Source organism: Neorhizobium tunisiense (assembly GCF_039631515.1).
GTDB lineage: Bacteria > Pseudomonadota > Alphaproteobacteria > Rhizobiales > Rhizobiaceae > Neorhizobium.
The window spans coordinates 115,344-293,603 of record NZ_JBDIUU010000010.1 but is presented as its reverse complement, the minus strand read 5'-3'; the positions used below and the strand labels follow the sequence as shown (position 1 = coordinate 293,603).

General features: G+C 61.4%; 147 protein-coding genes and 1 pseudogene (1 of these 148 cut by a window edge). 60 read left to right on the top strand and 88 right to left on the bottom strand.

What is annotated here, in order from left to right:
- A partial coding sequence (locus ABCW43_RS26015) for a T1SS-143 repeat domain-containing protein (protein WP_345929861.1) occupies positions 1-2,888 on the bottom strand: 2,888 nt, incomplete at its 3' end.
- Between the two features lie 709 nt (positions 2,889-3,597).
- On the opposite strand from ABCW43_RS26015, the gene ABCW43_RS26010 reads away from it, so the two are divergent.
- The gene (locus tag ABCW43_RS26010) at positions 3,598-4,710 is read left to right on the top strand and encodes a hypothetical protein (protein ID WP_345929859.1); all 1,113 of its coding nucleotides are present in this window, start codon (positions 3,598-3,600) and stop codon (positions 4,708-4,710) included.
- A 401-nt stretch (positions 4,711-5,111) separates the two neighbouring features.
- Here ABCW43_RS26010 and ABCW43_RS26005 read toward each other — a convergent pair whose 3' ends face one another.
- The 3 genes from ABCW43_RS26005 to ABCW43_RS25995 all read right to left on the bottom strand — a co-directional run bounded on the left by ABCW43_RS26005 (position 5,112) and on the right by ABCW43_RS25995 (position 14,464).
- Entirely contained in the window at positions 5,112-5,897 is a 786-nt protein-coding gene (locus ABCW43_RS26005; RefSeq protein WP_345929857.1) for a helix-turn-helix transcriptional regulator, read from the bottom strand.
- Positions 5,898-6,323: 426 nt separating this feature from the next.
- Positions 6,324-7,787, bottom strand: a complete 1,464-nt coding sequence (locus ABCW43_RS26000) for an oligosaccharide flippase family protein (protein WP_345929855.1) — start codon at positions 7,785-7,787, stop codon at positions 6,324-6,326.
- 125 nt (positions 7,788-7,912) lie between these two features.
- Positions 7,913-14,464 (bottom strand): type I polyketide synthase, encoded by a 6,552-nt coding sequence (locus ABCW43_RS25995; RefSeq protein ID WP_345929854.1) that lies wholly within the window; start codon positions 14,462-14,464, stop codon positions 7,913-7,915.
- A gap of 305 nt (positions 14,465-14,769) precedes the next feature.
- Between ABCW43_RS25995 and ABCW43_RS25990 the strand changes: the two genes are divergently transcribed.
- The 3 genes from ABCW43_RS25990 to ABCW43_RS25980 all read left to right on the top strand — a co-directional run bounded on the left by ABCW43_RS25990 (position 14,770) and on the right by ABCW43_RS25980 (position 21,566).
- A complete protein-coding gene (locus ABCW43_RS25990; protein WP_345929851.1) occupies positions 14,770-19,389 on the top strand; it encodes a MupA/Atu3671 family FMN-dependent luciferase-like monooxygenase in 4,620 nt (1,539 codons plus the stop codon).
- 2 nt (positions 19,390-19,391) lie between these two features.
- Entirely contained in the window at positions 19,392-20,042 is a 651-nt protein-coding gene (locus ABCW43_RS25985; RefSeq protein ID WP_345929849.1) for a 4'-phosphopantetheinyl transferase family protein, read from the top strand.
- A gap of 327 nt (positions 20,043-20,369) precedes the next feature.
- On the top strand, positions 20,370-21,566 hold the full coding sequence (locus ABCW43_RS25980; RefSeq protein WP_345929847.1) for a glycosyltransferase family 2 protein: 1,197 nt from the start codon (positions 20,370-20,372) through the stop codon (positions 21,564-21,566).
- Between the two features lie 35 nt (positions 21,567-21,601).
- Here the strand turns inward: ABCW43_RS25980 and ABCW43_RS25975 are convergent, their stop codons facing one another.
- Complete coding sequence (locus ABCW43_RS25975; protein WP_345929845.1) at positions 21,602-23,191, bottom strand: GMC family oxidoreductase; 1,590 nt, start codon at positions 23,189-23,191, stop codon at positions 21,602-21,604.
- 355 nt (positions 23,192-23,546) lie between these two features.
- Here ABCW43_RS25975 and ABCW43_RS25970 point away from each other — a divergent pair, with 355 nt between their 5' ends.
- Positions 23,547-24,986 carry an exopolysaccharide biosynthesis polyprenyl glycosylphosphotransferase gene (locus ABCW43_RS25970; RefSeq protein ID WP_345929843.1) on the top strand — a complete coding sequence of 480 codons (1,440 nt, stop codon included), beginning with the start codon at positions 23,547-23,549 and terminating at the stop codon, positions 24,984-24,986.
- A 26-nt stretch (positions 24,987-25,012) separates the two neighbouring features.
- On the opposite strand, the gene ABCW43_RS25965 is transcribed toward ABCW43_RS25970, so the two are convergent.
- The 6 genes from ABCW43_RS25965 to ABCW43_RS25940 all read right to left on the bottom strand — a co-directional run bounded on the left by ABCW43_RS25965 (position 25,013) and on the right by ABCW43_RS25940 (position 30,827).
- Positions 25,013-26,251 carry a type III PLP-dependent enzyme domain-containing protein gene (locus ABCW43_RS25965; protein ID WP_345929841.1) on the bottom strand — a complete coding sequence of 413 codons (1,239 nt, stop codon included), beginning with the start codon at positions 26,249-26,251 and terminating at the stop codon, positions 25,013-25,015.
- Entirely contained in the window at positions 26,251-26,484 is a 234-nt protein-coding gene (locus ABCW43_RS25960) for an acyl carrier protein (RefSeq protein WP_210008115.1), read from the bottom strand. The genes ABCW43_RS25965 and ABCW43_RS25960 overlap by 1 nt, the downstream gene beginning before the upstream one ends.
- Entirely contained in the window at positions 26,481-28,118 is a 1,638-nt protein-coding gene (locus ABCW43_RS25955) for an AMP-binding protein (protein WP_345929839.1), read from the bottom strand. The genes ABCW43_RS25960 and ABCW43_RS25955 overlap by 4 nt, the downstream gene beginning before the upstream one ends.
- A 25-nt stretch (positions 28,119-28,143) precedes the next feature.
- Entirely contained in the window at positions 28,144-28,770 is a 627-nt protein-coding gene (locus ABCW43_RS25950) for a serine O-acetyltransferase (protein ID WP_345929837.1), read from the bottom strand.
- Positions 28,767-29,765, bottom strand: a complete 999-nt coding sequence (locus ABCW43_RS25945; RefSeq protein ID WP_345929835.1) for a glycosyltransferase family 61 protein — start codon at positions 29,763-29,765, stop codon at positions 28,767-28,769. The genes ABCW43_RS25950 and ABCW43_RS25945 overlap by 4 nt, the downstream gene beginning before the upstream one ends.
- Before the next feature lie 267 nt (positions 29,766-30,032).
- Complete coding sequence (locus ABCW43_RS25940) at positions 30,033-30,827, bottom strand: hypothetical protein (protein ID WP_345929833.1); 795 nt, start codon at positions 30,825-30,827, stop codon at positions 30,033-30,035.
- 549 nt (positions 30,828-31,376) lie between these two features.
- Between ABCW43_RS25940 and ABCW43_RS25935 the strand changes: the two genes are divergently transcribed.
- The 4 genes from ABCW43_RS25935 to ABCW43_RS25920 all read left to right on the top strand — a co-directional run bounded on the left by ABCW43_RS25935 (position 31,377) and on the right by ABCW43_RS25920 (position 36,027).
- Positions 31,377-32,630: a polysaccharide biosynthesis/export family protein gene (locus ABCW43_RS25935; RefSeq protein ID WP_345929831.1), complete on the top strand. Its 1,254-nt coding sequence runs from the start codon at positions 31,377-31,379 to the stop codon at positions 32,628-32,630.
- Between the two features lie 54 nt (positions 32,631-32,684).
- Positions 32,685-34,172, top strand: a complete 1,488-nt coding sequence (locus ABCW43_RS25930; RefSeq protein WP_345929829.1) for a GumC family protein — start codon at positions 32,685-32,687, stop codon at positions 34,170-34,172.
- A gap of 68 nt (positions 34,173-34,240) precedes the next feature.
- Entirely contained in the window at positions 34,241-35,038 is a 798-nt protein-coding gene (locus ABCW43_RS25925; protein ID WP_345929827.1) for a P-loop NTPase family protein, read from the top strand.
- Positions 35,038-36,027, top strand: a complete 990-nt coding sequence (locus ABCW43_RS25920) for a glycosyltransferase family 2 protein (RefSeq protein WP_345929825.1) — start codon at positions 35,038-35,040, stop codon at positions 36,025-36,027. The genes ABCW43_RS25925 and ABCW43_RS25920 overlap by 1 nt, the downstream gene beginning before the upstream one ends.
- A 25-nt stretch (positions 36,028-36,052) precedes the next feature.
- On the opposite strand, the gene ABCW43_RS25915 is transcribed toward ABCW43_RS25920, so the two are convergent.
- Positions 36,053-37,258, bottom strand: a complete 1,206-nt coding sequence (locus tag ABCW43_RS25915; RefSeq protein ID WP_345929823.1) for a glycosyltransferase family 4 protein — start codon at positions 37,256-37,258, stop codon at positions 36,053-36,055.
- A 240-nt stretch (positions 37,259-37,498) separates the two neighbouring features.
- Here ABCW43_RS25915 and ABCW43_RS25910 point away from each other — a divergent pair, with 240 nt between their 5' ends.
- Positions 37,499-38,512, top strand: coding sequence for a glycosyltransferase family 2 protein (locus ABCW43_RS25910; RefSeq protein ID WP_345929821.1), 1,014 nt, complete (start codon positions 37,499-37,501; stop codon positions 38,510-38,512).
- Between the two features lie 41 nt (positions 38,513-38,553).
- Here the strand turns inward: ABCW43_RS25910 and ABCW43_RS25905 are convergent, their stop codons facing one another.
- On the bottom strand, positions 38,554-40,131 hold the full coding sequence (locus tag ABCW43_RS25905) for an O-antigen ligase family protein (protein WP_345929819.1): 1,578 nt from the start codon (positions 40,129-40,131) through the stop codon (positions 38,554-38,556).
- A 292-nt stretch (positions 40,132-40,423) separates the two neighbouring features.
- On the opposite strand from ABCW43_RS25905, the gene ABCW43_RS25900 reads away from it, so the two are divergent.
- Positions 40,424-41,998: a hypothetical protein gene (locus ABCW43_RS25900; protein ID WP_345929817.1), complete on the top strand. Its 1,575-nt coding sequence runs from the start codon at positions 40,424-40,426 to the stop codon at positions 41,996-41,998.
- Between the two features lie 94 nt (positions 41,999-42,092).
- Here ABCW43_RS25900 and ABCW43_RS25895 read toward each other — a convergent pair whose 3' ends face one another.
- The 5 genes from ABCW43_RS25895 to ABCW43_RS25875 form a co-directional block, all read right to left on the bottom strand.
- Positions 42,093-43,178: an acyltransferase family protein gene (locus tag ABCW43_RS25895; protein ID WP_345929815.1), complete on the bottom strand. Its 1,086-nt coding sequence runs from the start codon at positions 43,176-43,178 to the stop codon at positions 42,093-42,095.
- Between the two features lie 980 nt (positions 43,179-44,158).
- Positions 44,159-45,499 (bottom strand): HlyD family type I secretion periplasmic adaptor subunit, encoded by a 1,341-nt coding sequence (locus tag ABCW43_RS25890; protein WP_345929813.1) that lies wholly within the window; start codon positions 45,497-45,499, stop codon positions 44,159-44,161.
- A gap of 10 nt (positions 45,500-45,509) precedes the next feature.
- Positions 45,510-47,663, bottom strand: coding sequence for a type I secretion system permease/ATPase (locus tag ABCW43_RS25885; protein WP_345929811.1), 2,154 nt, complete (start codon positions 47,661-47,663; stop codon positions 45,510-45,512).
- Between the two features lie 11 nt (positions 47,664-47,674).
- On the bottom strand, positions 47,675-49,708 hold the full coding sequence (locus ABCW43_RS25880; RefSeq protein WP_345929809.1) for a hypothetical protein: 2,034 nt from the start codon (positions 49,706-49,708) through the stop codon (positions 47,675-47,677).
- A 117-nt stretch (positions 49,709-49,825) separates the two neighbouring features.
- Complete coding sequence (locus tag ABCW43_RS25875) at positions 49,826-51,472, bottom strand: hypothetical protein (RefSeq protein ID WP_345929807.1); 1,647 nt, start codon at positions 51,470-51,472, stop codon at positions 49,826-49,828.
- A 637-nt stretch (positions 51,473-52,109) separates the two neighbouring features.
- Between ABCW43_RS25875 and ABCW43_RS25870 the strand changes: the two genes are divergently transcribed.
- Both ABCW43_RS25870 and ABCW43_RS25865 read left to right on the top strand, forming a co-directional pair.
- Complete coding sequence (locus ABCW43_RS25870; protein WP_345929805.1) at positions 52,110-52,922, top strand: helix-turn-helix transcriptional regulator; 813 nt, start codon at positions 52,110-52,112, stop codon at positions 52,920-52,922.
- Positions 52,864-53,397: a hypothetical protein gene (locus ABCW43_RS25865; RefSeq protein ID WP_345929803.1), complete on the top strand. Its 534-nt coding sequence runs from the start codon at positions 52,864-52,866 to the stop codon at positions 53,395-53,397. Before ABCW43_RS25870 ends, ABCW43_RS25865 begins: the two co-directional genes overlap by 59 nt.
- Before the next feature lie 13 nt (positions 53,398-53,410).
- Here ABCW43_RS25865 and ABCW43_RS25860 read toward each other — a convergent pair whose 3' ends face one another.
- The 4 genes from ABCW43_RS25860 to ABCW43_RS25845 form a co-directional block, all read right to left on the bottom strand.
- Positions 53,411-53,677, bottom strand: a complete 267-nt coding sequence (locus tag ABCW43_RS25860; RefSeq protein WP_345929801.1) for a DUF6894 family protein — start codon at positions 53,675-53,677, stop codon at positions 53,411-53,413.
- A gap of 246 nt (positions 53,678-53,923) precedes the next feature.
- On the bottom strand, positions 53,924-54,199 hold the full coding sequence (locus ABCW43_RS25855) for a hypothetical protein (protein WP_345929799.1): 276 nt from the start codon (positions 54,197-54,199) through the stop codon (positions 53,924-53,926).
- Between the two features lie 500 nt (positions 54,200-54,699).
- Positions 54,700-56,535 (bottom strand): ABC transporter ATP-binding protein, encoded by a 1,836-nt coding sequence (locus tag ABCW43_RS25850; protein WP_345929797.1) that lies wholly within the window; start codon positions 56,533-56,535, stop codon positions 54,700-54,702.
- Between the two features lie 152 nt (positions 56,536-56,687).
- Positions 56,688-57,884, bottom strand: coding sequence for an aminotransferase class V-fold PLP-dependent enzyme (locus tag ABCW43_RS25845; protein ID WP_345929795.1), 1,197 nt, complete (start codon positions 57,882-57,884; stop codon positions 56,688-56,690).
- A gap of 96 nt (positions 57,885-57,980) precedes the next feature.
- On the opposite strand from ABCW43_RS25845, the gene ABCW43_RS25840 reads away from it, so the two are divergent.
- The gene (locus ABCW43_RS25840) at positions 57,981-58,808 is read left to right on the top strand and encodes an IclR family transcriptional regulator (protein WP_345929793.1); all 828 of its coding nucleotides are present in this window, start codon (positions 57,981-57,983) and stop codon (positions 58,806-58,808) included.
- Positions 58,809-58,818: 10 nt separating this feature from the next.
- On the opposite strand, the gene ABCW43_RS25835 is transcribed toward ABCW43_RS25840, so the two are convergent.
- The 5 genes from ABCW43_RS25835 to ABCW43_RS25815 form a co-directional block, all read right to left on the bottom strand.
- The gene (locus tag ABCW43_RS25835) at positions 58,819-59,331 is read right to left on the bottom strand and encodes a RidA family protein (RefSeq protein WP_345929792.1); all 513 of its coding nucleotides are present in this window, start codon (positions 59,329-59,331) and stop codon (positions 58,819-58,821) included.
- A gap of 18 nt (positions 59,332-59,349) precedes the next feature.
- Positions 59,350-60,558 (bottom strand): amidohydrolase/deacetylase family metallohydrolase, encoded by a 1,209-nt coding sequence (locus ABCW43_RS25830; RefSeq protein ID WP_345929790.1) that lies wholly within the window; start codon positions 60,556-60,558, stop codon positions 59,350-59,352.
- The gene (locus tag ABCW43_RS25825) at positions 60,559-61,431 is read right to left on the bottom strand and encodes an ABC transporter permease (protein WP_345929788.1); all 873 of its coding nucleotides are present in this window, start codon (positions 61,429-61,431) and stop codon (positions 60,559-60,561) included. It abuts the gene before it with no gap.
- A complete protein-coding gene (locus tag ABCW43_RS25820; protein ID WP_345929785.1) occupies positions 61,431-62,372 on the bottom strand; it encodes an ABC transporter permease in 942 nt (313 codons plus the stop codon). The genes ABCW43_RS25825 and ABCW43_RS25820 overlap by 1 nt, the downstream gene beginning before the upstream one ends.
- An 88-nt stretch (positions 62,373-62,460) precedes the next feature.
- A complete protein-coding gene (locus ABCW43_RS25815) occupies positions 62,461-63,987 on the bottom strand; it encodes an ABC transporter substrate-binding protein (RefSeq protein ID WP_345929783.1) in 1,527 nt (508 codons plus the stop codon).
- A 367-nt stretch (positions 63,988-64,354) separates the two neighbouring features.
- Between ABCW43_RS25815 and ABCW43_RS25810 the strand changes: the two genes are divergently transcribed.
- From ABCW43_RS25810 to ABCW43_RS25800, 3 genes are all read left to right on the top strand, one after another.
- Positions 64,355-65,512, top strand: coding sequence for a fumarylacetoacetate hydrolase family protein (locus tag ABCW43_RS25810; protein ID WP_345929891.1), 1,158 nt, complete (start codon positions 64,355-64,357; stop codon positions 65,510-65,512).
- A 73-nt stretch (positions 65,513-65,585) separates the two neighbouring features.
- The gene (locus tag ABCW43_RS25805) at positions 65,586-65,831 is read left to right on the top strand and encodes a DUF982 domain-containing protein (RefSeq protein ID WP_345929780.1); all 246 of its coding nucleotides are present in this window, start codon (positions 65,586-65,588) and stop codon (positions 65,829-65,831) included.
- A 238-nt stretch (positions 65,832-66,069) separates the two neighbouring features.
- Positions 66,070-67,218, top strand: coding sequence for a MalY/PatB family protein (locus ABCW43_RS25800; RefSeq protein ID WP_345929778.1), 1,149 nt, complete (start codon positions 66,070-66,072; stop codon positions 67,216-67,218).
- A gap of 77 nt (positions 67,219-67,295) precedes the next feature.
- On the opposite strand, the gene rhaI is transcribed toward ABCW43_RS25800, so the two are convergent.
- Both rhaI and ABCW43_RS25790 read right to left on the bottom strand, forming a co-directional pair.
- Positions 67,296-68,588, bottom strand: coding sequence for an L-rhamnose catabolism isomerase (gene rhaI / locus ABCW43_RS25795; RefSeq protein ID WP_345929776.1), 1,293 nt, complete (start codon positions 68,586-68,588; stop codon positions 67,296-67,298).
- Between the two features lie 216 nt (positions 68,589-68,804).
- On the bottom strand, positions 68,805-70,901 hold the full coding sequence (locus ABCW43_RS25790) for a bifunctional rhamnulose-1-phosphate aldolase/short-chain dehydrogenase (protein WP_345929774.1): 2,097 nt from the start codon (positions 70,899-70,901) through the stop codon (positions 68,805-68,807).
- 200 nt (positions 70,902-71,101) lie between these two features.
- Here ABCW43_RS25790 and ABCW43_RS25785 point away from each other — a divergent pair, with 200 nt between their 5' ends.
- From ABCW43_RS25785 to ABCW43_RS25755, 7 genes are all read left to right on the top strand, one after another.
- A complete protein-coding gene (locus ABCW43_RS25785; RefSeq protein WP_345929772.1) occupies positions 71,102-71,917 on the top strand; it encodes a DeoR/GlpR family DNA-binding transcription regulator in 816 nt (271 codons plus the stop codon).
- Positions 71,918-71,965: 48 nt separating this feature from the next.
- On the top strand, positions 71,966-72,961 hold the full coding sequence (gene rhaS, locus ABCW43_RS25780; RefSeq protein ID WP_345929770.1) for a rhamnose ABC transporter substrate-binding protein: 996 nt from the start codon (positions 71,966-71,968) through the stop codon (positions 72,959-72,961).
- 206 nt (positions 72,962-73,167) lie between these two features.
- The gene (locus tag ABCW43_RS25775) at positions 73,168-74,712 is read left to right on the top strand and encodes a sugar ABC transporter ATP-binding protein (protein ID WP_445739004.1); all 1,545 of its coding nucleotides are present in this window, start codon (positions 73,168-73,170) and stop codon (positions 74,710-74,712) included.
- A gap of 10 nt (positions 74,713-74,722) precedes the next feature.
- Positions 74,723-75,712 carry an ABC transporter permease gene (locus ABCW43_RS25770; RefSeq protein ID WP_345929768.1) on the top strand — a complete coding sequence of 330 codons (990 nt, stop codon included), beginning with the start codon at positions 74,723-74,725 and terminating at the stop codon, positions 75,710-75,712.
- Positions 75,709-76,707, top strand: a complete 999-nt coding sequence (locus ABCW43_RS25765) for an ABC transporter permease (protein WP_345929766.1) — start codon at positions 75,709-75,711, stop codon at positions 76,705-76,707. The genes ABCW43_RS25770 and ABCW43_RS25765 overlap by 4 nt, the downstream gene beginning before the upstream one ends.
- Positions 76,707-77,027, top strand: a complete 321-nt coding sequence (gene rhaM / locus ABCW43_RS25760) for an L-rhamnose mutarotase (protein ID WP_345929764.1) — start codon at positions 76,707-76,709, stop codon at positions 77,025-77,027. The genes ABCW43_RS25765 and rhaM overlap by 1 nt, the downstream gene beginning before the upstream one ends.
- Positions 77,024-78,397, top strand: coding sequence for an FGGY-family carbohydrate kinase (locus ABCW43_RS25755; RefSeq protein ID WP_345929762.1), 1,374 nt, complete (start codon positions 77,024-77,026; stop codon positions 78,395-78,397). The genes rhaM and ABCW43_RS25755 overlap by 4 nt, the downstream gene beginning before the upstream one ends.
- Here the strand turns inward: ABCW43_RS25755 and ABCW43_RS25750 are convergent, their stop codons facing one another.
- The 10 genes from ABCW43_RS25750 to ABCW43_RS25705 all read right to left on the bottom strand — a co-directional run bounded on the left by ABCW43_RS25750 (position 78,398) and on the right by ABCW43_RS25705 (position 90,882).
- Positions 78,398-79,168: a FadR/GntR family transcriptional regulator gene (locus ABCW43_RS25750; RefSeq protein ID WP_345929760.1), complete on the bottom strand. Its 771-nt coding sequence runs from the start codon at positions 79,166-79,168 to the stop codon at positions 78,398-78,400.
- Between the two features lie 18 nt (positions 79,169-79,186).
- On the bottom strand, positions 79,187-80,578 hold the full coding sequence (locus ABCW43_RS25745) for an FAD-binding oxidoreductase (protein WP_345929759.1): 1,392 nt from the start codon (positions 80,576-80,578) through the stop codon (positions 79,187-79,189).
- A 183-nt stretch (positions 80,579-80,761) separates the two neighbouring features.
- On the bottom strand, positions 80,762-81,766 hold the full coding sequence (locus tag ABCW43_RS25740; protein WP_345929757.1) for an ABC transporter ATP-binding protein: 1,005 nt from the start codon (positions 81,764-81,766) through the stop codon (positions 80,762-80,764).
- Positions 81,763-82,791: an ABC transporter ATP-binding protein gene (locus ABCW43_RS25735; protein ID WP_345929755.1), complete on the bottom strand. Its 1,029-nt coding sequence runs from the start codon at positions 82,789-82,791 to the stop codon at positions 81,763-81,765. Before ABCW43_RS25735 ends, ABCW43_RS25740 begins: the two co-directional genes overlap by 4 nt.
- On the bottom strand, positions 82,788-83,699 hold the full coding sequence (locus ABCW43_RS25730) for an ABC transporter permease (RefSeq protein ID WP_345929752.1): 912 nt from the start codon (positions 83,697-83,699) through the stop codon (positions 82,788-82,790). The genes ABCW43_RS25735 and ABCW43_RS25730 overlap by 4 nt, the downstream gene beginning before the upstream one ends.
- Positions 83,699-84,622, bottom strand: a complete 924-nt coding sequence (locus ABCW43_RS25725; protein ID WP_345929750.1) for an ABC transporter permease — start codon at positions 84,620-84,622, stop codon at positions 83,699-83,701. The genes ABCW43_RS25730 and ABCW43_RS25725 overlap by 1 nt, the downstream gene beginning before the upstream one ends.
- Before the next feature lie 39 nt (positions 84,623-84,661).
- Complete coding sequence (locus tag ABCW43_RS25720; RefSeq protein ID WP_345929748.1) at positions 84,662-86,254, bottom strand: ABC transporter substrate-binding protein; 1,593 nt, start codon at positions 86,252-86,254, stop codon at positions 84,662-84,664.
- A gap of 26 nt (positions 86,255-86,280) precedes the next feature.
- Positions 86,281-87,393, bottom strand: a complete 1,113-nt coding sequence (locus ABCW43_RS25715; protein WP_345929746.1) for a mandelate racemase/muconate lactonizing enzyme family protein — start codon at positions 87,391-87,393, stop codon at positions 86,281-86,283.
- Between the two features lie 245 nt (positions 87,394-87,638).
- On the bottom strand, positions 87,639-88,469 hold the full coding sequence (locus tag ABCW43_RS25710; RefSeq protein WP_345929744.1) for a MaoC family dehydratase: 831 nt from the start codon (positions 88,467-88,469) through the stop codon (positions 87,639-87,641).
- Between the two features lie 4 nt (positions 88,470-88,473).
- Complete coding sequence (locus ABCW43_RS25705; protein WP_345929742.1) at positions 88,474-90,882, bottom strand: CaiB/BaiF CoA transferase family protein; 2,409 nt, start codon at positions 90,880-90,882, stop codon at positions 88,474-88,476.
- Between the two features lie 152 nt (positions 90,883-91,034).
- On the opposite strand from ABCW43_RS25705, the gene ABCW43_RS25700 reads away from it, so the two are divergent.
- Positions 91,035-92,084 carry a LacI family DNA-binding transcriptional regulator gene (locus tag ABCW43_RS25700; RefSeq protein ID WP_345929740.1) on the top strand — a complete coding sequence of 350 codons (1,050 nt, stop codon included), beginning with the start codon at positions 91,035-91,037 and terminating at the stop codon, positions 92,082-92,084.
- A gap of 57 nt (positions 92,085-92,141) precedes the next feature.
- Here ABCW43_RS25700 and ABCW43_RS25695 read toward each other — a convergent pair whose 3' ends face one another.
- Together ABCW43_RS25695 and ABCW43_RS25690 are read right to left on the bottom strand one after the other, a co-directional pair.
- Complete coding sequence (locus ABCW43_RS25695) at positions 92,142-93,716, bottom strand: hydantoinase/oxoprolinase N-terminal domain-containing protein (RefSeq protein WP_345929738.1); 1,575 nt, start codon at positions 93,714-93,716, stop codon at positions 92,142-92,144.
- Positions 93,713-94,792: an S-methyl thiohydantoin desulfurase family protein gene (locus ABCW43_RS25690; RefSeq protein WP_046611245.1), complete on the bottom strand. Its 1,080-nt coding sequence runs from the start codon at positions 94,790-94,792 to the stop codon at positions 93,713-93,715. The genes ABCW43_RS25695 and ABCW43_RS25690 overlap by 4 nt, the downstream gene beginning before the upstream one ends.
- Before the next feature lie 145 nt (positions 94,793-94,937).
- Between ABCW43_RS25690 and ABCW43_RS25685 the strand changes: the two genes are divergently transcribed.
- The 7 genes from ABCW43_RS25685 to ABCW43_RS25655 all read left to right on the top strand — a co-directional run bounded on the left by ABCW43_RS25685 (position 94,938) and on the right by ABCW43_RS25655 (position 103,249).
- Complete coding sequence (locus ABCW43_RS25685; RefSeq protein WP_080954240.1) at positions 94,938-95,894, top strand: AroM family protein; 957 nt, start codon at positions 94,938-94,940, stop codon at positions 95,892-95,894.
- A 174-nt stretch (positions 95,895-96,068) separates the two neighbouring features.
- Complete coding sequence (locus ABCW43_RS25680) at positions 96,069-96,749, top strand: AroM family protein (RefSeq protein WP_345929732.1); 681 nt, start codon at positions 96,069-96,071, stop codon at positions 96,747-96,749.
- Between the two features lie 33 nt (positions 96,750-96,782).
- Positions 96,783-98,375 carry an ABC transporter substrate-binding protein gene (locus ABCW43_RS25675; protein ID WP_345929730.1) on the top strand — a complete coding sequence of 531 codons (1,593 nt, stop codon included), beginning with the start codon at positions 96,783-96,785 and terminating at the stop codon, positions 98,373-98,375.
- A 107-nt stretch (positions 98,376-98,482) separates the two neighbouring features.
- Complete coding sequence (locus ABCW43_RS25670; RefSeq protein ID WP_345929728.1) at positions 98,483-99,490, top strand: ABC transporter permease; 1,008 nt, start codon at positions 98,483-98,485, stop codon at positions 99,488-99,490.
- Complete coding sequence (locus ABCW43_RS25665; protein ID WP_345929726.1) at positions 99,490-100,401, top strand: ABC transporter permease; 912 nt, start codon at positions 99,490-99,492, stop codon at positions 100,399-100,401. Before ABCW43_RS25670 ends, ABCW43_RS25665 begins: the two co-directional genes overlap by 1 nt.
- The gene (locus tag ABCW43_RS25660; protein WP_345929724.1) at positions 100,398-102,062 is read left to right on the top strand and encodes an ABC transporter ATP-binding protein; all 1,665 of its coding nucleotides are present in this window, start codon (positions 100,398-100,400) and stop codon (positions 102,060-102,062) included. Before ABCW43_RS25665 ends, ABCW43_RS25660 begins: the two co-directional genes overlap by 4 nt.
- Before the next feature lie 104 nt (positions 102,063-102,166).
- Entirely contained in the window at positions 102,167-103,249 is a 1,083-nt protein-coding gene (locus tag ABCW43_RS25655) for an extracellular catalytic domain type 1 short-chain-length polyhydroxyalkanoate depolymerase (RefSeq protein WP_345929722.1), read from the top strand.
- Positions 103,250-103,332: 83 nt separating this feature from the next.
- Here the strand turns inward: ABCW43_RS25655 and ABCW43_RS25650 are convergent, their stop codons facing one another.
- The 5 genes from ABCW43_RS25650 to ABCW43_RS25630 all read right to left on the bottom strand — a co-directional run bounded on the left by ABCW43_RS25650 (position 103,333) and on the right by ABCW43_RS25630 (position 108,046).
- On the bottom strand, positions 103,333-103,746 hold the full coding sequence (locus ABCW43_RS25650; protein WP_345929887.1) for a pseudoazurin: 414 nt from the start codon (positions 103,744-103,746) through the stop codon (positions 103,333-103,335).
- Between the two features lie 173 nt (positions 103,747-103,919).
- Positions 103,920-104,825 (bottom strand): SUMF1/EgtB/PvdO family nonheme iron enzyme, encoded by a 906-nt coding sequence (locus ABCW43_RS25645; RefSeq protein ID WP_345929720.1) that lies wholly within the window; start codon positions 104,823-104,825, stop codon positions 103,920-103,922.
- Between the two features lie 89 nt (positions 104,826-104,914).
- Positions 104,915-106,048 (bottom strand): copper-containing nitrite reductase, encoded by a 1,134-nt coding sequence (nirK, locus tag ABCW43_RS25640; protein ID WP_105420101.1) that lies wholly within the window; start codon positions 106,046-106,048, stop codon positions 104,915-104,917.
- A 239-nt stretch (positions 106,049-106,287) separates the two neighbouring features.
- Positions 106,288-107,220: a 5-dehydro-4-deoxyglucarate dehydratase gene (gene kdgD / locus ABCW43_RS25635; protein ID WP_345929885.1), complete on the bottom strand. Its 933-nt coding sequence runs from the start codon at positions 107,218-107,220 to the stop codon at positions 106,288-106,290.
- Between the two features lie 88 nt (positions 107,221-107,308).
- Positions 107,309-108,046 carry a FadR/GntR family transcriptional regulator gene (locus ABCW43_RS25630; protein ID WP_345929717.1) on the bottom strand — a complete coding sequence of 246 codons (738 nt, stop codon included), beginning with the start codon at positions 108,044-108,046 and terminating at the stop codon, positions 107,309-107,311.
- Between the two features lie 303 nt (positions 108,047-108,349).
- Between ABCW43_RS25630 and ABCW43_RS25625 the strand changes: the two genes are divergently transcribed.
- Complete coding sequence (locus tag ABCW43_RS25625; protein WP_345929715.1) at positions 108,350-109,498, top strand: mandelate racemase family protein; 1,149 nt, start codon at positions 108,350-108,352, stop codon at positions 109,496-109,498.
- A gap of 198 nt (positions 109,499-109,696) precedes the next feature.
- On the opposite strand, the gene ABCW43_RS25620 is transcribed toward ABCW43_RS25625, so the two are convergent.
- The 7 genes from ABCW43_RS25620 to ABCW43_RS25590 all read right to left on the bottom strand — a co-directional run bounded on the left by ABCW43_RS25620 (position 109,697) and on the right by ABCW43_RS25590 (position 116,738).
- Positions 109,697-110,755, bottom strand: a complete 1,059-nt coding sequence (locus tag ABCW43_RS25620; protein ID WP_345929713.1) for a dienelactone hydrolase family protein — start codon at positions 110,753-110,755, stop codon at positions 109,697-109,699.
- The gene (locus ABCW43_RS25615; protein WP_345929711.1) at positions 110,752-111,486 is read right to left on the bottom strand and encodes a FadR/GntR family transcriptional regulator; all 735 of its coding nucleotides are present in this window, start codon (positions 111,484-111,486) and stop codon (positions 110,752-110,754) included. The genes ABCW43_RS25620 and ABCW43_RS25615 overlap by 4 nt, the downstream gene beginning before the upstream one ends.
- A gap of 33 nt (positions 111,487-111,519) precedes the next feature.
- The gene (locus tag ABCW43_RS25610) at positions 111,520-112,278 is read right to left on the bottom strand and encodes an ABC transporter ATP-binding protein (protein ID WP_345929709.1); all 759 of its coding nucleotides are present in this window, start codon (positions 112,276-112,278) and stop codon (positions 111,520-111,522) included.
- A complete protein-coding gene (locus tag ABCW43_RS25605) occupies positions 112,275-113,132 on the bottom strand; it encodes an ABC transporter ATP-binding protein (RefSeq protein WP_345929707.1) in 858 nt (285 codons plus the stop codon). Before ABCW43_RS25605 ends, ABCW43_RS25610 begins: the two co-directional genes overlap by 4 nt.
- Positions 113,133-113,143: 11 nt before the next feature.
- Positions 113,144-114,028 carry an ABC transporter permease gene (locus ABCW43_RS25600; RefSeq protein ID WP_445739006.1) on the bottom strand — a complete coding sequence of 295 codons (885 nt, stop codon included), beginning with the start codon at positions 114,026-114,028 and terminating at the stop codon, positions 113,144-113,146.
- 22 nt (positions 114,029-114,050) lie between these two features.
- The gene (locus ABCW43_RS25595) at positions 114,051-115,067 is read right to left on the bottom strand and encodes an ABC transporter permease (protein WP_345929705.1); all 1,017 of its coding nucleotides are present in this window, start codon (positions 115,065-115,067) and stop codon (positions 114,051-114,053) included.
- Between the two features lie 66 nt (positions 115,068-115,133).
- On the bottom strand, positions 115,134-116,738 hold the full coding sequence (locus ABCW43_RS25590) for an ABC transporter substrate-binding protein (protein WP_445739003.1): 1,605 nt from the start codon (positions 116,736-116,738) through the stop codon (positions 115,134-115,136).
- A gap of 340 nt (positions 116,739-117,078) precedes the next feature.
- On the opposite strand from ABCW43_RS25590, the gene ABCW43_RS25585 reads away from it, so the two are divergent.
- From ABCW43_RS25585 to ubiV, 7 genes are all read left to right on the top strand, one after another.
- Complete coding sequence (locus ABCW43_RS25585) at positions 117,079-117,828, top strand: hypothetical protein (protein WP_345929703.1); 750 nt, start codon at positions 117,079-117,081, stop codon at positions 117,826-117,828.
- A 133-nt stretch (positions 117,829-117,961) separates the two neighbouring features.
- Positions 117,962-119,473, top strand: coding sequence for a UbiD family decarboxylase (locus ABCW43_RS25580; RefSeq protein ID WP_345929702.1), 1,512 nt, complete (start codon positions 117,962-117,964; stop codon positions 119,471-119,473).
- Between the two features lie 100 nt (positions 119,474-119,573).
- Positions 119,574-120,236, top strand: coding sequence for an iron-sulfur cluster repair di-iron protein (gene ric / locus ABCW43_RS25575; protein ID WP_345929700.1), 663 nt, complete (start codon positions 119,574-119,576; stop codon positions 120,234-120,236).
- Positions 120,237-120,290: 54 nt separating this feature from the next.
- A complete protein-coding gene (locus ABCW43_RS25570) occupies positions 120,291-120,566 on the top strand; it encodes a DUF6522 family protein (protein WP_345929698.1) in 276 nt (91 codons plus the stop codon).
- Between the two features lie 141 nt (positions 120,567-120,707).
- Positions 120,708-121,217, top strand: a complete 510-nt coding sequence (gene ubiT / locus ABCW43_RS25565; RefSeq protein ID WP_345929696.1) for a ubiquinone anaerobic biosynthesis accessory factor UbiT — start codon at positions 120,708-120,710, stop codon at positions 121,215-121,217.
- Positions 121,208-122,185 (top strand): ubiquinone anaerobic biosynthesis protein UbiU, encoded by a 978-nt coding sequence (gene ubiU, locus ABCW43_RS25560; RefSeq protein ID WP_345929694.1) that lies wholly within the window; start codon positions 121,208-121,210, stop codon positions 122,183-122,185. Before ubiT ends, ubiU begins: the two co-directional genes overlap by 10 nt.
- Positions 122,186-122,187: 2 nt before the next feature.
- Positions 122,188-123,123 (top strand): ubiquinone anaerobic biosynthesis protein UbiV, encoded by a 936-nt coding sequence (ubiV, locus tag ABCW43_RS25555; protein WP_345929692.1) that lies wholly within the window; start codon positions 122,188-122,190, stop codon positions 123,121-123,123.
- Between the two features lie 29 nt (positions 123,124-123,152).
- Here the strand turns inward: ubiV and ABCW43_RS25550 are convergent, their stop codons facing one another.
- On the bottom strand, positions 123,153-123,836 hold the full coding sequence (locus ABCW43_RS25550; protein WP_345929690.1) for an NnrU family protein: 684 nt from the start codon (positions 123,834-123,836) through the stop codon (positions 123,153-123,155).
- Between the two features lie 8 nt (positions 123,837-123,844).
- Complete coding sequence (locus ABCW43_RS25545; protein WP_345929688.1) at positions 123,845-124,000, bottom strand: hypothetical protein; 156 nt, start codon at positions 123,998-124,000, stop codon at positions 123,845-123,847.
- Positions 124,001-124,121: 121 nt separating this feature from the next.
- Here ABCW43_RS25545 and ABCW43_RS25540 point away from each other — a divergent pair, with 121 nt between their 5' ends.
- The 6 genes from ABCW43_RS25540 to ABCW43_RS25515 all read left to right on the top strand — a co-directional run bounded on the left by ABCW43_RS25540 (position 124,122) and on the right by ABCW43_RS25515 (position 129,812).
- Complete coding sequence (locus tag ABCW43_RS25540; RefSeq protein ID WP_345929686.1) at positions 124,122-124,667, top strand: cytochrome c oxidase subunit 3 family protein; 546 nt, start codon at positions 124,122-124,124, stop codon at positions 124,665-124,667.
- Positions 124,668-124,683: 16 nt separating this feature from the next.
- Positions 124,684-124,956 carry a cytochrome C oxidase subunit IV family protein gene (locus ABCW43_RS25535; RefSeq protein WP_345929684.1) on the top strand — a complete coding sequence of 91 codons (273 nt, stop codon included), beginning with the start codon at positions 124,684-124,686 and terminating at the stop codon, positions 124,954-124,956.
- Between the two features lie 248 nt (positions 124,957-125,204).
- Positions 125,205-125,657: a c-type cytochrome gene (locus ABCW43_RS25530; protein WP_345929682.1), complete on the top strand. Its 453-nt coding sequence runs from the start codon at positions 125,205-125,207 to the stop codon at positions 125,655-125,657.
- Positions 125,658-125,679: 22 nt separating this feature from the next.
- Positions 125,680-127,026 (top strand): cbb3-type cytochrome c oxidase subunit I, encoded by a 1,347-nt coding sequence (locus ABCW43_RS25525; protein ID WP_345929680.1) that lies wholly within the window; start codon positions 125,680-125,682, stop codon positions 127,024-127,026.
- Between the two features lie 71 nt (positions 127,027-127,097).
- On the top strand, positions 127,098-127,904 hold the full coding sequence (locus ABCW43_RS25520; protein ID WP_345929880.1) for a CbbQ/NirQ/NorQ/GpvN family protein: 807 nt from the start codon (positions 127,098-127,100) through the stop codon (positions 127,902-127,904).
- A 9-nt stretch (positions 127,905-127,913) separates the two neighbouring features.
- Positions 127,914-129,812, top strand: a complete 1,899-nt coding sequence (locus ABCW43_RS25515) for a nitric oxide reductase activation protein NorD (protein WP_345929678.1) — start codon at positions 127,914-127,916, stop codon at positions 129,810-129,812.
- 65 nt (positions 129,813-129,877) lie between these two features.
- On the opposite strand, the gene hemN is transcribed toward ABCW43_RS25515, so the two are convergent.
- On the bottom strand, positions 129,878-131,230 hold the full coding sequence (hemN, locus tag ABCW43_RS25510; RefSeq protein ID WP_345929676.1) for an oxygen-independent coproporphyrinogen III oxidase: 1,353 nt from the start codon (positions 131,228-131,230) through the stop codon (positions 129,878-129,880).
- 202 nt (positions 131,231-131,432) lie between these two features.
- Between hemN and ABCW43_RS25505 the strand changes: the two genes are divergently transcribed.
- From ABCW43_RS25505 to ABCW43_RS25485, 5 genes are read left to right on the top strand one after another with little or no spacing between them, the layout of a single operon-like run.
- The gene (locus ABCW43_RS25505) at positions 131,433-131,702 is read left to right on the top strand and encodes a DUF2249 domain-containing protein (RefSeq protein ID WP_113131024.1); all 270 of its coding nucleotides are present in this window, start codon (positions 131,433-131,435) and stop codon (positions 131,700-131,702) included.
- A gap of 12 nt (positions 131,703-131,714) precedes the next feature.
- The gene (locus ABCW43_RS25500; protein WP_345929673.1) at positions 131,715-133,073 is read left to right on the top strand and encodes a hypothetical protein; all 1,359 of its coding nucleotides are present in this window, start codon (positions 131,715-131,717) and stop codon (positions 133,071-133,073) included.
- Positions 133,070-133,591 (top strand): DUF2249 domain-containing protein, encoded by a 522-nt coding sequence (locus tag ABCW43_RS25495; RefSeq protein ID WP_345929671.1) that lies wholly within the window; start codon positions 133,070-133,072, stop codon positions 133,589-133,591. Before ABCW43_RS25500 ends, ABCW43_RS25495 begins: the two co-directional genes overlap by 4 nt.
- Complete coding sequence (locus tag ABCW43_RS25490; RefSeq protein WP_345929669.1) at positions 133,584-133,880, top strand: metal-sulfur cluster assembly factor; 297 nt, start codon at positions 133,584-133,586, stop codon at positions 133,878-133,880. Before ABCW43_RS25495 ends, ABCW43_RS25490 begins: the two co-directional genes overlap by 8 nt.
- A gap of 29 nt (positions 133,881-133,909) precedes the next feature.
- The gene (locus ABCW43_RS25485) at positions 133,910-134,077 is read left to right on the top strand and encodes a hypothetical protein (RefSeq protein ID WP_345929667.1); all 168 of its coding nucleotides are present in this window, start codon (positions 133,910-133,912) and stop codon (positions 134,075-134,077) included.
- 66 nt (positions 134,078-134,143) lie between these two features.
- On the opposite strand, the gene ABCW43_RS25480 is transcribed toward ABCW43_RS25485, so the two are convergent.
- Entirely contained in the window at positions 134,144-134,839 is a 696-nt protein-coding gene (locus ABCW43_RS25480; RefSeq protein ID WP_345929665.1) for a Crp/Fnr family transcriptional regulator, read from the bottom strand.
- Between the two features lie 167 nt (positions 134,840-135,006).
- Here ABCW43_RS25480 and ABCW43_RS25475 point away from each other — a divergent pair, with 167 nt between their 5' ends.
- The gene (locus ABCW43_RS25475; RefSeq protein ID WP_345929663.1) at positions 135,007-136,224 is read left to right on the top strand and encodes an NnrS family protein; all 1,218 of its coding nucleotides are present in this window, start codon (positions 135,007-135,009) and stop codon (positions 136,222-136,224) included.
- 51 nt (positions 136,225-136,275) lie between these two features.
- On the opposite strand, the gene ABCW43_RS25470 is transcribed toward ABCW43_RS25475, so the two are convergent.
- The 7 genes from ABCW43_RS25470 to ABCW43_RS25440 form a co-directional block, all read right to left on the bottom strand.
- Positions 136,276-137,892: a copper resistance CopC/CopD family protein gene (locus ABCW43_RS25470; protein WP_345929661.1), complete on the bottom strand. Its 1,617-nt coding sequence runs from the start codon at positions 137,890-137,892 to the stop codon at positions 136,276-136,278.
- A gap of 31 nt (positions 137,893-137,923) precedes the next feature.
- The gene (locus tag ABCW43_RS25465; protein ID WP_345929659.1) at positions 137,924-138,451 is read right to left on the bottom strand and encodes a YcnI family copper-binding membrane protein; all 528 of its coding nucleotides are present in this window, start codon (positions 138,449-138,451) and stop codon (positions 137,924-137,926) included.
- A gap of 225 nt (positions 138,452-138,676) precedes the next feature.
- Positions 138,677-139,063, bottom strand: a complete 387-nt coding sequence (locus ABCW43_RS25460) for a hypothetical protein (RefSeq protein ID WP_345929658.1) — start codon at positions 139,061-139,063, stop codon at positions 138,677-138,679.
- Between the two features lie 213 nt (positions 139,064-139,276).
- Positions 139,277-140,122 (bottom strand): metal ABC transporter permease, encoded by an 846-nt coding sequence (locus ABCW43_RS25455; RefSeq protein WP_345929656.1) that lies wholly within the window; start codon positions 140,120-140,122, stop codon positions 139,277-139,279.
- Complete coding sequence (locus ABCW43_RS25450) at positions 140,119-140,979, bottom strand: metal ABC transporter permease (protein WP_345929654.1); 861 nt, start codon at positions 140,977-140,979, stop codon at positions 140,119-140,121. The genes ABCW43_RS25455 and ABCW43_RS25450 overlap by 4 nt, the downstream gene beginning before the upstream one ends.
- Positions 140,976-141,878 carry a manganese/iron ABC transporter ATP-binding protein gene (locus ABCW43_RS25445; protein ID WP_445739002.1) on the bottom strand — a complete coding sequence of 301 codons (903 nt, stop codon included), beginning with the start codon at positions 141,876-141,878 and terminating at the stop codon, positions 140,976-140,978. Before ABCW43_RS25445 ends, ABCW43_RS25450 begins: the two co-directional genes overlap by 4 nt.
- 72 nt (positions 141,879-141,950) lie before the next feature.
- A complete protein-coding gene (locus ABCW43_RS25440; protein ID WP_345929651.1) occupies positions 141,951-142,865 on the bottom strand; it encodes a metal ABC transporter substrate-binding protein in 915 nt (304 codons plus the stop codon).
- A gap of 167 nt (positions 142,866-143,032) precedes the next feature.
- Here ABCW43_RS25440 and ABCW43_RS25435 point away from each other — a divergent pair.
- Positions 143,033-143,146, top strand: a pseudogene (locus ABCW43_RS25435) (VOC family protein); the annotation flags it as partial.
- Here ABCW43_RS25435 and ABCW43_RS25430 read toward each other — a convergent pair.
- The 13 genes from ABCW43_RS25430 to pdxR form a co-directional block, all read right to left on the bottom strand.
- Entirely contained in the window at positions 143,144-143,326 is a 183-nt protein-coding gene (locus ABCW43_RS25430) for a hypothetical protein (RefSeq protein ID WP_210008035.1), read from the bottom strand. The pseudogene ABCW43_RS25435 and the gene ABCW43_RS25430 sit on opposite strands and share 3 nt — an antisense overlap.
- A gap of 164 nt (positions 143,327-143,490) precedes the next feature.
- Positions 143,491-144,372: a creatininase family protein gene (locus ABCW43_RS25425; RefSeq protein WP_345929648.1), complete on the bottom strand. Its 882-nt coding sequence runs from the start codon at positions 144,370-144,372 to the stop codon at positions 143,491-143,493.
- Between the two features lie 61 nt (positions 144,373-144,433).
- Complete coding sequence (locus tag ABCW43_RS25420) at positions 144,434-144,814, bottom strand: cupin domain-containing protein (RefSeq protein WP_345929646.1); 381 nt, start codon at positions 144,812-144,814, stop codon at positions 144,434-144,436.
- A gap of 58 nt (positions 144,815-144,872) precedes the next feature.
- A complete protein-coding gene (locus tag ABCW43_RS25415; protein ID WP_345929644.1) occupies positions 144,873-146,168 on the bottom strand; it encodes an NAD(P)/FAD-dependent oxidoreductase in 1,296 nt (431 codons plus the stop codon).
- A 62-nt stretch (positions 146,169-146,230) separates the two neighbouring features.
- Positions 146,231-146,947, bottom strand: coding sequence for a GntR family transcriptional regulator (locus ABCW43_RS25410; protein WP_345929642.1), 717 nt, complete (start codon positions 146,945-146,947; stop codon positions 146,231-146,233).
- A 131-nt stretch (positions 146,948-147,078) separates the two neighbouring features.
- Entirely contained in the window at positions 147,079-148,572 is a 1,494-nt protein-coding gene (locus ABCW43_RS25405; RefSeq protein WP_345929640.1) for an amino acid ABC transporter permease/ATP-binding protein, read from the bottom strand.
- A 4-nt stretch (positions 148,573-148,576) separates the two neighbouring features.
- Entirely contained in the window at positions 148,577-149,674 is a 1,098-nt protein-coding gene (locus tag ABCW43_RS25400; RefSeq protein WP_345929638.1) for an NAD(P)H-dependent amine dehydrogenase family protein, read from the bottom strand.
- Positions 149,675-149,700: 26 nt separating this feature from the next.
- The gene (locus tag ABCW43_RS25395) at positions 149,701-150,408 is read right to left on the bottom strand and encodes an amino acid ABC transporter permease (RefSeq protein WP_345929877.1); all 708 of its coding nucleotides are present in this window, start codon (positions 150,406-150,408) and stop codon (positions 149,701-149,703) included.
- A 17-nt stretch (positions 150,409-150,425) separates the two neighbouring features.
- On the bottom strand, positions 150,426-151,259 hold the full coding sequence (locus ABCW43_RS25390) for an ABC transporter substrate-binding protein (RefSeq protein WP_345929636.1): 834 nt from the start codon (positions 151,257-151,259) through the stop codon (positions 150,426-150,428).
- A 115-nt stretch (positions 151,260-151,374) separates the two neighbouring features.
- Positions 151,375-152,301 carry a dihydrodipicolinate synthase family protein gene (locus ABCW43_RS25385; protein ID WP_345929634.1) on the bottom strand — a complete coding sequence of 309 codons (927 nt, stop codon included), beginning with the start codon at positions 152,299-152,301 and terminating at the stop codon, positions 151,375-151,377.
- 2 nt (positions 152,302-152,303) lie between these two features.
- Positions 152,304-153,674: a dihydroorotase gene (locus ABCW43_RS25380; protein ID WP_345929875.1), complete on the bottom strand. Its 1,371-nt coding sequence runs from the start codon at positions 153,672-153,674 to the stop codon at positions 152,304-152,306.
- A 4-nt stretch (positions 153,675-153,678) separates the two neighbouring features.
- Positions 153,679-154,338: an aspartate/glutamate racemase family protein gene (locus ABCW43_RS25375; RefSeq protein ID WP_345929632.1), complete on the bottom strand. Its 660-nt coding sequence runs from the start codon at positions 154,336-154,338 to the stop codon at positions 153,679-153,681.
- 277 nt (positions 154,339-154,615) lie between these two features.
- Positions 154,616-156,115 carry a MocR-like pyridoxine biosynthesis transcription factor PdxR gene (pdxR, locus tag ABCW43_RS25370; RefSeq protein ID WP_345929630.1) on the bottom strand — a complete coding sequence of 500 codons (1,500 nt, stop codon included), beginning with the start codon at positions 156,113-156,115 and terminating at the stop codon, positions 154,616-154,618.
- Positions 156,116-156,248: 133 nt separating this feature from the next.
- Between pdxR and ABCW43_RS25365 the strand changes: the two genes are divergently transcribed.
- From ABCW43_RS25365 to ABCW43_RS25355, 3 genes are all read left to right on the top strand, one after another.
- A complete protein-coding gene (locus tag ABCW43_RS25365) occupies positions 156,249-156,869 on the top strand; it encodes a cysteine peptidase family C39 domain-containing protein (protein WP_345929628.1) in 621 nt (206 codons plus the stop codon).
- A gap of 29 nt (positions 156,870-156,898) precedes the next feature.
- Entirely contained in the window at positions 156,899-157,966 is a 1,068-nt protein-coding gene (locus tag ABCW43_RS25360) for a D-alanine--D-alanine ligase family protein (RefSeq protein ID WP_345929626.1), read from the top strand.
- 231 nt (positions 157,967-158,197) lie between these two features.
- Positions 158,198-158,848, top strand: coding sequence for a GGDEF domain-containing protein (locus tag ABCW43_RS25355; RefSeq protein WP_345929624.1), 651 nt, complete (start codon positions 158,198-158,200; stop codon positions 158,846-158,848).
- Here ABCW43_RS25355 and rfbD read toward each other — a convergent pair.
- The 11 genes from rfbD to ABCW43_RS25300 all read right to left on the bottom strand — a co-directional run bounded on the left by rfbD (position 158,843) and on the right by ABCW43_RS25300 (position 172,003).
- Positions 158,843-159,748 carry a dTDP-4-dehydrorhamnose reductase gene (gene rfbD, locus ABCW43_RS25350; protein WP_345929622.1) on the bottom strand — a complete coding sequence of 302 codons (906 nt, stop codon included), beginning with the start codon at positions 159,746-159,748 and terminating at the stop codon, positions 158,843-158,845. The genes ABCW43_RS25355 and rfbD overlap by 6 nt on opposite strands.
- Positions 159,745-160,830 carry a dTDP-glucose 4,6-dehydratase gene (gene rfbB, locus ABCW43_RS25345; protein ID WP_345929620.1) on the bottom strand — a complete coding sequence of 362 codons (1,086 nt, stop codon included), beginning with the start codon at positions 160,828-160,830 and terminating at the stop codon, positions 159,745-159,747. Before rfbB ends, rfbD begins: the two co-directional genes overlap by 4 nt.
- Complete coding sequence (gene rfbC / locus ABCW43_RS25340) at positions 160,830-161,393, bottom strand: dTDP-4-dehydrorhamnose 3,5-epimerase (protein ID WP_345929618.1); 564 nt, start codon at positions 161,391-161,393, stop codon at positions 160,830-160,832. Before rfbC ends, rfbB begins: the two co-directional genes overlap by 1 nt.
- A complete protein-coding gene (rfbA, locus tag ABCW43_RS25335) occupies positions 161,386-162,267 on the bottom strand; it encodes a glucose-1-phosphate thymidylyltransferase RfbA (RefSeq protein WP_345929616.1) in 882 nt (293 codons plus the stop codon). The genes rfbC and rfbA overlap by 8 nt, the downstream gene beginning before the upstream one ends.
- 40 nt (positions 162,268-162,307) lie before the next feature.
- Positions 162,308-163,411, bottom strand: coding sequence for a glycoside hydrolase (locus ABCW43_RS25330; RefSeq protein ID WP_345929614.1), 1,104 nt, complete (start codon positions 163,409-163,411; stop codon positions 162,308-162,310).
- Between the two features lie 28 nt (positions 163,412-163,439).
- A complete protein-coding gene (locus tag ABCW43_RS25325; protein WP_345929612.1) occupies positions 163,440-164,612 on the bottom strand; it encodes a galactoglucan pyruvyltransferase in 1,173 nt (390 codons plus the stop codon).
- A 38-nt stretch (positions 164,613-164,650) separates the two neighbouring features.
- Positions 164,651-165,829 carry a polysaccharide pyruvyl transferase family protein gene (locus ABCW43_RS25320; protein WP_345929610.1) on the bottom strand — a complete coding sequence of 393 codons (1,179 nt, stop codon included), beginning with the start codon at positions 165,827-165,829 and terminating at the stop codon, positions 164,651-164,653.
- A gap of 38 nt (positions 165,830-165,867) precedes the next feature.
- Positions 165,868-168,546 (bottom strand): glycosyltransferase, encoded by a 2,679-nt coding sequence (locus ABCW43_RS25315; protein ID WP_345929608.1) that lies wholly within the window; start codon positions 168,544-168,546, stop codon positions 165,868-165,870.
- The gene (locus tag ABCW43_RS25310; RefSeq protein WP_345929607.1) at positions 168,536-170,017 is read right to left on the bottom strand and encodes a DUF6212 domain-containing protein; all 1,482 of its coding nucleotides are present in this window, start codon (positions 170,015-170,017) and stop codon (positions 168,536-168,538) included. The genes ABCW43_RS25315 and ABCW43_RS25310 overlap by 11 nt, the downstream gene beginning before the upstream one ends.
- 181 nt (positions 170,018-170,198) lie before the next feature.
- A complete protein-coding gene (locus tag ABCW43_RS25305; protein WP_345929605.1) occupies positions 170,199-171,446 on the bottom strand; it encodes a glycosyltransferase family 4 protein in 1,248 nt (415 codons plus the stop codon).
- A gap of 44 nt (positions 171,447-171,490) precedes the next feature.
- Positions 171,491-172,003 carry a MarR family transcriptional regulator gene (locus ABCW43_RS25300; protein ID WP_445739005.1) on the bottom strand — a complete coding sequence of 171 codons (513 nt, stop codon included), beginning with the start codon at positions 172,001-172,003 and terminating at the stop codon, positions 171,491-171,493.
- Positions 172,004-172,258: 255 nt separating this feature from the next.
- Between ABCW43_RS25300 and ABCW43_RS25295 the strand changes: the two genes are divergently transcribed.
- The 4 genes from ABCW43_RS25295 to ABCW43_RS25280 form a co-directional block, all read left to right on the top strand.
- Positions 172,259-174,019 (top strand): type I secretion system permease/ATPase, encoded by a 1,761-nt coding sequence (locus ABCW43_RS25295; RefSeq protein ID WP_345929601.1) that lies wholly within the window; start codon positions 172,259-172,261, stop codon positions 174,017-174,019.
- Positions 174,016-175,416 carry an HlyD family type I secretion periplasmic adaptor subunit gene (locus tag ABCW43_RS25290; RefSeq protein WP_345929599.1) on the top strand — a complete coding sequence of 467 codons (1,401 nt, stop codon included), beginning with the start codon at positions 174,016-174,018 and terminating at the stop codon, positions 175,414-175,416. The genes ABCW43_RS25295 and ABCW43_RS25290 overlap by 4 nt, the downstream gene beginning before the upstream one ends.
- Positions 175,417-175,688: 272 nt before the next feature.
- Positions 175,689-176,348 carry a calcium-binding protein gene (locus tag ABCW43_RS25285; RefSeq protein ID WP_345929597.1) on the top strand — a complete coding sequence of 220 codons (660 nt, stop codon included), beginning with the start codon at positions 175,689-175,691 and terminating at the stop codon, positions 176,346-176,348.
- Positions 176,349-176,413: 65 nt separating this feature from the next.
- Positions 176,414-178,260 carry the 5' portion of a glycosyltransferase family 2 protein gene (locus ABCW43_RS25280; RefSeq protein WP_345929595.1) on the top strand. The gene runs 409 nt beyond the window's last position, so 1,847 of the gene's 2,256 nt are visible here — the first part of the coding sequence; the start codon lies at positions 176,414-176,416; the stop codon falls past the right edge of the window.

Below are 178,260 nucleotides of genomic sequence, written 5' to 3'. Positions count from 1 at the left end.
ATGCTGCCCGCGCCGCTGTCGTCGTTCTGGAAACCGGACGTTTCGTCGATCGTCACCGTCTCATCGGTGAAGATCGCGATTTCCGGCACGTCGTCGGTGATGGTGATCGAGAACTTGCCGCCGAGGCCGACATGGTCGCCGTCGCCATCGGTCGCCTGGATCACGGCGCCGAAGTCGATGGCGGCGATCGAGCCCGATCCGCTCTTGAGGGCGGTGTTCTCGCCATTGCCCGTGACGTGGTCGAGCTGGTCGAATTGCTGGTAGGTAAATGCGCCGGTGGCGTGATCGAGGGTCAGGGAGAAGACCGGCCGGTCGCCCCAATCGATGCCGGCACCGCCGGCGACATTCACATAGGCCACCAGGGCATCGCCGATCATCGCATAGGAAAGCGTGCCACCCTTCGAGGTCAGGGCCAGCGCCTGCATCTTGGCCGCTGCATCGGCGACAAAACCGAAGCCGCCGCCGGCTGCCGCGCCGTCAGCGCCAAAGGCGACGACCGAGGCGATCGAACCGGACACAGTCGCGGGGCCGCCCAGAAAATCGAATGGGCCTGTCGTGGAACCATCCCCAGCACCGTCATAAGGGCTCGAGCCACGGGAATCCCACGTCACGATATCGTCCTCGTCGGCCGTGGCCTCGACAGCGCTGCCGCTGGCGACCGGAACGTCGTCCTTGATGTCGACCGTGAAGGTGCTCTCGGCAACGTCGCCATCGCCGTCACGCGCGGTATAGGTGAATTCGAAGCTCAGGATGTCGGTCTCGCTGCCGGTCTCGCCATGGCCGGGATGGTCGAGAACGCCCTGAAGATCGAAGGTGTAGCCGCCGGCGCCGGTGTCGGAGAGGGTCACGGTGAAGACCGGTCCACCCTCCTGGTCGGCCGCCGTCAGAACCGTGCCGTCCGGCGACAGCGTGTAGACGAGAGGCTGGCCACCTGAAGTCAGGTTCCCAAGCGCGATTTCGGTCTCGCCACTCCATACCCGCATGAATGCCGAAACCGCAGCCGTCGAAAGTGCCGAGCTACCGACCTTTAGCGCAGACATCTCATCGCCGTCTGCGGGCGGCAGGTCAGAGACCTCGCCCGGGGTGAAGACCACGGACCGATCTCCGGCGTCCTGGGTGCCGTCGTAGCCGCCGTCCTCGCTCGTATTGCCGTCGTCCGCTCCCCAGGAAATGCCAAGCGAACCTTGGGCGGTATTGCTGCCACCTTCGTCGACCTCGCCTTCGCCGGCCGCGCCGATCACCGGCGCGTCGTCAGCGATGGTGATCAAAGCCGTGCCGGACGCTGCGGCATCACCGTCGGCATCGACACCCTGGAACTGGAACGAGATCGTCAACGCATCCGAGTCTGAGCTGTGATCCAGTTCCTGGAAGATCTCGACCGTGTAAGACCCATTTGCAGAGGTCGGATCCAGCGAGATCTCGAATACCTTCGCTGCCGGTTCCGAGCCATCGACATAAGCCGTCAGCGTCTGGCCACCATTCCCAAGGTCGGTGATCACGTAATAAAGCTCACTGCCACCCGAGGTCAGAGTCCCGCCAGTGACGGAGAGACCGACATCCGTGGCACCTGTGTAAACGCCCCCGGCATTGGCCGGGACGGCGCCTGCCGCGTTAGCAAAACCGACTGAGCGGCCGAAGGTGTCGCCTTCGCCATTGCGTGTATCGGCATCCGCACCCCAGGAAATGCCGAGCGAGATATCGCCGGTTTTTTTGGCAGCCTCGCTGCCATCCGTGGCAGGATAGGCCGAAACATCGTCTTCATTCAGCGAGGCGCTGCCCGCCTCGCGCTGCACCGGACCATCATCACCGATCTCGATCGAGAACGAGCCGGTATCGGAATCGCCATCCTTGTCTGTAACCGTGAACGTAAAGTTCAGTCGCAGGGCGTCATCGGCACCGATCTGGCCGAGATCCGGATGGTCGAGAGGCTGCGACTGCGTGTAGGTGAAGGCGCCGGTGGTCGGGTTGGTGACCGTCAGCGTGAAAACGGTGACCGTGGTCTCGCCAACGGTGATCGTGCCGGTGACCGTCAGGCCGTCAGCCGAGGTCGACACCGTGACCGGCTGACCGCCGGACGTAAGCGGCGCAGCAACACCGCTGCCGGTCCCTTCCGCCATGTCGGAAGTGCTCTGGTAATTCACCGAGGAGACAATGCCGAAATCGTCACCACCGTCGAAAGCGAGCGTGCCCGTGATCGTCTCGTTGCCGACGACGTCATCGGCCAGAACCGATTCGGAGAAGATGAACGGCGACCCCATGTCGAAGGCGTCCGGCTGATCGTCCGCCGCCGTCCGGTCGTCAAGCCCGCCGCCATCGCCGAATTCCGTATCGCCGAGCAGCGAGGCGAGCTGAATGGGGTCGTTCTGGCTCCCCTGGATCGAGTCTTCGAACTCGGCGCCGGAGCTGTCCGGGCGTCCGGTCGCGCTGAAGGATCCGTCCGGGCCGGCTGCGACGTTGATGCCGCTGTCTTCGAGGGCGGCGAAGAGCACTTGCTGGGGTACCTCCACCTCGCCGATCAGCATCGTCGGGATCTTGGCCGCGCCGTTGACGATGACGATCTCGGTCCCGTCCGCCTGCACCAGGACGAGGTTTGCGCCGTCGACCCGGATGTCGTCGATCGATACACTCGTTGCCAGGTGAACGATGTTGTTGGCGTCCGGGGTCACTTCGGCAGCCGGGGCTGCTGGAGCAGCGGCCGGCGCATTCGGATCGGTCGGGACGCGGTTCGTCGTCGGGGTGCGGCCATCACCGGCCTGCGCCACCTGGATCTCATGCTCGATCGGAGAAGGCGTAGAAGAGGCTGCGATCTCCTCCTGGATTTCCGACGAGAAGTTCTCAGTCAGATTTTCTTCCGAGATGTTCGACAGGCGCGGATCTTCAACGGACATGACTCTAACCCCCAATAAAAACTGTGCCGCAATCAACTCCGGCCCCAAATATAAAGCAAGACTTCCTTAACCTTCGCGATATAGCCGGTTATGTGTCGGGAACGGAATTATTGACAGAAGGTTAACTGCGGCAGCGGAAGGCGTATTAAAGCCACACATCTTGGCCTCGTCGGCTGCAAAACATGGTTTCCAAAGAGTTATCTGGAGCGGTTGTTACGATCAGCCGATGGGCATGATTGAAGACCTCACGCCCCAGGCAATCGATTCGCCAGTGAAAGGGAGCTGATTCGGCTCCCGAGTTTGCCCGCCAGCTACGACGGCGGCACAATCGGAATAGGATGGGCAAGCTATAACTGGAGGTTCAATGGAGCCGACAAGCCACATTTGCTTTTGGAAGGCCTGCAAGACGGGCGAGAAATTTACGGATATCTTGCCGTCCAAGAAATCATTGGAAAATACAGGGAAACTCGCCAAGCTATACTATATAATTTTAATAAAATTTTCACGACGTCCCGATGAACCCTTATCATCTGGTCGGGAGCCGACTGGTGGGATAGGCAATCCGTTCGGCAGGTCCGCATCCCCCCGAGACGCGAAGGGCTACGCCTTTTGTACATGATGGCGGACAGGATCTCCGGCGTTTATTCTTCCATGTCATATTTCTTCATCTGCCAGGGTTGTTCTCGCGCTCGATAAGGATGGAATTCTTATGACAGCGGTGCGTACCATCATCTTGTCCTTGGCGTGGCTACTGTCAGACGTGGCGTCTTCACAGGAAATCAGGCCAGGCGATGCCCCACCAAACTCGGCGCAAATCTTTTTCACCGGGCATAGTTTGATCGATAATCCCCTGCCCAACTGGGTCGAGATGATCGCTAGAAGCCGTGGCAAGAATATCGCCTGGGAGCAGCAGATCGTCATCGGGTCCCCGCTGCGGTACAGGACGCGGGGGGACAACGACCAGGATCTGAGCTGGGCTGGATATAGGTACGGGAAGAACCGCAATGGCGATCAGATGGATGTCGTCGAGGAATTGCTCCGCCCGCGACGCATTACAACGGGGCGCCCTTACGACACCGTTGTCGCAGCGGAAAACCACCACTTGCTAAACATGATCGTGTGGGAAAACGCGATTGCCTATCTGCGCCACTTTCACGATCGCCTTCTCGACGGCAACCCGAAGGGCCGGACCCTTTATGTCCACACCTGGCTCGGCGTCGACAAGGACAATCCGGCGCCCTGGTTGGAACACGAGACAAATGCATCGGTCGTATGGCAATGCGTAGCGGAGAAGGTGAAGCTGACACTGCAGGCTGAAAAGCGCCCGGCCAATCTTTCCGTCGTGCCTGCAGGAACAGCTCTCGTCGAACTGGTGAAAAGGACAGTTGATGGAAAGGTTGTCGGCCTGACGGGAAGCACCAGGGAGAAACTCGATCGGATATTCCGCGACGAGGTCCATCTGACCGATATGGGCATCTATTTTGTAGCAGCGGTCCACTATGCCTCGATCTATCGCCAGTCGCCCGAGGGCGCTGCAGCGCCGCCGACCGTGCCCCGGGATCTTGCGAAGGAACTGCAGAAGATCGCATGGGCAGTCACCCGAGATTTTCTGCAGCGGGAAAGCGTGCACCCGCCGAGCATGGCGGAATGCCGGCGAGTGATCGTTGAAAAGGTCTGCCGAAGCTATTGGACGCATGTCCGCGAACCGAATGAGGTCGGCGGCTGCCAGAGCTATTTTGCCGAAACCCACCCGAACCTCGGGGGCAACCCCTTCATCTGGCCGGATCCGAACTGGAAGGCCCTGCCAAAACCGGCACCTTAGCTTCTTTGTCATCTGCCCATCCTACGATGGGATGTCAGTCCGAGCTTGGTTGAGCGAATCTGATTTGCCGGGACACGAGGGGGCGATCTCACAGTCGTGGCACACCGGACCCCTTCCGGTATCACCCGACTGTCAGATGCAAGATCAACAGATGAACGATCAATGTTCGGAACCTGCGCGCTGCGCCGTTCTCATGTCTTTCGCCAAGTACAATGGCGTATGCACAATCGCCAGCCCGACAAACATCCATGTCGAGAGTTCGTCGCACCGGGAGGCATTGCCGCGGCAACGCCCCTGTCAGCGCTGACGTGGTTTTTTATCGTATCCCTTCACGCAGCTGCGAAGGCTCGACTTCGCAGCCGTGATATCTCGGGTCGGCCCGCCAACCGACCGGCGAACGGCTAGTTAGCCGCTCCGTATGGGAAGAGGTCATTGAGTTTGTAGGCGACCTCGGTACGGTTCGTCGCTTTTAGCTTTTTCATGATGTTGCGGATATGAACCTTGACCGTGCTTTCCCGCAGATTGAGCTCGTAGGCGATGATCTTGTTGGCCTTGCCCTTGCGAAGGGCTTCTACCACCGCTTCCTGGCGCAGGGTGAACATTCCCGAGAGTGGCCGGTGCTCCGCCGCCGACGTCGCAGCGCTGACCAGGTGGCGCATGGAGAGGACGCTGCTTGCCGGAACGAAAATCCCGCCGGCAACGGCCAGGCCGATCGCTTCCACGCAGACGCCGATGCCGACGCAAGAGGGAATGAAACCTCGAGCCCCATATTCCAACATTTTCACGACCTGTGCGAGGTCGTCGGAGTCGGAGAGCACGATGATCGGCGGCGACTTGAACTCGGCCGTCAATTTCGAGATGTCAGTCGCAAGTGCGGTATCGTCGGCCTTTCGGCTGCCTATATTGAACAGCACGGCCTGGACAGGCGGATAGAGATCTTTTTCTAGTTTCCATTCGTCGATGGAGCCGACAGCGCAGACATCCATCTCAAGGCCACGCCCGATAAGGGCTTTGGCAAGGCATTCTCGATCAAGCGCTCTCGCGTCGATGATCACAAGGCATCCATCGTGGTTTACTCCCTCACTGCCTCGATCATCTCTTTCAGCGAGCTTTGGGATATCATTTATAATGCGAAAGGATTCTGCCACAGCAGGAGAACGGCTGTAGCCGCTTGGTGTGGAACTCATCTTACCCCCTTACCTGAAGTCTAGGATGATTGTCCCCTTCAGGATCCGCAACTATAAGTACGCCAACAGACTGTCTCTACACCTTTCAACCTTTTATTAACGTCAATATACAGCAGATACGTAATTTAGTCTATCCGCAAGTAAGCAGCTAGATAAAAATATTTATCAAAGGCGTGAGCTAAGTTCCGATAAGGAATTGGATATCTGCTTATAGTTAACGTGCGCGTCAAAATGCTCCCATAAAGCTCGATCCCGGCCTCACCCCTGAACTTTCGGACACTTGACCTGTTGCGATGCAAAAAGTTGCGTTTCGGGACAACGACCACTGCGGAGTGGAAGCCACCGACATCCGGCAACTCCGGCGTGACAATTCTGCAGGCCGACATATCAAAAATAGCGAAACTGGAGGTTTCGGGCGGCTCCTGGCTAAAACAGCGGGCCAGCATTGTGGAGAATGCCCGTTGCAAGGCTTCCCGCCAAATAGCCCGCGGGCCAAGCCAACAACACACCCGCTTCATACAGGAAATTGTTGAGGCCGTGACGGTGATTAAAATAGAGAATTGCCGGAAATACGGGCAGTCCGTAAAGCGCTGCCGCCCATACCGCACCTTCGAACCCGAACAGGTAATAACCAAGAGGTAGACATATAAAGCTCGAAACCGCGCGAATGAAATTCATGACAGTTTGATTACGGGGTTCGTTGACGGCGAGATAAATCGCAGACAGCGGACCGAAGCGCATGATGAGAAGGCTGAACGATAATATCTGGATAATTGGAGCGGCATCTCGATAGCGATCATCATAGAGCGCTTCGATGATTGCCGCACCGCTCGAATAGATTGCGCCCGCACTTCCAATGAAGGCAAGATCCAGCGGCAATCGCATTTTCCAGAACATGGAGCCGAGCTGCTCCGGGCGTTCCCTTGCAATCCTGCCAAGGGCTGGCATCGCAACGTTTGAAAATAGCCTGCCACCGGCACCTTCCAGCATCGAAATGAGATTGAAGGCTAGGCTATAGAAGCCAAGCATGAGGGGGCTAGTCCATCCGGCGAGAAAAATGCGGTCTCCATTGGCTGCTATCATCGTCAGGATCGACGACAGCATGATCCAGCGGCCAAATCGAATAAGGTCCCTTATCGCCGCAACTTCCCAGTAGAGGCTGTTATGCTGACCCGGCAGCCATATGTGAGAGAGAATGGTGGTCGTCAATGCGGATAGAAGCGTCGATGCGACGAATGACCAAATCGAGCCAGTGTACCAGGCAAGCGATATCGCCACCGCCAAATTCACGACCTGAGCCACTACCTCAATTAAAGTTACGCGTCCTAGATCAAGGTGCCGGAACGCAGAGATCAATTTAGTGGATTGCAGCCCCATAATCACAGTACAAAAAGACATTCCCATGATGATGGCCGGCAACGACGCGACCGTGTAGACCGATCCGGCCGGGAACAGGCCATACTCGGCGGCACGCCCGATGCCGATCGCTATCAGGACGCAGGCAAACCAGATCAAGCAGCCGTGGATGATTTGCAGCGTCCACGCGGTATCGAGATAGGATTGGTCGTCGCCAAATTGGCTCTGTATGGCCGCGGGCCTGAGCCCGAGATCAGACAACATGGCGACCGACACCTGAATCATCGTGGCGACCGCCATAATGCCGAACATTTCCGGAATCAGCAGCCTTGTGAGCACCAGATTACTTGCGATGCGTATTAGCTGCGAGAGGAGATAACCCATCATCGACCAACCCGCGGCCTGAATAATGGTCGTGCGAAGACGCCGTTTCGGTGGCTGAACCGTCACGGGTGAAGGGTCCAGAGGCAACCGCTCCCTGGCATGTGGGGAAGAAACCTGCTTCCAATCCGAGGGAATGATTGCTTCACTCACAGAATACTCCTCGTTCTTTAGGAAGACTTCCAGTTCGTTGGCGAAAGAACACAAACGGCGTGCCCTGAGCACGCCATGGCAATTTGCGAAATCAGTATTTTCGGGATCCGGCCATCGTTCATTGACTAAGCAATCTCGGCGACCTGTTCCCGGGTCGGTGTCCCGCTTTGAACTTTGGCCTCCACATCGGCTTTCCGGGGGAGCGCAGCCGAGGCAATGGAGGCTGCAAGAACAGCACGCATGTGCTCGGAGAGCACACGAACATACGGATCGAGCACCATGCTGTCGTGGTCTCCCGGCACTTCCGACACCCGCAATTGCGGCACGTGCCCGGTCCACCCGTTGTCCGGCAGCAATATATCGCGGTTCTGCTTCAGGTGACGGCCGCCACCAAGGCTATAAAATATATCGGGCTTGGGACGAAACAACGTGACGCTCCCGGAATAAGACCTGACATCATACCTGAGCAACGCTCTCCTGAACGCCATCTCTATCCGGACATTGTTGAAATACTCCGGCGATTCACCTTGATGCTCCAGCTCAAGCTTGGCCCGCTGTTGCTCATGGTAGGCACGGCGATCCCTCAGATACGTGCTGACAAATCCCATCTTATGCCGGCGAATATCCTGCAACTTCATGCTGACACGGTCGCGCAAGCCCAGCCCCGGCTGCCGCGGCATGGGCGTGTCCAGCATGATCACCTGGGAAACCTCTTCTCCCGCATCTTGAAGTTGCTGGGCCATTTCAAAGGCGGTTATGCCGCCACCCGAATAGCCGGCGAGAAGATAGGGCCCGTTGGGCTGAACCGTCCGGATTTCGGCGATGTAATCGGCCGCCATCTCTTCGAACGTCGCGTGCGGCTCGTGGTCGCCGTAAAGTCCGCGGGCCTGCAATCCGTAGACCGGCCTGTCCGCACCCATGGTCATCGCCAGATGGCGAAGGTTGAGGACATTGCCGAACATGCCGGCGCAGATGAATAGCGGGGTTGCCTTTGCATTCTTGCCGGGGTTCATCAGGACCAGATGGACCGGCTTTGCCGTCGTCGGCAGACGCGCCGTGAGCTCGGGTCCTGCGGCCTCGCCTGCATCCGGCACTTCCGCGGCGATCCGCTCGGCACATTGGGCAATGGTCGGCGCCTCAAACAGCGTCGATATCGGCAGGTCGAGCGCGTATTGCTTCTTGATCATCCGGAAGAGGCGAACCGCGATCAGCGAATGCCCGCCCATGTCGAAGAAACTGTCGTGGATGCCGACCTTGGCGATGCCGAGGAGCTCCCGCCAATAGCCGGCCAGCGTTTCCTCGATCGGATTGCGCGGCTCGACGAACTCGCTTTCGAGGTCCGGCCGCTCGAAATTGTCGCCCGACGGCGTCGCGGTTTCGGCAGAGGCGGCAATCCATTCACGCAGAGTTTCGAGATCGATCGAACTGATGATCGGCTGAGGTTCGGATGTGGCGAGCGCACGTTGCAGCGCCGAGAAACCTTCCGCCGGCAGGATACCGTTGCGCACCTGGGTGCCGAGCTTCAACATCGCCGGAGAAAGCGCGGCCGGCTTCGCTTTGGCAGCAGCCGGGACGTCCGCCTGGGCTGCGAGACCGAGCGCAAGATCGTTCTCCAGCCTGCGCATGACGAATTTTTCGGCTTCGAAGACGATATTGCCGCGAGGATCGGTGATCGTCACGTCGAAGGCCGCATAACCCTCGCCGAAATCGCTGCTATCGGCGAGCTCTACGACACTGACGATCTCGGCCGGCAGGGGCATGTGAAGAGCCACCCGGCCATAGGTTGCCGGCGCCCAAAGCGAAGTCTCGGCGTCGTAATCTGCGGCAAGCTGCATTGCAAAGCCGGTCGCGATGTCGAGCAGGCCCGGATGCAGAAGAACGCCTTTCGCAAGATCATCGGCAAACAGCGGGTCCAGTTTTAATTCAGCAACAGCCTTGCCGCGTCCCATCGCCATGGATCGCAGGACGGCCCAGCGGGGGCCAAAGCGGATATGCTTCTCCTGAACCGCGCGAAGCGTGCTGCCGCCTCCGGAGGCCTGTGTCTCATCGCATTGAGACGCGACAGCGGCGATATCGACTGTCGCGCGCCTCCGTTGCGGATGCGGCTTGAGGACGGCTTCGGCGTGCTTGGCGAACAGCGCATCCTCGCCATCCGCCGGGCCTGCCAGAACCACCACGCGAAAATGCTCCGCCGCCGGCTCCAACCGCACTCGAACGGCCTTCTTTTCTCCGTCGTTGAAGGCAAGCGGTCTCAGGAAAACGAGGTCCGCCACTTCCGCTTCGAACGGAAGTCCGTATTCCCGAGACGCCTGTGCAATCAGTTCCAGATAGCCGGTACCCGGCATGACCGCCTGGCCGGAGAGCAGCCGATGTTCGTCGAGCATCCATTCGGTCTCGGGGCTGACCAGCGCCTCGAGCCAGGGCAATCCCGTCTCGTCCTCTTTCCAGTGCTGGAAGAAGGGACCGGCAGCCGGCCCGGCAACCGGCTTGATCCATCCGCCGCCTTCGGACGTGCCAAGCGCCCGTGCCGCAAGACCGACTTCATTCCAGACACCCCAATGCAGCGCGACGGTGGCGCGGTCGGCGCGATGGGAACGGCTCTGCGCGAAGGCATTGAGATAGGCGTTGGCGGCGACGTAATCGACCTGCCCTGCCCGCACCACATCGGTGCTGGTGGAGGAAAACATCAGGAAGAAATCGAGTGCCACGTTTTCGAATGCCGCATCCAGCACGGTGGTACCGAGCACTTTCGGCATCAGGACCCTGTCGATGCTGTCGCGTGTCTTGGTCTGCATCAGGCCGTCATCGACCGTGCCCGCGGCATGGAAGACACCGTTGATTTCCCCGAACCGGGAGAGCGACGCCTCGACCGCCCGGCTCATCTGCTCCGGATTGCCGACATCGGCGACCAGATAAAGAACGTCCGCTCCCTTGTCCTCAAGCTTCCGGATTGCCGAAATCGCCCGCCGAACGGCGCCATGGCCGTGGGTGCGATCGTAGAATTCCCAGTTTTCCCGCGGCGGCAGAACCGTGCGGCCGACAAGCACGATCCGCGCCCGGAAACGGCCGGCGAGTTCGTCGGCAAGCGCCAAAGCGACGTCGCTCAGGCCGCCGGAGAAGAAGTAGACGCCGCCCTCGCGCAGTGTCGCCTGCTCGGACGATACGTCGTTCAATGGCAGCCGCTGATGAACCTGCGACCAGCGCCGCCCTTTGCGAAAGGCGACGATTTCGGATCCTGGCTTGGCATGCAGATCTTCCCAGAGCTGCTCGATCATCGCCTCCGGCTTAGCGGCCTCCTTTTTCTCCACCCGTCCGGTCATACGCCGGAAGGAGAACTGCTTGTCGTTCCGCTCGACCTTGGGCGGCAGATCGATATCGATCACCCTGACCGTGGCACCCGCCATCTCCTTCGGCAGGACCAGGCTGGGGCCTAGAACGGTGGCTTTTTCGGGATAGGGCAACGGCTCGCCCGAGACCTGCTGCATGCCGTTGGTGATGACGGTGAAATGCATGTCCGCAGCGCTGGCTGCATCTCCCAACGCCTGGGCGAGATACAGCATGCTGTCGAAACCGCATTCCTGGTTTCGATGGAAGAAGTTCGAGCCGGGCCGGAAGGTTTCCGCCTGGGTCAGAAGCCACATATGGACGATACGCGACGGCAGGCCGCCATCACCGGCAAGCCCGGCAATCAGGGCATCATATCCGGCACGGCCCAGTTCCGGGCAGAGCATATAGTCCTCGGCGCTGCGGCGAATGAAAGCGTCGCCGAGGGACACCGTGACGACACGGTGGCCGGCCGTCCTCAGCGTTTCGACCAGCTTCTGGCCGACGCCAGCCTCGTCGAGGAAGAAAAGCCAGGATTGCGCCTCTTTCTCGGCACCCAGCTCGTAATCAGCGAGCGTCTGCTTCCAGGAGGGGCGATAACCCCAGCGCGCGATATCGGGTTCCTTCGAAAGGACGGGTTCGGCGTTTTTGCCTTTTTCGTTCGCTCCGGCGCGATCGATGAAGAAGCGCTTGTGCTGGAACGGATAGGCCGGCAGCCGGACCCGGCGCGGCGAACGGCCCTGCCAGAGACGGTCGATATCGACATCGAGGCCGGTGGCCCAGGCACGCCCGACTGCAGAGAGGAAATAAAGCCGGTCGTCGCCGGCTTCGTCGGGATGCGGCAGGCTGTTGATCACCTGGTTTGCGGGGATGGAACCCTGCGCCTTTGTCAGTGACGACAGAACGCGCCCGGGACCCACCTCGATATAGATACGTCCCGGTTCCACCGAAAGCGCTGCCATGCCATTCGCGAAATAAACGGTCGAACGAAGGTGACCGACCCAATACATCGGATCGGTTGCCTCTTCGGCGCTCAGCGGCAGGCCTGTACGATTGGACAGGATCGGAATGGCCGGCGCCCGAAGAGTAATACCGCGCAGGAAGGCCTCGAAGGCCTTGAGAATGGGTGTGACCAGCCGCGAATGCGCGGCGATGTCGATCGGGACGCGCGTCGCGTCGATGCCCTGCCTCGCCAGAAACTCCCGGAAGAGGTCGAGATCCTCGTTGAGGCCTGACACGACGCAAAGCGATGGCGCATTGACCGAAGCGATGTCGAGCGATGACGGCAGGAGCTCTGAAAGCCGGTCGTGATCGAGCGGCACGCTCATCATGCCGCTGGGCCGAATAGTTTCGAACAGCTTGCCCCGCAGATGCACAAGGTTGACGGCGTCCTTGAAGGACATCACGCCGGCGACGCAGGCCGCGGCGTTCTCGCCCATGGAGTGTCCGATCAGCGCCTTCGGCTTCACGCCCCAATCCGTCCATAGCCGGGCCAACCCGATCTCGGTGATCAGAATTGCCGGAAGTTGGAGCGAGGGGCGTAGAAAGGTTTTCGCAGCCATTGCGGAGTTCTCGCCGAGCCATACCGTGCGGATTTCATTTGCTGCGTCGATAGGCAGATGGGAAAGCCCCTCCTCGACGATCCGCCGGAATGTCTGATCCTCCTCGTAGAGCCGCTTGGCCATGCCGACATATTGAGCACCGCCGCCCGGAAACAGGAATATGGCGCCGGAATTGTCCGGCACGGGCTGATGAACGAAACCACGGCTGCCGGGGCTCGCAAGGACCGCGATGGCGTCCTCCCGGCCACGGACGGCGACCACCATGCGGTAGTCGAAATGTTTGCGGCCGTGCTGCAGCGTATAGCTGACGTCATCGAGCGAAAGGCTTGGCTGTCCGGCGATCGCCGAACCGAGCCGCCCGGCCGCCTGGTCGATCGTCTTGCGCTGGCGGGCCGAAAGGAACAGCAGCATCGGATCGGAATCGGCGCCGATCTCCGCGTTGGCCCCAGCCGCGTCGGCCACGTAACGGGTCGGCGCCTGCTCGATGATGGCATGCGCATTGGTACCGCCGACGCCGAGCGAATTGACGGCCGCCCGGCGGGGACCCGGCGCATGCGGCCATTTCACCAGCTTGTTGTTGACCCGGAACGGGCTTTTCTCGAACTCGATCGAGGGATTGGGGCGTTCGAAGCCGAGTGTCGGCGGAATCTCGCCCTCGTTGACGGCCAGCGTCGCCTTGATGAGACCGACGACACCCGCTGCCGTATCGAGATGGCCGATATTCGATTTGACCGATCCTACATGGCAGAAGCCGGTCCGGTCGGTGCTCTGCCTGAAGGCCGCCGTCAGCGCCTCGATCTCGATCGGGTCGCCCAGGAACGTGCCCGTGCCGTGGCACTCGACATATTGAATGGTGTCGGCCTCGACCCCTGCGAGCCCTTGAGCCTCCAGGACCGCCTCGGCCTGTCCACTGACACTCGGCGCGAGATAGCCCGCCTTGTTGCCGCCGTCGTTGTTGACGGCCGTGCCCTTGATCACGGCATGGATCACATCGCCGTCGCGAAGAGCATCTGAAAGCCGGCGAAGCACGACGACCCCCACGCCGCTTCCGAAAACGGTTCCCGCGGCGCGATGATCGAAAGGCCGGCAGTGCCCGTCGGGCGAAAGGATCTCGCCTTCCTGGAACGTGTAGCCGCGCCGATGCGGGAACTCGATCGTCACCCCGCCGGCAAGCGCCATGTCGCACTCGCCGGAGATCAGGCTCTGGCAGGCATAATGCACCGCGACAAGCGACGTGGAGCAGGCGGTCTGCACATTGACGCTCGGGCCGCGCAGGTCGAACGTGAACGAGGCTCGCGTCGCCAGAAAATCCTTGTCGTTGCCCGTGTGGCGCAACAGGAACATTCCCACCTGGTCGATCAGGTTGCGATTGCTGCAGACGTTGAAATAGAAATAGCTGCCCATGCCGCAGCCGGCGAAAATACCGACCGGGCCGGGCTGGTTGTTGGGCGTCCGGCCGGCATCCTCCATGGCTTCCCAGGCGCATTCCAGGAAATGGCGGTGCTGGGGATCCATGATCGCCGCTTCCTTCGGGTTCAGGCCGAAGAACTCCGCGTCGAACATTTCCATATCGGGAAGATCAGCGCCGCGGGGAACATAGTTGGGGTGATGGAGCCGCTCGGGGTTTTCGCCTTCAGCGATCAGGTCCTCCGGCGAAAACGTCCGGACCGACTCGACGCCGTCCCGCAGGTTCTGCCAGAATTCCGAAACATTGCGCGCACCCGGCACTCTCAAAGCCATGCCGACGATTGCAATATCGCTGGCACAGACCTGGTTTGACCCCTCAAGCATCGACACCGCCCCAATCCACGGAGGCCAACCTGATGACATCACCCCATTGATGCCACGAGCCTCGTTCCGCTTCCCAGTGAAATCCGCGAGCGCAAACCCGCAGCCTCAATGTGCTGCCAGCCAAGACGCAATCGCAATTACTCCTTTGGAAGCCATGATCATCCGTATGGGGGAAAGCCGGGTATGGCCTGCAATTCAGGCTTAGCCGCGATCATCCGCATGGGTGGTCCGGCGCATGTTGAGTTTTATACCGCTCCCCGTTTCTATCGGAGTGCCTGGAACAGCAACGAGTGGGGACAAGCTTTATGGGCGAATTGAAGTGTGTTTTGATCGGTGGCGGTTTATTACTGGTTCAATGCGCTGAAATTCTGCGGGGGCGCGGACATAGGATCGAGGCCGTAGCGACGTCGAACGGATCGGTCAGAAGCTGGGCCCAAGCCCAGGGCGTCCCGGTCATAACGCAGGAAGGCGATTACGCCGCCCTGCTGACCCAATACGATTACGACTGGCTGTTCAGCATCGCCAACCTGAAAATGGTCCCCGATGCGATATGGCGGCATGCGCGCATCGGCGCCGCCAATTTCCATGACGGCCTGCTGCCGGACATGGCGGGCCTCAATACACCTGCCTGGGCGATCATCGAGGGCCATGACCGGCACGGGATAACCTGGCACGCGATGACCGAAGGGATCGACGAAGGCGATATCTACGTGCAGCAGCATTTCGAGATCAGCGCGGACGAGACGGCGCTGACGCTGAATACGAAATGTTTCGAAGCCGGGATCGCGACCTTCTCCGAGATGCTCGGCGATATCGAGCGCGGCACTCTGAACCCGCGCCGGCAGGATTTCGCAACCCGCACCTATTACGGACAGCTCAAGCGTCCTTCGGCCGCCGGTACGCTCGATTTCACCGCCCCGGCAGGCGGGCTTTCCCGTCTGGTGCGTGGCCTGGATTTCGGCCCCACCTATCTCAACCCGCTGGCAACACCCAAGGTCCGTTTCGGCAACGACGTCTTCACCGTCAGGAACCTTCGCATCCTTGACGGCGAACTGAACGGGGAACCCGGTCTGGTCCTGTCGGTCGGCGCCCATGGTGTTACGATCGGCACCGCAGACATGCCGGTCCTGCTCGAGGCCGCCCGCAAGGATGGCACCAGACAGATCACGCTCTCTTCGGTAATACGTCCGGGCGATCGGCTGCCGCTTCTAAGTGAGGCGGACGAGACCGCTCTATCGGAAGCGGTTGCCGCTCTTGCGCCGCATGAGAGCTTCTTCCGCCGCGCACTCGAAGCCGGTACCGATATCGCCCTTCCCTACATAAAAGCATCGGAAGCCGGCCAGGCCCGGGATATCCGCATCATCCCTCTGGTTTTTTCCGGGCAACTTTCGCGGGAGCAGCGGGTCGCGTTGACTGCAGCCTTCCTCGTGCGTCTTTCCGGCCAGACCGCGTTCGACCTCGCCTATACAAACGACAGGTTGGCAGATCTCGACGCCCGCCACCCCGGCTATTTTGCGAAGTCCATTCCTCTGCGGATCGACGCCACGGGGCAAGCCTCGGTCGACGACCTGCTCAGGCAGGTCGGTCAGGCGTTGAAGGTGCTGGACCAGCGCCAGGGTCATTGCCGCGATCTTGTCGACCGTTATCCCGGCCTTGCAGCGCCGGAACTGACGATCGGCGTCGCAGACATCACCAACCCGGCGCTTGCCGATGAGATCGAGGGCTGCGCGCTGACCTTCCGGCTCGGCGAGACCAGGGCCGACCTGCTCTACGACCGGGCGCGTATCGACGAACGGCAGGCGCAGGATCTGGCAACGGCATTTGCGATCCTGGCCTCGGCGTTCGAGGACCGCGCGACCTTGCTGCAGGACCTGCCCTTGATGTCGAATGCCGACAGGAACATGGTCCTCTTCGACTGGAACCGGACGGAGCGCGAATACGATACCGCCGCCTGCGTCCATCAGCTTATCGAACAGCAGGTCGACCGGACGCCGGATGCCGAAGCTCTGGCATTCCACGGCCGTTCCCTTTCCTATCGCGAGATGGACGAACGGGCCAACCGCATCGCGCACGCGCTGGTGGCCCAGGGCGTCGGCCCGGACGTCACCGTCGGCCTCTATCTTCCGCGTTCGCTTGATCTGGTGGTCGGTGCGCTCGCGATCATGAAGGCAGGCGGCGCCTATATTCCGCTCGACCCGCATTTCCCGGTCGATCGCCTGGCATTCATGATCAAGGACAGCGGCGCCAAGCTGGTTCTGACCGAGCGGCGCCTTGCGAAATCCGAAACGCTTGATGGCAGCAATTTCCTGTGTGTCGAGGATATCCTCAGAAACCAGGCGGCAGCGGATCGTCCGGCAACCGGCGTCACTTCCAGCAATCTCGCCTATGTCATCTATACGTCCGGCTCTACCGGCCTACCCAAGGGCGTGATGCTGGAGCATCGCAACGTCGTGAATTTCTTCGCAGGCATGGACGAACGGGTACCGCGCACCACGGACCGTCGCAACGTCTGGCTTGCGGTCACCAGCCTCTCTTTCGATATCTCGGTTCTCGAACTCTTCTGGACGCTCGCCCGCGGCTTCAAGGTCGTTGTCCACTCCTCCGAAGTCATCGAAGCCAAGGCAAAGGGCGCGTCTTCCGCCGGAAGAGGTACGAATCTCGATTTCGGACTCTTCTACTGGGGCAATGACGGCGGATCCGGGCCGGACAAATATCGGCTGCTGATCGAGGGCGCGAAATTTGCCGATGCCAACGGTTTCGATTCCGTCTGGACGCCGGAGCGCCATTTCCATGCCTTTGGCGGTCCTTATCCGAACCCGGCGGTCACCGGCGCGGCCGTCGCTGCGGTCACCAGGAACCTTTCGATCCGGGCCGGCAGCTGCGTTCTGCCGCTTCATCATCCGGCGCGCGTCGCCGAGGAATGGGCGGTGATCGACAATCTCAGCAACGGGCGCGTCGCACTTGCCTTCGCCTCCGGCTGGATGCCCGAGGATTTCGTCCTGCGGCCCGAAAACGCGCCGCCGAGGAACAAGGCGAGCCTGACCCGCGACATCGAGGTCGTCCGCAAATTGTGGCGGGGCGACAGCGTCGATTTCGATTTCGGCGGCGGCACGGTCGGTGTCGTGACCCAGCCGCGCCCGGTCCAGAAGGAACTCCCGGTCTGGCTTACCACCGCCGGCAACCCGGAAAGCTACCGGGAAGCGGCCCGGCTCGGTGCCAACGTGCTGACCCACCTGCTCGGCCAGTCTGTCGACGAGCTTGCGGAAAAGATCCGCATCTACCGGCAGACGCTGACCGAGACCGGCCGCGATCCAGCGGATTATAAAGTCACGCTGATGCTCCACACCCTCCTCGGTGAAGATCGCGACGAGGTGCGGGATCTGGCGCGCGGCCCGATGAAGGAATATCTGCGCAGCGCAGCCGCCCTCATCAAGCAATATGCATGGGCATTTCCAGCCTTCAAGAAGCCGCAGGGCATTGCCCAGCCGATGGATATCGACCTCCAGTCGCTCGCGCCCGAGGAGATGGATGCCATCCTGGACTTCGCCTTCCTGCGTTATTTCGAGGACAGCGGCCTGTTCGGCACCGTCGAGGATGCGCTGGAAAGGCTGGACCAGGTCAAGGCGGCCGGCGTCGACGACATCGCCTGCCTCATCGATTTCGGCCTGGCCGACAATATCGTCCTGGAAAGGCTTCCCTTGTTGGCCGAAGTCGTCAAGACGAGCAAGAATCCCGTCAGCGACGAGGTGGGCGACGGTTTTGCGGAAGAAATCCGCAAGCATCGGGTCACGCATCTGCAATGCACGCCCTCGATGGCCCGCATGTTCATGATGATCGACGAGGACCGCGCCGCCTTGAGCGATGTCCGCCATCTCTTCCTCGGCGGCGAGGCGCTGCAGGGCTCGCTTCTCGCAGCCTTGCGGACCGTCACCGACGCGACGATCGAAAACATGTACGGCCCGACGGAAACGACGATCTGGTCTTCGACATTCACGGCCGGACCGTCGACGGGCATCGTACCGATCGGCCATCCGATCGCCAACACCCAACTCTATGTGCTCGACAACGCCTATAACCCGGTTCCGCCCGGCGATATCGGCGAACTTTATATCGGCGGCGATGGCGTCGCGCGGGGATATCACAACCGCGAACAGCTCACGCAAGAGCGCTTCCTGCCCAACCCGTTCATGGAGGGCCGGATCTATCGGACGGGCGACCTTGCCCGCTTCGACCGGAACGGCGTCCTGCATTTCCTTGGCCGCACCGATCATCAGGTGAAGATACGCGGCCATCGCATCGAGCTCGGCGAGATCGAAGCCCGGATCGGCACGTTCGCCGGCATCCGCGAGGCGGTCGTGGTCGCCCGTAAGGACAGTCCCGGCGACGTGCGCCTCGTTGCCTACATCCGGACAACCGATACTCCCGTCAACGAGCAGGAACTACGGACCTATATCGCCGAGGCCCTGCCTGATGCGATGATACCCTCGCATTTCGTGACGATGGAAGCCTTTCCCCTGACGCCGAACGCCAAGGTGGATCGCAACAAGCTGCCGGCCCCGACGGAAAAGGTCCAGGCACCACCGGCCACGTTCATCGAACCGTCCAACAATCTGCAGCGGGATATCAGCGAGGTCTTCGGTCGCGCCCTTGGGCTTGAGAAGGTCGGCATATTCGACAACTTCTTCGCTCTTGGTGGGCATTCGCTCCTGGCGGTCCAGGTCCATCGCGAAATGAAGGCGAAGCTGGCGCCGGATCTGACGATCACCGACCTCTTCCGTTTCCCGACGGTCGCTCTTCTGGCCGACCATATCTCCGGCAAGGGTAAGGCCGATATACAGTTGAGCCGGGCGTCCGAACGAGCCGCATTGCGCCGCAACGCGATGGAACGGCGCCCGACGCTCGTCCGCGTGGAGACGAAGGTCTAGCTATGCTGCTGGAGGGCATATTCGACCCTTCCGTGTCGGTCGCCGAAGCCGACCTGCTCGGTGACGTTTCGAAACTCTATCCTGAAGAGAGAACGGCGATCGCCCATGCGGTGAAGAGCCGGCAGCAGGAGTTCACCGCCGGCCGCCTCTGCGCCAGACAGGCCATGGACCATCTGGGCCTGCCCGGAATGGCCATACCGGTGGGATCGGACCGGGCGCCGATCTGGCCGGACGGGATCGCCGGAAGCATCAGCCATTCCGCTACCCGCTGCGTCGCCGCCATCGGCCGCCATTCCGACGGCATCAAGGCGCTCGGCCTCGATCTTGAGGAAGCGACGCCGCTTGACGACACCTATGCGCAGGAGATCTGCACTCCGCGCGAGCGACAGTGGCTCAACCGCCAGCAATGGGGCATTCGCGGACGATTGGTGAAAGCGATCTTCAGCGCCAAGGAATGCACCTACAAGTGCCAGTACGGCCTGACGCGCACGATGTTCGGCTTCGAGGCCATCCGCGTAGAGCTTAACCTGGCGGACGGGCATTTCGCCGCCTATTTCGAGATCGATGTCCCACCCTTCAAGACGGGCGACCGGCTGGTGGGTCAGATCAGGCTGCGCGAAGGCTATGTCGTCGCCGGCATGACTATCCGCTGATCCGCCGGGCTCCGGGCCGCCTACCGCCAGGAAAGGCGCCCGGCCCGTTTTACCGTGAAGCGGACGGTCAACAATCCTCAGTCATGTTTTCACGTAACCGGCTGCATTCGCTCAACGAATTGCATCGGGTAGCACCATTGGGCGCAAAGGTCGGACTTCAATTGATCCAGCAGCCATCAAATGGGCGTAGACCCGTTCGAGGTGGTTCCACCTGCCCCGAAATAGGATGAGCCCGTGCACACTCGAACGGTGTAGCGTGGTCAGCTTAGAACCCTCGGCCCTCCCGCTATGATTGACGGCTTGAGACGCGTCGTCGGAGGGGAGATCATGCAACAGGACATACTGATCGTTGCGGCACTACTATTGTCCGTCGTTGTTCTGGTTCCGACTGTCTTTTTCGCGATTGAATGTCTTGCCGGAAGTATCGGCGGGCGGAGCCAATCGCCACGTCAGAACGGCCGACGGCCGAAAGTTGCGGTCCTGGTCCCGGCGCATAACGAGGAACTCCAGATCATCGATACCCTGCACAGCATCCAGAGCCAGATGCGCGACGGCGATCGGCTGGTCGTCGTGGCCGACAATTGCACCGACCTGACCGCATCGCTGGCACGTGAAGCGGGCGCGGATGTCATCGTACGGTTCGATCCGGTTCGCCGCGGCAAGGGATACGCCCTCGACGCTGGCGTCAACTATCTTGGCCTCCTTCCGCCGGACGTGGTGGTCGTCATAGACGCCGATTGCTGGCTCGAACCGGGAGCGCTCGACAATCTCGCCTATATGACCGCGGCAACCGGCAGACCCGTCCAGTCGCGCTATCTGATGGTCGCCCCGCAGGGTGGAAGCATCAACCTTGCGGTCTCCGAATTTGCGTTCCTTCTGAAAAATCGGATCCGGCCTCTCGGTCTGGCGAAATTCGGGCTCCCCGCGCAACTGACAGGCTCGGGAATGGCATTCCCATGGGCCACCCTGCGGGATGCCGCGCTTGCGAACGGCAATCTGGTCGAAGACATGAAGCTTGGGCTGGACCTTGCGCGGGCCGGCCACGCTCCGCTTTTCTGCGATGCCGCAGCCGTGAGCAGCAGGTTCCCCTATTCGAAGAAGGGCCTCGAAACACAGGCTTCCCGATGGAACGCGGGCCGCTTCGCGCTGACGGCACACCTTTTTTCGGCCCTGCTTGACGTCAATACGTTGCGGAGACGGGCCTACCTGGCTCTCGTCGTCGATGCGCTCATACCGCCGCTGACATTGCTGGCAACGCTTCTCTTGCTCTCGCTGTTTGTGGCAGTCCCCCTCGCAACTTCCGGAATTGCGATCTCGCCATTGGTGATCTCGATCATCAGCATCCTGGCATTCGATATCGCGCTATCGGTGGCGTGGTGGCGTCATGGCAGACGCGCGCTTCCCATGCATGCCATGGCAGACATTCCGGGATACATGTTCAGGAAACTGAGGCTTTATCCGCGCCATATCCTTCAGACTGGCGGGGCGGCCTGGATCAGAACCGATCGAAACAGGAACCACTGATCGGGCCGGAGGCATTGCCCTTTCCGAAGCTCGGGTCAGGACGCGGAATCCGAAACCATGCAGGCGTCTATCCGGTTCGCCTTTGTCGCGGACAATTTCTGAGCAATATGCTCTCCGACACGCAAGGCGTTAGCGGCAACCGTCAGGCTTGGATTGACCCCTCCGCTGGTCGGAAAGAACGACGCATCAACGACATAGAGATTGTCCAGATCGTGCGTACGGTTGTTGACATCCAATACCGCAGTGGCGGGATCAGGACCAAAACGGCACGTCCCACTGGCATGGCCGTAGTTAAGGTTGACTTCGGAGCCGAGCATCATCATCCGGTGCCGCTTGAATGCCTTCCGATATAACTTGCGGAAGGCACGCATTCTCTGCCGCAACTCGCTGTGAATTGTATATTCGAAATAGATTCTGGCGGCGTCTTCCGGATCAGGCTTCACGCGATTTTCGGGATAGGGCAAATCCTCGAGGATAGAGGTGAATATCGTTGCATTGCCGGAGATAAGAGCGCCGATCATCGCCGGAACGCGCATGAAGGGCTTGAGCGGCTTCAGCCAGGCCCGGCCATTCTGGTCGATCCGTGACTTCAGGAAGTGAAGCACGTTATTGGCGGTAGCAGTCAGGCCCGTGGACTGGATGACGCCTAGTTTAAGGCCTTGATGTTCATAGAAATCACGAAGACCTATCGACTTTCCCGGCTCTGAAACACGGGTTTTGCCCCGGGGCCAGACGGCGAAGAAATCGGACGCATGGAACATCAGGTTGCGCCCCACGAGATCCGACGTGTTTGCAAGGCCGTTCGGCCAGAATTCGTTGGTGGAGTTGAGGAGAAGCAAGGGTGTCGAAAGCGCGCCAGCCGCGAGTACATAGAGCTTCGCAACGATTGCCAGCTCGTCTCCGTTCCTCCGGCACGACAATTGAGTGACCGCCTTGTCGTCGGCCGAGACCTTTTCCACGTTGCATTGATCGATGATCATGGCGTTGCCGGTCGCCAGTGCCGGCTCGATGAATGCCCGCCGCGCATCCTGCTTGCAGGATTTATGGCAGATGAAGCCGCCGCATTGGCCGCAGCCGTCGATATAGCGGCAGGCCGTGTGACTCCGATAGGGATGCATCCCATTCGATTGCGCAGAGTCGAAAAAATGCTGATCGCATCGCGTCATGGCAGGAGGTTCGATGACCTCCGATTGTGGCTGCAGCGGATCCTGGCTGCCGCGCACATGCAGGAGGCGCTCCGCCTTGCGATAAAAAGGTTCAAGGTTTTCATAGTCGATCGGCCAGGACGGCCTGCCGGATTTGTCGACGATCTTGAAGTCGCTTGGGGAAAACCGTTCGAGCGTTGCCGCATAGATAAGCGTCGAACCGCCGACGCCGCAGCCGAGTGCAGGAAAAAAACGTACTGCACGGGCATCCACGGAGCCGGAAATCTGCTGCGGCCACCGGCCATTTCTCAGGCGCTTCGCTTCGTCCAGACTATCAGGGTCATCACGTTCATCCTGCGAAAAGTGAGCCAGACCCTTTTCTATGAAAACTACGCGGTGCCCTGCGGTTGCCAGTGCGTATCCTATTGCCGCCCCGCCCATTCCCGCGCCGACGATGGCAACGTCCCATTCAAATTCCATCCACATCCCCAACTCGAAACAAGGGCCGTGGCGATCAAGCCTTCAGCCAGCGAGGCTCCTTCGGAGGCAGAGCCCAGCATTTCAAATCGCTGCCAGTGTCCATTTTCTCGGCGGAAGCGATAGATCCGCCTTCTATCTAAAATATAAAATAAATTCACATGCCCAATTTTAAGTCATCTCGAAAGGTTTACTAAAAATATGAGCGCGATTTGAACGTTATACCTTAAGGATTGTATTCGATCGGCCCAGCAACAAAAGTAGGTAATAGGGAGATCATTCTTAGGAGGTAGGCAGGATACATTGTGCCCACCCTCTCCTCGGCTATACTCGTATCGCTGGTAGGGGTTTTTTAACGATGGTCACACCATTTGAGCCGGACATCGGAAATGACTACGTATCGTATGAGCACAAACTTCCGCGAGGAGGACTGGAATATCATGTAATCGCCTATGTGGCGGCAGCAACGGACTTCATCTACCTTCTTGGAGCAACCGGTATCGGCTTCACGGGCTATCAGTATGTCGTATTCGGATCCGTACCTGATCCCTCGCTCTTTATCGGCATCGGCCTTGTCCTATCGACGATTTTCGTACTCGCCATGCACAGTGCCCAGGCCTACAGTCCGGAGAACATTCAGCTCCTGAGGCCGCAAATCCGGCTGATCTGCATTCTTATCCCAAGCGCTCTTGCCTTCCTGCTGACGGTCATCTTCTTTCTGAAGATCGGCACGACGTTCTCGCGCGGGGCGATCTTGATGACCGCTGTCATCTCTCTGTCCGGGCTGATCTGCACCCGCCTGTTCTGGCACTGGTATCTGCCATCGGCGGCAGCTGCGGCCTCATTCAAGATGAGGCGGGTACTGCTGATCTGCCACGGCGAGTTCTCGACCGAACATTGGCAGCACGAGGCCGCTGCAAGCGGCATGACCCTCGCACAGGTCATACGCCTCACGGATGAAAATCTGCTGCCCGCAAATGCCCTGCAGAGACTGAGGCAGAGCGAGGCCGATAGCATAGATGAAGTATTCATCATCTGGCGGGACCCGAACGTCTCCAATCTTGAATTCTACCTTGGAGAACTCAGGCGCTCGGCCTTGCCGGTCAATGTCATCTTCGATGGAGTCGTCGGCCGGCTGACCAGCGCCCCGGCCCGCAGGATCGGCAGCATGACCGCTTTCCAGACGCAGCGGCCGCCGTTGAGCCTCTATGAACGCAGCACCAAGCGCGCATTCGACATCGTCTTTTCGCTGACGGCCATCCTCTCGCTGTTTCCCTTGTTGGTCGTAGTGGCGATCGCCATCAAATGCGACTCCAAAGGTCCCGTGCTGTTCAGCCAAGTCCGCAAAGGATATGGCGGCCGCTCGTTTCGAATCCTGAAATTCCGCAGCATGACCGTCATGGAAGACTCGGGCGACATTCGCCAGGCAACCAGGAACGATCCCCGCGTCACGAGGGTGGGGGCTGTCATCCGCGCTTCGAGCATCGATGAATTGCCGCAATTCTGGAACGTCCTTCGAGGCGAGATGTCGATCGTCGGCCCCCGCCCGCATGCGCTCGCCCATGACGAACTCTATGATGCCCAGATCGCCAAATACGCCTTCAGGCGGCACGTCAAACCCGGCCTGACCGGTTGGGCCCAGGTCAACAATTGCCGCGGCGAGACGCCGAACATCGAGAAGATGGAAGAGCGGATATTCCATGACCTCTGGTACATCAACAACTGGTCGTTCTGGCTGGATATGAAGATCGTCGTCCGCACCGCGATCGAGATCTGCGATTTCGGCAAGGCCTACTGATTTTACTGCGAGATTTTAATAAGGCGTTATGTCGATGGGAGCGCCGGAATGTGTGTCACATCGCGCATGCCGGCGGTCTCGATGAGGACCTCGCAGGGTGGCGCGTGGCTGATGAAATGGATCGGGCTTGCCGTCAGCCCGTAAGCGCCGCTGTTATGGACGGCAACAAGATCACCCTCCTCAATTCGCGGAAGCATCGCCCCGACAGCGAGCCGGTCGATCGACGTGCAAAGAGGGCCGACGAGATTGACTTTCTCCGGCTCGCCCTGCCCACCGACCTTGTGCATCGTATAGTTCCGATGCATCACCATCCCGAAATGGCCGGAAGCCGGCAGGTGGTTGTTCATGCCGCCGTCGCAGATGCCGATCCGCACGCCGCGCGATTCCTTGACCGAGACGACGCGCGTCAGAAAATATCCGGCCTCGCCGACGAGATACCGCCCGAGTTCGAGCACCAGCCGGGTCTCGGCAAATTGCGGCAACGCCTTGAGACCGTCGAGATCCGGCGCGATGCCGGAAACGACCGCGGAGAGATCGAGCGGCAGGTCGCCATCGTGATAGGGAATTCCGAGCCCTGAACCAAACACCAGCTTCTCCGGCCGAGGAATGTAAGCTTCGCAAACTTCCCGGAAAATGCCGATGAAGTTGCGATAGTTTTCGCAGATCGCCTCGGGCTTTAGGCACTGCGTGCCGGAATAGATGTGTAGTCCGACGATCTTGAGATTGGGCAGAGCCGCAATGTCAGGGAGGTCTCTTGCGATATCTTCCCAGTCTATGCCGAAGGCCGACGGCCGGCCGGCCATCTGGTCGCCGAACCCTTTGGGAACCGTGGTCGGCGCGATGCGCACCAGGACATGCTGCACACGTACGAGCTCGCCGGCGATCGCGTTCGCAAGCACCGCCTCACGCACCGATTCCAGGATCAGTTCGCCAATGCCGCATTCTATCGCCTCCCGGATTTCGAACTGCCGTTTTCCGGGGCCTGTGAAGCTGATGCGCTCTGCCTCCCATCCCGCCTTTATCGCCGTCCTGAACTCGCCGATGGAGGAGACGTCGAGATATTCTGCCTGCCCCTTCATCAGGGAAAGCAATGCCGGATTGGGGTTGCTCTTTGCGGCAAAGCTCAGCGCAAAACGCCCCTCGAAGGCTTGCCTCAGGAGTGCCGACCGGCTTTCGATCGCCGATGCCAGATAAACATAGGAAGGGGTTCCGAATAATGCGGCCGCACTCTGCAGCCAGACATCGAGCGCCGAATAATGGTTCATCACGCGCTGGCTTCGGCAAAACGGATGATCCGCGCCGGCGTATCGAAATTTTCGAGCGTCACGTCTTCGGCGCGAATGGAAAGGCCCGTCGTTTGTTCGATAAATGCCAGCAGGTTCACCATCGAAACGGAATCGAGCAAGCCGGAGGAGAACAGTTCGCTCTCGCTGTCGGCATGGGCGATGTTCAGGGATTCCTGCAGGTAACCAATCAACTTTCCATGGGTAAGGCTCATTGCAGGTTCTCCCTTGTTTCGGTCACTTTGATCTGAGCTGTGGGCGGCGGTGCGCTTAGTGCAATTTCCCCGCCTTGCATCCATTCGCGACAAAGGCGCACCACGTCCGGCCGCGCCAGCTTGCCGCTCGACGTCCTCGGCATGCTTTCCGACCAGACATGGAACTGCCGCGGCACCATGTAGGACGGCATTGCGCGCCGGCAGTAGCGCAGCAGCGCTTCCTCGTCGAACTCGCCGATCGGCGTTATCGCCACATGCACGGTTTGCCCCAGTTCCTCGTCGTCTACCCCGAAGGCTACCGCCTCCGCCACGACGCCGCTGCGGCAGACGAGATCCTCGATCTCGTCTGGACTGAGGCGGAAGCCGCTGGTCTTGATCATCGCGTCGTTGCGGCCGATGAACCAGAGGTCACCGTCGGCATCGATCCGGACGATATCGCCGCTATAGACGACCGGTTCGTCGCCGATCAGGTGCCAGAGTTCCGGACACGGCCGGATCTTCTGCTCCGTCACCTCCGGCTTACCCCAATATCCGAGGCTCACCAGCGGGCCGCGATGAACGAGTTCACCCTGCTCACCGGGATGGGCGATGCCCTCGCCATGCTTAATCACATAGACTTCGGCCCCGGGGATCGCCTGGCCGATCGCTCCCATCTTGCGGGTAAATTTCTGCGGCGAGAGGTAGGTCGAGCGGAAGGCCTCGGTGAGCCCGTACATCAGATAGACATCCGCATCCGGGAAGACCCGCGGTATCTGCTCCAGGATGTTGAGCGAAATCTTGCCGCCGGAATTGGTGATCCGCCGGAGCGCCGGAAACTCCACGGGGTTGTCCTTGAGCAGCCGCACGATCTGGCTCCAGAGCGGCGGCACGGCGGCCACGCCGGTCACCCGATGCCGCTGCATGGCCAGGACGATTTCGGTGGCCATCGGTACCGCCTGGTGCACGACCGTACCACCCATCAGCATCATCGTCGTCAACTGGTTCAGGCCATAGTCGAAGCTGTAGGGCAGGACGCTGAGCAACCGGTCGTCTTCCCTCAGTCCCAGATAGCGCGATACGGAGCGGGCGCCAGCGACGATGTTGCGATGAGTCAGCATCACGCCCTTCGGCATGCCTGTCGAACCGGACGTGTAGATGATCATCGCAAGTTCCGTATCGAGGCGCGCGATCTCGTCGCCTGACAGATCTTCCGGAAGATGATCCCAGACATCGAATATGGTCTCGGCGGGCAATTTGCCTTTGACCAGAACGCTGTCGACCGTGTCAGGTAGCTTACGCGCGCCAAGAGCCTCGGCAACCCTCGGTTCGACGATGATCAGGCGGGCACCGCAGTCGTTGGCGACGTATTCGAGCTGTTCGACCGTCCATTGCGTGTTGACGTTGACAATCACCCCACCGACCTTGGCGATGGCGAACATGGCGGTGACCTCTGCGAGGCTCTTGCGCAGGTGCACGATCACCCGGTCGCCCGGCCGGATATTACGGCTCTGCAGATAACCCGCCAGTCGATCCACGTCGGCCGCGAGCGCGGCATAGCTCGCCGCGCGGTGACCGTCGATGATCGCTGGCTTGCCCGGCCTTGCGCCGAGGTTGTCGGCCAGAAGCTGGTAGAAGTTGGTGGTCAACGCGTTCATGGCAAACTCCTCCAGCGGATGTGGATCAGGGATTGGCATCGGTCTTGGTCTGTTCGCTCGAAAATGGGCCGAGGCGGGGATAGATTTTGGCCGGGGAACCGACGACGATCGAATCCGACGGCACATCGGTGGAGACGGCCGTGTTGGCTCCGATCCGCACCCGGTCGCCGATTCGGATATCGCCAAGAATGGTGGAGTTCACCCCGATAAAGACGTCATCGCCGATCCTGGGCGCGCCGGCGCTCATGTTCGTGCCGATCGTGACATTGTGCATGATGCCGCATCGTTTTCCGAAGACGGCGTCAGGATGGATCGAAATCGATCCCTCCACGTGGATGATGTGAAAACCTTCGCCAAGCGTCACCTCCGCCGGTATCCATACCCGCGTAAGCGTCGAAACGACCATGTTGATCGCGCCGTAGATCTTCTGGAAAAACCGTTTGGCCACGTGGCTCCGGCGGCTCCTCGCCCACCGGCCGAAGCGATATACCAGCAGCGAGATAAAGCCGGCATCGAGGATCCTCCTGCCGTGGCGCTCGTAGTCTTTCCGCACCAGTTCGCGAAACGAGGCGGGAGGCGCGTGCTGGGCCGCACTCTTATGGTCGCCCGTCGCCGCGGATTGAGGATAGAGAAACCGAAGCCGTGAAGTCATGCGAGCACCATCTCCAATGTGCGGTCGATATCACTCCATTCGACCCTGAAGTTTTCGCAGGTTCCCTCGCCGACGACGAAAGCATAGCCTTGGCCCTGGCGATCGGTGATGACCTTGAGAACTGAAACCACTCGATCTGCCGGCTGGATGACGAACAGGGCCGAATCCGGCGGCATGACCGTCAATCCGTGGACCAGATGGCTGCCTTCGACGCCTGCGACGACGCGGGCTCCGGCACAGGCGTGGATGATGTCGTCGACCGACGAGGTTAACGGATCGATGATCCGGAATCCGTATTGCTTCGCGAACCGTTCGGCGATATCGGCCTCGTTCGACAGCAGGCGGCTTTCGCCCTTGTTCCCCCGCAGGATGAAGACGCCGGGATGAACGGGAAAAGGTGGCGCCGATGCTAGAAGCTTGTCGCGGACCTGATCGGCCCGTTTCTTCTTGGCCTCGTTCTGCCCCTTGTCTCTAAAGAGGATGACCTCGTCGAAATGGACGTCGCTGACATAGATCGGCTTGAAGTCGAGTTTGGAGGCATATTGCGGCTCGTGCCCCCGTGTGATCGGCCGCGTCGTTATCGGAGTTTGGTATTTCTCCGCCAGCGAATAGGTCAGGCAATCATCCGAAAGCCAGTTGCCGAACCAGCGATTGCCGACCCAGCTCTCGAACAGTGCACCGCTGGTGGAGTGCTTGGGAGGCCCATAGACAGGCATCCGGCGGCTGCGGGGCCTGAGGCTCCTCGAGCAATCCGGCGCATAGAGAACGCCATCGATTAAATCGATATTCTTGAGCCGGTAGCCGACCGTGGCCTCCTGGGTAGTCTCGTAATTTCCCCTGAAACCCTTGACGATCTCGATGATCGGGCCGAACTGGGTACCCTTTATGCGATCGAGATGATGCGGCAGAAACTTTGCGGGGCGAACGAAGCGCCGGCTCTGCGGGGCAATCGTCCAGCGATCGACGGCAACCGCTTCGATATCCGGGAGCGGCATCCCGGCAATCTTTCTCAGAGAATGCACGATCGGCAAAAAAGATATCAACCAACTATCCTCGCAAGGCGCAATCAGCATCGGACAACAGGAGTTTTCCTTGTGCGAAACTCCGCATCCCAACCAAGATATTCGCATGGCTGCCAATGGTTTCGCCGCTAATCTTTGGGCTATCGGGTTACTCATTTCGGCGTATCAGGCAACGCAGGCTCCTCTAGCCTCCTGAAGCGAGCTATCGGCTATTTACTGAGGGCATCCCACATTCTGCGTTCACTCCAGGCCTTTCCTGAAGCGCCAGGTAAAACGGACGATATTCCGGATGCGAAGCAATTGGCTGACGAGATAGCTGCCTTCACGAGGGTAGGCGCGCGCCACATAGTTCACGTAGTGGGATGCGAAGGCAAGTGGGACCGGTGCCTGGCAATCGCCCGCCTCATTCGACCTGGTTGCTCGATAGCGTTGCATGAAGTCGGCAGCAAATAGCCTGAGCGTGTCGGCTTTCCGGGCATCGAGCGCGACGGGGGGCCGTTGCTTGCGGATATCGACTCCATAGATCGCCGCGAAGCTCACGGCAGCCACATAGTAGGAGCCAAGTTCCGTCAGATGAACCTCGTCGGAAAAGATCGCCTCCATGCGATCCGTCACATTCCAATCCTCGAATCCGCTAAAGGCTGGATCGGACGTCAAGCGCGCGACAAGCTCGGCAAGCGCTAGAGACGTCGGGATGAAACGAATGTGACTTTTTCCGCCGGAGGCCCCGATCTTGTCGTTTACCCGGTTCACGACGCAGCGCCAGACGGACAGAGCCCGCCTCTCATATTCGATCCACGGACGGGGATCCTCTAAAGACGAAACGCTTATCCAGGGTGTGTAGAAGTATGTGATCCCAGCTGGATTGGCTGTAGTGAACGCATGATGGTAGGCATGTAGGTAACGAACAGTTTCGCTCCACATCAACGCATCCAGAACACGATGTTGTTCGGTAACGATGAGAATGTTGTAAGGCTCCTCGGGCAACGGGACGAGTCTGCCGACGGTTCGCTGCTGGATGGAAGAACCGGTCACGTTCTCCGACCTCCAGGACACCGAGATCCCTTCCTGCCGGGCTATTCCCTCCAAATGATCAGGATAGGGACGATCCGTCAGGCTATGCCCGGACACCAGGATATGGTCTTGGTTGCTTGCAGAAAAGGCTCGAGGTGGAGCGTCGAGATCACGCTCTGCCCTAGCTGGATCAGGCTTGAACATAGCCGCACCAAGTGCGAGCGCACCGACTGTGGATGTCGCGCAAGCGGCTGCTAGAATCCTCGAAAAACACATTTGAAACGGCCTCCGACGACGGTTGAGCATAGGCATGGCGTGCCGTCGGCCGAAGCTACCTTTGCAACCAGGAGATATTGCTGAAGGTCGCCTGGACATTTCGCAAGCTGCTCCGTGCGGGGCGCACTCATCTTAAAGTCGATCAGCACTTTCAGGCTCATCCGTTAGATGGAGGATTTGGAGCCAGAAGCTTACCTCTTTGTGCTCTGTTTGCAGGTGCCGAAGGTCGCCCTAGTATAAACCGTCTTGTCCTGGTTGGATGGGAAGGGGTTACCGATCATTGGGGGTCTGTAGATGCGTGGGATAACGAGTCTCGCGGGGCTTTTGCTCTGCCTGACATTTGGGGACGTTGCAGCTCAGACGACCTACCGCCTGCAACCGGGGGATACGCTGCAGGTATGGATTGCCCAAGAGCCTGAGCTGACCCGCGAGGTCGTCGTAGCTCCCGATGGATGGCTGTCGTTCCCGCTTGCAGGCCATATTCAGAGCGCGGGGCTTTCGCTTTCGGAACTGGAAGCGCAACTTCTCGGACGGCTGAAGACGTATTTCAAGGACAGCCCAAATCTCACGATCATGCTGCGCCCCAACACCCAGAACCCGCAGCTGATCTATATCCTCGGCGAGGTCGATAAGCCGGGCGAATATCCGTATCGGGCCAACATGACCGTCCTCCATGGCATCAGCGTTGCCGGCGGCGTTTATCGCATGCCCTTGCTGGCCGCCGATCAGGACCGATCAGTGGTGGTAAAACGCGATGTCGAACACTCCGAAAAGCGCCTGCAGGAACTGCGAGCCCGCATCATCCGCCTGGAGGCGGAAATGCGCGGCGAAAAATCTCTCGGCACGGCCGAAGCCCTTGTCGCCGATCCGGCCCTTGCCCAGGAACAATCACTCCTGAACGCCCGGATGGAAGCGCTCACCATGGAGGAAAAGGCCCAGGCCCAGGCAAACCAACTCACGGAGCGGAACAGCCTCGCGATGCAGGAGCAAGCCGATACCCTGACGAAACGGATAGACCTGGCCAAGCGCCGCCTCCAGAGCATCTCCGGGCTCGTCGCCAAGGGCGTGACTGAAGGCTCCCAGCAGATGGTTCAGGAAGGCACGATTGCCGAACTCGAGGGACAGGTCAGCCGGCTGACGTCTGAAATCGCAGTCGCCGAGCGCGCAAAAATGGCGGAGATCGCCCGTTATGACAGCGCGCGCCAGGCGCAAAGGACCCAATTGCTGGTCGAACTCAATGCTGCCCGCCGCGAACAGGAAGAGGTTACCGCGCGACTTGCCGACAGCACGCGGATCATGACGATCTATGGCGAGAGCGCTGCCTCGAACCAGCAAAGAGAGCGGCGAGTGCTCGGTTATCAGATCGTGCGAACCGCCGACGGTGAAACTCGGGAGTTCGCCGCGACCGAGACGACCCCGATTCTTCCCGGCGACCTGCTACGCGTCGTCTACACCGCCCCCGCGAACACCCCGGATTCCGGGGTGGTACAGCCATTGGCCAGGTTCGAACGCCGCTCGTCCGAGGCAACGATGAGGGCGGCTCGATGAGGGAGACTTCGTGATGACCAACGTATCTCGTACGCGAAGCAATGAGGCGGCAGCATGATCAACGAGTTGGGACGCAACATCCTCTATTTTATGGAGGTCGCACTCGCCAAACCCTTGTATGCCATCATACCCGGTCTGGTTACTCTTATGGTGGGCGCCTACTTCATTTACGCCATGCCTCGGAGCTATTACTCCGACGCGCTGCTGCTGATGGAATTCCATCAGATACCGACGACGCTCGTATCGCCCACTGTATCGAACGATCGCCTGCTGTTCATCGAGCAACGGGTACTGTCACGCAACAGCCTGCTGGCGCTGGCCGACAAGTATGGTCTTTTTCCACATCTGCGGGAGACCCTGCCCAAGAACAATTTTGCCGGTGTGATACGCAACCAGATCACTCTCCAGATATCGGTGACCGACGGAGCCGACCGCACCGCAAGCAATGCCTCCGTCAGGATTGGGTTCAAACATGACGATCCTGTCGTCTCCGCGAATGTGGTTGCGGACCTCGTGTCGCTGGTCATCGAAGAAAACCGGCGCATCCGCACGGCGCGTGCCTCGGAAGCGACCAAGTTCCTGGCGCAGGAAGCCAATAACGCCACTCAACGTCTCCGCGAGAGGGAAGGCGTCTGGACCAGATATCTCGAAGAAAACAAAGAATCCCACCCCACCCGGGTCCCGACCCTGCTGATCGAACTTCAGACCAAGGAACTGGAACTCGCCACACTCGATCGGGCGGCCATTGCGCTGAAGGAGGAGATCGGGATCTATGAGGCGCAGCTGCGCATGGGCGTCAGACAGACGACAGAGATTACGCGCTTTCACGGACAGCTCCTCGATCTCGAGCGTGATTTCGCAGTCAAGTCCGTGATTTATTCGGACACCCATCCACAAATCCGGGCCATGAAGCAACGCCTCGAGGAGATGCGGGCCCAGGTTGCACCCGCACCGCGCGGTGCCTCGGCGGACATGCCGACGCCTGAACAGATCAAGACGCTTTCACCCGAGCTCATGCTGATTGCGGAACGTATCGCAGTGGCAAAGCCACGCCAGGAGCAGAACGTCGCACAAAGGAATTCCATCGCGGAACGCATCGCCCGGCTGCGGCAGCTCATCTCTCACGCTCCCGAAGTTGGAGCGCAGATCGAAGCGAATGAAGCCGAGAAGGCCTCGCTGCAGCGAAACATGGACGAGATGCAGACCAAACTCGATGCCGCCCGTCTCGGCGAACGCCTGGAGGAAGGCGATGCCGCCCAGCAGATCGAGGTGATCGAGGTGCCGGAAGTTGCAAAAGCCCCTTCAGGACCGCGGCGGCTTTATTTGGCTGCCGTGCTTTGCGCCGCGGCGGCGATGGTCGCGACTGCGGGAATTTACGCCGGTCATCTGTTTGACCGAACCGTTCGCGGCACGTTTGATCTCAGCCATGCTCTGGCGGGAGAAGCGCTGGTGGTCATTCCACATTGGAAGCCGAAGCGACGCGTAGCCAGGGCGTTCCGGAATTCGGCATTCACCAACCCAAGTCCGATTGCTGGAGGGTGACATCATTCGAATCCGGCAGGACCGCCTTTAGTTGAAAATCGTATCGATGGGACAGGGCAGGGAATTTTATGGAAATCATCAAGAATATCTCAGCTCGAGGAAGAATGGCGGAAAGACTGGACGGGACCGGTCTCGCTGAGCTGAATGCCGGCTACCTCAACGGCTCGGTCAATGGAATCCATCCTCACGAGGAATGTCCGCCGCTGCCGGACCTTTCGCCGGTGTCTCCCACCTTTTTGTATGCCAATCGCATCATCGCTTTCGACAGCGACAGTTCGATGGCACACGCCTATGACGTCCTGCGGAACCAGCTGCTGCACGAACACAAGAACCAGGACACGCGGGTGATCTCGGTGACCGCCCCGACGATCGGTTGCGGCACCACCGTAACCGCCATCAATCTGGCGCTTAGCTTTGCCCGCGTACCCGGATCCAACGTCCTGCTGGTCGACGCAAACCTCCGGGATCCCGCAGTGGGCGATCTACTCGGACTGTCGCCTCGCCCGCCATTCGAGGACCCGATCCGCGGGTGGCTGACAACGCTGGACATTCGAGGCCTTCATTGCCATCTGCTGCGCACCGCTTGGGGGCCGGGCAGAATCCCACTGCCGGCGGACCTGGCCCGCATGACGGCGCAGATCGAATTCGTGCGACAGATGCTGAAGCCGACGATCGTTCTCTTCGATCTGCCGCCGATGTTGAGTTCGGATGAGGTGATCCCGTTCATCGACATGTCCGACACCGCCGTGATCGTACTCGCCATCGGTAAGTCAAAGCTTCCAGAACTGGAGATCTGCCGGAGCTATCTCGGCTCCGAAAAAAGCATGCAAGTGGTCCTGAACAAGACGAAGAGGCATGGCCTTTGATGGATGTCGAACATAGCCGGCAAGACGACGCCTCGCGGTTGAAACTGGTCGTCGTCATCGTCAACTATCGGACCGCCGACCTGACTGTCGATTGCCTTGCGTCCTTGAGCGTTCCCGGTACGGTACCGGATGGGACACGGATCATCGCCGTCGATGGAGGGTCCGGCGATAGCTCGGCCGAAATTATTGCCGCCGCCATAAAGGCGAACGCCTGGACGAACGCCGCATGTCTCCCGCTCGACACGAATGGCGGCTTTGCCTACGGCAACAACCGCGCCATCGAATATGCCGTCGGAAACTTCGGCCGGCCGGACTATATCCTGCTCCTCAATCCCGATACCATCGCTCGCCCCGGCAGCATTTCCCGTCTGGTGGAATTCATGGACGGCAAGCCTGATGCCGGCATTGCCGGCAGCCGCCTGGAACATCCGGACGGGCGGGGCCAGGCCTGCGCTTTCCGCTTTCCCTCGATTGCCAATGAATTCGAAAGCGAGGCCAAGCTAGGCCCGGTCACCCGCCTGCTCGATCGCTGGCGTATCGCCCCCGACATGCCGAAGGAGCCGAGCCGGATCGACTGGGTGTCCGGAGCCAGCCTGATGATCAGGACGGAGGTCCTGGACCAGATCGGCATGCTCGATGAAGGGTATTTCCTCTATTACGAGGAAGTCGATTTCTGTATCCGGGCAGCGCGCGCCGGATGGTCCTGCTGGCACGTGCCCCAAAGCCGCGTCATCCACCTGGTGGGCCAATCGACGGGCGTGACGCGCCACATCAATCCATCCAGGCGGCCGGCCTATTGGTTCGAGTCTCGGCGGCGCTACCATCTCAAGCATCATGGCGCCGTGTTCTCGGCCCTCTCCGACCTTGCCTGGCTTTGCGGACATATCGGCTGGCGCATCCGCCTCCTCGCAGAAGGCAAGCCCCCAAGCGGGCCGCCGCATCTGCTGCAGGATTTCATTCGCCACTCGGGGCCATTTCACAGGGTTTGACCGTTTTCGCAAACAGCAACCCGGCTCAAACAGCTCCCGGCCGGGCCATCAGTATTTCCAGAGCCGCCGCGGATCTGTTGATGTCATGGCGTTCGAGCGTTCGACGCCGCCCCGCCTCGCCTTTACGAAACAGTTCGACATCGCTTGCGAACAGTGCCTGCCGCATTGCGCCGGTCAGCGCCTCCAGATCACCTGCGGGAACGAGCCAGCCGTTGTCCGGTTGAACGAGCTCCGGGATGCCGGCGATATAGGTCGAGATCACCGGACGCTTCAGAGCCATGCTTTCCATCAGCACGACGGGGAGACCTTCCGCGAAGCTTGGCAGGACCAGAGCCTTGGCTCGAAGAATTTCGCTGCGCACATCGTCCTGCGAGATCGTGCCGGTCAGCACGACCGTATCGCCGAGGCCGAGCCGTTCGATTTCATATCCGATTTCAGCTCGCAGCGGGCCATCGCCGACGAGGACGAGTTGAAAGCGCATTCCCTCTGCCCGCAGGTTTGCCGTCGCCTGCAGCAGAAGGAGATGGCCCTTCTGTTCGGATAGCCGGGCGATACAGACGAGACGTTGACCGGTGCCGTGTTCATCCACGTCGTCGCTCAGATAGCGCTGGTCGATGCCGCAATGGACGACCTCGATCTTCCGCCAATCTCCAAGGTCGGCCCAGCGCAGCAACTGGCTGCGACCATAGGAGCTGACAGCGACAACAAATGACGAAGCCCTGATCTTGTCGCCGAGCCCCAGCGTTTCGGGCCGATCGAACTCCTCCGGACCGTGGACCGTGAAACTGAACTTCATGCCGCCGATCTGATGCGCGAGTGTCGCAACCGTCGCGGGGTTGGTGCCGAAATGCACATGCAGGTGATCGATCTTGTCCCTGCGGCACCAATCGGCCAGGATCATCGCTTCGAGAAAATATACGAGGTGGTGCAGGTAACGCCCCCCCGACATCCTCGCGAACCGGTACGCACCTCCCAATGCTTTCAACGAATTCCCGGGGCGGGCCAGCAATTGGCGGGCGACGCTTGCCATGGCGCGTATCATCGGGGTGCGCAGGATATGGCTGGTACGTCGAGCTTCTGCGATGTCGTCGGAATCCTTCAGGACGCCACGAAAGGGACGCACCGCATATCGTTCGACCCGATGCCCCCTCGCCTCCAGCGCTACGATTTCGCGCCGTATGAACGTGTGGCTCGGCGCCGGATACTGGTTGGTGAAATACGCAATCCGCATTCCACAAACATCCCTTCATCTTTGCCGATCGCCGGCAATTCCCCTTGGATCCGGTATAGCAAAAAGGGCTTCGTGGGCTCAGTGCGACAAAGAGCTTAAGGCCGCGGCGCCGGCTTCCACCAAAGAGGTAAATTTACAGCTGCGATCCCAAATTCTACAGATAGAATATGGGCTTATCACGTTGGTAGGCTGGAGATCGCTGATGACGACCGCCAAACCAACCGCCAGGAATACGCACACATGGACACAGATATCCTGATGCACCGCGACTATTCCGGGATCGGTGCCGATGTCGGCATCGTCGTGATTGGACGCAACGAAGGGCAGCGTCTCATCGACTGCCTCAATTCACTCAAGACCCATCGCGAGCGTACGGTCTACGTGGATTCAGCCTCGTCCGACGGAAGCGCCGAGGCGGCAGCCGAACTCTGCGCGGAGGTAGTGTCGCTGGACATGACAATTCCCTTCACCGCGGCCCGCGCACGCAATGCAGGTTTCGACGCCATCATGCGGCGCTGGCCCGATACCGCCTTTGTGCAGTTCCTGGATGGGGACTGCGAACTCGACATCAGATGGATCGCGACGGCCACGACCTTTCTGGTCATGCGCAAGGATGTCGCGCTGGTCTTCGGGCGACGGCGCGAACGATATCCTGAACGCACCATCTTCAATGCCATGTGCGATCGCGAATGGGACGGGCCGCCGGGCGAAGTCCCGGCATGCGGCGGCGACATCCTCATCAGAGCCTCCGTCCTTCAGGATTTTGGAGGTTACTCCGGCGGGTTGATCGCGGGAGAAGAGCCGGAACTTTGCATCCGCCTGCGCGAGAGAGGCTGGAAGATCTGGCGCCTTCCCTCCGAGATGACACGCCACGATGCGGATATAAGCCGTCTGAGCCAATGGTGGCGAAGAAGCGTGCGCTGCGGGCATGCCTACGCCCAGGTATCTCATCTCCATCGGAGATCACCATCCAGGATATGGACGAGAAATCTCCGGCGCGCACTTTTCTGGGGCGGATTGCTGCCGCTCGTCGCGATCGCCGGCGCGGCTTTTCATCCCGCTGCACTGGCGCTTCTGCTGCTCTATCCGCTTCAGCTGTTGCGCCTGGCTCGGCGTGTGCGACCGGAGCCCGGGAACTCCTTGCTTTTTGCAACTTTCGATGTCCTGGGAAAATTCCCGGAAATGCAGGGCATCGCGCAATTCTACCTAAACCGGCTGATCAATCGTCGGCAGCGGCTCATCGAGTATAAATAGTTCAAGCCTATATGTCCGATAAGGTCGTACCCTGCGTCCCTTCAGTGCGTGCCCAACACGCGCATCTTCTTTCTGCCATCGTCCAGGGAATCGTGACGGGCCAATGGACTGATCGAGCCAAGCACCTTCAGAGGTTTCGGGCCCTGCTGGGGAAGATACTCCCGATCCCCGGCGAAGCCTGGCGCGAGAATTGCTGCGCACATGGCGGAGAAAGTCCAATATATATAGGGTATGACAGATACACTGCTGGTTGTAACAATTACCAGGAGCATCGCGATCAGGAGACCCAGAACTGCTTTGTAGTTCACCGTATCCGAGTTATCGCCCAGTGATTTGCGAGTCAGCTTCGCCGTAACCCCGAAAAAATATAAAATAAACAGGAACAAGCCAATTAACCCATAATATAGCGCGACTTGAAGATAGGTATTTACTATATCGATGATGCCTTGCCCTTGTATCATGGCCTGCATCTCGGGTTCTTTCAGAAATGAATACGACCCAAACAGAGGATAACGATTGATAACTGTTAAAGAGTTTTCGAAAAGGCTGGATCTGTAAGTTTCGCTACTTTTGTCTGCCGATCCGACAAACGGAAGCAAATTTATAAAACGGTCAAGAAACGGGGGGCGCAGGAACAGCACCGCGACGATTCCGGGTAGACTTGCAAGAGCAAGCTGGAAAGACCTCTTCGGACTAGTGATGGCCAGGAAGAAGACGCACAGTGCGAAGCCGAGCCACGGGCCTCGTGATACGCTCGAAAATAGGCCGAGCACCAGTATGCATAGCGCCACATAACGCCAGATACCCAGCGGGGCTGGACTTCGGAGAGCCAGGAGACAACCGGCACCGGTCATGCAGACGAAGCCGAATGCGATCGCTTCGATAGACGTGGTTGAAGCACGCAAGAGCCCGTCTCGAAAAAGATAGGCGGTTTTAAGAAACACGTCCCATTCCTGGACGACGACATAATAAACGCGCCAGCTTTTCCATATCTCCAAACCCCCGATGGCGCTCAAGGGCAGAACGCCAATTGCGAAGGCGAGGAGTGCTTTGTTCATATCAAGGCCCGAGCGTATCACTCGGCTGAAAACAAAATAAGGAAGGCAGATGTCGAGAAAATTGCCGGCCAGGACTCGGAGAACGGAATTGAAATCTTCCAACCTTACAGAGAGCAGCGAAGTATACCCCACGAACGCGACCACAAGAACGTCCAAGCCCCGAAATTCCCGGATATCTCGGTCCCTCCACAACCTCAGCGCAGCCGGCAGGAGAATTGTAATCGCCAGCCAACGAGGAGGGTCCAGCTCGAGGATCTTGTTGAGGATGCCGGGTATGCCGCTGGGGATAGGCACGCAGGGTGCAACAAACATCAGCACCATATAAAGAAAAGCCGGCTGCCTGGAGTACCGGTGAACATAAATGCTCATGAGAGCCAGGGCGACGGCAAAGTCGAAAAAACCTCGGGAGAAAAAGGTGATGACGGTCGCCAACAGCCAGCAATTTCGCCAAAGGCGGAATTCAGCCGCGCCGATTATCGGCACCGCTATCTTCCCGCCGACATAGAGGGCAGGAACACTGACGACTAGTATATAAGCAAGAGCGCGCAGAAATTCCGGCATCTAACGTCTCTTGCCTAGCCGCAACGATCTGAGGAACGTCTGCATACCGTATATTTTCCCTGCCACCCGCTGCCAATGAGCAAGGTATCCCGCTCCGCGGAAATGCTACTCATTCGGCTACAGGCCGCCACACGGTAAAAGGGATTTCCGCCTACTAACTTTGGAGGCGAGATACGACTAATGCGTACCTTGTTTGCGGTCGCCTTCTATTATCTCGTGACCGGCAGTGGGCACCTATGTTCCGCGATAGGCACTGCAACAGATACCCGAGCGAATACGGAGAACATCTGCCGTGAAACGCCGAACGCTTCTGCAAATGCTGGCCGGTCTGGCAGCCACCGAACCCTTCAACGGCTTTTCGTTTGCCCAAGCCTCGGCCAGGGAGGATTATCCGGACCATTTGGGCGTGAACCTGAGCTCAATGAATTATTGGGCGACCGAGCAGGTTTTCTCCGATCTGGCCTATAATGCTTCGCGCTGGCGCGTTCAGGTCAGAGGCGCCCCCTTCACATGGGACACGCCGTTACCGCCGATGACAGAGGACGGTTACCCGCTGAAAGTCCCGGAAAACTCTACGATCGAGAGCTTCCTGATTTTCTCCCCTGAGCGAAGAAATCTACCTGTAAATCTCTCCGTTTATTACGATGGCAAAGGAAAACTCGGATATCGCGAAGGCGCCGAGCTGGAGGCGCGTCTGCCTGGGCGCGATGATGTTCGAAATCTTCGCAAGAACGCGGCTTTCACCACGATCATGATGGAAACCGATCCCTCAGATCCGGTCCGGAACATCCGTGTATACGAACGAGGCCAAAGGCCCACGCAACGGTTTCGCGAGCCATTCCTCAGACGGTTGAAGCGGATGACTACGCTCCGTTTCATGGACTGGATGGCCACCAATAACTCGACCGTCCGCAGTTGGAATGATCGGCCACGCGTGGGTCATTTCGGCCGATCCGATGCCGGGATGCCGCTCGAGTACATGATCGAACTGTGCAACGAGCTAAAAATCGACCCCTGGTTCACTATGCCTCACCAGGCCGACGATGATTACATACGCCGCTTCGCGCAGCAGGTGAAAGACGGCCTGGACGGAAATCTGATGGTCAATGTTGAATATTCCAACGAGGTCTGGAACTCCAGTTTCGACCAGGCGGAATATGCAAAGCAGAAGGGGCTCGCACTTCGACTTTCGAGCAATGAATTCGAGGCCCAGCTCCGTTACTACGCCCAGCGTACAACAGAAATTCTTGCCATCTGGAAAGAGGTGTTTGGCGGCCAGGCACAAAGGATCGTTGGAATTTATTGTGCTCAATCCGTGAATGACTGGACCAGCGAAACGATATTGTCGTGGAAGGGCGTGCGGGCACATGCGAACGTCCTTGCGATCGCCCCCTATTTCGGCGGCGGCCTCGGTTCGCCCGAGCGGGCCGAAGAGGTTTCCAGGTGGCCTTTAGCCCAGCTGTTCACAGAACTTGAGCGGGAAGTATTAAACGACAATCGGAAGGTCATCGAGAGGCAGGCCGCCGTTGCCAAGAAATATGGCGTCAAGCTTTACGCCTATGAAGGCGGCCAACATCTAGTCGGACACACTGGCGCGGAAAACAACGAGAGACTGACGAACCTCTTCATCGCCGCGAACCGTGACAGGCGGATGGGGGATCTCTATCTCCAGCACCTGAATATTTGGCAGAGATCCGGCGGAGACGCTTATGCCCTGTATTCCTCGATGACCGACGCCAGCAAATGGGGCAGCTGGGGGCTGCTGGAAAATGAAAGCGACAGCAATCCCAAGTGGCTGGCCGTAGAGAAGATCCTGATGCGGAAGGAACTCCGCTCAGAATCCGACACGTTAAGGATCCAGCGATAACTCTCTCCCGCCGCCCGTCTCGCGATGAACCGTATCCGGACGATCGCCTCAACGGATTTCCCTGGTTTGGATACCTGTGCGTCGTCGCACGATGTCATTGCGGCTGGCGCTGAACGGTGAGCGGTGCGACGGTCTGCGGAGGCAGGTCTGGGGCCTTGCGCTGACCGAGTCGTTTCGACAATTCCATGCTGGGCCGCTCTATCAGCAACCAGAATATTGCGGCAAAGGCAACGCAACCGAGCAGCGACACCACCCACCAAATGAGGACCTCCAGCGGCGAGCGGGCTCCGGCCATCGCGGCGACCCGAAACACTGCGCCGATAACCAGGTTGTGAGTCAGGTAGAGCGAGTAGGAGATCAGCCCCAGGAACTGCAACCATCGCCAATTCAGCCCGGAACAGATCCGGCCGGAGACAGCCGCGCCGAAAAGAACGAGCGCGGCGGCCGAGCAGACCGCGCCAAAGGCATTTCCCCATAAAACGCCCGCAAGCAGGATTACCCCGGCATAGGCTCCGAAAAATGGGGCGAGTTTCGGTTGCCGCCATGCCCAATAGGCCATCACTCCGAGAAGAAAGCCATACCAGAGCGGTAGGAAGAGCCCCGGCCATAGCTCAGGGCCGAAGCCAAGCGGCCAGAAAAGACTGATGATACACGCTCCGACGACCAAAGGCGTTCTGAAACCGCTCATGCTCATGAGCAGCGCGTAGACAAGGTAGAACTGGATTTCGAGGCAGAGCGTCCAATATACGGTACTGATCGCGGGATACCCCAGCAGGTCCTGCAGATAGAAGAGGTGGGAAGCGATCTGGGGAACGGTAAGGTTGGGCATCTGCTTGCCAGCGACCAGATATGACGACAGCGCAGCAAAGGCGATGGTCACCGCGATGGAGCTCCAGTAGGCAGGATCCAACCGAAGCGACCGCCTGAGGGTGAAACGGCCGAACTCCGGAAACGACATGGGTTTATCGTAGAGTGAATGGGCGATGACGAAACCGCTGAGTACGAAGAATACCGCAACGCCCAGCCCGCCGGTCAACAACACCGTCTCAACCCAGGCAGGGAAGATTTCGAGGAGGCTTTTCACGTGGCCGGCCGAAACCGCGTGATAAACGACAACCCCCATCGCTGCTACGCCGCGCAGTGCATCGACCACCGTAAAACGCCCGACCCGCCTGTCCATTGCGCGCCCCCCGTTTTGCTGCGACAGAACCTAGCAGCAACTTCCGGATGCTGGTAGATAAGCACCCACTCCCAATTAGGTGGCTGGGACAGCGCCTCTTGGCGATGTCGGCAGCGGCAATTCGCCCATAAGGCTAAGCATCTGCCCGACCGAGATTTGTGTGGTTCAAAGACCCGACCTCCAGACGGCGACACACGCTGCAGGAAGAGGCCGCAAGGATCGACAGAGACGCCCGACTGTCCTCGTCCCGGGACAGCACGCCATATCAAGCTTTCATCGCAACAATACTCAAACCGCATCGCGGTGGGCGGATTCGCCTGAACAACTGACCGGCTGCCTGTGTTGGCAGCCGGTCAGTCTACTACGCCGAAACCCGAGGCGTTCTGCTCAAGTCCGCACTATAAAATACCACAATCATAGATCGACGATATTGCAATCAGGCCACACCTCAAGTGTAATTTTCCAACGACTAATTTAGACGGCCGAATGCTGAATGAATTCACGCCGGTCCCGTGTACATCTCTCGAATTCGCTTGTGGAAAGACGCAAAACAACCTGTGATTATTAAATTTGTATTAGACACAACGATTGAGAGAACCTAATCCTTTTGATTGAGTTGATGTCTGCTGCAGATGAGGGAATAATATTTTTGCCAAATAGACTGCTGAAGGCTCGAACGGGAAAAACGGTCGGGCCTTCTCCTTTTGGTGGACCTGACATTTATCAATGCTCGTGGTGTTATATAGCCCGAGGCGTCCTGTCAGCCTCAGCTATTTCCCGTCTTGCGGGCACCCTCGCTGTTTCATCGGCGAGGGTTTCTTTTAGGGAAGCACCGAGGAAAGCCCGCCTACCGCCCGCCTCCGGAGCGCTGGCTGGAAGCCTGTAAAGGCGAACGGCTTTGGGGACATGCATTGCGCATGGCAAAGCCTACGCCTTTAGAGGTAGCCCCTCCTGACGTGTGCCCGAGCAGGTGAGGCTTATCAGCGTTCGGTAAACGCCCTCGACATGCTATCCACGACCGGCTTGATCAAATAGCTGAAGAACGTTCTGACCGCAGTCTGGATCATGATTTCCGCCGGCATGCCGGGCTGCGGTGTAAACCCCTTGATGCGGGCGATCTCATCGGACGAGATATTGATGCGCGCGACATAGACGTCGTGGTTTGAGAGCCCCGCCCTGCTATCCTCCATTGCGTCCGCCGAAACATAAAACACCTCGCCCTGCAGGACCGGCGTCGTGCGCTGGTTCAATGCGATGAGGCGGACTGTGGCCTTCTGACCGACTTTGACGCTGTCGATCTCGTTGCGAGGCACCTTTGCCTCGATGATCAACGGCACGCCGGCAGGCAGAATCTCCATGATCCCCTTGCCGCTTTCGATAACGCCACCCGTCGTATGGTAATATGTCCGCACGACAGTGCCGGACACCGGAGCAAGGATCGTCGCGCGGCGCAGAACGTCGTCGGCCTCGCGTGATTGTTCACGCGAAGCATCACGCTCGCCCTGGATCGATTGCAGGCGGTCGAGCGCTTCTTCCCGATATGTCTCCTCGGCGCGCGTGATCTCCTGCTGTCCCTTCAAGAGCTGGGCTCCGGTTTCCGATATCTCCGCCTCCAGCCGGCCGATCTGCCCTTCGGCATCGGCGATCGCCCGCTGAAGCGCTCTGACCTCGGTTGCCCGCAGCAATCCCTTGGTCAACAGAACCCGCTTGATATCGTATTCCTCCCTGAGCATCGCAAGCTGGCGAGACATGGCCTCGCGATGCCGGGTGTAACCTTCGCTCCGGAACTCCAGCGCTTTCATGTTCTGCTTCAGCAGTGAAAGCTCGGTCGCCAGCTTCATGCGCTGGGCCTTGAAGTTGAGCTGTTGGGTGAGGATGATCGCAGAAACATCCGGGTCGTCCCTGAAATCGTTCAGGTATGACGAAATCGTCATGGAGTCGGCGCCCTCGGACTGAGCGGTAAGCCGGGCGGCCGTTGCTTCCAACCTGGCACGTCTGAGGAAGAATTCCCGTTTCTTGGCCTGCGATGCGGTCTCGTCAAGCCTGACCACCGGCTGGTTCTCGACAACCTGGTCACCCTCGCTGACCAGCAGCTCCCTGATGATACCACCCTCGAAATGCTGCACGATCTTGTTGCGGCCGGTCGCGACGAAACTGCCCTGGGCGATGACGGCCGCCGCAAGCGGGGCCGTCGCAGCCCAGGTGCCGAAACCGCCGAAGGCTATGGCCGTCAGCGCCAGACCGGTCACCGTCTGTTTCCAGACCGACCTGGGAACCTCGGAGTACCATTCGAGATCATGTACCTTGGCAACAGCAGACATGCCCCAACCCCTATTGCAACTGATGGCCGAATGAACCGGTATTGATATCGATGCCGCGAGCTTCGATGGCCTTCAGCACATCCGCCCGCATCCCGAACAGCGCGACGGTGCCGTTTACCAGCAGAAGAACCTTGTCGACGTTGCTGAGGAGAGCCGGACGTTGCGTGATCGTCGCGACGGTGATCTTGTGTTCCTTGGCATGCTGAAGTGCATGGAGCAGCGCCGCATCACCCGCATTGTCCAGATTGGAATTCGGCTCGTCCAGCACCACCATCCTCGGATCGCCAAAGAATGCCCGGGCGAGCGCGATGCGCTGCTTCTGGCCACCCGAAAGGGGGGCGCCGTCAGCCGCTACCACCGTTTCGTATCCGTGGGGCAGGCTGGCGATCATCTCATGAACATCGGCCAGCATCGCGGCCCGGTAAATCTGCTCGTCGTCCGCATCATGCCGCATGCGGGCGATATTGGCCTTGATCGTGCCCGGGAAGAGCTGCACGTCCTGCGGCAGGTAGCCTATGTTTTCGCCGAACTGCCGCTGATCCCAGTTCCTCAGGTCCATCAGATCCAGGCGGACGCTGCCCGATGTCGGCAGGATCGATCCGACGAGCATTTTTCCAAGAGTGGTCTTGCCGGCCCCGGAATTGCCGATGATCGCGAGCGAATCTCCGGGCTGCAGGGCAAACGAGACGCCGTTGAGCACGACCCGCTTGGTTCCCTGCGGCACATAGAGGAGACGCTCGACATCCAGGCGCCCCTCAGGTTTCGGCAAGTTCAGGCGATCGAAATTCAACGGCGAGGATTTCAGCAGCGCCGTTATTCGAGCGTAGGCTGCGCGCGATTGGCTGTATTGGCTCCATCCTTCGATAGCCCCTTCGATCGGCGCCAGCGCGCGACCGGCAATAATGGAAGCCGCGATCACCATGCCTCCGGTGATCTGCCCTTCGATCGACAGGTAGGCGCCCCAGCCGAGCATCGCGATCTGCGTCAGAAGACGGCAGGCCTTCGATATGGCCGCGATGGTGATATTCCGGTCCTGCGCAATGACCTGCGATTTCAGCGAGGAGGCGGTATCCTTGCCCCACATCTGTACCGTCTCGGGGATCATGGCGAGCGCATTGATGATCTGCGAATTGCGCGACATCGATTCCAGATGAAGATTGGCCTTTATCTGCGCCGTATTGGCTTCGGCAAACGGCTCGGCCGTCATGCGCTGGTTGATCTGGGTGAAGACAAGCAGCAGGACGGCCGTCAGGACGACGATCAGGCCGAGATGCGGATGGATGAGGAAGACCGCCACCACGAAGAGAGGGGCGATCGGCGCATCGAGGAACGAGAGCAAGGTCCTGGAGACGAGGAACGAACGAACCTGCTGAAGATCGCCGAGCACCTGGTATTCCCGGCCGTTGCTTTGAAGCGAGGCACGGGCGGCCGCGCTCAGGATCGGGGCACCGAGCTGCGCTGCGATTTCCACCGCGGTCCGCATCAGGATGAACCGCCGAAGCGCGTCGAAGGCCGCCTGCAGGATGACGGCGCCGACGATTACGATCGTCAACATTACCAGCGTGTCGAGGGAGCGGCTGGTCAGCACCCGGTCCGATATCTGGAACAGGTAGACCGGGATCGCAAGCACCAGGATATTGCTGGCAATGGTGAACAGCATGACGATCGCCAGGTTCTGTCGCACGGCGTTGACGCCTGCCCGCAGGCTGGCCGAAAAGTCGACCGGGGCGAGACGCTTGTGAAACGTTCCATCGCCGCCGCGGCCGCCACCGGTCGACGGCGACTTTCCGAAGGTCTTTGTTTCGGTCCGCAAAGGTCCGGTGTCGGCATCGATCGTGATCATGCCTTCCGGCGCCTTTGCCTCCGTCGCTTCGCGCACCGTTGGCTTCGGCTCGATTTCCGGTTCGATGATCCTGTCATTGGCAGGCATGGGCAGGATATCGGCTCCGGCTGAGCTTTCATTCGGCCGCGATGGATTCTGTGATGCGTTTCTGGGTTCCAGTCTGGATATCGTTGCTGAAGGGGCTGCGCCAGCGGGTGACAGTTTCAGGCATTCGTCCACGGCGCGCTCCAATTTTTCATACATATCCTCACCGGCAAGTTGCTGACTTTCATCGTGATCCTGGGCCTGTTCCAGATCGGCCCTTTTTTGGACATCCGACATGTTTCCCCCCATTATCCGAGCACATGCTGCAGGCCGTCATTCTGATACTGGCCGTCGGGATCTACAGGAACGCCGAAGCCCTGCTCGGTCGGATCGGCTTCCAGCATGGAATCGTCGAGAAAAGCCACGGCTTCGTTGACCAGCGCGTCGGGATCGTGCGCGGCCCATTCCGGACTGCTCGAAATCAACCCCGATTGAAAAAGCGTTTCCTGGGAATATTGCTCGCCGCCCACATAGGTAATGCCGAGAGAATCCAGGTCGGCGATCGCCGCATTGTTGATGAGCGCATTTTCCCCGGTCGAGACCGACCACGTCGCATCGGCGTGGGGATCGATGGCATTCAGCGCCAAGGCGATCTGGTCGCTGTCGCCGACGATATTGGTCTGGCTGATATACTGGATGTTCAGCAAGTCACCGCTGATATAAAGAACGCGCAGCCCCGCCGTTCCCGCAAACGCCGGGTCGGTCAGGATGCCCTGGGAAAGATCTCTTCCGCCGGCGGCGAAATCGTTGGCCGCATCCAGATAGGCCGAAGGCAGAGTGCTAAAGCGGTCGGCGCCGCCGATATTGTAGATATGAGCCTGGTTCCAAAGCAGATTTCCGCCACTGGATATCGTGCCCTCGCCGGTCGTTCCGAAACCCGTAACCGCGCCAACGACATCGTTGTCGAACAAGATGTTCGTCTGATGGATGATATTGGCATCGTACAGACTGCCGCCAATCAGGATCAGATCATAGGCCTGGCTGAGCTCGTAGATCGAGACATGGTTGACGCTGGTATTGTCGCCAGCGATGACCCTGGTCGTGGCGCCGGAAGACGACAGGATGCCGATGTCGTTGTCGGACATGAAAATGTACTGTTCCAGCCAATTGGCGATCAGCAGATCGCCATGGATCTCTGTGACCGCCCAGCTTGCGGGATAGCCGCCGCCGGCATTTGCCGGAGCGTTGCCGTCCTCCAGCGGATCGACCCTCTGGAATGTCGCAATATTGAATATTTCATCCGGGACGCCGTCGTTCGTCCAGCCGCTGATGGCCGAGGTGATCGCGTCAGTATTCTGGATGACGTTCACCTGGATGACTGCGTTGATCTCGAAGTGATTGCCAACCACCGCGGTTACCGTCGCGCCGGTCCAGATATTCTTGAGAACAGCATCATTGACGACGGTATTATTACCGCCGACTAACTCGACCGAAGCTTCCACCTCGACTGATCCATCCGCATAGACGTGAACGTTGGATGGCTGGGCATCGTCCTCCGCATCGGCTTCATCGCCATCGTCGGCGGCATCATCTGCTTCATCTTCGTCCTCACTGAAGGAATGATGGTCCTCCAGCTTCGGTGCCTCATCGACGAGCACGCCGTTGACGTAAATGCCTTCGATCGTGGTGGATTGATGGAGGAAAGCCTCCATGGGTCCGTCGGACTCGGCCGCAAGGGCCTCCAGCTGGCTGGCGACGGTCTCGATGATCTGGATAAGGTCCGCCGTGGACTTGGGCATTTCGAGATCGCCGATAGGTGCGTCCGCGAGGACATCCTTGGCCGTCTGCAGCAGCTCGCCGTTGTCGATCGGCGTGGGATTGAACGTCAGCCCATGTCCCCCGACACCGAAGCTGTCGTTGTCGGAAAGCGAGGCGGCCTGAACGATGAAGTTCGCAACCGAGCCGGGAGGCTGTATCTCCCATGTGAGGGACTTGCCGCTTGCGTAGAACGGGTACTCGTGCTGCGGCATCTCGTGCCGGCCATAATACGTCTTGACGTCTACCGTGGGAATCGGCGGATGATCGTATCGGCCCACGAAATGGGGATGCCAGATTGGCGTGAAACTGGCAGGCGCCCTGTAGACCACGCCCGGATCGAACCCGAGCAGGTCATAAGGCGCCTCGAAATTGGAATGGATCACCGCTGATGTCGGGATGAATTGTTCGGGCGTGTAGAGCGAGAAGTCCTGGTAGCTATCCCGCAGGCGCGCATCCTCGACGTTCGTGTGGAAGAGGCCGATGAAATGAGCGATTTCCTCGGTGATTATGTCCATCGTCGTCATGACCGCTGCCTTTGTATGGGCATGCCTGAACCACAGGTCGTTCGGAATGAGGGACTGCGCAGGATATCTGCGCAGTCACGATGTGAAATCTCTGCCTAAAGCAGGGAGCTGTGTCGCTTAGACGCCATCTTCGGTGTCGTCGCCGGCCACCGTGCTGGAAAGGTTCCCGCCGACGATCGTCATATCGATCGCGTTCTGCTGCAGGTTCGCACCCATCACGATTTCCTGGTTGAAGGCGTGAGTTTCGATGATGGCATCGGACGATGCTGAACTCGTCCCGGTCACGTAACCATCGTCACCGTTGCTCGAGCCCCAGGTACCGCCATCGCCGCCGGCTGCGCCAGAACCGGTGGTGGCCCAGCCACCTGCGCCGCCGGCTGCGCCAGCTCCGCCGAATGCCCAGCCGCCGACGGCTCCGCCGCCGGTACCATCAGCCCATGCGCCACTGAGTGCCCCGCCGCCTTCGCCAGCTCCGGATGTTGCGTCACCACCGGTAGCATCACCGCTGGTTGCCGCACCGGTTGCCGCTGCGCCACCGGTACCGCCACCGCCTGCTGCGCCGTCACCGCCCAAACCGGCACCAAGACCGGCGCCGAAGCCGGCACCAAGACCGGCGCCGAGCGCTCCGCCGCCATCGCCGCCATTACCGGCATCCGAGGCTTCGCCACCGTTACCACCTTCGGAGTTGCCGGCGTCGCCGCCTTCGCTATCTCCGCCGTCACCGGCGTCTTCGCCGTCGCCGCCGTCGTTTTCAACGAGGATCGGGTTGATGAAGCCGAAGCTTCCGCCGACGAGAGCTCCCGCATCGCCGCCTTCGGAATCGCCGCCGTCACCGCCTTCGTCGGCGTCGCCGCCATCCGAGTCGCCAGCGTCGCCACCGTCGCCGGTAGTGTTGCTGCCGCCGTTAGCGCCGTCACCGGCAAATGCAAGTCCTGCGCCAAGGCCGAGACCCAGGCCAAGACCCAGACCGAGGGCGTCGCCGCCACGCCCGCCATCGCCGCCAGTGCCGTTGCCACCGTCGGCATCGCCACTGTCAGCGTCGCTGTCGCCGTCGCCGCCGTCGGCATCGCCGCCGTCGCCGTCACCGCCAATTGCAGCGCTTGCGGCCAGGCCACCGAGGCCGTCGCCACCAAGTGCGAACCCGCCGAGCGCCGTACCACCGTTGCCGCCATCACCACCGTCGGCATCCGCGTTGCTTCCGCCGTCACCGCCGCCGCCGCCGGCATTGATCCCTTCGGAGGCGATCGCAAAACCACCCTTGGCGGTAGCATTCAGTTCGAACGAACCGTCGTTGCTGACGGAGGCGTTTTCCAGCTTGTCATTGTCCTGGAGGTTGGCCACCTGACTGATGACATTGCCGACATCATTGCCTTCACCGGTCAGGGCGTTGTTGAGCACGTCATCGATGCGGATGTTGAACATCCCATCGATCGAACTGTGGTGCATATCAACATCGGCAAAGTCGTCATCCGTCGGCAAGTAGCTCTCAAGATCGACATTGACATCGACGCCGACAGTGGTCTCGTTGAGGTTTGCATTGAAGTTGCCGTTGCCATTGAGGTTCAGGCTGCCGTTACCGTTCAGGTTCAGGTTGCCGTTGCCATTCCCGTTTCCGTTGAGGTTCGTCGAGTCGCTCGACTGGCTCTGGGTTTGGTCGCTGGCCTGCTGTTGCTGCTGTTGTTCCTGCTGCTGTTGCTGCTGTTGCTGCTCCTGGCTATCAGGATCGTCGACCAAGGTGTCGAACACGCTGCGTTTATCTACCATCACACAGTCCTCTTATGACTGCGACGGCGTGACCGCCATTCATCTTTTTGGGGTCTTTGCTCGTCGCGGTTGAAATGAGTCATCAGCCTCTGGCGTCAAGGCGCGCGTCAACGCGACCGTTCGCCGGTCTTTCTCTCGTGATGTCTGATTTTTTTCCTCTCCCCTACGTTTCCCGAGAGACTTGGAATGAGCGGCGCATGGATCGCAGACTCACTACATTTTGCACCGACGAGCATTCTTCAGCGCTCGTTCTTCCAGTGCTTCGGGATGGGAGCACTGTGTCCCGAATGAGTAGAAGAAATAAGGTGATATTTCGATCTAGCACAACCTGATGAATACTATGTGAGCATAGTTACATGGGCTATATGATCTAACCAAGAAGACGTATACCACATTGGGGCAAAACTACCCTTATGTATGCAGCAATTCATTCGCAACGGGGAGGAAACGCTGCCTGATCATGGTCCGTTCTCCTGAAAACGACCTTGGAAGCCTCATTCTGTGGCCGATTCGATCTATTCCATAAATCCTTCGGTCTATTCCCAGCATTCGGCTCTTGGTTTACCGTTCCCTAATAAGATCTTCGGAGCACCACTTTGCGTGTACTTTCGATCAACGACGGAAGGGGGACATTTCCATGCAAATTCCGCATGGTATTTCGCAACATGTCGGCTTGGATCTGGCAACAAACGCCCTGAAGAGAATGAATGCGATCCGAACACTCCTCTTCATCTGCTCACCCGGAACAATCTCCACCGCGATGACGGCGGCCATCGAAAGCGAGTTTCCATGGCTCAGCGTCAAGACTGTCCCCGACCTGAAACTGGCCTCGGTGGAATTCGACAATCCGGTGCAGCTCGTGCTGGCGGACGTCCGCCTTGCCTCCGCTCTCGCCGAGTACTGGCCGGAGCTCGCCAGGCACCATCCTGCTGCAACCCTTGCGCTGATGGGTACCGATGACGGTGAGATAACCTCCGATCATCGAAGGGCCAAAGAGCTTGAAAACGTCCAGGGCATTCTGCCGTTCAATGTCAATCTCGACCTCTTTCTCTCAGGCCTGCGGATCGTATTGAAGGGTGGCACGTATTTCCCTTCTACGGGTTACCGGGCCCAGAGAAGTGCATCTCTGGAAGGCGAAGAGCCGGCGGATCTCAAGCCAGCCTTATATCAAGCCGGCAAATCCGCGATCGAAAAGCTGACAAAACGTGAGAACGAAATTCTTGTCAGGATGGCCATGGGCAACCAGAACAAGATCATCGCGGCCGCCTTGGGCCTGTCCGAACATACCGTAAAGATTCATATCCACAACATCATCACCAAACTCGGCGTGCATAACAGAACGGAAGTCGTCGCTCTCTATTTTGAATATAGACGCAAGGATACGACCGGCAATGCAGGCGACACCAACCGCGGCCAGGACGGCCGCTCCCTCTCAAGCGACAAGTACTAGGCTCCAGGACATCCTGCTCCTGATCGGACAGCTGAATTATACCTGGACCAATACGGAAAGCCTGCTGATCCACATGATCGCAGGCCTTGCCAAAGTGGACAAGGAAACGGCGATCATCATCTTCCTGACCTTGAATACGACCCGGGCCCGCATCGACCTCGTGGAACGGCTGACCAAGATGCGCAAGACCGCACCGGCCTGCCGCAGGGAAATCCTGGAGGCCACTCGTCGCCTTTCCGACGAAGCGAAGCTTCGCAATAAATACAACCACTGCATTTATTCGTTCGATCCCGACAGCGGCCGCAACATCACGCAATCGATGCGGATCTTCGAAAGCAGGGACGAGATCAAATACGGGAAGATCGAGGAACTCGACACGCGCGAAATCGGCCGAATCCGGGAAAGCATCAATTCGCTCGTCGCGATTAACAGGATGTTCTGGGAGATCACCGAACGTTACGGCTTCCCCAACTAGACCGGAACAAGCCTTACCTGAGGCCCGATACCGCTATGCCGGGCAGGGTGCCGTTGAGAGCGTCGGCCAGCGTGACGATCGATATGAGATGGCCGGCATCGTCAGTGATGGAAATCGCCCGCAAAGCCAAGGCTTCTCCCTGCTGAATATGCTCAACGACGATGTCTCTCATTCCGGATATGACTTCGGCCATGGCTCTCTCGATATTGAGAAAGTCAAGGCCTTCCGTGTCCGGAATAAAACCGTCCTTCAGATCGACATTCAGAAAATATCTCACCATGGAACCCGACCTCCCGGGGATAGCGTGGCGGCCACTTGAAACTGCGAAATCCAACCCGCGGCAGAAGCGACGCTACAACCTCCAAGCGTCTACTCCTCCTCCATCTCCCGATCTGCGGTTAGGCTCAATCAGAACACCAAGAGTATGCCTATATATAAATTACCCACGATCCCGGTCAACCTGGAATTGGCGACTTATCATGGAAATGGGGTTTTAGATCTTCCCGGCACCACCGGTTGCGGATGATCACTTAGGGTTGGTTGCATGCCTCTTCGTAAGCCAGCGCCTTGCAGCATGCATGTTGATGCTCGCCCAATCAGGGCTCAACGCCGAAACGAACAAGCTGTCATTCTGGAGGATAATTTCCTCAAGATATAGCTGCAGCTCCGAAGCATCTCCATTGAATTCTACCAACCATGCAGTTCCGGATAACTTGCAGGTTACCAGCGGCTGAATCCTTTTCCGCGCCCGATTATATGATTCAACCTTCTCAAATTCCAATATGACCAGAAACACCGCCATGCATCACACCTCCAGGCGGGAGGAAACAATTGTTGATGCATAAAGTTCCCTTCAGAAAACTGAAGAGGATCTTTTTGGAAGGGCGCTGGTTGTTCTCAAGGAAAGTCCGCCTTCAGGTCCACGTTTGCGCTCCATCGGAGCGCTCTGCGAAACCTTGGGCCGATCTGATCTCGACGCCGGGCAGCTTCGGCAAGACCCGCACCACCTCCGGATATTTGTCCAGGTCGTGGATTGCGAGACAGTGGGGACATGGCATTTCAACCGCCCCGCAGCCGCAGCATCGGGTACCGGTATACGGTTTGGCAGGATGAGCTTCACAAACCCAGCCCGTGTCCTTGCAGTCTCTGCACCTGAACATGAGCGAAAATCCTCTCTGATCCGCAGGGGCGGAGGATAACACGCACATGAGTCGCAGGCAGTTGCACCAAATGAGCTATATCCATCGGCCTATCGGCTTAGTCGCCTGCCGATCACCGGCCTGCGGAAACTATCCGCAGCCGTTACATCGCGACGAGATGGCCCGGTGAAACAGTCTTATAGTCGAGCGGGTTGACCTTATAGTCCACTGAGCGGATCGGGCTCTTGAGCTCATCGCTCGCAACCATTCGTTTTTCGCGGCGGCGATCCGGGTCCGGCACCGGCACGGCGGCCATCAGTTTCTTCGTGTATTCATGCTGCGGATTGCCGAACACCGAGACGCGCGGGCCGATCTCGACGATCTCGCCGAGATACATCACCGCGACCCGATGGCTGACCCGTTCGACGACCGCCATGTCATGGCTGATGAACAGGAAGGCGAGGTTGAGGCTCTGCTGCAGATCGAGCATCAGGTTGATGACCTGCGCCTTGATCGACACATCGAGTGCCGAGACGCTTTCGTCGGCGACGATCACTTTCGGTTCAAGCGCAAGCGCCCGGGCGATGCAGATGCGCTGACGCTGGCCCCCGGAGAATTCGTGCGGATAGCGGTTCACCATGTCGGGCGTCAGCCCGACCTTGCGCAGCATGTCGGCGACGACCTCCTTGGCCTGTTTCGCCGTCCCCATCTTGTGTTCGAGATAGGGTTCGGCGATCGCCTGGCCGATCGTCATGCGCGGGTTCAGCGAGGCAAACGGGTCCTGAAAGATCATCTGCACGGATTTGCGCATCTCGCGCATTTCATGTCTGTCGAGCGCCAAGACGTCCCGGCCCTCGACGACGACCGAACCGGCATCCGGCTCGATCAGCCGCATGATAGCGCGCCCGGTTGTCGACTTGCCGCAGCCGCTTTCGCCGACCAGCGACAGCGTCTCGCCGGCATGGAGGTCGAAAGAGACGTTCTCGACGGCGTGCACCCGCCCGCTCACGCGCCCGAACAGGCCGGAATGAATGTCGAAACGCTTCGTGAGGCCTTTCACCTCCAGAACCGGCTGGTCGTTGGCCGCGACCGTATCGGCGACCTCGACCTGGACGTCGGACTCCCCGGTCGCCGTATTGACGACGGGAAAACGCAGCGGCCGCTCATACTTCTGCATCGAGCCGAGCACCGGCACCGCGGCAAGCAGCGCCCGCGTATAGGGATGTTTGCCGCGATGAAAGATATCCGGCGTATCGCCCGTCTCCACCTGCTCGCCGCGATACATGACGATCGTGCGGTCGGCGACTTCGGCCACGACACCCATGTCATGGGTGATGAACAGGACCGAAGTCCCCTCCTCGTCCTGCAGGAGCTTGATGAGATCGAGGATCTGGCCCTGGATCGTCACGTCGAGTGCCGTTGTCGGTTCGTCGGCGATCAGCAGCTTCGGCTTGGAGGCGAGCGCCATTGCGATCATCACGCGCTGGCGCATCCCGCCGGAGAACCGATGCGGATATTCGTCGAAGCGCGAGGCCGCCGACGGGATGCGCACCTTTTCGAGCAACCGGATCGTCTCGGCTTTCGCTTGCGCGGCCGACATCGACTTGTGGCAAAGCAGCGCCTCGGAAATCTGGTCGCCGATGGTGAAGAGCGGATTGAGGCTCGTCATCGGCTCCTGGAAGATCATCGCCACATCGTTGCCGCGCACCTTGCGCATCTCGTGTTCGGGAAGCGCCAGAAGATCGCGCCCGCCGAGCATGATCTTGCCCTCGATGCGGCTCGTGCCTTCCTGCAGCAGCCGCATGATCGAGAGCGAGGTGACGCTCTTGCCGGATCCGCTTTCGCCGACGATCGCCACCGTCTCGCCGGGCGCGACGGTGAAGGAAACGTTGCGCACGACCGATTTCCACTCGCCGTCCACATTGAACGAGGTCGTCAGGTTCTCCACTGAGAGAACCGGCTGAACGGACTGGACGGTTTGTGCTTGCGAGGTGGCCATGATCGTTCCCTTCTTATTGTCGTCGGCGGTGCGTGGAGCCCCTCCCCCTTGTGGGGAGGGGTTGGGGAGGGGACTTCACTCCGAGTGAAAACCCCTCCCGCCTGCCGGCCACCCTCCCCACAAGGGGGAGGGTTAGTCTGCCGTGCTGTACCTCAGTCCGGCCAGCGGAGCGCACCGTCGAAGCGATGGCGGCTGCGTTCTTCGATCGGGGTGGCGATGATCTCGTTGGACGCGCGCGCCTTGTCGAGTTCTTCTGTCAGGCGGGCCGCGACGATGGTTTCCTGGCCCGGATGCAGATTGCACGGGTCGAGGTAGAAATAGTGATGCTCCACCTCATGATCGCGGACGATGATCGGCGGATTGCCGCGGCCGAGTGCGGCGGCCAGATCCCAAGCGGTGATATGCGCTTCCGGCGCCGAGACAATCACCCGCATGCGGTCGAGCGGATTGTTGGTCGGGTCCGGCTCGATCAGCGCCGTGATGCCGGGACGGCCATCAAGAGTCCGCTTCCAGAGGTTCAGATAGCCGGTCTCGCGCTCGCGGATGCCCGCATGGTCTCGGCTCTCCCAGACTTCCAGAGCCGCCATGACGCCGAAGACGCTTTCCTTGCCGACCTTCATGCCGCGGCCGATGCCCATGTTCTGCAGGAAGGCGCTGCGCACCAGGTCTTTCCTGCCGGCGACAATGCCCGAAGTCGGGCCGCCGAGGAACTTGTGGCCGGAATAGAGCGCGATATCCGCACCCTGCGCCAGGAACAGCTTGAGGTCATATTCAGAAGCCGCGTCTACGATAACGGGCACGCCCTTGGCATGGGCGATCTCGACGAACTCGACGAGGTTGAGCAGGCCGTAATCCACGACGTGATGCGAGACGACATAGACGGCGGCGGCCGTCTTCTCGGTGATTGCATTTTCCATATGGTAGCGGTGGGTCGAGGTCGCCTGGCCGACCAGCACGACCTTGCCGCCGGCAAGCCTGATCGCCTGGTCCACCGGCGCGCCATAACTCACCACATGGCCCATCTGCACGAGCACTTCGTTCCTGTCCGGCACGGTATCCGGCAGCTTCTCGATCGCCAGCAGGTTGTTGCCGGTGATCGCACCCGCGACTGCGAGGCTGATTCCGGAAGAGCACGAGGCCGTCACGAAACCCGCCTCACTACCGGTCAACCGGGCGATGATTGCGCTCGCCTTACGCTGCAGATCGTTGATCTCGACGAATTGCGGCAGGATCGCCGCCATCGCCTGGATCGCCTCCGGAACCACGATCGAGGCCCCGAGGCTGGTCATCGTGCCGGAAACGTTGATGACCGGGCGAAGGCCGATCTGGGTGCGGATATCATCGGACATTGTGGTTCTCCAAAGTGGCGGCCAGTGGCGAATTGCCATCGACAGATATGCCATAATAATGTAATAGCCTCTCGAAATCAGACGAGGAGCGTTGAATTGGACGCAAAGACTTCATCCGCAGACCTTTCCGGCGACGCCGGTTCCGAAGTGGAGGCCAAAGGCGCGCGCCGCTCGCGCGTGAGCGGCATCGACCGCGCTCTGCAGGTGATCGATCATCTCTACGAAACAGGTGCGCCGTCCGGCGCCTATGCGATCGCCAAGGCGATCAAGGCGCCGCTCTCGACCGTCTACGTGATCATCGACGATCTGGTTGAGAAGAACATGCTCGCCCGCAATGCCGACGGTTCGATCTGGCTTGGCGCCCGGCTCTACCACTACGGCCTCGCCTACGCCCGGTCGCTGGATTTCATGAGCGTCGCCACCCACGAAATGCACGATCTCTGCCGCGAGGCGGGCGAAACCGTGCAGGTCTGCGGCCGCGACGGCGATTACATGCTGGTGCTCGCCATGGCGGACGGCCCGAGCCATTACCAGGTCGCTTCCCGCGTCGGCACCCGCGTGCCGCTCAACTGGACGGCATCCGGCCGGCTTCTCGTCGGGCACCTGCCGGAGGCCGAGCGTATCGAGCTTTTCAAGCGCTGCGCCCGCACCTCGCCGACCGGCCGCGCCGAGATCGACGCCCGCACGCTGTCGGACTCGGCCGGCAAGGCCTTCGAGCAGCGGCTGTCGATCCAGGTGGCGGAGTCCGACTATGCGGTCGCCTGCATCGCCTCGCCGGTCTGCGACCGGAGCGGTGAGTGTATCGCCACCATTTCCATCGTGCTGCCGGAACAGAAGGTGTTTTCCGACGAGAACCACTATACGGAGCACGTGCGCGCCTCCGCCCAGCGGATCGAGAAGCTGATGGGTTGGCGCAACCACTGACCTTGCCTCCTCAGTCGTTCAGCGAGACGATCGCCTCGATCTCGACGGTGATATTGCCCGGCAGCGAGCCGAAACCGACTGCCGAACGGGCATGCTGGCCCGCATCGCCGAACACCGCAATGAACAGGTCCGAGCAACCGTTGATGACGCTTGGGTGATCCTCGAAATCCGGTACGGCATTGACCATGCCGAGCAGTTTCACCACCCGCTTCACCCGCGAAAGGTCGCCGAGCGCCTCGTGCATGACCGCCAGCAGGTTGATGCCCACCAGCCGCGCATGCCGATAGGCGAGATCGACATCGACGTCGGCGCCCACCTTGCCGGCATGAAGATAACCATCCGCCTCGCGCGGCCCCTGGCCGGAGAGGTAGAGCATGTTGCCTTCGCGGACATGCGTGACGAAATTGGCGATCGGCGGCGGCGGCGGCGGCAGCGTGATGCCGAGCGCGATCAACCGATCGTAAGCTGTCTGCGCCGCGGGAGCGGCCTTTGCTGAAGACGTGTTCACGTCAACTCCTGTCATGCGATTTCAGAACCCGCCTCAGCGCCACGAATAACCGTGGCTGTGGCGGACGAGCTTGCGGGCCCGTGGGATGTAGCGGCTGGCAGTGATGGCCTCCGAACCGATGACCGCGTAACGCGGCTCGAACAGTTTTTGCAGGCGCGAGACATCGCCATTGGAATCGGTCGCTTCGAGATCGGCATCGATGAGATCGAAGATAGTGAAATCCGCCCGCTCGCCGACCGACAGCCGGTTTTCCATCGAAAGCTTGATGACCGAAGCCGGGTGATGGGTGACCGCTTCCACCACCTTGTCGAACGGCATGCCGACCGACAGCAGCTTGGACATGGTGGTCGCGAGATCCCAGACCGGGAAATTCATCGAATGGCCGTGCAGGTCCGTCGAAATCGAGTAGGGCAGCAGGCCGCGGGCGATCGCCGCTTCCGCCACCTTGAACGAGAAGGACGCGCCGCCATGGCCGATATCGAGGCGGATTCCCTCGCCGGCGCAGCGTTCGGCGAGATTGTAAAGATCCTCGTCTTCCATGATGCTCGAGCCGGCCTTGCCGTTGAAGCAATGGGTGACGACGTCGCCGGGGCCGAGGATCTCAAGCACCTCGTCATAAAGCGCCGGCGGTTCGCCGACATGCACCATCATCGGCACTTTCAGGATCTTGGCGATCTTCTTGCCGAGCTTCACCGGCGTGACGCCCCAGGAACCGGTGATCACATGGCTCGCCCGCACCTTGATGCCGACGATATGTTCCTTGTTCTCCGCATAACATTCGAGAATGCGGTCGAGGTCGATATCGCGGATATCGCGCAACTCGGCAACGCGGTTGCAGGCGACGAGCCCGATCGAACCGAGGTTCAGGAAAGCCTTGATACGCTCCCTCGACGGCTCGATGATATATTCGCGAAAACCATGGAAATTGGCCTCGCCCGCAGAACCGGCATCGACCAGCGTCGTCACGCCGCGCTCGGCGCCGCATTCGGACGGACGGATCGAGATATCAGTGCCGCCGTGCCAGATATGCACATGCAGGTCGATCCAGCCGGGCGAGATGAAGGCGCCCTTCCCGTCGACCCGGATCGCGTCTGCGGGGGCTGCGAGCGACGGGCCGATCGCGGAGATCTTCCCGTCGGCGCCGACCAGGATATCGGTCGTGCCGGAGGCCGCATTTCCGCCAAAAGCCATCGGCTTCACATTGGTGAGGAGGAGCGGCTGGCCCGCTGTTTCACCGGTCATTTACAGGTCCTTTCGAAGTCTTGGATCGAGCATGTCCCGCAGTCCGTCGCCGACCATCTGCAGCGACAGAACGGAAAGAATGATGGCAAAGCCCGGGAAATAGGTCATCCAGTCGGCCTGGCCGATATATTGGCGCCCGCTGGCAATCATCGTTCCCCAGGTGGGAATTTCCGGACTGACGCCGAGGCCGAGGAAGGAAAGTCCGGCTTCGGCAAGCATGGCGCTGGCGAACAGGAACGTGCCCTGCACCAGGATCGGCGACACCAGATTGCGCAGCACGTGCCGCGTCATGATGTGGAAGGTCGAGATACCCAGCGCCTTCGCCGCCTCCACGTAAGGCAGTTCGCGGATCACCAGCGTCGAGGCCCGGACGATACGGGCAAGCCGTGGCGAATAGACGATCGACAGGGCGATGATCACGGTCACCAGGGAGGGCCCGAGCGCTGCGACCAGCGCGATCGCGAGCAGGATGTCCGGAAAGGCCATCATCGCGTCGATAAGCCGGGCGATCGGCGTGTCGAGCCTTTGGAAGAAGCCGGCAAGCAGGCCGAGCGTCACGCCGATAATCGCCGAAAGGCTTACGACGGCCGCTCCCACCAGCAGCGACAGCCGTCCGGCATAGATCGTGCGCGAGAAGATATCCCGGCCGAATTCGTCGGTGCCGAACCAGTAGATCTCGCTCGGAGGCTTCAGCCGGTTGACGATAGACAGTTTGGACGGCGAATAGGGCGCGATCCACGGCGCGAGAACCGCCAGCAGAACGAAGATCACGATGACGGCCAGCCCGATGGCGACGGTCTTGCGCTTCACGAAGCGGCGAAAGAATTTAGCTCCCTCGCTCATGGCCGGTTTGGTGGTGACAATCTCCGCCATCAGTAGCGCACCCTTGGATCGACCAGCAGATAGAGCATGTCGATCGCGAAATTGATCAGGACATAGAGGGCGGCGATGACAAGCAGCGCACCCTGGATGACGGGATAGTCGCGCCGCAGCACCGCCGAGACCACCAGATTGCCGACACCGGGCAGGCCGAACACCGTTTCGGTGACGACAGCGCCGGAAATCAGCACGGCGGCGGTGAGGCCAAGCACGGTGAGAATCGGAATCAGCGCGTTCTTCAGCGCATGCTTCAGCACGACCCGCCGCTCGATCAGCCCTTTTGCGCGGGCGGTGCGGATATAGTCGTCGCCAAGCACGTCGAGCATCGAGGCGCGGGTAAACCGCAGGATCAGCGCCGAGGAGACGAGACCGAGCGCGAAGGCAGGTAATGTCAGGTGATACATGCGCTCGGCAAAACTCGCGCCCGGACCGCCGTAGCCGGAAACGGGGAAAATGTTGAGCCGCACGGCGAAGAACTGCATCAGGATGAGGCCAAGCCAGAAGCTCGGAATGCTGGCGGCCAGCATCGCCACCGTCGTCGCGGCCTGGTCCACGAAGGACCCGCGCCGATAGGCGGCGTAGATGCCGATCGGCAGCGCGATGACGCTGGCGATGGCGAGCGAGAAGATCGTCAGGAAGAAGGTCGGCTCGGCGCGGTCAAGAAGCGCCGACGTCACCGGCATGTTGAGGAAGATCGACTGGCCGAGGTCACCCCTCAGCAATTGGCCTATATAGAAGAGATATTGGACGGCGATCGGCTGATCGAGGCCGAGACGCGTGCGCAGTTCGGCGACATCCTGGGCCGAGGCATCGGGACCGAGCATGACCGCGGCCGGATCGCCAGGTGTCACGCGAACGATCACGAAGACGATCGTGACGACGAGAAACATCACTACGATCATGCCGGCAAGGCGTTGAAGGATATAGCGTATCATACGAAGGTGTTCCTGTGCCCGGCGTTGCGGACATCATTGAGGACGGATGCCGGTCCGTAAACCGGCATCCGTCTCCCCGGGAGGATTATTACTTCTTGATCGATGCGTTCCAGAAATAGGGCCAGGGAGCCGGATCGACGCCCTGAAGCTTTGTCGATATCGCCGAGACCGCGTTGAAATCGCCGATCTTCATGAATGGCGCCTCGTCATAAAGAGCCTTCTGGACATTGGCCCAGAGTTCGACGCGCTTCTTCGGATCCGACTCCGCCGAGAAAGCATCCACGGCCGCCTTTCTGGCCGGCGTGTCCCACCAGCCCGGCGAGCTCGGCGCCAGCGAACCGATCAGTGCCGGCTCCGGCAGGAAGGGGCTGTGAGTGATGTAGATGTCCCACAGCGCCTTGTCGGTGCGGCGCTGGGTGAGTGTCGCCCAGTCGACCACCTGCATGTCGACGGCAAAGCCGGCAAGCTTCAGATATTCGGCTGCCACCTGCGCCATCTTGTAGTGGAACTCGTACTGGCGGCTGGTCAGGATGCGGATCGGCTTTCCGTCATAGCCCGCGGCCTTGGCGGCCTTGGCGGCGCCTTCCGGATCGGCGACGTTGTAATTGCCCTTCACGCCGGCATCCGTGCTCCAGGTGAAGGAGGCGGGATAGATGTTGCCGTCGAGCGCGTAGAAATCCTTGCTGCCGAAGGCGGCGGCGAGCATGTCTTCCATGTTGAGCGCCTGGCGGATCGCCTTGCGGACCGCGAGGTTCTTGGCGGCACCGTCTGCGGTATTGAAGACGAAGACAGGGTAGCCGAACGGCTTCAGGAGCAGCGGCTGGGTCGCCTTCGAGGCCTTCACCTTGTCGAAGGATTCGACCGGCAGCGAGTCGATATAGTCGTACTGGCCGGAAACGGCTGCTTCGACGCGGGTGTTCGGGTCCGGAACCGGCACGAAACGGATCTCGTCGAGATACTGGTGGCGGGCGCCGCCATAACCGTCGCTCTCGCCAGAGCGTGGCTTGTAATCCTTGAAGCGGGTGAGCTGGATATACTGGTCAGCCTTGCGCTCCTTCAGCATATAGGGTCCAGTACCGACAAAGTCGGTCATCGTGTCGACCTGCTTCTCGGCCGGGATGATGATTGCGGCAGAGTTGTTGAAGGCGAGCAGCGAGACGAGCGGCGCGTAGGGCTGCTTCAGCTTGATCGTCACGGTCGCCGGATCGGCGGCGGAAATCGACTCGATGAAGCCGGCCGCCTGCTTGCCGCGCGAGGCAAGCTTGGTCCAGCGGCTGAGCGAGGCGACCACGTCTTCCGAGGTCATGTCGCTGCCGTCGTGGAACTTGATGCCGGTCCTGAGCTTGATCGTATAGGTCTTGCCGTCGGCACTCACCTCCGGCAGGCTTTCCGCCAGAAGCGGCGTGACATCCCACTTCTTGTTGAACGTGTAGAGCGTCTCGAAAATATGCTGGGTGACGATACCGACGAGGTCGGCCGTCGAAGTCATCGGATCAAGCGTCGGCGGCTCGCCGATGGTCGCGACGTTGATGACGCCGCCCTTCTCCTGCGCCATCAGGAATGACGGCGTCGCGACAAGCGCGGTTGCAACAAGGAATGCAAGTTTCAATTTCATGATAGTCTCCCGTTTATGTTCCACAATTATGTTATATAGGCTTTTATAACAGAATATAGAACGCAGCCGCCCTGTCAATGGGGAGGTAGAGACACGCAACGGTGGCCGCTGAGAATGAGATTTGCGACCCCTGGCACCGAGAGGTTTTCAGCCGAGGGCGCTGAACGTCTCGATCGGCAGCGCGACCTCGCTGACGTCCCCACAAATCTCGATCTAATTTGTCATCTGGGGCTGGACGAATGCGTCTTCGACAGCGAAAACACACAGCCTTGGCTGCGAGCTGAAAACCGCGGCGCGCCAAGCCGAAGAACAAGACAAGATAGTGTGGCCCGTTCGGCCACATCTAACGGGAGGCAGATTGACCAACATGACCGACAATCTCATCGATACGTTTGCCAACGGCCTTTTTGTCGGCCGCGTCTGGAATCCTGCTGTTTCAGGCCCGAGCGTCGTCACGCTGCGTGACGGTACCCTGGTCGATATCACCAGCAGGCAAGCGCCGACCCTCAGCGCGCTTCTGGAGCGCGCCGATGTTGCGGACTTCGTCCGAAACGCCACTGGCCCGATCATTGGGACGTTGGAAGACCTTGCGAGGAACAGCACGGGCAGGCCCGATCCGTCGCGTCCCCATCTGCTGGCGCCCGCCGATCTCCAGGCGATCAAGGCCTGCGGCGTGACGTTCGCGCAATCGATGATCGAGCGCGTCATCGAGGAGAAGGCGGCCGGCAATCCGGATAGAGCCGCGACCATCCGCCAGACGGTCAGCGCGATCATCGGCGGCAGCCTCAAGGACCTGAAGGCCGGCTCGCCGCAATCCGCCAGCGTCAAGGAAGCCCTGATCAAGGAGGGCATGTGGTCCCAGTATCTCGAAGTCGGGATCGGCCCGGATGCGGAAGTCTTCACCAAGGCCCCGGTGCTCGCCTCCGTCGGCTGGGGCGCGGATGTAGGCCTTCACCCCGTATCCACCTGGAACAACCCGGAGCCGGAAATCGTGCTCGCGGTCAACAGCCGGGGCGAGATCAAGGGGGCGACGCTCGGCAACGACGTCAACCTGCGCGACGTCGAGGGGCGCTCGGCGCTTCTGCTCGGCAAGGCGAAGGACAACAATGCTTCCTGCTCGATCGGGCCTTTCATCCGCCTCTTCGATGAGGCTTACGGATTGGAGGACGTCCGCAATGCCGAACTCGACCTGCGCGTGACCGGACCGGAGGGATATGTCCTCAACGGCAAGAGCTCCATGTCGCAGATCAGCCGCGACCCGCTCGATCTCGTCAAGCATACATGCGGCGAGCATCATCAGTATCCCGACGGCTTCATGCTGTTTCTCGGCACGCTGTTTGCCCCGACCGAGGATCGCGACGTGCCGAACCAGGGCTTTACCCACAAGATCGGCGACATCGTCGAGATCTCGTCTCCGGGCCTCGGCACTCTGCGCAACACGGTGCGCCTCTCCACCGAATGCCCCCCCTGGAACTTCGGCATCTCGGCGCTGATGAAGAACCTCGCTGCACGAGGCTTGCTCTAGATGGAGCAAACCTCGCCACGGCCGTCAAATCGGCCTAGGAGACCGGCATAGACGAGATGGGACACTGAACAGAATGAATACGCCCTGGAACAAGCCGGTCGTCATATCGATCGGCGAGCCGCCGGCCGAAACCGCGATCGAAACGACGCAGGCCGCCGCCTGGGCAATGATCGAAGACTGGCCGGTCGAGGATGGCACGGCCCTCGACCGGGCGCTTGACGTCTGCGCCGCGGTGGATGCCGGAAAACGCAAACCGGAAGAGGCCAGAAAGGCCTTCGTTGAGGCGGCTATGGAAGCGCACATCCTGATCCGCGCCTGAGCCTTCCGCCAGATTGATCCATGTCATCCCCAATACCGAACCAGGCTGCTCGCTCCCTCGCCGGGACAAGCGCTAGGTGCCGCGCTCGCCGGTTATGCAAAGAAAGGCGTTGACAGGCGCGCGGCCGGTTAGGGACAAGCAAGGGCGACTTCATGCTTTGCGCTGTTCGCGGCAGGCGTCGAAAATGAGGATGGCCGATCGATTTGAACGGCAGAATGATAACAGGGGATTTGAGAGCATGACCGATTTCGATGCGGTGCACGAACGCCGGGGCACCGGCAGCTCGAAATGGAGCAAATATCCGGACGACGTGCTGCCCATGTGGGTCGCCGACATGGATTTCCCCGCAGCACCTGAGATCGTCGATGCGATCCGCAACCGGCTCGAACATCCGGTGCTCGGCTACGGCGTCGCCCGTGAAGAACTGCGAGCCCAGATCATCGCCGACATGCAGGAAAAATACGGCTGGACCGTCTCGCCCGACGAGATCGTCTTCCTTCCAGGCGTCGTGCCCGGCTTCAACATGGCGCTGCACGCGATGCTCAAGCCTGGCGACGGCGTGCTGGTCCAGACACCGGTCTATCGTCCCATCCTCGAAGCTCCAGCGACCTGGAACCTTGTCCGCCGCGATGCGCCGCTTGTGCCGGCTGCCGATGGCTATGTGATGGATACAGAGGTTCTGGCGACGCAACTGGCGAAGTCGAAGGCGCTGCTGTTCTGCAACCCGCACAACCCCACAGGCAAAGTATTCACGGCGGAAGAACTGAAGACGATCGCCGATCTCTGCCGTCAGAACGATACGTTGATCATCTCCGACGAAATCCATTGCGACCTGGTGTTCGACGGCCGCCGCCACGTGCCGATCGCCACGCTTTCGCAAGATGCGGCAAACCGCACGATCACCCTGATGGCAGCCAGCAAGACCTATAATATCGCCGGCCTCAAGACCGCCTTCGCGATCGTCTGCAACAAGGCGATCCGCGAAAAATTCAACCAGGCGCGGCTCGGAATGGTCGACAATGCCAATATCATCGGGCTCGAGGCGACGCTTGCGGCCTTCTCGAAGGCTGGCGACTGGAAGACACGGATGCTCGCCTATATCGAGGCCAACCGCGACTACCTGTCGGCCGAAATCACGCGCCGATTCCCAAAGATCAAGCTCATGAAGTCAGAAGGCACGTTCCTCGCCTGGCTCGACTGCACGGAACTCGGCCTGAAGCCGGATGCACAGAGCTATTTCCTCGAGCACGGCAAGGTTGGCTTCAATGCCGGATCGGACTTCGGGGAGGCCTACGGCAACTTCGTCCGCGTCAATTTCGGATGCCCGCGTACCCTGCTTGAGGAGGGTCTCAGCCGCATGGAACGCGCAATCGGTCGGAACACCTGATCGCTGTCATTCGGTTGGACGATAGGAGTTGGCCGCCGACGGAACCCATCCGCCGGCATCGTTGACACGGGTGAAGATCAGACGATCCCACCGCCACCGCTGGCGGAGGCCGGGCGCTCCGCCGCGACCCGTTTCCGATAACCGCTGGCCCGATAGGTAGCGACCGGATCGATCGCTCCGCCCGCTCGGCTGCGAGCCTCGGCCAAAATCGGCTCGACATCGGTGCGATAGGCGCGTTTCAACGTCTCGGAGGCCATAAGCGCATCGTTGTCCTGCTGGAAGCCATCGAGCGCGCCCCGATCGACCAGCAATGCCTGGGCATAGGCGCGGCGGATCTCGTTGGCGCTGGAAATCAGGCTTTCGATCGGATCGGTAACGTTGTGCGACTGATCGATCATATGCGCCGGGCGGAAATCCTTGATCCCGCGATGTTCGGCATCGACCAGTTCGTTGAAGACCAGGAAGAGGCGGTAGGGCTCGATCGCGCCGGCATCCAGGTCATCGTCGCCATATTTGGAATCGTTGAAATGGAAGCCGCCAAGCTTACCGAACTGGATCAGCCGCGCCACGATCATCTCGATATTGGTGTTCGGCGCGTGATGCCCCAGATCAACGAGGCAGAAGGCTTTCGGCCCCAGCGTATTGGCGATCAGGTAATTGGTGCCCCAGTCCTGCACGACGGTGGAATAGAAGGCGGGCTCGTACATCTTGTGTTCGGAAAACAGCCGCCAATCGCCCGGCAGTGCCTTGTAGATCTCCGCCATCGACGCCAGGTAGCGCTCAAACATCCGCGTGAAATGGCTCTGCCCCGGAAAGTTCGAGCCGTCGCCGATCCACACCGTCAGCGCCTTGGAGCCGATCGCCCTGCCGATCTCGATACATTCGAGATTGTGCTCGATCGCCTGGGCGCGCGTCGCTGCATCCGTATGGCTGAGCGAACCGTATTTATAGGAATGCGCCTGCCCCGGCGCATCGGAAAACGTGTTCGAATTCATCGCGTCGAAACCGAGGCCGAGCGCATCGCCCTTGGCGCGCAACTCCTTCGGGTCCGCTTTGTCCCACGGGATGTGCAGCGAAACGGTGGGGGTCGCCCGGGTCAGCTGGTGAATGACGGCGCAGTCGTCGAGCTTGTCGAAAATGCCGCGCGGTTCGCCCTGACCGGGGAAGCGGGCGAACCGCGTGCCGCCGGTGCCGACACCCCAGGAGGGCACGGCGACAAAGAACTTTTCGACCTCGCCGGTGATCTTCTCGATATCGATGCCGCGCCGCGACAGGTTTTCGCCCAGTGCGTCGTAATCGGATTTGAGGGCGCTCAAGCGATTGTCGTTTTCGGCGGCGATCACGTCGGTCGCGATCTTGAGTTCAGTCATTTGGTCCTCCCATCAGTTCTTTGTCTCTTCTCCCCAGCGGGGGTCCGAAGGACGGGTCGAGACCAGCGGCTCGACCCCGGTTCGTGGCCCGAAGGGTCGGATGAGGGGCGCCTGCCGCAGATTCGGCCTTTCGCTTTTCGCTCAAGGCGTCGCTACGCTCCTCCCCCTCATCTGCCCTGTCAGGCATCTTCTCCCCGCCGGGGAGAAGAGAGCACCTTACCGCGTAAAGCTCTGCGCGTTGCCCGCATCGACATTGATGATGTTGCCGGTCGATTTCGCCGATGCGTCCGAAGCCAGGAAATAGATCGCCTCGGCAATATCCTCCGGGAAGACGTTGAGCTTCAGCAGCGACCGCTTGCGGTAGTGTTCCTCCAGATCGCTGACTTCGATCTTGGATGAGGCCGCCCGCTGTTCGCGCCATTCGCCGTTCCAGATTTTCGAACCCCGCAGCACCGCATCCGGATTGACTGTATTGACACGGATGCCGGCATCGGCGCCTTCCAGCGCCAGGCAGCGGGCGAGATGGATTTCGGCCGCCTTGGCGGTGCAGTAGGCCGACGCATTCGGAGAAGAGGCAAGCCCGTTCTTTGAAGCCACGAAGACGACATTGCCGCCGAGATCCTGGCGGCGGAACAACCGGAATGCCTCACGCGAAACAAGAAAATAACCGGTCGCCAGGATGTCGATATTCTTGCTCCACATGGCAAGCGTGGTTTCCTCGACCGGCGCGGAAGAAGCGATCCCGGCATTCGAGACCAGGATATCGACGCCGCCGAATTCCACGCAGGCCTCGGCAAACGCAGTGATCACCGCATCCTCGGTCGTCACGTCGAGCAGGACCCCACGCACCGCATCCTTGCCGAAGGACTTTTCGAAATCTGCCCTGGTCGTGTCCAGCGCGCCGCCATCGATATCGGCAAGCACCACGCAGGCACCCTCGCCCATCAGCCTGGCGGCGGTCGCCCGCCCGATGCCGCCGGCGCCGCCGGTGACGAAGGCCACCTGCCCGGCAAGGCTCTTGGGCTTCGGCATGCGCTGCAGCTTCGCCTCTTCGAGCAGCCAGTATTCGATATCGAACGCCTCCTGTTCCGGAAGCCCCTGATATTCGGAAACGGTGGACGCGCCGCGCATCACGTTGATCGCGTTGACGTAGAACTCGCCGGCAATGCGGGCGGTCGCCTTGTCACGCGCAAACGACAGCAGGCCGACGCCGGGAATGAGAAAGATGACCGGATTGGGGTCGCGCATCGCAGGCGAATTGCCGTGTTTGCAAGTCTCGTAGTAGCGCGTGTAATCGGCACGATAATCTTCGAGCGCCTTGTCGAGCGCAGCAATCACCGCATCGACATCCGGCTTCGCCGGATCGAAATCGACGATGAGCGGACGGATTTTTGTGCGCAGGAAGTGGTCCGGGCAGGATGTGCCGAGCGCACCGAGCGGCTTCAAATCCTTGGAATTGACGAATTCCAGCACCGCGTCCTGATCGTCGAAATGGCCAAGCTTGCGCTCCGCCTTGCCGATCCGGCCGCGGATTTCCGGCATCAGTTTGGCAACGATCGCCCGGCGCTCCGGCGCGGGCAGGCTCTTTGCCACCGCACCGCCGAAGATCGTCTTGCCTTCCGTCTCCTTCGCGAACCATTCGATCGCCTTGTTGATGATGTCGAGCGTCAGCTCGTAGCAGGCCTTGGCGTCATTCGCCCAGGTGAACAGCCCGTGGCTTTCCAGCACGACGCCCTTGGCATTCGGGTTCGCCTTGACGAACGCTTCGAGATCAAGCCCGAGCTGGAAACCCGGCCGCCGCCAGGGCAGCCAACCGATCTCCGCGCCAAAAATCTGCTGCGTCAGTTCTTTCGAGTTCCTGGAGGCAGCGATCGCGATGATCGCATCCGGGTGCATGTGATCCACATGGGTGAACGGCACGAAACCATGCAGCGGCGTATCGATCGAAGCGGCTCGCGGATTGAGATTGAAGGTGCAATGCGGCAGGAAACCGACCATCCGGTCCTCGTCCTCGACGCCCTTGTAGAGGCCTTTGAGCGCTTCCAGCTTGTCCATGTAGAGGGTGGCGAAACCGTCGAGCTTGATCGTTCCGACATCGCCGCCCGACCCCTTCACCCACATGACCTTCACTTTTTCGCCGGTCAGCGGATCGGTTTCCATCACCTTGGCCGAGGTATTGCCGCCACCATAATTGGTAATGCGTTTGTCGGCACCGAGAAGATTGGAACGATAGAGCAGCTTGCCGGGCTCATCGAGCTTGGCGGCTTGAACATCATCCCAACGGTTTTCGAGAAGGCGGGTTTGGCCCGACATCGCTTGTCCTCCCAACGTGTTTCGGCTCACGGCGACGAGGCGGCCGCCATCTCCCTGTTGTGGGTATCGCGCATTGCTGCGCCCCCTGTCAATCATAAACGATCATAAACTTTCATTGTGCAGCGCAATAAAAGCGAATTTGATCGTTTCTGATTGACATCGTAAATTTTCCAGCATTAGTTATCGGTTAGGAGGAACCCATGCACGAACGTGAACGCCATCGCATCATCTTGAGCGCTATCCAGGAAAAGCCCGTCATCACGGTGCAGGATATCGCCGAGTTGACCGAGGCATCGGAAGCGACGATCCGGCGCGACATCGCTTCGCTGCACGTTCAGGGCAAGCTCCGGCGCGTCCGGGGCGGGGCGGAAGCCATGCATCCGCCGCAGATCGGCCAGCTTGCCGCCCGATCATTCCGGGTGTCGGAATCGGTCAATATCGACAAGAAGCGCGCAATCGCCCGCCGCGCAGTCGAACTCTGCGATGAAGGCGACAGCGTCATCATCAATGGCGGCACGACGACGTTCCAGATGGTGCATTTCATGTCGGCTCGACGCCTGCAGGTGATGACCAATTCGTTCGCGATCGCCGAACATCTGGTCAAGCATTCGAAGAACACGGTGACGATACCGGGCGGCGCGATCTACCGCGAACAGAGCCTGATCCTGTCGCCCTTCGACAATGACGCGATCCGCAATTTTTATGCCCGACGCATGTTCATCGGTGCGCAGGGGGTCGGGCCGCTCGGGGTGATGGAAGCCGATGCGCTGGTGATCCAGAGCGAACAGAAGCTCATGCATCAGGCTGAAGAACTGATCGTGATGGTGGATTCGTCGAAGTTTTCGCGCCGATCGAGCCTCATCCTCTGCCCGCTCGACCGGGTGACGACCGTCATCACCGATGACGGCGTGACCGACGACGCCGCACGGATGATCGAGGACGCCGGCGTCAAGCTGATTATCGCCGGTGCCGTTTCGGCGGACATCGCCAAGGAGGATTCCTCGTCGGCCGCGTGAGGAGCGACCGGCGGGAGAAGATTGAACGATCAACTGGGAGGACTAACCATGAAACTTGCAAAGAAACTCGCGCTCGGCGTGGCGCTCGCCTTCGCCGCAATGACGACGGCGGCAAGCGCCGCCGACATAAAGATCGCGCTTGTCGTCAAATCGCTCGGCAACGGCTTCTTCGAAGCGGCCAACAAGGGCGCCCAGGAAGCCGCCAAGGAACTCGGCGGCGTCCAGGTCATCTATACCGGCCCGACCTCCACAACGGCCGAAGGCCAGATCGAAGTGATCAATTCGCTGATCGCTCAAGGGGTGGACGCGATCGCCATCTCCGCCAACGATCCGGATGCCGTCATCCCGGCACTGAAGAAGGCCGCCCAGCGCGGCATCAAGGTGATCTCCTGGGATTCGGCGGTGGCCAAGGAAGGCCGCATCATGCACTTGAACCCGTCTTCCAACGAGTTGATCGGTAAGATGTGCCTGACGCTCGCCAAGGATCATCTGGATGGCGGCAAGGGCGATTTCGCCATCCTGTCGGCCACCACCACTTCGACGAACCAGAACACCTGGATCGCCGAAATGAAGAAGCAGCTCAAGGATTTCCCCGGCCTCAACCTCGCCACGACCGTCTATGGCGATGACCTCGCCGACAAGTCCTACCGCGAAGCCCAGGGCCTTCTGAAGTCGCAGCCGAACGTCAAGGTCATCGTCGCGCCGACCACAGTCGGCGTGCTCGCCGCCTCGCAGGCCGTCAAGGATGCCGGCATGATCGGCAAGGTCTACGTGACCGGCCTCGGCCTGCCGTCCGAAATGGCCGGTGCCATCAAGTCCGGCGCCACCAAGGAATTCGCCATCTGGAACCCGATCGACCTCGGTTACTCGGCCACCCAGATCGCCTATCACCTCGTCAAGGGCGATACCGACGCCAAGCCCGGCTCCGCCATCAAGGCCGGCCGCATGGGCTCGATCAAGGTGGGCGACAATGGCGAAGCCGCCATGGCCGACCCGTTCGTCTACAACGCCAAGAACATCGACGAGTTCTCCAAGATCTTCTGATCTGGAGAACTCGACTTGCCGGCAGGCGCGAGCCCCCTCATCCGCCTGCCGGCATCTTCTCCCCGCTGGGGAGAAGATGTTTGTCGCGACGCTTCCGTTCCTCCTCTTCCCTCGGGGAGAGCGTGGCCGAGCGAAGCGGAGGCGGGTGAGGGGGCGACGACGCCTCCACGCCCACGATTTTTGCCATCGGAAAACGGCCCCGCATAATGAACGGCGTTACCCAAATTCAAGACCGATCGCCCCAGCTGGCACCAACGACGGAAGCAGCACCGATCCTGGAAATGCGCGGCATCAGCCAGATCTTTCCCGGCGTCAAGGCACTCGATGGGGTCAGCATCAAGCTTTATCCCGGCCAGGTGACGGCACTGATCGGCGAAAACGGCGCCGGCAAGTCGACGCTCGTAAAGATCCTGACCGGTATCTACCGCCCCAACGAGGGCGAGATCCTGATCGACGGCGTACCCACCACGTTCACGAGCGCGCAAGCCGCGATCGACGCCGGCGTCACCGCCATCCATCAGGAAACCGTGCTCTTCGACGAGCTGAGCGTCGCGGAAAACATCTTTCTCGGCCATGCGCCGCGCACCCGGTTCGGCACGATCGACTGGCGGAAGATCAATTCCGGCGCCAAGGCCCTCATGCTGCAGCTCGAAAGCGAGATCGATCCGACGATCCGACTGCGCGACCTGTCGATTGCCCAGCGCCATCTCGTGGCCATCGCCCGGGCGCTGTCCGTCGAGGCCCGCATCGTCATCATGGACGAGCCGACCGCCGCCCTCTCCCGCAAGGAGATCGACGACCTCTTCCGCATCGTCGAGAACCTGAAACGCCAGGGCAAGGCGATCCTCTTCATCAGCCACAAGTTCGACGAGGTCTACGAGATCGCCGAGAACTTCGTGGTCTTCCGCGATGGCCGCGCCGTCGGCCAGGGCCGATTGAAGCAGACGCCCCAGGACGAAATCGTCCGGCTGATGGTCGGCCGCGACGTCAAGGATGTTTTCCCGAAGGTCGAGGTCAAGATCGGCGCGCCGGTATTACGCGTCGAGAACTACTGCCACCCGACCGAATTCCGAGACATTTCCCTGGAGCTTCGCCGCGGTGAAATCCTCGGGCTCTATGGCCTGATCGGCGCCGGACGTTCGGAACTCTGCCAATCGCTGTTCGGCATAACCCGCCCCTCCTCCGGCCGGCTGGTTCTGGAGGGCAACCCGCTCGACATCCGCTCCTCGGGCGATGCGATCCGCGCCGGCATCGTCTACGTGCCGGAGGAGCGCGGCCGTCATGGCCTGGCGTTGCCCATGCCGATCTTCCAGAACATGTCGCTGCCGTCACTTGGCAAGACATCCCGCTCCGGTTTTCTGAAAGCTGCCAACGAACTGGCGCTCGCCCGCAAATATGCCGAACGGCTGGACCTGCGCGCCGCCGCCCTTTCCGTGCCGGTCGGCACGCTTTCCGGCGGTAACCAGCAGAAGGTCGTCATCGGCAAATGGCTGGCGACGCAGCCGAAGGTGATCATTCTCGACGAGCCGACCAAGGGCATCGACATCGGCTCCAAGGCTGCCGTGCATGCCTTCATCGGCGAACTCGCCGCCGAAGGCCTGTCGATCATCATGGTGTCCTCGGAGCTTCCCGAAATCCTCGGCATGTCCGACCGGGTGATGGTGATGCGCGAAGGCCTGGCCGCCGGCATGTTCGAGCGTGAGGCCTTGAGCGCCGAAGCGCTGGTCCGCGCCGCAACCGGCAATCAGTGAGGAGAACCAGATGAACCGCCTCCTGAAGAACCGCGAAATCCTGCTGACCATCATCATTGCTGCGATGATCGTCGGCTTCTCCACCCGTGCGCAGGGTTTTGCAGCCCCCGGCAACCTCGCCAATATCTTCAACGACACCTCGATCCTGATCATCCTGGCGCTTGGCCAGATGACGGTGATCCTGACCAAGTCGATCGACCTTTCGGTCGCCGCCAACCTTGCCTTTACCGGCATGGCGGTCGCCATGACCAATGCCGCCTATCCCGGCCTGCCGCTCGCCCTGCTCATCGTCATGGCGGTCGGCATCGGCGCCTTTCTCGGCGCGATCAACGGTTACCTCGTCTGGGCGCTGCGCATCCCGCCGATCGTCGTCACGCTCGGAACGCTGACCATCTATCGCGGCATGGCCTTCGTGCTGTCGGGCGGCGGCTGGGTGAACGCCCACCAGATGGCACCCTCCTTCCTCAACGTTCCCCGAATGCCGGTGCTCGGCCTGCCGATCCTCTCCTGGATCGCGCTTCTCATCGTGCTCGGCGCCTGGTTCGTGCTGACCCGCCTGCCCTTCGGCCGCGCCGCCTATGCATCCGGCGGCAACCCGACCGCGGCGATCTATGCCGGCATCGATATCGGCTGGACCAAGTTCCTTGCCTTCGTCGTATCGGGCGCGCTCGCCGGCCTTTCCGGTTATCTCTGGGTGTCGCGTTATGCGGTCGCCTATGTGGATATCGCCGCCGGTTTCGAACTGGACACGGTTGCGGCTTGCGTGATCGGCGGCATCTCGATCGCCGGCGGCATCGGCTCGGTCGGTGGCGCCGTGCTGGGCGCGCTCTTCCTCGGCGTCATCAAGAACGCGCTGCCCGTCATCGGCATCTCGCCGTTTGCACAGATGGCGATCTCCGGCATCGTCATCGTGCTCGCCGTCGTCTTCAACGCCCGCGCCGAACGCAAGGCGGGCCGCATCATCCTGCGCGATCGGGGTGCCAAGGAGGTGTCCGCATGAGCGACCTCGTTTCCTCGAAACGTATCATCCCCGATCGGCTCGGCAGCAGAACATCACGCCTCCTGGCAAGCTGGGAAGTGCTGCTCTTCGGCGTGGCTGTGCTGATCTTCGTCTTCAATTCGTTCGCCTCGCCTTACTTTCTGAATGCCTGGAATCTCTCCGACGCCACCTTCAACTTCACCGAAAAGGCAATGATCGCCTTTGCCATGGCGCTGCTCGTCATCGCCGGCGAGATCGATCTGTCGGTTGCTGCGATCATCGCGCTCGCCTCGACCGCCATGGGTGCGGCCGCCCAGGCCGGCATCGGCACACCGGGACTGGTAGCGATCGGCATCGGCACCGGCCTTCTCTGCGGCGCGTTCAACGGCCTGCTCGTCGCCGGCCTCAGACTGCCGTCGATCGTCGTGACCATCGGCACGATGAGCCTCTTCCGCGGCATTTCCTATATCGTGCTGGGCGATCAGGCCTATGGCAAATATCCGGCAAGTTTTGCCTATTTCGGCCAGGGCTATGTGGCCTGGGTGTTCTCCTTCGAATTCGTGCTGTTCATCGTGCTCGCCATCCTTTTCGGCATCCTCCTGCACGCCACGAATTTCGGCCGGCAGGTCTATGTGATCGGCAACAACGAGTTCGCGGCGCGCTTTTCCGGCATTCCGGTGGAGCGGGTGAAGTTCATTCTTTTCCTCCTGACTGGCGTAATGGCAGGCGTCGCGTCCGTCTGCCTCACCTCCCGCCTCGGCTCGACCCGCCCTTCGATAGCACAAGGCTGGGAACTCGAAGTCGTCACCATGGTCGTGCTTGGCGGCGTCTCCATCCTTGGCGGCGCGGGCACGATCGCCGGCGTGGTCATCGCCGCCTTCGTCATGGGGCTTGTCACCTTCGGGCTGGGGCTGCTCAACGTGCCCGGCATCGTCATGTCGATCTTCGTCGGCCTGCTCCTGATCATCACCATCGCCATCCCGATCATCGCCCGCCGCATCAAGGAAATGAGCTGATGACGCTCGAAAAGCACGCCTTCAAGATGAAGCTTAATCCCGGCATGGAAGCGGAATACCGCAGGCGCCATGACGAGATCTGGCCGGAGCTTGTCGATCTCCTCCACCAGGCGGGCGCCAGCGACTATTCCATCCATCTCGACCGCGACACCAACACGCTGTTCGGCGTGTTGACGCGACCGGCGGACCACACGATGGCGAGCCTGCCGGACCATCCGGTGATGAAGAAATGGTGGGCCCATATGGCCGACATCATGGAAACCAATCCGGACAATTCACCGGTCCAGAGCGATCTGGTGACGGTCTTCCACCTGCCATGACGAAGCCGGAAAAGATCGTCGTCCTCGATATCGGCAAGACCAATGCCAAGGTCGTCGTGCTCGACTGCACGACCGGCGAGGAGATCGCCGAAAGGCGCGCACCGAACCGGGTTCGGCCGGAGCCGCCCTATCCGCACTACGATATCGAAGCGCTTTGGAGCTTCGTGCTCACAGCGCTGTCCGACTTTGCCAATCACCCCGGCTTCGATGCAATCTCCATCACCACCCATGGCGCATCGGCGGTACTTCTTGACGCCGAAGGTGGACTGGCCATGCCGGTGCTCGATTACGAGCACGAATATCCGGAAGACATCCGCAGAGCCTATCAAACGATCCGCCCGCCCTTTTCGGAAACCTTCTCGCCGTCCCTGTCCGGCGGCCTCAATGTCGGGGCGCAGCTTCATTACCAGAAGACCGCGTTTCCCGAAGCCTTTGCCCGTACCCGCACCATCCTCACCTACCCGCAATATTGGGCGTTTCGGCTGACCGGCGTGACGGCAAACGAAGTCACCTCGCTCGGCTGCCACACCGATCTCTGGCGGCCGCGCGAAGGCACCTATTCCCCGCTGGTCGATGCGCTCGGCATCCGCGACCTGATGGCGCCGGTCCGTTCGGCCTTCGATACGCTCGGTCCCCTATTGCCGGACATTGCAACCCGGATCGGCCTCTCGACACCCATCCCGGTCCATTGCGGCATCCACGATTCCAATGCCTCGCTGCTCCCGCATCTGGTGGGACGGGAACCGCCATTCGCGGTCGTCTCCACCGGCACCTGGGTCATAAATTTCGCGGTCGGTGGCGATCTCGACCATCTCGATCCCCAGCGCGACGCACTTGCTAATGTCGACGCCTATGGCCGCGCCGTGCCCTCGAGCCGTTTCATGGGCGGCCGCGAGTTCGAGACGCTGACAGCGGAACTCGGCGCACTTTCGCCGGAAGCTGCCCTTGCAGCCGTGCCGGATGTCATCGAAAGTGGCCTGATGCTGTTGCCGAACATTGCCGCCGGCTCCGGCCCCTTCCCGGGCCACGAACGGCAATGGATCAACGACACCAATGCCTCGACCGACCAGCGCTGGGCGGCGGCCTGCCTCTATCTCGCGCTGATGACGGAGACCTGCCTCAACCTCATCGGCGCCAAGGGACCGGTTCTGGTCGAAGGCCCTTTCTCCGCCAATCCGGCCTATCTTCAGTCGTTGACGGCTCTGCTCGGCCGCCAGGTGGGCGCCCTCCCCGGCTCGACCGGCACAAGCCAGGGCGCAGCACTTCTGGCAGGCATCTCGCCAAAAACCAAGCCCGGCCGTGCCGTGCCCGCGCCGCCATGGGACATTGTAGCCTATCGCAGCGCCTGGCACGAAAGGCTGGGGCGCTGATCAGCCCGCGCTGGCCGGCCGCCGGTTGCGGCGAAGGCGCCGCCCGGTCTGTTCCTCCAGGGCATTTTCCAGAATGCCGAGCCGCCGTTCGGTGATCTCGGCGATCTGCGCCGGATCGCCGGATTCGATCGCCTGCAGCATGATCTCGATCAGTTCAAGCGACAGCGTAAGATCCGCGCGGGTGTGCAGGGTTCGGTGCCGCATCGGCTCCACCCATTGCAGCAGTAGCTCCATCAGTTCCAGGACAAGGCTGTTGCGGGTCGCCTGCGCCAGGGCGAGGTCGAACCGCATCGTGGCGATGATGATCGAGCTGATGTGTTCGGGACTGCTTTTGGTCACATCCGGCGGCGGCAGCGCATCGCGGCCGAACCGGATCGCCTCCCGCATCCGGTCGAAATCGGCATCCTCGGCATATTGCGAGGCGATCTGCGCCACCCAGGGCAGGATCAGCCGGCGCACTTCGATCGCCTCGTCGATATCGCCCGGCCGCATGTCCGGCCTCGGCACGATCAGGTCGAGCGGCACGATTTCGCTGCTGACGAACGTACCGCCGCCGGCGCCCGGCCTAACGGTCAGAATATTCGCCTCGACCAGCAGCTTCACCGCTTCGCGGACGGTCGGGCGGCTCACCTGCATCTGCTCGGCAATGCTGCGTTCGGAGGGAAGGCGGGAACCGAGCCGGAAAAACCCGGTCCTGATGGCATCGGCAAGCCGGCGCGCCACCTCTTCGTTCGGAAGCAGCAGTTTGACGGGCTGAAAATGTCTATTCACCGGCACCTCCTATCCTGCTCAGACGGAAAGCACTTTTCCGGTGTTGAGGATGTTGTTCGGGTCAAGCGCCAGCTTGATGCGCGCCATCAGCGCCAGTTCCTCCGGCGAGCGGGAGAGCGTCAGATAGGGCTTCTTCAGGAGGCCGATGCCGTGTTCGGCGGAAATCGTGCCGCCCTCCCGCGCGATCGACCCGAACACGAGTTCGGTAATCTCCTTGTGTGGCTGGTCGTTGCCGGCCGACTGGATGTTGCAGACGAGATGCAGGTTGCTGTCGCCGATATGGCCGTAGCTGAGCGCGATCGCGTCCGGCCAGCGGTCTTTCATCGCCGCTTCGATCTCCTCGACCACCCGGCCGGCGGCACTGGTCGGCAGGCCGACGTCGAAGGCGGTGAGCGGCCCCATCAGCTTGCCGTATTCCGATACGCTTTCGCGTACTGCCCAAAGATCCTTGGTCTCACGCTCGGAGGACGGCAGAACCGCATCCGAAACCCAGCCGGCTTCCAGCGCATCGGACAGCACCTGCTCCAGCAATGCCCGGTTTTCCTCGGCATTGCGTCCACCGGTTTCGATCAGAACATAGATCCCGTGCGATTCCTTGAAGGCGCGGCGCAGGTCCGGCAGCTTGCCGGTCATGAAGTCGTAGAAGCTCGGCCACATCACCTCGAAGGAGGTGAGCGCTGATCCCATGTTCTGACGGGCGCTTTTCAGAAGCTCCAGAAGCGAGGGAAAATCCGGGCAGCCGCAGAAGGCGCTCGCAAGTTCCGCCGGCTTGGCCTGCAGGCGCAGCACGGCGCGGGTGATGACGCCGAGCGTGCCTTCCGAGCCGATGAACAGCTGCTTGAGGTCATAACCCGCATTGTTCTTCAGCATCTTGTTCAGCGATTTGACGATCGTGCCGTCCGGCAGCACCACTTCGAGGCCCAGCACGTGTTCGCGCGCCATGCCGAACCGGATGACCCGGTTGCCGCCGGCATTGGTGGCGAGGTTGCCGCCGATGACGCAGGAATCCCGGGCTCCGAGATCGAGGCCGAAGAACAGCCCGGCCTCTTCCGCCTTCGCCTGGATGATGCTGAGCGGCGTGCCCGCCAGAACGGTCATCGTCGCCATCACCGTATCGACTTCCTCGATACCGTTCATCCGATCGAGCGACAGCGCCACGCCGTTCTCGATCGGCCGCGCCCCACCGGCAAGGCCGGTCAAGCCGCCCTGGGGCACGACCGGCACCTTGAACTCGTTGCAAAGGCGCAGCGTTACGGAGACCTGCTCCGTCGTGCGCGGCCGCACCAGCGCCAGCGGCACGACCGGCGCGAGGCCGCCCCAATCGTTGTGGAAGCGAACCGGGATATCGTCCCCGAAAAAGACGTCGGGAGCGAGTTCGCGCGCGAGCGCCTGGATGAATTCGTGTGTCATGAAAAGCCCTCACCTCGGAATGCCATCGGATAAAGGTCAGTTTAACTGCCATCTTCGGTAAAACAAGAATACCAATGGATTTTTCTCGGCAGAGCGTGGCGCGAACGCCTCCGCAATCGAATACCGCGTGCGAAGGCGAGCATTCGATGGCGAACACTGCTCTGCAGAGGCTCCCAACGAGGCCTACAAAGGGATGGGATGCGGCTTGGCGAAATGGCAGGCAGCCAGGTGGCCGCTGGCGGTTTCCAGAAGCGGCGGACGTTCCGTCCTGCAAACCGGCTGGACGATCGGACAGCGGGTATGGAAGCTGCAGCCGGTCGGCACATTGGCCGGGCTCGGCACATCGCCCTTCAGGATGATCCGGGATCTCCGTGTTTCCGGGTCAGGCTCCGGCACCGCCGAGAGAAGCGCCTGAGTGTAAGGATGGCTCGGGAAATCGTAGATCCGCCTTTTAGGCCCGATTTCAACGATCCGGCCGAGATACATGACCGCGACCCGATCCGCGATATGGCGCACCACCGAGAGATCGTGGGCGATGAAGAGGTAGGAGAAACCGCGGCTTTTCTGCAGGTCCTGCATCAGGTTGACGATCTGGGCCTGCACCGAGACATCGAGCGCGGATACCGGTTCGTCGGCAACGATGAACTGCGGATCGACCGCAATGGCGCGAGCGATCCCGATACGCTGCCGCTGGCCGCCGGAGAACTGGCGCGGATACCGGTCCATGAAGGTCGGCGACAGCCCCACCTGGATCATCAGTTCGGCAACACGATCGCGGCGCTGCTTCCTCGTTTGCACCAACCCGAAGATTTCCAGCGGTTCCGCAATGATCTTCGCAACCGAGCGCCGCGGGCTGAGCGACCCGTAGGGGTCCTGGAAGATCATCTGCATGCGCGCCCGCATCTGGCGCATGTCGTTGGAATTGAGACGCAGGATATCGACGCCGTCAATGGCGATTTCGCCTTCGCTGGCGTCTATGAGCCGCAACAGAAGCCGCCCGAGGGTGGATTTTCCGCAACCCGATTCCCCGACCAGCGCCAGCGTCTCACCGCGCTTCACCTCGAAGGAAGCGCCGTCAACTGCCCGCACGCTCGGCAGGGAACGGCCGAAGACCAGGCCTCCGGCCTCAGAAAAGGTCTTGCCGACGTCCCTGACGACGACGAGGTCATCTCCGTCCACAGCGCTCATGACGTTGCCTCCGCCGCGACCCAGCAAGCCGCCTTCTGTCGCGGTGTGATTTCAAGGAGAGGCGGCGTCTCCAGGGCGCATTTGTCGATGCGGTCGGGACAGCGCGGGAAGAACGGACAGCCCTGTTTGATCGTGCCGGGCAAAGGCACCATGCCGGGGATCTGGTAGAGGCGCGTATTCTCGTCCTTCAGCCGCGGGATCGATTGCAGCAGGCCGCGCGTATAGGGATGTTTCGGGCTGCGGAAGATCGTCTTGACGTCCGCATCCTCGACCACCCTGCCCGCATACATGACGATCACGCGCTCGCAGACATCGGCAATGACGCCGAGATCATGCGAGATCAAAAGAATGGTCGTATTCAGGGTGCGCCGGATCTTGTGCATCAGTTCGAGCACCTGCGCCTGGATGGTCACGTCGAGCGCGGTGGTCGGTTCGTCGGCGATCAAGAGCTTCGGATTGCAGGCGACCGCCATGGCGATCATCACCCGCTGTCGCATGCCGCCGGAAAACTGGTGCGGATAGGCGCCGAGACGGCGCTCCGGATCGGGAATGCCGACCAGCTTCAGTAATTCAATGATGCGCTGGCGGCGCTCCTCGCGGCCCATCTTCTCATGCAGCTTGATCGCCTCGCCGATCTGGTCGCCGATCGTCATCACCGGATTGAGCGAGCTCATCGGCTCCTGGAAGATCATCGCGATGTCCCGGCCACGGATCTCCGGCATCCTGGAGCGCGGCAGGCCAAGCAGATCGACGCCCTCGAACAGGATCCGCCCCGTCGCTATGCGCCCCGGCGGGCTGGGGATCAGCCCCATCACCGCAAGCGAGGTCATCGATTTTCCGGACCCGGACTCGCCGACGATGCCGACCGCGGCACCGGCGTCAATGCTGAAGCTGACACCTTCCACCACACGCACCGCCGTACCCTTCGGGCCGAACTCGATCGAGAGATCCTCCACGTTCAGCAGGGGCCCGGGATGAACGGAGGCAACCGGCTGCTGTCTGGACAACGAAGGAGCAACCGTCATCGCGTCGTCTCCGGATCGAGAACATCGCGCACCGCATCGCCCATAAGGTTGAACGACAACACGACGCAGGTGATCGCAAAGCCCGCCGCGATGATCGGCCAGGGCGAACCGAACAGGTTGTTCAGCCCGTCCCGGATGATATTGCCCCAGCTCGGATTGGGCGCACGGGTGCCGATGCCAAGGAAGCTCAGCGACGCCTCGAGCCGGATTGCGGACGCGACCCAAAGCGTCATCAAAACCAGGATGGGTGCTGAGATATTCGGAATGACATGCCGGATGATGATCGTCGGCGTACGAAGGCCGACCGCAACGGCGGCTTCGATATAAGGCTCCTGCTTCACCGCCAGCGTCGAGGCCCGCGCCACCCGCGCAAAACCCGGAATGAAGGCGACGGTGATGACGGCAATGATGTTCCAGAAGGCGCCGCCGAGCACCGCCGCGATCATGATCGCCAGGAGCAGTTCCGGGAAGGCCAGGAGAAGATCGACGACCCGGCTGATCACCCGGTCGACGACGCCGCCGAAATAACCTGCCGTCACCCCGAGTATGGTGCCGAAGAAAGCAGCAAGGGCAGGCGAGATCAGCCCGAACAGCAGTGAATTGCGCGAGCCGTGGATCATCCTGGACAGCACATCGCGACCGAACTGGTCGGTGCCGAGCCAATGCGCCCAGGACGGTTGCTTGTTGATCGACAGGACGCTTTGCGCCAGCGGATCGTAGGGTGCCAGCCAGGGCGCAAGGATCGCGACGAGCAGAAAGATCACCACAACGGAGAACGCGAAGATCGTCGAGGCCTGGCCGAAGAACATGTCCTTGAGCAGGGCTGTCCCGCTGGGTTCGGGCGCAATTGCATGCTCGACATCGTCAAGTGCAGACAGGGTACCGACGGAGCCTGGGAGTATTGTCATTACTTCACCCGAATTCGTGGATCGATGACGACATAGAGGAGGTCCATCATCAGGTTGACGAAGACCACCAGCAGCGCGAAGACTACCACTCCGCCCTGGATGACGCCGTAGTCTCGTTCGGTAATCGACTGGATGAGCAGGCGGCCGATGCCGGGACGATTGAAGACCAGTTCCACTGCGACGGAGCCTGACAGGGTCGCTAGCAGGCTCAGTCCCATGCCGGTCGCGAGCGGCAGCAGGGCATTGCGCAGCGCGTGGCGGTAGATCACCCTGTTTTCGCGCGCTCCCTTGGCGCGGGCGGTGCGCACGTAGTCCTTGCCAAGGACTTCGAGCACCGAGGCACGCGTGAGGCGCCCGATAAAGGCCGCCTTGACAAGCGCCAGCGTCAGCGCCGGCAGGAAGAGGTGATGGAGGATATCGAAGAACCCGCTTCCGGCCCCGTTGATCGGAAACCACCGGAGGTTCAGCGCAAACCCGATCAGGAACAGCGCCCCGAGATAAAAGTCCGGAACCGCATATCCCACGAGAGAAAAGATCCGCATGCCGGAATCCGGCAGTTTTCCCCGCCTGACGGCCGCGAGCACCCCGAACGGTATGCCGATCACGGTGCCGAGGATCATCGCCGCGACGGTCAGCTGGATCGTGTAGGGCAGATTGCGGGCGATGAGATCGAGGACCGGCGCGCCGTTCATGTAGGACTTGCCGAAATCGAGCGTCAGCGTGCCGATCAGGAAGTTGAAATATTGCTGCCAGATCGGGACGTTCAGCCCCATTTTCTCCCGGAACTCGGCAAGCTGCTCCGGGAGAGCACCGTCTCCCAGAGCAGCGATTGCCGGATCTCCCGGGAGAATGCGCATGGCGATGAACACGAGCGTCAGGACCAACCAGATGGTCGGTATGGCGTCGGCTAGCCTGTAAAGCATGTACCTGCCCATTGGCCTGTCACCCGTGCTTTGAAGCCCTTAGGCTTTTTTCGTGGCGCGATGGAAACGCCAACGGGCGTAACCGCTCTTGACCTTGTAGCCCATGTCCAGCCGTGCATTGCGAGCGACGGTGAAGGACAGGGTGGAAAGCCCGATCAGGGGCAGGTCGCGCAGTACCTGCAGCTCGATCTGCTTGCAGGTGTCGACGTAGGTCTTGTAGTCGGTCGCCATCAACGCCTTGTCGAGCAGCGCATCGATACCCGGCATGGCGGTCCCGTAATGGCTGTAATTGCCGCCACCCTTGCCGTCGGACTTCACTTCCGATTTCGACGAAAGCTGCTGGAAATAGAGCTGCGTCGGGATCGGCGGATAGCTCGACGAATGCATGGCAAGCGTGTTCTTGTCGCTGCGATTATCGGCGTGATAGGCCGTGTGGTCGCCGATCTTCAGGTTCATGCGCAATCCGACAGCGCGAAGCTGTTCCTGCACGATCAGCATGGTCGAGGAATAGTCCTCGCGCTGGCTGCAATTGCTGTCGAAATCGAAGCCGTTCGGGAAACCCGCTTCGGCCAGCAGCGCCTTGGCCTTCTTCGGATCGTACTTGTACTGCAGTTCGGGCGGCAGGTCGGCGGTCTTGAAACCGGCAGGAAAGAAATCCGGCTGCAATCCGGCCATGAAACCACCCATCGGCTTCAGGGCATCGGCGACTGCCTGCCGATCGATCGCATACATCACCGCCTGACGAACCTTCAGGTTGTCGAAAGGCTTGCGGGTCAGGTTGATGTGCAGCGTGTTGAAGGATCCCGGTATCGTCATGTCGAATTTCAGGGTCGGATCGCGCTGCAGCATGGAATCCACCCAGCCCGGCGCACGCACCGCCTCGATCAGGTCGACGTCGCCGGAAAGGAGCGCCAGGGTGCGGGCCGTGGTATCGGCAATATAGACGCATTCCACGCCGGCGATCTTCGCCTTCTGGCCCCAATAACCCTCATGGCGTTTCATCGCCGTGCCCCATTCCGCGTCGAAACGCGTAAGCTCGTAGGGACCCGTGCCGACCGCGTCGGTCATGAACTTTTCGGCGCCGATCTTGTCGAAGGCTTTCTTGGAGACGATCGAGGTATTGTTGGAAAAGGCAGTGGTGCCGAGGAAATTCACGTCCGGAGACTTGAGCTGAACGGCAACCTCGTAGGGCCCCTTGGCGACCACGTCGGCGACATTCGCCATGATCGTCTTGTTGGTGCCGTCGGTGATTGCCCGCTTGAAAGAAAAGACCACGTCGTCCGACGTCATCTCGCCGTAACCCTTGTGGAACTGGACACCCTGGCGAAGCTTGAAGGTCCAGGTTTTCGCATCAGGCGATGCGGACCATTCGGTCGCCAACGTCGGCACGTATTTGTCCGGCGTCGTGGCGAAATCGCCGTCTTCGGGACGCACCAGCTGTTCGTAGATCTGCTCTGTGGCCCAGTTGTCGGAGCCCTGCGTCGTCTGGTTCGGATCGCTGGTGCGCGGCCCGTTGGCGGCAATCCCGATCCGCACCACGTCGGCACTCGACGCTGCGCGGGCCATGCCTGTTCCCACTACGCTCAGGGCCGTCGCCGCTGCGGCGAGCTCCAGGAATTCTCTTCTGTTCACGTTCATCATCTCCTCCCAAAGACAAGTTACGTTCGCCGCTTGTCCAACTCGGCATCCTTGATCATCAGGCCCAGGCCCGCCCCTCCCGGCACCTTGAACTTGCCGTTTTCGGGCTTTGGCGGGTTCTCGAAGGCCACCTGCATCCGTGTCGACGGATCGGCGAATTCGGCCGGTTTGGTATTGTGCATCAGCGTCGCCAGCACATGCAGGTTGGCCGTATGGGCGATCGTCGGCTGGGTCTGGTGGGGCACGAGTTCGACAGCGTGCGCGAAGCAGATCGCTGCGCATTGCATCAGGCCGGTAATGCCGCCCATCTTGATGATGTCCGGCTGCACCATCCGCACGCCGGCGTTGATCATGTCGACCACCGCCTGCGTGGTGTAGGATTGCTCGGCCGCCGACACGGTGATGTCGAGCCGCTGCGCCACCTCTCCCATGGCGCGGACGTTGTAGTGCTGCACCGGCTCCTCGAACCAGATGTAGCCGAGCTCCTCCAAAGCCCGGCCGACCCGGATCGCGCCGCCGACCGAATATTGATTGTTGGCATCGAAGGCGAGCGGGAAGTCGTCGCCGACCAGCTTGCGTACTGCCTTCGCCTTGGCGATATCCCCGGGAATGTCGTAATCCTGCCGGGTACGGTCGCCGTCCCAACGGATCTTGATCGCCGCCGGCGTTTCCGATTTCCAGCGTGCCTCGACCGCCTTCACGGTCTCGTCCAGGGTGCGGCCGGCATTGCCGCCGATCGAGGAATAGAAGGGCAGTTCGGTGCGCCAGGCACCGCCGAGCAGCTTGTAGATCGGCTGATTGAAGACCTTGCCCCGGATGTCCCAGAGCGCGATATCGAGCGCCGCCAGCGCCCCGGTCACAGCGCCTTCCGGCCCGAGCTTCACATATTTATGCAGAAGCTTGTCGTAGAGCACCGCGTGGTCGAGTGCATCGGCACCGATGAGCGACGGCGCGAAATCCCTGACGACGCCGAGCGAATGCTCGCCGCCCATCATCGGCGACGCCTCGCCGTGGCCGACAATGCCCTCCACCGTCGTCACCCGCACGACGGCGCTTCGGCGCCCCGGCGGCTCGTTCGGCTCCCACATGACCTGAAAAGCTTCGACTGATTTGATTGTCGTCGGCACTGGCACGATTAGGTATCCACAAACCTGGAAAACGATTGCCCCAAGGGGCCGCTAAAACCCGTCACGACGGGTGCCGGTAGGCTAGGCGCTAAAGGCTCGCGTCTCTGACATCCTCGAAATCCTCCCTCTCCTTATCGGGCACTTTGGAAGCGCCTCTCCTCCAACCGAAGCATCACTTACTTTGCATCCGTATGCAAGCAACTTTACCGTTAAATTTCGGGCCGCCCCGAAAAGGCCCAGACAGCCCACTCCTAAACGTTCTCGTAGCCATAGATTTGCGTCCGCAAAAAGCGGGCCACGAGACGTCCGTCGGCGCGAAGGAATTCCTCGCTCTGGAAATAGTGCTTGCCGTTCCTGACCCAGGCGTCCGCTATTTTGCCCACCGTCGTCAGTCTCTGCCCCGGCCGAACGCAGGCGAAATGCTGCGCCTCGACAGCCGTCAGCACGATTGCGGACGGGAACCGGAAACTGTTGTGCGTATCGCCCATCGCAAGCCGCATCATGCATCCGGGATGCACGATCGCATCTCGCGCGTGCAGGACATGATGCTCGTCGAAAGCCGAGAGGGATCGCCTGAAATCCTCATCGGTCAGCACCCTGTCGACGGTCGTCAACGGCATTCCGGGCCTCAACTGGCCGATCGAGACTGCCGGTGTCGGATCAGGACGGGGCAACACCGCGAAGGCTGAAAGGTCCGGAAGCGACGGCGACAGGTCCGGCAAGCCGATCCAGCCGCTTGCTACCTCCTCGCCGTCCATGTTTGTCGCCACGATGGCGGATCTGCGCATATCGGCATCGCCCGAAAGCGCCGACGCGCTGATCGTCAACCGGTCGCCATTGTAGACCGGGCGCCGGAAACTCGCGCCCATGCCGCCGCGTTCCAGCCAGGCGAGACCCCACGCCTCCACCGCCACGCGGCCGATATGGCCATAAACAAAGGCACCGGGAACCAGCGCCGCCTTGTAACCCCGCGCCCGCGCCACCGCATCGTCGTGAATGCTGCCCTTGTATCGCGGGTCGTCGTCGAGGCGGATATCGACGAAGAGGCTGCGCGGAAAGAGCGCTTCTGTCTCTGATTTCATCGGTCTATCCATCCGGGAAGGGAACGGTGGTCATCGCATCGCTGGCCATGACACGGGCGACCTCTTCCGGCGGCAGCGCCAGAATCCGCTCGAGCACGAACCGGTTATGGCCGCCGAACTGAGGCGCCGGCCTGCGCTGCCCTCCCGGCGTCCGGCTCAAGTGGATCGGCAGGCCGGGATGGGGGTGCAATCCGGCATCCGGATGTTCGAGTTCGGTGAAGAACCGGCGATGAGCAAGATAGTCGCTGCGTGCCAGATCACCGGCGTCGTTGACCGGAGCTGCGGCAACTCCCCTGCCCTGGAGCAATCGGGCGATATCATGCTTGTCGCGGCCGCGCGTCCAATTCGAAAGGATTTCCGCCAACGCATCCTCGTTCCGCCGGCGCGCCTCAAGCGTCGCAAAACGCGGGTCGAAGGCAAGATGCGGCATACCGATCGCTTCGCACAATGCCTGCCACTGCACCTGATCCTGCGCTGCGATGACGACCCACTGGTCTTCCCCGAGGGCCGGAAAGGCATCATGCGGCACCATGCCCGCGAGCCGATTTCCGTTCGGCACCGGGTCTTTTCCTGTCTCGGCCGCCAAAAGCAGTTCCGCTCCGATGAACTGCATCGCCGCCTCGACCTGCGGCACCTCGACATATTGGCCGCGGCCTGTCCGCTGCCGCCAGTAGAGCGCAGTCAGGATCGCCGCTGCCGCATTGAACCCGCCGATCGGGTCGAGATAGGACGGCCCGCTGTTTTCCGGCTGCCCGTCCGGATAACTCATCATCGCCGACATTCCGGTCGCCATTTCCATGGTCGGGCCAAGCGCCGCATATCCCGACATCGGCCCGTCGCGCCCGAAGGCGGGAAGCTCCGCGACGATGATATCCGGCTTGATTGCCGAAAGCCGCTCGTAGTCCAGCCCGAGCTTCGCAAGCGTACCGGGCCGAAAATTGCAGATCAGCACGTCAGCCTTCGCGACCAGCCGTTCCAGTGTCTTTCGCCCTTCCTGGGTCTTCAGGTTGAGGATGCAGGACAGCTTGTTGACGTTTTGGGAATTGAACAGGAAAGAGCGATCGAATGGCCGCTCGCCCGGCTCGCCGCCGGGGAAATTGATCGGGTTCGGCCTTTCCTTGTTCAACCGCCAGGAATTCACCCGGTTGGGCGATTCCACATGAATGGACTCGGCCCCGAAATAAGCAAGCACCCGCCCCGCCATGGGCCCGGCCCAGGCGGTGGTAATCTCGATCACCCGCAGCCCCTCGAGCGGCGGCCGGCCGGACGCGGCCGGTCTTGGCGTCTCGAACGGTTCGGTTCGTCGCGGCGCAATCCGCCCCTGCGCTTCGCCAGGAAGGGGCGCACCGCCTCGCACCCTGCGAGGTGTCGCGCTCATCCGGAAGGGTGGCCCAAGAATGAGCCGGCTGTCGACGGTCTCCCAATAATTGCGGGCGGCAAGATGACCGTTGCGGACCTGTTCGGTCGGACGATAAGCCTTGGCGGCGATGATCTGGGCGCGCTGCAGCCGGTCGACCAGATCCTCCGCGTCCATCTCCGCGACCTTCGCCTGGATGATCTCGTAGAGCACATCCCAGTGCTGCCGGCGCGGGGCCGGATCGGCGAAGCGGGGATCGTGCTGAATTCCTCGCAGATCCAGTGCCGCGCAGAGAGCTTCCCAGCGATGGTTATAGATCCAGATGCAGACCCAGCTGTCGCGGCATTTCACCTGCCCTGCCGGGATCGTCTGGTCCCGCCGGCTATGGACCGAGCCGTTGTAGATATGGCGCAGCACATAGGGGAAACACATCGATACTGCGGTCTCGGCCGAGTCCACCCGCACAGCCTGGCCAAGCCCGGTCGTGCGTCGGTCAATCAGAGCGGTGATCACGCCGATATAGGCGGCGAGCCCTGCGGCATAGGATGCCCGATCGCCGACGCCATAGAGCGGTTCTCGGCCGATCTGGCCGTTGTTGTACATCATTCCGGAAAGCGCCTGCAGCACGATCTCCGGCCCCTTCCAATCGGCAAGAGGCCCGTCCGTTCCGAAAGGGGTAATGGAAGCGGTGATGCAGCGCGGATTGATGTCCGCGACTTCGTCGAACGTGACGTCCGCTGGCGGAATAATGACATCCGCGCCGGCGATCAGCGCCTTCAGGTCCTCCCGCCCGGCCTCCGTCGACCGGTCCAGGACGACCGACCTTTTTCCGGTGTTCAGATGCCAGAACGACAAGGACAGTTCTGGATCGGTCACCGAGAACGGCGGCATTCGCCTGATCGCCGATCCCGCTGGCGACTCGACGAGAATGACTTCCGCGCCGTAGTCCGCCAGAAGCCGCGCGCAGTATTGGCCTGAAAGCGTGTCGGACAAATCCAGCACGCGAAGATCGTCCACGGCCGAGACGCCTGGCTCAGCCATTTCCTTCAAAAGCATGATCGACGGCTCTCCTCCCGATCCTGAAAGAAAGACTAGACGTCATTGCATACGGATGCAAGACAGGGATACGCATTTGATGATATTGATCCATGACTGCGCCGGAGGTATCGACAGCAGCGGCGCCCGCCGGCAGGGAGTTGGAGAGTTTCTTGGACAAGCCAGAGATACCGGATGACAAGGCGAAGCGTCGGCCGATCACCGCGCGCCAGCTCGCCCGTATGCTCGGCGTCAGCCAGTCGGCGGTCTCGCGCGCGTTCACGCCGGGCGCCAGCATCGCCCCGGACCTGCGCGACAGGATCAAGCAGTTTGCAGAAGAGGTGGATTACCACCCCAACGCCATAGCCAGCATGTTGTCGAAGAGCCGCACCAATATCGTCGGCATCGTCGTCTCCGACATGCAGAACCCCTTTTACCCCGCGCTCATCGAAAAGCTCTCCCGCAGCCTGCAACGCATCGGGCTGCAGAGCCTGCTCTTCAACATCACCAAGGGTTCCAACCTCGAAGAGCAGCTTTCAGCGCTGCGCCGTTACAATGTCGATGCGGTGATCATTATTTCCGCAACGATCCTCTCCGGCCAGACCTTGCGCTGGGCAACAGAGGGCCGCGCTGCCCTTCTGATCAACCGCGTCGTCGAGGATGCGGACTTAAGCTGCGTCATCTGCGACAACGTCGCGGGCAGCCGGGCGATCGCAGACCATTTCTATGAGATCGGCCGGCGTCGCGTCGCTTATGTGTCCGGCCTCAGCCACACGACCACCAATCGCGAAAGACAGAACGCCTTCGTGACGCGCGTCGCCGAGCTCGGCATGGTGCTTTGCGCCCGCGTCGATGCCGGTGAATACAGTTATGAGGCCGGCCGGCGGGCTGCGCTGGAAATCGTCGATCGCGGCGGAGCGGATGCGATCTTCTTCGCCAACGACATCCTTGCGGCAGGTGGCCTCGATGCGCTGCGGGAAGAGGCCGGATTGCAGGTACCCGAAGATATTGCAGTCGCGGGCTTCGACGATATCGCTCTGGCGAGTTGGCCCCACTATGCACTGACCACATTCCGCCAGCCCGTCGACGAGATCATCGCGGTGGCCGTCGGAATGATCGAGGACGGATCCTGTTATCCCGGCCGGCCGATCACCATCAAACGGCTTCCCGGAGAACTGATCGTGAGATCTTCGAGCTACAGGATGTCCGACAGCTCAAAATGAAACCGACGGCCGGCAACAAGCCAGCCCGCCGATTCTCCCTGGGAGGAGACTTTGGGTTCAGCGCAAGGCCCCGGCCACGCGCTTCTGTTCGTCCTTCATGAAGGCGATGTCGCCGACGACGCGCACGCGCACCCGCCGCGCGTCACCCGGCAGATAGGCGATCGGAATGTCTTCCGTATCGAGCGTCACGATCGTATCGGAGCTGGCCCCCGCCTCGACCGCGCGGGCGCGGGCAATGCGCTCGGCTTCGGCAATCGCCTTTTCGCGCGACATGCCGGAAAACACCTGGTCGACTTCGCCGGACACCTGCGCCATCGCAGCACCGAGCGCGTTCGCGACGCCGGCATGTTCGACGCGCAGCACTTCGCTGGCACCTTTGAGCTTTTCCGGGATCAGAAACGCCCCGCCGCCGACAGCGATCAGCTGCACACCCTCGGCAGACGTCTTCATCCGGTCGACGCCGTCTTCCACCATTGCCTCGACGCGCTTTAGCAAACCGGCGACCAGCGCCTTGTCGAGATGCTTGACCCGGTCGCGATCACCGATCTCGACAAGACCGGCGGCAACCGCGACGTCCGTCGTGGTCAGCGTATCGCCACCGAAGACCAGCGCCTTTTCGGTGATCCGGTAACCGACCGAACGCGGGCCGATCCTGCGGGTTTCCGGATCGATGATCGTGCCGCCGCCGAGCGCCATCGGCAGCAGGTCCGGCATGCGGAACAGCGTACGAACGCCGCCGACTTCGACGACATTGTTCGCCTCGCGCGGAAAACCGCCGACCAGGCAGCCGACATCCGAGGTCGTGCCGCCGACGTCGATGACCATGGCCTCCTTGAGGCCGGTCAGGAATGCCGCGCCGCGCATCGAATTGGTCGGGCCGGACGCAAAGCTGTAGACCGGGTTGGCGGCGGCGACATCGGCCAGCACCACCGTGCCGTCGTTCTGCGTCAGATAGAACGGCGCATCGATGCCGGCCTGCTTCAGCGCATCCTTGAACGCATCGATCGTCTTGCGGCCGAGCCCCTGCAAAGCGGCGTTCAGAAGCGTGACGTTCTCACGTTCCAGAAGGCCGATGCGGCCGAGCGTATGGGACAGCGTGATGCGCGCATTCGGGATGATCGAGCGAACGATCTCCGCCGCCTCCAGCTCGCATTCCGCCGTCAGCGGCGAGAAGAGCGCCGTAATGCCGATCGAATCGACGCCCGCATCGCGGATCTTCATCGCCGCGTCGCGGATTTCATCCTTTGCAAGTGGCACCAGCGGACGGCCGTCGTATTCGTGGCCGCCATGCACCATGAAGGAGAGCGGATCGACAGCATCGCGCAGCTCGTCCGGCCAGTCGACCATCGGCGGCAGCGAAGCGCCGGCCGGCATGGCGATACGGATCGCCGCAACCCGATCGAGACGGGCGCGCTCGACGACCGCATTGGTGAAATGCGTCGTGCCGATCATCACCGCATCGACCGGGGCCGAACCCGGCGCCTGCGAGGCGACGACATGGCCGATCGCGTTCACCACGCCCTGCATCACGTCCGACGTGGTGGGAAACTTGATGGCCGAGAGAACCTTCTCGCCATCGATGAGCACGGCATCCGTATTGGTGCCGCCGACGTCAATTCCGATCCGCTTCATGCTGCAAACACCGATTTGAAATCCAGGTCATATCCGAAGGCGCGCGGGCCGACGTGCTCGAGGCCCTTGGCGCTGGTCAGCACCTCCGGCGCCGGCAGTGCCACGACCGTGACGCGCTGGCCGTACCGCACCGTCTCGGTGCCGATCGCCTCGCCCGAGACCGTGTCGAGCAGGCAGATCAGGTCCGGCGTCATGGCGATCGGCTGGCCGTCGCGGAACGCGACCGCCCATTCGTTCTGGAAGGCGAGCTCGACCTTCGAGCCGCGATCACCGTCGAGGCCTTCGATCATCGCCGAGCCGCGCAGGAAGCCGCCGGTCGTGGTGCGATCGACATCGGCGATCTTGCCCTTGAACAGCACCTTGCCACCTTCATGGGCAAGCACGGCTTCGACCGGATCCGTATGGGCGGCACGGGCTTCGAGCACGGCGCGGCCGAGGCTGACCGCCTTGGTGACCGTGTAGAGCACGCCCCAGTCCTTGACTTCCCGGCCGGTGCGCGGCGCCTTGCAGGTCGCCGCCGTCGAGCCGACTTCGGTGCAGATCTTGCGGGAAATCCGTTCCATCCACTTCCAGGAGGCAGCCTTGGCGACGATCGCCTCGTTGTCGCGGCAATCGACCAGCGTCAGCGGATACATCGGCAGGTCGCCGATCGCAAAGCTGGTCATCTGCGCTTCCGGATAGGCGCGGCCCATCGCGTCCGCATCGACGACCGGAATGTCCAGCATGGCGCCGGCCAGGAACGGCGACAGCGCATTGCCGCCGCCGATCTCGACGCTCATCACGGCGCGGAACTTGCGGCCGGTATATTCTTCCATCAGCTGCATGGCACGGGCGAGATGCGCGGGATCGACGAGACGCTCCTGGCCGACCAGCGGCGCACCCATCTTGGAGACGACCGCGACGGCATCGCCGTCATCGAGCGCCTGGGGATCGATGAGCTTGACGCGCTTGCCGTCCTTGTAGAGCTTTTTCAGGTTAAGCTGCGCCAGATAGGGGCTGCCACCGCCGCCGGTGCCGAGAATCCAGGCGCCAACGGCAAGCGGGTCGATCTCGCCCGCTTCGAAATCACGGATCATGTTTACCTCCGAAGAATGTGCTAGAACCTAGCCATGAGTGACGAAGGATGCCTATAGGGGACTGCCCCTAGAATGAGCTTGCCTTGATTTTAGGCATGCCCGGCGCCATCATGGTTTGACGATCGAAAGGACCGATTCCCTGCACATGTCGAAGAGCCCATATGCGCTGGCCCCGACCTCGCCGGAAGGTGCGGAACCGCACCACCGGGTGATGTTCCTGAGCGTCGGCCAGACGCCGCGTGCCGATCTCATCGGGGACATGCTGACCAATCTCGACGTGCCGATCGAAGCGCTCGAAATCGGCGCGCTGGACGGGCTTTCCAAGGCGGAAATCGACGAACTGAAAGTGCGGCCGGGCGAACAGAGCATCGTCACCCGGCTTGCCGACAATACCGATATCGTCGTGTCCAAACCGCGTATCGCCGAGCGCATGGCAAAGATCGCCGCCGCTTTCCAGCCCAATGAATTCGATCTGGTCGTCATCCTCTCGACCGGCCTGTTTCGCGATTTCGAAAGCACCTGCCCGACAGTCAACGCCCAGCGCGCCATGGAATCCGCAGTGATTTCGCTTGCCGCGCACGGCGCTTCCGTCGGCCTCATCCAGCCGCTGCAGCAGCAGATAGCCGAACTCGATATCCCGGCGCTGGCGCCCTACAAGATCTGCGCCAGCTACGCCGCCGATGGCGACCGCAAACTGCTTGCCGGCGCGCTCGTCGATCTCGCCGATGCGGAAATCATCGTCCTCAATTCCGTGAGTTTCACGGAGGCCGACCGGCAGATGGTGGCGAAGGCCAGCGGCAAGCCCGTGGTTCTCGCCCGCCGCATCGTCGCAAGTGCCATCCGGCTTCTCCTGCATCGTTCGCAGCCCGTGACCCTGCCGGGCGTTTCGCCGGAATTTGCGGAAAAGCTTCTTCGCCTGACGCCACGCGAGCGGCAGGTACTGTCATTGGTGGCCGAAGGCCTGTCCAACAAGGCGATCGCCCGCCAGCTCGGCATCAGCCCGAAGACCGTCGAGATCCATCGCTCGAACGTCATGAGCAAGATGGAAGTCACCTCGTCCAATGCGCTCATCCGCATGGTCATCTCCGCCGGCCATCCCTGATCGAAAATAAGTGCATTCGCGCAAGAAAATTGCGTCAAAAGACCTGTTTGCCTAAAAATTGGTCGCCTTGCCATGTCAGAATCATGTCGTTCTAGGGGCATTACCCTATAGTGAAGCCGCGCTTCCGGGCGTTAGGCTCCGTTCCCATAATGCCATGCAGGGAACGATGAGAGCATGCCTTCCACATCCAAGATCGCCTTCGTGACCATCGGCCAGACACCGCGGATCGACTTGGTTCCGGAAATGATGGCTGAGATCGGCATCGGCCTGCCGGAGGGTCGCGTCGGGTTCCGTGAATTCGGCGTACTCGACGGCATGGGCCCGACCGAACTGGACGCGATGCGCGCCGTGGATGGCGAACATTCCTTTGCGACGCGTCTCAAGAGCGGCAAGGAAATCGTCACCTCCAAGGCCCGGACCGAAGAGAAACTCAACGCCCTCCTGAAGACGATCGACGCGCAGGGCTTCGACCTCGTCGTTCTTCTCTGCACAGGCACCCGGATCGATCCGCTCGAAAACACGCTGGTCGTCGAAGCCCAGCGGATCGTCGATTCGACCGTCGAGGCGCTTGCCGCCTCCTCCCGCAAGCTCGGCGTCATCCTGCCGCTCGAACGGCAGGTCAAGGATTTCGCCGATCGCCATGTCTTCAGCGGCGAGCCCAAATTCGTGGCCGCCTCGCCCTATGCCGGTGACGATATCGGCGAACGGGCGAAGACGCTCGAAGGCTGCGACCTTATAGTCATGCATTGCATGGGTTATTCCGCCGGAATGCTGGACGAGGTGCGCCGCGCCGTCGATGCGCCGGTTCTATTGTCGCGCCGCGTCGTCGCGGGCGTCGTCCGCCAGATGATCTGATTACCGAGCCACATGAAAAACAGAGGGAACCACATGTTCGGAAAAATCCTGAAAAACGTCGCGGTCGCGGGGCTGCTCGCCTCCTCGATCCTCGCCTCGCCCGCCGGCGCCTTCGAGCGTACCGAGAAGGGCAATGTCATCGTCTTCGGCGGTCGGCAGGCCATCCCTGTCCTCGATCCGCATATCCGCTACGACTGGTCGACACGCATGATCCAGCAGTCGGTCTATGACGCGCTGGTCAAGTACGAGGGCAACCCGGCCGAGATCAAGCCATGGCTCGCCGAGAAGTGGGAAACCAGCGCCGACGGCAAGAGCTGGACCTTCCACCTCGCCAAGGACGCCAAGTTCCACAACGGCGACCCGGTGACCGCCGAAGCCGTGCGTTACTCCTTCGAGCGCGGCCTGAAGCTCAACAAGGGCGTCGCCTGGATGCTCAAGGACTTCCTGGCGCCGGAAAACATCGTTGCCGTCGATGCGAACACCATCCGCTTCGACCTCAGGGCGCCCTACGCACCTTTCCTGTCCTTCCTGCCCTGGTGGTTCGTCGTCAACCCGGCTGAGGTGAAGGCGCACGAGGTGGATGGCGACTACGGCCAGAAGTGGCTGACCGACCACGCCGCCGGCTCCGGTCCGTTCAAGCTCGGCCGCTGGGAACCGAACGTCCTTTATGAGATCGAAGCCAATGCCGGCTACTGGAAGGGCTGGCCGCAGGGCGAGAAGAACCGCCCGGCTGGCGTCATCTACAAGATCATTCGCGAACCCGCCGCCCAGAAGGCTGCCCTGCAGCGCGGCGAGGCCGACATTGTCGAAGGTCTGACGCCGGACGACTATATCCAGATCAAGCGCGTGCCGGGCGTGGTCATCCAGGACCACAAGGGCATGACCACCTTCGGCATCAAGTTCAACACCCAGAAGGGTCCGACAGCCGACATCAACCTGCGCAAGGCGATCGCCTATGCGCTCGACTACGATGCGCTGATCCAGATCTACAACGGCGCTGCCTCGCTCGAGACCAGCCCCCTGCCGGACGCCATGAAGGGCCATGTCGCCGTTCCGGGCATGCCGCGCAAGGATCTTGCCAAGGCCAAGGAATACCTCGCGAAATCGGCTTATCCGAACGGTGGAATAACCCTGCCCTACGTGCATGTCGCAGGCCTCGAAGAAGCCCGCCGCATCGGCCTGGTCCTGCTCGACAACCTCAAGGAACTCGGCATCACCGTCGAGGTCAAGCCGGAACAGTGGCCGAACATGGTCGCCGCCGGTTCCAAGGTCGAGACCTCGCCGGCCATGACTTCGGTCTTCACCACGCCTGTCTCGACCGACCCGGATGCCGTCGCCTACCAGTACCACAAGGCGAGCTGGGGCCAGTATTACGCGATGATGTTCTACGACAATCCGAAGGTCTCGGAGATGATCGACCAGGCCCGCGCCGCCACCAACTGGGATGACCGCGCCAAGCTTTATGCGGACATCCAGAAGCAGATCGTCGCCGACCAGCCGGAAGTCTTCGGCATGCTGCAGAACCGCCGCTGGGCGCATCGCGACTATCTGCAGGGCTTCAAGTTCAGCCCGGTCCGCTTCACCGGCGAGGTCGATCTTTACCCGATGTGGGTGAAGGCCGAATAGAAACTGGCTTGCGTCCCCTCCTGCAGCCAGCATGATGCGCATGGCCAGGCCATCCCAACCGGCCGGGCCATGCGCAGTTTTTTAGAAGATAGCCACCGGAGAAGACGATGTTGGCATTCGCCTTCCGCAAAGTGCTGACGCTGGTCGGAACCATGATCGGCATTGCGGCACTGACCTTCGTCATCACCAATGTCGCGCCGGGCGATCCCGCCCGCCTGGTCGCCGGCCCCAATGCGACCGAGGACATGGTGACGACGATCCGCACCGAATACGGTCTAGACAAGTCGCTGCCCGAGCAGTTCGTCGTCTATATGAGTGATCTCGTGACCGGCGATCTCGGCCAGTCGATCGTCACCACGAGGCCGGTGCTGGAAGAAGTGCTGCGTTATGCGCCGGCAACTCTGGAACTGGTCTTCGTCGCCATGGCGCTCGGCATCATCGTCGGCGTGCCGATGGGCATGCTGTCGGCGGTCTACAAGGACGGCCCGATCGACCATGCCACCCGCATCTTCTCGATCTCGGGCGTCGCCCTTCCCGCTTTCTGGTTCGGCATCATCCTGCAACTGACATTTGCGGTCGACCTCGGCTGGCTGCCGGTCTCCGGCCGCCTGCCGCTGGTCACCCGCCCGCCGGAAACGGTCACCGGCCTGCTCCTCGTCGACAGCCTGCTCGCCGGCCGGCTGGACACGTTCTGGACGTCGCTGCGGCACATCATCCTTCCGGCGATCGTGCTGTCCTTCCCCTGCCTCGCCTCGATCCTGCGCGTCAACCGCGCCGAGATGATCGAGGTGCTGCAGTCCGACTACATCGTCGCGGCGCGCGCCCACGGCATCGCCTCCTTCCGCATCGTCGCCATCTATGCGCTGAAGAACGCGCTGCTGCCGACACTTGCAATGATCGGCCTGCGCTTCGGCTGGATGCTCGGCTCGACCGTGCTGGTCGAAACCGTCTTCGACTGGCCGGGCATCGGGCTTTATGCCGTCTCCTCGGCGCTTTCATCGGATTTCAAGCCCGTCATCGGCGTCACGCTGGTCATCGGCTTCTTCTTCATCGTCGCCAACACCCTTGTCGATCTCGCCTATGCGTGGATCGATCCCCGCCTCAGGAGCGCCTGATGACGACGCCCGTGGAACTCTCCCGTCCCCTCACTTTCCGCGAACGGCATGAAAGCAAGATCCGCCAATGGCGGCTCTACGCCCACATGTTCGGCAAGAGCTTCTCTTCCATGCTCGGCCTCGGCCTGGTCGTGATCTTCCTGTTGCTCGCAGCCTTTGGACCATGGCTGGCGCCCTATCCGGAAGATACGGTCGGCGCCTTCAACATGGCCAACAAGCTGATGGGCCCGAGCGCCGCCCACTGGTTCGGCACCGACGAAATGGGCAGCGACATCCTTTCGCGCGTCATCATCGGCGCCCGCACCTCGCTCTGGATCGGCCTGATCATCACCGGCGTCGGCGCAATCATCGGCGTACCGCTTGGCATCATCGCCGGGTATCGCGGCGGCTGGGTACGCGCCGTCATCATGCGCATCACCGAACTCTTCCTCGCCGTGCCGGGCCTGGCTCTCGCGCTCGCCATCGTTGCTGCCCTCGGCCCCGGCATCACCAATTGCGTGCTCGCCTTGTCGCTCGTCTGGTGGCCGGGATACGTGCGCCTGGTGGAGGCAAAGACACTGTCCGTCAAGGAAGAACTGTTCGTGGAGTCGGCCCGCTCGATCGGTGCCAAGACGCCCTGGATCCTCTGGCATCACATCCTGCCCAACTGCATGTCGCCGATCATCGTCAAGATGAGCATGGACATGGGCATGGCGATCCTGTCGGCCGCCAGCCTCGGCTTCATCGGCCTCGGCGCCCAGCCGCCGGCACCGGAATGGGGCGCGATGATCTCCGTCGCCCGTACCTACATGCCGGACTGGTGGTGGTACTCGCTCTTCCCCGGTGCCGCGATCTTCCTGACCGTGCTCGGCTTCAACCTTCTCGGCGACGGCCTGCGTGACATTCTCGATCCCCGGAGCCGTGACCGATGACCGGACCTCTTCTCGACATCCAGAACTACCGGCTCGATATCGGCACGTTCGACGGCCCGGTGCATGTGCTGAAGGACATTAACCTGACCGTCAACCGCGGCGATACGCTCGGCATCGTCGGCGAAAGCGGCTCCGGCAAGACGGTGCTGGTGCGCTCGGTGCTCGGCATCGGACCGAAGGCCTCGAAGGTCGTCGAAGGGACCATCGCCTTCGACGGGCAGGACATCACCGCGCTCCCCGAAAAGGACTGGACGAAGATCCGCGGCATCCGTATCTCGATGATCTTCCAGGATCCGATGACCTACCTGAACCCGCTCTTCACCGTCGGGCAACAGATTTCCGATGTCATCGCCGCCCATGAAAAGGCATCCGGCTACGGCGTCTCCTTGAAGGTCACCCGCCGCGCCCGCACCGAGGAACTGCTCGACCAGGTCGGACTGCCCAACCCCGCCATGCTGTTCGACCAGTATCCGCACCAGCTTTCCGGCGGCATGCGCCAGCGGGTGCTGATCGCCATGGCGCTGTCCGGCAAGCCGGACCTGCTGATCGCCGACGAGCCGACGACGGCGCTCGACGTGACGGTCCAGGCGCAGGTGCTCGACCTGATCAATTCGCTGGTGGAAAAACTCAACCTCACCGTCATCATGATCAGCCACGATATCGGCGCCATTGCCACGATCGCGAAGCGCTGCGCGGTCATGTACAAGGGCGAGATCGTCGAGCAGGGCCTGACGGCGGATATCCTCAGCGCCCCCAAGCACGAATACACCAGGCGCCTGCTCGCCGCGGTGCCAGACATCGATACCGCTGCGGCGAAGGTTGCCGCCGAACCGGCGGTCGGCGCCTCCCCGAAACCCGGCGTGCTTCTGGAAGCGATCGGCCTCAGGAAGGTCTATCGCAGCCAGTCCGGCACCGAGGTGACGGCGGTCGACAGCATCAACCTCTCCGTCGCGACCGGCGAAATCTTCGGCGTGGTCGGCGAATCCGGTTCCGGCAAGTCGACGCTGGCGCGCATGCTGCTGCGGCTGATCGAGCCGACCTCCGGCGACATCATCTTCGACGGCAAAAACATTTCCGGCCTGACCGGCGAACCGCTGCGATTAATGCGCCGGCACATGCAGTTCGTCTTCCAGAACCCGCATTCAGCGCTCAACGGCCGCCACACGATCGGCGATGCGATCGGCGAACCCCTGCGCATCCAGACGAACATGAGCCGCCGCGATATCGAGGCCCGCGTCGAAGCGCTGCTCGACATCGTCCAGTTGCCGAAGATGTTCAAGTACCGCTATCCGCACGAACTGTCCGGCGGCCAGAAACAGCGCATCTGCATCGCCCGCGCCATCGCCCTCAATCCACACTTGCTGATCCTCGATGAACCGACTTCCGCGCTCGACATCTCGGTGCAGGCCCAGGTGCTCGATTTCCTGCAGGAACTGCGCGCCGAACTCGACCTCACCTATGTCTTCATCTCGCACAACCTCGCCGTCATCCGGCAGATCTGCGACCGGACCATCGTGATGAAACGCGGCGTGATTGTCGAACAGGGGGAAACCGAACGCCTCTTCCTCTCCCCGCAGCACGAATACACCAAAGCGCTGATCGAGAGCGGACGCAAAACCTCGCGGGCGGCGAACCTTTCCGCTTCTGCCGGCCCACAATGAAACATACCTTACAAAAAAATAATTGTGCAGTGCAGCAACGTTACCCATATAGGAAACGTTGTCGCTGATCACTGCCATCCCGGCAATGATTGCCAGGAGCCATTATGAGATCGTTGTCGGATACGCTGGAGCGGCTTGCCCGCTTGAAATCACTGGGTCGCGAGCACACCGACACACCCAGTCATCTGGAGGAACTGACCAGTTTCGGATCCAATCCCGGAGCGCTGGCCGCCAGGTTGTACGTGCCCTCCCTGCTTCCCAAAGATCCTGCCCTCGTCGTCGTTCTTCACGGATGCACTCAGACCGCCTCCGGTTATGACCACGGCGCCGGATGGTCGAAGCTCGCCGAACGCCACGGCTTCGTGGTGCTCTTTCCGGAACAGGTGCGGGCCAACAACGGCAATCTCTGTTTCAATTGGTTCCTTCCGGCCGACACGCGCCGCGGCCAGGGCGAAGTGCACTCGATCCGCCAGATGATCGAAGCCGCCGTCTCCCGGCACGGGATCGATACCTCGCGCATCTATGTGAGCGGCCTGTCCGCGGGCGGGGCAATGGCCAATGCCATGCTGGCAGCCTATCCGGAGGTTTTCGCAGGCGGAGCGATCATCGCCGGCCTGCCCTATGGCGTCGCCGCGACGGTTCCGGAAGCCTTCGACCGGATGCGGGGGCAAGGCCTGCCGGCACCGGCGGCGCTTCAATCGCGCCTGAAAACGGCGTCTTCCCATCAGGGACCCTGGCCGACCATCTCTATATGGCAGGGCACCCGGGACAATACGGTCGCAGCGGCCAATGCGCAGGCGATCATCGACCAGTGGCGGGGTGTTCACAACGTCGGCTCACGCCCGGCCCTGGAGGAAAAGGTGGACGGCCAGGCGAAAACCGTCTGGAAGGATCCCCGCGGCAGGCAGGTCATCGAATATTACAGCATTGCCGGAATGGGCCACGGAACCCCGATCGATGCTGCGCTCGACGACGAGAACGCCGCGCCTTATCTGCTGGACGTCGGCATATCATCGACGCTTCATTCGGCAAGAAGCTGGGGCCTGCTTCGGGAGGGGGCGGAGCCGTTGCGGGCGAAGAGCGACGGCTTCAAGCAAACATCGACCTCTTCCAGGCAGGCAAAGGAACCTGAAGGCATCCAGCAGATCATCGAGAATGCGCTCCGCATGGCCGGCCTGATGCGCTGATCAACCTCGCCGGATGAGGCCGGAAGAATAAGCGCGGCGGCGGCCAGGGGGAGAGGGAATGACCGCCGCCGAACGCTCCCCGCCTAGACGCCGGAAGCAGCAATATCCGCGTCAAGACGTTCGCGAGCCTTCTTGGGCAGCTTCGCGGCCTTGATCGCCTCAAGGTTGGCAGCCGGGGCGTTGCCGACCACGACGAGGCCGATCATGCCCATGCCGACATGCGGCGCGCACTTCACGGCATACGCTCCTTCGACGTCGAACGTGACCTTCACGCTTTCGTTCATCTGGCCCTTGAACGGCTTTGCACCTTCCGGGATCAGCCCGTCGATGGTTTCGGCGTTGTGAGATTTGTCAGTCGGAACGAAGGTCACGGTATCGCCCTTGGCGACCTTGAGGGAACTCGGCTCGAATACCATCGCGCCGTCCTTGCCCTTGTTGAGCATATGCACTTCGAAATCGGCCGCCGACGCCACCGTGGCGCAGACAGCCGTGACCATCGCCGCGCCGAGCAGGGATGCCAAAATCTTCTTCATTCTCTTAACTCCTTTTCTTGGAAGCCCTCGGCTTCGTTGGAATTCACACTAGAGCAAAAGCGAAGCTGCTCTTTGACCTGCGACAAACGGTTTGGAATTTGTCGCGGCTCGCTTTGCGTCGGTTTGAGCCAGGATGGTCACGTTGTCCAACCCGCCTGGCGAAGCGTCCTTAGAAGCGGGGCATACCAACGAGTGGACTTGACCAGCCGGAAACCCAGATTGTCGGGCGGCGTGCCCACCGCGCAGCCGCCGCCTTTCGGATCGCGGATGAACGAACTCATCGGCGAGCGATGCGGGCCAACGGTCACGTAGACGCCGCAAATCTCCTCGGAGGCGCGAACCGACCCGTTCACATAGAGATGGACCCTCCGATGGCAGGTGGACGTCCATTCCCAGATGTTGCCGCCAAAGTCGGCCAGGCCATATTCGTTTTCCCCGAAACTTCCCGTCGGCCGGGGTACGGGATCGCCCGCAGCCCGCTCGCGCGCTTCGCGCTCGTAGTCGGCGAGCCACCGCAGCGCGGGGTTCTTGTTGTCCGGATCGAGGCCGAGAGCATCGTCCGGAAAGCTCTTGCCTGCGGCCTGAGCCAGTTGTTCGTCGGTCGGCAGCCTCCAGTATTCGCCGGTCATCTCGGAGAGCCAGCGGGCATAGGCCGTGGCATCGTCAAAGCTCACGCCGGTCGCGGGTACGTCCGTCCTCGATGTGACCGCTTCAGGCGATCTGCAGGCGCCCGCCGATACGCACGCCCGGTATTCCAGGGCAGTGACGTGATTTTTCATGATGGTCAGGCTCGGTCCCGCGACCACCGTCTTCATCGGCGCATCGATCGGCGCCGTGCCCTTCAGGAATTCCCCGTCGCTCCTGTAGCTGTAGGTGCGGGAAGGAACGACGACCGTCACCGGCTCATAGACCGCGCCCTCTGGGGGCGCAGGCTTCATGAAACCCGCCTGATGGAAGATACCCGCTGCCAGCACGGCGATCAGCGTGATCGGAAGCCCGGTATGGAGGAGCGAGAGCCTTGCCCTGTCGTATGTCCATGGCATGTTCGCCTCCCAAGGCGAAATCTGGCGCAAGAGATGGGTGTCGAAGCCGGCCGGGAACATGTTCGTGTCATGCTCCCGGCCGTTTCCGATCAGGTGCCGCTCGGCGCCAGGACCGACGTCATCAGGTCGTCGTTCCAATCACCGGTAACCTTGAAATGTGCGGCGGCACCCAGTTCGAAGGCCTCGATCAGGTTGTGGTTGACGTAGGCGTATATGCCGGGCTGCTGGAAGGTGTAGAACGCAGCACCTGCCGCACCGCCCGGGATGAACCATGTTTCCTGGTCGATCTCCGGAGGGTTGGCGAATTTGCCCGTAGCCCAGACATAGTCGCCATGGCCGCCGATGAGGTGGGGCCGCGTATCGCGGTTTGCCTGCGAATGGACGATGAGCACCTTCTCGTTGACCGCAGCGGTCATCGCGTTCTGGCCCGTCAGGGCACCGACGGCCCCGTTGAAGACGATGTGCGTCGGGGTCAGCGTCCGCATGACCTTGAGCGTGTCCTCGTAGGCCTCGCCGGCGCTGGCGTATTTCTTGAACTTGCCGTTCTCGTCGCGCGGGACGTAGAAATCCTGCTCACCCACATAGTAGATCTTGTCATAGGTCAGCGGTTTCCCGTTGCCGTCCTTGAGGCCATCGCGCGGCAGCACCATGATGGCGCCGTTCATGCCCGAGGTGACGTGCCACGGCACCATTCCGGGAGGTGCGCAGTGATAAACGAAGACACCGGCCTTGGTCGCCTTGAACCTGAGAATGGTTTTCTCCCCGGGATTCACCACCGTCAGCGCTCCGCCACCGAGCGCGCCGGTCGCCGAGTGGAAGTCGATATTGTGCTGCAGTTCGTTGGTGTCGGGGTTGATTAGGGTGAGTTCAACATAGTCGTCCTGATGGACGACCATGAGCGGACCCGGAACCGATCCGTCGAAGGTCATCGCATTGATCTCGGTGCCTTCCTTGTCAAGGACGAGCTTCTTCTCCTGGATGGTCAGCGTAAATTCGACGACCTTCGGCGGGCCATCGGCTTTCTGGGCATGGGCATGGACGAAAGGCGGCTTCACGAGTTCGACCTTCTCGCGGCGGAGGCGCGAGAGGTCGCCCGGCTTCATTTTTGCGGGAGGCGCTTCGTCCGCATGGGCAAAGGAAGCCTGCACGACCGGTGCGATCGCGCCAACGAAGGCTGCCCCCGCAAGGATCGAGCGTCTGGTCATCTGAATCTTGTCGGTCATGGTTTCTTTCCTTCGGAACAAGGGGCGGAGTAAATCGCCGTCCTCTGGAAATAGAATTTATGTCCAGACCAGCCTCTTCTCTTTGACGTGAAACAAACAGGGCATGGGCATTTGCTTGCGCTTTCGCAAGAAAACGGAGGGAAATCTGGTTCAACGGTGGCTCACTAAGGAAGTAGCCTCCTGTCCGGCAGGCAGAACCTGCCGGCTTATGCTCGGGGAGGAGTTGGGAGAAAGACGCCCTATTCGGCCGCCTGCGCCCCGAGAGTATTGTTGCGATACGGCTCGCAGAGAGCCTCCATCATCTCGACTTCTTCCGCGGTCAGGTCGGTCAGGGGGGCGCGAACCGGACCTGCATCGAAGCCCATCAGCCGCACGCCGGCCTTGATGGCGGAAACTGCGTAACCCTTCTGGCGGTTGCGGATCTCCATGAACGGATAGAAGAAGTCGATGAGGATCCGGTTGGTGGCGGCCGTATCGCCAGCCCGAAGCGCCTTGTAGAACGTCTGGGCGAGCGCGGGCACGAAGTTGAAGACGGCCGACGAATAGGTGGTGACACCCGCGCCGAGATAGGCGTCCGCGAAAAGCTCGGCCGTCGGCATGCCGCCGAGATAGGTCAGGCGATCACCCATGACAGCGGTGATCTTGCGCACCAGGCCGATATCCCCGGAACCGTCCTTGAAGCCAACCAGATTGGGGCAGGCCTCGCAAAGGCGGGCGAGCGTTTCCGCCGTAAGGATGGAGTTGTCGCGATTATAGACCATCACGCCGATGCCGACCGACTGGCAGACGGCCTTGATGTGCTGGTAGAGGCCTTCCTGGCTGGCATCCATCAGGTAATGCGGCAGCAGGAGGATGCCGTCGGCGCCGGCCTTTTCGGCGGACCTGGCGATCGAGACGGCGATGCGCGTGCCGTAGCCGCAGCCGGAAACGATCGGCGTGCTGCCGGCGGAAGCCTTGGCGGCAACGATGATTTCCGGAATTTCGGAAGGCTCCAGTGAAAAGAACTCGCCCGTGCCGCCGGCGGCGAAAAGCACCGAGGCATCATAACCGGCCAGCCAGCCGACATGCTGCTCGTAGGCCGTGCGGTTGAAGAGGCCATCCTTGCCGAACGGCGTGACGGGGAACGACAGGAGGCCGGCGCCAAGCGCCCGCTTCAGTTCATTTGGATCCATAGACATGGCAGTCCCTTCCTGGTTGATTTCCGGGAAGCTACCAAGTCATATTATGACTGTCAATACTTGTATTATCTTTGCCGACGCCTCATGGACGCCGTATCAGCGACCGGTAGCGTTGCTGGCTCCCTTTGAGATGCATGCGCATCGCGTCGCGAGCAGCCGAATCGTCACCATCCGTGATCGCGCGGGCGATACGGGCATGTTCATCCTGAATCTGGGTCAGGTATTCGGCTGGCGAAATCTCGGCCTCACCCTCCTGCAGCAGCGCTCGCGGGATCATCTGCTTGCCGATCGCTTCCAGGAGTTCCCGGAAACGCGGGTTGTTGGTCGCATCCGCGATGGCCAAATGGAAAGCCCGATCGCTTTCAACCGTTGCCGCACCGGCAGCGATCTGCCGCTTGATGGTCTCGAGACATTCGAAGATCAACTCCTGCTGGGCTGGCGACGAGCGGACGGCGGCGAGACCCGCAGCCTCGATCTCGATCGCGGCACGAACTTCCAGCATTTCAATGATGGAGGAAACACGGCTGGCATCCACGGTGCGGAAGCCCGCCTGCAGCCCGCCTTGCGGCGCCAGAACGAAGACGCCGACGCCATGACGGACTTCGACGAGATTATCCGCCCGCAACGAAGCGATCGCCTCGCGGATGACCGTGCGGCTGACCTCATACTGTAGCGTCAGTCCGCTTTCCGTGGGCAGTTTGTCACCGGGTTTCAACGCTCCGCTCGCAATCGCATCCCGCATCCGCCGACCAACCGTCTCGACCAGATTGCGGCCTTTTCGCGAGGGCGTTTCCCCGGTGATGTTATCTGCTCTCTTCAACGTCGGCCCGCTCCCTGGCTTTGGCATTTCAGCCACTTAGAGGGGTAAAAGCCCACCCCGTTGTCAAGCGCAAGGGAATAATTTTATTGACGCAAGGCCCTAGACCTATAGTATGAGATGACCTATGAGGTATTATGACATAGCGGACAGATGCTTATTCGCCGTTGATCCGTCCACGAGGGAAGAATGCTTTGAGCCGGCGCCGCGGACAGCGTCGACCGGACAATTCGGCCGACGCTGGAGGACCGGACGGATGCGTGAACGGTGGAGGCTCGTCCCTTTGCTTCTGACAGGAGGAATTTCGTGAAGATCGTAGACGTCCATGTGCGGGTATTCTCCCATACCACGCGCCGCCATCAGGATACTGCCGGCCATGCCCATCCGGGCCCGCCGCACAAGGTCAACCTGGCGCTGCTCACCATCGTCGATGACGATGGTGCCGAAGGTTACTGCTTCGCTGCGCCGGAAGTCGTTCGCCCGCATGTGATCGACAAGTTCGTCAAGAAGGTGCTGATCGGCGAAGATCCGTTCGCGCGCGAAAGGCTGTGGCAGGATCTCGCCCACTGGCAGCGCGGCAGCGCGATGCAGCTGACCGACCGGACGCTGGCGATCGTCGATTGCGCCCTGTGGGACCTTGCAGGCCGCAAACTGAACATGCCGGTCCACAAACTGATCGGCAGCTACCGCGAAAAGATCCCGGCCTATGGCTCGATCATGTGCGGCGACGAGCTGGAAAACGGCCTCGCGACGCCTGAAGACTACGGCCGCTTCGGCGAGAAGCTCGTCAAGCGCGGCTACAAGGGCATCAAGCTGCACACCTGGATGCCGCCGGTTTCCTGGGCGCCTGATGTCAAGATGGACCTGAAGGCCTGCGCCGCGGTGCGCGAGGCGGTCGGCCCGGATATTCACCTGATGATCGACGCCTTCCACTGGTATACCCGCACGGAAGCGCTGGAACTCGGCAAGGGCCTTGAAAAGCTCGGCTTCGACTGGATCGAGGAGCCGATGGACGAGCAGAGCTCGGCTTCCTATGCCTGGCTTGCCGAAAACCTCGACATTCCGGTCCTCGGTCCGGAAAGCGCCGGGGGCAAACATTTCAGCCGCGCCGAATGGATCACCTCGAAGGCCTGCGACATCCTGCGCACCGGCGTCCACGATGTCGGCGGCATCAGCCCGGCGATGAAAACCATGCATCTCGCCGAATCCTTCGGCATGAACTGCGAAATCCACGGCAACGGCGCCCCGAACCTGATCATTGCCGCCTGTACCAAGAATGCAAAATGGTACGAGCGCGGCCTGCTGCACCCCTTCCTCGAATATGACGACGGCTTCGAATACCTGAACGCCCTGGTCGACCCGATGGACGAGGATGGCTTCGTGCATATCTCGGACAAGCCGGGCATGGGCGAAGACATCAACTTCGACTTCATCAACGCTAATCTGGTGGGGTGAACCGCTTAATCTGCCTCCCAAGCAGTAAAGAGAAGCTCGGTCCCTTTTGGGGGCCGGGCTTTTTCTTTTGCGGTCGGTTACGCGGGTATCGCCTGGAATGGGATCCTCGGGTCAAGCACGGCAAAGGGTCAGAGGCGTGCCCCGACCTGAAAGGGCGATCTCGGCTCGCCGGCCAAAGTCGCGATCTTCGAGCTCACCTCACATCGTCCGCCCGAGCCAATCCATTGCATGGTCCTGCTGATCGACCGGGAAGGCATGGGCGGCGCCGGGCCAGAGCCGCGTTTCGAGGCAAGGTTCCGCATTCGCGGCCCGCCAGATCCCATGCATCTGCTCATGCGCCGCCAGCGCCGCAGGCTCGGGAAAATGCCGGTCATCGCCGCCGCTGAAGATCAGGGCGGGTTTTGGCGCGGCAAGCCCCGCAAAATGGGGATAGTCGAGCTTTCCCGCGATCTGCGGATGCAGCATGGAAAAGGCCGACTGGCCGCGAAGCTGGTTGTTGCCGGGCTGCATGAGGCCCTGGAGCGTTGCCATCCATCCGCCGGCGACGCACACTCTTGCGTCGTCCGAAAGCGCGGCCACCTGCCAGGCGCGTGAGCCGCCCATCGAATAACCGAAGCTTGCCACACGGGCGCGGTCGACGCCCGGCGATCTGCAAAGCCAAGCCATCGCCTCGAGATCCTCACGCAGGATGACGGAGGCGTAGGAAAACCCGAACTGCATGAGATTGGCCGCCAGGGCCTGCTGCGCCTCGTAGCCGTTGCCTTTCCGGCCTCCCCAGCCGAGCGCATCGGCGCAGAGCACGGTGTAACCGCGACGGGCGAGCTCATTGCCCACCTGCCGCCCGCCGTAAAGCTTCGCCGTCCAGCGGTCGATATCCGCGGCGACTTCGGGAGGTTCGCCGGGCCGGCCGATCATCTTTTCCTTGCCGATCGAAAAGAACGAGCCGTGGTCGTGCAGCAGAAGTACGGCAGGCGTCCGGGCGTCTGTATCCGGACGGAGCAGGTAGGCGCCGGCAATTTCACCATTGGAGAAATGAAGCTGCAGTTCCTGCCCCTTGCAGCCGCCCTCCCTCCACTCGCTCACCACAGAAGCGCCGGCGGGCGTTATGCGTTCGACACCGAGTGCCGCGCGAACCTCGTCGCGCATCCGCTCTCTCCAGGCCGCGAAAGCGTACTTTGCGGGATCGAAATTCCATCCAAACGAAACGGTGTCGCGAAGCCTCTTCGCAAGGCCTGACATGTTGTCGCCATCGATCATGGCGTATTCCGCGACCGCGCGATCAGCCGGTCACGGCTATCGGACAGGTGTTTGCGCATGGCGGCGCGGGCACCCTCGACGTTCTTGTCTTCGATGGCCAGGAAGATCGCCTTGTGCTCGTCGTTGACGCGCTGAAGGTGTCCGGCGAAGGTCTCGTCATCAACCTGATGCGCCTGCATGCGCATGCGCGGCATCAGCGTTTCACCGAGATAGTTGAATATGCCGATGAAGTGTTCGTTCTGGCTGGCGGCCGCGACGGCACAATGAAATTCGAAGTCCGACTGGGTGCTGCGGTCGAGCTGCCTGATCGAGCGGTCCATGGATTCAAAGGCGGCATGCATGGCGGCGATATCGACGGCGGTGCGGCGCTCCGCGGCGAGAGCCGCGGATTCGGATTCGATGCCGATGCGCAGTTCGAGGCCCTTCAGCACGCTTTCGACCCGCATCATATTTTCATCGGTGAGCCGGAACGGTGTGACGCCGGCGTCCTCGCGCACAAAAACGCCGATGCCGTGGTGGATGGACACGTGCCCGCTCGCCCGAAGATTGGCGATCGCCTCCCGGACGACCGTCCGGCTGACGCCCAGTTCGTCGATCAGCGCCTTTTCCGTCGGAAGCTTGGATCCGCGCGGATATTCCCCGAGCTTGATGCGCTCGGCGATCATGCGCACCACCTGCGAACTCAGGGTCTCCCTGCGGCGCCAGGTGGCAGATGGGGCTTCGGCTGTCATCGGGGCACCTCCATAGCGTCTCAGACGCGGAACTCAGACAGCGTGGTCGTATTCGAGGCTCGCCTGGATCAATTCGCGGGCATAGGGATCCTTGGCATCGCCCGTCGCCAGCACGTCTCGGCTCATCACCTCGACCACGCGGCCATGCTGCATGACCGCCAGCCGCTCGCACATATGATCGATCACCGCAAGGTCATGGCTGACAAAGAGATAGGTCAGGTTGCGTTTTGCACGCAGGTCGGCAAGCAGATTGAGCACTTCCGCCTGCACCGAGACGTCGAGCGCCGAGGTTGGCTCGTCGAGAAGCAGGATGCGCGGTTCGAGGATGAGCGCGCGGGCGATTGCCACGCGCTGCCGCTGGCCGCCGGAAAGCTCGTGCGGATAACGCGACAGGAAGGCCGGATCGAGGCCGACATCGACCAGAGCCCGCTCCATGCGTTCGACCTGGCGGTCCATGCGGTGGATGCGCAGCGGCTCCTGAAGCGCCGTGCGGATCGACTGGCGCGGGTGGAGCGAACCGTAGGGGTCCTGGAAGACCATCTGGACCGTGCGACAATATTCGGCAAACTGCATGACGTTGACCGACCGCCCCTCGAGCTGGATATCGCCCTCCCAGACATTCAGAAGGCGGGCGATGCAGCGCAGGATGGTCGACTTGCCGGAACCGGATTCGCCGACAAGCCCGAAGGATTCGCCGGCCTCGACCGAAAAACAGACATCGCCGAGAATGCGCTTCTTCGCCAAACCATAGCCAAGATCGATCGAGAGATTGCGGACGTCGATGGCGGTCATGCGCGCACCTCTTTGGTCTCTTGGGAGATGACTTGGCGGTTCAGGACCGGAAGCGGCCGGCGAGCGCCGCCGATATGCGGCTGCGCGGCAAGCAGGCCTTGCGTATAGGGATGCGTGCAGTTGCGCATATCCCGGGCGGCCCGCTCCTCGACGACCTCGCCATGGCGCATGACCATGACCCGGTCACAGAAATTGCGCACCAGGTTGAGGTCGTGGCTGATCATGATCAGGCCGATGCCCTTGTTAGTCACCAGTTCGTTCAGGATGTTCAAGACCTGCATGCGCACGGTTACGTCGAGTGCCGAAGTCGGCTCGTCGGCGATGATGATCTGCGGCTCGGGGATCAGCATCATCGCGATCATGATGCGCTGGCCCATGCCGCCCGAAACCTCATGCGGATAAAGGCCGTAGACGCGCTCGGGATCGCGGATCTTCACCGCTTCCAGCATTTCCAGCGTCTTCTGCCGGGCAACCTGGGCTGATGCCCTGTTGTGGACGCGATAGGCCTCGGCAATCTGGTCGCCGACGCGATGAACCGGGTTGAGCGAGAATTTCGGGTCCTGGAGGATCATCGAAATGCGTCGGCCGCGGATCGTCAGCATCTGCTTTTCACTGGCGGAGATGAGATCGGTGCCGCCGAAATCCATCCGGTCGGCCTCGATCCTGGCGGTCGGCAGCAGCTTCAGCAACGCGCGGCCGATGGTCGACTTGCCGGAGCCGGATTCGCCGACGATGCCGAGCCGCTCGCGGCCGAGATCGAAGGAGACGCCCTTGACGACGGTGTTGTAGGTCTTGCCGGCGCGATAGCTGACGCGGAGATTTTCGACCTTCAGGAGTGCCTGGCTGTTGTCCATGGGAGAAAATCCTATCTTTGCTTCGGATCCAGCGCGTCGCGCAGGCCGTCGCCGAGAAGGTTGAAGGCAAGACTGACGAGGAGGATGGCGCCGCCCGGGAAGGCGACCAGCCACCAGTTGTCCAGCATGTAGCGCCGGCCGGTGGCGATCATCGCGCCCCATTCGGGAAGCGGCGGCTGGGCGCCGAGACCGAGGAAGCCGAGGCCGGCGGCGGTCAGGATGACGGTCGCCATCGACAGCGTGATGCGCACCAGAACCGAGGGAAGGCACATCGGCATGATCGACTTGACGATGATGCGCAGCGCCGACGCCCCCTGCATGCGCGAGGCCGAGATATAGTCGGCATTGCGGAAGGTCAGCGTTTCGGCGCGCGCCAGCCGGGCGATCGGCGGCCAGGCGGTGAGACCGATGGCGATGATCGCGTTCTCGAGGCCGGCGCCCAAGGCCGCCACGAAGGCGAGCGACAGGATGAGGCTCGGGAAGGACAGGAAGATATCGGTGATGCGCATCATGATCGTGTCGTACCAGCCGCCGAAATAACCGGCGGTCGTGCCGACCAGAAGCCCGATCGGGCCGACGATGACCGAGACGATGGTGATGATCGTCAGGCTGATGCGCGTGCCGTGGATGATGCGGCTCATGATGTCGCGGCCGAGTTCGTCGGTGCCGAACCAGTGCTCGGCGCTCGGCGGCTTCAGCGTGTTGCTCAGATTGATGACGTTCGGGTCATAAGGCGCGATCAGCGGCGCGACGATCGCCGTCAGGAGCAGGATGGTGATCACCACGAGGCCGAAGCCCGAGGACGGGTTGCCGAGAAGCTCGCGGATGACCGCGAGCAGTCGGCGGAAGGCCGAATTTGGGTTTGAGCGAGTACCGTTCATGGCCACGTCCTGCATGTCGAGAGATTGAGCTGCCATGTCACCGCGTCCTCGGATCGAAGATCTTGTAAAGCGCGTCGGAAAGCAGGTTGAGCGCGATGAAGATGATACCGACCAGCAGCACGCAGGTCATCACCGCGTTCATGTCGCCGATCAGCATGTTGTTGGTGATGTACTGGCCGAAGCCCGGCCAGGAGAACACCGTCTCGATGAGGACCGCGCCTTCGAGCAGGCTGCCATAGGCAAGCGCCACGATCGTCACCAGCTGCACGCGGATGTTCGCGAAGGCGTGGTGCCAGATGGTGCGGCTCTTGGAGAGCCCCTTCACCCGCGCCGTGGTGACATATTCCTGGTTCAGCTGGTCCAGCATGAAACTGCGGGTCATGCGAGTGATATAGGCCATCGAGGAATAACCGAGGATGCTCGCCGGCAGCAGCAGATGGTTGACCGCATCCCGGAAGACTTCCCAGTCGCCGGCCAGCATCGCGTCGATCAGCAGGAAACCCGTCGTTTCCGGCACCAGCCCGATATAATAATCCGACAGACGGCCGCCGCCGCCGACCAGATCCAGCGCCGCATAGAAGATGATCAGGCCGATCATGCCGGTCCAGAAGATCGGCATCGAATGCCCGATGAGGGTCAGGAAGCGGATGACGTGATCGACCGGCCGGTTGCGGCGCACGGCGGCGAGGATGCCGAGCGGAATGCCGAGCCCCGCCCCGACGATGATCGCGAAGGTCGCAAGCTCGATCGTCGCCGGCATGACATGCAGGATGTCGTTGATGACCGGCTGCCCGGTGCGGATCGACGTCCCGAAATCGCCGTGCAGCAGATCGCTCACGTACCGGAAGAACTGCTGGTAGAGAGGAAGGTTCGCGCCGATCCGTTCCGCGACCATGTTGTATGTGGCCTGGTCGGCCTCTTCGCCGACAATGGCGCGGACCGGATCGACCGGCATCAGTCGCCCGATGCAGAAGGTCAGGATCAGCAACCCGACAAGGGTTGCCAATATGGTGCCGGCCTGCCGCGTGAAAGCGGTGAGACGCTCGTTGTTCATGGGGCTTCCTCAAGATCGTACCGGACGCCGCGGCGCATCAGCATTCTACACCGCGGCAGCCGACGATTACCGTTCTTTCTTGACCGTGCGAAGCTGGGTCGACCAGGACGGGTTCAGCTCGAGACCCTTGATGTCGGCCCGGAAGCCCACACTGTCGACCACTTCGGAGAAGGGTTGGATCGACGGCACCATATCCGCGTAATAGGTCTGGATGTCCTGATATTGCTTGATCTGCTTGTCCTTGTTGCCCTCCACGAGAGCATCGTCGATCATCTTGTTGATCTTCTCGTCATAGAAGGACGTGCGCCAGCCCTGGAAATTCGTCAGCTTCGCCTCATCCGCATTGTTGGGGTTGTAGACGATGGCACGGAAGTTCGAGTCCGGGTGCGGCAACTGGCCGCCGCCGCCGCGGCCGACGAGAAGCTCGTATTTGCGCTCACGCATCGCGCCGTAGATCTGGTCGCCGGAGCCGGTGATGATCTCGGCCTTGATGCCGGCCTGCGCCAGCGTCGCCTGGATGGCGGTGGCAAGGCTCATGAACGGCACGTCGGAAATGGCGCGCAGCGTGGTCGAAAACCCGTTCGGATAACCGGCTTCGGCAAGCAGCGCCTTGGCCTTCGCGACGTCGAGCTTGTAGCCCGCATTCGGCAGGGCGCCGAAGATGCCGGCCGGAACGGGACGATCGCGCAGCTTGCCGAAATAGGGCAGAACGCTGTCGTTCAGGCCCTGGTAGTCGATCAGATAACGCAGCGCCTCGCGAACCTTGGGCTTCTGGAACTTCTCGTCCTTCATGGAGACGGCCAGATAATAGAAGCCGCTGCCGCCGTTCGTCTGGATCTTGACGTCCTTGCTGCTCTCAAGCGCCTTCAGGTCGGCCGCCGACATGGAAAAGGCGATGTCGATATCGCCCTTTTCGAGCATCAGCCGCTGGCTCTGCGATTCGGCCAGATGGCGCATCATGATCCGGCGCATGGCCGGCTTTTCGCCCCAGTATTTCGGGTTTTGCTCAAGCGTCACCCGCTCGTTCGACTGCCATTGGCCAAGCATGAACGGACCGGAACCGGCGGAGTTGTTGGTAAGCCACGCCGCACCCATGTCGCCGTTCTTGTCGTGCTCCATGACCGCCTTCATGTCGAGGACGGAGCCCGGACCGACGATGCCGAGCGTCTGCACGATGACCTGTGGATCGACCTTCTTCGGCAGCTTGATGACGACCGTGCCGTCGTCCGGAGCGGTGAAGCTTGCATCGGCATTGGCGGCAGAGAAGCCGTGGGTTTTCAGGAACGACGCCTGCGCCAGATTTAGCTTCATCAACCGCTTGAAGGACCAGACGACGTCCGCTGACGTGACCGGGTTTCCGGAAGCGAACGTCGCCCCCTTGCGCAGCTTGAAGGCGATCGAACCATTATCGTCGGCGATCGTCCAGCTTTCCGCCAGCTGCGGATTGACCTGGGCGCGGTTGACGGCGTCGAGCGCCACGAGGTTATCATATATGTTTGTCAGAACCTGTACGGTCTCCTTGCCGGTGATGGCAGCAGGATCAAGCGTCAGGATATTGGTCATCGAGAAGCCGACAACCAGCATGTTAGGCGGGGTTTCGGCATAGGCAGGCTGGAAAAACAGGGTGGAACCAAGCAATACCGGTCCCATCAATCTCATTAGCGGCTTCATGGCCGTCCTCCCTTGGGTCGCCGGTCTCCTCCCGGCAAATAGATAGTGACAATCGAAGAGATATGATGTCTTACGACACCTGTCAATCCGAAATGCCGCTTTCGCCGGTTCCTGGCGAACTCACTGTCCGGATGAAAGAATGCTGTCAGGAGGAGGCCCCGAGCGGCGACCGACTGTCGTTACCAATTTCTGTTTTCGTTCGCTGAGGAGATGCAGAAAAACAGTCAGGCGCAGATATTCGTGCCAATCCATTGATTTTATCGGGGTGCCTGAGAGCTCGGCAATTGGTAGTGATTGTCAATGCCCCGGGGCCTCCACCTCAAACAAGGAAACTGAGCTTATGCCCGACATGCCCACCGATACCCTCCCGGCCCGCCTCGCGAATGCCATTTGCAATTCCATCCTGTCGAGGACCGTGCTGGATCCGGAGCCGTTTCTCGGGCTGCCGCTGGCGGATGCCTATGCCGTGCAGCGGGATGTGTTTCACGCACTCGGCCAGCCGTTCAAGGGCGCCAAGCTCACCCTGAAGGGCGATTTCTGCCAGAGCGCACCGCTTCTGTCCGTCAACGAAGAAACCAGTCATGCCCACCAGCCGGGCATTTCGCTCGAAGTGGAACTCGCCTTCGTGCTCGGCAAGGATGTCGTGGCCCGCCACGGCGAGGTCGCCCGCCAGGATATCGTCGATGCGATCGGTTCGGTGCGAATCGGCGTGGAGCTTCTCCGCAGCCGGTATCAGGGCGGCTCCCGTGGCGATCCGGCCCTCGCCGCCGCCGACATGATGAGCAATGTTGGTTATGTCCTCGGCCCGCCGCTGGACCGGAGCCTGCTGGACGAAGGCGCATCGATCGGTCAGCTCTCGGTTTTCATCGACGGACAGTCCGGATTCGACAAGCCGGCAGCGCACGCCGATGGCGACCCGCTGAAGACGATGGTGGTGCTGGCGAACCGGAACCAGCTCTCCTCTTTCTCCATGCTCAAGGCCGGACAGGTGATGACGACAGGCACGTTGTGCGGACTGATCCCGGTTGCAGAGCCGGGCAGGATCGAAGTGAACATGGGCGGACAACGGTTCGTCCTCGACCTGACCTGACGCGACCTCCGGAGGGTTTTGCGATGACGTATTTCGTGGGCGTGGATGTCCCAGGCTCTGAGTAAGGCGGCTGTGCTTAGTCCATTTGCGCGAGCGCAAAGACAGCCGCTTCTTTCTTCGCAATCTGAGGGGCATGAAAGCTGATGCCACCATTCCCCGCCACTACGCCAATCTCCAGGGTTTCGTAGCCCTCCTGGAAAGCAGGGGACGGCTGAAGCGCATATCGCAGCCCGTCTCGCTGGTCCACGAGATCACCGAGATCCACCGCCGGGTCCTTATGGAAGAAGGACCCGCGCTGCTCTTCGAAAAACCGGTCGATGCCTGCGGCAATACACTCGCGATTCCGCTTCTCGCCAATCTGTTCGGAACCCGCGAGAGAATAGAGTGGGGCCTCGGGCTCGGAGCCGCCGGCATCCCGAAACTGGCCGATTTCCTCAGCGAATTGCGCGAGCCGCGACCGCCCAGATCGATGCTCGACGCATGGCGAAAACTTCCGCAGCTAAGGGCGGCGCTCTCGCTGAACCCCCGCTCGGTCTCGCACCCGTCGTGTCAGGAGATCGTCTGGCAAGGCGCGGATATCGATCTCGGCCGGCTGCCGATCCAGTCCTGCTGGCCCGGCGAGCCCGCCCCCCTCGTCACCTGGCCGCTGGTGATCACCCAGGCGCCGGACGATCCGGCGGATGTCAATGTCGGCGTCTACCGGATGCAGAAGCTCGGCAAGGACCGCCTGATCATCCGCTGGCTTGCCCATCGCGGCGGTGCAAGACACCACAGGATGTGGCAGGCGCTCGGCCGCGACATGCCGGTGGCGGTGGTCATCGGCGCCGATCCGGCGACAATCCTCGCCGCCGTCATGCCGCTGCCGGACAAGATGAGCGAACTGAATTTTGCTGGCGTGCTGAAAGGCGGGCGCCAGGTGGTTGCGCCCGCGTTTTCCGTACCTCTCTCCGTTCCCGCGGAGGCCGAGATTGTCCTTGAGGGCACGATTTCCGCGACGGAGATGGCAGACGAAGGACCTTATGGCGATCACACCGGCTATTACAACGCCGTCGAAAGATTCCCTGTGCTCTCCCTTTCGGCGATCACGATGCGCCGCGATCCGCTTTATCTCTCCACCTATACCGGGCGGCCACCGGACGAGCCGTCCAGGCTCGGCGAAGCCATGAACGAGCTCTTCGTGCCATTGGTCCGGCGCCAGTTCCCGGAGATCAGGAATCTCTGGCTGCCCCCGGAGGCCTGTTCCTATCGAACCATGGTGGTGTCGATCGACAAGCGTTATCCCGGCCATGCCCGGCGGATCATGATGGGCCTCTGGTCCATGCTGCCGCAGTTCAGCTACACCAAGCTGATCATCGTGGTGGATCCCGATATCGATGTCCGAAGCTGGCCGGATATCATGTGGGCGATCTCCACCCGCTTCGATGCCAGCCGCGACCTCATGGTGGTCGACAATACGCCGATCGACTACCTCGACTTCGCCTCTCCGCAACCGGGCCTCGGTGGCAAGCTGGGGCTGGATGCCACCAACAAGATCGGTTCTGAAACGGTCCGGGAATGGGGGCGGATCCTCGAAATGTCTCCCGAAGTCATCGAAAAGGTCGACCGGATATGGGCATCGCTCGGCCTCGGCGAGGTCACGCCATGACAGCCCAATCATTGCAGACGACCGCGCCGCGAAACTGTTCGCCGGCCGATGATGCCGGCGCGAATACTACCCTGAAAACAACACCAACGAGGAGTACATCATGACTGAAATTGCCCCGGACACGACGGTCGCAGCGATCGCCACGGAACTGCCGGGAGCTGCCGAGCTCTTCCGCCGTCACGGCATCAGCTTCTGCTGCGGCGGCGATATACCGCTCTCCATGGCCGCCGAACAGGCGGGTCTCGCGCCTGCCGCGCTGATCGCCGATCTCAAGGCTCTTGAACAGGCATCGGGACGGAATGCGCCGCAGGAAACACTGGCCTTGATCACGCATATTCTCAACAGATATCACGCCGCTCATCGCGAGGAACTGGACTGGCTCATTCCTCTCGCTCAGAAAGTCGAACGAGTGCACGGCAACCATCTTTCCGCGCCGATCGGACTTTCCGAGCTGCTGACACAGCTACGCGATGACCTGGAAAGCCACATGACCAAGGAAGAGCAGGTGCTTTTCCCGATGATGCGGCGCGGGGGTAGCCAGATGATTGCCCATCCGATCGCAGAGATGCGGCGCGACCATGAAGACGAAGCCCGGCATCTGCAGACGATCGAGCACGTGACGCGCGGCCTCGCCCTGCCCGCAGGTGCCTGCAGATCCTGGACCGCGCTCTATACCGGGCTGCGCAAGTTCACCGACGATCTCGTCGTTCATATGCATCTCGAAAACGACGTGCTGTTTCCAAGATTTCAATCGGTGTCGTAGAACGTGGAGAAAGCGGCGAACCCCGCCGCAACACCGTCGAGCTGAGGAAGAGCGATGCATATCGAACGGGACCCGAATGGCGACTTTATCCTGGAATCCGGCGAGATCGCCGCTCGGTTCGGACTGTCTCGCGACGATTTCCGGCAGAGAATCCGCCAGGGTCTGGTAGCGAGCACGGTCGAGCGTGGTGAGGCTGAAGACATCGGAACGTCCCGCCTGAGCGTTCGTCTCGGAAACCGCCTGTGGCGTGCCATCCTGAACAGCGACGGCGAGGTTCAAAACGAAACTATGTCTTTCGTTCGCGGGAGAGGCCGATCTGGCGGATCTTGACGCCGATACGGCCGACGATCGACGCGCTTCAATCAGCTCTCACGGGTCTTTCAGAAGAACCATCATCCTGTTTGCGATAGCTCAAACACCGCCGCCCCTGCAGCCGATAGCCTGTGCCTGCATGTCAGCAGGATGCATAAAATGGAATTCCTCCGCTCGCTCGCCATTCCCTTGAACTACATGCCACTTGTGGCAATCGAACGAGCGGCAGGGCTGCTGTTCGAGCGCGTCCTGAAGGAACATCCGGACCTCTTCGAACGGCTGGGCGAATACAAGGCGAAACGCTTTGCTTTTCTTCCGAGCGACGTGCCGCTCGCCTTCATCGTGGAGCCCGCCGGACCGTCGATCCGCGTCATGCGGAAACCGGCGACGCAGGACCCGGCCGATGCCGCGGTCGAAGGGCCGCTCTTCCTGCTGCTTGCCCTGCTCGAAGGCCGCTGCGATGCCGACGCGCTGTTCTTCTCCCGCGACCTTTCCGTCACCGGCGACATGGAAGCGATGCTGGCGATGCGCAATGCGCTCGACGGCGCCGACATCGATCTGCCGCGCGACCTGTCAAGGCTCGCCGGCCCTCTTGCGCCCTTCTTCGGAAGGGTGGGGCGGGATATCCGGCGCCGCGCACTGAACAACGAGACATCCTCATGGAATTGATCTGCCCCGCCGGAACGCCGGCCGCCTTTCGCGAAGCCGTCGATGCAGGCGCCGACGCCGTCTATTGCGGTTTCCGCGACGAAACCAATGCCCGCAATTTTCCCGGCCTCAATTTCAGCCGTGAGGAATTGCGCGAGGCGATCGCCTATGCCCGCCGGCACGGCACCCAGACCTTCGTCGCCCTCAACACCTTCATGCGCGCCGGAGACGAAGAGATCTGGTACCGCGCTGCTGCGGACGCCGTCGCTCTCAAGGCCGATGCGCTGATCCTTGCGGATTTCGGGCTCATGGCGCATGTGGCGGAGCATTATCCCGAACAGCGCCTGCATGTCTCGGTTCAGGCGTCGGCCTCGAATGTCGATGCGATCAACTTCCTCGTCGAGGCCTTCCATGTCAGGCGGGTCGTGCTGCCGCGAACGCTCACCATTGCCGACATCGCCCGTATCGCGCCCAAGATCCGCTGCGAGATCGAGGTTTTTGTGTTCGGCGGGCTGTGCGTCATGGCCGAGGGCCGTTGCTCCCTCTCCTCCTACGCGACCGGGAAATCGCCAAACATGAACGGCGTCTGCTCGCCGGCAAGCCATGTGCGCTACCGCCAGGAGGGCAAGGAACTGGTGTCCGAACTCGGCAGCTACACGATCAACCGCTTTCCTGCCGGCGAGGCTGCCGGTTACCCCACCCTGTGCAAGGGGCGCTTCGATATCGCCGACAGCTCCGCCTACGCATTCGAGGATCCGGTTTCTCTCGACGTGATGGGGGAGATCGACGCACTTTCGGCAGCGGGCGTCAGCGCCCTGAAGATCGAGGGCCGTCAGCGCGGCAAGGCCTATGTCGCCGAAGTCGTCTCGACCCTGAAAAAGGCCTTGTCGGTGAGCCCCGCGCAGCGAACGCCGCTGCTGGCGCGCCTGCGTGGCTTGAGCGAAGGCCAGAAGACCACGTCGGGCGCCTATGAGAAGCGCTGGAGATGAGCATGAGCCGCACCATCTCGCCCGCCCTGACGATGGGACCCGTCTATTATCTCTGGGACGGCCCCAAATGGCGCGATTTCCATTTTCGGATTGCTGACGAAGCGCCGGTAGACCGGGTGGTCATCGGTGAAACCGTCTGTTCTAAACGGCAGCATTTCATCGAACCGCATATCGCAGAGGTCATCGAGAGGCTGGAAGCCGCAGGCAAGACCGTGCTTCTGTCGACCTTGTCGCTCGTTACCCTGGAGCGCGAGAGCCGGCAGATCCGCGAGCTCATCGCCGACAGCGAACATATGATCGAGGCCAACGACCTCTCCGCGCTCGGCCTGCTGAACGGCAAGCCGCACAGCATCGGCCCGCTGGTCAACGTCTACAACGCGCCGACGGCCCGGCTGCTCGCCGGACGCGGAGCAACCAGCATCTGTCTGCCGCCGGAATTGCCTTTCACGTCGGTCGAGAGGATCGTCGCCGACGCGCCCGCCATTGCATTCGAGGTCTTCGCCTTCGGCCGCATGCCGCTCGCCATCTCGGCGCGATGCGCCCATGCGAGGTCCAAGGGCAAGATCAAGGACAATTGCCAGTTCGTCTGCGGCGAAGATCCGGACGGGCTGCCGGTGAAGACCCTCGACCGGCAATCCTTCCTGGCGCTGAACGGCGTGCAGACCGTGTCGCACACCTGCCAGGCCCTGCTGGGCGAACTCGCCGGCCTTGCCGCCTGCGGCATCTCGGCGATCCGCCTGTCGCCGCAGGACTGTGACATGGTGGCGGTCGCAGGGCTCTATCGCGCCGTGCTCGACAATGTGCTGGGCGCAGACGAGGCGATCATGCGGCTACGCGAAATCTATCCCGTGGCGCCCCTGTCCAACGGTTTTCATCACGCTCGCGAAGGTGCGGCCTGGGTGGCGCGTGCCCGCGATACGGCTCACGGGCAAGCTTGAGCGGTACATCGCTTGCCTCACGAGAGGGATCAAACACCAAGGAAAAGAAGCGGGGCCGCACCCACCAATGCAGCATGCCCTCCGCCGAGAAGCCAGACCAGTGACGCCACCGTGCAAAGCATGGCGGCGGCCATCGGCATATCTATCGTAATTCTGACCTTACAATTGATCGCCGCTGCGAATGGGATGACAGACGTCCGCGAAGAGGCCAACGGCCAGGCCGGCCCCAGCGCTCGACGCGCCCGCTTTTCCAGCATGAACAAGCCACCAGCGGAAAAGAGGGCAAAGCCCCCGAACAGAAGCAGCGAACGCAGATCTCCGTTTGGAGGAATGTGACCCACCGACCAGCAGAGAAAACCCCAGAGGACCGGATGGCGCGTGATCGACACGATCGCATCCGGCTCGCCTCCCTTGCGGAACGAGATCGAGAAGGGATTGCGGCTGAACAGGCCGGCCAGCACCAGGAAGAGCCCGATCGGCGAGAGCACGAAGGTAGGCCAGGCCTGCCATGACGCGGGTTGCCAGATTTCCACGTAATCGAGGCTCAGTGCCGACAGGATAAGCCAGGCGAGAGCCGCCGTGGAGACGACGGAATAGGCGGCAATATAGCTCCCATGCCCCATCCACCCGATCAGCGTTCCGCGGATCTTCGGCACTGCCGGGATGGAATGCAGGGCGATGAAGGCGACGAAAGCCAACAGAAACTGCGCCATGGCATGGGCTACTGTTGCCAGAAGAGGATGCCCGCGATGGCGACGGAAAAGACGACCGCGGCGAACGAACTGTAACCCTGCAGGACGCCCATCCGTTTCAGGGCGACGGCGAATATGACAATGATCGGGGCGGCCATCAGAAGGCCGACTTGTGCATCAGACATGGCAAATCCTTGGTTTGCCGTCATCCTAATCGCTCCATCTGCCGTTTCTTTGCGATATGACAAAGAGCCGGGTTTGTATTGCCTCCATCTTCCGCTGCGGAAGAAGACCGGAGGTTTTGGAATGGCGGCAATCACGACGACCGAAGAAAGCGACGAAGGCGGCGACCTTCTTCTCTGGATCCTCGTCTGGGGCGAGCTTGCGGCTTTCGGCATCCTGCTGACCGGCTATGTCGTCATGTCCCTGCTGCATCCGGAAAGCTTTGCGCTCGCAAGGCTGCATCTTGCGCCGCGGCTGGCCGGGCTCAACACCGTCGTGCTGCTGGCGAGCAGCTGGCTGGCGGCGCTGGCGGTCAGCTCTCAGGGGAAGCCTCGCCTGCAGCGCCTCTTCCTGCTCGGCGCGGCATGTTTGGGTTTCCTCTTCGTCGCTCTCAAATTCGCCGAATACAGTTCCGAATGGGCGGCGGCAGGTGACGAGAACCTGCAGATCTTTTTCGAACTCTACTTTCTCATCACCGGTTTTCACCTCGCCCATGTCGCCTTCGTGGCCTGCCTCTTCGTGCTGGCGGCAATCCGGCTCGACCGTTCGACGATCGTCATCCTGACGACCATCTGGCACGTCATCGACATCGTCTGGCTGGTGATGTTCCCCCTGATCTACCTGAGCTAGAACGAAGGACATCCAGATGGACCACTCAAGACTCTTCGGCAGCGGCAATTGGATCATGATGCTCGGCATCGTCGGTGCGCTGATCGCCGCCCAATGGAAACATGAGGTGATCCCGGCGGTCGCACTCGCGGCCATCCTCGTCATGGCCATTGCGAAGATAAGGCTCATCGTGCTCGACTTCATGGGCCTGCGGGGAATGCGGCCCAATCTGGCCCGCGCGCTGATGGTCTGGCCCGTCGTCTTCTCCGTCCTGTCGCTTGGCAAGGTCGTGCTGACGGCGGTTCTCTAGTTCGGGTCCCATCTGCGGCTTTCTTTCCGAAGCCTGCCAACTCCAGGCGGGCTGCCCCATGCCGCCATCGGAAAGCAGATCCTTACCCTTGAAAAACAGCGCGCTCCGAGGGCAACGCTTTTTTGTTTGGTGAATCGCAAAGAACGCCTCCCGGAATCCGCTCATAGAAGCTCCACGGGTCCGGTCGCTTTCATGCGAACGGGCTCCCGCTGCAACCCGCAAGGCATCCGCACAAAGGGGACATGAGGATGGCAGAACGCCTCACAAAGACCGGGGCACGTAACGTCTTTTACGGCGGCTCCGCGTTCTTCTTCGTAATCTTTCTCGGGCTGACCGCCCATAGTCACTACTACATGCGAACCACGTCCACGGACGAGACCACGCTCACGGATTCCGTCGCGCGCGGCAAACACGTCTGGGAAAAGAACTCCTGTATCAACTGCCATACGCTGCTCGGCGAAGGCGCCTATTTCGCGCCCGAATTGGGCAATGTGTGGAAGCGCTGGGGCGGCGATGCCGATCCGGAGACCGCCCGCGCCACCCTGAAGGCCTGGATGGCCGCGCAACCGAGCGGCATCGAAGGCAGGCGGCAGATGCCGCAGTTCAACCTGACGGAACAGGAACTCGACGACCTGGCTGACTTCCTCGAATGGACGAGCAGGATAAAGACCCAGAACTGGCCGCCGAACGATGCCGGCTGATCTCACGGGAAGGGAAAAACACATGAAATATCAAACCCAGAAGGTCGCCATGCTGTATTTTTACGGCGCGCTCGGCCTGTTCATCGCCCAGGTCCTGTTCGGCGTTCTCGCCGGCACGATCTACGTCCTGCCGAACACGCTTTCGGAACTGCTGCCCTTCAACATCGTGAGGATGATCCACACCAACGCGCTTATCGTCTGGCTACTCATCGGCTTCATGGGCTCTACCTACTATCTCCTGCCCGAAGAGGCGGAGACCGAGCTTTTCAGCCCGAAACTGGCGATCGCCCAGTTCTGGATCTTCCTCGTCGCGGCGACGATCGCCGTGGTTGGATATATGTTCAAGATCCATGAAGGCCGCGAGTTTCTGGAACAGCCGTTCGTCATCAAGGTCGGCATCGTCGTCGTCGCGCTGATGTTCCTGTTCAACGTGACGCTGACCGTGCTCAAGGGCCGCAAGACCGTCGTCACCAACATCCTGATCTTCGGCCTGTGGGGCGTGGCGATTTTCTTCCTGTTCGCCTTCTACAACCCGGCCAATCTCGCCCTCGACAAGATGTACTGGTGGTATGTCGTGCATCTGTGGGTGGAAGGCGTCTGGGAACTGATCATGGCCTCGGTCCTCGCCTTCCTGATGATCAAGCTCAACGGTATCGACCGCGAAGTGGTCGAAAAATGGCTCTATGTGATCGTCGGCCTTGCCCTCTTCTCCGGCATTCTCGGCACCGGCCATCATTTCTACTGGATCGGCGCTCCCGGCTACTGGCAGTGGATCGGCTCGCTCTTCTCGACGCTGGAAGTCGCGCCCTTCTTCACCATGGTCATCTTTACCTTCGTGATGACCTGGAAGGCAGGCCGCAAGCATCCGAACCGGGCCGCACTCCTCTGGTCGATCGGCTGCTCGGTCATGGCCTTCTTCGGCGCCGGCGTCTGGGGTTTCCTGCACACGCTGTCGTCGGTCAACTATTATACCCACGGCACTCAGGTCACCGCGGCCCATGGCCACCTCGCCTTCTTCGGCGCCTACGTGATGCTGAACCTCGCCGTCATGGCCTATGCCGTGCCGGAGCTGCGCGGCCGCAGCCCCTATAACCAGTGGCTGTCGATGGTCAGCTTCTGGATCATGTGCACGGCGATGTCGGTCATGACCTTCGCGCTGACCTTCGCCGGTGTCCTTCAGGTCCACCTGCAGCGTGTGCTCGGCCAGGGCTACATGGATGTCCAGGACCAGCTGGCGATCTTCTACTGGGTCCGGCTCGGATCGGGCGTCTTTGTGTTCATCTCGGCGCTGATGTTCCTCTGGGCCCTGTTCGTGCCTGGACGCGAACGGCAGCCCGCCGGCACCGCGAGCATCCAGCCGGCCGAATGATACAAGGCGGCTCCGTTCCTCGACGGAGCCGCATTCCCCTATCCCTCCAAGATCAGGACATTCCGATGACCATGATTTCTCCGATAAAGCCCGCCGAGACCGCAGCGATTCCGCACTACATCCCCGCCGGCAACGAATGCGAGCTGTTCGAAACGGCCTGGAAGCGGCAGCTTCCGCTGCTCCTGAAAGGTCCGACCGGTTGCGGAAAGACCCGTTTCGTCTCCCATATGGCGGAGCGTCTCGGACTGCCGCTTGCAACCGTTTCCTGCCATGACGATCTGGCCGCCGCCGATCTGACCGGCCGCTTCCTTTTAAAGGGCGGCGAGACCATCTGGGTCGATGGACCGCTGACGAAGTCGGTGCGCGGCGGCGGCATCTGCTATCTCGACGAAATCGTCGAGGCGCGGAAGGATGTCGCCGTCGTCATCCACCCGCTGACCGACGACCGCCGCATCCTGCCGCTCGAAAGAACCGGCGAGGTGCTGGAGGCGCCGAAGGAGTTCATGCTGGTCGTTTCCTACAATCCCGGCTACCAGAACATCCTCAAGGCATTGAAGCCTTCGACCAAGCAGCGTTTCGTCGCCATCGAGTTCGACTTCCTACCCCGGGAACAGGAAGTCGCGATCGTTGCCGCCGAGAGCGGCCTTTCCGAACGACACGTCGTGCCGCTGGTAAGCCTCGCCCATCGCCTGCGCGCCCTCAAGGGACACGATCTTGAGGAGGGCGTTTCGACGCGCCTGCTCGTCTACTGCGCCACGCTGATCGAAAGCGGACTCGACCCGCGCCAGGCGATCCGGGCGGCCATGATCGAGCCGCTGACCGACGATCCGGACGTGCGCGCGGCGTTGATCGAAGTGACGAATGCCGTGGTTGCCTAAGGTGCTCTGATGCTGGATTTTCTCGAGCTGGAAGAAACCGTCGGCAAGGCCTGGCATCGCTTGGTCGGCCAGACACGAAGCCTGCCCCGTTATCCCGAGCAGGCGGTGACGCTGGACGACATGAAATCCGTCCTCGCATCCTGCTTCCGCGGGTTCGGCGGCGATCATGCGGTACAGCTCGTGGCGGCCCACCAGCGCACGTCGAAACATCGCCTGAAGCTTCGCCAGCTCGTGGGGTTGGGTGAGGAGCGGATTGCCCGCTCCGGCCGTGATTTCGCCCGGGCGATGCTGCCTGATGTCATCGACTTCTTTCCGGACCGCGGCCTGAACCGGGCACTCTATATCTGGCTGACGGCGGCAATCGCTACATTGCCCGAGACCCAACCGACCGCCACCGATCCGCTCGCGCGGGATATCGAACGCCTGCATATGGCAATCTCCCACGTGGACGAAACGCTTGCCGCATTTCCCGGCTTGCGCCCGGTCTATCGAAAGTTATGTCAGGCAACCCTTACTGAGCGCAGCCGCGGCAAGCTTCCCTCGGTGGAATGGCTGCTGGAAAGCAGGATCATCAGCCTGTTGCGGGCAGGCGCGGGCCTGCCGGACGATACCCCGAGCGCGATCTTCCCGCGGCATGCCCCACCGGGCTACCAGCCGATGATGGACGTGCCGCTCTGGCCGGAATTCCTGCCCCAGGAGGAAAGCCGTTCCTCGGCGGAGGATTCCGAAACCCCGCTCGGCGATCCGCAGGGTTCGGCCGGCAAGAGAAGGTTCAGCGCTGAGCGGCAGCGGGAGGACGAGACGCGCTCCGAACGGAGCCCCTTCATCCTCAACCGCTTCGAAAAAATTCTGGCGATGACGGAAATGGTCAATGTCGACCGGCCGACCGACGACAGGCCCGAGGAGGACGGCAAGGCGGCCGAGGATCTCGACGAAATGGTTCTCGGGCGCCGGAAGGAACGCCCCTCTTCCCGTTTCCACTTCGATCTCGACCTTCCGCCGGAAATGGTCGACCTCCAGGAAATCGCCGCCGAACTGACCTATCCCGAATGGGACTATCGGAAGGCCACCTATCTGAAGAACCATTGCCGGGTCCTCGCCGTCCCGACATCGGCCAGCGGCGATCATCTGGCAATATCCGATGACACCAAGGCTTTGGTCAGGAAGGTGCGCAAACAGTTCGAGATCCTGCGGCCGCGCCAGGAGATGCTCAAATCGCAGCTGGACGGCGTGGAGCTCGATCTCGACGCCGTCGTCCGGCGCAGGACCGATCTGCTTGCCGGCGGGCAGGCAACCGACCGTATCCACGTGGCAAGCCGGCCGCGCACGCCCGATCTCGCCGTCACAATTCTGGTCGACGTGTCGCTCTCGACCGATGCCTGGATCGACAACCGGCGGGTCCTGGATGTCGAGAAGGAAGCGCTTCTCGTCCTCTCGCAGGGCCTGAGCGCCTGCGGCACGGATCATTCGATCCTCACCTTCACTTCCCGCCGCCGCTCCTGGGTGCGGGTCGAGACCGTAAAAAGCTTCGACGAGTGGCTTTCACCAGCCGTCGAGGACCGGATCGCCGGCCTGAAGCCCGGGTATTACACCCGCCTCGGCGCAGCACTTCGGCACGCCACCGCGGACCTGGCGAAACGCCCCAACCGGACGCGCCTGCTTCTGGTGCTGACGGATGGCAAGCCCAACGACATCGATCACTACGAAGGCCGTTTCGCGATGGAGGACAGCCGCCGCGCCGTGCAGGAAGCGAGGCGCCTCGGCGTCAACATCTTCGCTGTGACGGTGGACAAGGACGCGAAATCCTATCTGCCGACGATGTTCGGCCGCAACGGTTATGCGGTCGTCGGAGACATTTCGAAGCTTCCGGCGGCTCTGCCCGCCATCTATCGCGGCCTGACGGGATAAGGGGATCCCGGCCGCGTGGAGGTCCGGCTCGGCGGATTGCCGGACCTCCATTTTCGTTTCGGCTCTCAAGCCGCCTTACTGAATGACCTGCCGCTCTTGTTCAGATAGGCATCGAACGCCGAAGCTGCGGCCCTGACGATGAACCGGTGATCCTCCGAGACCTTGATGATCCCGCCCCGGCGCTCGATCAGTCCATCTCGTTCAAGCTCATCGAGCCGATCATTGCCCCGCAGCAGAGTGTCGGCGTCGAAGCCATGCGCCGCCGCAAGGGCGGCGATATCGACTGCAAAATCGCACATCAACCTTTCGATCACTTCGCCGCGCAGGCGGTCTTCCGGGGTGAGGCGGTAACCCTTGGCAACCGGCAGTTCGCCTTTCGATACCCGGGTCGCATAGAGGCCGGGCGGAACCTCGTTCTGGATATACCCCTGCGGCAACCTGCCGATCGAGGATGCGCCGAGCCCGATCAGGGCCTCGCAGGCATCCGTCGTATACCCCTGGAAATTCCGGTGCAGCCGGCCTTCGCTCTGCGCAAGCGAAAGGTCGTCGCCGGGCAGGGCGAAATGATCAAGGCCGATCCGCACGTAACCTGCCGCTACCAAAGCGTCTCCAATCGCGGATGCCTGAAGCGCGCGCTCGCGTGCATCGGGAAGTGCTGCCTCGTCGATGAGCCGCTGGTGCTTCTTGAAGCTCGGTATATGGGCATAACCGAAAACCGCGAGGCGATCCGGCCGCATGGCGACGGCCGCCTCGACCGTCTCGACGCAGGATTCGACCGTCTGGAACGGTAGCCCGTAGATCAGGTCGAAGTTGATTGCATTGATGCCGTTGCGGCGGAGATGCTCCACCGTCTCCATCGTCGTCTCAACGCTCTGAATGCGGTTGATCGCCTTCTGGACCTTCGGATCGAAGCTCTGGACGCCGAGGCTCGCGCGGGTGACGCCCGCCTCCCCGAGCGCGTTCGCCATCTCCCTGGTCAAGGTTCGCGGATCGATTTCGACCGCCGCGTTGACGCCCCCCGCAAAACCGAGACGGTTGCGGAACGCGTCCATCAGCGCGATGAATTCCTCCGGCTTGATAATGGTCGGCGTACCGCCGCCGAAGTGGATTTCCCCGACGCTGAAACTGTCAGCTCGAACGGATGCCAGAAGCTCGATCTCCCGGTGCAATGTCTCGATATAGTCGAGAATGGGCCTGTCGCGCTCGGTGATCGTGGTGTGACAACCGCAATACCAGCACATCGACCGACAGAAGGGGATGTGAATATAGAGCGAGGTGGCTTGTCCTTCGGGCAGCGCCCTCAGCCAGGCGGGATAATCGAGGGCGTCGAACTCCGGGCTGAAGTTGGGAGCCGTCGGATAGCTCGTGTAGCGCGGCAGCCGCGCATCGCCGTATTTCTCGATTATCGCCGCGGACATATCGGGCTCCTTTTGCAGTTTTCCTGGGCAAAGCATTAGCTTCCCGGCGCCCGCCCCTCTTTGTGCAAAATCAACGACAGCCTCCCCTTTCTGCGAAATATTTGTCCCGACGCAAATTTCGTCGATCGCGCCGCTGCTAGATCATCAAGGCGGCCGGGATCGGCCAGGCCGCTGCACCAGCTTGAAAGGCCCGGAACACACCATGTCGGATATTCAGATCCCTTCCATCGATGTCAGGACGCTCGCTCCCGCCGAACGTCATCCGAAGATTTTTGGCGTGCTGACGTCCCTCATCCCGGGCGGCATCATGCATGTCACCAGCGACCATGATCCCCGGCCGCTGCACTACCAGATCGAGAGCCGGTATCCGGAACAGTTCGACTGGCAATATCTCGAACAGGGTCCGGATGTCTGGCGCGTCGAAATCCAGCGAGCGCAAGGCTCCGGCTGCGACTGCTGCTGCGGTCATTGAAAGACGACAGCCATGCCCGGCGCCACCCTCTCCCCCTGGACGATGTCCTATTTCGCGACGGCACTGGTCTGCCTGGTCGCCGGGCTGGCCTTGATGATATCGGGATTCGGATATCCGTCCGCTCCCATCGACGATCCGGCCTCGCTGGCGGTCGTTCATCTGATCTCGATCGGCTGGCTCGGTCTCCTGTTCGCCGGATCGCTGCTTCAGTTCGTGCCGGTGATCGCCTCGCGGCAGCTACAATCTCCCCGTCTCGCCCTGCCGGCGCTGCTCCTGACCATGATCGGGCTTCTTCTGCTGCTTGGCGGATTTCTGGGCCTCGCCGATATTCTGCCGTTCTGGACATGGGCTCTGCCGGCCGGCGGCATCCTCCTGATGCTGGCCCTCGCGGGTCTCTGCTGGATGGTTCTGGCCACGCTTGCGGCAGCACGGCCCTATTCGCTGCCGGCCGAATTCGTCGCGCTCGGCTGCGTGCCGCTGATCGGCACGGCCGTGGTCGGGATGCTGTTTACCCTTCCCCTCTCCGGCCTCACCGATGAACCGCACCTTGTCAGCCTCGTGCTCACGGCCGGACCGGCGCATGCCTATCTCGGGCTTTTCGGGTGGATGACGGTCACCGCGATCGGCGTCAGCTACCGGCTCCTGACCATGTTCCTGCTGTCGCCTGAAAGGACGCGCGGAACAAGCCGGACGATCGGATGGCTGATGGCCGCTGCTCTCGTCGCCGTCGGCTGCGGCATCGTCCTCGATGGTGCCGGTTCGCCTGCGGACTGGACGCTTCCCTTAGCACTCGCCATGGCAGGCCTGGCCGTCCTTCTCTACGCGCTCGATATCCGCGGCATCGTCCGCGAACGAAAACGGAAGGCGGTTGAACTGAACGTCGTGGCGAGCCTCCTGGCGATCGCCATGCTGATCATCTGCTTTGCTCTTTTTACCGTCTCGATCGTGGTCGGCAACGCGGCCGAGATGGTGATGCCGATCGCCTATCTCTTCACCTTCGGCTGGCTGACCGGACTCGGCCTCGGGCAGCTCTACAAGATCGTGGCATTCATGACATGGCTGGAATTCTACGGCCCCGTTCTTGGCCGCGCAGTCGTCCCGCGTGTCCAGGACCTCGTCAACGAGCGGCGCGCGGCCGCATGGTTCTCGCTTTATTTCGCCGCCACGGCCGCAGCGACCGCCGGCTTATTCTTCGACATGCCGGAGATGGTCAGAGGGGCCGCGCTCGCCCAGCTCGCGGCCGTCTGCGCTCTGGCCTTCGAATTTATCCAGGCCCGCCGCCTCGCCATGGTTCCGGCCGCCGCCAGGCTTCCGTCGGGCATCACCGCACGGCGGCTCATCTTGCCAAGCTTCAACGGGAGGTCACGATGACCCAGGAATTCAAGGAACTCGATGTCAGGCCGATTCTGAAAAACGGCGGCGAGCCGTTCGAAGCGATCATGACGGCGGTCGGCGCGCTCCAGCCTGGTCAGGGACTGAAGCTGCTGGCGCCCTTCAAGCCGCAACCGCTCTACCGCGTCATGGATGCCAAGGGCTTCGATCACGCCGTTTCGGAACTCGACGGCGGAGATTTCGAGGTGCGCTTTACGCCGCGCCAGGAAGAGGCGGTCGCGCTCTCCGAAAACGCGGTCTCGCCGGAGCTTTGGGCCGAACCGTCCGTGCAACTCGACCTTTCCGACCTCGATCCGCCGGAACCGATGCAGCGAATTCTCAACGAGGCGGAGGCGCTGAGCCCAGGAAAGGTGATCTTCGCGGTGCTGGCGCGCGAACCTATCTTCCTGTTCCCGGAACTGACGCGCCGGGGCCACCAATGGGTGGGTAATTTCGACCGCGACGGCAGCGCCTACCGCATCATGATCCGCGTCGGCAAAGGGCCTGCCGATGCCTGATACATCCGCGCAAGCCAACCTGATCGAACAGGTCAGGCAACAGCTCTCCATGGTCATCGATCCCGAGATGGGACGCAGCGTCGTGGACATGGGCCTGATCTACCTCATCGAGGCAGATCAGGCCGGCGACGTGCACATAATGATGACCACCACGACAAAAGGCTGCCCCGCCTCGACCTTTCTGAAGGAAGCCATCCAGGCCTGCGCCGCATCGGTCTCCGGCGTGAAGAGTGTCGATGTGGAGTTGAGCTACGACCCGCCGTGGAACCCTTCGATGATGATGCCATGAGGCTTCTAACGCTGATCAGGCGGTGGGGAATGACGCGTCACCACCATATGGCGCCGCTCGTCCCGCAAGTGGAAAACACCCAGGACAAACGCCTTGTTGCCTACGAGTTGATCGCTGCCGGCGCTGCGGCCGATCCGGCCTTGTTCATCATCGAGGAAATCGAGCACCTGAGCGAGTCGATCACCCGGGAGATCTGAGGCATCTCAGCGGATTGTCCGGCGTCCGTTTCAGAATGCCCCGTCCGTCCGCCTATCCCGCTCCCGTTATCCCTTCGTGCTTTCCGCGAGCGCCAGCAGGCCTTCGGCATCCTTCACCAGCAGCTTCTGGCGCCCGCCTTCGACCAGGCCTTTCGCCTCCCAGGCGCTCATGATCCTCGAAACGGTATGCAGCGTCGTGCCGGTCATCTCGGCGATATCCTGCCGGGAAATCGGGAAATCGACGCGCACCGCGTCTCCTTCCTTGCGGCCCGCGTGCTTGACCAGTCTTAGAACCGCATGGGCAACACGCTGTTCGACTTCCTGCGTCGACATCTCCCGGATACGGGCATGGGCTTCTTCCAGCCGCTGCCCGATCGTCTGCATCGCAGTGACCGCAAGGCGGGGATTGCGGTCGACGAACTGGGGCCAGAGCTCCGTCGGCCAGCAAAGCGCGATGCTTTCCGCAACGGCCATCGCCGTGCCGGGATAGTCCGTGCGCTGAAGCGCCTTGGCAAAACCGAAGAGATCACCCGGGTGGACGACGCGCACGATGATCTGCTGACCGTCTTCAGTGACCTGTGTGACTTTCAGCCTTCCATGCAGGAGCAGATAGAAATGCGCCGCTACCGCCCCCTGTTCGAAGACGGCTTCGCCGACTGGCACCCGACGGGAGGTGGCATGGCCAAGAAGCGCTTCCGTATCGGCATCCTCCATCCTTTCGAACAGGGGAAAACTTCTCACGAGGCTCTTATCGATCTTCAACGGCCTATGCTCCGCTATGGGTCGGCGCGACCCTAGCATAACCCGCGGCGAGATCGAAGATGCGGTATTGCCGCGCCGGCAACGAACATTCCCGCATCTGCTTGCGACGCCGCAATGAAGGGCGTCATCGCCGCCGCTACAAGGGTGCCGAACAAGGAGTTCCAAAGATGACGACAATTCCGGCTGCGCAGCGACCTGGCGGCGTCCCGAGGGGACTTTCCACAGCCGCCCCTATCCTGTTTTCTTACGGCTTCAGGCCTTTCTTTCTCTCGGCGGCGCTCTGGGCGCTTGTCGCGATGCTGTTATGGATGACAAGCTTGGCCGGACTGATCGACGTGGCGGTTTCCTACGGCACCGTCCATTGGCATGCACACGAGATGCTGTTCGGTTACGCAAGCGCCGTGCTGGCGGGTTTCCTGCTGACCGCGGTTCCCAACTGGACCGGCAGGCTGCCGGTGTCCGGCTGGCCGCTGGTCTTTCTGTTTCTCGTCTGGGTCTCCGGCCGGCTGGCGCTGCTTCTGTCCGACTTTATCGGCACCATGGCCGCCGTCCTGGCCGACAGCGCCTTTCTGCCTCTCCTCCTCTTCATCTGCGTGCGCGAAGTGGTCGCTGGCCGGAAATGGAAGGATCTGAAGGTCGTCGCCGGCCTGATCGCCCTCTCCGCCGCAAACCTCCTCTATCATCTGGCCGTAGTCGGCGGGCAACATCCATCCGTGGGGATCAAGCTTGCCCTCTCGGCCTATACCGCAATGATCCTCATTGTGGGCGGACGAATCATCCCGAGCTTCACCCGCAACTGGATCAACAAGACCGGACGGACGGATTTTCCCGCCGCCTATGACCGGTTCGATACGGCTGCCATCCTGTGCGGGGTCGCCGCCTTGGCCGCCTGGGTCATTCTGGACGACGGCACGCTCGTCGCCGGATTAGCAGGACTGGCGGCAGCCATGCATGCGGTTCGGCTCGCACGCTGGCGGGGCTGGACGACGACCGCGGAAATGCTGGTGACGATCCTGCATATCGCCTACCTTTTCGTGCCGCTGGCATTCCTGGCGATCGGCCTTGCAGCTGTGAACCTCTTCGATGAGACCTCGGCTTTCCACGTCCTCAGCGTCGGAACCGTGACCACGATGATGCTCGCCGTCATGACAAGGGCAAGCCGAGGCCATACCGGACGAGTACTGACCGCATCACGAACAACAGTCGCTTCCTATGCAGCAATCGTGCTCTGCGCCCTCCTGAGACCAGGCGCCGGCCTCTTTCCCGAATTTGCGAGCCTTATCTATTCGCTGTCCGGCGCCGCATGGCTTGCCGCTTTCGGCCTCTTTGTCCTCGAATACGGACCGATGCTGGCCCGCGTGCGGCGGCGGGTGGCGGAAGGATAGGATGCTGGTTACGACCGCTCCGCTCAGGGCGGAGCGCCAAGCCAACCAGGGTCAAGGCGCGATTTCGACCTCGCCCTCCATTCTGGTCATTTCGAAATCGCTGATGATCACGTCAAGGCGAAGTCGCCACTGCCCGGGAACGGGAAGCACGATATCGGGCACCGTCCAGCCGTCCTTGCCTTTCAGCGCCCGGCGCCTGATCGGCTCGATCTCCGCCCCAGGGTTCGACAGGACAACCGTCACTTCCTGGGGATCGAGCGGCGACCGGTCGCTTTTGGCAATGACCGCGGATATCGCGACCTCTCCTACCCTGTCCGGCGTGATCCTGACGTCGGCCAAGGCCTTGCTGGTCTGCAGCTTAGCCACGGCAGTCCTCTGCACTTCAGTGATCAAGGTGCGTGGGGGCGGCGTGAACCGCCACGTCGCAGCCACTGCGAAAATGAGAAGCAGGATAACGGTCTCCGCAGCGATCGAACGAACGAGCTGGCGGATTGCCGCAGGCTCCCCCTTTTTCGAACCGGAGGTGAGTTTCCACCGGTTGACGGCTGCCAGGGCAAACAGAAGGACGAGCAGCGCGAGCTTGACGAGGAATACGATCCCGTACGCCGTCGTGATCAGCCCAACCGGAGTGCGGACCTGGATGACGGCGAGCACGCATCCGGCCAAGGAAAGAACCAGGACGGCCCATGGTATGAAGACCGAGAAGCGATGCAATGCTGCGCCGGCCGCTTCTCCGCCTCTTCTGAACTCGGCCAGAAGCGGCAGCAATGCGCCGGCCCAGATCGCTATCGCCGCGACATGCAGGAAAACCGCGGGGCGCATCAGCCATTGCGGGTCTGCCGCACTCGCATGCCCGCTGAGGCAAAGGGCAAAAGCCGCGGTTATGAGAGCCGATATCGATATCCAGCGCGCGTCCCTGCCCCGGCCGCTGGCCAGAGCAAGCCCCGCAAGCGCCAGGGCCGCGATCGCAAAAATGACCGTCGGTCCGAAACTCGTGGCCATTCCTGCCTTCCAGACAGTCGGCGTGAAGAGTCGCGAAACGGGCTCGCCCACCGTGTCGAGGCCCTGAAAGCCCGCCGAAAGCAAGGCACCTGTAAAGCCGGCGCCAAGGATAACCACAATCTGCCTCAGCCCCTTCCCGGAGCCGTCCGCGAACCAGTGGATGGCAAACGCGCCGCCTACCCCTAAAAAGACACCGACATAGAGCGCGACCTTGCCAATCCAGAGACCGGCGCGGACCGGCCAGTCGATATCGGCAGCAGCGCCCCGAGGGTCGGCGTTCGGCTGTCCGATCGAGAAGACGAGCGAGCCGCCGATCGGGTGACCGTCCTGCGAAACGACCCGCCAGGAAAGGAGATAGCTGCCGTCCGAAAGGTCGCCGGGCGGCGTGATCTCGACCGCCCTGTCCTTCAGGGCGAAGCTTTTGAGAGTGACTGTACTGCGGTCCGGCCGCGTGAGCTTGAGACTGGTCGGCGAGACAGGCTCGCTGAACGTCAAGGCGATCACGTGCGGGGCCGTGGACACGACCGAGCCATCGCGCGGCTCGGTCGTGTTGAGGGATGCATGGGCGGATGCCGCCGCCGTCATGACCGACCACAGCAGGATCGCAGACACGAACCGCTGCAAAGTGCCGGTCAGTGAAAGTGCCTTGTAGCAAAGCGGCGTCATCGGCCTTCATGCTCCCGGGTGGATCGATCGCTTAGTTGCCGGTCTTCTGAAGAAGCTTGACGCCGGGAGCCGGGAGTTCGAGGTCCGACGCCTTCTGGCCTGTGGCCGGCACTTCGATCCAGCGTTCCTTGAGGCCTTCCGGGCATTCCTGGATCACCGGGAAATAGAGCATGTCGCCGGCTTTCAGATCAGCGGCAATCGTGCCCCGCAGCACGAACTCGTCATATTCGTCATCACCGAGGCTGCCGCCGCTCCAGACCACTTCCTTCACTCCTTCGGTGACGGGAGAACCGTGATTGTCATAGGCCTTGGCATAGGCGCCCTTGACCTTGCCGAGCGTCCAGCCGGCCTTCGGCTGCGGCTTGACGCCGTAAAAACCTTCCGGGATCTGGACGCGCACGGTGTTCGTCGGCTTGCCCTCGCAACCGTGCGGCACGCGCAGCACCGCCTTGTAGGTCGAGCCTAGAGGAGCTTCCTTTGCTTCCAGGGTGACATGCGCCAGAGCGGCGGTGCTGCCGACCATGAGGATGGCAGCGGTTGTGGTGATTTTCTTCAACATGTGACTCTCCATGCTTGGCCGCGCGTTGGACGGCCTGATTTTCAGGTGCCGGGCAGCCGGGAAGGCGCCCGTCCGGGATGGTTTGATGGTTTTAGAAGGCGATCCTGCCCGTGCTCCGATACGGCCGGTGGCCCGGGGCGCCATGCACGGCTTTGGCCGCGTCATTGCCGTTTGACGGAGCGAGTTTACGGAACAGAGAGCGGCCCGACTTGGAGCGCTTTGCGATCAAGCCGCCTGGGGCGGCGCGCGAGGATTTCCGGGGGAGGTCTCGGGGCGTTCGAAGGGGCCTGTATCCACTTCGATCGGAACCGGTTTGGAGTTGGCCTCCAGCCGGTTGCTCAGAAAATTGTCGGAAAATTGCGGTGCGAGTATCGGAGCGAGAACGCTGCATGCCTGCGTGCAGCACTCGGGCAGTTTTGAGCCGTCCTTGTGATCGGATTGGCCGCTACCGCCGGCATGGGTAATGCAAAGCGGGTTTCCAAAATCATCGACGACGGGAGCCGCGACCGCTGAGCCGAGAAGGATGGACCCAAGCACCATCTGCACGACGAGCGCGTAGGCCGCGATCGACGCGAGCACAACACTCCATGCTGGCGCTCTGCGGTTTTTCACGGTCCCCTCATTGGTTGCGGCCAGCCGCGGATGTCGGTCTCGACGCCTGTTTGGCACGGCGCAGTCAGGTCTGTCTATGCGCCCTTCCGCCACAGCGTTCTTTGATGCGCGTCAACTCCCGGCCTGTATCGAGCGGTTGGAGCTTATCCTGGTTGAGCACGCATCCCCCGACTGGCAGCATGACGGGCGAAGGGCGTCTGGTCCTCCCCGCTCCTAGATCGTTTCGGTCGCCTCGACACTGGCCGCCTTGCGAGTGGCGTGGATGAAGGCGAGCACGAAACCGATCGCCAGCAGGAGCACGATTGTCGGGGCCGGGGCACTGTCGATGAAGAAGGACAGGTAGACGCCGCCGAACGAACCGGTCACGGCGATGGCGACAGACAGGACCAGCATGGTGCTGAACTTGCGGGTCAGCAGGAAGGCGATGGCTCCTGGCGCGATCAGCATGGCAATCGAAAGAATGATGCCGACCGCCTGCAGGGCACCGACGATCGTCAGCGAAATGAGAGCGAGAAGACCGTAGTGTAGGAAATTGACCCTCAGTCCCACGGCCTTTGCCTGCACCGGATCGAAGGCGTGCAGCAGGAAGTCCTTCCATTTCACACCGAGAATGCCGGCCGTGATCGCCGCGATGACGGCCGCCTCGCCGATGTCACGCCAGGAGACGCCGAGCATGTCGCCGAACAGGATATGATCGAGATGCACGTCGGACTGGATCTTCACATAAAGGACGAGGCCGAGCCCGAACATGCCGGCGAACACGATGCCCATCACCGTGTCCTGCTTGATGCGGCTGTTTTCCTTCAGGAAGCCGGTAGCGATGGCGCAGAACATGCCGGCCGCGAAAGCGCCGATCGCAAGAGGCATGCCGACGATATAGGCGATCACCACGCCGGGGAACACGGCATGGCTGATCGCATCGCCCATCAGCGACCAGCCCTTCAACACAAGGAAGCAGGATAGAAGCGCCATCGGCACGGCCATCAGCACCGAGATCACCAGCGCATTGACCATGAAGCCGAACTGGAAGGGTAGGAGAAGGGTATCGAAAATGATCATGGGGCCGTCTCCAGTGCCTGGGCTGCCCGCCTGCGCGCCGCCAGCATCCCGTGTTTCGGCGCCAGGAAGAATGCGATCAGGAAGATTGCCGTCTGCAGCACCACGATGATGCCGCCGGTCGCTCCGTCGAGGAAATAACTCGCATAGGCGCCGCCAAAGCTGGTGATCGATCCGATGATCACCGCCAGAACAAGGAGGCGCGGGAAACGGTCGGTCAGGAGGTAGGCGGTCGCCCCGGGCGTGACCACCATGCAGACGACCAGGAAGGCACCCACCGTCTGGAGCGCGGCAACCGTCGAAGCCGACAGAAGAGTGAAGAAGACGATCTTGAGCGCGGTCGGATTGAGGCCAATCGACCGGGCGTGGCTCTCGTCGAAGAAGGTCACCATCAGGTCCTTCCATTTGACGAGCAGAACGGCCAGCGAGACGAAGCCGATGATGGCAAGTTGCAGCGTGTCCTCGGGCGTGATGGCGAGGATGTTGCCGAGCACGATCGTCTGGATGTTCACCGCCATGGGTTTCAGCGAAACCATGAACAGCCCCAGCCCGAAGAAGGAGGAGAAGATCAGGCCGATGATGGCGTCTTCCTTCAGCTTGGTGCGCTGGTTGAGGAAAAGCATCGTGGCCGCCGCAAGCCCGCCGGAAAAAAACGCGCCTATCGAAAAGGGAAGTCCGAGCATATAGGCGCCTGCCACGCCGGGAACGATCGCATGCGAGAGCGCATCGCCGATCAACGACCAGCCTTTCAGCATCAGATAACAGGAAAGAAAGGCGCAGACACCGCCGACAAGGGCCGAGACCCACATGGCGTTCAGCATATAGTTGTAGGTGAAGGGTTCCATAAGAACGGCGATCATTCGCGGCCTCCGTCTTCTTCGTCCGCTGCGCGGTTAGTCGCCTTCCCGCCCCGAAGCACCAAGGGCCGCTCATCGTCGCTGAGCAGGCCGATCGACGTCGGTCTTCCGTTCCGTGCCTCGTGGAGCACAAAATGACGCAACACGCCGCCAAAGGTTTTTTCCAGGTTTTCCTGCGTGAAGGTCTCAACAGTCGGCCCGTAGGCGAGCACCGTGCCCTTGATCAGGATGGTCCGGTCGCAGAATTCCGGCACCGAGCCGAGATTGTGCGTCGAGACCAGCATGACGCGGCCCTCGTCGCGCAACTCGCGAAGCAGGGTGATGATCTGGTCCTCCGTCTTGACGTCAACGCCGGTGAACGGCTCATCGAGCATGATGACGCGGCCATCCTGCGCCAGTGCACGGGCCAGGAAAATCCGCTTCTTCTGCCCGCCTGACAGCTCTCCGATCTGGCGCTTGCGAAACTCGCTCATGTTGACGCGGGCCAGCGCCGTCGCCACCGCCTCGTGATCGGCAGCTTTTGGAATGCGCATCATGCCCATGTGGCCGTAGCGGCCCATCATGACGACATCCTCGACCAGCACGGGAAAGTTCCAGTCGACCTCTTCCGACTGCGGCACATAGGCGACGAGGTTCTTGCGCAGTGCCTCCTTGACCGACATGCCGAGCACCCGGATGTCGCCTTTCGCCAGGCGCACAAAACCCATGATCGCCTTGAACAGCGTGGACTTGCCGGAGCCGTTGACCCCCACCAGCGCGGTAATCGTGCCCTGCGGGATGCGGAAGCTCGCATCCCGCAGGGCCGTATGGCCATTGCGATAGGTCACGGTCGCGCCATCGACCATGATGCCCTCCTCGGAGTCGGAAGAGGCATGGATCGGCCAACCAGGTTGAGCATTCATTGGAGAAACCCTCTTGAAAACGATAGATGCACCCGCCCACCGGCCGGGTGCGAATAGGCGCACGGCCAGGGATCAGAGCGAGGAGGCCAGGCCCTTGGCGATGGTATCCGAGGTTACTTTCAGCAGATCGAGATATGTCGGAACCGGACCATCGGCCTCGCTCAGCGAGTCCACATAAAGAACGCCGCCGTATTTGGCGCCGGTCTCCCGCGCCACCTGTTCGGCTGGCTTCGACGAGATCGTGCTCTCCGAGAAAACGACCCCGATCCGGTTCTTGCGAACGGCGTCGATCACCTTGCGGACCTGCTGCGGCGTGCCCTGCTGGTCGGCATTGATCGGCCACAGATAAAGTTCCTTCAAACCGAAATCGCGGGCGAGATAGGAGAAGGCGCCTTCGCTCGACACAAGCCACCGCTTGCCTTCCGGCACCGCGGCGAGTTCGGCCTTGATAGGATCGATGGTCGCCTTGATCTTCTCCTTGTAAGCTTCCGCATTGGCCTTGTAAGTCGCGGCGTTCTTCGGATCGTACTTTACGAAGGCGTCGCGGATGTTATCGACATAGATCAGCGCCGCGGTGGGAGACATCCAGGCATGCGGGTTGGGCTTGCCCTGATACGGGCCTTCGACAATGCCCATCGGCTCGACGCCTGTCGAGACCACCACGCCCGGCACGTCCTCCAGGTTCTGAAAGAACTTCTCGAACCAGAGCTCGAGATTGAGCCCGTTCCAAAAGACGAGTTCGGTGCCCTGCGCCCGTTGGATGTCGCCAGGCGTCGGCTGGTAGTTGTGGATTTCCGCACCGGGCTTGGTAATCGATTCGACGACCGCGGCGTCACCGGCGACGTTTTTCGCGATGTCGGCGATCACCGTGAACGTCGTCACCGCCTTGAACTTCTCCTGAGCCGATGCCGGCATGACTGCCAGAACGGCGGCGAACGTCGCCCCCATCATTCCGGTCAGGACCAGCCGTCGTACCTTGTCGAGCATGCACGTCTCCTCTTGCGAATAGGACTTAGTTGCAGTCAGTGATCGAAATGGTCTCGTCGCAGTTCGGGATCGTCTGCGGCACGATGGCCTCTCGTTATATTCATATTCTGCAATTGCGAATGAATTGCAACAAGGATTCGCAGCGGGGGGACAAAATGATTGCAGCCGCCGAGCCGATGCGCGGCTCCGCTCACATGCTCATCATGGACGATCGCGCCACCACCGACAGATTATTCGCGACGCTCGCAGAAGGCGGCGAGATCACGACGCATCTCGCGCTATGAGGCGGCGGCGAGGACGATCGCGATAGCGAGAAGCAAGGGACCCATCCACTTGAAGTGACGGACTACCGGCAGCCGATTTTCCAGATTTTTTGATGACTGCAGATAGCCAAAGCCCACGGACGTCATCCACAGGCCGGCGCAAAACATGATGAATTCGTCGATATAAGCTGCGATCATGACGCTCCTGCTTTCGAGCCGTTGCCACAAATCCTTCTGCCGCAGGCTCGATAACCGGCGCGGTCCTCAACATCGACGCTGGCTTCAATGCCTGAGCCTGTACCTGCTCCCAAATGGCAGCCTCTGGAGAGACCATCATTGGGCCGCAGCGCGGCCGAAGCCGCTCATTTTCGACCTGGAATTTCGCTCGCCAACCTCGGCGAAGCGGGATCGCGAGCGATTCCAAGCCGCAATGGTGTACGTGCGAATGCTTCCAGATAGGCCGCCAGCCCCTTAACCGTAGCTTCGAGGATCAAGATGCCGTTTTCAACGGTAGCCTCTGCGGGATCTCCGAAATAGCCACAGTCGTCAGCCTGGAAGATCGGCGGCCAGCCTGCCCCGAACGCCGTTATGGGATCGTCCGTGTGGCCTGGCGCGATCCAGGGCTGCACCAGGCGCGCCGGAAGCCCCTCGATCGCCAGCCGGACGCGTTCCCTCGCTTCCGGAAAGGTCAATGCCATCGTCAGCGCCACCTCCTGTTCGCAGGCATGGCCGGTTCGGGGCAATCCACCTTTCAGGAGAGGCAGCCAATCCTTTTCGGCCGGCGCGAAATAATCGACCATGCCGACCGCATATCCGTCGGTCACCATCTGGGCGCAGAGCGAGCGCAATGGCGCCGAGTTGCCTCCGTGACCGTTGACGAAGACGACGCGCGGAAAACCTGTGTCAAGAATTGACCGCACTGTGTCGGCGAGCACGGCCAGATAGGTTTCCAGCCTCAGGCTGAGAGTGCCGGGATGACTGAGATGATGGGGCGAAAAGCCGACGGGCACGGCCGGAGCCACGACGATCTCCACCCCGACCACGCGGCTTGCCGCCAGTTCTGCAACCGCGGACGCCAGGAACGTATCGGTCTCCACGGGAAGGAAGTCGCCGTGCTGCTCGATCGCGCCGGTCGGCACGACGACCAATGCACCTGCATCCCGCTTGGCCGCGAGTTCCGCCCGCGTCAGCTCGGCCCATATGAGTGAAGACGGCGCAAAATGCCGAGGTGCAATGCCGGTCATGGTGGTTTCCCTCATGCGTGGTGCGACGGACGGTGGCCACTCGACCCCGCCCGCGCTGGAGCTACATGTCGCCCGCCTCTTTTGACGGATTGGCGCAGACGGCAATCACGAGGCCGGCTTCGCCGATGATGTGGCGGTAGCGGTAGTTCACAGGCAGGTACATCGCATCACCCGGTTTGAAGATGTGCTCCTCGCCGGTTTCCTCGACGATCTGCTTCGACCAGCCATGCAGGCAATAGAGGATCACTTCATGCACCCCGTCGCCTTCGACTATCGTGTCGAAGTGCGGCATGTAGGTGGTGATATGAAAGGAGATCGACGAGCCATGCAGCTTCTTGGTGACCAGCCGGTGGCTGAACTCCTGGCCCGGGTGCACCCAGGTCAGCGCGACCTCTTCCTGGCGCGACCATTTGATCTTGCCGCCGACCGTTTCTCCGCTCATGTCATCACTCCTTGATTTGCAGAAGTTGGAAATTGGGGTTTGCAGATGTGTGGCGGCCCTATCGGAACCGCGCTTCGAAAGCGTCTCGCGCCTCCCAGATTGGAAGGATGAGGTGTGGTCCAAGTCCGGATATGCGACTGAAGGGGATCGGGCGCGGCGGTGTCAGCGGCAATGTCAGATCCGCGTCAGCGACCTGTCCGGCAAGCCAGGGGCCGATCTCACGTCCCAGAGCCGTGGTTAACGCCACGCCACGGCCGTTGCAGCCGATCACCGCGTCCAGGCCAGGCTTGAGGCGCATCATTCGCGGCAGGAAATCCAGCGTCCCGGCGATGATCCCGGTCCACGAATAGTCCACCCTGATCTCCGGCAGATCGGGGACTATGCTGCGCAATCGGTTTGCGAAGAGCCTGCGGGCCAACGCCATGCGTCCGGGCAGCGGCGGCACCATTCCTCCCGTGACCAGCCGTCCGTCCGGAGACCAGCGCAATGCGAATGTGTGACGACGCGTATCTGCGACCGGCGCCATATCCGGCAACAGGGTCGCGCGAAGAGCCCGGGGCAGCGGCTGGGTGGCGATCTGGAAAACACGGGCTGGTATGATCGACGCGCGCAATTCCGGCAGCAGGTTGCCGATGAGGGCGTTAGTGGCCATGAGCACGCGGCGGGCGCGGACTTCACCGCCTGCAGTCATTACGCGCCAACCCTGCCCATCTGGCTCGATGCCCTTTGCCGGACTCTCACCGAACATTCGCACGCCTGCCGATATGGCCGCGCGCGCAAGCCCGTGCGCATAGGCCAGCGGCGTGATTTGTCCGCCGGACGCCACCCGAATTCCACCATGTAAAGAAGGCAGCCCCGTACGCTTCAGCATGGCATTGCGATCCAGCCACTCGGCATCCACGCCGGCTGCCAGCAGCGGCGGAATGCGGGCATGCAGCGTCTCTTCCGCTGCGCGGCAATGTGCAGGCTGTAACCAACCGTTCTGGACTGGGTCGCATTCGATGCCGTGACGCGCAATAAGGTCGAACACCGCCCTGCCGGACCCGGCAACGAGTTTCAGCAGACGCTCCGCATGATCGGCGCCAAGTGCCGCAACGACCTCGGAAGGCCCCAGCGATGTCTTGAGGCTCGGCACCACAAAGCCGGTGTTGCGACCGGACGCGCCGAAGCCGGGCTGATGGCTTTCAAGCACGACGACATCGAGACCGGCCTCGGCTGCATGCAGGGCGGATGAAAGGCCAAGGTAACCTGCGCCCACCACCACGACATCGGCGGTGATCGCTCCCGTCAACTTTGCGCATTTGGGTGCGGATGGCGTGATCGCCTCCCACAATGACCCGACTTCCATCATCATTCCTGTCTATGCGGGACCTTAGTGCCCGCGCTTTCCTGGGTTCTGCACCGGATGTTCCGGCGCTAGAGGTTGATCAAGTCGTATCCCCGCCCCGTCGCCAGCGCCTGGAATAGACCCTGGCGGGTCTGCTCGTTGTGACGGATCATGATTTCCCGCGCCGCCGCCTTGTCACGGCGGGCCAGGGTTTCCACGATCTGGTGGTGGGAGACGTTGGTTTCGTTGTTCACATCCCGCAACTGCGCGCCGAGATAGAAGAAGCGTTCCAGCGCATCGATCTGGTGAGTGAGGAGCTGGACGAGCCGGCCATTGCCGGTCGCTTCCGCAATTGCCAGATGGAACTCCCGGTTGGACCTTATGAACGGAGCCAGGCTGAGCTCCTCGCCCTGATTGTAGGTCGCATCGGCAAGGGAATTCAGGCGATCTATCTGCTCCGGCGTCAGCTTCGTACAGGCGAGTTCGGCCGCTCCCGCTTCCAGGATGGTTCGCACGTCGAACAGTTCGTCCATGTCCGCAAAAGTGATCGGCGTGACCTGATAACCACGGCGCGGAAAGGACCTGACCAGTCCCTCCTGCCGCAAGGCTGCCAATGCCTCGCGGGCCGGCGTCTTGGATATGTCGAAGCGTTCCGCGACTTCGGCCTCGTTCAATTCCTGACCCGGCCGGATGACGCATGTCAGAATCTGGGTTCGCAGCGCATCGTAGACCTGTTCGGTCAGCGAGGCCGGCTTTGCCTGCTGCACCACGCGCCGCCTCTTCCTGATCGCGGTTACCTCACCCATGCATTCTCCTAGATGTAATTCGGCTTTTCGGTCTGCAATCCAGCGATTGCCCGAGCAGATATGCACGTCCAAAGCACAACGGGTAGACAGAGTTCCTTACCGGCAAGCAATTCCACATGGCTTATCCCTCACTATTCGCGAGACAGAAAGGCGCGGAAGTAATCCGGCGCTTCATCGCCGAAAGCCTGCTCGCACGGCAGATCCATCAAAAGCCGCCCGCGCTCCATATAGACGATGCGGTCGGCGATTCGTCGGGCAAAGCCGATCTCGTGGGTGACGATCACCATCGTCAAACCCTGCCTCGCCAAGTCGGCCATCACAGCCAGCACGCCTCCGGTCGATTCCGGGTCCAGCGCGGACGTGGGTTCATCGAAAAGCAGGGCATCCGGCTTCATCGACAATGCCCGGGCAATGGCGACGCGCTGGCGCTGCCCGCCGGACAGTTCCACGGGATAGGATTGCGCCTTGTCACCAAGACCGACCTTGTCGAGCAGCTCGTCCGCAGCAGCCAGCGCTTCCGCCTTGGCAATACCGAGAAGCCTGCGTGGGCCGAGGGCTACGTTCTGCTGCGCCGTCATGGTCGGAAACAGGGCGAAGCTCTGGAACACCATGCCGAGGCGCCGGCGACGCCTGTCGAGCATACGCTCCGGTCGCGGGATATGGTGCGCCGCGTCGGCCCATGGCAGGCTTTCGCCATTCAGCAGCACGTCGCCGCTGTCCGCTGGCTCGATCCAGTTCAGCGCGCGCAGCAACGTGCTCTTGCCCGACCCCGACGGTCCGAGAATGACCACGACTTCGCCCTTGCCGACGGAAAGCGAGACATCGTCCAGCCCTTTGACCGGTCCGAAGCTGCGGCTGAGATTGCGGGCCTCAAGCACCGGATGGAGGCGGGAAGGCGCATCTGGTCCCAGGTCCGCTCGTACCACGCTGCGCTCGACGATCGGCGGCGGTGCGGATACCTGGCTGGAGGTCTTCAGCGCGACCGCCTTTTCTATCCGGTGCTGGATCAGCGTCCAGATCGTCAGGATGACGAGATACCAGAGCGCGACGGCCAGGTAGACTTCCAGCGAACGGGTGGTCGCTTGGGCGAGTTGCTGGGAGACACGCAGAAGCTCGGCGAAGGAGATGGCCGCGAGCAGCGACGTGGCCTTGATCATGTAGCTGAAATTATTGCCGAGCGGCGGTACGATCGCCCGGATCGCCTGCGGGAACACCACCTTGAGGAAGATCTGCCAGGGATGAAGTCCCAGCGCCAGGCCTGCCTCGCGCTGGTCGCGCGAGACGGACATCAGGCCGCCGCGCACGATATCGGCCATGCGGGCACCCTCGTTCAGGCCGAGCGACAGCAGTCCGGTCGCGATCAGGCTCAACGGAACGCCCATCTGTGGCAGTGCAGAATAGAAGAACAGGATCTGCGCCAAAAGCGGCGTGCCCTTGAATACCCAGATGAAGCCTAGCGCCGGCCAGCGCATCACCTTGGGCGCCGCCAGCATGCCCGCCAGAACGAAGCCAAGGAACGTTCCGATCGTCTGGGCGACGACGGCAACCCAGATCGTTACCCAGGCTGCCTTCAGCAGCAGAGGCGACGGTAGGATATCCAGGAATATGCCAGCGTCGAAGCCCACGAAATCAGACCCTTCTCGTCACCGGCAGGTAACCGGGCTTGGCCTGGCGCGAAGGATCGACCGTGTAGCGCGCAACACTGCGTACGGTGCCGCCCGTCGGAAGGTCCAACGGAGACACGAGACCGGGCTCGGCATCGGCCAGCGGCACGATCGTGTTGGCCATGATGTTGGCTGCGCCGAACAGCGACTGCATGGCGGGCTTGATCGACATTTTGACAGGCATGGCACCGTCGATCTCGATCCGGTCCTCCTCGACGAGGTTGAACTTTTCCGGCTGATAATACATTGCAAGCGAAGTGCTCAGCACTTCCCTGCCCTGATGCAGCGCCTTGGCACGCTGGGTGATGCCGATGACGCGGCCGGGCGGCAGGACGCCCAGCGTCGGGTCCCCGCTGTCGACTTCGAAATCGGCCGTTTCCAGATCCCATGCCTCGGTAATCTCGTCGATCTCGAGGTTGAGGGCATCCGCGATCCGCGTCAGCGATTCCGGCGCGCCCATGTGCCCCTCGACGCGACCATCGGCGACGCGGCGGTTGAATTCCTCCGGCGTCAGGCCGTAGCCCACGTGCTCGATATCCCCCGGCCCCGTGCCGGTGACGTCGATGCAGCGATGGATGGTCAGGCGTGTCACCGCGCTGGTGCCGCGCGCCAGCACAAGCGGAAGCACGTCGTAGGAAAAGCCTGGATTGATGCCAGTGCCGGTGATCGAAACACCGTTGGCGCGCGCCGCGCTGTCCAGCGCCTCCGCGAACTCGCCATAGCGAAGGCCGGGATAGAACATGGATTCGGCAGCCGACACCACATTGAGGCCGGCATTCAGGGCGGCAAGCAACTGATCCTTGATAAGGTGGGGCTTGGATTCAGTCATATGCACGAGCACATCCGGCTTTTTCGGATGGCCGGCAAGCGCCGTTGCGAGGTCGCCGGCGATCCTGACGCCGCCAAAACGCTTGTAGCCCGTCACGTCGGCAAGCGTCTGGCCGATCTTGGCGGCATCGGTATCGACGGCCGCAACTATCTCGACGGACGGATAGTCCGCTTCGAGTACCCGCAGCAGCCGCCCGCCCATGGCGCCGACACCGAATAGAACAACGGTCTTCATTTCAGTTTCTCCGGAATGCGAGTGTCTCAAACCTTGGTCGCCGGGATCGCGACGTTGGTCATGTTTCGTTTGACGCTGCCGGCTGCGGCGTAGCGCTCGAGCTGGCGCTGCACGATGATCCAGGCGGAATACATCAGCAGGTACCAGAAGGCGGCAACGGCATAGAGCTCGATGACAGCGTAGGTTTCGTTGATCGCCGTTCGCGTGACGCGTAGAAGCTCGCTGAAGGAAATCACCGAAAGAAGCGAGGTGGTGCGCATCATGGAAGAAAATTCATTGCCGAACGGCGGCAGGATCAGCCGCACCGATTGCGGCAGGATCACGTGGATCATCGCGCCCAGCCAGCTCATGCCCATGGCGCGCGCCGCCTGCATCTGGTCGGGTGGTACGCTCTGCATGGCAGCGCGAATGATTTCGGACATGTAGGCGCCCGAGTAGCAACCCAGGCCGATAAGCCCAGCCTCCAGCACCCCGAGCCGGATGCCGAGCTGGGGCAGGCCGAAATAGAGCAGGAAGAGCTGTACCAGCGGCGGCGTGCCGCGCCACAGCCATACCCAGGTCCCGGAGAATATCCGCAAGGCTCTGTGTCGCGACAGGGCGCAGAGGGCCAGGATGAGCCCTATGACGGTTCCGATCGCCTGCGCTGCGATCGCGACCAGTAGGGTGACGCCAGCCACGGTGGCAAACCGTGGCTGGGTCAGGTAATGCAGGAATGTCTCTACCGAGAACTGCACAGTCAACCTATGTCAGATCATTGCGGGTTGAGCACGAAGGCATCGACCGGAGCGACACCCCATTTGTCGACGATCTTTTTGTAGGTACCGTCCGCTCGCATCGCTTCCAGTGCCTTGACGATCATCGTCGCCAGCTCGGTATTGTCCTTCAGCGTGGTGATCGCAAGGCGGTTGGCCGCGTTGCCGGTGAAGGCCATCTCGAAGGGCGCCTTGCTCGTGGAGATGTAGTAGGCCGCCTGCGGGTCGTTCAGGTATGCCGCATCGACCTGCTTGGTCGCGGCTGCCTGGATGGCTTCCGAATTGGAGTCGAACGCGCGGATGTCGATCGCCTTCTTTCCGGCGGCGACAAGGCGATCGCTCTGGGCTTGGAGGTTCTTGTTGGTTGTGCCGCCGGCGGCGACCGAAACGACCTTGCCGGCCAGACCGTCGAAGCAGGCATTGTAGCTCGCCGGCATACCGATCTTGCCTTCGCACGAAATGCCGCCCGGATTGCCCTTCGGCACCATCAGGCCCTCGCCCCACTGGACGTATGCGATCATGTTCATGATCTTCAGACGATCCGGATTGATGAAGATCGCCGTGCAGAGGCTGTCGAACCGCTTGGCCTGCAGGCCGGGGACGAGGCCCGGAAATGCAAGGTTGGTCCATTCGACCTGCTGGCCGAGGCGTTTGCCGATCTCGCCGCACATGTCCACGTTGAGGCCATCATTCTGGCCATCGGGACGGATAAACTGGTTCGGCGCCGCGGCAAAGTCGGCGGCGAAGGAAATCTTGCCCTTGTTGATGGTCGGCTCCGCCAGCGCGGAGGTGGCCATCATGGCAAGGAAAGCGAAGCTCAGTGTTTTCTTCATTGTGTCATTCCCCTTTTTTGGTTGGTCTGCACTTCCTGGTATTTTCGCATTCCGGTTTAGAAAATTGGTCCCTGGAGGTTCCGCAGCGCTTTGCGTCCGGTAGATCCGTGATCCGTCAGCCCAGCTCCACGAGACGTTTTTCCTGGCGGCGAAGCAGCCGCTCCACTTCTGCCTGCGCCAGTGCATCCAGTTGAGCGCCCGGCTGGCGTTGCGCGGCCGAGGCAATGGCGCCGCGCTTGGCGAGCACGTATTTGCGGACGGCAAGCCCGACGCCGGGCTGCTGTTCGTACCGGACGAGCGGCAGATAGGCATCGAAGAGGTCCTGGGCGCGATCCATCTCGCCGCGGCCTGCCAGATCGGTGACCCGCACCAGCATTTCCGGGAAACCGAAGCCGGTCATGGCGCCATCGGCGCCGCGCGCGACCTCTTCAGGCAGGAAGACGCCGCCATTGCCGCAAAGCACCGAGATACGCCGACGACCCTTCTTCTCCGCGTCGCGAAGCTTCGAGATTTTCGACAGGCCTGGCCAGTCCTCATGCTTGAGCATGACGATCTGCGGCAGGTCGTCGATCAGGCGCCCGAGAAGCTCGTCGCTGATCTGCACCGTCGTCGCCAGCGGAAAGTCCTGAAGTACGACCGGCACGTCCTCGCCGAGGAAGGCGCAGGCCTGGCGATAGTAGTTCAGGATCTGCGCGTCCGTACGCAAGCTCATCGGCGGCGCGATCATCACGCCGGCAGCACCCTGTGCCATCGCCTCGTGGCTGACCTCGGCGAGCGCCGCGAGACCGGGCGACGAGACGCCGACCACGACCGGCTTGCCCTGCGCGCGCGAAATGACACGCTGGATCACCTGACGGGACTCGGCACCCGTCAGCTTGGGCGCTTCGCCCATCATGCCGAGAACAGTCAGGCCATCGGCCCCGGCGGAGAGGTAGAAATCCGTCACCCGATCGAGGCTGTCGAGGTCAAGGGATCCATCATCCTTGAACGGCGTGACCGAGATCACGAAGACGCCACGCGCCTTTTCCGTGAGAAGTGCCATTGTCAGTCCTTCCCGGGCCCAAACCAGCCGGCTGTGGAGCGCGGCACAAAACGACCGGCTCCGGGGCTGTTGAGAATGTCTTCCCCGTCCCAGACGAGTTGTCCGCGCAACCAGGTTGCGGCGACGCTGACGGTAAACCTCTCCCCGTGGAAGGGGCTCCAGTTCAGGCCGTCATGGGAGGCCGCCTCGTCCCAGACAAAGGAACCCTGTTCGAGCGCGATCAGGTCGGCATCGCAGCCCACGGTGATCGCGCCCTTTCGGTCATCGATCCCGAAGAAGCGGGCCGGTCTCCTGGCTAGATACTCCGCGGTCAGACGAGCGGCATCGAGGCCGCGCGCCTCGGCGGCGGTGAAGAAGGCGGGAACCAGCGTCTCCAGGCCCGGAACGCCGGCGCCGGCATCGAAAATCGAGTCCGTCAGCTTGTTGTCGATCGGCCAGCTGGAATGGTCGGAGGAAACGAAGGCAACGAGGTCATCGGAAATCGCCCGCCACAACCCATCAATCGCGGCTGAGCGGATGGGCGGGTTCACTTTCATCCGCGCACCAAGCCGGTCACCGTCGCGCGCGGCATCCAGCCAGAGATAATGGATGCAGAGCTCTCCGGTCGCAGCAGCACCCAGTCCGGCCACCGCTCCGGTCAACCGGAAACCTGCTTCCGTCGTCAGGTGGACGGGATGGACATGCGCGCCGCTTGAAAGGCCAAGGGCAAGGAACTGACCGGTCGCTGCCAATTCGGCCGCTTCCGGCCGCGCTCGCGCGTGCGCGACAATCCCGTTTTGACCCGCCGCCTTCGCTGTCGCGATGCGGGCCATGACAATCTCCTGATCCTCATTGTGCAGCCCGAGCGGAATGGACGTCGGAGCCAGAGCTTCCATAAGATCGAGCGCGAGATCCTCGCCGATCCGCGGGAACCGCACCGGATTGCTTTCAAACGACGAGATCTTGAACGCGACAACACCACCTTCGATCAGTGCCGCCAGATTGGCAGTGCCCGTCTCGCGGGTCGCCGTCCCATAAAGCGCCATATCCGCGTGCGAATGAGCGGCAATCGCGGCGATCTTGGCGACAAGACGATCCGGCCGGTCGAGCGGCTCCGGGTTGTCGTAAGGCATGTCGACCAACGTGGTAACGCCGCCCGCGATTGCCGACCGCGTGGTATCCGCGATCCCGGCCAAGCCCTTGTAGCTTGTCGCATGGGTTTGCCCGTCTACAGCGCCCGGAAGGATCAGTGCGTTGCCGCGATCGTCCAGCCTCGCGGCCGCCGGAGCGTCGCCGGTTCCGACGGCGGCTATCCGACCGCCGGAAATTGCGACCCAGCCGTTTTCGAGGATGCCATCCGGCACGACCACCCGGCCTTTGACGACGAGTTCCATCGGATCAACCCTTCGCAAAATAGTTAAGGTCGAGCGCGTTGATCGCGGCAGCAACTGCTGCCTGTACGGGATCGACGACAGGCACGCCCAGTTCCTGCTGCAAGAGAGGACGATGACCGCCCATGCCGGCGCATCCAAGGATCACCACGCCAGCGCCGTCTGTCTCCGCCATGACTTTGGCGGTCAGCGCGACCGATGGACCGGCAAGGTTTAGATCGTTCGCTTCGGCCACCGACATGTTGACCGACCGATCGGCTGCGAGACGCGCGGTCAGGCCGAGCCGTTCGATATGGGACGCATGACGTGCGACCGACGACGTTCCGAGCGAGACAACGCCAAACCGTGGCGCGAGCTGAAGGGCAGCATAGTAGGCAGCCTCCGCAATGCCAATCACCGGCCGGTTTATCGCCGCCCGCGAAGCCACAACTCCCGGGTCGGAAAAGCACGCAACCACAAACGCATCCGCATCACTGGAAACGATCGCCTCGACGACCATCGGCGCGACGAACAACACATCCTCATCCGTTTCGATGCCGATCGGGGCCTTGGGAAGACGATCACAAACGATCGTGTGAGCCGTCACCGCACGTAGCGGTGCAATACTCGCCGAAATCGCCTCGGTCACTTTTACGGAACTGTTCGGATTGAGAACAAGAATTTTCATCGGAGCCTATCCCAGCAGGTGCTCCCAAACGTTCAATATCCCACGTAATATGTCAACTGATATTTTTATAGCGATATTGGGCGGGAGATGCATATCTTACAGCTATTTAGGTGGTATCTGCCTGAGCACGGCCTGAATATATAAGGCGTACAGGCGAAGGCCCCGCGCCTGCGCGGGGACCTATCAAGGCAACCTTTCAGAGAAGACCTGGTCCTTCTATTTGGATCGGCCTCTCACGTTCGCGGAACGCAAAGCCAAATTTCCCCCTGAGTTGATTCTAGCCGCCGACGAATTCCTTGCGTTCGAAAACCTCCGCAAGCAACCGCGTCCCCATATCAGCCTCCTTCTCCGAAAGCCCTGAGAACCCGAGCAGCAGCCGCGACCCATCCGCAGAGACCACGTTCATTCGCGACAGCGGCATCACCACGACGCCCTTCCTCAGCGCCGCAGCAGAAACGGCGGTGTCATCGTCCCAGCTGCCCGTACTCCTGACCGTAAGGTTGATCCCCTGATCCGGCAGCAGCACCGTGACATGTTCGGCCAACCGCTCCCCCAGAAACCCCGCCAGCATGTCGCGTGAGGCCTGAAGCCGCTCCCGCAAGCGCCGCAGATGCGCCGGGAAATACCCCTCCTCCAGAAAATCGGCGATCACCCGCTGCTGGAAGCTCGGCGGGCAGCGGTCGACGGCGGGGCGCACGGCGCGGAAGGCGGGCACGAGATCGGCGGGGATGACGAGATAGCCGATGCGCAGGCTCGGCAGCAGCGCCTTGCTGAAAGTGCCGGTGTAGAGAACGCGGCCCGCCTTATCGAGACCGTGCAGCGAGGCGATCGGGTGGCCCTGATAGCGGAATTCGCTGTCGTAATCATCCTCGATGATCCAGCAGTCGTTCTCTTCGGCATAAGAGAGCAGCCCGAGACGACGTGGGAGCGAGAGGACAGAGCCGACCGGATACTGGTTGGAGGGCGTCACGTAGAAAGCGGCGGGCGGCGGCAGCGTGCCGTCGAGCAGCCGCGCGATATCGATTCCATCTTGGTCGACCGGTAGACCGACGATTTCGATACCGTTCAGCGCCAGGCATTGCCGGGCTGGCGGATAGCACGGATCTTCGACGACGGCCGTATCGCCAGGCGTCATCAGCACGCGGAAGGCAAGGTCGAGCGCCTGCTGCGTGCCCGCCGTGATGAAGATCTGCTCCGGGCTGCAGCGCACGCCGCGCGAGACTGCGAGATGGGCGCTGATCGCGACCCTCAGCGCCTTTTCGCCCTGGATATCGCCATAGCCTTCGAAAGCATAGTTCATATGCCTGACGGCGATGCGGTTCAAAAGCCGCGCCGTGCGCTCGTCATGGGCGATGCGGCCGGTGACAAATGGCAGGGCCTTCTGAGGCTCGAGGCTCGGCCCGCGCGTGAGGATCGCGGTCGCAGCGGCCGATACACCGCGGCGGATCGGCTGTGTGCTGGCAGCACCCAGGGGATCGACGCGTGCCGCACCCTCGGGAAAGGACGAGGCGATATAGGTACCGGAGCCGTGGCGGGCGACGGCAAAACCCTCTGACATCAGGATCTCATACGCCTCGGCAATGACGCCGCGCGAGATCGCCCATTCCGCCGAGGCAAGCCGCGTCGAGGGCAGCCGCTGCCCGCCGGTCAGCCGCCGTTCGGTGATGGCGTTGCGCAGCGAGAGATAGAGCTGGCGCGGCAATGGCGCTGAAGACGACGGATCGATCGTGGGCCGGAAAGAAGCCGATGGCCCTTCGCGTCTTCTCGTCGGTGTCATCAAACTTCCCCATGGTCGGTTCAAGTGGCCCATGCGCCGAGAGCAAAGTGGATCTTCATATCGCCATCAAACTGCATTTAGATTGAGCCACTTTCAAGCGGGAATCCCCATCGCAGTGCCTGACGGAGAAGACATGAACCAAGCAAAGCTCGACGTGCCCTATTTCAGCCAGTGGGAGTCACCCGAGATGACCCTGCCGGTGCTGGCCGAAGGTGCCGCCGCCCTGCACCGCGATGTCAGGTGGAAAAATTCCGGCGCCGAGACGATTGAGGAATATGCCCGCTGGGCGGTGAATATCTGCGGCATGGCCTGCCTGAAGATGATCCTGGCCGCCCGCGGCGAGGCGCATCCGATCCTGTCTCTGGCGCGCGCCTGCACCAGCTATGGCGGCTATGTCGTCAATGAGGCCGATGCCTCGATCAAGGGGCTGATCTATGCCCCCTTCGTGACCTTCGTGCGTGAACGCTTCGGGCTTTCGGCCGATGTGAGGACACAGGTGCAGGCGCAAACCATTCCCGAGATCCTCGCAGACAAGAGCTTCTTCATCGCCTCGGTCAGCAGCGCCATCCGCTGGCCGGAGCGCGAGCCGCCTGGCAAGGGCGGCCATCTGGTGCTTGTGACGGCAGCCGATGAGGAGAGCGTCCGCTTCCACAATCCCTCCGGCCATGACCGCGCCAGCCAGGCCGATGTCACCCTGCCGCTTGCCACGTTCGACCGCTTCTTCGCCAACAGAGGCATCGCCGTCGGCTTCTAAAGCTTTTGTTGTTCTCAAGGAGATTTTTCATGAGCCCTTCCCCATCCAGGCTGCGCATCGCCGTGCTTTTCGGCGGCCGCTCCAGCGAGCATGACGTATCCGTCATGTCGGCGACCAATGTGATGCGCGCGCTCGACCCGGAAAAATATGACGCCCTGCCGGTCTTCGTCACCCGCGAAGGCCTCTGGCTGCAGAGCCGCATGACCGGCGGCGAACTTGAGAAGCCGGAGACCGGCACCGAACTCTGCCTCGTGCCCGGCGGGCGTGGGCGCCTGCTGGCGATCGCACTGGATGGGAAAGCCACCGAGGCCGGCAGGATCGACATCGTCTTCCCGGTGCTGCATGGTCTGCATGGGGAAGACGGCGCCGTTCAGGGCCTCTGCCAGGTGGCGCGCGTGCCGCTTGCCGGCTGCGGCATTCTGGGCTCGGCAACCGCGCTCGACAAGGATATCGCCAAGCAGCTCCTGAAGGCGGCCGGCCTGCCGGTCGCCCGCTCGGTGACGCTCGATCAGGCAGCGCCGCCGGCGCTCGAAACGCTGGAAGGCACGCTCGGCCTGCCGCTCTTCATCAAGCCGGCCCGCCAGGGCTCCTCGGTCGGCGTGCGCAAGGTCTCGGGCAGCCAGGAATTCGCCCCGGCTCTATCAGAGGCTTTCAGCCATGACCGCAAGCTCATCGCCGAGGAATTCATCGCCGGGCGCGAGATCGAATGCAGCGTGCTGGAAGATGTCAAAGGCGGCCTCTTCGTCTCCCGCCCCGGCGAGATCGCACCCGCCGAAAGCCACGGCTTCTACAGCTACAACGCCAAATATATCGATGAGAATGGCGCAACGCTGAAAGTGCCCGCCGAGCTTCCCGCTGATGTCGAAGCCAAGATCCGCGACATGGCCGCCCGCGCCTTCCGCGCCCTTGGCTGCGACGGCATGGCCCGCGTCGATTTCTTCCTGACGGAAGACATGCGCTTCGTCGTCAACGAGGTGAACACCATTCCGGGCTTTACCGATATCAGCATGTATTCCAAAGCGATGGAGGCAAGCGGAATCAGCTATCCGGAAATCATCAGCCGGCTGGTGGAGCACGGATTGGCAAGAGCAACGTGAAGAGTCGAGACAAATGCGAACGTCAAGATGGTGTGTGTTTGAACCATTCCATCCGATCCAGCCACCTGATATTTTAATCGAATCCATCAACGAAAACGACCACTGGAACAGGTCCGCCAACCGATGTTCTTTCAACCTCGTCCCCATCGAGCCACGATCGTCCCTCATCTCAGGATCGCAGCGTTTGGTGCCCTCGCCTGCGCAGCCGGAGCGATCGCGGTCGCTTACATAATGAGCCTGATTTTCCAGGAGCGTCCGCTCTGGGTGGGATTGACGGTCGTCGCCCTGGTATCGGCCGTTGTCGCATTTCCGCTTCTATTGACGATTTGTCTGCGCAACGAAGCGTTTCGTGAGATCCAGAAGCAACTCCGGCATGCACTGAACCATGATCCCGTTACGGGTACTCTAAGCGCCAATGCATTTGCGACCTCGGTCGAGCATGCGATGGACCGCAGGCGCGTGCCCGATGGGGAAAGCCCGGACGGTATCATGCTCGTTCTGAGGGTCGGCAATCTCGATGAAATCGGCCGCCGCTATGGCCCGCAATGGGCAGACACGCTGCTTCAATCGCTTGTCCGGATCGTGCAATCTTCTGTGCGCTATGGCGATCTCGTCGCTCGCCTCGCCTCCGACGAACTCGGAATCTATCTGCCGGGCGCGACGACAGAAAATACCAGAGAGATCTGCGAGCGCATCCGCACGCAGATCGGCGAGACCACTTTTGCAGCCGGGCAGGAACGCCAGATATCCGTGGCGCTGCGGCTCGGCGGGACCAGGGTCGAGGACCAGGTAAACTTCCAGTCGCTGCGCGAGGCCGCTAACCGCGCCGCTCTTGCAGAAGAGGAGGCTGGCCCGCTCCTGTTCCGTGAACTGTTTTCATAACGTGGCGACCGCGTTTACACTCGCGGCGTCCCGGACGATCCGTCCTACGACCTCGTCGAGGGACTGCTGCCAATGCGGCATAGTCCAGCCGAATGTCGAAGCGAATTTGGTGCTGGACAGTTGCGTATTCAACGGGCGGGGTGCCCGCGCAGCAAATTCGGAGGCTTTTATGTCACGGACCTCCGCCCATGCCCCCCCACTGGCGCGGCTTGCGGCGAACGCACGGCGCGCGAAGTCCGCCCATGAGGTCGTGCCGGTTCCCGCGAGATGATAGGTCCCGTATGCCGCACCCTCTCCCATGGCAACGGCGACGCGCAGAATAGCATCGGCAATATCGAGTGCCGCCGATGGGTTGCCCAGCTGGTCCGCAACGACTGCGATTTCCTTGCGTTCACTCGCCAACCGCAGCATGGTCTTTACAAAGTTCGTCCCGAACGGGCTGTAGACCCAGCTCGTCCGCAGGATGAAATGACGGGGCGCCACCGCTGCCACTACGATTTCGCCAGCAAGCTTGGAAGCGCCGTAGACATTGAGCGGCGCCGGCGTGTCCGTCTCATGGTAACCGTCCTGCTTGCTTCCGTCGAAAACGTAGTCGGTCGACAGATGGACGATCGGCACTCCGAGACGGGTCGCCGCCTCGGCGACTGCTCCGGCGCCTGTACCATTGATCCTATAGGCCAGTTCCGCTTCATCCTCGGCCCGATCGACGGCGGTGTAAGCCGCGGCTGAAACGACAAGGTCGGGGCGCGAAGATGCCAGCGCTGGCCAGATGGTCTCTGGCCGGGCCAGATCGAGTTCGGGGCGCCCTAGAGTGAACACCTCGACGTTGGGCAGCCGCCCTGCCCGCTCCATCAGGCTCAGAGCGACCTGTCCCCCTGTGCCGGTTACGGCAATCCTCACGCCGAGCGCCGCGAACATTCGCCGAGACGCATGCCCGGATAACGCAAGTGCCGGATCGGCTCCCACCACCAACGATTGGCCAGATACCAGTCCACGGTCATGTTCATCCCGTCTTCGAACCCCACCTGAGGCCTCCACCCAAGCTCTCGCTCGATCTTTGAGGGATCGATGGCATAGCGGCGATCATGGCCCGGCCGGTCGGGGACGAACGTTATCAGATCCCGGTAGCTTCTGCCCTGCCCGCGCGGTCGCCGGACGTCGAGACGATCGCAGATGCCCTCGACAACGGCAAGATTGCTGCGCTCGGCACGTGCGCCGATATTGTAGCTTTCCCCCGGTCTGCCTTGCCTTATCACCAGTTCCAACGCCCGCGCGTGGTCCTCCACATGCAGCCAGTCCCGCACATTCGCGCCGGTGCCATAGACCGGCAGCGGCTTCTCCTCGAGGGCGTTGAGGATCGTGAGCGGTATCAGTTTCTCGGGAAACTGATACGGACCGAAGTTGTTGGAGCAGTTGGACAGCACGACGGGCAAGCCGTAGGTGTGAGCCCACGCGCGCACGAGATGATCCGAAGCGGCCTTCGAGGCCGCATAGGGTGACGACGGGGCATAGGCCGTATCTTCAGAAAACACGCTCCCATCGAAGGGCAGGTCCCCGAACACCTCATCCGTCGAAACATGATGGAACCGGAAACGCCCGCGCGCTTCCGTCCTAAGCTCGCGCCGATAGGCAAGCGCCGCGTTAAGCAGGCGAACGGTACCGACAATGTTCGTCTCGACGAAGACGTCCGGCCCATCGATCGAGCGATCGACATGACTTTCGGCCGCAAGGTGCATCACCGCGTCGATCTTTTCGTGGCGCATTATCTCAAGCATAGCCTGCTCGTCGCCAATGTCTGTGCGATAGTGCACGTAATTCGGCTGCGTCTCCAACATTTGCAAGGAGCCGAGATTGCCCGCATAGGTCAGCTTATCGACGTTGACGACACGTTCGGCCGCGCCTGCCACCAGATGGCGGCAGACCGCGGAACCGATGAAGCCTGCACCGCCGGTGACAAGAATGCGCCCGCCCGCGGTCCCCATTACACAGTCCCTTCGAAAACCGCTGCATTCGCCAAAAGCGGTGCATTCTCGTCCTTCGCAGACATTCGCACGCGACCGAGATCGACAGGCCAATCTATGGCGATTTCGGGATCATCGAAGCGGATAGCCCGGTCATGGTCAGGCGAGTAGAAATCGCTCACCTTGTACAGGACCTCGGTATCCGGCTCCAGCGTGACGAAGCCATGCGCGAAGCCCGCCGGCACCAGAATCTGGTTGCCGGTCACGGCGGAGAGTTCGATCCCCAGCCATCTCGCGAACGTGGCCGAGCCCCGGCGCACATCGACCACGACGTCGAACGCGCGCCCACGGACAACCCTGACGAGCTTTGCCTGGGCCCGCGGCGGCAGCTGATAGTGCAGTCCGCGCAAGGTACCCGCATGGGCAGAGTAGGAATGATTGTCCTGTACGAACGTCGTCTCTATGCCGTTCGCAGCCAATATCCCTGCGTTATAGGTTTCGACGAAGAAACCACGTCCATCGTCGAACCTGCGGGGCGTCAGTTCGAGGACATCCTCGAAACCAAGACGGCGGATCTCAAGCATCCGCGAGTTCCCTGATGCGCCGCCGGAGATAGGCGGCGTAGTCGGTTTTTCCCATCGTGTCGGCGCGGGCCAGAACCTCGTCCGCCGACAGATATCCGAGTTCATAGGCGATTTCTTCCGGGCACATGATCTTCACGCCCTGCCGGCACTCGATCGTGCGCACGAACGATGCAGCGTCGTGCAGGCTCTCATGCGTGCCCGTATCGAGCCATGCGTAACCACGCCCAAGACGGCGGACATGAAGGTCGCCGCGGTCGAGATAGGCTCGGTTGACGTCGGTGATCTCCAATTCGCCCCGCCCGGACGGCAGGACCGAGGCCGCGATGTCAAGCACGTCGTTGTCGTAGAAGTAGAGGCCGGTGACCGCCCAGTTCGACCGCGGTGCCACCGGTTTTTCCTCGATCGACTCCGCCCTGCCGGTGACGGCATTGAAGCTGGCCACGCCGTAGCGGCTCGGTTCGTCCACGTGGTAGGCAAAGATCGTTGCCCCGGTTTTTTGGGCGGCGGCATCACGGCAGATCTCGGCCAGGCCCGCCCCGTAGAAGATGTTGTCGCCCAGGATGAGCGCGACCGGGCTGTCTCCGACAAATTCGCGACCGATGACGAAGGCTTCCGCCAATCCGTTCGGCTGCGGCTGCTCGGCGTAGGTGATCGAAAGGCCGAGCGCACTCCCGTCACCGAGCAAACCCTCGAACAGCGGCTTGTCCCGCGGCAGCGTGATCACCAGGATATCGCGGATGCCGGCCAGCATGAGGGTGCCGAGCGGATAGTAGATCATCGGCTTGTCGTGAACGGGAAGTAGCTGTTTCGAAACCGAAATCGTCACGGGATAGAGGCGCGTGCCACTGCCGCCCGCCAGAATGATGCCCTTCATGCGGTGTCTCCGGTTGCTGCTGCCAGGCCCGTCTTTGCGGTCATCGCGCCGGGGCTCCTTCGGACGTCGGCGCGATCGCTGCCGCGCCCGCCGGGCTCAGCGCACCGCAACGCCAGACGCTGTAGGCGGGTTGCGTGTCCCAGTCGTAGTAGAAGGCGGCCTCCAGCCTTTTCTCTTCCATCAGCTGAGCGAAGGCGCCGCGCACGGCACGAATTGCGCCTTCCCGTTCCCGGTCGTCGATCGGGCAGGCGCGCGCCGTGTTGGCGATCCCCCATTCGGTCACCCAGCACGGCCTGCCGGTGCCCTGGGGCTGACAAAAGTCGAGCAAAGCCGTCACGTCCCTCATGAGAGCAGCGTCACGCTTGCGGCCGGGATAGACGTGGATGCCATAGGCATCGACCACATCGTCTATGCCCTTTTCGCGGAGCAGCGAGACCACCTCGCCGGGATCGAGCCGCTCCATGCCGCGCCCGTCGGCCTCGCCGACGCCGACGTCGGAAAGGCCGGCGGAGACGACCGCTGCGCCACGGCTATGCATCGTTGCCCGCAATTCCTCGCGCGCGATCCTCACGGCCTCGACATAGATATCGAGCCCCCGCTCAAATGCGTCCCGGTCCGCAATCTCGGCGACGTTTCGCGGCGTGCGCCCGCCTGGCTTGCGGTAGACGAGAAGATCGCCGTTATAGGCACTGTAGTTGATCTCGTTTCCAGGCTCGACCGCATCGAGACGAATGCCCTTGTCGTCGATCGCCTGCAGCGCGGCGCGCAGGCCCGCTCGGAAGCGACCGAGATCGAGGTCCGAAAGCCTGTAGACGTCCCAGATGCGGTCGAAGCCACTTCGGGGACGGGTGCCCTGCGGATAGTAGTCCTTGTTCCCCAGCTGGATCTCGAGGAGTATCCGCAAGCCCAGCCGATCTGCGATCTCAAGGGCCTCTATGCTCTTGTTCACCGGCCTCGACAGCGAAAGCCGGACATGGGTCACTCCGCCCGCCGCCATCTCTGTCAGTACACGCTTCTGGTCGTCGCGCGAAAGCCAGGCAAGGTTCACGCGGTTGATTCCGATACGCCCCGGCGACGTCTCGCTCGCGACGACCGGCACCTGAACAAGCAGGCAGAGTACCGCGAGCACGCAAGGCAAAGCCATGCGCGCCCTCACCCGACCGTATTTACGCCTAGAGACCAATTTGCTTGAGGGCATTGCGGAAATTGACCTCGCAAGCGGAGTAACGGTCGATCACGGCCTGCGTGTCGATCTTGCCGAGGAAGTTGGCGAGATAGGCGCGCTTGTCCGCCTCCCTGTTCCAGGTGGCGGCCTCGATATAGGGGAAGCCGATGAATTCCAGCATCTCCCGCATGCGGTCGTCGACTGCGATCATGAGGGCAGGCGTGCCGGCCTGCATGCCGATGATGCAGCCGTGAAAGCGGCGGCCGAAGCACAGATCGCGCTCCGACATCGCCCCGCGCCACTGGTTCGTATCGAAATAGACCAGCAGTTCGTATTTTCGCTGCCATTTTTCCGAATGCTTGTACTCCGTTCCCCCGGTGATGCGCCCGCTCGACCGGTCATAGGCGATGCCATTATCGTCGCCGGTCAGGGAGAGGCTGTAGGCAACCACTTCGTCCTGGACGACATAGCTTGCGACGCTGTCGGGCTTGAGCAGCGCGTGGGCGTCGACGATCGTATCGGCAACGCTGCCGAGATAGCCGCCGAAGGCGATCTTCTGGGCTTCCGCCAATCCCGGATTGGCAAGCGCCGAAAGCGACCGTTTCATGTCGTTCGGCGAGAAGTAGAGCGACGGGCAGCCGGTCGGCTTGACGAACTTCATCCCCTGCTCCCTGAGGAATTCGGCGGTGAAGTAGCCGCGCGTCAGGAAGAAACTCTCCTTGTTCCGCAACACATCGAGGAACTTGAGCGTGCCGGCCGGCAGCTGATCCTTGAGGCCTTCCTTGCGCTGGATGCCGATGCCCATCACCACGACCGGCATATTCAGCTTCGCGAAGATTTCCGCTTCAAGATCGGCGGAATAGCCGGGGCGTAGCAGATTGGCGGAGGCGAAGACGCACAGATCGAACTCGCGGTTCACACGCTCGTAAAGCTCGTTCGACTCCCGGTTGTTGGCGAGATGCCAGAACGGCAGATAGGTGACGTCATGACCGCGCAGGCTCTCGGCCGCCCCTTCGCCGATCAGATAGTTGCCGGTGTTGGCGATCTTCCTGACCTGCGAGATCAGGTCTTTCTTGGTCCTTGTTTCGTCGAAATAGGGCCGATGGATGACGGTCGTGCCGGAGACGTCCGCAATCGTCCGCTGCAGATAGGATGGAATTCCCGTTAGCAAGATACGCATAACTATCCTTTGAACCGAAAGATGACGATGCTCGGCCGCTAGAGACCGATGCCTATTTCACGAAGTGTGGTGCGGAAGGCGCGCTCGCGGTCGGAATACCGGTCGACAAGTTCGCTCGTGTTGAGCTTTGCCAGATGATCGGCCACGAACTCGGCGCGGTTCTCCGCCTTGTCGACTTCCGTGATGTCGACGGCCGGCAGACCGGTGAAGCCCAGCATCTCGCGCATACGGTCGTCTACCGCCACCATCAGGCTCGGTACGGCCGCCTGCATGGCGATGATCGAGCCGTGGAACCGACGGCCGAAATTGAAATCCATCGACGAAGCCCAGCCACGCCACTGGTTGTTGTCGAAGAACGTGCGGACCTCGAACCGCTGCTTCTCGCGCTCAGTACCGGGATAAGCCAGATCGCCGATCATCAGGCCCGATGCGGAATCATAGACGCGTCCCTCGTCGTTAGGCTCCACCTTCATATCGAAGTGGAGGAACTCGTCCTGCACGACGTATTGCGGCACGGTGTCCGGCGGGGCCAGCGCATTAGCATCGAGGATCGCATCCTGATTGCCGCCGAGATAGCCTGAAAAGATCGTCTTCGCCTTGCCGATCTTGACGCTCGGCAGTTTCTTCATCGACCGCCGCATGTTGTCCGGCATGAAATAGACGGAAGGGCAACCGGTCGGGCGCACGAAGGAGAAACCCTGGTCTTTCAGGAAGCCGGCGGACTCGTAGCCGCGCGTCAGGAAATAGTGCTCGCGTTCCTTGAGCACGGCCAGAAGCCGCTTCGTTCCCTCCGGGAGATTGTTCTCGAGGTCCTTGCGGTTCTGCAAGCCGATGCCCAGCATGACGATAGGCATGTTGAGCCGGCTCAGGACATCCGCCTCTGCGTCCGCGGAAAGCCCCTTGCGCAGGAGATTGGCGCAGGTGAAGACGCAGATGTCGAAATTGGCGTTGAATTCGTCGAACCCGCTGCCGCTCTTGCTCAGATTGTAGAGGTGCCAGAAGGGGACCTGCTTGGCATGCGGCGCGAGCGCCCGCAGGGCGCCCTCACCGATAAGGTAGTTCCCGGTATTGCTGATATTGCGCAGCTCCTGCAGAAACTCTTCCTTCGTTTCCGGCTGCTTCTGCCGCTCCGCATAGGAGACGGAGAGGCCGTGGGCGCCGTTGGCAAGGCGGGTGTAGTGACCAGGAATACCCGTCACGAGAATTCGCGGACGCATTCAACTAGACCTTTCTGTTTCAAAGAAGCGGCCCGGCATCAGCCAGCTGCCGCGACGACGGGATTTGCCGCCGCTTGCTCGCGAAAGACCGCGGCGCGGGACAGTGACGAATTTTTAACGGACCGATCGCTCCACGAGATGAAACCCGAGAAAGAGGCGGCCCACGACCGGCGCGCAGCGGTCCTGATGCAGCCCTCCATGAGCGGAGCGAGCCTCTCGCGATTGCGCGCAACCTCTTCGATGACCCGAGCCATCTCCCTCACCACCTGAGGATCGGAAGGCGCGTTGATGAGTATGCCGTCCTCGCCGTCGGAAATAAGCTCGTCCACGGCGCCAACCTCGGTCGCGATGGGCACGCAGCCGAGCTGCTGCGCCTCGGCGATCATCAGCGGCGCGCCCTCCCACCGTGAAGGCATGAGAAGAACGTCGGCCCAGCCCAGCGCCTTGATCAGATCCTTGCTCGCGAAGACGGGCGGGCGCACGTCGACGCCCAGATCCTTCAGCCGCTCGCTCCAGGAGACGGTGGAATCGGCGAGGATTTCGCCTCCGATGGCCCGGGCATCGAAGGCGACGTTGGACGCCCGCAGTTCCGCGAGCACAGCCGCCAGCCGGTCGATACCCTTCTGCTGGTCGAACCGGCCCATGTAGAGAAGCCGCAGGCGGTCGCCCTTGCGCTCGATCCGCCTGACGGTCAGAACCTCCGCCAGGGCCTTGGGCGGTACCGAGAAGCTTGCTCCGTTCGCAACGGCGAAGACTTTTTCGTGCGGGACGCCGTAGCTGTGCAGATAGATCTTGAGCTGTTCGGAGCAGGTCAGGAAAGCATCGTAGCAATGCTCGTGGGCAATGGCCGCGAAGGGCTGGCCGGCGGGCCTCTTGAAGGCCGTGCTGTCCACGACGTGAAGATAGCAGGCGGTGCGCGTGCCTTCGGCGCGCAGCCGCGCGATGAGGGGATGGACGGCCATCACGTGGTTGTTGATGACCAGATCGAAGCCGGAAAGTTGTCCCTTCAGTGCCTCCCAGTCAACCGAATGCCCCTCGGCGATAAAGTCCTGTCCCAGGAATGAACCCGACCCTCCCCAGGCCGGAATTCCGGCGTCCCAGAAGTGAATGTAGTCGAAGCTGGAATCGAATTCATCGATCACGTCCATCCGCGACGTGCCGAGGACGAACAGATGAGTTTCGTAACCCGCCGCCTTCAATTCCCGGGCGGCCGCATAGACGACCTTTTCGGCCCCGCCGAACGAGGCGTTCGGCACCAGCAGCGCCACGGTCCGCTTGCCCTCGCCATGCCCGAGCGGCAGGACCGGCGATCCGCCGACTTCCTTGCGCAGCGCCTTGTAGAGATCGGTATAGGGTACGAGCCGTGCCGGACGCCAGGTCCAGCGCTTGCCCGCCGTCTCGCGCAAGGGGCTGGTGGCGATCGCGTTGACGCAATTGATCGTCACCTGCTGAGGCGTGATGAGAGAACGCCGCGGGAGGCTTCTTGGAAAGGGGAAGCGCACTTTCAGAACGGCGGATGTCGGCCATACCTGCTGGCTTGCGATCGAGGAGAACCAGTCCACCGCATTGTTCTGGACCACGTCCTGGATGAGCCTGGTCGAAAGGAAAACGAGATCGGCGGGACCGATTTTCTGTGCGCCCGGCCCATGAACGATCGGCTCGATCTTGCGCTGGGTGGCATCGTTGGCGAGCTGGACGAAAACGACGTTGCTGGTCTCGCTCAGCCGCTCGAGATGGGCAAGCACGTTCGGCAGCATGCGCGAACGCCGCAGAAGGTCGAGGGCCGCGCCGCTTCCGGCGACCAGGAAAGGCGGGAAATGTTCGTTGTCGGGCTCGCCGATATTGCCCCAGAACGCGGGGATGATGTCGTCGAGGCGACGTATCGTCGGTGGTTTGGTGGGGTCGGTGAAGAAGGAGATCGCCGTGTCTTCCGTTCGCGCAAACAGGTAACGCGGGCACTCCTCATGCTCGAAATCCACCAGCATCGGGCGCTGGAACAGGGGCATGTGGCGCTTGCGCAGAAAGCTCACCGACGTGGCGCGGTCCCGGTTGGCCTCCTTGAACCGGCTCTCCGCCCTCAGCCTGTATTCGAAGATGGTGTCGTGACAGGGCGTGCCGACGAAACCGTGCTCGATGCAGGACAGCCAGAACTCCCAGTCCTCGAAACCGTTCTGCCTGTCGTCGTTAAAGCGGACGCCTTCCTGAAAAACATCGATCGAGATCATCGATCCCGTATCGCAGATGTTGTCGGTGATGCAGTGGACCAGTCGCGAATAGCGGTTGCCGTAGTGTGCGCGCCAGCTTACCGAAAATGTGTCGATATTCGTGTAAACCCACCCGCAGCCACTGGAAACGAGCTGCCGGTAAAGCGTCTCGATGGTGCCGGGAAGGACGCGATTGTCGGCGTCGAGGAAATAGACAGCCTTCGTCTCCGGAAAGCGTTCGAGGACGAAGTCGATGGCGCGATTGCGCGCCCCGCCTGGGCCGGCGTTCCGACCGAACACGACATGGAGGGAGGGATGGGCCGCGGCGTAAAGCAGCAGTTGATCGAACGTCTCGTGCCGTGGATCGCCATCGACCGAGACGACAATGACGATCCGGCAGCTGCTGAGATTCGAGGCAAGTACCGACTCGATCGCCTCCAGGGCGAGTGCCGCGTGACCGTAAAGGGGCATGGCCACGGCAATCAGGTCCGTAGGCTCCCTGTTACCGGACATCGGCCGCCTCCGTAAATTGTTTAACCATCCGGAAGCCGGACACCTTCAGCCAGGAGAAGTCGACCGAATCCGTGACGGCACGGCTGAGGATCATCAGGTCCATTGACCCCCGCGCCGGCTCGTCCAGCTGGATGTTGATGTTGACGACCTCGCGGGAGCTGACTTCACGCCATCCGCTGAAGAATGCCGACGGCTTGGCCGCACCCTTTCGCGCAAGCTCGGCCACTTCGGAACGCGCGTTCGAATTCGACGGTGCGAGCAGGAAGCTGACCGCCGCGGGCTGACCTTCCGGATGATCGATGAAGGCGCTCGCCGAGAAAGATACCGTTCCGGGTTCGATAGCGCGACTGACCGCGCCTGCCGATATACCGCTCGGCAACGGGTGGCAGACAACGGCATGCTCATGCTCGAGGAAGCGCACTGTCTGGAATTCCGGGACGATGGGCGTGACCGAAACGTCCGCGATCTGGCTCAGCGTACTGACCGCCAGACGATAGTCGATCGTGTACTGACCTTCGAGGAGGCTGCTCGGCGCAATCATGTTGGGTGTTCTGGCGGGCTTGACCCCAGGCAATCCCGTAAACACCTTGAACGCCAGCGGACGCAGGTCGAGATCCGGATGCGGCAGTTCCGACCGTGCCGAATAGCGCTCACCGGCGATCGGATAACCGAGCGAAAGCCCGACCGTCTCTGGTCCGGTCGCGGAAATCCTCAGCCGAAGCGTACGCGCGGCCCCTCCGCATGCCCTGGGCAGAGAGAAGAAATTCCAGTTCTGTACCAGTTGCGCATAAGGGACGGTCCACTCGGCGACGCCTTCGCCGCTCTCGAGATAGCTCAATGCGACGACAAGCTCCCCGGTAGTCCTAGGCACCGAGTGCAGGTGAAGGGCGAACCCGGCCACGCCAAGGCTGGATACCGGCAGCAGCTGCTCGACAAAGGCGGCGGAAAGCAGCTGCCCAATCCCCTCGTCCTTTGGATCAGAATAGGGATCATGGGAGAAAATCTCCGAAACCGGCTCCCAGTTTCGCGCCTGGAACGCATCTTCGAGCGCCCGGTAGTTTTCCATCAGCGTTTCACGTTCCCGGCGCAGGATCGCAAGCTCCGAGGTGATTGAAGCGCTGTACCGGGCAAGCCGGCCGACGCCGCCCTCGGTCAGCGCCCTCAGGAGCGGAAAACTGTCAGATCTATTTACGGGATCAAGCCGCTGTATGGGAACCGCGGGGACCGTCCCCAGCGGTCCAAGTAGCGCCAGACGCTCCTGCAAGTCAGCCTCGCCCTCTTCGGAAAGGGCGACGGCGATCAAGGGAAAAGCATTCTGCAATGTCGCCGGAGGATGACCATCAGCATCGAGGTAAACAACCAGATGCTCGATATCGCTCCCTTCGAAACATGATCGATCCCGGCCCGACGCCGCGATCAGCTTTCTCGCCACCAGTCGTTTCCCAATGCCGGAAGACGTCAATTCTTGCACGCGCGGCCTCTGAACAATTAGCTCGGAACAAAAAGCAAAGACGCCGAATAATCAGATGTTTATTCAAATCATCCGGCGCCCATATGGGGAGCCTAACAACTAACATTGCAGTGCACAATAATAAAAATTAGCCAAGGCTAAGAAAAATGCTTCATATATACTTTAAAAATCAAAGTAATAATTATAGGCTCATTTCTGCATTGCGCAGAAGTGGTTTTCCGATCAATTTTTCAAGAAGATTCTGCTGACGATCGAGGCAGTCCGTCAGACGAAACCGCCTCTCGATCGTCCGGCGCGCCGCTGCACGCATCTCGAAATGACGTTCCGGGTTCGTCAGGGCGCCGAGAACGGCCTCAGCGAGCGCATCCGTATCGAAGAACGGCACCAACAGGCCGTTCCGGCCGGAGCGTATGACCTCCTGGACGGGCGAGGTATCCGATCCGATGACCAGAGCGCCGCAGGCCATCGCCTCCAACACCGACCAGGATAGAACGAACGGATAGGTGAGGTAGAGGTGCGCGGCCGAGATCTGGTAAAGCTGCCGCAAAACCGAATGCGGCACCGCGCCGGGAAAGAGGATATTCTCCCGCGGTATGTCCAGGGATTTGAGGAGATGATCCTTCCACGCCCCGCCGCCGGGCGGCGGCACACCATAGCTGATGCCGTCTCCGCCGACGAAAACGAACAAGGCATCGGGGCGTTGGCGCACAACCTTGGCGGCAGCCTCCAAAACCTGTGGAAATCCGCGATACGGCTCAAGATCGCGGGCGACAAAGGTGACGATGGGGGGACCACCGGCGCTGAGGACACGTCCGTCCGGAAGCGTGACCGACGTTGTCGGGTCCGGTCGAAACCGCGCCGTATCGATCCCCTCGTGACATACCGAAATACGCCCCCGGGCGTCGGCGGGGTACAGGCTTCTCTGCCAATGGGTGGGGCTGATGCCGGCCTCGATGGCCTCAAGGGACAGGAGCTGCGCGATGTTGCGCAGCCGCAGCCTCTTGCGCGTCTCCAGATCGGGCTGATCGTCGGGGGAGAACCCGATGTCCGCCCCTTCCGACCGGTAAAAGAACTCGCAATACCCCAATGCCGGCGCCTGCGGCAGCACGTCCTTCAGGAACATCATGCTTCCCCACCCGATATGGCCAACGACAATGTCGGGCACCAGCCCCTGCCGCACCATGGCATCGAGCGTTTCGGCGACGCGATGACCGATTCGCGCATGGTGATCGGGAGTACCCATGTGTCGGGCCATATGCGGATCTGCGCGCGGGCCCGATTCCGCTCGATGTCGAACGACGCGAACGGATGGGATCTTCTGGTCGATGGTCTCGGTGATGAGGCTGACCTCATTGCCCGCCTGTGCGAGCCGAGCGGCCAGGGCAGCGAACTGGCCGAAACCCCGTCGATGAACAAACGCCACGTGCATCGCGTCTAGCCCGCCGTTGCCAGGTGCGCGGCATTACCCACCGCTTAGACGCCGTACCGTGAAGCACTACCCCAGGCCAGTTCGAGCTGGTGCAGTGTCTGGAAGACCGTCTCCAGCATCCGTTGGTCCTGGTCGCCTCGCTTCACCGCACGCTCGTAGGTCATCGCCGCGTCGCGAAGATTTGCCCTGAGCTGCCGCCCCTTCTCCGTCAGCTTGATGCGTGCTGACCGCTTGTCGCGCTGGGAGGCAACGCGATCAATATAGTCACCATCGCCCAGCTGCTTCAGATAGTAGGAAACGTTGGAGCCGACATAATGCCCACGATCCAGAAGCTCGGCGACCGACAGCTCCGAATCACCGATTGCCAGCAGGATCATTGCCTGTGCCGGCCCGATATCGTCTACCCGAAGCTTGGTCAGCTCGGCGCGGATCAGGCCCGAGAACCGTCGGCTTGCCCGCTCCATGAGGCGAGCGAGCTCGAAATACGTAACCTGTTGGAGGTCCCCGAATTCGGCATCCTGAGGATGCCTGGGGTCTGTCTGTGCTGCCTGACCCATCTGAACCGTTAGTTCGCCATTCAGCTCTACGGGTAAATTAAGCACAACTTCTTCTTTCATCCCACTCTCCGTTTCAGGAAATTACTTCAAAAATTGAAGTAATATTCGACTACGCCCATCCCTCCCAATCGCCATTAGCTTGCGCGGCCCCCTCGTTATGTGCCAGATTGGCAGAAGCAATACTATCCTTCGGTTTAGCTATAACAAATACGTCCTCCAACTGGTTGATCTAACGTTAACTCGAGGCAAATTTCCATGCGCGATACTGTTCAAAATGGGACAAGAAGCAAGGGGCAAATGCGGGGAGGACAAAATCAAGACAGCCCTGGGTTGCTGATATCGCAAGCCAAGCGTGTGTTCCTGTCGGGGTTGTTTTATGCGGCGGCGCTGAGCGTGTGCCTCAACCTACTACAACTGACGATGCCTCTGTTCATGCTCCAGGTTCATGACCGGGTGCTCAACAGTCAAAGCATGGACACGCTTGCGATGCTCATCATCCTGGCCATCGGCGCCCTGGTGGTGCTCGGTGTACTGGAATTCATCCGTGCACTCTCGTTCCAGGCCATCGGAGGCGCGCTTGTGCGTCGGCTGAACATGCCGGTCCTCGCCGCTGCCGTTCAGGCCTCGGTCGATCAGGGCCTGTCGCGCGCAACCCAGTCGCTTCGGGACATCGCGGAATTGCGAAGCTTCCTGACCTCGTCAGCGGTCACTGCGCCCCTGGACGCAGCCTGGTCACCGATTTTCCTTGGCGCCCTTTTCCTTTTGCATCCGCTTTTTGGTCTTATCGGAGCGGTCTCCGTCGCACTGCTCGTTGGCGGCGGCCTGGTGACATACATGTTGACGCATCAACTCACCAAGGAAGCGAACCAAACAAATATCGAGGCCGTATCCAGGATTGGCGCCTCGCTGCGACATGCCGAGGCCATCGAGGCGATGGGCATGCTGCCGGCCCTGGCGGCCCGTTGGCGCGCCCTTCAACTGCAGGCTCTCAGCGATTTTGAAACGAGTGGGAGCAGGAGCAAGGCGATGTCGTCCATCACCCGCACCCTGCGCTACTCCATCCAGATCATCACCCTGGCAGCCGGCGCGTATCTGGTGCTGGAGCAGGAAATCACGCCCGGCGCGATGATGGCATCGAGCATTCTTGTCGGGCGCCTCCTGATTCCCTTCGATTCGATCATCGAGAATTGGCGCCAGTGGGTGCTGGCGATCGCCGGCTGGCGTCGCATCGAGGTGATTCTCAAGGCGGACGTCGCAGTCCGCCAGACGATGCCCACGCCGCATTCGTCGGGTGACATCGTGGTCGACAAGCTGGTTTACGCAGCACCGGGGCTGGATGTGCCCATCATCAAGGGGATTTCTTTCTCCCTCTCTCCAGGCGAGGTTCTGGGCGTGATCGGTCCCTCGGCGGCCGGCAAATCGACTCTCGCGCGCCTGCTGGTCGGCATCTTGCGCCCGACGTCCGGCGGCGTCTTCCTCGACGGCAACAACACCTATCTCTGGGAGCGCGGCTCGTTCGGGCAGGTGGTCGGATATCTGCCGCAATCCGTCTCGCTTCTGGAAGGCACAATTCGAGAAAATATCGGGCGAATGGCGGACAGCGATCCATACAAGGTGCTGGAGGCGGCGCGGCTGGCCGACATCCACGAAATGATCGGACGCCTGCCGCTCGGCTACGACACACCCGTCGGCGACGGACATCTGACCCTTTCCGGCGGGCAAAGGCAGCGCATAGCGTTGGCGCGTTGCCTCTACAACCAGCCTCGCCTGATCGTGCTCGACGAGCCGAACGCGAACCTGGACTCGATCGGCGAGCGGGCCTTGATCCGCGCGATCCAGCGCGCGCGCGACGACGGCGCCATCGTTATCATAATCGCTCACAGGCAAGCCATCATGCAGGTAGCCGACAAGCTGCTCGTGCTCGAAAACGGCCGCATCACGCAGTTCGGACCGCGAACGGCCGTGGTTACGACCACGATACCGGGCGAATCACTCCGCGAGGTAGCCTCGATATGACTGAAAAAACTTCCCTTGCGATCCGTGCTGATCTCGCCGAACGTCGCCTCCAGCGGCATCAGCCGGTATTGCTGGATGTCGGCCCGTCTGACCTGGAGTTCGACCAGTTCGACAACCGTTCGCCGCTCCGTCGTCTTGTTATTGCGGGGCTCGCCACGATCTTGGTGTCCTTCGGTGGATTTTTTGCCTGGGCCTTTTCGGTCGAGCTCAGCAGCGCGACGGTCGCCAACGGCACGGTCATCGTCGACTCGAAACGAAAGACCATCAGTCATTTTGAAGGCGGCGTGATGAGCCGATTGCTCGTTCAGGAGGGCGACAAGGTTTCCGCCGGCCAGCCCCTGATCGAATTGGAGGATACGCGGGCCCGTTCCAGCCTGCAGTCGCTCCAAATCCGGCGCATTGGCCTGATCGCAAAATTGGCCCGATTGAAAGCCGAGCAGGCTGACCTGCCTCAAATCAGCTTTCCACGCGATTTCGGCGACGCCCAGGACGCTACAGTCGACGATGCCGTCAGAGCCGAGACGATATTTTTCGAAAAGCGGCGCGAGACCAAGGTCGGACGCGTCGACGTCCAGCAAAAGACCATCGAGGAGCATCTCGAACATGCATCGTCACTCGGCATCCAGATCCAGGCAGCCGACCAGCAAATCGGTTTCATCAAGGAACACCGGACGGCGACGGAAACGCTGGTGAAAAAAGGCGCGATACCGCGCACGCAACTCATCGAGATCGATTCCAAGCTAAGCGAGCTTGCAAGGGAACGTGGGGAACTCGTCGGCAACAAGGCTCAGGCCGAAAAAGCCGCAGCGGGCGCACAGCTTGGGCTGACCGGGATCGAAAGCGATTTTCAATCGACGATTGCCGGCGAAATCACCACGGCACGCGTTGATCTTGCGGATGTCGAAGAGCAGATCACCGCGTCGAAGGACGTGCTGCGGCGCCTTGAGATTCGCTCTCCGCAGGATGGCATCATCAGCAACATCTTGCTGCGCACCCCTGGCAGCGCGGTCACCCCCGGCCAGCCGCTGCTGGAGATCGTTCCGGAAAATGAGCCCCTGCTGGTCGAGATGCGCGTCAATCCTCGCGACATCGACAGCATCGCCGTGGGCTCGCAGACGCAAGTCCGGCTGACGGCCTATAATCAACGCTCCCGCCTGCCGATGGAAGGCGCTATTACATATGTCGCCGCGGACCAGTCGGTCGATGAGAAATCAAACAGTGCGTTTTTCGTCGCGCGCGCCAAGCTCGACCCGTCATCGCTCAAGGCAAACCCGGATGTCCGCCTCTCCCCCGGCATGCCCGCGGAGGTGCTGATCATCCACGCGTCACGCCGTGCGATCGACTACATCACGTCTCCTGTCCTTGAGAGCTTCAATCGCGCATTCAGAGAAGACTAGATTTCTGGATAAACTTAAATGCTGCACAGCAGAAATTGTTTCAAATTTTGAAGTTATTTCCAAGTAAAATATATACACATTACTTTATAATCCCGGAAACTATCGAAACAATGTGCCAATAATATTCAATTTCGGAAATATATTTCTCAAAACGTGGCATTTTAGCTTCCAGACATGCTTGCGCTTCGTTTTTTTGCAGTGCACAGTCCACGTGCGAAATCGTCGCACCCTGCGCCGAGACGCGTGAATATAGATCCGAAGAGGAGAGGCAGATGGCCACATTGGAAGGCGGAGCATACGACGATGCCCTGTTCGGCTCCCGCTTTAACGACTTCATTCGCGCCCATGGGGGCGATGATTTCGTGAGCGGAGGCAACGGGCACGACATCGTGTTCGGTGGTGACGGCGACGACCTGCTGTTCGGCGGAAAGGGACATGATTCCCTATTCGGCGGCGAGGGCAGCGACTTGCTGAACGGTGAAGACGGGAATGACAACCTTGTCGGCGGCTGGGGTGATGACCTTATGTACGGTGACAAGGGCAATGACACCCTGCTCGGCGGACAGGGAAGCGACCTTCTGTCCGGCGGCAAGGGCGCCGACATCCTTTATGGCGGCGATGGTGCCGACATCATCGATGGCGGTGCCGGCAACGACGTCCTGGTAGGCGGTGCTGGCCACGACGTCTTCGTCTTCGACGGCGGTGGCGGGAATGACGTCATTCTCGACTTTAACGCGGGCGAGGATCTGCTGCAGATCTCGAAGGGTATCAATGGCCTCGACGTGTCTTCGCCCGAAGACCTGGCCTCGCGTGTCACGCAGGTCGGCGGCAATGTCATCGTGGATCTCGGCCACGGCGATACGCTCACATTGGTCAATGTCGACGCCGACGACATCCATGCCAATCCCGAGAACTACTTCACAGTTCACTGAATATGACTTCTGCGCGCCCTGCCTCCTCCCGTGGGGCGCGCAACTCCGATCCAGAGGGGTAGCGCGTGACGTTCGACGAATCGACAGACGCCACTGGCGTTTTCAGAAACGCAAAGATCTTTCGGCTCGGCGCGGACCTGGCCGTCCTTGTCTGGGACCTTCCCCCGTCCCTTCCCGCCACCACGAAATGCCTGTTGTCCATGGACCGGTCGCCGGTACCGCTCGTCAGCATGATGCTGCCGCTCGGCAACGGAAGACACCGTATGTTCTGGGCGATGAGGCCGGAAAAGCAGCCGGTGAGTGTGGGCATCTGCACCGAACACGGCAGCACCGCCGAAACCATCGTGATGCAGCCGGCGCGAACGCTCGCGCCCCTCGATGTGGAGGCACTGTTCGCGGACCTCGCGCCGCATGCCCGTATCAAGTTCGTCAACAACCTGCTGACCGTATGGCGAAGCGCCTTCCGCATCGCCGGCGACCATCTTTTCAACATGGTGGTCGAGGACGCTCTTCACGCGCTCGTGCCCGAACCGCAGGCCGCCAGCATCGTCTGCCAGATTGCGCAAGGACGCCATCTGATCGAGACGGCTATCAGTCCGGATCTCGGCGACATCACGGCGATCTATGCGATCGGCGCAGCTTCGATTGCACGCATGGCCGTAAGGGTTATCCTCGGACGCGCCGCGAAAAACGGCCTGCAATCTTGCCATTTCATCGCAGAGGCGCGTTCTCCTTCCCCTCCGTTTCTCATCGTCCTCCTGAGCAAGAACGGCGCCGCCATTCGCCAGCTTGCTGACGGCAAGCCTCGTTATCCCAGCATCCAGAGCTGGTGGAGCAAAAACCCCGAGGCGGCGGAACTGCGCGAAATGATTGTCCGGCAGCTCGCCGCGCTGCCGGAAAGCGGCGCCGCCATGGCGATCGACCTTCAAGTTCGTGCACCGCTGGCCACAAGCCGGATTGCCAAGTCGACGATGCATCCGTCCGGTGAGGTCGATCTCGCTCTGGCGCTCGACGGCGGTCTGCTGGCCGGCGGCTGGTTCCACGCGCCGTCATCCGCGTTCGCCGGCATCGACTACGTCAAGGAGGACGGCACGGCGGTGCCGCTCGACGGCAACAGCTACGAATTTCCGGCATGGGCGCAAGGCAAGGATGAGAAGAGCAGGACCGATGTGACCGGCTTCGTCGCCTGGATCCCCTTGTCGGAATCCCCCGGGCCGCTCCTGCAACCGCGATTCCAGATGCGCCTTGCCTCGGGAGCGGTCAGGCCGCTTATACCGGCGCCACAGCCTTTCGAGCCCGCGACGCAACGAAACCATCTGCTGCGCGCCGTGCCGCCACAACATGCGGTCGACGGCGCCTTCCGCACGATCCTGGCCCCTGCCCTGCAGGACATAGAACGGCGACTGGGCAAGACCATAGAGGTCGACAGCACGAAGGACTACAGCCTGCCCAAGAGCGCACCCCTCGTTTCCATTGTCGTGCCTCTCTACAAGGTTCTCGATTTCCTACGCTTCCAGCTGTCGGGGATGGCTACCGACCCGTGGCTCGCAGCCAACGCGGAGGTCATCTATGTCCTCGATTCACCGGAAATCCAGGACGAGACGGAGCACATGCTGGGCGGCCTGCACCTTCTGCACGGGCTGTCGATGAAGCTGGTGGTCATGAATCGTAACGGCGGCTATGCGCGTGCCTGCAATGCGGGCGCGCGTTTTGCGCGCGGCGACATGCTGGTCATGCTCAATTCGGATGTCGTGCCAAGCGCACCCGGCTGGCTTCAGGTGTTGTCGCGACCGCTGCTGGAAAACGGCAAGCTGGGCGCCGTCGGCCCTAAACTGATCTTCGAAGACGGTTCGCTGCAGCATGCCGGCCTGTATTTCGGCCGCGATCAGCGCGGGATCTGGCTGAACCACCA

Coding starts and splice junctions, on each gene's coding strand:
- ABCW43_RS25725 (WP_345929750.1), bottom strand. CDS start 84,622: ATGCTTTACAGGCTAGCCGACGCCATACCGACCATCTGGTTGGTCCTG.
- ABCW43_RS25830 (WP_345929790.1), bottom strand. CDS start 60,558: ATGACCGGTGAAACAGCGGGCCAGCCGCTCCTCCTCACCAATGTGAAG.
- ABCW43_RS25375 (WP_345929632.1), bottom strand. CDS start 154,338: ATGAAAATTCTTGTTCTCAATCCGAACAGTTCCGTAAAAGTGACCGAG.
- ABCW43_RS25775 (WP_445739004.1), top strand. CDS start 73,168: ATGAACGGCGTTACCCAAATTCAAGACCGATCGCCCCAGCTGGCACCA.
- ABCW43_RS25660 (WP_345929724.1), top strand. CDS start 100,398: ATGACCGGACCTCTTCTCGACATCCAGAACTACCGGCTCGATATCGGC.
- ABCW43_RS25545 (WP_345929688.1), bottom strand. CDS start 124,000: ATGTCTGATGCACAAGTCGGCCTTCTGATGGCCGCCCCGATCATTGTC.
- ABCW43_RS25825 (WP_345929788.1), bottom strand. CDS start 61,431: ATGGCGGAGATTGTCACCACCAAACCGGCCATGAGCGAGGGAGCTAAA.
- pdxR (WP_345929630.1), bottom strand. CDS start 156,115: ATGACACCGACGAGAAGACGCGAAGGGCCATCGGCTTCTTTCCGGCCC.
- ABCW43_RS25355 (WP_345929624.1), top strand. CDS start 158,198: ATGAGCCTGATTTTCCAGGAGCGTCCGCTCTGGGTGGGATTGACGGTC.
- ABCW43_RS25470 (WP_345929661.1), bottom strand. CDS start 137,892: ATGACGCCGCTTTGCTACAAGGCACTTTCACTGACCGGCACTTTGCAG.
- ABCW43_RS25685 (WP_080954240.1), top strand. CDS start 94,938: ATGTCGAAGAGCCCATATGCGCTGGCCCCGACCTCGCCGGAAGGTGCG.
- ABCW43_RS25925 (WP_345929827.1), top strand. CDS start 34,241: ATGGAAATCATCAAGAATATCTCAGCTCGAGGAAGAATGGCGGAAAGA.
- ABCW43_RS25845 (WP_345929795.1), bottom strand. CDS start 57,884: ATGTCCGATGATATCCGCACCCAGATCGGCCTTCGCCCGGTCATCAAC.
- ABCW43_RS25305 (WP_345929605.1), bottom strand. CDS start 171,446: ATGCACGTGGCGTTTGTTCATCGACGGGGTTTCGGCCAGTTCGCTGCC.
- ABCW43_RS25770 (WP_345929768.1), top strand. CDS start 74,723: ATGAACCGCCTCCTGAAGAACCGCGAAATCCTGCTGACCATCATCATT.
- ABCW43_RS25745 (WP_345929759.1), bottom strand. CDS start 80,578: ATGACACACGAATTCATCCAGGCGCTCGCGCGCGAACTCGCTCCCGAC.
- ABCW43_RS25995 (WP_345929854.1), bottom strand. CDS start 14,464: ATGCTTGAGGGGTCAAACCAGGTCTGTGCCAGCGATATTGCAATCGTC.
- ABCW43_RS25675 (WP_345929730.1), top strand. CDS start 96,783: ATGTTCGGAAAAATCCTGAAAAACGTCGCGGTCGCGGGGCTGCTCGCC.
- ABCW43_RS25455 (WP_345929656.1), bottom strand. CDS start 140,122: ATGATCATTTTCGATACCCTTCTCCTACCCTTCCAGTTCGGCTTCATG.
- ABCW43_RS25620 (WP_345929713.1), bottom strand. CDS start 110,755: ATGATCGATGGCGACAACATGTCAGGCCTTGCGAAGAGGCTTCGCGAC.
- ABCW43_RS25410 (WP_345929642.1), bottom strand. CDS start 146,947: ATGGGTGAGGTAACCGCGATCAGGAAGAGGCGGCGCGTGGTGCAGCAG.
- ABCW43_RS25440 (WP_345929651.1), bottom strand. CDS start 142,865: ATGCTCGACAAGGTACGACGGCTGGTCCTGACCGGAATGATGGGGGCG.
- ABCW43_RS25990 (WP_345929851.1), top strand. CDS start 14,770: ATGGGCGAATTGAAGTGTGTTTTGATCGGTGGCGGTTTATTACTGGTT.
- ABCW43_RS25680 (WP_345929732.1), top strand. CDS start 96,069: ATGCCTTCCACATCCAAGATCGCCTTCGTGACCATCGGCCAGACACCG.
- ABCW43_RS25785 (WP_345929772.1), top strand. CDS start 71,102: ATGCACGAACGTGAACGCCATCGCATCATCTTGAGCGCTATCCAGGAA.
- ABCW43_RS25975 (WP_345929845.1), bottom strand. CDS start 23,191: ATGGAATTTGAATGGGACGTTGCCATCGTCGGCGCGGGAATGGGCGGG.
- ABCW43_RS25425 (WP_345929648.1), bottom strand. CDS start 144,372: ATGACCGGCATTGCACCTCGGCATTTTGCGCCGTCTTCACTCATATGG.
- ABCW43_RS25320 (WP_345929610.1), bottom strand. CDS start 165,829: ATGCGTCCGCGAATTCTCGTGACGGGTATTCCTGGTCACTACACCCGC.
- hemN (WP_345929676.1), bottom strand. CDS start 131,230: ATGTCCGCGGCGATAATCGAGAAATACGGCGATGCGCGGCTGCCGCGC.
- ABCW43_RS25495 (WP_345929671.1), top strand. CDS start 133,070: ATGACCCAGGAATTCAAGGAACTCGATGTCAGGCCGATTCTGAAAAAC.
- ABCW43_RS25590 (WP_445739003.1), bottom strand. CDS start 116,738: ATGAAGCCGCTAATGAGATTGATGGGACCGGTATTGCTTGGTTCCACC.
- ABCW43_RS25880 (WP_345929809.1), bottom strand. CDS start 49,708: ATGACGACGATGGACATAATCACCGAGGAAATCGCTCATTTCATCGGC.
- ABCW43_RS25875 (WP_345929807.1), bottom strand. CDS start 51,472: ATGGTAGATAAACGCAGCGTGTTCGACACCTTGGTCGACGATCCTGAT.
- ABCW43_RS25705 (WP_345929742.1), bottom strand. CDS start 90,882: ATGCTTTTGAAGGAAATGGCTGAGCCAGGCGTCTCGGCCGTGGACGAT.
- ABCW43_RS25665 (WP_345929726.1), top strand. CDS start 99,490: ATGACGACGCCCGTGGAACTCTCCCGTCCCCTCACTTTCCGCGAACGG.
- ABCW43_RS25885 (WP_345929811.1), bottom strand. CDS start 47,663: ATGTCGGATGTCCAAAAAAGGGCCGATCTGGAACAGGCCCAGGATCAC.
- ABCW43_RS25670 (WP_345929728.1), top strand. CDS start 98,483: ATGTTGGCATTCGCCTTCCGCAAAGTGCTGACGCTGGTCGGAACCATG.
- ABCW43_RS25530 (WP_345929682.1), top strand. CDS start 125,205: ATGGCAGAACGCCTCACAAAGACCGGGGCACGTAACGTCTTTTACGGC.
- kdgD (WP_345929885.1), bottom strand. CDS start 107,220: ATGGATCCAAATGAACTGAAGCGGGCGCTTGGCGCCGGCCTCCTGTCG.
- ABCW43_RS25430 (WP_210008035.1), bottom strand. CDS start 143,326: ATGATCGCAGCTTATATCGACGAATTCATCATGTTTTGCGCCGGCCTG.
- ABCW43_RS25325 (WP_345929612.1), bottom strand. CDS start 164,612: ATGCGTATCTTGCTAACGGGAATTCCATCCTATCTGCAGCGGACGATT.
- ABCW43_RS25955 (WP_345929839.1), bottom strand. CDS start 28,118: ATGAACGCGTTGACCACCAACTTCTACCAGCTTCTGGCCGACAACCTC.
- rhaS (WP_345929770.1), top strand. CDS start 71,966: ATGAAACTTGCAAAGAAACTCGCGCTCGGCGTGGCGCTCGCCTTCGCC.
- ABCW43_RS25525 (WP_345929680.1), top strand. CDS start 125,680: ATGAAATATCAAACCCAGAAGGTCGCCATGCTGTATTTTTACGGCGCG.
- ABCW43_RS25805 (WP_345929780.1), top strand. CDS start 65,586: ATGAATACGCCCTGGAACAAGCCGGTCGTCATATCGATCGGCGAGCCG.
- ABCW43_RS25920 (WP_345929825.1), top strand. CDS start 35,038: ATGGATGTCGAACATAGCCGGCAAGACGACGCCTCGCGGTTGAAACTG.
- ABCW43_RS25985 (WP_345929849.1), top strand. CDS start 19,392: ATGCTGCTGGAGGGCATATTCGACCCTTCCGTGTCGGTCGCCGAAGCC.
- ABCW43_RS25735 (WP_345929755.1), bottom strand. CDS start 82,791: ATGACGGTTGCTCCTTCGTTGTCCAGACAGCAGCCGGTTGCCTCCGTT.
- rhaM (WP_345929764.1), top strand. CDS start 76,707: ATGACGCTCGAAAAGCACGCCTTCAAGATGAAGCTTAATCCCGGCATG.
- ABCW43_RS25385 (WP_345929634.1), bottom strand. CDS start 152,301: ATGGCACTTCTCACGGAAAAGGCGCGTGGCGTCTTCGTGATCTCGGTC.
- ABCW43_RS25870 (WP_345929805.1), top strand. CDS start 52,110: ATGCAAATTCCGCATGGTATTTCGCAACATGTCGGCTTGGATCTGGCA.
- ABCW43_RS25740 (WP_345929757.1), bottom strand. CDS start 81,766: ATGAGCGCTGTGGACGGAGATGACCTCGTCGTCGTCAGGGACGTCGGC.
- ABCW43_RS25490 (WP_345929669.1), top strand. CDS start 133,584: ATGCCTGATACATCCGCGCAAGCCAACCTGATCGAACAGGTCAGGCAA.
- ABCW43_RS25655 (WP_345929722.1), top strand. CDS start 102,167: ATGAGATCGTTGTCGGATACGCTGGAGCGGCTTGCCCGCTTGAAATCA.
- ABCW43_RS25605 (WP_345929707.1), bottom strand. CDS start 113,132: ATGGACAACAGCCAGGCACTCCTGAAGGTCGAAAATCTCCGCGTCAGC.
- ubiU (WP_345929694.1), top strand. CDS start 121,208: ATGGAATTGATCTGCCCCGCCGGAACGCCGGCCGCCTTTCGCGAAGCC.
- ABCW43_RS25290 (WP_345929599.1), top strand. CDS start 174,016: ATGACTGAAAAAACTTCCCTTGCGATCCGTGCTGATCTCGCCGAACGT.
- ABCW43_RS25645 (WP_345929720.1), bottom strand. CDS start 104,825: ATGCCATGGACATACGACAGGGCAAGGCTCTCGCTCCTCCATACCGGG.
- ABCW43_RS25535 (WP_345929684.1), top strand. CDS start 124,684: ATGGACCACTCAAGACTCTTCGGCAGCGGCAATTGGATCATGATGCTC.
- ABCW43_RS26010 (WP_345929859.1), top strand. CDS start 3,598: ATGACAGCGGTGCGTACCATCATCTTGTCCTTGGCGTGGCTACTGTCA.
- ABCW43_RS25485 (WP_345929667.1), top strand. CDS start 133,910: ATGACGCGTCACCACCATATGGCGCCGCTCGTCCCGCAAGTGGAAAAC.
- ubiT (WP_345929696.1), top strand. CDS start 120,708: ATGGAATTCCTCCGCTCGCTCGCCATTCCCTTGAACTACATGCCACTT.
- rfbA (WP_345929616.1), bottom strand. CDS start 162,267: ATGAAGGGCATCATTCTGGCGGGCGGCAGTGGCACGCGCCTCTATCCC.
- ABCW43_RS25855 (WP_345929799.1), bottom strand. CDS start 54,199: ATGGCGGTGTTTCTGGTCATATTGGAATTTGAGAAGGTTGAATCATAT.
- ABCW43_RS25380 (WP_345929875.1), bottom strand. CDS start 153,674: ATGGAACTCGTCGTCAAAGGCCGGGTGGTCGTGCCGGATGGCATCCTC.
- rfbC (WP_345929618.1), bottom strand. CDS start 161,393: ATGCTTGAGATCCGCCGTCTTGGTTTCGAGGATGTCCTCGAACTGACG.
- ABCW43_RS25820 (WP_345929785.1), bottom strand. CDS start 62,372: ATGATACGCTATATCCTTCAACGCCTTGCCGGCATGATCGTAGTGATG.
- ABCW43_RS25365 (WP_345929628.1), top strand. CDS start 156,249: ATGAACCAAGCAAAGCTCGACGTGCCCTATTTCAGCCAGTGGGAGTCA.
- ABCW43_RS25895 (WP_345929815.1), bottom strand. CDS start 43,178: ATGGACAGGCGGGTCGGGCGTTTTACGGTGGTCGATGCACTGCGCGGC.
- ABCW43_RS25360 (WP_345929626.1), top strand. CDS start 156,899: ATGAGCCCTTCCCCATCCAGGCTGCGCATCGCCGTGCTTTTCGGCGGC.
- ABCW43_RS25765 (WP_345929766.1), top strand. CDS start 75,709: ATGAGCGACCTCGTTTCCTCGAAACGTATCATCCCCGATCGGCTCGGC.
- ABCW43_RS25600 (WP_445739006.1), bottom strand. CDS start 114,028: ATGCAGGACGTGGCCATGAACGGTACTCGCTCAAACCCAAATTCGGCC.
- ABCW43_RS25945 (WP_345929835.1), bottom strand. CDS start 29,765: ATGCCGCTCCCGGATATCGAAGCGGTTGCCGTCGATCGCTGGACGATT.
- ABCW43_RS25695 (WP_345929738.1), bottom strand. CDS start 93,716: ATGAAGCGGATCGGAATTGACGTCGGCGGCACCAATACGGATGCCGTG.
- ABCW43_RS25915 (WP_345929823.1), bottom strand. CDS start 37,258: ATGCGGATTGCGTATTTCACCAACCAGTATCCGGCGCCGAGCCACACG.
- ABCW43_RS25595 (WP_345929705.1), bottom strand. CDS start 115,067: ATGAACAACGAGCGTCTCACCGCTTTCACGCGGCAGGCCGGCACCATA.
- ABCW43_RS25465 (WP_345929659.1), bottom strand. CDS start 138,451: ATGTTGAAGAAAATCACCACAACCGCTGCCATCCTCATGGTCGGCAGC.
- ABCW43_RS25850 (WP_345929797.1), bottom strand. CDS start 56,535: ATGGCCACCTCGCAAGCACAAACCGTCCAGTCCGTTCAGCCGGTTCTC.
- ABCW43_RS25930 (WP_345929829.1), top strand. CDS start 32,685: ATGATCAACGAGTTGGGACGCAACATCCTCTATTTTATGGAGGTCGCA.
- ABCW43_RS25450 (WP_345929654.1), bottom strand. CDS start 140,979: ATGATCGCCGTTCTTATGGAACCCTTCACCTACAACTATATGCTGAAC.
- ABCW43_RS25965 (WP_345929841.1), bottom strand. CDS start 26,251: ATGAACCATTATTCGGCGCTCGATGTCTGGCTGCAGAGTGCGGCCGCA.
- rfbB (WP_345929620.1), bottom strand. CDS start 160,830: ATGGGGACCGCGGGCGGGCGCATTCTTGTCACCGGCGGTGCAGGCTTC.
- ABCW43_RS25960 (WP_210008115.1), bottom strand. CDS start 26,484: ATGAGCCTTACCCATGGAAAGTTGATTGGTTACCTGCAGGAATCCCTG.
- ABCW43_RS25980 (WP_345929847.1), top strand. CDS start 20,370: ATGCAACAGGACATACTGATCGTTGCGGCACTACTATTGTCCGTCGTT.
- ABCW43_RS25815 (WP_345929783.1), bottom strand. CDS start 63,987: ATGAAATTGAAACTTGCATTCCTTGTTGCAACCGCGCTTGTCGCGACG.
- ABCW43_RS25865 (WP_345929803.1), top strand. CDS start 52,864: ATGCAGGCGACACCAACCGCGGCCAGGACGGCCGCTCCCTCTCAAGCG.
- ABCW43_RS25800 (WP_345929778.1), top strand. CDS start 66,070: ATGACCGATTTCGATGCGGTGCACGAACGCCGGGGCACCGGCAGCTCG.
- ABCW43_RS25330 (WP_345929614.1), bottom strand. CDS start 163,411: ATGGCTTTGCCTTGCGTGCTCGCGGTACTCTGCCTGCTTGTTCAGGTG.
- ABCW43_RS25970 (WP_345929843.1), top strand. CDS start 23,547: ATGGTCACACCATTTGAGCCGGACATCGGAAATGACTACGTATCGTAT.
- ABCW43_RS25585 (WP_345929703.1), top strand. CDS start 117,079: ATGCCCGACATGCCCACCGATACCCTCCCGGCCCGCCTCGCGAATGCC.
- nirK (WP_105420101.1), bottom strand. CDS start 106,048: ATGACCGACAAGATTCAGATGACCAGACGCTCGATCCTTGCGGGGGCA.
- ABCW43_RS25755 (WP_345929762.1), top strand. CDS start 77,024: ATGACGAAGCCGGAAAAGATCGTCGTCCTCGATATCGGCAAGACCAAT.
- ABCW43_RS25890 (WP_345929813.1), bottom strand. CDS start 45,499: ATGTCTGCTGTTGCCAAGGTACATGATCTCGAATGGTACTCCGAGGTT.
- ABCW43_RS25550 (WP_345929690.1), bottom strand. CDS start 123,836: ATGGCGCAGTTTCTGTTGGCTTTCGTCGCCTTCATCGCCCTGCATTCC.
- ABCW43_RS25475 (WP_345929663.1), top strand. CDS start 135,007: ATGACGACAATTCCGGCTGCGCAGCGACCTGGCGGCGTCCCGAGGGGA.
- ABCW43_RS25445 (WP_445739002.1), bottom strand. CDS start 141,878: ATGAATGCTCAACCTGGTTGGCCGATCCATGCCTCTTCCGACTCCGAG.
- ABCW43_RS25790 (WP_345929774.1), bottom strand. CDS start 70,901: ATGTCGGGCCAAACCCGCCTTCTCGAAAACCGTTGGGATGATGTTCAA.
- ABCW43_RS25295 (WP_345929601.1), top strand. CDS start 172,259: ATGCGCGATACTGTTCAAAATGGGACAAGAAGCAAGGGGCAAATGCGG.
- rhaI (WP_345929776.1), bottom strand. CDS start 68,588: ATGACTGAACTCAAGATCGCGACCGACGTGATCGCCGCCGAAAACGAC.
- ABCW43_RS25570 (WP_345929698.1), top strand. CDS start 120,291: ATGCATATCGAACGGGACCCGAATGGCGACTTTATCCTGGAATCCGGC.
- ABCW43_RS25810 (WP_345929891.1), top strand. CDS start 64,355: ATGACCGACAATCTCATCGATACGTTTGCCAACGGCCTTTTTGTCGGC.
- ABCW43_RS25860 (WP_345929801.1), bottom strand. CDS start 53,677: ATGGTGAGATATTTTCTGAATGTCGATCTGAAGGACGGTTTTATTCCG.
- ABCW43_RS25420 (WP_345929646.1), bottom strand. CDS start 144,814: ATGAGCGGAGAAACGGTCGGCGGCAAGATCAAATGGTCGCGCCAGGAA.
- ABCW43_RS25615 (WP_345929711.1), bottom strand. CDS start 111,486: ATGACAGCCGAAGCCCCATCTGCCACCTGGCGCCGCAGGGAGACCCTG.
- ABCW43_RS25835 (WP_345929792.1), bottom strand. CDS start 59,331: ATGACAGGAGTTGACGTGAACACGTCTTCAGCAAAGGCCGCTCCCGCG.
- ABCW43_RS25540 (WP_345929686.1), top strand. CDS start 124,122: ATGGCGGCAATCACGACGACCGAAGAAAGCGACGAAGGCGGCGACCTT.
- ABCW43_RS25690 (WP_046611245.1), bottom strand. CDS start 94,792: ATGATCCGTGATTTCGAAGCGGGCGAGATCGACCCGCTTGCCGTTGGC.
- ABCW43_RS25390 (WP_345929636.1), bottom strand. CDS start 151,259: ATGAAGAAAACACTGAGCTTCGCTTTCCTTGCCATGATGGCCACCTCC.
- ABCW43_RS25415 (WP_345929644.1), bottom strand. CDS start 146,168: ATGATGATGGAAGTCGGGTCATTGTGGGAGGCGATCACGCCATCCGCA.
- ABCW43_RS25580 (WP_345929702.1), top strand. CDS start 117,962: ATGAAAGCTGATGCCACCATTCCCCGCCACTACGCCAATCTCCAGGGT.
- ABCW43_RS25610 (WP_345929709.1), bottom strand. CDS start 112,278: ATGACCGCCATCGACGTCCGCAATCTCTCGATCGATCTTGGCTATGGT.
- ABCW43_RS25950 (WP_345929837.1), bottom strand. CDS start 28,770: ATGACTTCACGGCTTCGGTTTCTCTATCCTCAATCCGCGGCGACGGGC.
- ABCW43_RS25515 (WP_345929678.1), top strand. CDS start 127,914: ATGCTGGATTTTCTCGAGCTGGAAGAAACCGTCGGCAAGGCCTGGCAT.
- ric (WP_345929700.1), top strand. CDS start 119,574: ATGACTGAAATTGCCCCGGACACGACGGTCGCAGCGATCGCCACGGAA.
- ABCW43_RS25400 (WP_345929638.1), bottom strand. CDS start 149,674: ATGAAGACCGTTGTTCTATTCGGTGTCGGCGCCATGGGCGGGCGGCTG.
- ABCW43_RS26005 (WP_345929857.1), bottom strand. CDS start 5,897: ATGAGTTCCACACCAAGCGGCTACAGCCGTTCTCCTGCTGTGGCAGAA.
- ABCW43_RS25650 (WP_345929887.1), bottom strand. CDS start 103,746: ATGGTCACGGCTGTCTGCGCCACGGTGGCGTCGGCGGCCGATTTCGAA.
- ABCW43_RS25285 (WP_345929597.1), top strand. CDS start 175,689: ATGGCCACATTGGAAGGCGGAGCATACGACGATGCCCTGTTCGGCTCC.
- ABCW43_RS25910 (WP_345929821.1), top strand. CDS start 37,499: ATGGACACAGATATCCTGATGCACCGCGACTATTCCGGGATCGGTGCC.
- ABCW43_RS25505 (WP_113131024.1), top strand. CDS start 131,433: ATGTCGGATATTCAGATCCCTTCCATCGATGTCAGGACGCTCGCTCCC.
- ABCW43_RS25315 (WP_345929608.1), bottom strand. CDS start 168,546: ATGTCCGGTAACAGGGAGCCTACGGACCTGATTGCCGTGGCCATGCCC.
- ubiV (WP_345929692.1), top strand. CDS start 122,188: ATGAGCCGCACCATCTCGCCCGCCCTGACGATGGGACCCGTCTATTAT.
- ABCW43_RS25500 (WP_345929673.1), top strand. CDS start 131,715: ATGCCCGGCGCCACCCTCTCCCCCTGGACGATGTCCTATTTCGCGACG.
- ABCW43_RS25300 (WP_445739005.1), bottom strand. CDS start 172,003: ATGGGTCAGGCAGCACAGACAGACCCCAGGCATCCTCAGGATGCCGAA.
- ABCW43_RS25730 (WP_345929752.1), bottom strand. CDS start 83,699: ATGACAATACTCCCAGGCTCCGTCGGTACCCTGTCTGCACTTGACGAT.
- ABCW43_RS25935 (WP_345929831.1), top strand. CDS start 31,377: ATGCGTGGGATAACGAGTCTCGCGGGGCTTTTGCTCTGCCTGACATTT.
- ABCW43_RS25520 (WP_345929880.1), top strand. CDS start 127,098: ATGATTTCTCCGATAAAGCCCGCCGAGACCGCAGCGATTCCGCACTAC.
- ABCW43_RS25710 (WP_345929744.1), bottom strand. CDS start 88,469: ATGAAATCAGAGACAGAAGCGCTCTTTCCGCGCAGCCTCTTCGTCGAT.
- ABCW43_RS25905 (WP_345929819.1), bottom strand. CDS start 40,131: ATGCCGGAATTTCTGCGCGCTCTTGCTTATATACTAGTCGTCAGTGTT.